Genomic DNA, 224287 nt, shown 5'->3' with positions numbered 1-224287 from the left:
GGTGCCATTCTGAACAGCTCCGGCGATCGCTGGACCTGCGGACGCAGGTTCCTGCAGACCCGGAACGGATGCGAGCCCATCACCGTGCCCCGCAACGCCTACCTTGTGGGCTCCTCCTACGGCACCCCATGGCGCTGCGATCGCGGCTACCTCCAGAACGGAGACCGGTGCGAACCCATCGTCATTCCGGCCAACGGCTTTCTCAGCGCTCAGGGCACGGAATGGGAGTGCGCGCGCGGTTTCCGCCCGAGCGACACGGCATGTAAAGCCATCCAGGTGCCCCGGAACGGGTATCTGTCCGGCGTCAGCTATGGCTCGGGATGGCTCTGCGACAGGGGCTTCAGGGCCACGGATACTGCCTGCGAGGCCATCGTCGTACCGGCCAACGGCTATCTCGACGACTCGGCCTATGGCAAGGGCTGGAAATGTGAGCACGGTTTCAGTATCAAGGGTGACGGTTGTGTCCGGATCGCCCTGCCCGACAATGCGCATCTCGACTATTCCGGCAACGACTGGAACTGTGATCAACCTTATCGCCGCCGTAACGGTGCCTGTCAGCGCTGACACCGCAGCATCCGGGCTACGCATCTCGGTTTTGAAATCTACCACAAAGTATGCAACTGTACCTCGACGTAACAACGTGGTGAGCCAACTCACCCACAGGCAGCCGTCGATGGGGGCCTGCGCGACAGGGGGTATTTCCGATGCGTTCGGGCATGCGGGACGAAATTGCACGACTTAAGCGGGAACGTATTCTGGAAGAGGCAAGACAGCTCTTCTTCGAACAGGGTTACCAGGGCACCACACTGGATCAGGTCGCCCGTCGCCTTGAAGTGACAAAGCCCTTCATCTATTCGCACTTCGAGAACAAGGCGGCTCTGCTTGGTGACATTGCGGAGCGCGGCACGCGGCTTTCGCTGAAGGCCATTGCCGATGCCCACGACCGCAAGGGCGATCCGGCCGAACGGCTGGGCCAGGCCATTCGCGAGTTCTGTCACGTGGTCATGGCCCATCAGGCCAACATCGCGGTCTACTTCCGGGAGGACAAGTACATCCCGGCTGCGGCAAGCAGGCGGATCGACGAGATGCGGGCCGAGTTCGACAAGAAGCTGGCAGCCCTGCTGCAGGAAGGTCTGGAACAGGGCATCTTCAAGGTCGACGACGTCCGCCTGGCCACCCTCGCGGTCGGGGGAATGATCTCGTGGATGTTTACCTGGTACCGCACGGGCGGGCGGCTCAGCGATGAACACATCGCGGACCAGATGATCGAACTCGTCATGCGGACAGTGGGTTACAACTCACCGAAGGACGCAGGACAGCTGACAGACGCGGCAGTCTAGACTGCCGGACGTCACACCCCGGGGAGGAAACGACATGACGGTGCCAGCCTATGACTGGATTGCCCATCACGCCGGCTATCAGCCCGATGCCCGCGCCATCATCGACCTGCATTCGTCGCGGCAGTTCAGCTATCGCGAGATGGATCAGCGGGTTGATCGCTGTGCGCTGTTCCTGGCCAATGAATGCGGTGTCGGACGCGGCGACCGGGTGGCGATGCTGGCGCACAATTCCTCCGACCACTATGAGGTCGAGTTTGCCTGTCGGCGTATCGGCGCAATCTTCCTGCCGCTGAACTGGCGGCTCGCCGTGCCGGAGCTGGAATTCATCGTAGGCGACGCCGACCCGCGTGCGCTGATCGTCGGCGAGGAATTCATGGACGCCGGTCAGGCAATTGCCCGGACCTGTGGCACACCTCACCTGATCGGCTGCGCTGACGGCGCGGACAGTGCCTACGAACAGGGACTGGCCCGGTCCAACGGAAAATGCCCCATCGCCGACCTGACCCACGATGACACCTGGGCGCTGGTCTATACCTCCGGCACCACGGGCCGGCCGAAGGGCGCGCGCGTGACCCACGGACAGGCGTTCTACAATGCGGTGAATTCCGCCATGAAGTGCGAACTGACCCGGCATTCCGTCAATCTTGCCTTCCTGCCGATCTTCCACATCGGCGGCCTGCAGCTCTTCGCCAACGGCATCTTCCACATCGGCGGCGCCAACATCGTCATGCGGACCTTCGACCCGCTGCAGTTCCTGAACCTGCTGTCCGACGCAGATCTGGCGATCAGCCATGGTTTCGGTGTCCCGACGAACTTCCTGTTTGCCAGCCAGTTGCCGGAGTTCAGGACCGCGGACCTCTCCCGCCTCGTCACCATTGGCGTCGGTGGTGCCGCCTGCCCCCGCTCCCTGCTGGAGACCTATGCCGAACGCGGGATCATGCTGCAGAACGGCTGGGGCATGACCGAGACCTGCACCCTTGGCACGCTGCTGTCGAAGGACCGCGCGCTCGACAAGATCGGCTCCGCCGGACAGGCGGCCATGCATACATCCATCCGCATCGTCGACCCCGACGGGCAGGATGTCGCGACCGGGGAAACGGGCGAACTCTGGATCAAGGGGCCGACCATCACGCCCGGATACTGGAACCGGCCCGACGCCAACCGCGACTCCTTCACCGACGGCTGGTTCCATACCGGCGACGCGGCATGCATGGATGACGAGGGGTTCGTCACCATCGTCGACCGCTACAAGGACATGTTCATCTCGGGCGGGGAGAACGTCTACCCGGCGGAGGTGGAGAACGTGCTCTACCAGCTCGACGGCATTGCCGAGACCGCCGTCATCGGTGTCCCCGACGAACGCTGGGGGGAAGTCGGACGGGCCTTCGTGGTCAAGAAGTCCGGCTCCAACCTCACCGAGGAAGCGATCACGACGCATTGCCAGGACAACCTGGCCCGCTTCAAGGTGCCGAAGTCCGTACGATTCATGGACGAACTGCCCCACAATGCGACCGGCAAGGTGACAAAGCACGAACTGCCGCGCGACTGATTTCCGGAAAGCCGAGGTCCGACAATGATCACGCCCATGCTGGCCGACTTCCTGAAAGCGCTGCGGGAAGCCGACCTGAAGATCTCGCCTGCCGAAACGCTGGAGGCACACAAGGCCATCGACCTTGTGGGTTTTGGCGACCGGGAACTGCTCAAGGACACGCTGGCCATCACCCTGGCCAAGTCGGAGCTTGAGAAGGAATCCTTCGACGACTGCTTTGAACGGTTCTTCGCCATCCAGGATTTCGATGAGGAGACAGGACCCGCGAACGACGACAACCCCGACGCTGCCGATCGGGAGGAGGCCAGCCCGTCCGACGACTCCCCCGGAGGCGACGGCATGCAGGGTGGCGAAGGCGGGGAAGGCGGCCAGGGCGAAGGCGGCGGCGGTGGCGCGGGCGGTGCCCCGACCACGGCGGAGCCATCCGGTGACCTGACGAGCCTGTCCGAACTCTCACGCATGCTGCTGGAGAACGACCGGGCCGGGCTGGAGACCCGACTGGCGGAAGCGGCAGAGGAATCCGGTGTCCGCGAGATCGTGCTGTTCACGCAGATCGGCCTGTTCACCCGCCGCATCGCCGAGGGGATGGGGCTGGAGGAACTGGACGACGATCTGGCCGACCTGCGCGATGCCGGACTGGCCGGCGATCAGGCTGCGGAGGGTCTGGGTCAGCGCCTGAACCAGGCGCGGGGCCGGATGATGGAGCGGCTGCGCGACTATGTGGAAAAGCAGCTTGCCCTGCAGGCCGCCGGCCAGAGCCGCCGCATCCGGGAGGAAATGCTGCAGAAGATGCGGCTGACCAATGTGGAACGGCGCGACTTCGTGCAGATGCAGGAACTGGTGCGCAAGATGGCGAAGAAGCTGGTGGTGCAGCATTCCCGCCGACGCAAGAAGTCCAACCGGGGCCAGCTGGATGTGCGCCGGACCCTGCGCCACAACCAGGCCTATGACGGCCTGATCATGGAACCCAAGTGGCGGCGGACGAAGATCGACCGGCCGGATGTGCATGTGCTGTGCGACGTTTCCGGTTCGGTCGCCAATGTCTCCCGCTTCCTGCTGATGTTCCTCTATTCGCTGCAGGAGGTACTGCCGAAGGTCCGTGCCTATGCCTTCGCGGGGGAGCTGCGGGAAGTCACCCGCCTGTTCGAGACACGCGGCATCGAGGAGGCCGTGACGACGGTACTGGAGGATTTCGCCTACATGTCCACGGACTACGGGCGCTCCCTGCTCGATTTCCGCGACATCGCGCTGGCCGACGTGGACTATCGCAGCACGGTCATCATCCTGGGCGACGCGCGCACCAACTACGGCGAGCCGCGTGCCGAAATCGTCCGCACGATCTATGAACGCTCGAAGCGCCTGATCTGGCTGAACCCGGAGGGACGGCTGCAATGGGGTACCGGCGATTCCGAGATGCCGCGCTACGCCGCCAGTTGCCACCAGGTGGAGGTCTGCAATTCACTCCGCCACCTGGAACGCATCGTCGACCGGGTGCTGCGCGCGGCGATGTAGCGGCGGCGCCCTGCCCTCAGTCCCCGCCGGCAAGCGCCTGTGAAATATCAGCCTTCAGGTCTTCCGGATTCTCCAGCCCGACCGACAGGCGCAACATGCCTTCGCTGATGCCGATCCGGGCGCGGTCCTCCGCGGAAATGGCGCGGTGCGTCGTGGTGGTCGGGTGGGTCACCAGGCTCTTGGAATCGCCAAGGTTGTTGGAGATGTCGATGATCCGCAGACGGTCCATGAAGCGGAACGCGCCCTGCTTGCCGCCAGCGATCTCCAGCGTGATCAGGGTGCCGCCAGCAGTCATCTGACGTTCGCGCAGTTCCCGCTGCGGGAAATCATCCGCACCGGGCCAGATCACCCGTGAAACACCGGGCTGAGCCGACAGGTGCGCCGCCACCTTCGCTGCATTTCCGCACATGCGCTCCACGCGGAGCGTCAGCGTCTCCAGCCCCTTCAGCAGCACCCAGGCATTGAACGGACTGAGGGCCGGGCCGGTATGGCGCAGGAACGGCATCAGGGAATTGTCGACGAAATCCCTGCTGCCGAGCACGGCGCCACCCAGCACGCGTCCCTGCCCGTCGATGTGCTTGGTCGCCGAATAGACGACGATATCGACACCATGGTCCATCGGGCGCTGCAGCACAGGGGTGGCAAACACGTTGTCCACCACCACCCGCGCGCCGGCCGCATGGGCCAGATCGGACACGGCACGCAGGTCGATCAGGTCGAGCGTGGGATTGGCCGGTGTCTCCAGAAAGACCACCGCCGCGCCGGGTTTCAGCGCGTCGGCCCATGCGTCGAGGTCCGTCCCCTCCACCAGCACACTCTCGATTCCGAAGCGCGGCAGGATCTGGGTCAGGATGTGGTGACAGCTGCCGAACAGGGCGCGGGAAGCCACCACTCGGTCACCTGTCTTCAGCTGCGACATCAGAGCGGCGAAGACCGCGGACATGCCGGAGCCGGTGGCGAAGCAGGCCTCCGCCCCCTCCATCAGCCGCATCCGTTCCTCGAACATCGCGACGGTGGGATTGCCGTAGCGGGAATAGACGAAGCCGTCCTGTTCCCCCTTGAAGCGCGCCTCCGCATCCGCCGCCGTCTCGTAGACGAAGCCGGAGTTCAGGAACAGCGCCTCACTCGTCTCGCCGTTGGCCGAGCGGTCCAGACCGCCCCGCACCAGCCGGGTCTCCAGCTCCCACTGCGCCGCCGCATCGGCGACGTCTCGTGTCACTGCTGCCTCCAGGGCAGTCCCGCATGCTTCCAGCCGCCGACATTGCCGCGATGGCCATCACTGTCCGCATTCCCCTCGAAGCCTTCCAGAATGTTGTAGCAGGCCTGGAAACCAGCGGCCGTCAGCGCCTTCGCGGCAGCCTTCGAGCGCACACCCGAGCGACAGAGCAGGTAGACCGGCTGGTCCTTCGACACACCCTTCGCCTCGACGGCGGCAACGAAGCCTTCGTTGACCTTCATCTCCGGATAGGCCTGCCATTCGACGAACAGCGCTTCCTTCGACACCGGCGCCAGATCCGGCACGCCGACAAACTGCCACTCCGGCACGGTGCGCACATCCACCAGAACCGCTCCCGGCTCAGTCTTCAACGCGGCGTAGGTGTCCGCCGGGCTGCGATCGCCCGCATATCCTTCAGTCATATCCTTGATGCCCCTCAGATACCGTCACCTGCGACACCTTCATGGATGCCGCATTCTGTCTTGTCCTGTCCCCGCCAGCGCCCGGATCTGGGATCCTCGCCCGGCCTGACCCTGTCGGTGCATGGCATACAGCCAACGGAAAGAAAACCGTCAGCTTCCAGCGGATGACGCGGCAAATTGTGATGCCTGAACCAGTCATTGATCCGCTCGGGTGTGAAGCGGGCCAGCGGATTGAACTTCACACGCCCGCCGACAGCCTCCACCGCAGGCAGGTAGCGCCGGGTTTCCGCCTGATAGGCCTTGCGGCCCGTGATCCAGGCGTCGAAGCCGTTCAGGGCGCGCTCCAGCGGCTCCACCTTCCGGATGTGACAGCACAGGTTCGTGTCGCGGTCGAACAGCATCTGGTCCGCATCAAGCTGCTTCACACGACGCGGATCGGGCGCGACCGTGCGCACGTCCATCAGCCCCAGACGCGATGCGAGCTGGTCGCGATAGCGCAGGGTCTCACCGAACAGCCTGCGCGTATCGACGAAGGTGACCGTGATCGACGGATCGACCTCCGCCACCATATGCAGCAGAACCGCTGCTTCGGTCCCGAAGGAGGACACCAGCGTCAGCCTGTCACCGAACGCGTCCCGCGCCGCGGCGATCAGGTCCATCCCCTGCATTTCGCCACAGGTCCGATTCAGCTCGAACGCGCGGTTCGAGGAACGGATCAGCCGTTCGATATCGGGAAAGGGCTGGCGGGTCTGAAGCGACATGTCGGCGGCTCCTCAGGAGGCGATGGCCGAAGCCGCCACCAGATGGCGGCGGCGATAGGCCGGGACGCGATCATCGGCGGCGGGTTGATAGACGGTGGAGAACCGCCGTGCATTGCGCAGCCAGCTCTCGACATTGGTGTCGTCCGGCACTTCCACGGCATCGACGCCGCAGCGCAGCAGATACAGGTACTGGTCGGCGATCACCGGCCCACGGGCGCGGATTTCCCCATCGAAGCCGAAGCGTTCGCGGATCAGGCGCGCCTGGGAGAAGGCCCGCCCATCCACCATCGACGGAAAGGTCAGGACGATGGCCGCGATGCGGTCATCGTCATCCGCCAGCAGGTCCGGATCGGCGTCGTTCGGCAGGATGACACCCACCGCACTCTTGCCGCGCAGGGTATCGCGCTCCGCCAGCCAGAGGTCCAGCGGGACAAGCACGCCGCCGGGTTTCAGGGCATCGGTCAGGGTGTCGACGGTGGTCCAGCGGTCCTGGATCAGTCGCCCGTTCTTAAGCAGTGCCATAGAGAGCCTCCTTGAAAGGGGTCTGGCCGAGGCGGTTCAGGGTTGCGATGAAGCTCTCGCCGTCCTGGCGCACCGACAGATAGGTTTCGATGATGGTTTCGATGGCATCGACGATCGCGTCGGAGGCGAAGCCGGGACCAATGATCCTGCCGATTGCCGCATTCTCGTCGGCCTGACCGCCCAGGGTGATCTGGTAGAATTCCTCACCCTTCTTGTCGACGCCGAGGATGCCGATATTGCCGACGTGGTGATGCCCGCAGGCATTGATGCAGCCGGAGATGTTCAGGCTGATCGAGCCAATGTCATGCAGCCGCTCCAGATCGGCGAACCGCTCCGAAATCTGCTGCGCCACGGGGATGGAGCGCGCAGTGGCGAGGCTGCAGTAGTCCATGCCCGGGCAGGCGATGATGTCGCCCAGCGTGCCGATGTTCGGGGCATCCAGTTCCACCGACCCCAGCGCCAGCCAGAGGTCGTAGAGGTCGTCCTGGCGGACATGCGGCAGCACCAGGTTCTGCTCATGCGCCACCCGCACCTCGCCGAACGACCAGCGGTCGGCATATTCGGCAACGGCATCCATCTGCTCCGCCGTCGCGTCGCCCGGAATGCCGCCTGCGGGCTTCAGGGAGATGTTGGCGATGGCATATCCCGCCACCTTGTGGCGGCGGACATTGCTGGCCACCCAGCGGGCGAAGCCGCGATCCTCGAACTTGCGCGCCTCGAAGGCGGTGGAGACTGCATCCAGCACCTCGAAGGCAGGCGGTGTGAAGGCTTTGCGGATACGGCTGATCTCCTGCGCCGGCAGTGCCAGAGCGCCATCGCGGATATCCGCCCATTCCGCCTCGACCGCATCGCGATAGGCGTCGGCACCGATCTCGTGCACCAGGATCTTGATGCGTGCCTTGTACTTGTTGTCGCGCCGACCGAAGCGGTTGTAGACCCGCAGCATGGCCTCCAGATAGCTCAGCAGGTCGGCGGCCAGCAGGAATTCGCGGATCTTCTTCGCGATCATCGGCGTGCGCCCCAGACCGCCACCGGCCCAGATCTCGAAGCCGACTTCCCCGTCCGCGCCCTGCACCAGCACGATGCCGATGTCGTGTACCTTGATCGCGGCGCGGTCACTGACGGCACCGGTCACCGCGATCTTGAACTTGCGCGGCAGGAAGGTGAATTCCGGGTGGAACGTGGACCACTGGCGGATGATCTCGCACCAGATGCGCGGATCTTCCAGCTCGTCCGCTGCTGCCCCCGCGAACTGGTCGGCTGTGGTGTTGCGGATGCAGTTGCCGGAGGTCTGGATGGCATGCATCTCGACCTCGGCCAGCTCGGCCAGGATGTCCGGCGTCTCTTCCAGCTTCGGCCAGTTGAACTGGATGTTCTGGCGGGTGGTGAAATGGCCGTAGCCGCGATCATAGACCCGCGCGATCCGCGCCAGCTTCCGCATCTGGGTGCTGGACAGTACACCGTAGGGCACCGCGACACGCAGCATGTAGGCGTGCAGTTGCAGATACAGGCCGTTCATCAGGCGCAGGGGCCGGAACTGCTCCTCCGTCAGTTCGCCGGAAATGCGGCGACTGACCTGGTCCCGGAATTCCTCGACCCGTTCATTCACCAGGCCGCGATCAAGCTCGTCATAGACATACATGTCTGTTTCTCCCGCTCGCTGCGCTCAGGCAGCCTGATATCCAAGGTCGGTACGAACCGATGGTCCACGCGTCCGCAGGGTTTCGCGATATTTCACCGGGTGGAGGCTGCCATCCGCCTGCCGTTCCACCGTGATCTCGTAGGGACCGACCACGAGACCCGCGTCCGCTTCCGCCCGCGCCAGCAGCGCCGCCGTCTCGTCCCTGCTCTCCGATACGACCGCATCCCCGATCCGCGCCGACCAGCCGTCTGTCGTCAGAAAGATCACCAGACCGTCGCCGAGCCGGTTCGCCGTGATGATTTCGAGTGCCATTGCGTGAATCTCCAGTGTCTCAGAGTGCCAGCGCCAGGCGGTCCTGAACCGCCGCGGCGTCAATTGTCTCGCCGGTCACCTCGCCGATGATCAGCAGTGCCGGGGTCACCACCGCCTCCCGCTCCACCAGATCGGGCAGCTGGTCCAGCCGACCGCGCAGCACGCGCTGGGTCGGCAGGGTCCCGTTCTCGATCACCGCCACGGGGGTTCCCGGATCGCGGCCATGCGCGATCAGTTCGCGGGCGGAGGTGCGGGCCGTATCGATGCCCATGTAGATGGCGAGTGTATGGTTCGCCTGTCCCAGCGCCCGCCAGTCCAGATCCGGTCTGCCGTCCTTGCCCTGACCGGACAGGAAGGTCACCGCGCTGGCCTTGCCGCGATGGGTCAGCGGGAAGCCTGCGGAGGCGGCACAACCGGCTGCCGCGGTGATGCCGGGCACCACCTCGACCTCGATGCCGTGCGCGCGCAGATGCGCGACCTCTTCCCCACCGCGCCCGAAGACGAAGGGGTCGCCCCCCTTCAGGCGCACGACCAGATGCCCGGCCGCCGCTTCCGCGACCAGAATGTCGTTGATCTGTTGCTGGGTGCGATGGTGGTGACCACGAGACTTGCCGACATAGACCAGCCGGGCGTCACGGCGCGCGAGGTCCAGAACCCCCTCCCCCACCAGCTTGTCATGCACGATCACGTCTGCCTGCTTGAGCAGCCGGTGCGCCTTCAGTGTCAGCAGTTCGGGGTCGCCCGGTCCTGCGCCAACGAGGGCCACCCGACCGACCGGATCCGTGACTTCGCCCTGATTGACCAGTGCGAGCATGTCCTGCCGGGCGGAACCTGCATTGCCATCCAGCACCTTGCGGGCGACCGGACCGGACAGGAAACCCTCCCAGAATTTGCGGCGCGCCTTCGGTGTATGGCGGATGGCTGCCACCGCGCTGCGAAAACTGTCCATGAAGCCTGCCAGCGCACCGAGCTGTGCCGGCAAGGCCGCCTCCACCGCACCGCGCACCTGGCGGGCAAGCACAGGTGCCGCGCCGCCACTCGATATGGCAACGGTCACCGGGTCACGGTCGACGATCGCAGGCATGGTGAAATCGGACAGGGCCGGACGGTCAACGACATTCACCGTCACGTGCGCCGCACGGGCGGCGGCGGCGACACGGGCATCCTCGGCCTCGTCCTCCGTGGCGACGATCGCCACCGCGATGCCGGTCAGGTGAGACGCATCGAATTCGGTCTCGATCAGGGTGACCTGGTTGCCATCGACAAGGTCGCGCACGCAGTCATCTGCGTCACGCGACACAACGCGAACGTTCGAATGCGCCGCAATCAGCAGCCGCAGCTTTGCCGCCGCCGCGTCGCCGCCGCCAACCAGCAGGGCCTTGCGATCCCTGAGTTTCAGGAAGATCGGAAACGCCTGCATGGTCAGGCCCCTCCCCGTACAGGATGGAGCCGGCACCACTGCATGGCATCGAACGTGACTGAATTTCCTGGGATCATTGTCCCGAACTCCGTGCCTCGAAAGGGCCCACGGAGTTCGCTCCGTGGCGCTTTAGCATTTGGTAACGCGGGTGCAAGCTGCCCGATCAAATTCCGCGGGCCCGTCGGATCGGTGGGCCAGTCCGTGGCGGTCAGCGCATTCCCATCAGGTGATGCTGTAAGACCGGAATATTTACGTGCCGTTGTTCGCATGAGAATGATTTCATCCTCATGACACGTAAGTCAATATAAATATCTTCCTTTCACGGTATATATTTTATATTACATTTTTTGACTGTCTAATCCAGCGTTTGAGCTCATGCATCTCCGTTGCACCGGCAAAGCTGAAGCCCAGCAGGACCTTGTCGATCACGCCGTCAGTGAGCAGCGGAAAGCCGACGATCCGGATACTGCCGAACGAGACATTGTTGCCGAAGTAGGGAAGCTCGATCGAGCCCGGCTTCAGGTCCGTGGCAATTGCCGTCAGGAAATCCCAGAACGGCGATCCCTTGCCCGTGCCCGGCCCTTCGGTCACATCCTGACCGGTTGGGTCATAGGACAATTGCTGCACGACCTTGGTTCCGACGAGACGGAAACGGAAGCCGTCTCCGTCCATCGCGACATCAATCAATGCGATATGCGCCAGCAGCCGTCTGATCTCGGCAGGATCGATATCCTGCCGCGACGGAAGCCGCCCGTCCTGGCACTTGCTTCGCCAGTAGGCCTCCAAGAGACTGAGAATATCGTCCGACATTGATCTCCCCCTTTACGCAAACGCAACTTGCAAGGGCAAGGGCAAGGGAAATGCCAGAATTGGATGATTGTTAATCTCCTGTTAGGGGTGTGACGCCGGTCACATGCCAACAGGCGATCCCTGTCAGGTGGTGTGCTGATTCAGACGCTGAACCCACCGTGAGACGCGGGCGCGGTTCACCCCGAAATCCCGATATCCGAAGCGCGCGCGGGAATATACGGCCAGTGTGGAACGGTCGGAATCGACTGGCAGGATCTGGCAATCGATAATGTCCGGAAATCGGAATACCTTTGACCTTGCAACAAGTTTCACGGCCAGGGTCTCTTCCGAAACTTCCTTGATGCTGACCCGCTCCTCACCTTCCGCAATGTCCAGCAGACGACGCATCAGATCAGCAGCGGGCACGTCAAAGACCGGACTTTCCGCATGCGGGATCGCCGCCTGACACAGACCCTCGGGTGCCATCAGGAACTGGTTCGGCTTGCGACCGAGCTTCAGCGTCGGGAAGTCCATTTCAGCGTCTCCTGAGTCTCATTCCGATACGTCGTTCACAAATTCTGTCTCAATCAGGACGCGCACGGTCTCTGCGGTCAATACACGTTCTGCCCGACTGTAGGGAACCGGCTTTCCAATGCCCCAGACCGGGCCTGGCCAAGCGGCGTCGCCGATCTGACGGGCAATCACATGGACGTGCATCTGGGGCACCATGTTGCCCAGAGTGGCGATGTTGGTCTTGTCGCACGGACCAACCCCGGTCAGCGCCCGCGCCACCCCTGCAGCTTCCTCGACCAGCAGCGCGCGATCCGGGGCATCCAGATCGAACAGTTCCCGTGCCCCGGCCCGCCGCGGGATCAGAAGCACCCATGGCCAGCGGCTGTCGTCCACCAGCCGCACCGCACAGAGCGGCAGGTCCATGACCTCGACACTGTCGGCAAGCAGACGCGGATCGACCTCGAACCCAGCCATCCGCCGGGCCTACTCGGCCGCTTCGGCGACAGGCGCTTCGGGCACCCAGCGCAGAACCGGCTTCCGGGCTGCCAGCGTCTCGTCCAGGCGCCGACGCGGGGTCATGACAGGTGCCGCCTTGAAGTAAGCCGTTTCCTCACCGGCCCTTGCCTGTTCGACCAGACCACGCATGACGCCGATGAAACTGTCCAGGGTCTCCCGCGTTTCGGTTTCCGTCGGTTCGATCAGCATCGCGCCATGGACGATCAGCGGGAAATAGACCGTCATCGGGTGATAGCCCTCGTCGATCAGCGCCTTTGCCAGATCCATGGTCTCGACACCGGTACCGTCCAGACCGCGATCCGACACCAGTACCTCGTGCATGCAGGGCCCGGGGTAAGCCGGCGGCAGCAGGTCCTTCAGCTTCTCCATGACATAATTGGCATTCAGCACGGCATCCTCGGCAACCTGCTTCAGGCCATCCCGGCCATGGCTCTGCATGTAGGCCAGCGCCCGTACGAACATGCCGAACTGGCCATGGAAGCCCTTCATGCGTCCGACGCGGGGACCGTCTTCCTGCTCGACCAGTTCGTAGCGGCCGTCGCGCTGTACCACCTTCGGCAGCGGCGCATAGGGTGCCAGCGCCTCGGAGAACACCACCGGCCCCGAACCCGGACCACCACCGCCATGCGGCGTGGAGAAGGTCTTGTGCAGGTTGATGTGCATCGCATCGATGCCCAGGTCGCCGGGCCGCACCTTGCCGACGATGGCGTTGAAGTTGGCCCCGTCACAATAGAAGTAGCCGCCGACACCGTGGATCAGCTCGGCGATCCGGATGATGTCACGTTCGAACAGGCCGCAGGTATTGGGATTGGTCAGCATCAGCCCAGCCACATCCGGACCCAGCTTGGCCTCGAACGCCGCCATGTCGACACGCCCGTCTGCGGTGGCCGGGATGCTGTCGACCTCATAGCCGCAGATCGCCGCCGTGGCCGGATTGGTGCCATGGGCGGATTCGGGCACCAGCACCCGCTTCCGCGGCTCGCCGCGCGCCTCATGCGCCGCGCGGATCGCCATCATGCCGCACATCTCCCCCTGCGCACCGGCGCCCGGGGTCATGGCGACGGTTGCCATGCCGGTCAGTTCGGTGAGCCAGTGCGCCAGCTCCGACATCAGGCGCAGCACGCCCTGGGTGGTCGACGTCGGCTGCATCGGATGCACGTCACCGATACCCGGCAGGCGGGCCAGCCGCTCGTTCAGACGCGGATTGTGCTTCATGGTGCAGGATCCGAGCGGATAGAGACCGTAGTCGATGGCGTAGTTCATGCGGCTGAGGCGCACGAAGTGGCGCACCACCTGCGGCTCCGCCAGGCCTGGCAGGCCGATGCCACCCTGTCGCCGCAGGCTGCCCAGCCGGTCCGGTGCATCCGGCGCGGCGGGCAGGTCCACCCCGGTCCGTCCCGGCGCATCCTGTTCGAAACTCAGTGGCTCATCACGGTCCAGACCGCGCGCGCCGGAGATGGTCGTGCGTTCGATGTTCATGCCGAAATCTCCTGCAATGCGCCGACAAGCCTGTCGATATCGGCCTCCGACACCGTTTCCGTGGCCGCCAGAATCAGGACATTCTCCAGACTTGGCTCCCCCGGAAACAGACGCGACGCCGGGACACCGCCCAGGATGCCGAGCGCCGCCAGTGCCTCCACGACCGGCGCGGCGGGCCGCCCGATGTCGAGCGCGAATTCGTTGAAGAAATGCTCTGTCAGCAGTTTCACGTCCGGCAGGGCGGTCAGCCGCTCCGCCAGCAGGGATGCCGTGCGGTGATTGACCTCCGCCAGCCCGGTCATCCCGGCTTCGCCCAGCAGGGTGACATGGATGCAGAACGCCAGCGCACAGAGCCCCGCATTGGTGCAGATGTTGCTGGTCGCCTTCTCGCGCCGGATATGCTGTTCCCGCGCGTTCAGCGTCAGCACATAGCCGCGCTTGCCGTCGGCATCGAGCGTTTCACCGGCCAGACGGCCAGGCATCTGGCGCACATACTTCTGGCGGCAGGCAAACAGGCCCACATGCGGCCCGCCGAACGACAGCGGCACGCCGAGGCTCTGCCCCTCTGCGGTCACGATGTCAGCCCCCATGGCACCCGGCGGCGTCACCAGGCCGAGCGAGACGACCTCCGTCACCGCCACAACCAGCAGGGCACCCTGCGCGTGACAGGCCTCGGCCAGATCGGTGAGGTCCTTGAACTCTCCGAACACGTCCGGGTTCTGGACAACGACACAGGCCGTGTCCTTGTCGATGGCATCCGCCAGGCCGCCCTGCCCCCCGATGACCGGATCGCGGACCTCCAGGTCGTAGGGCGTGAAACGCAACAGGGTCTCGGTCGTCTCCCGGTAGTGCGGATGCAGCCGGCCGGAGATGATCGACTTCTTGCGCTTGGTGATCCGGTGCGCCATCAGCACCGCTTCCGATGTTGCCGTCGCGCCGTCGTACATGGAGGCATTGGCCACATCCATGCCGGTCAGCAGCGCCACCTGGGTCTGGAACTCGAACAGGTACTGCAGGGTCCCCTGGCTGATCTCCGGCTGATAGGGGGTGTAGGAGGTCAGGAACTCCGACCGCTGGATCAGATGGTCCACGGTCGCCGGTACATGGTGGTGATAGGCCCCGGCGCCGATGAAGCACGGCGCACTGGCCGGACTCAGGTTCTCCCGCGCGAAGCCCTGGAAATGCCGCTCCACCGCCATCTCGCCCTGATGATCGGGCAGGCTGTCGATGGGGGCATTCAGAACCGCGGCAGGTACGTCGCGGAACAGTTCGTCAATACTGCCGACACCGATGGCCGACAGCATCGCGGCCCGGTCGTCGGGCGTCTGCGGGAGATAGCGCATCAGTCCAGCGCCTCCACGAAAGCGGCATAGGCTTCGGCGTCCATCAGTCCGTCGAGGTCGGACATGTTCGACAGCTTCATGCGATAGAACCAGCCATCACTCTCGGCGCTCTCGTTCACCAAGGCCGGATTGTCGTCCAGCGCATCGTTCCGTGCCGTGACCTCACCCGACGCGGGGGCGTAGACCTCACTGGCGGCCTTGACCGACTCGATGACGGCAGCCTCCGCCCCCTTCTCCACCTGCTGGCCGACGTCCGGCAGATCGACATAGACGACATCGCCAAGCTGGTCCTGCGCGTAGTCACTGATCCCGATCGTGGCCTCCCCCCCGGAGACTTCGATCCATTCGTGATCCTTGGTGTACTTGCGATCTGACATTGATGCCCTCCTGCGCGGCATGTGACGGGGTAAGGTTCCTGTCGGGTTTCAGCGTTTGTAATTGTGGGGTGAGAACGGCAGCGTCGCGACCTGCAGCGGCAGGGACTTGCCGCGCTGCTCCGCGAACAGTGCCGTCCCGGGTTCGGCCAGCCGGGTCTCGACATAGCCCATGGCGACGGGTCCGCCGACACTGGGACCGAAGCCACCGGACGTGATGGCACCGACGTTCGCGCCATCGGCGTCGAGAATGGCAGCGCCCTCGCGAATGGGGGCACGACCTTCGGGTTTCAGCCCGACCCGGCGACGCGACGGGCCTTCGGCCAGCTCGCGCAGGATGCGCGCACCGCCCGGAAAGTCACCGGCCTCGCGACGCCGCTTCTGCATCGCCCATTGCAGGTTGGCCTCCACCGGGGACGTGGTCGTGTCGATGTCGTGGCCATAGAGGCACAGCCCGGCCTCCAGCCTGAGCGAGTCGCGGGCGCCGAGGCCGATGGGCTTCACCCGCGCATCCGCCAGCAGTGCCTCCGCCAGCGCCACCGCCCTGCCCTCGGGAACGGAGATCTCGCAACCATCCTCCCCGGTGTAACCGGAACGGGAAATCCAGAGGTCGGCCACGTCCCAGTCGAAACTGCCTGATGTCATGAAGGTCAGTTCGGCAACACCCGGCACCAGCGCGTCCAGCACGGCGACGGCGTCAGGCCCCTGCAGGGCCAGCAAGGCCCGCTCCGGCATCGGCACCACGGCAACGCCCGTCGGCATCGAGGCAGTGAGATGGGCGATATCGGCGTCCTTGCAGGCCGCATTGACGACCAGCAGCAGGTCATCTTCGCGTCGCGTGATCATCAGATCGTCGAGGATGCCACCGTCATCGTTCAGAAACAGGCTGTAGCGCTGCTTGCCCGGCTTCAGTTCCCTGACATTGCTGGGGATCAGACGTTCCAGCGCCACATCGGCACCTTCGCCCACCAGCCGCACCTGGCCCATGTGGGAGACATCGAACAGCCCGGCGGCGGTGCGCGTGTGGGTATGCTCCGCCATGATGCCATCGAACTGTACCGGCATGTCATACCGGGCAAACGGCACCATGCGCCCGCCAAGCGCGCGATGCAGGTCGTTGAGCGGGGTCTTCAGGATCGTCTGGTCGGTATCGCTGTCGGCACTCATCGCTGGCTCCCTCGGACTCAGGTTCGCGCCACGCCAGGACCCGGCAGGGTCATGGTCGGCACGCCCCCTCTGTCGTGGGACCTGAGAGACTGGACCGGCACGGCTGCCGCCGGTCGTACCCCTTCGGTGAGAACAGATCCGCAGACCTGCTCCGCTTTCCAGAGTGCCGTCACCCAACGGTCCGTTTGCCTGAGAGTTTCCGGGGCGGTTGCTCCTTCGGCGTCCGTCCCGCATCCGTCACCGGATACCGGACTGATCTCTCCCGCTGGGTTCAATCGGACGCCGTCAATGTACGGGCCAGAAGGAATCGACACAACAGCAAAGCCCGCCCCGGACCCGATCCCGCACAGATTGCCCTTGCGTAAACCCGGCGGCGGCGGGACGATTGAAAAAAGAAATAAGCAAAGAAACCTGCACGGGAGACGGAAGATGGCAGACGCACGGCCCCGGGGCCCTCGCAACGTGGCATTGATCGGACCCTACCTCAGCGGCAAGACGTCCCTGCTGGAAAGCCTGCTGCATGTCACCGGTGCCATCGACCGCAAGGGCACGGTCAGGGACGGCAACACCGTTGGCGACAGCGCACCGGAGGCCCGCGCGCGGCAGATGGGGGTCGAGTGCAATGCGGCGACGACCCGGTATCTGGATGAGGAAATCACCTTCATCGACTGTCCCGGCTCCATCGAATTCGTGCAGGAGGCCGCGCATGCCCTGATCGGTGTCGATGCCGCCGTTGTCGTCTGCGAGGCGGACCCGGCCAGGGCCACGACCCTGCTGCCCTGGCTGAAACTGCTGGATGACCTGGGTATTCCGCGCTTCATCTTCGTGAACAAGGTGGACCGGGCAACCGGCGAGGTTCAGCCCGTCATCGAGGCCCTGCAGGCCATCTCCGACAAGCCGCTGATCCTGCGTCACCTGCCGCTGACCCGCGACGAGACGGTCGTCGGCTATGTCGATCTGGCCCAGAACCGGACCTATCTCTACCGCGAGGGCGCACCCTCCGAACAGGTGGATGCGAGCGCCGACCAGATCGAACTGCAGGGTGAAGCCCGTTTTGCCATGCTGGAACAGCTCGCGGATTTCGATGATCACCTGATGGAGGAACTGCTGGAGGATATCGAGCCGGAGAAGGCCGAGGTCTTTCGGGATCTGACCGAGAACCTGCAGGAAGGCCGCATCGTTTCCGTGCTGCTGGGTGCGGCGGAACACGACAATGGCGTGCGCCGCCTGCTGAAGGCGATCCGCCATGAGGTGCCCGACCATCGGGCCGCCGCCCTGCGCGCCGGCGCGGATCCGGATGCACCGGAAGCCGTCGCGCAGGTCCTGAAGACCTGGCAGACCCAGCATGGAGGAAAATTGTCGCTGGCCCGGATCTGGTCCGGCACGGTGAAGGAAGGCGACACACTGAGTGGTGAGCGGGTGGGCAGCCTGTCACGAACCGTCGGCATGACCACGACCCGCGCCGACAGTGTTTCCGCAGGCCAGATCGCCGTCTTCGGTCGGATGGAGGCCGTGGCGACAGGGGATGTGCTGGCATCCGGCAGCGCACCGGAACTGCGCAAGGCCCCCGCCTTTCCGGCGGTGTTCGCGACCGCGATCGCGGTCGCCAACCGCAATGACGAGGTGAAGCTGTCGGGCGCACTCGCCCGATTGCAGGAGGAGGATCCGGGCCTGACGGTCGATCATGATCCGGACACGCATCAGATGCTGCTCTGGGGACAGGGCGACATGCATCTGAAGGTGGCGGTGGACCGTCTGCAGGGCCGCTATGGCATCGCCGTGGAGACCGCGCCGCCCGCCGTGCCCTATCGGGAGACGATCCGGAAACCGGTGACGCAGCAGGCAAGGCATCGCAAGCAGTCCGGCGGCCACGGCCAGTTCGGCGATGTGACGCTGGACATTCGCCCCCTGCCCCGCGGATCGGGCTTTCACTTCGATGACAGCATCAGCGGCGGCGTGGTGCCGAAGCAGTACATCCCGGCGGTCGAGTCCGGCGTGACCGAGTTCCTGAAACGCGGCCCGCTGGGCTTCCCCGTGGTCGATATCGCCGTGACCCTGACCGACGGCAAGCATCATCAGGTCGACAGCTCCGAGATGGCCTTCAAGACCGCAGGGCGCGCGGCCATGGCGGAGGGCCTGCCCGCCTGTGATCCGGTATTGCTGGAACCGGTCATGCAGGTGGAGATCATGGTGCCGAGCCATCATACGGCGGCCATCAACAACATGGTCAGCGCCCGGCGGGGCCAGTTGCTGGGTTATGACGCGCGTCCCGGCTGGCCCGGCTGGGATCAGGTCTCCGCCCACATGCCGCAGGCGGAAATGTCGGACCTGATCGTCGAAATACGCTCCTTGACCCAGGGTGTCGGCACCTTCACGTTTCATTTCGACCGCCTGCAGGAACTCTCCGGCAGGGCGGCGGAACAGGCAATCGGAGCTGGGTGATGACGACACGGGCGGTGCGAGCGGCGGAAATCCTGATGCAGGCGCGTACCGGTCGCACACGAATTCCGGTGCTGCCCCCCGATGCCATGCCGGACGATATCGCGGAGGCCTACGCGGTCCAGCCCGCCGTCCGCAAGGCGATCTCCGCCAATGGCGGCGGTCGTCAGATCGGCTGGAAGATCGGGTGCACCAACGAGACCGCGCAGCGCCAGATCGGGGTTCACGAACCCTTCTTCGGCGGCATCTTCGAGAACACGTCGAAGCCGTCTCCGGCGACGTTCAGCACCGACGACTTCTTCATGACGGTGATCGAGGCGGAGGTCGGTTTCCTGATGGGTGAGGACCTGCCGGCGGCGGCGGCACCCTATGATCCGGGTTCGGTGGGGGACGCGGTGGCGGCGGCCTTCCCGGCGATCGAGATCGTTGACAGCCGCTTCCAGGACTGGACCACCATCGGCCCGCTGCAGATCATTGCCGACAATGGCAGTCATGGAGCCTGGGTGCACGGCGCGCCGGTCAGCAACTGGCAGGACATCGACCTGGCCGAACTGGCCGTGAACCTCTACGCCGACGGCGAGCTGGTGCGGGAGGGTCAGGGCATCAATGTCATGGATCATCCGTTGAATGCACTGACCTGGCTGGCCAACGTCCGCGCCGTCTATGCGCGTGACGGGCTGAAGGCGGGCGACCGGGTCTCCACCGGCACGACCATCGTCGTCTATGACGCGCACAAGGGGCAGCACCTGAAGGCGGACTTCGGCCCCCTCGGCAGTATCGAGTTGACGCTCGAATAACGTTCGCTTGATTTGCGGATCACGCCGCGAGTTGCCTTATTGGTTGCATATCCAATTCCGCAGGAGATCAGGCATGCTCATTCGCAACAGACGTGGCTGGGAGCTTCCCGAAAGCGCCGCAACGCCGGAGAGCGTGTTCCTCAATCGCCGCGCCCTGCTGAAGGGCATGGGCCTTGGTGCCATAGGTCTGTCGGCGCTGGGCCTGTCCGGCCAGGCACAGGCGGAGGACGAACTGATCCCCACCGCGGACATGTATCCGGCGGCACCGAACCTGCGGTACCGGGTGGAGCGCGACATCACCGACGAAGACGTCAACCTGACCTACAACAACTTCTACGAATTCGGCTCGCACAAGCGGATCTACCGCGACGCGCAGGATCTGAAGGTGCGTCCGTGGACCGTCACCATCGACGGCATGGTGAAGGAGGCCAAGACCTGGGACGTTGACGCGCTGATCCGCCGTCTGGGGGTGGAGGAGCGGGTCTACCGTCACCGTTGTGTCGAGGCCTGGTCGATGGTCGCGCCCTGGAGCGGCTTTCCGCTGCAGAAGCTGGTCGACCTGGCCGAGCCGACCGGCAATGCCCGCTATGTCCGCTTCGAGACCTTCCTGGACAAGGAAATCGCCAGTGGCCAGCGCCAGCGCTGGTATCCGTGGCCCTATGTCGAGGCAGTGACCCTGGCGGAGGCCCGCAACGAACTGCCGTTCCTGGTGACAGGGGCCTACGGCAAGCCGCTGCCGAAGCAGATGGGCGCGCCGCTGCGTCTGGCCCTGCCCTGGAAATACGGCTTCAAGTCCATCAAGTCGATTGTCCGCATCACCTTCACCGATGAACAGCCGACAAGTTTCTGGGAAGAGATCAATGCGCGGGAATACGGCTTCTGGGCCAATGTGAACCCGAAGGTCAAACACCCCCGCTGGAGCCAGGCCACCGAAGAGGTGATCGGAACCGGTGGCAAGCGTGTGCCGACCCAGTTGTTCAACGGCTATGGCGAGTTCGTCGCCGACCTCTACAAGGGCATGGAAGACCAGCGCGCCCTCTACATGTAGGCGTCTTCTGCCGCCGTCGGCATCAGCCCGCGTTGTCGGGAAAGATGATGCTGACGGTGGTTCCCTTGCCAAAGGCGCTCGCCAGTTCGAGGCGCCCGCCGTGCAGTTCGGCCAGCTGCTTGGTCAGGGGCAACCCGAGTCCGGTGCCGGGTGTCACATCGACGTCCCCGGCGCGGCCAAAGGGTTCCAGCACCTTGGCAAGTTCATCTTCCCGGATGCCGCAACCGCTGTCCTGAACCGAGATGAAGGTCTCGCCTGAACCGGTCCTGCCGAATTCCAGAGAGATCGTGTCGCCCCTGTCGGTGAACTTGATGGCATTCGACATGAGGTTCATGACCATCTGCCGCAAGGCCCGCCGGTCCGCACGGAGACTACCGGGATCACCCGGCACCAGACGGAAATCGCGTTCGTCGAGCCGGTCACGGAACAGCTCCACCAGTCCCTGCATCTCGGCTTCCAGTTCGATCGGCTCGGGCTTGATATCCATCTTGTTGGCTTCTACCCGCGAGATGTCGAGGACATCGTTCACCAGACTGAGCAGATGTTCGCCACTCGCCGCGATGTCACTGACATAGCCCAGGTAGCGCTCATTCTGCATCGGACCGAGAAGCTCACCCTTCATGACGGTCGAGAAACCGATGATCGCATTCAGCGGCGTGCGCAATTCGTGGCTCATGTTGGCGACGAACGCGGACTTGGCGCGGCTCGCTTCCTCCGCGTGCCGCAGTGCTTCGATGGTCTGTTCGCGCGCTTCCTCCATCTCCGTGATGTCGCGGCCAACGCCGCGATAGCCATTGAAGGTGCCATCCGGCCCGAAGACCGGCGCGGACGAGATCTCCACGAAGCGTCGGGCGCCGCGGGATCCGACTGGCGTGTGGATCCGCTCGACCGGTTTCCGTTCGTCCCAGAGCTCCCGCATCCGCGTCCAGGCAAGGGCAGCCTGCTGATCAAGATGCGGATCGTCTGCCCTGACGATTTCGAACCAGTTGTGTCCCACAATGGTCTCGCGACTGACCCCGAACAATTCCTCATAGCGTTCGGAAACATAGGTGACGCACATGTCCGCATCGATCTCGAAGTACCAGTCGGACGCCAGCTCGGCAAAGGCGCGAAAGCGTTCCTCGCTCTCCTCGTGGCGGGCCAGCGCTTCCCTTTGTTCCGTAATGTCGATCAGCACGCTGTCATGGTAGATCACACCGAAGCGGTCCTCGGTGGTCCAGCCTTCCTCGCGAATCCACATATGGTGCCCGCTCTTCGGATCCGTTGCGCCGAATTCAAAGGTGTAGGGTTCAAGCGTCTTCCTGTGCCTGACCATCGTGTCGATGTAGGGCTGGCGGAATTCAGGGTCGAAGGTATGAAACCAGTCCTCGGCCCTGATGCGCTGGAAATTGCCTTCCACGCCACTGCTCAGTCGGCGTGCGCGCCGCCCCCAGACCTGGACCCGGTCACTGCCCTGGCGCCGTCTGCAGAACAGGATGCCATCGACGTTGGACATGTAGGTCTTGAGCTGTTCCTCACGCCGCTTGACGTCAGAGACATCCCCCATGACATGCAACCGTCCGCCGTTCGGCAGGATGCAGGTGACGGATATTGACCAGAGACCGGACGCGGTCATGTCCACAAGCGGTTTCTGTGGCTTGTCATAGCCATTGAGCAGGTTCTGCCGCACCGTGTCCTCGTTACCCTGTGCGCCCGGGATCATGTCATGCGACAGAATCGTCTCGATCTGCTCCTCGATGGTTCCATTGGGTATGGGAAAGACATCCGAGTCCGGAAAGAATGAATGCATGCCCGGCGACCAGCACTTGGCGCGTCTGTCAGGGCCGAAATAGATGATGCCGAGGTTCTCCGCCAAAGCACCGGAAAGCATCTGCGCGATCGCCTTCTCGACGTCGTCGGCTCCCACTTCCTCCACGCATTGCCAGAGCACGGCACCGCCCGGAAGCCGTGACCCGCTGACCGTCCAGCCCGAAACGGCAGCAAGGGCGCGCGGACCGAGATCATCCAGATCTCCCAGCACCCCGATGGCGGTGGCAGCAGCGGGCACGAGACCGTCAAAGGCCTTGCTGGTGGCCACCACTTCCGGTTTTCCGTCGGATGATGCCTGAGTCACGGCAACAGGCACACCGAGGCGAACAAAGGCCTCGATGAGAGTCTGATCCTTCATGCACGGCCCCGAAGGGTCCGGTTGGATAGCGTGCGCATCGCTCATGTATCACCCAAATACCGGCGGACAGCTAACACTTCATGAATGATGGTTGCCGCCCCTTCGCGCATTTCAGGTCATTGGATCTGCGCGGGGGCCTGCGGCACACCGGCCCAGAACTCGGGGTCATGACCGTAGAAGATGCGTGCGCCACGCCTCTGTAGTTCCTTCAGTTTCTGCAGGCTCTGACGCATCTCCTCCGCATCGTGGAGGATCATGGGCAGACGCATTTCCTCCAGTGTGCGGCGCAGATAGCAGGCGTCACCGGTCAGAACCACATCGCCATCGGGCAACCGGACCTTCAGCGACTGATGCCCGGGCGTATGGCCATAGGTCGGGATGCAGACCACGGAACCGTCACCGAAGATGTCATGCTCCCCATCGGGCAGCACCAGGTCATGCCCGTGATCAAAGTCCTGCTTCATGAACCCGATCCTGGCTGCCATGTCGGGATCATTCGCCGCGTCCCATTCCCGGCGCTGAACCACCATCCGGCAGTCAGGCAGGGCGTCATTGCCACCTGCGTGATCGAAATGCAGGTGGGAATTCACCAGATAGTCGATGTCTTCGACACCAATCCCCATCGCGTTCAGCCGCGCGGCGATGTCCGTGTCCTTCTCGAAGGTGATTCCATAGTAGGTCGCGATCTTCCCCAACCGGGCGAACGGGTCGGTCTGGACCTGAAGATTCAGACCACTGTCGAACAGCACCCGTCCCTTGGGATGCTCGATCAGATAGCAGGGAACAGGTACACGAATTCGCCCTTCCGCCCCTGCCAGCATCGCCTTCAGGCTCATCTCGAGCCAGCCGCAGGTCATCGCATACAGACGGATCGTCATGTCACCCTCCCCGGTGGTCATGCGCCAGCAACCGCGTCAGATAGCTGCCGTAGTCGTTGCCTTTCATGGCTTCAGCCAGCCTACGCAGGGCTTCGTCTCCTATCCAGCCCCTTCGCCAGGCGATTTCTTCCGGTGCCGAGATCTTCAGTCCCTGGCGCTTCTCCACCGCATGAATGAACTCGGTGGCCTCCAGAAGGCTGACAGGGGTGCCGGTATCCAGCCAGGCAAAGCCACGTCCCAGGGTCTCGACACGCAGCTTGCCGCGCTGGAGGTAGTGCCGGTTCACGTCCGTGATCTCCAGTTCGCCACGCCCCGAGGGCACAATGGACCGGGCCACGTCGGCAGCATGGCTGTCGTAGAAATAGAGTCCCGTGACCGCGAAGGAGGACGGCGGATCCTTCGGCTTCTCGACAATGTCGATGGCGCGCCGGTCCGCATCGAAGCTGACCACGCCATATCGTTCCGGATCCACGACCTGATAGGCAAAGACCACCGCCCCGTCCTCGAACAGGGCTGCTTCGCGCAACATGCCGGAGAAGCCCCGGCCATAGAAGATGTTGTCGCCCAGAACCAGGGCGCAGCGATCCCCCGCCACGAAATCCTCGGCGATGATCAGGGCCTCTGCGATCCCCCTTGGCGCCGACTGTTCCGCGTAGGTGATGCTCAGTCCCCAGTCCCGGCCATCACCCAGCAACTGCTCGAACCGCGGCAGATCCTCCGGTGTCGAGATCAGCAGGATCTCCCGGATATCGGCCAGCATCAGCGTCGCCAGCGGATAATAGATCATCGGCTTGTCATAGACCGGCAGCAACTGCTTCGACACGACCCTGGTCATCGGGTGCAGTCTTGTTCCGGCACCTCCGGCCAGCACGATTCCCTTCATGACACATCTCCCCCGGTTTCCACTGGTGCTTCCCCCAGCTCGCGCAAGAGTCGAGCCAGATGGATCGTCCAGTCAGGCTGTTCGATACCGAAGGCGGCGCGAATGCGACCGCAGTCGAGTACCGAATTGGCCGGACGCGGGGCCGGGCGCGGAAAGGCATCCGTGGTACAGGGCTCGATCTCGAGCTCTGGGTAGTGGGACAGGATCGCGCGCGCGAAGCCGTGCCAGCTCACCGTCGGCGCGCCCGCGAAATGATATGTCCCCCAGGGCACGATATCGGAACGCCGGGCGTGCTCACTGATGTCCAGGCAAGCGTCGGCGATGGCATCGGCCGGTGTGGGGCCGCCGATCTGGTCATCGACAACTCTCAGCGGTGTCTGACCGGAGGCGGCCAGTCGCAGCATGGTCTTGACGAAATTGCTACCCATCGCACCGAATACCCAGGATGTCCGCAGGATGACGTGCTTGCCCCAGGCGTCGAAGACCGCCTTCTCCCCCGCAAGCTTGCTGCGTCCATAGACGGTTGCCGGGACGACGGGATCATCCTCCCGGTAGGCTCCGGTCTTGCTGCCGTCAAAGACATAGTCTGTGGACAGATGGATCAGGGGCACGGAAGCCAGTGCACAGGAAAGGGCGACATTGCCGGCCCCTTCGCCGTTGATGGCCATGGCACGCTCCGGCTCCGCCTCCGCCTGGTCGACCGCCGTATGGGCCGCGCAATTGATGACGATCGAGGGACGGATGTCCGCGACCGTCCTGCGCACCGCATCCGCAACCGTGATATCAAGCTCGTCGTGCTTCAGGCCAATGACGCTCTGGCCGCGGGCCATGGCTCGCCAGCGCAGGGCCGCGCCGACCTGACCACCGGCACCGAGGATCAGGATGCTCACGACTGTCCGCCCAGCCTGCCCCGGTCGTGTACCCGCGCCAGCCAGTCGCGCCGGTCCATGTACCAGCGGATCGTGTCCTCCAGGCCGGCGTCAAACGTCATCCTTGGTTTCCAGCCGATCTCCTGCTCCATCCGCGACGGGTCGATGGCATAGCGCTGGTCGTGGCCCGGCCTGTCCTTGACCCGCGTCACCAGGCCGATATGCGGCACATGCGGGGAGTCCGGGACCAGCGCATCGAGCCGCGCGCAGAGATGGCGCACCACATCCAGGTTCTGCTGCTCCCCCCGCGCGCCGACCAGATAGGTCTCCCCCGTGCGCCCGCGCGCCAGGACCGCCAGCAGGGCGGCCACATGATCATCCACGTGAATCCAGTCCCGCACATTGTCGCCCTTGCCGTAGACCGGCAGGGGGCGACCATCCAGCGCATTCAGGATCATCAGGGGGATCAGCTTCTCCGGGAACTGGAACGGCCCGTAGTTGTTGCCGCAATTGGTCACCAGCACCGGCAGGCCATAGGTGACACCGAACGCCCGGACCAGATGGTCGGACCCGGCCTTCGATGCGGCATAGGGGGAGTTCGGGCTGTAGGCATCGCCTTCCCGGAACCAGGCACCGTCGGCCAGGCTGCCATAGACCTCGTCCGTCGATACATGCAGGAAGCGGAAGCTCTCCCGCCGGTCATCGGGCAGGTCGCGCCAGTAGCCCAGGGCCGCCTCCAGCATCACGCCGGTCCCGGTCACGTTGGTGCGGATGAAGGCGGAGGGACCGTCGATCGACCGGTCCACATGACTTTCGGCAGCAAGATGCATCACTGCATCGGGCCGGAACTCCGCGAAGGCCGCTACCATCGCAGGCATGTCGCAGATATCCGCCTGCAGAAAGCGGTAGTTCGCCGCCGCAGCCACATCCTCGACGTTCTCGGGCCGTCCGGCGTAGGTCAGGCAGTCGACATTGAGCACGTCGACACCATCCGGCACCAGCCGCCGGACAAGCGCCGAACCGATGAAACCACACCCGCCGGTAACCAGGATACGCATGGCTCAGACCCCTCCGAATTCAGCGAGTGTCGGCAGCACCAGATCCTTCTCCGAAACCCGTGCGGACTGCCTGTCCACGGGCCAGTCGATCCCCAGTGCCGGGTCATCGAAGGCAATGCCCCGCTCCGCGGAGGGGTCGTAGGGTGCGGTCACCTTGTAGATCACCTCGGCCCCGTCGGTCAGGGTGCAGTAACCATGCGCGAAGCCTTTCGGCACCCAAAGCTGGTTCCAGGCGGCTTCCGACAGCTCCACCGCGACATGGCGACCGAACGTCGGTGACCCCCGGCGCACATCGACCGCCACATCCAGGATCGACCCGCGCAGACAACGGATCAGCTTGCCCTGTGCAGTCGGTGGCAATTGCAGGTGAAGACCGCGCAAGGTACCGCGCGCGCCATTGCGGACATGGTTGTCCTGCACGAAGCTCCAGTCGTGGCCCTGTGCCGAAAGCGTCCCGGCGTTCCAGGTCTCGGAGAAGAAACCGCGGTCATCGCCGTGCCGGACAGGCCAAAGCTGCAATACATCAGGAATTGCCGTTGGCTCGATCCGCATGGGTCCGACCGGAGCAGTCAGTCCATGACCCGGTCGGCCGTCGCAACGGGCTCCCGGCCAGGCTTGCGGAAACGGGCAAGGTAGGCGGGCACGATGGCCTCGACGGTTTCCAGATCGGTGATGCCGAGGTCCGCGAAACCTGGCTGGCCCTCATCGACCACATTGTCTTCCTGCAGCAGGCGCACATGATCCAGGGTCAGCGGCGGTGCCGGCAGGAACTGGAGCACGGCGCCCATGATCTTCGCGACCTCGAACGGGATCGGCAGCAACAGCGCCTTGCGCCCGGTCTGACGCAGCACGAACTCAAGGATCTCGCGGAATGTCATGACCCGAGGTCCGCCAAGCTCGAAGGTCCTGCCCTGCGCATCCTCACGCACCAGCGCTGCCATGATCGCGTCGGCGACGTCACCGACAAAGACCGGCTGGAACTTCGTGTGTCCACCGCCGACCAGCGGCAGGGCCGGGGCGATGCGGGACATGGCACCGAAACGGTTCATCAGGTCGTCTTCCGGCCCGAACACCACGGAGGGACGCAGGATCGTTGCTGTCGGAACGCTCTCCCGCACGGCTGCCTCGCCTGCCGCCTTGGTCCGGGCATAGAGCGCACCAGACGCGGCATCGGCACCGATTGCGGAGAGCTGGATGAAACGGGTGATGCCCGCCGCCGCGACCGCCTGCGCCACATTGCGTGCGCCGACGGCATGTGTGGCCGAGAAGGACTGATCCGACTGGTGCAGCACGCCGACCAGATTCACGACGGCGTCCGCACCTTCGATTGCCCTGGCCACGGAAGCAGGCTTGCGGATATTGGCGTACAGCGGTGTGACCTGTCCGACATCTCCCATCGGCTTCAGGAAAATCGCGGCTTCCGGGTCGCGGACGGCGACCGTGACGATTGCGCCGGCACGCGCCAGGCGGCGCACCAGATGACGACCGATGAAACCGGACCCACCGAAGACCGTAACGTGCATGCCCTGCATCCGAAAAGACCTCCCGATCCGTCGGGGATCACCTGCCCCGACCCTGTCGCACTGCTCTATCGTGCCGCCGCGCAGATGGCAACGATGCGATACGTCGCGACGTCACGGTTGGTGGGCCAACCTGCCCTGTGATATGCGAAACGCAGACGCCTGAATGGAGCCCGCATCTATGACCATCCACTTTCACCGCGATGACCTGCCGGACGCCGTCGATCTTGGTCCGGCCGTGGCCATCGATACCGAGACCATGGGCCTGAACCCGCACCGGGACCGGCTCTGCCTGGTGCAGCTCTCGGCCGGCGATGGTGACGCGCATCTGGTCCAGATCCGCCCCGGCGGCGCGCCCGCCCCCAATCTCGTGCGGATGCTGGAGGATACTTCGGTCCTGAAGCTGTTCCACTTCGCGCGTTTCGACATTGCAGCCCTGCGCCACGGCCTGGGGGCGAAGACCAGCCCGGTCTATTGCACCAAGATCGCCAGCCGCCTCTGCCGGACCTACACGGACCGCCACAGCCTGCGCGACCTGTGCAGGGAGTTGCTGGATGTGGACATCTCCAAGCAGCAGCAGTCATCCGACTGGGGTGCGGACGAATTGACGGACGCCCAGATGGCCTATGCGGCGTCCGACGTGCTGTATCTGCACCGTCTGCGGGCAGAGCTGGATGTCCGCATTGCGCGGGAGGGGCGGACCCACATGGCCCAGGCCTGCTTCGACTTCCTGCCGATGCGCGCTGAACTGGATCTGGTCGGCTGGCCGGAGACGGACATCTTCGCCCACTCCTGATCGGCAACGGCCGGATTCGGGATTCTGCCTTGTGCCGTAAAGGCTTTCTGCACAAATGCGTGCTCTGATGTTGCGTGGTCGCGGCACTTCACTCATATTGGCATGAATCTTGTCGCGAATGACCCGTTGATCCACGGGCACCATACTGAAACCAGACAGGCGAGGCCCTGACGACCCATGGCTGACGAAGCCCGAGCAGTGGCAGGCGATACCGGGACCGGCGATGACATCGCGACGGGACGACAGGTGATCGAGATGGAGGCGAAGGCGCTGATGGCCCTTGCCGCCGGTCTCGACGACAGTTTCGTCGCTGCGGTTGACTGCCTGCTGAAGGTCCAGGGCCGGGTCATCCTGACGGGGATGGGCAAGAGCGGTCATGTCGCGCGCAAGATCGCGGCAACCATGGCCTCCACCGGGACGCCTGCCTATTTCGTGCATCCGGGCGAGGCCAGTCACGGCGACCTGGGGATGATCACGGAGAAGGATGCCCTGATCGGGCTGAGCAACTCCGGCGAGACCAACGAGCTCGGGGATATCGTCGAGTTCGCGCGCCGCAACATGGTGCCCGTGATCGCCATGGTCGGCCGCATGCCATCCACGCTTGGGTCCGCCGCCGACGTCTGCCTGCTGACCCCCGACGCGGCTGAGGCCTGCCCGCATGTGCTGGCACCGACAACATCCACGACCATGATGCTGGCACTTGGCGACGCACTGGCCGTGGCCCTGCTGGAACGGCGGAACTTCACGGCACGGGACTTCGGACGGCTGCACCCGGGCGGCAAGCTCGGCCGCCGCCTCGTGACCGTTGCCGACATCATGCACAAGGGCGCGGAACTGCCGGTTGCCCCCAGCGGCACCCTGATGTCCGATGCCCTGATCGAGATGACGGCGAAGAGCCTCGGCTGCATCGCGATCACCGATGCGGACGGACGCCTGGCCGGGATCATCACCGACGGGGACCTGCGACGTGGCATGAAGCGCCCGGACCTGCTGAACCGCTCGGTGGATGACGCCATGACCCGCCACCCGCGGACAATCCGCGCCGCGGCGCTGGCGTCCGAAGGAGTCGGCATCATGCACGAGAACAAGGTGACGAGCCTGTTCGTGCTGGATGACGACCAGCGCCCTGTCGGGCTGCTGCACATTCACGACTGTCTCCGTGCAGGTGTCGCATGAACGTCAGCGACACCCCGGAGACCGCGAAGGATATTGGCCGGCGCTGGAACGCGCGGCCCCGTTCGGACCGCATCTCGACCGGGCAGGCACGCCGCAATCCGCTGGTCAATCGGATGAAGTTCGCGCTGCTCGGCGTTTCAGCCCTGCTGGTCGTTGCCCTGCTGGCCTGGCCGCAGTTCACGGAACGCAGCGGCGACCTGCCCATCGACTTCGCCGATGTCGATGTAGGCGCACCGACCTCGACCATGTCGAATGCCCGGTTCATCAGCGGCGGAGCCCATGCCTTCAACATCACTGCCGATGAGGTGGTTCAGGATGCCGAGTCACCGGAACTGGTGCATCTGACCAATATCTCCGGCGACACCACCACCGATGACGGCGCCTGGTTCTCCCTTTCGGCCCTGAACGGGAACTACGACCGGGAGGCACAGCGACTGGTACTGAATGGCGATGTGGCGCTGTTCACGGACAGCGGCAACGAACTGCACAGCACCAATGCGACGTTCGAACTGGCACAGGGTCGCATCACGGGCGGTGACCCCGTGACCGGCCACGGCCCCTACGGGCGCATCACTGCGGACCGCTTCGAGGTCGCAGGCAACGGCCAGACCATCCGCTTCAGGGGTGGTGTCAAGCTGGTGGTCGAAACCGGTTCCGGGGGCCTCTGATGGATTGGACAACGAAAATGCGGCTTCCGGGCATCATCGCGACCGTGCTGCTGACCCTCGCCATGCTCTCGCCCGTCAGTGCGCAGCAGGGGCTGGGCGGCGATCCGAACGCCCCGATCGAGATCCAGGCGGACAATCTGGAGGTCTATCGGGACAAGCAACTGGCTGTCTTCATCGGCAATGTCGATGCGCAGCAGGGCCGCATGAACCTGAAGACCGACGAGCTTCACGTCAGCTACCGCGAAGGTGGCGCAGACAGTGAAGGTGCCGCGGTCGGCGGGCGTATCTCCCGTCTGGAGGCCCGGGGCAATGTCCGCGTCTCGACGGAGAAGGAAAGCGCCACCGGCGATCAGGGCGTCTATGACATCGACAGCGCCACCATCGTGCTGGAGGGCGGTGTGCGCCTGTTCCAGAACCGCAACGTGCTTGCCGGACAGCGGCTGGTCATGAATCTGGAAACGGGGGTCACGCGTCTGGATGGGGCACCGGGAACGGGACGGGTGAAGGGCATTTTCCAGCCCCAGCGCTCGGATGCCACTGAATGACGGACGTGACCGACATGACCGAAACGGCGGAAGGCGCGACACCGCGCCTGGTGCACGAGAATACCGGCCTCTCGGCGCGGAAGCTCGGCAAGCGCTACAAGAAGCGCCCCGTGCTGCGCGATGTCTCGCTGTCGGTGCAGCGTGGGGAGGCGGTGGGCCTGCTTGGCCCCAACGGTGCGGGCAAGACGACCTGTTTCTACATCATCACCGGGCTGATCAAGGCGGACTTCGGCCAGATCATGCTGGATGGCCACGATATCACCAGCCTGCCGATGTACCGGCGCGCCCGACTGGGTGTCGGCTATCTGCCGCAGGAAGCCTCCATCTTCCGGGGCATGACCGTCGAGCGGAACATCCGCGCCGTGCTGGAAGTTACCGAGAGCGAGCGGGAGATGCGGGAGCAGATGCTGGAGGATCTGCTGGCCGAATTCTCCCTGACCCACCTGCGGCGCGCCTCCGCCATGGCGCTTTCCGGTGGCGAGCGGCGACGCGTCGAGATCGCGCGCGCGCTGGCGAGCCGCCCGTCCTTCATGCTGCTGGACGAGCCACTGGCAGGCATCGACCCCATCGCGGTCGGAGAGATTCGCGATCTGGTCTTTCATCTGAAGGATCGCGGACTGGGCGTGCTGATCACCGACCACAATGTCCGCGAGACCCTGGACCTGATCGACCGCGCCTACATCCTGCATGACGGTCGGGTGCTGATGGAGGGTTCGCCCGACGATATCGTGAACCATGATGACGTGCGCCGGGTGTATCTCGGCGACCGTTTCCGGATGTAGGGCGCGCAGCATGGCCATCGGACCCCGTCTGGAGCTTCGGCAAAGCCAGAATCTGGTCATGACTCCGCAGTTGCAGCAGGCCATCAAGCTGCTGCAACTGAACAACATCGAACTGACCTCCTTCGTCGAGCAGGAGCTGGAGCGCAATCCGCTGCTGGAGGAACGGGAGAGGGATGACCGGCCCGATCAGCCGGAACCTGAAGCCCGCGCCGAAACCAGCGACGACGGATTTGGTGACGAGCCGGTCGCGGAAATCTCGATCACGGCCGAGAACGGCGGTGGCGCGGAGGCCGAACAGGCATTCGATGCGGATCGCGAGAGTATCAGTGGCGAGGACAGTGCCGCCGACCGCATGGGCGAAACCTCCGGTACGGGCGGTGATTCCGGGGATACCGGCGGCAGTCTGGGCCAGATGGGCGGCGGCGGCTCGTCGCGCTTCGAGGATATGGACCTGAGCCTGGAGAATACCCTGGGCGAGGAAGTCAGCATGCGGGAATCGCTGATGACCCAGCTTGGCCTCGCCGTGAATGACGATATTCAGCGGATGGTGGGCTCGGCGATCATCGATTCCATCGACCCGGACGGCTATTTCCGGGAAGACATCGACGAGATGGCGGAACGCCTGGGCTGCGAGAGCACGCTGGTGGAAGACATGCTTCAGGTCGTGCAGGGCTTCGAGCCCACCGGTATCGGCGCGCGCAACCTGTCGGAGTGCCTGGCACTGCAGTTGATCGAGCAGGATCGCTATGACCCCGCGATGGCGAAACTGGTCGCCCGGCTGGAACTGCTCGGGCGTCAGGACTATCCGGCGCTGATGCGGGAATGCGAGGTCGATGAGGAGGATCTGGCCGAAATGGTCAGCGAGATCCGCCGACTGGATCCGCGTCCGGGCAGCAGTTTCGACCATGATGATTCGCAGACAGCCGTGCCCGATGTGCTGCTGCGCCAGAAGCCGGATGGCGGCTGGTCGATCGAGCTGAACAGCGAGACCCTGCCCCGCGTGCTGGTCAACAACCGCTATTGCGCCGAAGTCAGCCGCACCACCAAGAAGGCCGAGGACAAGACCTATCTGAGCGAGTGCCTCAACACGGCCAACTGGCTGGTGAAGTCGCTGGACCAGCGGGCCAACACGATCATGAAGGTGGCAACGGAACTGGTTCGCCAGCAGGACGGGTTCTTCGCCCTGGGGGTGCAGTACCTGCGTCCGCTGAACCTGAAGACCATCGCCGACGCCATCGGCATGCACGAAAGCACCGTCAGCCGCGTCACCGCCAACAAGTACATCGGCACCCCGCGCGGCATCTTCGAGATGAAGTACTTCTTCACTGCCGCGATCCCGTCGAACCGGGGGGGAGATTCGCATTCCGCCGAATCCGTGCGCATGCGGATCCGGGACCTGATCGGGGAGGAAGACCCCAGGAAGATCCTCTCCGATGACCGCATCGTCGAAATCCTCAAGGAAGAAGGAATCGACATTGCCCGCCGGACGGTCGCAAAATACCGCGAAGCCCTGCGTATTCCGTCGTCAGTGCAAAGGCGACGGCAGAAACGGCTGCAAATGTCGATGGCCCGTTGAGCGGCTTCGGCTCCGGTCGCGGGTTGTCCCGACGGGACCGGATTTCAGCGGGTTGACTCGGTTTGGGGGCCTACCTATGGTCCGCGCCGCTTTGCAGCACCGCCGGGTTTCGGGGCGTCGGTAGGGCGGTACAGAAGAGGCATCATGAAAATCACCATTGAAGGCAAGCAGATCGATCTGGGTGACGCGCTGAGGCAGCGCGCGGAAGAACGGATCGTGGATGCGGTAGGCAAGTATTTCGGCGATGGCATCGACGGTTCCATCACCTTTTCCCGCAACGGCCAGATGATACAGGCTGATTGTGCCGTCCATATCGGGCACGACATCTTTCTGAAGAGCCAGGGCAGCGACAGCGACGCGCACGGCGCCTTCGATCTGGCCGCGGAGCGGATCGAGAAGCAGTTGCGCCGCTACAAGCGTCGCCTGAAGGACCATCACGCCCGACAGAAGCAGGATGGTCTTGCCAATCTGATGGCGCAGGACTACACCCTCGCCAGCGACGACAACGAGACCGAGACCGATGATCTGGAGACTGGAGGTGCCGACGCGCATCCCGTCATCATCGCCGAGACGACGGCCACCGTGCCCTCCTGTACGGTCAGTGATGCGGTGATGCGGCTGGACCTTGCGAACCAGTCGGCACTGATGTTCAGGAACCTGGGCAACGACCGACTGAATGTCGTCTATCGCCGTAGCGATGGACATATCGGCTGGATTGATCCGGCCAAGGCCTGATCCGCACCCCCTGGAAGGGGCGGTCTGCAATCCGGACCAAGAAACGAAACAGGTGCAGTAGTGGAAATTCATGACCTCCTGAACCCGGCATCCGTTGTCTTCGGCCTGAAGGCCGGAAGCAAGAAGCAGGTGTTGCAGGAACTGGCCCGGATCGCCGCGGCACAGGTGGGACTGCACGAACGTGTGGTCTTCGATGTGCTGCTGGAACGGGAACGGCTGGGCAGCACCGGTGTTGGTGAGGGCGTGGCCATTCCACATGGCCGGATCGCCGATCTGAACGGCCTGAGCGGGGTGTTTGCCCTGCTGAAGCAGCCGGTCGATTTCGACTCGCTGGACGGCCGCCCCGTCGATCTCGTGTTCCTGCTGCTGGCACCACAGTCCGCAGGCGCCGATCACCTGAAGGCCCTGTCGCGGATCTCACGCCTGCTGCGTGACCGGGACACGCGTGACAAGCTTCGCGGCGCGCGCAGTGATGACGCCCTCTTCGCGCTTCTGACCACAGGTTCGGCGTCGGAGGCGGCCTGACCGGTTCCGTGACCGGCCCAACTGACAGGGGAACCTGCTGATGCTGCGCTGGGGTCTCGTCGCGATTATCGCCGTCCTGCTGACTGCCACGGTCCTGATGTTCATCGACCGTTTCAGCCACGATGATCCAGCAGCCGTTCCCCTGGCGGCCACACCGCAGGCGGCACCCGACAATACCTCCGCCAGCCCGCCGCCCGATACTTCCGCCCCCGCCGCCGCCATGCCGCTGCGCACAGGGCCGGAGCCTGCGGCACCTGCGCGACCGGTCGGGACCGTTACGCCCGCCCGGACCACCTCGCCCGCGCCCGCGCCTGTGCAGACGGCACCTCCGTCACCCGCCGAGACACCCCGCCAGACCGTGGCCCAGTTCGCGGAACGCCCCGCGCCGCCGAAACCGGTGGTTCGGGAACAGCAACCGAAGCTGGAGCCGGCGCGGCAGTCCGCACAGCCGGACTCCTTCAGTCTGGGCAGTCCCGTGGACTGTACGCTCGGCAAGGACTGTTTCATCCAGCAGTATATGGACGTTGATCCCGGCCCCGGGGCACAGGACTTCACGTGCGGCCATCTGAGCTACCAGAACCACAGTGGCACCGATTTCCGTGTCCCCAACCTGAAGGCCATGCGCGACGGCATTCCGGTCGTTGCGGCACGGGACGGCGTGGTGCGCGCGTTGCGCGATGGCATGGCGGACGTGAACGTGACGACCCTGCCGGCAGGCGCTGTCGATGGCCGTGAGTGCGGCAATGCCGTTGTGCTGACGCACGAGAATGGCTGGGAAACCCAATACTGCCACCTGCAGAAGGGATCCGTCTCCGTCGGCAAGGGCCAGATCGTGCGCGCGGGTGACCGGCTTGGGCTGATCGGCATGTCGGGCAAGGCACAGTTTCCCCACGTGCACCTCAGCGTGCGCAAGGACGGCCAGAAGATCGATCCCTTCCGCGGCGTTGATCCGCAGGTGGCCTGCGGTGGTGATTACCGTCCGCTCTGGGACACGGCAGGCGGGCAGCAGATCACCTATCAGGCTGGCGGCATTCTCGATCTCGGGATGATCGACCGGCAACTGACAAAGGAGGAGGCGGAGAGCGGCGACAGTTCCGCCACAACGCTCGACCGCAACGGGCAGGCGCTGGTGGCCTGGTACATTGTCTTCGGCATTCAAGAGGGTGATGTCATGAGCATCGGCATTACCGCACCCGACGGCAATCGCGTCTTCGCCCAGACCCTCAATCCGCATCCGAAGGATCAGGCGCAGTACTTCGCCTTTGGCGGTCGTCGCACACCGCCTGGCGGATTTCAGCCCGGCATCTATCGCGCCGAGGTGCGGATGGTCCGCGATGGCAGACTGCATGACCGGCGCGAGATTTCCGTCACCCTGCGCTGAGAACCGGTTCAGGCAGGTGAGGCTGCCCGCGGCGGCACCAGGATGATCAGCCCGCCGATCAGGACCAGCACCGCCAGACAGCCAAAGGCCAGGGCGTAACCGCTGAACGCCAGCAGCAGGCTGAATGCGGCCGGCCCCACGACCAGCCCGAAATAGGTGAAGAAGACCGTCGCCGCGGTGGCGGACGCGATCTGCGCCTCCGGCACCTGTCGCGCGACCTCCGCCAGATAGACGCCGTTCCATCCGGCGGCCCCGGCGCCGCAGAAGACGGCCAGTACCAGCACCAGCCAATAGGGTGTCCCCGCATCGACCGTCGCCAGCACCGTGACCGACACCGCCGTGACGATGCCGAAGCTGGCCAGTATGAGGCGCGACTGTCCCAGCCGGTCATTGAGCCATCCCGCGATCATGCGCACGGTGAAACTGCTGATCTGCATGGCGGAGAAGGCCGCACCTGCCGCGACCAGCGACATGGCCGCCCGCTCGGTCAGGAAGATCACCAGAAAGGTTCCCAGGATCATCTGACCGGCACCATAGGTGAAGGACATCAGGGCGATGCGGACCAGCATCGGGTGACCGCGGACCACGGCAATCGGGACCAGATCGGCCAGACGCATCGGGGCGCGGGCGGGGGCACCGGCGATGACATCCAGGTCCAGACGCGAACGCCAGGGCTGCGCCACGACAGCGGTCAGGAACCCGATCCCGATGATGACCGACAGGGCGGCCTGCCAGCCGTGTTCCGCCTCGACCAGCGGGATCAGGACACCGACTAGCGCACCACCTGCCGGTACACCGGACTGCTTGATGGAGAAGATCAGGCTGCGCCGGGCCGGATGCGTGTGCCGTGACAGCAGATACGAACCGCCGGGCGCATTCGGGCCGTATCCGATACCGATGAAGACAGCGGCCAGCAGCGCCAGCGCGGGCACCCCCGCAAACAGCACCGCAAGCGCCAGACTGGACAGCAGCACACCGGCCTGGATCAGCCGCACCGGGCCATGGCGGGTCAGCAGGAAGGCCGCGACGGAGGTGCCGAACATGGCACCGGCAAAGGTCAGGGCACCGAAGATGCCCAGCCCGGATTCGTCCAGGCCCAGTCCGGGTGGCAGTGCGGGTGCAACGACTGCGGTTGCGCTGAACATGGCCGCCGCAACGATCTGCAGCCCCAGGGTCGCGCCAAGCGCGGTCGCCGGGCGTCGCTGGTAGGTCGGGCGGGCCGGATCACTCACGCAGCATCACGCTGCCGCACAATCTCTTCCTCGAAATCCGGCAGCCGGTCCTTGCCGAAGTACATCTCGGAACCGGCGAAGAAGGTCGGACTGCCGAAATTTCCGCGATCGGCCGATGCGCTGGTGTTCTCCATCAGCTTGTCCTTGATCGACTGTTCCTGGGTGGCGGCAGCAATTGCAGCGCCATCGAGACCGGCCTTGTCCAGGGCGGCGACCATCACCGACGGGTCATCCATCTTCTGCCCGTCCTCCCACATCGCACGGAATACCGCGTCGATGTAGGCCGGCCCGAAACCATCGCGTTGCGCCACCAGTGCGCCCCGCATGATGGCCACCGTGTTTACCGGAAAATGCGGGTTCATCGTGAAGCGGTCGAGGGCATGGCGGCGGATGAAACGCTGCATCTCAAGCTGCCCGTACTCGCTCTTGTTCCGCACGCCCTTGTTCCATTCCATCGGCGACTTGTTGCCGGTGAGCTTGAACAGGCCACCCAGCAGTACCGGCACATGGACAATCGGCACCCCCGTGCGTTCCGTTATCCCGGGAAGCACGCAGTGCGCCAGATAGGCGTTGGGACTGCCGAAATCGAAATGAAACTCTGCCGCAGGCATGGCTACCTCCCCCACCGGTCGCTCGTGAACTTGACGTTCACGTTCATCCTGCCGCGCAGCTTCACCCCTCGCGCCAGCGTGCGTCAATGATGCTTCGCCGCATGGCAGGGGCAAACCTGTCGCAAAGACACATTCCGATGCCGCGTTCGTCTGGAAATTGCCGCATTCGCCCTCTATGTTGCGCACATGCTCAGGAACAGCCTCATATCCGCGGCGCTGCTTGCCGCACTGGTCGCATTCTCCGGCGTACTGCCCGGCGATGCCCACGCCCAGGCCGCACCGCAGAAGATCGGTGACTATCGCGACTGGTCCGCCTGGATCTATCGCGATGGCGAACAGCAGATCTGTTTCGTCACCTCCTCGCCGAAGACAACCCTGCCGAAGGGTGTGAACCGTGGCGCGATCCGTTTCAACGTGGCCCACCGTCCGACGGACGGGGTGGAGAACGAGATCAGCATGATCGTCGGCTATCCCTTCGCCCCGAACCGGGAGGCCGTGGCCAGGATCGGCAGCACGGAGATCGGCATGCAGACCGACGGCGAACGCGCCTGGTCGCTGGACCCGCGCGATGACAGCCAGATGGTCTCCGCCATGAAGGCCGGGCTGGACATGGTGATCACCGGCTTTTCCAAGCGTGGCACCAAGACCACCGACACCTATTCCCTGCTCGGCTTCACCGCCGCCATGAACGCCATAGACAAGGCTTGCCCGTGACCGATCTCGCCATCCAGCCGGAAGTGCGCGCGACCGACCGTCCCTTTGCGGCGGGGTTCGACGGTCGGGTCAACCTGATCGGCCTCAACCGCCAGGAGATGGCTGACGCCCTGCTGGATGCGGGGGAGCGCCCGGACAAGGTCAGGATGCGGGCGGGACAGCTTTTCCACTGGATCTACGAGCGTGGTGCGCGCGACTTCGACGCCATGACCTCAATCTCCAAGGCCTGGCGCGCCGATCTGGCAGACCGCTTCGTTGTCGGACGCCCCGACATCAGCGTGGCCCAGCAGTCCAGCGACGGCACCCGCAAGTGGCTGATGCGGTTTCCCGACGGGCATGAGGCTGAGGCCGTGCATATTCCGGAGGCTGATCGCGGCGCGCTCTGTGTCTCCAGCCAGGTCGGCTGCACGCTGACCTGCAGTTTTTGCCACACCGGCACCCAGAAGCTGGTGCGCAACCTGACACCGGGGGAGATCGTCGTGCAGGTGATGATCGCCCGTGATGCGCTGGCCGAATGGCCCAGCCCCCGCGACGGCAACCGCCAGCTCTCCAACATCGTCATGATGGGGATGGGGGAGCCACTGCTGAACTACGAAAATGTCTCAAAGGCGCTGAAGATCGTCATGGACGAGCGCGGGATTGCCATTTCCAAGCGGCGGATCACGCTCTCGACCTCCGGTGTCGTGCCGATCATGAAACGCTGCGGCGAAGACCTGCAGGTCAACCTCGCCGTTTCCCTGCACGCCGTGAACGACGAACTGCGCGACGTGCTGGTGCCGATCAACCGCAAGCATCCGCTGAAGGAACTGATCCAGGCCTGCCGCGACTACCCGGCGGCCAACAATGCCCGGCGCATCACTTTCGAATATGTGATGCTGGACGGCATCAACGACAGCCCGGCGGAGGCGCGGGAGCTGGTCCGGCTGATCAGCGGCATTCCCGCCAAGGTGAACCTGATCCCGTTCAACCCGTGGCCCGGCGTTGCCTATTCCTGCTCCAGCCCGAAGGCGATCCGCAAGTTCGCCGAGATCGTCAACGATGCGGGCTATTCCAGCCCGGTGCGGATGCCGCGCGGGCGGGACATCATGGCCGCCTGCGGTCAGCTCAAGACGGAGAGCGAGCGCGGACGCCGGGAGAAGACCGGAACCGCCGCAGCACAATGACGGTGCGCACGGACATCTCCGACCCGGATGTTCGCGCCGCCTTCGAAGCCTTCCCCGACGCGTTTCACCAGCCGCTGCGCGACCTGCGCCAGCTCATCCTGGAAACGGCGAAGGAGGATCCGCGCGTCGGCATCCTTCGGGAAACCCTGAAATGGGGGCAGCCGTCGTGGCTGCCCGCGCGTCCGCGCGTCGGCACGACCATCCGCCTTGGCACCGACCGCCCGGGGGAGCATCTGGCGCTGTTCTTTCATTGCCAGACCAGCGTCATCCGCGACTTCCGCAATGGTCCCGGCAGGGACCTGCGCTTCGACGGCAATCGCGCCATCCTGCTGGACCCGGACAGTCCCCTGCCCCGCGATCTGCTGCGCCTGCCCATCCGCCACGCGCTGACCTATCACCTGAAACCGGTGAAGACGCCGAAGGTCGATCAGTCGGAGCACCAGACCGCAAGTTCATAGCCATCCGGGTCGGTGAACTGGAACCGTCGCCCGCCGGGAAAGGCGAATTCCGGTTTCACGATGGTTCCGCCGGCATCCGTCACCTGCTTCGCGACAGACTTCAGGTCGTCGCTGTAGAGCACGATCAGCGGCCCGCCGACTGCCACTGTCTCACCGACGGCAAACCCGCCCTTCATGCTGCCGTCAGTGAACTCGCAATAGCTGTCGCCATAGTCCGTGAAGCGCCACCCGAAGGCGGCGGCGTAGAATGCCTTCGTCCGGGCCATGTCCGACACGTTGAACTCGACGTAATTGATGGCGACCGGGGCGCTTGCCGGCATGATCTCTCTCCTGCTCTCGACGAAATGGAACATAAAAGGAACATTTGTCGATGACAATGGCTGAAACCCCGCTCGCTTGACCGCAGGACGCACCAGTGCACGAATGCGGCAAGCGGCGCGAAGAAACCGCCTGTCAGCAAGGTCGGAGGGATGGGGATCACCATGGGCTATGTCACGCATCTGGAATGCAGCGCGACCGGGGAGAAATTCGACCCCAACACGGTTCACAACCTGTCCCCCGCGGGCAAGCCATTGCTGGTCCGCTATGACCTGGAGCGCATGCGGGCGGAGCTGGACCGTGACGCCCAGACGCTCGGGCCGGACGGGCTGTGGAGCTACGCCGCGCTGCTGCCGGTCGATGACCCGGCCCATCGGGTCAGCCTGGGCGAGATCGCGACCCCGCTGCTGCCCCTGCCACGTACCGGCGCCCGTCTCAATGCCGCGCGGCTCTGGACCAAGGACGAGGGGCGGCTGCCCACCGGATCGTTCAAGGCACGCGGCATGGCGCTGGCCGTCTCCATGGCGAAGCGCTTCGGCCTGACCAGGCTGGCGATCCCGACCAATGGCAACGCCGGTGCGGCCATGGCTGCCTATGGCCGGGCGGCGGGGATGGAAGTCTTCGTCTTCTGCCCGGAGGAAACCCCGGACGTGAACGTGCGGGAAATCGCACTGCAGGGGGCAAAGGTCTGGCGGGTGAACGGCCAGATCGACCAGTGCGGCGCGATTGTCCGTGACGGCAAGGAGCGGATGGGCTGGTTCGATGTCTCGACCCTGAAGGAGCCCTACCGGATCGAAGGCAAGAAGACGATGGGACTGGAACTGGCGGAACAGCTCGGCTGGAACGTGCCGGACGCCATCCTCTACCCGACGGGGGGTGGCACGGGCCTGATCGGCATGTGGAAAGCCTTCGATGAATTGGAGGCGCTGGGCTGGATCGGCCCGAAACGCCCGAAGATGATCGCCGTGCAGGCCACCGGCTGCGCGCCCATCGTGCGCGCCTGGCAGGAGGGAACGGAGCACGCGACCCGCTGGGAGAACGCGGCGACAGTGGCCAGCGGCATTCGCGTACCGCAGGCGGTGGGCGATTTCCTGATCCTGCGCGCGGTCCGCGACAGCGGCGGCTTCGCCATCGCCGTGGACGACGATGCGATCATGGCGGCGCAGGCGGATGCCGCGCGCGATGACGGTGTCCTGCTGGGGCCGGAAGGGGCGGCCACGCTGGCCGCTTGGCGGGCGGCGGTCGGGAACGGGCAGCTGGATCCGAAGGCCCACACGGTGCTGTTCAACTGCGGCACACCGCTGAAATACCCCATGCCACCCGTCAGCCGTTCCCTGAACCTGGATGCCATCGACTGGGACGCTATAGCCAGCGCCTGAAACATACCCCATATGAGATTGCATGGCGGCGGGCTAACATGTTCTGCTGATGGGGAACACACGGGGAGAAGCTGTTTCATGGATCTGGCGCTGAAGGGGAAGACCGTTCTGATAACGGGCGGTTCGCGGGGGATAGGCTTTGCCTGTGCGGAAGTATTCGCGCAGGAGGGCGCGCATGTGCACCTGGTATCTGTCGATCCGGGCCGCCTGAAACATGCCGCCGACATCCTCACCCAGACCTATCACTGCAAGGTTGACACGACAGCCGTGGACCTGTCGGACCCTGCCTCCGTGGCCAAGGTCGCGGCGGATTGCCCGGAACCCGACATCCTGATCAACAATGCCGGGGCCATTCCCGGCGGTGACCTGCAGGCGGTGACCGAAGACCGCTGGCGCGAGGCCTGGGACCTGAAGGTCTTCGGCTTCATCAACATGACCCGCGACTACTACGCCCGCTTCAAGGCCCGCGGCTTTGGCACGATCGTCAACGTCATCGGCATGGCGGGGGAGAAGATGGACGCGGTCTATATCGCCGGGTCGACCGGCAATGCCTCCCTGATGGCCTTCACGAAGGCCATGGGCGGGGCCAGCTCGGCGGACAATATCCGCGTCGTTGGCGTCAATCCCGGTGCCATCCTGACCGACCGCATCATCGCCCGCTTCCGCGACACGGCGGAGGCGAAGCTGGGCGACCCGGAACGCTGGGAAGAACTGATGAAGAACCTGCCGCTGGGCCGCGCGGGCACGCCACGGGAAGTCGCCGATACGGTGGCCTTCCTGGCATCCGACCGCGCGAGCTACATCAGCGGCACCATCGTGACCGTCGACTGCGGTCACGCAAACCGAAACACCCTTTTTTGAGCCGGAGACCCTGACATGAAGTTTGGCGTTGGCGCACGTGCCCTCAGAACCGAAGACCAGGACCTGCTGCGGGGCCTGGGCAAGTACACCGATGATGCACAGGTGGAGGGCGCCCTGCGCGGCTTCGTCTTCCGCTCCACCGTGGCCCACGGCATCATCACCAAACTGGATGTCTCCGCCGCGCGCCAGGCCCCCGGCGTGGTCGAGATCCTGACCCGCGACGAGCTGGCGGCCGACAAGGTCGGCAACCTGCTCTGCCTCACCGGCATCAAGAACGAGGACGGGTCCGATCATCCGCGCCCGCCGCGCACGATTCTGGCCACCGACAAGGTCCGCCATGTGGGCGAGCCGGTCGCCTTCATCGTCGCCGAGACACTGGCTCAGGCGCGGGATGCCGCCGACCTGATCGAGCTGGATATCGATGACCTGCCGGTGGCAACCGACACCTACGAGGCGGCGCAGCCCGGCGCGAATCCGGTCTGGGACGACATTCCCGACAATGTCGTGTTCCGTTATGGCAAGGGCGACAAGGACGCCGTCGATGCCGCCTTCGAAAAGGCGGACCGGGTGACGCAGATCCGGCTGATCAACAACCGCCTCGTCTCCAATCCCATGGAGCCCCGCGCGGCCGCCGTGTCCTATGACGAGGCGACGGAGCGTTTCACGGTCTTCATCCCCAGCCAGGGTCCGGCGATGCACTTGCAGATGCTGTCGGGCATGCTGTCGATCCCGATGGAGAAGCTGCGGATGCTGACCGGCAATGTCGGCGGCGGCTTCGGCACGCGGGCGTTCCTCTATCCGGAATCCTGCTTGACGCTCTGGGCGGCGAAGCGGCTGAAGCGTCCTGTGCGCTGGACCGGCGAGCGCTCCGAGATCTTCCTGTCCGACAGCCATGGCCGTGACAATGTCACCATCGCGGAACTGGCCATGGACGAGGACGGCCATTTCCAGGCGATCCGGGCCACGACCTATGCCGCCATGGGCGCCTATCTGGCGAACTTCGGCCCCTTCATCCCGACCGATGCCTGTGCGGGCATGTACACCGGCCTCTACAAGATCCCGCTCTGCCGGCTGACGGTGCTCGGCGTCATGACCAACACGGTGCCGACGGACGCCTATCGCGGTGCGGGGCGACCGGAAGCGGCCTACATGATCGAGCGGCTGGTGGACCGGGTGGCGACGGAGATGGGGCTGACCCCTGACGAGATCCGCCGCCGCAACTTCCCCACCCCGGAGGAGATGCCGCACACGATGGGGCTGGGCGACGTCATCGACTCGGGCGAGTTCACGGCCTGCATGGAAGACGCCATGAAGGCCGCCGACTGGGACGGCTTCGACGCAAGGCGCAAGCAGTCGGAGGCCGCGGGCAAGCTGCGGGGCATCGGCCTCGCCACCTATGTCGAACGCTGCGGCGGCGGCAATGGCATCCCGGCGAAGCTGGCCTTCGACGCCGACGCAGGCAAGGTGCGTATCCTGTCCGGCGCCATGGACAGCGGCCAGGGCCACACCGTTTCCTACAAGCAGATCCTGTCGGAGAAGTTCGGCATCGATGCCGACGACATCCTGGTGGTGCAGGGCGATACCGACCTGACCCCGCCGGGCTTCACCGGTGGCTCCAAGTCGATCCCCGTGGGTGGCGCATCCATCCTGGGTGCCGCCGACAAGACGCTGGAAAAGGGCCGCAAGATCGCGGCACAGATCCTGGAAACGGCTGAGGTGGACATCGAGTATGCCAATGGCCGCTTCACCGTGGCCGGCACCGACCGTGGCATCGACCTGTTCGAGCTGGCGAAGCAGGCACAGGACCCCGCCAACCTGCCGGAAGGCGAGGAGCCGGGCATCGACAGCGAGCATGATCACACCAACACGGCCCCGACCTTCCCCAACGGCTGCCATATCTGCGAGCTGGAGGTCGATGCGGCAACCGGGACCGTGGAGATCCAGAACTACACGGTGGTGGACGACTTCGGCGTGACGCTGAACCCGATGCTGCTGGAGGGCCAGGTGCATGGCGGTATCGTGCAGGGACTGGGTCAGGCCTGGACGGAGCATACCGTGTTCGATCCGGACTCCGGCCAGCTTCTGTCGGGCAGCCTGATGGACTATCAGATGCCCCGCGCGGCGGAGATGCCGAATGTCAACTTCATCACCCGCAATGTGCGCTGCACGACCAACCCGCTGGGCGTGAAGGGTGCAGGTGAGGCCGGAGCCATCGGTGCCCCGCCCGCCTTCGTCAATGCCGTGCTGAACGCCGTGCGGTCGGCCCGGCCGGAGGTGGAACATCTGGACATGCCGCTGACCCCGCTGCGCGTCTGGCACGCCCTGAACGACTGACGACAGCCAGGCGATGACCGAGGAACGGGCCAAGATCGCGGTCGTTGTCCGCGATGATCTGGAGGTATGGCAGAAGCTGAATGTGGTGGCCTTCCTCGCCTCCGGCATCGCCGCGGCGCATCCGGAGACCATCGGTCAGCCCTATGCCGATGCCGACGGACGTGCCTATACCGCGATCTTCGGTCTGCCGGTGCTGATCTACGGAGCGGCGGGCGAGAAGCTGGGGCGCGCGCTCAATCGCGCCAATGAGCGGGGCCTGACAGTCGGTGTCTATGACCGGGGCATGTTCGCCACCGGCAATGACACCGACAATCGCGCTGTCGTCTCAGCCAGGCCGACCGGGGACCTGGATCTGGTCGGCATCGCCGTCCACGGCGGCGCCAAGGAAGTCGACAAGGCGCTGAAGGGACTGAAGTTTCACCCCTGAGGCCAGTCGCGACGACTCAGAACTCCACCCCGATCTGTGCCTTCACCCCGTCGCGGAACGGATGTTTCAGCAGGGTCATCTCGGTGGCCAGATCCGCGATCGCCAGCAGTTCCTCCTTCGCGTTGCGGCCCGTGATGACCACATGGGTCATCTCCGGCTTCTCGGTGGTCAGGAACTCCACGATCTCCGCCACGGGAATGTAGTCGTAACGCAGGGCGATGTTCAGTTCGTCCAGCAGCACCATGTGCACCTCAGGATCGCGGATCAGTTCCTTGGCCCGCTCCCAGGCCCTGCGGGCGTTGGCGATGTCGCGCTCCCGGTCCTGGGTCTCCCAGGTGAAACCTTCGCCCATGGTGTCGAAGGTGCAGATGTCGCCGAACCGTTCCTCGATCAGGCGGCGTTCACCGGTTTCCATGCCGCCCTTGATGAACTGCACCACAGCGCAGCGCATGCCATGCGCGATGCAGCGGAAGATCATGCCGAAGGCCGCCGTGGACTTGCCCTTGCCCTTGCCGGTATGGACGACAATCAGCCCCTTCTCCCCCGTCTTGGCCGCCATGATCTTGTCGCGCGCGGCCTTCTTGCGCGCCATCTTCTCGCTGTGGCGTGCGTTGACTTCCTGTTCCTCGGTCATGCTGTCGTCTCCTCTGCCTCGGCCCCGCCATTCCCGCGAATGGCATCCAGTCGTGAGCGTACATCGTTGGCGCGCGGGTGCCACATGCCCCGGTCCACGGCCTCCTGCATCCGGTCGGCGATCTCCCGCAGCGCCGGACGGTTGTTGTCCTCCAGGAACGTCCTGACCTCGTCATCCGCCAGATAGGCGCGCCAGAGCAGGTCGAAGTGGTGATCGCGCACGGCATTGGTCGTGGCGGCGAAGGCGAACAGATAGTCCACCGTCGCAGCGATCTCGAAAGCGCCCTTGTAGCCATGGCGCATGACCCCTTCGAGCCACTTCGGATTGACGGCGCGGGAGCGGACGACGCGTCCGATCTCCTCCTCCAGCGTGCGGATCACCGGGCGTTCGGGGCGGGAGTGGTCGTTGTGATAGACCGTCGGCGCGGCCCCCCTCAGATGCTCGACCGTCGCGCTCAGACCGCCCTCGAACTGGTAATAGTCGTCCGAGTCCAGCAGGTCGTGTTCGCGGTTGTCCTGGTTCTGCACCACCGCCTCCACCTGCGACAGGCGCGTGCGCATCTGGTCCGCCGCGCCCTGCCCGGCGATACCGGCACCATAGGCATGGCTGCCCCAGGCAATGAAGGCGTCGGCCAGATCACCGCGCCCTTCCCAGAGCCGTTCGTCGATCATGGCCTGAAGGCCCGCACCATAGGCGCCGGGCCGCGCGCCGAATATCCGGAACCCGGCGCGGCGTTCCGCCTCCACCGTATCGATTCCGTCAGCCAGCAGGGCATCCCGGTCGCGCCCAAAGGCGGAGGCGAGCGGGTTCATGTCCTCCGGTTCCTGCTCCCGCATCACCGCCCGCACCGCTGAATCAAACAGCTCGATCTGGGTCGGAAAGGCGTCCCGGAAGAAGCCGGAGATACGCAGCGTCACATCCACCCTTGGCCGGTCGAGCACCGTGAGCGGCAGGATCTCGAACCCCGTGACCCGCCGCGAGGCCGGCTCCCACGTCGGGCGGCACCCCAGCAGCGCCAGCGCCTGCGCGATGTCGTCACCGCCCGTCCGCATGTTGGAGGTGCCCCAAGCGGTCAGCGCCATGACGCGCGGCCAGTCGCCATTGTCCTGCAGGTGTCGCTCGATCAGCCGGTTGGCCGACTTCCAGCCCAGCGTCCAGGCGGTCTGTGTCGGCATGGCGCGGCTGTCGATGGAGAAGAAATTGCGCCCGGTGGGCAGCGTGTCCGGCCGCCCCCGTGTGGGCGCGCCGGAAGGTCCGGGCGGAACGAAACGCCCCGACAGCCCGGTCAGCAGGCCGGAGAGCTCCGCCGGGCCACAATGGTCGAGATCCGGTGCCAGGCGTTCATGGATCGCCGCCAGGACTTCCGCGCTTGCCGGACCCGGCGGGGAAGTGGCTTCCGGCTGTTCAAGCAGGTTGATGGCCAGCAGTTCCAGACGCTCAAGCGTGTCGCCGACCGTGCGCCAGTTCTGTTCATCCACCGCCGCAAGCACCGCAGGCCGCGCGCCGTCCCACACCTCGCCCATGGTGCAGTCCAGCGGGTCGAAGCCCAGCCCGAGGTCATCTGCCATCGCCCGCAACAGCGACCCGTTGCCGGACCCGCTGCCGCCCCTTGGCACCCGTGCCAGCGCCAGCAGCAGATCCCGCCGCTGCCGCGCCACGGGGGAGACCCCGAAGATGTGCAGACCGTCGCGGATCTGCGCTTCCTTCAGCTCGCAGAGATAGTTGTCCAGCTTGGCGAAGGCCGCGTCCTCGTCATCATCGTCGGTGATCGACGCATCCGCGCCCAGATTCTCCGCCGCCACCAGCGACAGGATCTCCCGCCGCAGCAGGTCCAGCCGCCGCCGGTCCAGCCCGGCAGCGTCGTAGTACTCATCGACCAGTGCCTCCAGGTCCCGCAGCGCGCCATAGGTTTCAGCCCGGGTCATCGGCGGTGTCAGATGGTCGATGATGACGGCCTGCGCCCGGCGCTTGGCCTGCGTCCCCTCCCCCGGATCATTGACGATGAAGGGGTAGAGATGCGGCAGTGGCCCCAGCGCCACCTCCGGGAAGCAGGCATCGGACAGGGCCAGCGCCTTGCCCGGCAGCCACTCCAGATTGCCGTGCTTGCCCAGATGGACGACGGCCTGTGCGCCGAATGTTTCACGCAGCCAGAGATAGAACGCCAGATAGCCGTGCGGCGGCGGCAGGTCAGGGCTGTGATAGGTCTCCTTGGGGTCGATCTGGTAGCCACGGGCGGGCTGGATACCGACAACCACCTGGCCGAAGCTCAGGACAGACAGCACGAAGCCGCCCCGCGCCGGATCATGAAACGGATCGCTTTCCGGCGTGCCCCAGCGTTCGGTCACGGTCGTCCGGACCGCATCCGGCAGGGCCGCGAACCAGGTCGCATAGGCTTCTGTCGGCAGCACGACACCGCCGCTCCGGCTGGCCCGGTCGGTCAGCCAGTTGGTGGGTCCGGCCAGAATCCGTTCCATCAGCGCGGCACCGTCGCCGGGTGCGCCTTCGACCGAATAGCCCTCTTCTTCCAGCGCCCGCAGCACACTGATCGCGCTGGCCGGGGTGTCAAGACCGACGCCATTGGCCAGTCGCCCGTCCCGGTTGGGATAGTTCGCCAGCACCAGCGCCAGCTTGCGCTCGGGCGCGGAGGTGCGGCGCAACCTGATCCAGTTCGCGGCGAGCCGGGCGACGAAGGCAACCCGGTCCGGCACCGGTTCGGGACGCACGATGGCGCACTGCACCGCCGGATCGAACGACGCCTCCGCCTTGAAGGCGATGGCGCGGGTCAGGATACGGCCATCCACCTCCGGCAGGGCCACATGCATCGCCACATCGCGGGCACCCAGTCCCTGCATGGACTCCTGCCAGACCGCTGCCGTGCTGGCCCCTGAAACAAGTTGGAGCACCGGGCAGTCCGCCTGATCCAGTACCGTGCCGGGCATGGCAGCGGAGCCGTCAGCCTCCCCCGGCTTGCCGACCGCGAAGGCCGTCAGGTTCAGCACCACATCCGGCACTGCCTCCGCCATGACCGCGCTCAGGATGGCGTTGGAGCCTGCGTCCTTCAGGCTTGAAACGAAGACCGGAACGGCGGCCACGCCCTCCGCATCCAGTGCCGCAATCAGCGCATCGACCGGTGCCATGGCACCGCCCTGCACATTGGCGCGGTAGAAGGTGATCAGCGCGCGGGGGCGTGCATCCTCCGCCGGGGCGATGTCCGACAGCGACGGCGCATCCCGGCCCGGCCAGTAGAGTCCGGCGCGCAGCAGGGGCCGCGCCGGTTCCGGCAGTTCGCCGCCATCGAGGATCGCGCGGCAGGCGCGCAGGAAATTGCGGCTGTTGCCCGGCCCGCCCTCTGCCAGCCAGCCCCAGAGGGCGTCGCGCACCTCCGGCTCGATCGTGGAGACTGCGGCCAGATCGGCGTCCGGCTTCTCGTCCCCCGGAAGCGCCACGAGGGGGATGCCGTTCCGGCGACAGGTGCGGGCGATTTCCTCGATGGCGTAGGACCAGTAGCCGACGCCGCCGAGGAACCGGCCCACGACCAGCCTCGCCCCCGCGACGGTCTTCTCCGCATAGAGATCGACCGACATGGGATGTTTCAGGAATCCCAGCGCCGCCAGCCGCAGTCCGGGCGCTTCATCGCCCAGTTCGGCACGTGCCGTGGCCAGCGCCGCGATCTCGGTGTCCGCCGCAGTGAGAACCAGCACGTCCGCCGGTTCCTGCGCCAGATCGACGGCTTCCTCGCCGTCCTCGATCGCTCCCGGCTGGGCCTGAAGCAGATGCATGGCTCAGATGGCCGACTGCTGCAGTGCCCCGGTGATCCGCGCCTGATCCAGACCCTTCTCGCCGATCACGACCAGACGGGTGCAACGTGTTTCATCGGCGCGCCACGGGCGGTCGAAATAATGATCGATGCGCGGCCCCACGGCCTGGATCACCATGCGCATCGGCTTGCCCGAAACGGCAACGAAGCCCTTCAGGCGCAGCACGTTCTCTGCCGCCAGCATGGCCGAGACGCTGGCGGAGAAGGCCGCCGGGTCGGTGATCTGCGGCAGGTCCACATGGAAGCTGTCGAAATCATCGTGGTCATGATCAATCTCGCCCGCACGCTCGTGATGCGTCGGGCGGTTGGCGATGTCATCCTCCGCCCCGATCCCGAGACCGATGAGGGCCGAGGCAGGCAGCGCCCCCTGTATCGCCGAGACCACAGGCACACCGGCGCGGACGTCGGGACGAATGAATTCGCGCACGATGTCCAGCCCGCCATCGCCCAGCAGATCGGTCTTGTTGACGATGATCAGGTCGGCACAGCCAAGCTGATCCTCGAACAGTTCCGACATGGGGGTCTCGTGATCCAGGTTCTCGTCGGCCTGGCGCTGGGCGTCCAGCGCCGCCTCATCGTGGGCGAACCGTCCGGCGGCGACGGCGGCACCGTCAACCACGGTCACCACCCCGTCCACCGTCACGCGGGTACGGATGTCGGGCCAGTTGAAGGCTTTCACCAGCGGCTGCGGCAGGGCGAGGCCAGACGTCTCGATGACGATATGGTCGGGCGGATTGTCCCGGTCCAGCAGGGCCGTCATGGTCGGCACGAAGTCGTCGGCGACGGTGCAGCAGATACAGCCATTGGCCAGTTCCACCACATCATCCTCCGAGCAGGTTTCCTCCCCGCAGCCCTTCAGCACTTCGCCATCGACGCCAAGATCACCGAACTCGTTGATGATCAGGGCGATGCGCCGCCCCCCGGCGTTCTGCAGCAGGTGCCGGATCAGCGTGGTCTTGCCCGCGCCGAGGAAGCCCGTCACCACGGTCGCGGGAATCCGGGATGTCCCCAGCTTGTTTACCGTCTGTGTCATCAGTTGCCTTCCCCTTGTGCCGCATGATCCATGCGTTGCCAGATGTTGCCCGCAATCGCGCCCAGTACACACCAGAAGGCCGCGGCCATGGCCAGTGAGGCGGTGGCGAACTGCGCCGCCAGTTCCGGCGGCACGCCACTGCCGCCGCCATGATGCGGATGCGGCGCGCCGATCGCGTGCGGAATGATCAGGGCGATGATGCCGACGCCCATCAGCACCTGCCGGTCCGACAGGAAGATGAGCCAGAGTCCCAGTCCGGTCAGCACGACCGTCAGCAACCACCAGATCTGACGGGCCTGCACCTCCGCCGCCAGCATGCCCGGCAGTTCCGGCGGCAGACCGAGGCCCGGAGCCAGCGCGGTGGTGACAAAGCCTGCCGCGCCCCAGAGCACCCCCCGGCGCGCCGTCATGCGCCGCCCGCTGAAAGCGATCAGCGCGACCAGCACGAAGGCATAGCCCAGGCCGATCAGGACGGTCATCAGGGAGGTATAGAAGATGCGTTCAATGCTGTCCTCTGGCATCCAGCCGTCACCATGGTCATGTCCGCCATGGCCGCCCTCCGCAGGCGCGGCGGCACCATGGCCATTAGCTCCGTGGCCATCGGTTCCGTGGTCATGGGATCCATGGTCGTGGCTGCCGTGATCGTGCCCGTCACCATGTGCTGCAGGCGCGCCGCCGCCCTCAAAGGCCTCGGCGGCGACCACCAAAGGGACTGTGACCGCCTGCTGCAGCACAGCGGCGACAAGTCCGGCGAGCACCCCTGCAATCAGGGCGCACGCGAATATGCGCTTGAACATTCCGTATCAGCGATGATCGGTCAGTGACACGGCATCGCGAAGCTGTGGCGGCCATCATGCGCCGCATTGTGCAGGGTGTCCGACTGGGCCATGCCCGCCGCGAACACCAGGAACGTGCCGAGCAGCAGCGCCGTCACCACGGCAGGCAGCGCAGCCATGCGCACACCGGTCGAGCCAGCTTCTGCGGAATGATCCATCGTCTGGTTGAATTCGTTCATCGTCTTGTTCTCCCTGTCGCCCCGCCGGCGACCATAGCGGGTTTCAAACTTGCGGGCGGCAGGTTTCCTGGCTCACGTCTTGGGCGGCTGTCCGGCCTTCCCGGCCAATCGGGGCCAGTGGCATGTTCGAACATCCTCGACGCATACAGTTGCGGGGGCAGCCACGGACTTGGTCCCTGATGGGTACGCCGAACCGTGTTCCCTTTTCTCATCCGCCCTTCCCTTGTAGGTCAGACGGAACCGTCACGCAGGATCGACCTTACAGTTGCCCCCTTGCAGGCGCAACAATGCGATCAGGGTTTCACCGGGCACACGCCGTATTGCGACTCCCCGGTGGCCATGGTCAAGATGCGCCCCGAATGATGATCCGGAGCGGCATTGATGAAACCCGATACCCTCGACCACCTGCGCGGGCTGATCGCCGACCTGCCACCGTCAGATGACGCGTCAGCGCGGGACGCCGCCGCACGACAGGACAATCTGGTGAAACCCGCGGGATCACTCGGCCGGCTGGAGGAAATCGCGGTCCACATGGCCCGCTGGCAGGGGACGGCGCGCCCCGCCATGGACCGCGCCCGCACCATCATCTTTGCCGGCAGCCATGGCATGACGAAGCATGGTGTGTCCGCGTTCCCCGACGAGGTGAATGCCCAGATGCTGGCCGGGTTCGGCGCGGGATTCGCAGCGATCTGCCAGTTGACCCAGGCTTTCGGGGCGGAACTCTCAGTGGTGGATTGCGGCATCGCGACACCGACAGCCGACTTCACCACGCAGCCCGCGATGGATGAGAGCGCCTTCCTGGCAGCGGTCGCCATGGGCATGGACGCGGTGCGCGGGACGGAGGATCTGCTGGTCTTCGGCGAGATGGGTATCGGCAACACGACCGCTGCCGCCGCCGTCGCGCTGGCCCTGTTCGGTGGGGAGGCACGAGACTGGGTCGGACCCGGTACCGGCGTCGACGATGCGGGCATCGCGCGCAAGGCCGACGTGATCGCGCGCGCCCGGGCCATCCATGGGGCTGACCTGGACGATCCCCTGCTGGCGCTGTCCCATGTCGGCGGGCGGGAGCTGGCGGCGATCTTCGGTGCCTGTCTGGCGGCGCGGCGGCACCGGATACCGGTCCTGCTGGACGGCTTCATCGTCACCTCCGCCGTTGCCCCGCTGCACCGTATCGCAGGCGCGGACGGGCTGGCCCATACGCTGGCGGCCCACCAGTCGGGCGAACCGGGTCATCAGCGGCTGCTGGCAAGGCTGGGCCTGGACCCCCTGCTCGCGCTGGGCATGCGGCTGGGTGAAGGATCCGGCGCGGCGACGGCGCTCGGGCTCGTCCGCGCGGCACTTGCCTGCCACAATGGCATGGCCACCTTTGCCGAGGCCGCCGTGGCCGGCAGCAAGCAGGATACCTGATGCCGTGAGCGGCTATCGCACCATCCTTGGCCCCGACGCCGCCCTGCCGTGGACAACGCTGGTGCTGGGTGGCGCACGGTCGGGGAAGAGCCGACTGGGCGAGCGGCTGGCGCGTGATCACGCCGGAGAGACAACACCGGTCTATCTGGCGACGGCTGAGGCCTTCGACAGCGAGATGCGGTTGCGCATCGAACAGCACAAGGCTGACCGGGGGCCTGACTGGGTCACGGTGGAAGCCCCACGCGATCTGCCGGACCAACTGGAAGCCTGTGGCGATCGGCCCGTGCTGGTGGACTGCCTGACTCTGTGGCTGAGCAATCTGATGCTGGCGGACATCGCGCCGGATGCGGAGATCGCCAGCCTGATCGACGTGCTGGCCGAACGCACGGCCCCGACAGTGCTGGTCTCCAACGAGGTCGGGCTTGGTCTGGTGCCGGAAACCCCGCTGGGGCGGCAGTTCCGCGACTGGCAGGGGCTGGCCAACCAGCGGGTGGCACTCAGCGCCGATTGCGTGCTGTTCGTCGCTGCCGGACTTCCGCTGGTCATGAAGCGGCCCGACTGATGCGCGAGGTGCTCGCCAGGCTCAACCTCGACCTGGCCATTGCGCTGGGCTGGCTGACCCGCCTGCCGACGCGCTTTCCCGATGCCGCCGCCGACCGCAAGCTGGCACAGGCGCTATGGGCCTTTCCCGTCGTCGGTGCGGTGCTGGCCGCGGCACTGGCCACGACCTTCGCGGCCATGGTCGGACTGGGAGCGAACGGCCTGCTGGCCGCGGCGGTGGCCGTGACCCTGTCCGTGCTGCTGACCGGTGCGCTGCACGAGGACGGGCTGGCCGACATGCTGGACGGGCTGGGCGCGCGGGGCGGCCGGGAGGCCCGCCTCGCCGCCATGCGCGACAGCCGCATCGGCACCTATGGCACGCTGGGACTGATCCTCTTCCTGCTGATCCGTGTCGCGGCACTTTCCTCTCTCGACGTGCTGGACGCGCTGGCGGCACTGCTGGCCGCGCTCGCGCTGGGCCGTGCCGGCATGGCGGTGGTCATGGCGCGCCTGCCGCTCGCCCGAGCCGATGGCGCTGCGGCTGGGGCCGGCAAGGCCGCTGACAGCGACATGCGCAAGTCATGCGCCATGGGGCTGCTGATCGCCCTGTTCGCCAGTGTCATTGGCGGCGTCCCGATCATCCAGTTGCTGCTGGCTGTCGCGCTGGCCATTGCCGTGGTGCTGGCCATGACGGAGGTCGCGCGGCGCACCTTCGGCGGTTACACCGGGGACGTGCTGGGTGCGACCTGCATGGCAGTCGAGACCACGGTCCTGCTGGCATGGAGCATGGGCGCGGGCTAGGCTTGAACCATGTGACAACCTGGGGAGGACAGCATGACAGGACGGCTTGAGGGGCGCGCGGCAATCGTGACCGGCGCGGGCAGCGGCATCGGACAGGCAACGGCAGACCTTTTCGCCCGCGAAGGCGCGATGGTGCTGGCCGTCGATCTGCCCGGCAAGGGCCTGGCGGAGGCCCATGACCACGCCTATGTCACGCCGTTCGAGGCGGACGTGGCGGCCGATGGGGCCGCGGAACGGATCATCGGCAAGGCCATCGAGTGCTTCGGCAAGCTGGACATTCTCTACAACAATGCGGGTGTCAGCCGGAACGCGCTGGCGGAGGTCATGACCGACGAGCAGTGGGACATCACCCTCGCCGTGAACCTGACCGGCCCCTACAAGCTGTGCCGCGCCGCGATCCCGTACCTGAAGGAGAGCCCCGCACCGCGCATCATCTCCACCGCATCCGTCATGGCCCGCATGACCGACTACGGTCTGAGCGCCTATTGCGCATCGAAGGCCGGTGTTGCCGGCATGACCCGCACCCTGGCGCTGGAGCTCGGCAAGTTCGGCATCACCTGCAACTACATTGAACCCGGCGCCATCCATACCGGCATGACCGGTGCCAGCTTTGCCGACGAGAACATCGCCACCATCTGGGCCAAGAAGGCGGCGCTGCGGCGGTTGGGGCAACCCATCGACATTGCCCGTGGTGCCCTGTTCCTCGCCTCCGACGATGCGGGCTTCGTGTCGGGCCATGGCCTGACCGTCGACGGCGGGCTGACCCTGCGCACATGAAACCGCGACGGAAGGGGGAGAAGACAGCACCGCCTGCTGAATTCTTCCTCGCTTCCCCCGTGCGGGGGAAGGAGTACGCGGTCGTGCCGGACCGATCCGCATTCATGTGCGGTTCCCCTCCCCTTTTCGTTCCGCTGCCATAGATGTTCTCCACCTGACGCCGTGGAGAAACACCGATGGACCGTCCCTCAAGCGATATTGCCTTCACCCCTGCCGTCAAGGCCGCGCAGGCGCGGCTTGGCTCCCGCGATACATACCGGCGCATGGAGGAGAAGGGTGGTTTCCGCACCGGCCTGACCGAGGACCTGCTGGCCTTCATCGCCGAGCGGGATTCCTTCTATCTCGGCACCGTCAGTTCGGAGGGCCAGCCCTACATCCAGCATCGCGGCGGCCCGAAGGGATTCCTGCGCATGGTCGACGAGACCACGCTTGGCATCGCCGACTTCGGCGGCAACCGCCAGTATGTGACCCTCGGCAATCTGGCTGAAAATCCGAAGGCCTTCATCTTCCTGATGGACTATGCCAACCGCCGCCGCATCAAGATCTGGGGCGAGGCCCGGGTGGTCGAGGACGACCCGGACCTGATGGCCGACCTGACGATGCCGGATTACCCGGCAGGCAAGGTGGAGCGTGTCATCCTGTTTCAGGTCACGGCCTGGGACATCAATTGCCCGCAGCACATCACGCCCCGCCATGACGTCGATGCGTTCGCGGCGGCAAACAGCCAGATACTGCAGCAACTGGCGGATCTGGAGGTCGAGAACGCCGAACTGAAACGCCGCCTGGCCGAAATCGAAGCCTGATCTGCAAGGCTGTTTGCTGTGAGCCTGTATCGGAACACCCGATGCGACATAGCGCCTGCCCGCAAGTTCAGGCTGGAGCAGGTGTGGAGTTTCGGGCAGGAACAGACCCTGCGATCAACCAGACCTGACCAACCCACCAAAGGTGTGATCAGCCATGAGCGTCGTTATCCATCACAACCCTGACTGCGGTACCTCTCGCAACGTTCTGGCCTTCATCAGGCAGGCAGGGGAAGAACCCACCGTTATCCACTACCTTGAAACCGGATGGACCCGGCCGCAGTTGCTGGGACTGTTCGCCGCTGCGGGACTGACACCGCGCAGCGCGCTGCGGATCAGCAAGTCACCGGCTGAAGAGCTCGGCCTGACGGATCCGTCAGTAACCGAGGAGGCCATTCTGGACGCCATGCTGGTTCATCCGGTCCTGGTCAATCGTCCCATTGTCTGCACCCCGAAGGGGGTTGCCCTGTGCCGCCCATCGGAAGCAGTGACGGCGTTGCTCGATCTGCCGCCGGGAACCGTGCTCAGAAAGGAATATGGCGGGGAGATCACGGTCAATGGCTGACGATCTTCCCAACATCGCGCCCGATTCCCTGCATCGGATCGACACCGCGCAACTGACTGCGCCCGGCGACCCGACACATCCGCCCCGTGTCCTGCTGCTCTATGGTTCGCTGCGGGAACGGTCCTATTCGCGGCTGATGGTGGAAGAGGCGGCGCGGGTGCTGAAGGCACTGGGCGCGGAGCCGCGCATCTTTGACCCTACCGGCCTGCCGCTGGTCGACAGTGTCCCGGACTCCCATCCGAAGGTCCAGGAACTGCGCACGCTTTCGCTCTGGTCGGAGGCGCATGTCTGGTGCTCCCCCGAACGGCACGGCGCCATGACCGGCATCCTGAAGACCCAGATCGACTGGCTGCCACTGGCGCCCATCGGCGGGGTTCGCCCCACGCAGGGGCGCACCCTGGCGGTCATGCAGGTCTGCGGCGGCTCGCAGAGTTTCAACGCCGTGAACCAGATGCGCATTCTGGGGCGCTGGATGCGCATGATCACAATCCCGAACCAGTCCTCGGTCCCGAAGGCCTTCCTGGAGTTCGAGGACGACGGCCGCATGAAACCGTCACCATTCTACAACCGCATGGTGGACGTGATGGAGGAACTGCTGAAGTTCACCTGGCTGACGCGGGGGCGCGCCGCCTATCTGATCGACCGCTACTCGGAACGGGTCGAAAGCGTCGAGGAACTGTCGAAGCGGGTGAACCGGAAGGACGGGTAGCCGTGCGGCGACCGACCGGGCAGTTCAGCCCTTCGCGATCCTGTCAGCGGCTGCGATCAGGAACCCGGTCAGGTCGTCGGTGACATGGTGAATGTGCTCACCGCTCGATTGCTCATGGCTCCATTCGCTGATGCCGGGAATCCAGACCGTGGTCATGCCGACGGCATGGGCGGGCACCAGGTTGCGGGCCATATCCTCGAACATCGCCGCACTGGCCGGCTTGACGTTGTGGGTCTCGATGAAGCGGTGATACGGCTCGACGCTCTGCTTCGGAATGAAGTCCGAATGCACGATGTCGAAGATGGCCTCGAAACAGTCACCGATACCGATCTTGCCCATCACGTTCTCGGCGTGGCTGACGGAGCCATTGGTGAAGACCAGCTTCCGGCCCGGCAGTCGTTTCAGCACGTCGGCAAGCTGGGGATTCGCGTCTACCGGTGACAGGTCGATGTCATGCACGTAGTCCAGAAAGTCTTCCGGTCGCACGCCGTGGTGATCGATCAGCCCCTTCAGCGTGGTGCCGTGGGACAGGAAATAGCCCTTCTGCAGGCGATGCGCTTCCTCCTCGTCCACCTGCAGGAAATCGCAGATGAAGAACCGCATGCGGTCACTGACCTGATCGAAGAGATTGCTGCGCGCCGGATAGAGCGTGTTGTCCAGATCGAAGACCCATGTATCCACATGGCGCAGGTCGGGGGCGGTCTGATCACCGCGTTGCTCGGAATCTGTCATGCCCCCCTTATCACCGCCTCTCACCCGGCCCGCAAGCCCCTTCGCGCCCGCGCCGTTAACGCCGCGTTAGGCGCCTTGGCCGATATTGGAACGGTTATCCGAGACCGGGGAGCGATCGAGATGGCCGACGACAAGCGCAACGCCGACATTATTGCCTACCAGGAACAGATTGCCGCGCTGAAGAGCACCAATCAGGGCACACGCCTGGCGCTGGCAAAGGACGCCGATGCACGACCGGAAGTGCTGTACTATCTGGCGGAGGACAAGGACAAGGATGTCCGCAGCGCGGTCGCCGGCAACCCCGCCACCCCCGGTCAGGCGGATCTGAAACTGTCGGAAGACGTGGACCCCTATGTCCGCACCGAACTGGCACGCAAGATCGGCAGGCTGCTGCCCGGGATCGGCGACGCGAAGCAGGCACGGCTGCGCGACCTGACGGAAAGGGCGCTGGATCACCTTTCGGCCGATCGTCTTGTGGACGTCCGTGCGGCCCTGGCCGATGCCATCCGCGATTCCGAGATCGTGCCCAAGGCCATCGTCATGAAGCTGGCGCAGGACGTCGAGGAGATCGTGGCCGCGCCGATCCTGGAATATTCACCGCTGCTGAACGATGCCGATCTGGTGGAAATCATCGCCGCCGGTGTCACCATCGGTGCCCTGCCCTCCATCGCCCGCCGTCGCGGTATCGGTCCCGATGTGGCCGATGCCGTCATTGCCACGACCGACCTGCCTGCCGTCGCGGCACTGCTGCACAACAGGTCGGCAAAGGTCCGCTCCGACACGCTGGACGAACTGGCGGAGGATGCGCGCGACACCGACATGCTGCACGAACCGCTGGTGATGCGACCGGAGCTGTCGCAGCGCGCCATCCGGCGGATCTCCACCTTCGTTGCCCGGTCCCTGCTGGATCGGCTGGCGGAGCGCGGTGATCTCGACAACCGTACCCGCCAGGCACTGGCGGAGGCTGTCGGCGAGAAGCTGTCGGAAGACAAGGACGCCGACCAGAAACTGGATTCCGACTTTGCCGAGCACCTGCATGGGCGCGGCAAGCTGAATGACAAGGTCATCCAGAAGGCGATGGAAAAGAACCGCCGAAGCTTCGTCATCCGCGCCCTGGCCCTGAAGACAGGTCGCAAGGAAGAGGCGGTCGAGCGCATCATGGGCATGCGCAACGGCAAGGCGACAACGGCGCTGGTGCATCAGGCCGGACTTTCGATGCGCACCGCCTTGCTGGTACAGCAACGCATCGCCCGCGTACCGCCGCACGAACTGCTCGCGGCCCGCAATGGCGTCGACTATCCGATGACCACGGAAGAACTGGAAATGCAGATCGCCCACATCGGGTAATGATCTGAATCAAGGCGCCTCCTCCGACCGGTTCCTATGACCTGTCCGGAGGAGGGCCTGATCCATGAACCTCAAGACAAAGCGCAAGGAACTGCAGGGCGTGAACGGCGCCGTCGGGCTGGCCGTCGGACTGGGCGGCTTCATCGGCCAGCTCTATTCGCCGTGGCTGGCCGCGTTTCTCATGCTGGCGATCTGGATCGTCGGCGCCACCCTGATCAACCTGCTGACCGATCCGCCGGGCGAGCGCTGAGGCATCCCGCTATCCGGCGGCACCCGACCCGGTCATGACCGTCAGTATCTCGAACAGCATCTGACCGCCGACCTGCGCCGTATTGGTGGTCGCATCATATTGCGGGGCCACCTCCACCACGTCGCCACCGACGATGTCCAGCCCGTCGAGGCCGCGGAAGATCTGCTGCACCTCCCGCGGGGTCAGGCCGCCGACCTCCGGCGTGCCGGTGCCGGGGGCGAAGCCCGGGTCGATGCCGTCGATGTCGAAGGTGACATAGACCGGGCCGTCACCGACGACCTGCCGTGCCGCCTCGATCACCGCCGGAATGCCCTGCTCCATCACCTTCTCGATGTGGAAGACGGTCATGCCGGCATCCTGCGAGAACTCCCAGATATATTCGGACGCGCCGCGAATGCCGATCTGGATGCAGCGTTCCGGGTCCAGCACGCCGTCAAGCACCGCCATGCGGAACGGGCCGCCATGATGGAACTTGCTGTGGTCGAACTCCCCGCCCGTGTCGCAATGGGCGTCGATGTGGATCATGCCCAGCGGGCGGTCGCGCCCCAGCGCCTTCATGATCGGGTAGGTGATGGAATGGTCCCCGCCCACCGACAGGGGCCGCACACCGGCATCACGGACGGTGCCGTAATAGGCCTCGATATCCTCCATCGCCATGTCGAGGCTGAAGCGGCTGCGGAACGGCACGTCGCCGACGTCCCCGACCTTTGCCTCCAGGAACGGCGCGCGGGCCAGGATATGGTGCCAGGGGCCGATCCGCTCGATCGTGCGCAGCGCGCGCGGCCCGAAGCGGGCACCGGGGCGGTTGGTGACACCCAGATCCATGGGCACCCCGATCAGCGCGATGTCCAGCCCCTCCAGCCCCTCGACCGCAGGGGCACCGAGGAAGGTCGGAATACCGGCGAAGGGCGCATGGCGTCGCCCGCCATCCTCGAACTGTGAATCCGTGATGGCACGATAGCGTTCGTCGTAGGTGGTGCCGGGTTCGGTATCGCCGTACCGGGCGCGCAGCCGCTTCAGGTTTTCCTGATCCATCTCACCCGGTCTCCAATCTGCTGCTCTTGTCACGTGGCCTGTTCCATCCTCTCCCCACCCGGCCACCCACGGGAGTATCCTTATCGGGTGGCCGGGTGGGGAGAGGGATGGAACAGGCCGAAGACGACTCCGCTACCTGCCGCTGAATGCCGGGGCGCGGCGTTCAATGAAATGCGCCACACCCTCCTTGAAATCCTCCGAGTCGAAGCTGCCCGGCATCTCCGAATTCGCCGTCAGGGTGGCGTGTTCCAGCGACTGCAGCATGGCCTTGTAGACCTGCGACTTCATCACCCGGATGGAGCGTGGCGAGACCATGGTGGCCAGTTCATCGGCATAGGCATGGCACTGGTCGGCGAAGTCCTTCATCTCGATCACCCGGTTGACCAGCCCCATCGAATGCGCCTCGGCCGCCCCGAACTTCCGCCCCGACAGCAGCAGGTCCAGCGCATTGGCATGGCCCACCAGCATCGGCAGCATCCAGGAAATGCCATGCTCCGCGATCAGGCCACGGCGGGAAAAGGCGGTGGTGAAGACGGCCGCGTCGGAGGCGAAACGCATGTCGCAATAGAGCGCCATGACCATGCCCAGCCCGGCACAGGGGCCGTTGATCGCGCCCAGCACCGGCTTCGGCACCGTCGGGAAATAGCTGTAGCGCATGGTATAGTCCGTCGGCAGGTCCAGCCCGCCCGGAATGGCATTGTTCACCGCGCTGAGCGACTGGATGCGGGACTTCGCCGAGGCGGCCTCGTCCTGGATGTCGCCCAGCAGGTTCATGTCCGCCCCGGCGCAGAATCCGCGACCGGCGCCGGTCAGCACGATGGCGCGCACGGCATCATCGTTCGACGCCTCCATCATGGCCTCGCGCACCTCCCCCTCCATCTTCCGGGTCCAGGCATTGAGCTGGTCCGGGCGGTTGAGCGTGATGGTGGCAACCGCACCGTTGCGGTCATAGAGCACTTCCGAAAGGTTCATGGTCCCCTCCCCAGGATGACATCGCCGACAGGTGCCGACGCATTGACTGGCCACAGGATAGCGCCATGGTAGGAAATGGTCATCAGGGAGGATGCTGCGATGCCCGGTTCGATTCGCCCTTTCACGGTTCATGTCTCCGATGAGGACATCGCCGATGTGCAGGCGCGGTTGCGCGCCACGCGCTGGCCGCGTGAGGAGCCGCAGGGCGCGCCCTGGGCCTATGGCGCCGACATGGCCCATGTGCGCGACCTCTGCCGTCACTGGGCGGAGGATTTCGACTGGCGCGCGGTGGAGCAGCAGATCAACCGCTTCCACAATTTCCACGCCACCATCGACGGGCAGGACATCCATTTCATCTGGGAGACCGGATCGGGCAGCAACCGCCTCCCCCTGGTCCTGACCCATGGCTGGCCCGGCTCCGTCGTCGAGTTCCTGGAAGTGATCGAACCGCTGGCCCACCCGGAGCGCTTCGGCGGCCAGGCGGAGGACGGCTTCGACGTGATCGTCCCCAGCCTGCCGGGCTATGGTTTCAGCGCCGCGCCGCCGAAGCCGGTGGACTGCCGCGAGACCGCTCGGCTGTGGCGGCACCTGATGGTCGACGTGCTGGGCGTGGACCGCTTCATGGCACAGGGCGGCGACTGGGGCAGCCTGGTCACCTCATGGCTCGGGCTGGCGCATTCGGATGTCTGCTGCGGCATTCACCAGAACATGTGGATCCCCCGCCCCGCCACCATCGACCCCGCGCCGGATGCGGAGGAAAAGGCCTGGCTGAAACAGCGCCAGGGCGACCTGCGCTTCGAGACCGCCTATCAGGCCATCCAGTCCACCAAGCCGCAGACCCTCAGCTATGGCCTGACCGACTCGCCCGCCGGACTGGCCGCCTGGATCACGGAGAAATTCCAGACCTGGGGCGACACCCATGGCGACCTGCACAGCCGTTTCAGCGCCGACCGGCTGCTCGCCAACATCGCGCTCTACTGGCACACGGGCACCATCAACAGCTCCACCTGGATGTATACCTCCATCGTGGAGAGCGACAATTTCCTGGTGCCGGACGGCCAGCGGATCACGGTGCCGGTGGGCGTGGCGAAGTTCCCCGGCGACAGCTTCTCCATGCCGCCGCGCCAGTGGGTGGAACGCATGGCCAACGTGGTGCACTGGACCGAGATGCCGGCCGGCGGCCACTTCGCCGCCATGGAGGAACCCGAAGCCTTCATCGACGACATCCGCGCCTTCGCCCGGATGATCCGGTAGCCATGCGATTTCGCCCGGACCAGAGAAATCCGGAGTGACCCCGGTCCGGCCGACCCGGAGAATCCATGTCGCGCGAGATGAATTCGCTTTCCCCGCGCGATGTGGTGCCATTCCGTGCCCTTTCGGCTGCAAGTGCGCGCGATTCCCGCGCATCATCGGAGTTCATGCAGTGCAGGCGGGTCTGCATACCGGTTGAGGGGGGACGACTTTGGGGTCTGCGACTGGGTCAGGGCAGAAGCTGTTCTATGGCTGGATCATTGTCGGTGCCAGCTTCGTGGGCACCTTCTTCGCCTTCGGCATTGCCTATTCCTTCGGTCCGTTCTTCCCTGCCATCGAGGCGGCTTTCGATGCCAGCCGCTCCGACGTCGCCCTGGTTTCCGCCATCGCCGGGGGGTTGCTGTTCAGCCTGGGCGCGGTGAGCGGCCCTCTGGCCGACCGCCTCGGCCCCGCAGTGGTCGCGGCAACCGGCATGGCCCTTGTTGCGGCAGGACTGATCGCCGCGGCGCAGGCGGCCACCCTCTGGCAGATCTACATCGCCTACGGGCTCGGCGTCGGCGTCGGCGCGGGCTGCATCTACGTTCCGGTGATCAGCGCATTGCAGCGCTGGTTCGTGCGCCGTCGCGGCCTTGCCTCCGGCCTGGCCGTCATGGGCGTGGGGGCGGGCACGCTTGTGACCCCGCCGGTCGCCAACTGGCTGGTCCAGGAGCATGGCTGGCGGGATGCCATGACCTGGCTGGGAATAGGCGTGGGTGTCATCGGCCTCCTCGCCATGCTGCTGTTGCGCCACTCACCGGAGAGGTACGGGCTGAACCCGGACGGAGGCGCACCACCCTCATCGGAGGCCCCGCCAGGTCCGGCCTCGACCCTGCGCGAAGCCATCGGGACCCCCGAGTTCTGGCTGCTCAGCGGTGCGGGCCTCACCATCTCGTTCTCGCTCTTCATGCCCCTGGTCCACTTGGTGCCCTACGTCCTCGACCAGAGCATGACCGAGGCCACGGGTGCCTGGCTGCTCAGCCTGATCGGTGTCTCCAGCATCGGGGGACGTTTCCTCGTCGGCATTCTCGCTGACCGGTTCGGACGGCTGCGCACCCTGACGGGCGTCTATCTGGGGCTCGCCGTGATGATGGCCTTCTGGCATTTCGCCGTGGAGGTCTGGGCGCTCGGCTTCTTCGCCGTGATCTTCGGCACACTCTACGGCGGCTTCGCACCGCTCATGCCTGCCATTCTGGCGGACATCTTCGGGGTTCGGCATCTGGGCGGCATTCTGGGCGTCAACTATTCCGCCTCCGGGCTTGGCGTGCTCGGCGGACCGACACTGGCGGGGCTGATCTTCGACATGACGGGGGGCTATGGTCCGGCGATTGTCTTCGCCGTCCTGAGCCTGCTCCTCGGCGCCGCCTTCCTGCTCGCGGTCGGCGCGCGGTCTCGGGCAGCAGAAGTTGCCTCCCGTCAACCGGAGTGAATGACTGCCGGTTTGCGATGCCCGAGCCTCGTCCGCGTCGCTCCAGGCGCGAAGCAAGAGATGCCAGATAACAGATGATCCATGATCGCCGATTGGCGCTCCTGCTCCGGCGTGCTGAAATGGCGACGGGGAGGACAGAGACACATGACCTACGAACAGATCGAATACCGGACCGAAGGCAATGTCGGGATCCTGACACTGAACCGGCCGGAGAAACTGAACGCCTGGACCTACCGGATGCGGGAGGAGATGCATGACGCCATCACCTCCGCGAACAATGATCCCGCAATCGGCGCGGTCATCGTGACCGGCGCGGGCCGGGGGTTCTGCTCCGGTGCCGACATGAAGGACACGTTCCGGGCCCGGATGGAGCAGGCGGAATCCGGCACCAAGCCGTCGGCACCGATCCAGTGGGTGAAGTTCGTGCGCGATTCCAAGCCCCTGATCGCCGCGGTCAACGGCGTCGCCGTAGGCGTCGGCCTGAGCCAGATCCTGTCCTTCGATGTCATCCTGATCGCCCGTTCCGCCAGGGTCGCCGTGCCCTTCGTGAAGGTCGGCGTCGTGCCGGAGCTGGCCAGTTCGCACTTCCTGGTACAGCGCATGGGCTTCGGCGCGGCCAGTGAGTTCGCGCTGACCGGCCGCTTCATGAACGGCGAGGAGGCCGCCGCCAGCGGTCTCGCCAACAGGGTCGTGGAGGATGCGGACCTGATGGCAGAGGCCATGGAACTGGCCAACGCCATCGCCGCCAACCCCGACCGGCACCTGGCCTGGACAAAGGAACTGCTGACGCAGAACGGCTCCGAGACCGACCTGGAACTGGTGCAGGCGCGGGAGCAGGCGCGACTGAAGGAAGCCTATGAAAGCGCCGAGCACAAGGAAGCCGTCGATGCCTTCCTGAACAAGCGCAAGCCGAAGTTCAGGTAACGACCGGATGCCCCGATCCGGATCGGGTCGCTGCCCGCTCCTCAAGCGGGCGGTGTCGCCTCCGGCCCGGCGATCTGCATGGCCCGGCGATAGGCGGGTCGGGCGCTGATGCGCTGGAAATAGGCGTTCGTGTTCGGCAGGTCGTCGAGGGTCCGCCCCCCCGAGGCAAGGATGTTGCCGAAATTGTAGACGACCATCATGTCCGCGCAGGTGAAGTCGTCGCCTGCCAGATGCTCGTGCTTCGCCAGTGTCTGCTCCAGATAGTCGTAATAGCCCGACCAGCGCCGCCGCAGCAGTTCCTTCACCACCGGCGTCGCCTCGCCCGTCGGGTTCGCACCCATGGCAAGCTGGGCAAAGAACAGGCCCAGCGCATTGTTGTTGAACTGCATCCAGTAGAGATAGTCGAAATAGTTCGGCTGGTCGGGGTTCACGGTGAACCGGCCCCCGGCATGCGTACGGCAGACATATTCCAGCACCACCGCCGATTCCGTCAGCACGCGACCGTCATCCTCGATCACCGGCGCGGTCGCCGCCGGATGCAGCGCGAAGTAGTCGTCAGGCATCAGCCGGTTGGCCTTCCGGTGGTACCATTTCAGGTCATAGGGCAGCCCGAGTTCCTCCATCAGCCAGACCACGCGGTCGGACTGCGAAACGCCGAGATGATGGATGGTGATCAACTGACTCTCCCCTGATTTCCTTTGCATCTGCCTCTGATGATAGACCGTTCCGAGGTTGGATTGCAGCGCTCTGACGGCGACAGGTGATTGCGCAAGGGCCGCGCCTGGCTGATAAGCTGTCGGCATCTGCAATGCCTGCCCCCGCCTTCCGGAGTCTCCATGGAAATCACCACCGCCCTTCTGCCGCTGGCCGCCATCCTGGTCGGCACCGGATGTGTCGCCGGGGTGCTGGCGGGGCTGCTGGATGTCGGCGGCGGCATCGTGGTGGTGCCGGTGCTCTACACCATGCTGGGGCAGTTGGAGATCGATCCCTCCGTCAAGATGCATGTGGCGGTGGGGACGTCGCTGGCCAGCATCGTACTGACCTACATCGGTTCGGCGCGGGCGCATCACCGGCGCGGGGCGGTTGATGTGGACCTGCTGAAACGCTGGGGGCCGTTCATCCTTGCCGGGTCGGTCGCGGGGGTGCTGATCGCCAGCTTCATCAGCGGCGCGACCCTGACCCTGGTCTTCGCCGTGGTGGCGCTGGTCGTAGCCGCCTACATGGCCTTCACCCCGGCGGATTTCCGCCTGCGGGAGAGGCTGCCGGGAGGACCGGCAGGGGCCGCAACCGGCTTCGCCATCGGCGGTACCTCGGCGATGATGGGGATCGGCGGCGGCACCCTCTGCGTGCCCTATTTCAACCTGTTCGGCTATCCGGCGCACCGCGCGGTGGGCACGGCGGCGGCGATCGGCCTGATCATCGCGTTGCCCGGCGCCATTGGCTTCATCATCTCCGGCTGGGGCGTCCCTGCCTTGCCGCAAGCCAGCGCCGGGCACGTCAACCTGCTGGGCCTGCTGCTGATCGCCCCCTTCGCCAGCCTGACCGCGCCGCTGGGCGCCCGCATCGCCCACAGCCTGAAACCCCGCACACTGAAGCTTGCCTTCGCCCTGTTCCTGCTGCTCACTGCCATCCGGATGCTGGCGTAGATCGTTCCATCAGACGATGGAATCGCACCGGCCCGCGCCATCGGAGACGAGCAAGGATCCCGGCAGGATGAGAGATATCGCCAACCGCAACCTGCGGAAGTCGCTGACGATCCGCCACATGCGCGTCATCGCGGCCCTGGCGGAGCTGAAGATCGTCTCCCGGGTTGCCGACGAACTGATGGTCACCCAGCCGGCGATTTCGAAGCAGATCGCAGAGCTGGAACGCATCGTCGGTGCCCCTATCGTGACCCGCGACCGCAAGCGGCTTCACCTCACGGCAATCGGGCTGAGACTGGCGGAACATGCCCGCATGGTGCTCAGCCAGATCGACCGGGCGGCGTTCGATGTCGAGGCCATGTCGAGCGGTGTCAGTGGCGCGGTCTCTGTCGGCGTGGTCGCATCCGTGGGCCCGATCATCCTGCCTGACGCCCTTGCACTGCTGAAGCGCAGCGCCCCCGAAACATCGGTTTCGCTCATCGAGGGGCATTTCGTTTCCCTGTACCCGCAGCTTGAATCCGGCGTCATGGACCTGCTCATCGCCCGGGTCTGGCAACCGCAGGAACTGCCCGGAATCGAACAGAGCGTGCTGTTCAGCGAACCGGTTGTCGTAGTTGCGGGAAGTGATCATCCGCTCGCCGAGCAGGACGCACTCGACTGGAAGCAGGCCATCGGCTGGCCGTGGATCCTGCCCCAGGCCAACTCGGTCGCGCGAAGGGCCTTCGATGCCCTGTTTGCCGAAAACGGGCTCGTCACACCAACGAACACGATCGCTTCCGTGTCGCTGGCCCTGAATCTGGAGATCATGCGCAAGATGCCCGCGATTGGCCTGTTTCCGGAGAGTATCGCGCGGGTGCACAGTGCGCGCCGCGATATCGTGGTGCTGCCGCTCGACACCCACGGCCTCCTGTCCGAAGCGCGCTGTTTCTGGCGGCGGGATCAGACGTCCACCAACAGCACGCTCGCGTTGCTCCTCAAATGCCTCGAACAGACCCTGCCTGCCGCCTGATTTTATTCCCATTGGTTATGTTTGCATGGGAAGAATTCAGTATTCTGTCTGGATTTGCGGCGATATTTATACCCTTGACTAATTGTTGCAAGGGGAATGGCAACGCGGTGCTGCCGCGGTGCGATCATGGTCACGATGGCGAACACCAGGCTGACGGAATACACAGCGGTTCAGATGCTTGCCGGTTTCGCGGCAGGCAGCCTGACGCCCAATGCGGTGCTTGAGGCCTGTCTCAGCCGGATCTCCGAAGCCAATCCCAGGATCAATGCCCTGACCGCCTTCGACACGGAACGCGCCGTGGCCGAGGCCGATGCATCCACCCGCCGCTGGCAGGCGGGTACCCCTCGCGGGATCCTCGACGGGCTGCCGATCGGGGTGAAGGACCTGCAGGACACGGAGGGGCTGCTGACCACCTATGGCAGCCTTCGGATGCGCGATCACGTGCCCACGGCGGACCTGCTGATGGTCGCGAGACTGCGAAAGGCGGGCGCCATCGTTCTCGCCAAGACCAACGTTCCGGAGATGGGTGCCGGTGGCAATTCCCGCAATCCGGTCTGGGGGGCGACAGGGAATCCGTTCAACCCGAACCTCATTGCCGGTGGCTCCTCCGGCGGTTCCGCGGCGGCCCTGGCGGCGGACATGCTGCCGCTCTGCACCGGCTCCGACACGGGCGGATCGCTGCGGCTTCCGGCGGCACTGTGTGGCATCGTCGGGTATCGCCCCTCGGCGGACGTGATCGCCCATCCGGCCCGCCCCCTCGGCTGGTCCGGCATATCGGTCCTGGGTCCGATGGCCCGTGATGTGGACGATCTGGTTCTCATGCTGCGTGCCTGCCACGGCCATGATGCCGACGACCCGTTGTCATCACCTGCCGATCCGGCACGCTTCGACATCAGCCTCGGGCTGCAGACCGGCGTGATCGACGGCTACCTGAACTCCCCGTTCGTGCCGGTCATGTTCGGGCAGACGGATTTCGTGAAGAACTTCTCCGACGCCGGCGTGATCATTCCGATCCGCGCGATCATTGCCTCCAAGCAGTGGTACGACGGTCTGTCCGATGCGGAGCGGGCCACTGTGAACGACGCCGTCGCGAAGGCCAACGCCGCGACGCAGGCCTGGCTGGACAAGGCCTCGGTTGTCGCCCTGACCACGCTGGAGGATGCCGGTGTGACGGTCCAGCGGCTTTCCGAAGAAGAGAAGGAAGCCTTCCGCGAGCTCTCGCAGCCGGTCTACCGGTCCGGCCTGCTGCCCGAGGCTGATGTCGAAACCTGGTTGGCCGTGGCCAACAAGACCCGCTGAGACGGAGCCGGTCGGACCCGCGGCATGACTGCCGCGGGTCCGACCACTCACTCCACAGACTGGAAAGCCGACCCATGCGAAGCCTGATCCTGTCGCTCAGTTCCGGCCTGCATGCCGTGGCACGACGTGTCGCCGTGTTCATGGTCTGCGGCATGTTCGTCACGGTGATGATCCAGGTGATCGCGCGCTACGGCTTCTCCTCGCCGCCGACCTGGACCGAGGATGTGGCCCGCTACATGATGGTCTGGACCGGACTGCTGGGCGCGACCCTGTCCTTCAAGACCCGGGCCGACGCGGTTCTGATGCAGAGCGTGTTTCCGCCCAGACCACATCTTCTCGGCTTGCTGGCCGAGGCCGTGCAGAGCGCGGCCGTGATCGCCTTCATCGCACCCGTCGTCTGGTTCTGCTTCATCGGCCTGCGCGGCGGCTTTGCCAAGGGATACCTGGCCCGCCAGGCCGGTCTGACCGCCGATACGCTGGGGATCCCGATGGTCTGGATCGCGGTGATCGTCCCGATCGCCATGATCGTCATCCTCATCCATCTGGTCGCGCGGTGGCTCGACCCGGACGACTCTCCGTCTGCTGACGCGCAGGACGTGTCCCAACTCGACTAGACCTTGCCGCTGCCGCCTACCCCGGATGCTCGGCAATGGCCTGCAGGAAGGCGGCAGCGAACTTCTCCACCTTGCTGGCGCCGACGCCATGGGTCTCGGCGAAAGATTCCACATCGCGCGGGCGGCGGGCGGCGAGTTCGATCAGGGTGGCATCGTGGAAGATGACATAGGGCGGCACACCACGTTCCCGGGCCAGTTCCAGCCGCACCTGCTTCAGGCTCTGCAACAGGTCCTGCCCGGCCTCGTCCAGCGCGGTCTCGGCGGGCTTGCGGGTCTTGCGGCTGCTCTTCCCGCGCCCCGATGAGGCCGTCAGGATGTCGGTGCGCAGGCGCAGCGTCTCCTGCCCCATCAGCAGGCCGTGCCCCAGCCGCGTCACCGTCAGGCCGCCGAAACGGTCGGCGTCGATCTCCAGGAACCCGGCGGCGACGAGCTGGCGGATGATGGCGCGCCACTCACCGACCTTGCGGTCCTTGCCGATGCCGAAGGTCGGCAGCCGGTCATGCCCGAAGGAGGTGATCTTCGGCGTCGATTTCCCCATCAGGCTGTCGGCGATGTGCACCGCGCCGAACCGCTCCCCCGTGCGCACCACGGTGGACAGCACCTTCTGCCCCAGTTCGGTGCCGTCGATCAGGGTCGGCGGGTCCAGGCAGATGTCGCAGTTGCCGCAAGGCTCCGCCTTCTCCGCGAAGTAGGCGAGCAGCAGCACCCGGCGGCATTCCACCGCCTCGCAGAGGCCGACCAGAGCATCCAGCCGCTGGCGCTCCACCCGTTTCACCATGTCGTCGGCGTCGCTCTGTTCGATGAACTGGCGGCGCATGCGGATGTCGTTCAGGCCGAAGAAAAGCTGTGCCTCCGCCGGGGCGCCGTCCCGACCGGCGCGGCCGATCTCCTGATAATAGGCCTCGATGGTGGCGGGCAGATCGGCGTGGACGACGAAGCGGACGTCGGGCTTGTCGATGCCCATGCCGAAGGCGATGGTGGCGACGACGATGATCCCCGGCTCCGTCATGAAGCGGTCGAGCCAGCGCGCGCGGGTGTCCGGGTCCAGTCCGGCGTGATAGGCCAGCGCATTGTGCCCCGCCGCACACAGGGCCGCCGCCATGTCCTCCGTTCCCTGCCGCGAAAGGCAGTAGACGATGCCGGACTGGCCCTGCCGCTCCGCCACGAAGGCCTCCACCTGCTGTTCGACCTTCGACTTCACGGTGATGCCGAGGCGGATGTTGGGGCGGTCGAATCCGGCGACATGCACCGACGCTGTGCCGCCGAACAGACGCTCGATGATGTCCGTCCGGGTCTCCGCGTCCGCCGTTGCGGTGAAGGCCCCGATGGGAATGTCGGGGAAACGGCTGTGAAGCTGCTCCAGATCCCGGTATTCGGGCCGGAAGCTGTGGCCCCACTGGGAAATGCAGTGCGATTCATCGACCACGAACAGGCCGACGGGCAGATCGGCAAGCGCACGCAGCATGCGCTCCGTCATCAGCCGCTCCGGCGACATGTAGAGCAGGCTGGCCCGTCCGTCCCGGACCTTCAGCCAAGCATCGACGTTCTCCTCCCGGCTGCGGCTGGAGTTGATCGTGACCGCCGCGACACCGGCAAGCTGCAGCGCCGCGACCTGGTTCTCCATCAGCGCCACCAGCGGGGAGACCACAACGGTCAGACCGGGCCGCGCCAGCGCCGGCACCTGGAAGCAGAGCGACTTGCCCGCGCCCGTGGGCATGACCGCCAGCGTGTGCCGTCCCGCGATCAGGTCATCCACCACCGCCTCCTGCCCGGGACGGAAACTGTCGAAGCCGAAGACATCCTTCAGGATGCGGTGCTTCTCGGGCAGGTCTGCGGTGGCGGCGATGCTCATGGCCCTGTCTTGCACGATTCGCGCGACCGCTGCACCTCATGCCGTCCAACAGGCCTGTGCGGACCGGTTGGCTGGTGTAGATTGGCCGCGAACGAGCGGGAGGAGCCGGATCATGCAATCACCCCTGAGCCATGCCGAACAGGACCTGCGCGCCCGCGCACGCGACCTGGCGCAGAGCACCATCGCGCCGCGCGCCGCCGAGGTGGACCGCAGCGAGCAGTACCCCTGGGACAATGTGGCGGCGCTCAAGGACGCCGGTTTCATGGGCATGACCGTGCCGAAGGAACTCGGCGGGCCGGGTCTGAGCTACCTCGACGCCGCGCTGGTGATCGAGGAGATGGCGCGCGTCTGCGGCGTCACCGGGCGCATCGCGGTGGAAGCCAACATGGGCGCGATCTCCGCCATCCTGCAGTATGGCACCGAGGGTCAGCGGAAGATGGCCGCCGACTTCGTGCTGAACGGGGACAAGCCCGCCATCTGCATCACCGAACCTGAGGCCGGCAGCGCGGCGACGGAGATGACGACCACCGCCGTGAAACATGGCGACCGCTATGTGCTGAACGGCAAGAAGCACTGGATCACCGGCGGCGGCGTCTCCCGCCTGCATCTTGTCTTCGCGCGGGTGCTGGACACGCAGGGCTACCGGCTGGGCATCGGCGGCTTCATCGCCATCCGCGATCAGGACGCGGGCCTGAGGATCGGGGAGCGGGAGCCGACCATGGGCCTGCGCGGCATCCCGGAGGCGGAAGTCTTCTTCGAGGATCTGGAACTGGCGGAGGACCGGGTACTGCTGCCGCCCTCCGGTTTCGGGCGTGGCTTTGCCGACCTGATGAATGCCTACAACAGCCAGCGTGTGGGGGCGGGCACCGTGGCGCTGGGGCTGGCCGCCGGGGCCATGGACCTGGCCCGCGACTATGCCATCGACCGCCACCAGTTCGGGCGTCCCATCGCGGAGTTCCAGGGTCTGCAATGGATGCTGGCCGACATGGCGACGCAGGTGGACGCCGCCCGGCTGATGATCCACACCGCCGCGCGGTCACGCGGGCCGGACAACAGCCCCTTCCCCGATCCCTATTCAGCGGCGCAGGCCAAGGTCTTCGCCTCCGAGATGGCGATCAGGGTGACCAACGACGCGCTGCAGGTCTTCGGCGCCAGGGGCTATTCGCGCAACACCCCGGTGGAGCGCATCCTGCGCGACGCCCGCATGTTCACCATCGGCGGCGGCACCGCGCAGATCCTGCGCACCGTCATCGCGTCCCGCCTGCTGGGCATGAAGTTCCCGCAGACAAGGGACGGCTATGTCGGCCGCAACAGCCCGCCGCCTGCCAACGCGGCGGAATGAGGCCCGCCGGGGAAGCCGCTACCCCGCACTCCCCCGCCGCTTCGCGCGCTGGCGGAAGATGGTGAAGATGACAAAGGTCAGGCAGCAGCCGGTCATCACCCACGAGTAGCCGTTGGGATCGTCCAGATCCATGGCGACGCCCGTCATGGAGGGGCCGAGCAGGGAACCGACGCCGTAGAGCACGCCGAATGCCGCGTTCGCTGTCACCAGGTCCGCGCCGGAGAACCGCTCCCCCTGCAGGGCCATGGCGATGGTGTAGAGCGAGGCTCCGGCCCCGCCCCAGATGAACAGGATGCTGTAGCAGAGCCAGAGGTTCTGCACCGTGAAGGGGACGGCCAGTGCACCCACCACGCCGACCGCCCCCAGGATCGTCATCAGCCGGATCTTGTCGTATCGGTCGGCCAGCCAGCCCACCGGCCAGGCAAAGAACATCCCCCCGACCACGACCGCGCTCAGCATGATCAGCGCATCCTGGTCGGCGAGACCGGACCGGCGACCGAAGACGGAGATCATGGAACTGGTCGAGTTCTCGATCATCGCATAGAGCAGGATCGCGCCGACCAGCGTCGGAGCCACCTTCACGTAGGTCAGCACGTTGAAGCTGGGGGTACCGTCGAAGCGCGGTGCGACCACGGGCACGAAGATCATGGGGATCGCCGCCACGAACATGATGGCCGCACCGATGACAAAGGGCGCCCAGCCCTGCACGCCGACGAAACCCAGCAGCACCGGACCGAGCGCAAAGCCGGCGGACAGGGAGATGTTGTAGATCGCCATGACCTGCGCGCGCTGCTCACTGCGTGCGACCTGGTTGATCCAGCTCTCCGACGCGACGAACAGCCCGGCCACCGCAACACCGCTGAGCAGCCGCAGCACCAGCCAGACCGCGTACCAGTCCAGAACCTTGAACAGGATCATGGTGATGCCATTGGCCAGCACGCAGATCACGATGAAACGCCTGGCGCCGAAGCGGGCGATCCATCGTGGCACGAAGGCGGAAGAGAGCAGGATGGCCAGCGGACCCATCGCGCTGTTGATGCCGATGGCGGTACCGCTGAAACCCTTGCCCTCCAGCAGCAGCGCCAGCAGCGGGAAGGTCAGGCCGATGGCCAGAGCCGCAACCGCAATGCACAGGATAGAGATACCCAGTCCGGCCCGCCGCTGACCGTCCGTCAGTTCAGGCCCCGCAGTCATCGGGAACGGGTCATGGCATGGGTCTCAGTCAGCTTCGAAGCGGTGGTAGCGGATGATCGGCGCATTGTTCTGATAGCTGAACAACGGGATCGCCTCAATCGCCGTGCCACGGACACGCCGGATCACTTCTTCCAGAACGAACTCGGTGACATCGGCAATCGGCATCTTCACCGCTTCACCCAGCGGTCGCCAGTCCAGATCCAGCAGTTCGCCGGACCCGGTCAGAGGGGCGTCACCGCCACCATCGGCACGATCGGCGTGAGTGATGAAGAAACGCGCGTGGAACCGGATCGGGCTCGGCGGCGGTGTGATGGCACGGGCGAGATAGTCGATGCCCGACAGGCGCGGCACGAACCTGTCCCCCTGCATCTCGCCAAAGCGCAGCCCGGTCTCTTCCCAGGTCTCACGCACTGCGGCGACGGCCAGGCCATGGGCGGTCTCGCCACCGAACTGCGCGGCAAGGCGGCGCAAGGGGCGCTCGTCGAGCCGGTCCAGCGTCGGCGCGGTCATGTCGACACGGTCCAGACGCCCGCCGGGAAACACGTACATGTGCGGCATGAAACGGTGACGGCCGGCGCGGCGGCCCAGCAGCACCTCCGTGTCATCACCCTCCCCGCGCAGGATGACGAGGCTGGCGGCATCGCGCGGACGCACCGGGCGCGGCGTTCCCTTGACCGGATCGGACGTGCTCATTCGAAGGTATCCATGTGCTTGCCGCGAACATACTTGTAGAGGGGCAGCTTGTGGTCAGAGGTGGCGGGCGGCGGCGATTCGACGAATTCCTCGACAAACTTCAGCATCACGCCGGTGATACGCGGAATTTCCAGCGTCAGGGCCTTGTCGATGGTCACCCAGTGGATGTCCAGCAGTTCGCCGTCGCTCTCGATCACCTCGTTCGCCAGCCGGTCCGCATCGGCCATGAAGAATCGCGCGTTGAAGCGGCGCGGGCGATAGGGCGGTGTCACGGCACGGGCAACGAAGTCCAGCGCCTCAAAATCCGGTGCAAAGCCGGTGTCGAAGAACCCCGCCCAGTTGCGCGGCACGCTGCGCCCCGGCTCCGGGTCCGGCTTGCCGAGGATCAGCCCCGTCTCCTCGAACGTTTCCCGAATGGCGGCGGCGGCCAGTGCACGGGCACGCGCGGGTGAGGCGGCCTTCGTCAGGTGCCCGCCGACATGCTGTTTCAGTTCGCTTGCGCCGCGGACTCGCCAGTCGGTCGGGTCCACCCGGCCGCCGGGAAAGACCCAGCGGTTCGGCATGAAGGCATGCTTGCCATGCCGTTCGCCCATCACGACCTCGACCCCGTGCGCCGACTTGCGCCAGAGCACCAGCGTTGCCGCGTCGCGCGGCTTCAGCGCCTTCTGGCCCTCCGGCCGCAGGTGGGTGTCATTCGGGTCGTGTGGTTTGTCAGCCATGGTGCCGTCCGGTCATCTGTGCAGGTTGCGCGCAAGATGGCCCGTGACAGACACACCTGTCCAGTCCGGGACCGCGCATGGCAGTCCCCATCGACGGATTGGTCAGGAGGTTACGGGTTCGTCCTCTTGCTCCAGCCCGAAGCCGTGCATGCGGTTGGCCCACTGCAGGCCGATGACCGCGCCCTTCAGCCGGGGCAGGAAGTAGAGCGACAGCAGCACCACCAGCGGCAGCCAGATCGCCATGTGCAGCCAGAGCACGGGATGCCAGGTCTGCTCCACGATCAGCACCAGCGGCACGATGATATGGCCGACGATCATGATGGAGAGATAGGGCGGCAGGTCGTCGGAGCGGTGATGATGCAGCTCGATCCCGCAGGACGGGCATTCATCATTGACCTTCGTATAGCCGTTGAACACACGGCCTTCCCCGCAGGACGGGCAGCGCCGCTGCCAGCCCTTGCGCATCGCGGTCCAGACGGAGCGCGGTTCCAGATCCTGGTACTCTGCGTGTTTCATGATTGCACAGATAGCACCTGTTGTTTGCCGGACCATGTGTCCGGCGGTCGCAGATGCCCGACTGCGACGATCAGACCCCGATGACCACCCGTTCGAACGTCCAGTAGAGGCCCACGACGGCAATGCAGAGCGAGCCGGGGATGATCACCCTCCGGCGATAGGTCGTCTCCGACATCTGCCACAGGGCCAGCAACAGCCAGGCCGCCAGAATGACACTCAACTGACCAAACTCGACACCGACATTGAAACCGATCAGCGCCGTCAGGAACTGGTCGTACGGCAGGCCCAGTTCGGTCAGTACCCCCGCGAAGCCAAGCCCGTGCAGCAGGCCGAACGCAAAGACCACGACGGGGCGCCAGGGACTGAGACCCCGCATGAAGAGATTCTCGATCGCAACATAGGCAATGGAGAGCGCGATCAGCGGCTCGACGATGGAGGGGGGCAGTTCCACCACGCCGTACAGGGACAGGGCCAGCGTGATCGAATGCGCCACCGTGAAACAGGTCACCTGGATCAGCAGCGGTCGCATGTTGGTGCTGAGCAGGAACAGGCCAAGCACGAAGAGGATGTGGTCCACCCCGCGCGGCACGATGTGGATGTAGCCGAGTTCGACATAGTCGACCAGGGTCTCGAACGTGCCACGCTCCGGCACCAGACCCTGCATCGGGAACGGGTCCGACCTTTCACCGGCCTGCAGCCAGGCGGAAGTGAAGGCCGCATCGCCCGCGCGGCGGAGCTTGACCGCGACAGCGCCATAGCTGGCCGGGTAGTCCCAGATGAACACGTCCGCACCCGGAGGAATGGTACCGGAAAGCACGACCTTCGAATTTCTGGAGACCCGTACGTCGCCGAGCGGCGCAACCGCAATCCCGGTGACGGACAGCGGGGCGGTCTGACCGTCGAACGTCAGATCGAAGCCGTCCGTGAAGGCATCCTGCTCCGAGGCGAAGCGCGCTTCCAGTTCGGCAGGGGTCAGTGCCCGAAGCCGGTCATAGAGTTCGGCATTGGCGCTGTCGTCGGTATCGGCCAGCCCGGCCTCGACCTTCGCCATCGACGCTTCGAGATTGATGTCGAGCGAAACCGTGAAGCGACCATCAGCGGCGAACTCCACCTCCGCCACCATCGGCCGAATCTCATGCGCCCTGGCCCCGCCATCACCGACAAGTGTCAGCGCGAACAACATGACGACCGACAGGCCGAACGCTATAAGGGCTCGCATCATCATGCTCCAGCAGACAGGTTCAGAAGTGAAGATGGCATATCGGATTTCAGGCCTGATCGCCATGCTGATGGCGATCACGTCAGCGTCGGCCCACGAATACTGGGTCGAGCCGCAGAACAGTCGCGCGGAGGCAGGCGATACGGTTCCCGTGACCATGGCCGTCGGCCAGGACTTTGTCGGCAGCACGCAGATCTACATCCCCGACAATACGGTGCGCTTCGATGTCATCGGGCCGGAGGGAACGGTTTCCGCCGACGCCGGTTTCGCCGCTGATCCGGCCGGCAAGGTCGTGGTCGGGGCACCGGGGCTCTACACGGTGGTGTTTCAGAACAGGGGCAACCTGATCGAACTCGATCCGCAGACCTTCGAGACCTATGCGCGGCGTGACGGCCTTGAACATGCGCTTGCCGCGCGCGCCGCGGCCGGGCGTGAGGAAACGCAGGCGCGGGAGCGCTATACCCGGTTCCCGAAGACCTGGGTCCTGTCAGGCGATGTCTCGGCGGGAGAAGCCGCGACCGCCCCCGTCGGCATGACGTTCGAACTGGTGCCACAGCGCAATCCCTTTGCGCTTTCTGCCGGCGAGAGCCTGCAGGTGCAGGCGCTGTACCGGGGATTGCCGCTGCGGGGCGTGCTGGTGCAGGCGTTCCACAAGCAGACGGAACGTCGGGTGGCCACAATGCGCACGGATGGCAATGGCATGGCCACGCTGGAACTGCCCGTCCCGGGTCGCTGGATGATCGCCGCAGTTCATCTGATCCCGGCGGACACCGATCCGGACCTCGACTGGGAAAGCTTCTGGGCCTCCTTCGTCTTCGACATGCCGTGATGTGACACCGATTTCGTGGTCCGAAACGAGACTGCCCCCTCGGTCGCGCGGACTCAACGGTCGTCGAAAACCATCATTACGTGATTGCCGTCACGTTCGCGGGTGTAGCGCATCTCCCGCGCCAGGTTGATCGCCAGGCGCACACCAACCCCACCGACGGCTCCGGCAATCGGGTCTCCGGTCACCCGCTCCGCATCCCGAACCGGATCAAAGTAGATGCCATTGTCCCGGAAATCCATCCGGATACTGCCATCCCTCTGCCGCTCCAGACCGATGCGCACGCTCGCATTGCTGCCGGCATTGCCATGGTGGATGCTGTTGGCGTAAAGCTCCTCAAACGCAACGGCCATGCGGGTTGCAGCCGCCGCACTCAGTCCGAGTTCGGCCCCCTGACGCTGCACCCAGCGTGCTGCCGTCGACACTTCACCCAGGTCGCAGGGAAATGTCCCGAAGCGGGACTTGGGACTGGCACTCACTTGGCTTACTCTCCACGGACGTCTGATCAGAACGGCGTCTACGTCATCGAAGCTTACGGATGGAACTGTCATGCGCAAAGTGACCTCAATCGCAGTACTGCTTGTTGCAGCCATTTTCGTGATTGCAGTTTTCGTGCCCGGCTCCGGTGCGCGCGCGGCGGAGACTGTTGCGGTGGTGGAGCGTGTGGCCGGCCAGGTCAGCATCGATCGCAATGGGGAACGCAGCACGGCGACGGAGGGCCAGGCGATCGAGGCGCAGGACACTGTCATCACCGCATCCGAAGGTGCGGTCGGGCTTCGCTTTACAGATGGGGCGGAGATCGCGCTGGGACCGGAGACCACATTCCGTATTCAGGAATACCGCTACGACAGCGCCCGGGACGAAGGTGCCTTCAAGGGACGCCTGAGCCGTGGCACGCTGTCCGCCCGTTCGGGAAGGATCGCCAAGCGCGGCAGGGATCGCATGCTGGTCGAGACCCCTTCCACCATCCTGGGTGTCCGGGGCACCCGTTTCATGGTCAAGGTCGATGACTGACACCTGACGGACGAAGGTCTGTCAGGTCGGGGGACCAAAGCGGATGTGATCCGTCCAGCCCCGTTCCAGCGCCGTCATGCGGTTCACCATCTCGGTGAAGGCATTGCCGCTGCTGTCGAAGTCCGTCGCGAAACGCTCCTCCGACGCATCAAGACGCTCGCACAGATCGAGGCCCGAACTGGTCAGCCGCACGATGGTTGCGCGCCGGTCGTGGCTGGAGCGGTACTGCTCGATATAGCCCGCCTCCACCAGCTTCTTGAGATTGTAGCTGGCGTTGGAGCCCTGGTAATAGCCACGCTCCATCAGCGTCTTCACGTTGACTTCGGCCGTGCCGATGTTGGACAGCAGCAACGCCTGAACAGCCGACAGGTCGTCGATACCCATCCGTTCCAGTTCGGCCCGGATCACGTCAAGATAAAGTCGGTGCAATCTCTCGATCAGCCGCGTTGCGGACCGGTAGTTCTCGGTCTGTTGTGACAACGACGATGTGCTGCGCGCGGAATCTGCCATGGCGTCCTACCTAGTATTTCCTGCTGTTCCTCGGTGAGTGTCGCCAAACTTCGTTAACGTTCCTTTTCATGTTGCCATGGCATGACGATATCCAGCGCGCTGGCTGCGGACGGGAAACGGGAGCGACATGGCCAAGGGAAGACAGGGCAGTGGTGAGGGCCAGCTGTCGGTGCTGGTGATCGATGATGACATCGACGGTGCGCAGACGGTCGTCAGCTACCTGCGCCACGGTGGATTGACCGCGCGCGCCGAGTCCAATGGTTTCGCCGGGGTCAACACCGCGAAGCGCCTGCGCCCGCATGTCGTGCTGCTGGATGTCCAGATGCCGGGACTGGATGGCATGGAGACGGCCCGACTGATCAAGCGCGCGGTGCCCGCAACGCGGATCATCCTGATTTCTGGTCATGCGGCGTCCCTTGTCGAAGCCAATCGCGACGCCACGGTCGCCTTTGCCGTGCTCGAAAAGCCTCTGCCCCTGCCTGCGATCCTGGATTTCGTGCGCCGGGCGCTGGGCTGAAACATGGCATCCGTTGCATGTGGCAACGCGCTGCCGACATGGATTTCCCAACGGGAACACATTGTTAACTTCGATGTTGATAAATGAGGGCGTATGTCCTTCGAGGAGCGTCAAGATGGCTGATACCGCAGCAGCAGAGCCAAAGTCAGGCATAGCCAATCTGTTTGACCTCGCACAGCGCAAGAGCCGTGAGGGCCGGGCGCAGTTGTATGAGGACATCTGGAATCTCTTCGAGACCGAAGGCGAGACGCTGACGGGCAGCGAGCGCAAGCTGATGACCGACATCCTGCGCCGTCTGAGCCATGACGTGGAGATGAGCGTCCGCAAGCGGCTGGCTATCCGGCTGAACGAGATGGCGGATGCGCCGATGGAACTGGCGGCCATGCTGGCCAACGACCAGATCGAGGTCGCCTATCCGATCCTGATGGACAACAGGGCGCTGCGCGATGCGGACCTGATCGAGGTGGTGCGCCATCGCACCCTGCAGCATCAGCTTGCGACAGCCATGCGCAGCAATATCTCGGAGGCCGTGGCCGGCGCGCTGGTCGAGACCGGCAACGAGGATGTGGTCGAGGCCCTGCTGGAAAACGATACCGCGCAGATCTCCGATGCCCTGCTGGAGCATCTGGTGGCGGAATCACAGCGCGTGGATCGCTACCAGAAGCCGCTGCTGCGTCGTCCGGACCTGCCCAAGGCGCTTGCCAAGCGCATGTTCGCCTGGGTCTCGGCCGCGCTGCGCCAGTACATCGTCGATAACTATACCTTCGATGTGTCGGAGCTGGATGACACGATGCTGAACGCGATGCGGGACGCCGTCCAGGAGACAACCGGAGAGGTGGAGGTGACCGACCCTTCGCAGAGGCTGGTGGAGAAACTTCATGCCGCCGGCCAGCTCAACGCCGCCTTCTCGGTGAAGGCGCTGCGCCAGGGGGAAGTCAGCCTGTTCGAATATTCCCTCGCCCGGATCGCGGGAATGCGCCCCGAACTGATGCGGCGCATGATCTATGAACCCGGCGGCGAGGCCCTTGCCATCGTCTGTCGTGCGCTTGATTTCGACCGTCAGATCTTTCTCACGATCTATGAACTGACCCGGGTTGCGCGCGGCATGCTGGCGCGCCAGATCGCGAACGACCGGCTGCGGCTGCAACAGTTCTATGAAGGCATGACACCCAATGACGCCATTGCCGTCGTGCGGCGCTGGCGGCAGGATCCCGAGTATCTCGCGGCCCTCAATCAGCTTGGTGCCAAGGGCTGATCACGGCAGTTCTTCCTTTACTCGACCGTTCACGCGCGCAATATCTCAGGTCCAACCTGGAACCGGGACAAGATTGCCGTGATTGATCCATTCGGGCGCGCCGTGACCTATCTGCGAGTCTCCGTGACGGACCGCTGTGACTTCCGCTGTGTCTACTGCATGTCGGAGCACATGACATTCCTGCCGAAATCGGACCTGCTTTCGCTGGAGGAACTGGACCGTGTCTGCTCCGCCTTTGTCGCCAAGGGCGTGCGGAAGCTGCGCGTGACCGGCGGGGAACCGCTGGTCCGGAAGAACGTGATGGAACTGTTTCGCGGTCTGGGTCGCCACCTGAAGACCGGTGATCTGGAAGAGCTGACACTGACCACGAACGGCAGTCAGCTGCCCCGCTTCGCCGACGATCTGCGCAATGCCGGGGTCCGTCGCATCAACGTCTCCATCGATACACTTGATCCGGAGAACTTCCAGCGCATCACCCGCTGGGGCAGCCTGGAGAAGGTGCAGGACGGACTGCGAGCCGCCAAGGAAGCCGGCCTGCACGTCAAGGTGAACGCCGTGGCGCTGAAGGGCGTCAACGAGGACGAGATCAGCGACATGGTTGGCTGGTGTGGCTCCCAGGGCTTTGATCTGTGCCTGATCGAGACGATGCCGCTGGGGGACATCGACGGCGACCGGACCGACCAGTATCTGCCGCTGTCTCTGGTCAGGGCGCGGCTGCAGAACGACTGGACCCTGCGCGACACCGACTATTCGACCGGCGGTCCGGCCCGCTATACCATCGTCGAGGAAACCGGACAGCGTCTCGGTTTCATCACGCCGATGACCCATAATTTCTGCGAGAGCTGCAACCGGGTCCGACTGACCTGCACCGGCACGCTCTACATGTGCCTGGGGCAGGATGATGCCGCCGACCTGCGCACCGCGCTCAGGACGGACCCCAGCGGGGCGCTGCTGGACGCGACGATCGATGAGGCCATCGGGCGGAAGCCGAAGGGGCATGACTTCATCATCGACCGCCGCGAGAAGCAGCCTGCCGTGTCACGGCACATGAGCGTCACGGGCGGCTGAGATCACCAGGCCAGCGTGGCGGTTTCCGTCCTTGAACACGCCACGGACCGGGGGCATACAAATTGCTTGTTCAGGGTTCTGGTTAGCGACATGGATCGCGTAACCACCTGATTTGATGCAATTCGGAACGAAAGTGCCCCGAACCGTCCCATGATTGCACGGCGCGCCATACCGGTCTTCCTGAGCTTCGGCGAGAACATCAGCCGCGGCACCGCCGTGGCCATGGTCAGTCATGTCGCCCTGCTGGCCGGTCTGGCGATCGCGTCGCCACAGCTCTTCGACAGCCAGCCGGACGACATCGGTGGCTTTCCGATTTCCATTCAGGTCTTTCCGGACGTCTACCAGGAACCGGTGACCGTCGAGCTGGTGGACGAGAAGGACCTGCTGCCGGATCCGGCCCCTGTCACGGAAGCCGAACCGGAACCGGAGCCCGTCGTGGCGGAGCCGGAGCCTGAACCCGAGCCCAAGCCGACGGAAGTGCTGGTGCCGGAGCCGAAAACGGTCGAGGCCCCGAAGGATACCCCGGAGATCGCCCTGCCCGATGTGCGCCAGGCCGCGATCGAGGCCGCACGGCGCAACGAACGGCCGGCCTCCGCCGGACCCGCCCCTGTTGCCCCGAACGCCGGTGACGTGTCCCTGGTCTACGAGAAGGGGCCTGCGCTGACACCGAAGGAGGAAGCCGGCATCGTCAAGGTGCCCGACAACCTGCGGCGGAGCGGCACCCGGCCGGTCAGGGACATTCCGTCTGACCCGGCGGAGATAGAGCGCGAGATCCGCCGGACGGAAGCCCTGCAGGCGCAGGCCGAGCTTGCCGCCAAGACCGCCCCGACGGACGCGGAGGCCCAGGCCGCCGCCGCGCGTGCGGCGGAACTGAAGCAGCGCCTGCAGGAACTGGAGCTGGCACGTCTGACACCGGATGCCGCCATTGCCGCCGCCACGCTGGAGGCGGAAGGTGCGGCAGCCGCCGCCGACAAGGCATTGAAGATCGCGCAGGAAACCACCGCCGCGGTCCTGCGCGCCCGCGCCGAGACACGCGTGACATCCCAGCCCGTGCGCAAGGCACTGGCCGACGCATCGGATGCGGCACAGGCCGTGGCTGCAGCGGCGGAGCGGGCTCAGGCAGCGGCTGACAGGGCGCAGCGCGCCGCAGCTGCAGGTGCCACCGACAAGGCGCGGGAGAGCCGGTCCGACGCCGAGACGGCCCTGTCGGATGCGGAGAAATCCCGCAAGGTCGCTGTGGCCGCGCTCGACCGCGTGATCGAGGCCGCACGGACTTCCGTTGCCAGCGCCGAGCCGACAACGGAACCGCCGGAAGCTGCGCAAGAGGTCCCGGAGCGGAAGAAACCGCCGCAGCCGGAAGCGCCACTGTCCGATGCGGAGCAGGCGCGCCTGAAGTCAGCGGTCGAACGCTATCGCAGGGCTGCGGAAGAAGGCTATGCCCACGCCGAGTACAACCTCGCGAAGGCCATCGATGAGGGCAAGGGAACGGAGAAGGATCCGAAGAAGTCCGCCGACATTCTGGAGCGGCTGGCGAAGCGCGGCTATCCGCCTGCGCAGGTTCGCCTGGCGGAGAAGCATCTGACCGGCGACGGCGTGGAAAAGGACCGCAAGCGTGCATTCGTGCTGCTGAAGATGGCCGCGGATGAAGGCAACCGCACGGCGAAGCGTGCGGTGAAGGAACTGAACAGGGAAATGTCGGCGGAGGAACGCCAGCAGGCCGAGATCGAGGCTGGCCGCTGGCGGCGCTTCATCGAGAAGGAGAAGACCGAGCGGTCCATCGCGCCGGCGCAGCAGCGCCAGCTTGATGGCGACCTGAGGCAGGCCGTGACCGCCGGGAACGTGCAGCAGATCGAGGTGCTGCTGCGCTCCGGGGCTGATCCCAACGCCATCGACGCCGCGGGGCGCGACGCGATCATCGCCGCATCATGGCGCGGGCGCGAAATGGTGGTGGAGTTCCTGATCGAGCGGGGTGTCGATATCGATACCAGGGACTTCGAGGGGCGGACGCCGCTGGCCTGGGCCGCGATCAACGGTTACGCGTCGATTACCGAGGATCTGCTGAGCCAGAGCGCCGATCCGAATGCATCCGACGAAGAGGGTGTGACGCCCCTGATGCGTGCGGCCTGGAACGGCCATGAGGATGTGGTACTGGCCCTGCTGAAGCAGGGGGCAAGCCCCGACATCCGCGACGCCGAAGGCAAGACCGCGCGCGACCGCGCGCTGGAGGAACGCTGGGATCGCGTGGCGCGCATCCTGGAACGTGAAACAGTCTCGCCGAACTGAGTCGCCCTGCCCGCAGAAAGAAAATGGCACCGCAGGTCTGCCCCGCGGTGCCACAATCCTCGCGTCCTGAAGTGTCGCCCCCCGAACAGGGGCCCGAACCGGTATCAGTCGGCTGCGTCCTTGACCATGTGGATGGAGCGCTGCGGGAACGGGATCTCGATACCCAGCTCGTCCATCTTTTCCTTCATGGCCTGGGTGAAGTCGAACTTCAGCCCCCAGTAGTCACCGGCATTGCACCAGAGACGGATGGTGATATCGACCGAGCTGTCACCCAGGTTGGAGACGACGATCTGGGGCGCCGGATCCGGCAGCACGCGGGCATCCGCCTCCGCCATGGCATGCAGCGCCTTCATGGCCTCCACGTGGCTGGAGCCATAGCCGATGCCGAGCACGAAGTCGCAGCGGCGCGTGGCATGATGGCTGTAGTTCTTGATCGCGGTATTCCAGAGCGACCCGTTCGGCACGATGATGTGGACGTTGTCCGCCGTGTGCATCTCGGTCACGAAAAGCGACACGGAATCGACCGTACCGGCAACGCCACCGCCTTCGATGAAGTGCCCCTGACGGAAGGGGCGGAAGGCCAGGATCATCACACCGGCGGCAAGATTGCCCAGTGTCCCCTGGAACGCCAGACCGATGGCCAGGCCCGCTGCACCCATGACGGCGACGAAACTCGTGGTCTCGACCCCGAACTGGTCCAGTGCGGCGATGACCGTGAATGCAATGACGCCGTAGCGGGCGACAGCAGCCACGAAGTTGGTGATCAGCGGATCGGTCTTCTTCGACCGGCCCAGCAAGCTGCGTACCGCGCGGGCGACCCAACCGGCGGCGGTGAAGCCGACGATCAGGATGACGATGACGCCTACGATGGCAATCGCATATTCCGCCGCGTAGGTGACCAGAAAGTCCACCGTTTCCGAGGCCTTCTCAGAGTCCATTTCCTGTATCCCTCTTCTTATTGTCAGACTGGGTCAGTCGGTTCCGAACAGTCCCTTGAGTTTCTTCGCGGCACCTTCGACCGGGTTGCTGGACTCCGTCGAAGCCCCATCCGTGGAAGTGCCTCCGTCGCTCGCAGCCTTGTCACCACCGCCTGTCACACTGTCGAGCAGTCCCTTGACGGCACCGCCACCGCCTTCGATGACGCCCTTGACGGCATCCCCGGGGGCTTCGATCACGCCACGGACAACGCCTTCCAGATCAGGCTGGATCGACGGATCGTCCAGGCTGCCCTTGATCAGGATCGGCACACCGAGACCGCCGGCGCTCTTGGCGCCCTGCCCTGCAAGGCTGGCCACCAGCTTCGGCAGTACGCGATAGTCGATCTGGCGCGGCGGCAGGGATACGGTGCCCTTGCCGGTCACGCGCAGCAGCGGTGCATTCATCATCAGGTCGGGATTGTTGATGACACCGTTGTTCGCGGTCCAGGTCGCCGAGATCTCGGCGAAGTCGGTCTTTTCCGCCTCGTCATAGTCGAGGTCGAGATTGGCTGTTGAGATGCCACGCACCGCAGCCGCCAGATTGTAGCCGATGATGGCACCATCGCGGACCGTCAGCGCACCGGTCCCGTTCAGGGCGGAAACGATCTGCCGCTCCGATGCCCCCGCCGTGGTCATGTCGACCGCAAGCTCGACCGTACCCAGAAAATCACCGAAGTCGGCGAACTGCTGCAGCATCGGCTGGGCCTGGATGCCGTTGCCATCCAGCTTGATGGCGAACTTCGGCGCGGCACCACGGCGGTCGATGCTGACCGCACCGGTCGCCTCGCCGTCATAGAGACCCAGTTTCGTGATCGTCAGGTTGGTCCGCTTGCCCTCGGACACGAGCTTGATGTCGGTTGCAGCCGTATCGACGATGCCGGTCTTGATGGAGTCAGCCGCGATGTGCATGTCCACATCCGCCGCATCCAGCCCCGAAAGGTCGATGGGATCATCGGACCAGTCCTTGGAAGCACCGGCAGGTGCAGCGGCACCGTCGGACGTGCCGACACCCTCCTTCGCATCGGCGGGCATGTAGGGCCGCAGATCCAGGTCGCCGCCGCTCAGATCAGCGAACAGGGACGGGCGGGCACCGGCCAGCCCGGCACGGATGGCACCGGTCAGGCGATTCCCGTCAAACCCGATGGCGGCATCGCTCAATGCCACAGCGGTCGGGCTGCCGGTCACGTTCGCGTCCAGCGAGATGGACGAAGGCAGCTTGACCTCCGGCCCCATGGCGGCACCAACCCAGGCAAGCAACTCGCCCAGCTTGTCAGCCGTGACCGTCAGGCGACCCGCGCCCTTCGGTGCCGTACCGGCGGTGGCTGTGCCGTTGAAATCAACCTTGAACAGGTCACCACCTTCCGCCGTCAGACGCAGGGCCGTTTCCTGACCTGCGGCAATCGCCTGCGGCCGGTCGACATGCGCGACCACCGAAACCTGGCGTCCCTGCCATTCGGCGCTGGCGTCCATGTCGAAGGGGCCCGCGAAGTCAGGCAGCGACAGCTTGGCATTCACGCCCTTCAGTTCCTGACGCTGACCTGTCTGGGCATCCATGTAGATGAAGGTCGCGTTCTCCAGGCGAACGTCATCCAGCCGCAGGGCCAGATCACCGCCACCGCCACCGGACCCTTCGCCGGAACCGCCGGAAGCGGCAGGCGCCGCGGCACCCGCAGGCGGATCGAACTCGAAGTTGAACCGGCCGTTGGCATCCTTCTCGATCGCGATCACCGGCTCAACCAGCACGAAGCGCTTGATCACCACGTCGCCGGAGATTGCCGCCATCAGATCGACCTGGATGTCCGCGGACTTGATACGGACCAGATCCGCGGCCTCTCCGCCCGCCGCGTTGCTCAGGGCGACTTCGGGCAGGGTCAGGGCCACATCGGGAAAGATCGAGAAACTGGGATCACCATTGACCGTGAGCTTGCGCCCCGTGGCTCCCTCGACCTCTTCCTTGACGTAATCGACAAGCGTGGAGGTCGGAACGACAAACGGCACGATGATGACAATGGCCACCAGCAGCACCAGAATGACTCCGATTGCAATCAGGACGCGTTTCATCGGTTTCCCCTAGTTTGGAACTCGTTTCACTTTTTCGACTGCCATTTCGCACCTGTCAAACCTTCGCGAAGCCTGTCACAGGCTTCACACAGGGCGCTGGCGCGCATTTCCGTAATTCTGTGACGACAATAGCAGAATGTGTGCCGACAATCGCCGGGTCTGTGCCGACGCGCCTCTCCCCAGCCGAGCAGAATGTGTGCCGACAATCGCCGGGTCTGTGCCGACGCGCCTCTCCCCTGCCGCTTCTGCGCTTCCCGTCGATAGGCCGCTGGCCTATGTTCGGCGCAGGCCGAGACAACCCTGGGGAGGACGAAATGTCGAAAGGCACTGTACTGGCAAACGGCGCGGACCTGAGCGGGAAGTACGCGGATGTGGTCCCGCGCCCGGCCAGCAGCATCCTGCTCATCCGCGATTCCGACGCCGGGCTGGAAGTCTTCATGGTCAAGCGCCATCACAAGATCGACTTCGCCTCCGGCGCGATGGTCTTTCCCGGCGGCAAGGTCGATCCCGAAGACAGTGATGCGGAAGCCCGTGCCGCGACCATCGGCGCCGAACCCTTCGACGACACACAGCTCGGCTTCCGGGTCTCGGCGATCCGGGAGGCGTTCGAGGAAACCGGCGTCCTGATCGCCACCAACAAGGATGGCAGCGAACTCACGGCCGAGCAGACCAACGACCTCAAGGAACGCTATGCAGCGCGCCTGGAGAAGAACGAGGTCACCATGGGTGCCATGGCGGCGGCGGAGGGTCTGTCGATCCGGGTGGACCGGCTGGAAGCCTTCGCCCACTGGATCACACCACCGGTGATGCCGAAGCGGTTCGACACCCCCTTCTTCATCGCCGTGGCCCCGGAGGCACAGATCGACGGCGCCCTGCATGATGGCACGGAGGCGGTGGAGAGCGTCTGGACAACACCGGCAGCCGTTATGGAACAGGCCGACCGTGGGGAGGTGACGATGGTCTTCGCCACCCGGCTGAACCTGCAGCTGCTTGGAGAATCATCGAACGTCGCCGAGGCCATGTCCGCCGCCGCGAAACGCACGCCTGTCATTGTCACGCCACATGTCTATGTGAAGGACGGTCGTCGCATGATCGACATTCCCGCCGACGCCGGTTTCGGCAAGGCAACCTGGGATGTGGGCGACGGCTGAGGGATGTTGGCGAAGGCTGAAACAGCGGGCGCCGCCCTGCGGCAGCCCGCTTCCCGAAACACATAAAAAAGAGCCGCGCCCTTTCGGAGACGGCTCTTTCTCTAGCTTGTTCTGCGTACGGGAGCGGTGCTCTTGATCGGCTCCGTCTCCCTGCGCCCCTCCCAAGACTCGGGCAAAGCTGAAGGAACGTTACCCGCATTGAATGCGTGACGCAACGTCAAGATACTTGTCACTGCACAAATATCTATCGGTCTGCCTCAACTTCAGGCAGCGAGCTTGTCGAGTTCCTTCAGCAGGGCGTCGGACATGGTTGCCGTCGAGACCTGAGCCATGCCCTCAGCCATGATGTCGGGGGTGCGCAGACCGCGCGACAGCACATTGTTCACAGCCGTCTCGATCAGGTCCGCATCCTCCGGCAGATCGAAGGTGTAGCGCAGCGACATGGCGTAGGACAGCAGGGTAGCCAGCGGGTTGGCCTTGCCCTGTCCGGCAATGTCCGGCGCGGAACCGTGCACCGGCTCGTACAGCGACTTGCGGCGACCGGTCTCGTCCACATCGCCCAGCGATGCGGAAGGCAGCATGCCGAGCGAGCCTGTCAGCATCGCCGCCGTGTCGGACAGCATGTCACCGAACAGATTGTCGGTCACGATGACATCGAACTGCTTCGGCGCACGGACAAGCTGCATGGAGCAATTGTCGGCGTACATGTGACTGAGCTCGACATCGGAGAAGGATTCCGCATGCAGCTTGGTCACTTCCTCGCGCCAGAGCACGCCGGACTCCATGACGTTGGCCTTCTCGACGGAGCAGACCTTGTTGCCCCGCTTGCGCGCCAGGTCGAAGGCGACGGCGGCAACCCGGCGGATCTCGGAGGTCGTGTAGACCTGCGTGTTGATCCCGCGCCGTTCACCGTTCGGCAGATCCTCGATCCCGCGCGGTTCGCCGAAGTACACACCACCCGTCAGTTCACGGATGATCATGATGTCCAGCCCTTCGATGATGTCACGCTTCAGGGTGGAGGCATCGACCAGCGGCGCGAAACAGAGTGCTGGGCGCAGGTTGGCATAGAGGCCCAGATCCTTGCGCAGGCGCAGCAGGCCGCGTTCCGGCTTCTGTGCGAACGGCAGGTCATCCCACTTCGGACCGCCGACGGCGCCGAGCAGCACGGCGTCGGAATTCATGGCGGTATCCACCACCTTGTCGGTCACCGGAATACCGTGCTTGTCGATGGATGCCCCGCCGACCAGATCCTCGGTCACGTCGAAGCTGACGGCGCGGCGATGATCCATCCAGTCGATCACCTTGCGCACGACACTCATCACTTCCGGCCCGATTCCGTCGCCGGGCAGCATCAGCAGTTTGCGATTGGATGCCATGGTCTCAATTCCTCCAGAATGGGCCGTGCGTCAGGACGCGGCGCGGTAAAGCCAGGGCGCGCTGCTCTTCTGTTGAGCCTCGAAGCCGTCGATGGCGTCGCCGCGCTGCATCGTCAGGCCGATGTCGTCCAGGCCATTGAGCAAGCAGTGCTTGCGGAACGGGTCGATCTCGAAGCGGAAGGTCTTGCCGTTGGACGCGAAGACGGTCTGGCTTTCCAGATCAACCTCGATCTCCAGGCCCTCTGCCGCGTCGGTCATCAGATACTCGATCGCATCCTTCGGCAGCGGCACGGCCAGAATGCCGTTCTTCGAACAGTTGTTGTAGAAGATGTCGGCAAAGCTTTCCGCAATGACGCAGCGGATGCCGAAATCCAGCAAAGCCCAGGGCGCATGTTCCCGGCTGGAGCCGCAGCCGAAATTGTCACCGGCGACCAGGATCTCTGCCTTCCGGTAAGGCTCCCGATTCAGAACGAATTCCGGAATCTCCGTCACACCGTCGGTGTAGCGCATCTCGTCGAACAGGTGCTTGCCAAGCCCCGAACGCTTGATCGTCTTCAGGAACTGCTTCGGAATGATCATGTCGGTGTCGATGTTGGCAATCCTCATCGGCGCCGCAGTTGCCTTCAGGCGGTCGAATTTCTGCATGGTTCGGGCTCCCTCTCCGTTCGCGCGTTGTCATAGCGCCAGCCAGTGCATAGTTAAAGTCCCAAGCAACACGGGAGAAGCCTGCCATGCCACAAACTGATGCCGAATTCCCCGGTGGCAGCGATACCGCATCCGCCAGATACCAGGCCAATGCCCGCTCAACGCTGCTTGCCTACCTGCTCTGGTTCTTCCTCGGCTGGCTCGGCGTGCATCGCTTCTATCTCGGCCGTGTGTTCTCCGGAATCATCATGCTGCTGCTCTGGGGCGCGGGAACCGGCCTTGCCGTGGTCTTCATCGGCTACCTGCTGCTGATACCCTGGGCCATCTGGTGGTGCCTCGACGCCTTGCTGATCCCCGGCATGGTCCGCGCGGAGAACAACGCCGTCGTCGACCGGATCGAACGCGGGAGGTGACTGTCTGCTGACCGTTCCGCCCCTCTCCCCCTCCCGGCCACCCACGCAAGTATCCTGAAATGGGTGGCCGGGAGGGGGAGAGGGGAGGCCCGGTCAGCGCAATGGACCACCGCTACTGTCGCGCCATCTCCGCGTTGGCGATCATTTCACCGTCCAGATCGCCCTGCTTGTACAGCCTGACGCTGACGCGGTGCAGTTCGCCGGTGAAGCAGTAGGGCGCGCCATAGCGACCCACGGGACTGCCACGGTCCCGGCCGATATCGAGACCGGACCAGGAGATGAACGGGCCGAAGGTGTGCGGCGAATGCAGTGACCCGGCCGCCTGCCCGTCGATCAGCAGCCGGTAGGTGATGCCGTCGCCGTCCGTGTCGTTGCGGGCCGTCAGACCGAGTTCCGTCGTGCCAGCGGGGATCGCCGCGGGCGACCGCAACACGGTCAGTTCCCCGCCGATGTTGGTGACATGAACCAGATGCCCCGCCCCGTCGATGTACAGCGCGTATCCGGAAGTGGCATCGCCATGGGCCAGCAGGATTCCTTCCGGCTTCCTGTCGCCGATCCGAACGTGCGCGGTGATGTCATAGTCGCGGCTGCGGATATCCGGTGCCACCTCGGTCGGGATATGCCCCATGCCCCAGTGGAAATCGAAACGGGTCCGCGCCCCCTGATGCCGCTCCGCATTCTCCGCGAAACGGGCGGCGAACCGGTCATCCAGCGGCAGCACGTTCCTGGCCGCCGCCTCCTGCCACCAGTGGTCGATCATCGCCTGCAGCCGCTCGGGATGTTCGGCAGCCAGATCGGCACTCTCCGAGAAGTCCGCGTCCAGGTGATAGAGTTCCCAGACGTCGTCATCGAACGGCGTTCCGGGCGGATGGAACGCCACCGCCTTCCAGCCATCGAGCCAGAGACCGCGATGGCCGAACATCTCGAAATACTGCGGCCGGTCGCGTGACGGCGCGTCGGCGTCCTTCAGGCTTGCCGCGAAGCTGACACCTTCCAGCGGCATCTGCGGCACGCCATTCACCTCGGCGGGCGGTTCGACACCGACAATCTCCAGCAGGGTCGGGACCAGGTCGCTGACATGGGCGAACTGATGGCGCAGCCCGCCTTCGCGCCCCAGACCGTTGGGCCAGGAAATCACCAGCGGATCGCGGATGCCGCCGCCATGGGTGTTCTGCTTGTAGCGTTTCAGCGGCGTGTTCGCCGCCATCGCCCAGCCGAAGGGGAAATTGGAATGGGTGTCCGGCCCGCCGATGTCATCGATGCGCGCCAGCTTCTCCGCCACCGACTCCTTGCGCCCGTTGTAGGGGCCCATGGCATTGACGAAACCGAACGGCCCGCCCTCCTGACTCGCCCCATTGTCGGACATGACGATGATGATGGTGTCGTCGCGGACCCCGGCGTCCTCCAGGAACCCGACCAGGCGGGCAAGGTGCTGGTCGGCATGGTCCAGCATGGCGGCATAGGCGGACTGCAGCCGGGTGAAGACCTTCTGCTCGTCCGCACTGTGCTTGTCCCAGGGGCGGACATTGTCGTTGATCGGCGGCAGCACGGTATCCTGCGGCACCAGCCCCAGTTCCTTCTGCCGCGCCAGCCTGCGCTCCCGCTCCACGTCCCAGCCGCCGCTGAACATCTCGTCATAGGACCGGATCAGGTCGAACGGGGCCTGATGCGGCGCGTGGCAGGCACCGAACGACAGCAGGGTCATCCAGGGCACGGTAGGCTGCTCGGCGATGTGGCCGGACAGGAAACGGATCGCCTGATCCACCAGATCGGACGTCAGGTGATAGCCGTCGGCGAAGGTGCCCGGCGGGTCGATGTGGGAATTGTCCTGCACCAGTTCCGGCGAAAACTGATCGGTCTCCGCGTCCATGAAACCGTAGAACCGGTCAAAGCCGCGCCCCAGCGGCCAGCCGTCGAACGGGCCGGTCGCCCCGGTCTCCGTCAGCGGCGTGACATGCCACTTGCCCAGCATGTAGTTGCGATAGCCCTGGCCCCGCAGCATCTCCGCGATGGTGCCGGCCTGCTTCGATATCTTGCCGGTATATCCCGGATAGCCGCTGTCGAAGTTCGCCAGACTGCCGACCCCGACCGAGTGATGGTTGCGCCCGGTCAGCAGTGCGGCACGGGTGGTCGAGCACATGGCCGTCGTGTGGAACCCGGAATAGCGCAGTCCCTCCCCCGCCAGCGCGTCGATGGTCGGGGTCCGGATGGTGGAGCCGTAGCAGCCGAAGTCCGAGAAGCCGACGTCGTCGAACAGCACCATCAGGATGTTCGGGGCGCCCTTCGGCGGTTTCACCTTCTCCGGCCACCAGGGTTTCGAATCCGCTATTGTCCGACCGATCTTTCCCGCGAACTCTTCGCTGTTTCCCGTCATCCTGCATTCCTCCCCGTCATGCGTGCAGCAGAACCTAGCGCATTGCCGACCGAAAGAGACAGCCCCGATGCGTCCGACCGGAACTGGGCTATAAGGCGGACTCTGAACACACTCGGGGAAGCAAGACATGAAACCAACAACCCTGTCAGGCGTTCGCGTCGTCGAGATGAGCCACATGATCATGGGGCCGTCCTGCGGCATGTTCCTGGCCATGTTCGGTGCCGACGTGATCAAGATCGAGCCGCCGGAGGGGGACCGGACACGGGCCCTGACCGGCATGGGCACCGGCTTCTTCCCCGTCTTCAACCGTGGCAAGCGCTCCGTCGCGCTGGATCTGGACGGCGAGGCGGGGATGGCCGCACTGCATGCCCTGCTGGCCGAAGCGGACGTCTTCATCGAGAATTTCCGCGACGGCTCGCTGGAGAAGCGGGGACTGGATTCGGCGACCCTGCGCCAGCGCTATCCGCGACTGATCACGGCGCCGCACAAGGGCTTCCTGAACGGCCCCTACCGTGACCGCACCGCGCTGGATGAAGTCGTGCAGATGATGACCGGCCTGGCCTACATGACCGGCCCGACGGGGCGGCCACTGCGGGTCGGGTCCTCGGCCAACGACATCATGGCGGGCATGTTCGGGGCCATGGGCATCATGGCGGCACTGATGGACCGGGACACCTCCGGCGAGGGCCGCGAAGTGCGCGTCGGCCTGTTCGAGAACTGCCTGCTGATGGTGGCGCAGCACATGGTGCAGTACGACCTGGTGGGGACGGAGGCACCGCCGATGCCGGAGCGGGATTTCTCCTGGCCGGTCTATGACATCTTCGAAACCGCCGATGGCAAGCAGCTCTTCATCGGCGCGGTCACCCTCGGCCACTGGGATTCGCTCTGTGGTCTGCTGGGGCTCGACGATCTGGTGGGACGCGACGACCTGAAATCGAAGATGCAGCAGATCGACGCCCGGACATGGACCATCCCGATCATCGCGGAGGCGGTCAGGACACGCACCCTGGCCGACCTGGAAGCGGCCTTCCTGCCGCTGGGCATCCCCTACGCCCCGATTGCCCGTCCGGCGCAGATGTATGACGACCGGCATGTGAACCGGCCCGGCGGGCTGCTGACCTCCACCTACAACGACAAGGCCTTCCGCGCGCCCGGACTGCCGCTGGATTTCGACGGTCAGCCCACGGACTTCGCGGCGGACGTGCCGGAGATCGGCGAACATACCGACGACATATTGCGTGCACTTGGCCTGGACAGTTCGACAATCGCCGCCGCCTCTGGCAAATAGGGCGAAATCAACAAACGACAGGAGGGAACCCCCCATGAAGAAGATTCTGATGACCGCCGTTGCCGCCGCCGCGCTGGCCGGCATTGGCCAGTCCGGCACGGCGCAGGCCGCCGAGGCCATGCGCTGCAGCCACCAGCTGCCGCCGCAGCACCACATCGCCCAGGTCATCGACCGCTGGGCCGCCGAGGTCGAGGCCCAGTCGAATGGCGACATCGACGTGCAGGTCTTCGGTGCCAACAGCCTTTCGGGCGCGAAGGAAAACATCCCCTCCGTCGCCAAGGGCAGCATCGAATGCGCCTTCTCCGTGAACTTCCAGTGGGGCAAGACCCTGCCGCTGATGAATGTCACGCTGAAGCCCTATGCCGTGACCAGCAAGGACGTCCTGGCCAACTGGCCGGGATCGGAGGCCGCGAAGTATCTCGAGGCGGCCCTGCTGGAGAAGGGCGTGCGCAACGTTGCCTGGCTGTTCACCACCCGGATGAGCGCCTATACCTCGAAGGGCAAGGCGCTGCTGACCCCGGCTGATTTTCAGGGCGTCAAGATTCGCGGCCTGAACCCGATTGTCGATGCCGGCCTGCGCGCCATGGGTGCCGCGCCGTCGGCCATGTCCGGCTCCAAGGTCTATCAGGCGCTGTCCACCGGTGTCATCGATGCGGGTCTGACCGACATCGCCGCCACCTGGTCACGCAAGTACTACGAAGTCCAGGATCAGGTCGTGGCCTCGCCGCTGTTCAGCGTCTTCTTCCATGGCTACGTCAACCCGGCCTGGTATGACGGCCTGAGCGATGCCAACAAGGCTGCGCTGGACGCCGCCGGTGCAAAGGCTGCCGTCTGGGCGGTCGAGGAGACCGAGAAGGCTGCCGGTTCCGCGCCGTACAACCTCGCCACCAAGAATGTGACCGTCCACATCCACACGGCAGAGCAGGCCGCGGTGATGAAGGCGGCGATGGGTCCGGCATTCGATGCCGCCTTCGCCGAGGAAACCGGTGACGAAGGCAAGAAGCTGCTGGAACTGGTCAACCAGATCGGCAAGTAAGCGGCAACCACCGCTTCGGATCGCACGGCAGGCAGCACCATGAACCCTGTTGAACGACATGGTGCAGGGGGTGACGGCACGACGCCCGCACCCGGCCTGCCGGAGCGTCTGGTGACACCCGTGGCGCGGCTGGGCCTCGGTCTGGCCGCGCTGGGGGTGCTCGTCGTTCTGGCCATCACCGGCTACAGCGTCTTCAAGCGCTATGTGCTCGGCACGCCGGTGACCTGGACCGACGAACTCTCCGGCTATCTCGTGGTCGCCATAGTCATGCTGGGCGCGGCGGAGACGCTGCGGCGCGGCGACCACATCAGCGTCGACCTGCTGTCAGGCCGCCTCAAGGGCAATGGCCGTCGCTTGGCCTCGGTCTGGGGCATGATTGCGGCCATACTGGTCATGCTGGCGATCCTGGTCAGTGGCATCACCGCTGTCCGGTTTTCCTATGACTTCGGTGTCTATTCCGACGGCTATCTGGCCGTGCCGATGTGGATTCCGCAGCTTGCCCTGATCGTCGGATCGGTTCTGGTCATTGCCGTGGCGGTGGCGCGCCTGCTCTCCATTCTGAGCGGCGGGCGGGGCGACCGATGACACTTGTCCTGATCCTCGGCCTGCTGCTGGTACTGCTGCTGACCGGCGCACCGATCTTTGCCGCGCTCGGGCTGGCATCCCTGATCATCACCCTGCTGACCGAAGGCCATGTGCACTCGATTGCCGACACGGTCTTCGCCAAGCTGAACAACAATCTGCTGACCGCGATCCCGATGTTCGCCTTCATGGCCTTCATCATGATCCGGTCCAGGGTGGTCGATCACCTCTATGAGGCCGCCAATGCCATGGTCCGGCACCTGCCAGGTGGCCTGGGCATCGCGACGGTACTGTCCTGCACGGTCTTCGCCGCCATTTCCGGTTCTTCCGTCGCCACCGCACTGACCATCGGCACCGCCGCCATCCCGCAGATGCGCCGGTTCGGCTATCCCGCCCATACCGCCTATGGCGTCATCGCCGCGGGTGGCACGCTGGGAATCCTGATCCCGCCCTCCGGCCCGATGATCCTCTATGCCATCGTGACAGAGGTCTCCATCGGCGCGCTGTTCCTGGCGGGGCTGATTCCGGGCCTGCTGATGGCACTCGTCTTTGCGCTCTACTGCATGTGGGCGGCCATCCGGCGACGGGATATCGAGAATCCCGGCTGGATCGGGTTCCGTGAATGCGCCCGTGCGGTCGGTCGCGCCTTCTGGGCCCTGATGATGCCCCCCGTGGTGCTGGGCGGCATCTATCTCGGAATCTTCACGGCATCTGAGGCGGCAGCCATCGGCTGCTTCTATGCCCTGTTCGTCGGTGTCGTGGTCTATCGCAACTTCGGCTGGCGCGACCTGTGGGAAACCTCGCAGGAAACCGTCCGCACGACCGCCATGCTGTTCATGATCCTGGCCGCCGCGGCGATCTTCGGACACGCCGTGACCATCATCCGCCTGCCGGCCGAACTGGTCGAGACCGTCGTCACCTACCAACTGACACCGCTGATGTTCGTGCTGGCGGTCATGGCCGTGATCTTCATCCTGGGCATGTTCCTGGAGACGATCTCGATCATCCTGATCACCACACCGATCATCTACCCCGTGCTGCTGCAACTGGGCATCGACCCGGTCTGGTACGGCGTGCTGCTGATGATCAATCTGGAACTGGCGCTGATCACACCGCCGGTGGGCATGAACCTGTTCGTCATCAAGGGTATTGCCGACGCGCCGCTGGCGGAGGTCATCCGTGGCATCTTCCCCTATGTCTTCCTGCTGCTGTTCGGCCTCGCCGCCGTCCTCGCGTTCCCCGACCTCGCCACATGGCTGCCGACGGCTGCCGGGTTCGGTTGAGGGCTTCAGATCTCGACCAGATGGTTCGGCAGTTCGTCGCGGTCATCAGGCTGGCGCGGGAAATGCCCGTCCAGTTCCGCACCGGCAGCGGAGATGGCATCGACAAAGGCATCCACGGTCCGGCCCTGTTTCATGTGGCTGGTGAAACCATCGACGATGCTGTCCCAGGTACCGGGATCAACAACCGCGTTGATGCCCGCGTCGGCAATGATCTCCACGTGATGTTCGGCCATTGCGGCAAAGATCAGGATGCCGGTGCGGTCGGCCGTTTGGTGCAGCCCCTGTCCCAGGAACTGGGTCCGGGCCAGCCGCGCCGCGCGACGCTGCTTCACCCTGCGCGGTACCAGCGCCATGCGCAGCGGCATGTGATGCAGCACCAGAAAGGCCAGCAGGGCGATGCCCGACTGCACGCCGATCAGCTGCGCGGCTGACAGACCGACCCCGCCCAGCACCAGCAACCCGCCGCCGAGCAGGCCCGCCAGTGACGACCACAGGGCAGCAATGATCAGGTAGGGTTCGCAGGCGCGGGCGACGACACAAACGATCTCGCCACTGGTCCGTGCCTCGACAGCGCGGATCGCGTCCGCGATGCGCTGGCGATCCGGTTCCGAAAAATGTCCAGCCATCACCAGCTCCCCGACGATCCGCCGCCGCCGAAGCCGCCGCCACCGCCGCCAAATCCACCACCGCTGCCGCCACCGAAGCCGCCTGATCCACCGGCAAGGCCGCCGCCATAGAGCATCCTCCGCCCACGCCTTCGGCCTGACCGGGGACCACCACCCTCCCCCTGTACCGCCATCAGGAAGAACACCAGGAACAGCAAGATGGGAAACAGGGCCACCATCCTCTCCGGATTGCCGTCATCCGCTTCATTCGGCAGGGGGGCATAGGTCCCCGCGATTGTCTGCAGGATGGCATTGGTGCCACGTACAATACCGCCCGCCAGATCGCCGTTGCGAAAGGCGGGAAGGATCTCGTTCTCGATGATCAGTCGCGACGTCGCGTCGGTGAGGCTGCCCTCCAGCCCGTAGCCGACCTCGATCCGCACCTTGCGTTCGGTCGGCGCCACGATCAGCAGGGCGCCATTGTTCCGGCCTTCCTGGCCGATCCCCCAGGCCCGGCCCAGACGATAGCCATAGTCGGCGATCTCGTACCCCTCCAGCGATTGCAGCGTAACGACGACGACCTGATTGCTGGTGGCCTTCTCATGGGCTGCCAGAGCGGTGGTCAGCTGCTGCTTGGTTGCCGCATCCAGCACCCCGGCCTGATCCAAGACGCGCCCGGTCAGGGGCGGAAAGGTCTGGGCAGCGGCCATTCCGGCCCAGAGCACCAGCGCCAGCAGGACCGGCAGGGTCCGCGTCGCCCTCCGTTGCAGGCAGGACTGCATCAGAACTTCACGGCAGGCGCCTGATCCGCCCCCGGGGCGGCCTGGAAATTCTGTTTCGGTTCCAGATCACCGTAAAGGATGGTCGCCCAGATGATGCCGGGGAAGGTCCGCAGTTCGGTGTTGAAGACCCGCACCGCGTCGATGTAGTCCCGCCGCGCCACGGCAATCCGGTTCTCCGTCCCCTCCAGTTGCGACTGCAGGGCGATGAAGTTCTGCGAGCTCTTCAGATCGGGGTAGCGCTCGACTGTCACCAGCAGCCGCGACAGGGCGCTGGAAAGCTGGCCCTGCGCCTGTTCGAATATCTTCAGCGCGTTCGGATCGCTCAACATGTCCGGCGTCACCTGGACCTGAACCTGCGTTGCCCTGGCCCGGGCCTCGATAACAGCGGTCAGCACGTCCTTTTCCTGCGCGGCGAAGCCCTTTACGGTTTCCACCAGATTCGGGATCAGGTCGGCACGGCGCTGGTACTGGTTCTGCACCTGCGCCCAGGCGGCATTGACGCCCTCGTCCAGTCGCGGGATCTCGTTCACACCGCAACCGGTCAGGCTGAGCGCCAGCAGCAGCATCGCCAGCAGGCGCGCCGGGGCATGAAACAGGCGTGGCAGGGCAGCGCTCATGACGGAAACCTCTGGTTGATCATCTTCGCGTACCCTTGCATATGACGCCCGGTCGGCCCAACCGCAAGCCCGCTCAGCCCTCGAACCAGTCGAACTGCGGCCCGGCGATCTCGCGCAGGCGGGCATAGTCATCGGCGAACATGTCCCGAAGCATCGCGCGCACGTCCGCCGGAATGCGGTCGTCGTAGCCGCCGACATTCTGCGGCGCATAGTCGATGCCGTGGGCCGGTTCCAGTTCCAGGAAGCCGAAGACACGCTCGGTTTCCGTCTCGGGGTCCGCGAAGAAGGCTTCCGACTTGATCAGGCAGACATTCTCCGCCCCCAGCACCGACTGCAGACGCTCGACCTGCGGCGCGTAACGGCTGCGGTCGACGTAGGAGAAATGCTGATGCGCCCATGACTGGTAGTTCGGATCCTGGCGGATCTTCTCGGCCTCCCCTGCCAGCCGTTCCGGCTCCCGCGCGATGGCATCGGCCAGCGAGAGATCGTCCTGATCCTTCTTCTTCTCGTGCCAGTAGTGGGAGAAGGTGCGGTCGATGGGGTCGCGCAGCATGGCGATGACGCGCACGCCGGGCAGGTCCGCCGCCATCCGCTCGATCGCCAGCGGGTGATACATGTAATAGGGGCTGGCCTCGAACGTCAGCACCGCCGCGCCGAGTTGCTTCTCCAGTTCCAGCTTCTCCGCCGTACGGGCGAAATGGCCGCGATACCAGTTCTCCCCGCGCGGATAGCCATAATCGAAGTAATGCACTTCCTTCGACGACGGCGGCAGGACCAGCGGATGCTGCTGCAGATAATGGTGCAGGGAGGTTGTCCCGGCCTTCTGCGCGCCGACGATGATGAAATCCGGCAGCACCCGATCATGCGCCGAGACCGCGACCTTGGCCCGGTGTCCGGCGTTGCGTATCAGGTCCTTGGTTCGCTGCCACATGCGCCTGCTGTCCGTCCCGTTGAAATGCTCCGCCGGAAGATGCACCAGTCCGCCGCCCGCCGCAAACCCAAGACGGTTTGCAGATGGCGGCAAGAGGTTCAGACTGCGCCGGTCAAACGGTAGGGGAGGACCGCATCATGAGCTACAAGCACCCGGCAGAACCTGAATTCGGCGGCACGATTGGGCGCACCTTCAACGAGTCGGAAGCCTGGTGGCCGGAACCGAAACTGCCGCGCGGCAAGCCCAATGTGCTGCTGATCGTGCTGGATGATACCGGCTTCTCGCACTTCGGCAGCTATGGCTCCACCATCGAGACGCCGAACGTGGACCGGCTGGCGGCAAACGGGCTGCGCTATTCCAGTTTCCATACCACGTCGCTCTGTTCGCCGACGCGGGCCTGCGTCATGACCGGACGCAACCATCACACTGTCCGGATGCGCGCGATCTCGAACATGGACAGCGGCTTTCCCAACATGCGCGGCGCCATGCCCCGGTCCGCGGCAACGGTGGCCGAAGTGCTGCGCGACGACGGCTATGCCACATTCGCCACCGGCAAGTGGCATCTGGCCCCGATGGTGGAATGTTCCGCCGCCGGGCCGTTCCACAACTGGCCGCTACAGCGTGGCTTCAACCGCTATTACGGCTTCATGCAGGGGGAGACGGACCAGTTCAGCCCGGAGATCACCTGCGACAATCACCTGATGTCGCCACCGGGCACACCGCAGGACGGCTATCATTTCTCCGAGGACATGGTGGATCAGGCCATGGGCATGATCCGCGACACCACCTCGCTGGTGCCGGAGCGACCGTTCTTCATGTACATGGCCTTTGGCGCCACCCACTCCCCGCATCAGGCGCCGCAACCGTATCTGGACAAGTACCGGGGCCGTTTCGACGCCGGCTGGGATGCGGCGCGGGAGGAATGGTACGCCCGCCAGAAGGCATCCGGCATCATTCCCGCCAACACCAAGCTCGCGCCGCGCAACCGGGGCGTGGAGGCCTGGGATGACCTGTCCCCCAACCAGCAGGCCTTCGCCAACCGGTTGCAGGAAGCCTTCGCCGGGATGCTGGACCATACCGACCACCAGATCGGCCGCATGGTGGATTTCCTGGCCGAGATCGGACGACTGGATGACACCATGATCGTCGTGATGTCCGACAATGGTGCCAGTCAGGAGGGCCAGTCGACGGGCGTCTTCGACGAGATGCGCCACTTCAACCAGCTGCACGAGGACGTTGACGAGGCGGTGAAGCACCTGGACCTGATCGGCGGCCCGCGCAGCCACTCCAACATCCCCTGGGGCTGGGCCCAGGCGGGCAATGCGCCGCTGAAATGGTACAAGCAGAACACCCATGGCGGCGGCACCCGTGATCCGCTGATCATCCACTGGCCCAACGCGCTGAAGGGTCAGGAGGGCCAAATCCGCCGCCCGTTTGCCTATGCCACCGACATTGCCGCCACCATCCTGGACGTGGCCGGTGTCGGCATGCCGGACGAGGTTGCGGGCGTGCCGCAGATTCCCATGACCGGCGTCAGCCTGAAGGACACGCTGACCGACCCCGACGCGAAGCCGGACAGGGACGTGCAGTACATGGAGATGCTGGGCCATCGCGGCATCTGGATGGATGGCTGGAAGGCCGTCACCTGGCACCGCCGGGGCAAGAGCTTCGATGATGACCGGTGGGAACTCTACAATCTGGATGAGGACTTCTCCGAGTGCGACGACCTGGCGGAGCGCGAACCTGCCAAGCTGAAGGAACTGACCGACCGCTGGTGGGTGGAGGCGGAGCGTCATGGCGTGCTGCCGCTGGACGACCGCGGCGCGGGGATGCTGTTCCGCGCCTCCCGCCTGCCAGGCACGCCAACGGCGCGGCGGCGTTATGTCTATTACCCGCCCGTCAGCCACATCGTGGCGGACGCCTGCCCCAGCCCGGCCCGCAGTTTCACCATCACCGCGACCATCGAACATCCGGCAGGCGATGGTGACGGCGCCATCCTCGCCCGCGGCACCATCAACAGCGGTCTGGCGCTCTATGTCAGCGGCGGCAGGGTGGTCTTCGACTACAACTGCTTCCGCGAACACAGCCGGATCGCGACGGAAACGCCGCTCAGCCCCGGCGCACACGAGGTCGTGGTGCAGGTGGACCGCAATGCCGACCAGTCGGCCACCGCCACCCTGTCCGTGGACGGCACGGTGGCCGGGACTGCCCACATTCCGATGCTGCTGCGCATCATCTCCTCCACCGGCATGGATTTCGGACGCTCCAACGCACCCGTGACCGACGACTATCTGGCACCCTTCATCTATCCGGGCCGGATCAGCCGCGTGGTCATCCAGTTGCCGGAGGTCGCGACGGCAAAGGACCGGGAAGCGGAGGTGGAGGCGGAAGCGCGTGCGGCCATGACCCGGCAGTAGACGGCCCCGAGTTCAGGGCTGCATCGGAGGCACCGGTCAGGCTATAACCGCCCGCATGATTGATTTTGATCCTGATCTCGATTTCGCGGGCGAAGACCTGCCGCCAACGCTGCGCGCGGTAGGCATGTTCGCCCAGACCCTGACCCAGGTGCGCTGGTTTCACCGTGTGGGCGAACTGTTGAGCGCGGAGGAAGCGGACGCGGCCCATGCCTATCTCTCCGCGCTGGGGTTCCCCGATGCGGGCCCTGCGGAAATCGGCGACTGGATGGAAGCCGAGGAAGCCGCCGGCAACAGCGACTGGAACAGCACGGGCTGGGAGGCGGAGGAGCAATTGCGCGCCGCCCTTTCGGTGCAGGCGGTCGACATCATCGGTGACGAGCAGGCGGTACTGGTCGCCCTGACGCATGTGACCAGCACGGCGTCGGAAGCTGTCCATGCGGCAGCCGCGCAGGCAGCTTCCCGTTTCGGCATAGATGACGAGGGGCTGATTCGTGCCGCCGCCGGTTCGGCGACCCAGGGTGCCTACCTCGCGGCACTGGTGCTGGCGGCGGGAGAGGACGAGGAACATGCCTTCGCGCACAAGTTCCGGCTCTTCGAATCCGGGCGCTGGCCCCTTGGCGTGACAGGTGCCACCCTGAACATCTTCTGATCCGATTCTTGCCGATTCCGGCGCTCTGCCCCTGCCCGCCCGCCAACGAACACAGGCTGCCCCATGTCGACCACCCGTATCGCCACCTGGAACATCAACTCCGTGCGCCTGCGCCTGCCGATCGTGCGGCGCTTCGTGCAGACCTACCGGCCGGACGTGATCTGCCTGCAGGAGATCAAGTGCGAGGATGGCAAGTTCCCCTACCAGGACTTCCGGGAGATGGGCTATCCGCACATGGAGGTCTTCGGCCAGAAGAGCTATCACGGCGTCGCCACCGTCTCCCGCGTGCCGCTGACGGGTACCGAGCGGCTGAAATGGGCCGGCAAGGATGACACCCGCCATCTGCTGACCCGCCTGCCCGGCGACGTGGAGGTGCACAACTTCTATGTGCCCGCAGGCGGTGACGAACCGGACCCGGCGGTGAACGAGAAGTTCGACCACAAGCTGCGGTTCCTGGACGAGGTGACGGCCTGGTTCGCGGAACGCCGGACGGACAGTGCCAGGGCCATCGTGGTGGGCGATCTGAACATCGCCCCGCACGAGAATGACGTCTGGTCGCACAAGAAACTGCTGAAGGTCGTCAGCCATACCCCCATCGAGGTGGCCCGCATGGCGGACTGGATCGCATCCCACGGGTTCCATGACGTGGTGCGCGCGTTCGTGCCGGATACCGAACAGCTCTACAGCTGGTGGAGCTACCGCGCCAAGGACTGGGATGCCGCCGACAAGGGCCGTCGCCTGGACCATATCTGGGTCACACCCGCACTGGTCGGTGCGCCGAAAGGCATGGAAGTGGTACGCGAAGCCCGCGGCTGGGGCGAGAAGCCGTCCGATCATGTGCCGATCTGGATGGACATCGACCTGGGCTGAACCTGCCCGGGCCTGCCCTTGCGACGAATGGTCATTTCCGCCCGGCCCGCGTAGCGCCGAAGATCGGCGGCATCCTCTTCCAGCATGCCGATCTGCGCGATGAAGCCCAAGCTGCTCACGACGTTGCCGTCCTACACACGCCACCTGTTCATGGCGGATGTGGCCGCCGGGCTGACCGTGGCGATGGTTGCGCTGCCCCTGTCGATCGCCATTGCCATCGCCTCGGGCGCCGATCCTGCCGCCGGTCTGGTGACGGCAGTGGTGGCGGGTTTTCTCATCTCTCTGCTCGGCGGCAGCCGGGTGCAGATCGGCGGTCCGACGGGTGCGTTCATCGTCGTCGTCTACGGGGTCATTGCCAACCACGGTTATGACGGCCTCGTCCTGGCGACGCTGATGGCCGGGCTGATCCTGCTCATCGCAAGTCTGCTGCGGGCCGGAACCCTGATCGCGCATGTGCCGGAGGCGGTGATCAACGGTTTCACCATCGGGATCGCGATCATCATCGCCACCAGCCAGATGAAGGACCTGCTCGGCCTGCAACTGGCCAGCGTCCCCGCTGACTTCGTGCCGAAGGTGGCGGCGCTGCTGTCCGTCCGCGACAGCTTCAGTCCGGCGGCGCTGGGCATCGGCCTCGCCACGGCAGCCCTGATCATCGTCCTGCGCAAGATCGCGCCCCGGTTTCCCGGCCTGATCGTCGCCGTCGCGGCCACGTCCGCAGCGGTGGCGCTGCTGGACCTGCCGGTGGAAACCATCACGTCACGCTTCGGCCCCCTGCCCGATGGTCTCCCGATGCCCGAGCTGCCGGTGATCACGCTGGCGAAGGTGACGGAACTGCTGCCCTCCGCCTTCGTCATTGCCTTCCTTGCCGGTATCGAATCCCTGCTCTCCGCCATCGTTGCCGACCGGCTGATCGACGGGCACTACCGTCCCAACGCCGAACTGATCGCCCAGGGTACGGCAAACATCGGCTCCGCCCTGTTCGGCGGCCTGCCCGCGACCGGCGCCATCGCCCGCACGGCAACCAACGTCCGCGCCGGTGGCAGGACTCCCGTGTCGGGCATGGTCCATGCCCTCGCGGTGCTGGCGATGATGATGGTCGCCGCACCGCTGGCCGGGCACCTGGCGCTGCCGGCCCTGGCCGCGCTGCTGATCATCACCGCCTGGAACATGAGCGAGCCTGACAAGTGGGGCAGCTATCTCAGGGAACCGGTCGCGGACCGGGTCCTGATCCTGCTGACGCTGGTGCTGACGGTTCTGGCCGACCTGACGGTTGCCATCGGCGTTGGCGTGGCCCTCGGGCTGGCGCTTCGGCTGCACCGGCGGAACGCCGGACCGCCCGACTGGACCCCGCGGGACCGATAGCCGGATCGCAGCGGGCTGACCGGTCGATCACATCCAACTACCTGATCTATAACGTTTTTCATGATCTGAACCAGAGTTGCAGATGCCCAAACTCCGGTTCGGAAGCTGCGACCTGCACCTTCCGGATGATTGTGCATCGACGTGTCCGGGACCTTGTTTGCGGGGCGGCCATCGAGCGAACGGACCGCACGTCAGATGCAACAGGAGATCACGAAGATGAACATGCGCATTCCCGCCCGATTGGTACTCGTCGCCATGCTGGCACTTCCCGCTACCGGCGCCTTCGCCAGCGAACGCCGCGACGCAACCACGGCTGCGCAGGAGCAGGCCATCCGCGACACCCTCACCGCCCAGGGCTACGAGGTCCGCAAGATCAAGCGCGAGGACGGACTGTTCGAGGCCTATGCGATCAAGGATGGCAAGCGTCTGGAGATCTATCTCGATTCCGCGATGAACATCGTCCGCACCAAGCGCGACGACTGAACCAGCGGCAAGGGGCGATGGCACGATCCGTCGCCCCTATCCCGAGACCGGAGTTTGAAGTCATGAAACGCATTCGTGTGTGGGACCTGTTTGTCCGGGTCTTTCACTGGTCACTTGTCATCCTCTTCGGCGCGAATGCGCTGATCATCGATGAGGACAGTGCCGTTCACGAGTGGATCGGCTATGCCGTCGTCGCCCTGATCGTCGCGCGCATCATCTGGGGGCTCGTCGGCACCCGCTACGCACGGTTCAGCAGCTTCCCGCCCAGCCGCTCAGCCGCGATGGAGCAGATGACCGATATCGCAGCGGGGCGCACCCGCGCGCATGTCGGACATACGCCGCTGGGCGCCTGGATGATCTACAACCTGCTGGTCACGATGCTGCTGATCGGCCTGTCGGGCTACCTGATGACCACCGACATGTTCTGGGGCATGGAATGGACCGAGGAACTGCACGAAATCCTGGTCTCATGGGCAGAACTGTCTGTCGTTGCCCACATTGCAGCGGTGATCTTCGAAAGCCGTCGCCTGCATGTGAACCTTCCACGCGCCATGGTGACCGGATACAAGGAGAACATGCCCGAATGAGGACATGATCCGTGACACATCCTGCAAGCCTGTCCAACAAAACACCCCTTGGCCTGATGGCGCTGATCCTTATCCAGGTGATCTGCGCCATCTTCTTTGCGACTGACGTGATCTCGGACTTCGCGGAAAGCGGCATGGCATTGTCAGGCCGGTACCACCTGATCATCGAGTCCGGTGCGACGGTCTCGCTCTGCGCCGCGATCCTGCTGGAAACGCGCTACTTCCTCTATCTGCTGCGCCGGAAGGCGCATCTGGAGAAGAGCGCATCCGTCGCCACGATGGCCGTGTTCGACATCATCGAGAGCCATTTCGATGCCTGGCAGCTCACCCCCTCGGAACGCGACATTGCCATGTTCCTGGTCAAGGGGCTCGGCATTGCGGAAATCGCGAAGATGCGCGGCAGTGCCGAAGGCACGGTCAAGTCGCACCTGAACGCGATCTACCGCAAATCGGGGACAGCCAATCGCGGCGAACTGTTGAGCAGCATCATCGACACGCTGATCGAGGAACGCCCGGCCAGCCCCTGAAACCTGCGGACAGGCAACCTGCCGCCGCATCCCGGTGGTTCACTGCGTGGCGACGTTCTCCGCCAGCCAACGCTTCATCCGCGCCATTGCCTCTTCGATATTGTCGATGGAGCTGGCGCAACTGAACCGCAGATAGCCCTCCCCGAACCGGCCGAAGCTGGTGCCTGCAATGGCGGCGACGCCGGTTTCCTGCAACAGGCGGTCCTGCATCGTGGCGCTGTCGAGGCCTGTACCGGTGATGTTCGGGAAGGCATAGAACGCGCCCCTGGGCATCACGCAGGACACGCCGGGCATGTCGTTCAGCAGCGCGACCATGCGGGTGCGGCGGACATCGAAGGCCGCGACCATTTCCTGCACCGCATCCTGCGGTCCCTCCAGCGCGGCGATACCGGCAAACTGGGTCGCGGCATTGACGCAGGAGTGGGTATTGACCGCCAGCTTGCCCGCCAGCGGTGCCAGACTGGCCGGCCACAATCCCCAGCCAAGCCGCCAGCCGGTCATGGCGTAGGTCTTCGACCAGCCATCCAGCACGATCAGCCGGTCTCGGATAGACGGGTAGTCGAGCAGGGTGACGTGATCCAGTCCGTCGTAGGTCATGCAGGAATAGATCTCGTCGGACATGATTGCGACATCCGGGAACCGCGCCAGTCCCTCCACCAGCCGGTCGATCTCGGCACGCGGCACCACGCCTCCCGTCGGATTGGCCGGGGAGTTCAGGATGATCAGCCGGGTGCGATCAGTGATCTGCGCCAGGACTTCCTCCGCCGAGAAACTGAATCCATTGGCTTCATGCAGGCGGATAGGCACCGCCCTGGCACCGGAGAACTCGATCATGGAGCGATAGATCGGGAAACCCGGATCCGGATACATGATCTCCGCGCCGGCCTCACCGAACATCAGCATGGCGAAGGCCATGGTGACCTTGCCGCCCGGCACGCAGACGATGTGGTCGGGATCGACCTCCGCGCCGTGACGGCGGTGAATGTCGGCAGCCACGGCAGCCCGCAGTTCGGGGATGCCATTGGCAGGCGTGTAGCCGTGATGACCATCGGCCAGCGCCTTGCGCCCGGCCTCCACGATGTGGCCCGGCGTCGGAAAGTCCGGCTGCCCGATGCCCAGATTGATCACCGACTTGCCCTGCGCCGCCAGCGCATTCGCCCGCGCCAGCACCTCGAACGCCGTCTCCGTCCCGAGCTGCGCCATCCGGCCACTGAGTTGCATCACGCCCCCTCCCTGCTTCATTCGTTTCGCGTTCTCATAGAGCGATTGGCAGGTGTCCGAAAGTGCTGCATCGGAAGACACCGCGTTTCAAGCTTCTCCCGCCCCACGGTTTGTGGTCAGCTTGATACATAACAACAAGATTGGGAGCGAAAATCGACATGCAGGATCTGGCAGGGAAAGTGGCATTCGTCACCGGCGCGGCGAGCGGTATTGGTCTGGCGATTGCGCGGTCGATGCATCAGTCGGGCATGAAGGTGATGCTGGCGGACATAGATGCCGACGGCCTGGCCCGCGCGGCGGCGGAGCTTGGGACCGGCACCGCGACCGTGATCTGCGACGTGCGCGATGCGAAATCCGTGCAGGCGGCGGCGGACTCGACCATCGAGACTTTCGGCAAGGTGCATGCGGTGGTGAACAATGCCGGTGTCGGGCTGGGCGGTGCCCCCGGTTCGATCCCGCTGGAGGACTGGCGCTGGATCGTCGACATCAACCTGATGGGCGTCGTGCACGGGGTCGAGATCTTCACACCGCTGATCAGGTCGCATGGTGAAGGCGGACACTTCATCAACACGGCCTCCATGGCCGGTCACTGGACCAATGCCAACATGGGTCCCTATTGCGCCACCAAGTTTGCCGTCGTCGGCTATTCGGAATGCCTGAACGAGGCGCTGGCCCCGGAGGGAATCGGTGTCTCGGTGCTGTGCCCCGGCTTCGTGCAGACCAGCATCGCCACCAGCGGCACCGCGCGCCCGTCCGGCATCATCCCCACACGCCCTGCCCCGACAGCCGACAGTGACACACCGCCGATCCCGGATGCCGGGTCACTGGTGGCCAACGGGATGCCGCCGGAGATCCTGGGTGACTGGGTCGTGGAATGCATGCAGCGCGACGCGCGCTATATCTTCACCCATCCCGACATGGCCCCGCTGATCGACATGCGCCATGCCGCGATCAAGGAAGAGTTCGCGCGCAGCGCGGCCAATGCGACATTGAAGGCCAATCAGACAGCCCACGGCTGAGGGGGAGAGGCAAGGCCATGGCCGACCTGATCGAACTGAGTTCACGCATCATCGACCAGGGCGACGAACAGGCGCCCGGCCTGCTGAACCGCGTCACCCGTGAACTGTCGGAAGTGGCCGACGGTGTCGCGGTGGTCGAAGCCTTCAGCCATGTGGTCAGCTTCCGCACCGACGACGGGCTGGTGCTGTTCGATACCAGCCTGCAGGCCCATGCACCTGCGATCATCAAGGCCCTGCGCGGCTGGTCGAAGGCCCCGGTCCATTCCATCGCCTTCACGCATGGACACATCGATCACATCGGCGGCACACAGGCCTTTCTGGATGAAGCCACGGACGCCGGAAATCCCCGCCCGCGCATCATCGGGCATGAGAATGTGGCCCCCCGCATCGACCGCTACATCAGGACCAACGGCTACAACGGCCACATCAATGCCCGCCAGTTCGGTCCCAACCGGCCCGGTGGCCAGCCAAGGGTGGAGCGTGACGGTCCACCGCCGTTCGGTCCGAAATCCTGGGTCAAGCCCGACACCACCTTCGTCGATCGCATGAACATCCGTGTCGGCGACGAGCATGTGGAACTGTTCCACGACAAGGGGGAGACCGACGATCACCTCTGGGCATGGTGGCCGGAACGAAAGGCGATCTGTGCCGGGGACTTCATCATCTGGATGTTCCCCAACGCCGGAAATCCTCAGAAGGTCCAGCGCTACCCGCTGGAATGGGCAAGGGCGCTGCGCCAGATGCGGGCGATGAAGCCGGAACTGATCCTGCCCGCCCACGGGCTGCCCTTCGCCGGGCAGAAGCGCATTGCCACCGTCCTCGACGACATGGCCTGCGCCCTGGAGGGGCTGGTGGAGGACACGCTGTCGATGATGAATGACGGCGCGCGCCTGAACGACATCATCCACAGTGTCCGGGTGCCCGACGACCTGCTGGCGAAACCCTACCTGCGCCCGTTCTATGACGAGCCGGAGTTCGTCGTGCGCAATATCTGGCGGCTGTATGGCGGCTGGCACGATGGCAACCCGGCCAACCTGAAACCGGCCCCCGACGCGGCGCTGGCGTCGGAGCTGGCGCGACTGGCGGGTGGCGCACCGGCACTGGCCTACCGGGCACGCGAACTGGCGGAGGCAGGGGAGCATCGGCTTGCCTGTCACCTGGCAGAATTCGCGGCACAGGCCGCGCCTGAAACCGCTTCCGTTCATGCCGCGCGGGCCTTCGTCTACCAGAAGCGAAGGGAGACCGAACTGTCGCTGATGGCGAAGGGCATCTATGGCGCCGCCGCGCGCGATTCGGAGGCCAAGGGCCAGTTGAATACGAAGGCTCAGCCGGACAGCTGAATGGCCGAGCCCTGGGGAGGGGAAACGCATGACAGTCAGGATCGAGAAGGACGGCCACGTCTGGACCGTCATTCATCACCGCCCGGAAGCCCGGAACGCCATGGACCCGGAGAGCTCCATTGCGCTGAACGATGCCTTTCTGGCATTCGAGCGTGATGATGAGGCGCGGGTGGCCGTGTTCTTCGGCGAAGGGGGTGCCTTCTGCTCCGGCTGGGACCTGAAGCACGCGGCGGCGCTGGAGGCGCGCGAGCCCGGCCAGCAGGCGCTGGACGAGCTGCACTTCACCGCCGACGGTCCCGCGCCGGGACCCGGCGACGACATTCCGCGCGGCCCCATGGGGCCAAGCCGCCTGGAACTGGACAAGCCGGTGATCGGTGCCATCGCCGGGCCGGCCGTGGCCGGTGGCATGGAACTGGCCATGTGGTGCGACTTCCGGGTCATGGAGGAAAGTGCCTATATGGGTGTCTACTGCCGTCGCTGGGGTGTGCCGCTGATCGACGGCGGCACGGTGCGCCTGCCCCGGCTGGTCGGTCAGGGACGGGCCATGGAGATCATCCTGACCGGGCGGAAGGTGCCTGCGGAGGAATGCATGCGTATCGGCCTGTGCGAACATGTGGTGGCGGACGGAACCAGCCGGCAGAAGGCGGAGGAACTGGCGCACCAGATTGCCCGGTTCCCGCAGAACTGCATGCGCGCCGACCGGCGCTCCACCATCCGCCAGCACGGTCTTTCGGTGCGGGAAGGCCTTGCGCAGGAATGGCAGAACAGCCGCGCCCAACTGGCGCGCGAAGGGATTGCCGGGGCCGCCCGGTTCCGGGACGGCAAGGGACGCGGCGGCGATTTCGCCGACATCTGAATATCGGCGGGGAGGCCGAAACATGAGCTTGTTCAACAAGGTACTGATCGCCAATCGCGGAGAGATCGCCTGTCGGGTCGCGACGACACTGCGGGAGATGGGGATCGTTTCCGTCGGCATCCATCACGCAGCCGACAGTCTTTCCGCCCATGTGGGCGCGGTGGACGAGGCTGTGCTGATCCAGGGCGAGACCCCTGTCGCGGCCCATCTGGACGTGGCGCAGATCCTGAAGGTTGCGCGCGAGTCCGGTGCCGATGCCATCCATCCCGGCTATGGCTTCCTGTCAGAGAACGCGGGCTTCGCCGAAGCGGTAAGAGGTGCCGGACTGACCTTCATCGGCCCGGACCCGGACTGCATCCGGCTGATGGGCGACAAGATCGAATCGCGGAAGTTCGCGGAGACACATGGTGTGCCCGTCGCCCCCTCCGTCCTGCCGACCGGCGACATCGACAGTTTCATCGCGGAGGCCGCGCGTATCGGCTTCCCCCTGCTGGTCAAGGCATCCGCGGGTGGCGGTGGCAAGGGCATGAGCATTGTCCGTGACCCCGCGGATCTGGCCGATCAGGCCCGACGGGCGGCGAGCGAGGCAGAACGCTATTTCGCGGATGGCCGGGTCTATGCCGAGCGCTATGTCGACCGCCCGCGCCACATCGAGGTTCAGGTGCTGGGCGATGGCACAGGCAAGGTCGTGCATTTGCATGAGCGCGAATGCTCCATCCAGCGCCGGTTCCAGAAGATCGTCGAGGAAGCACCCTCCGCCGGACTGCCCGACGCCCTGCGCGCGGAGATCTGCGCGGCGGCGGTACGGCTGGCCAGCGCCGCGAACTATCTCAATGCGGGCACCGTGGAGTTCATCCTGGCCCCCGACGGCGCATTCTATTTCCTTGAGATGAACACCCGTCTGCAGGTCGAGCATCCGGTGACCGAGATGGTGACCGGCATCGACCTGGTCCGGAAACAGGTGGAGATCGCGGCAGGTCAGGGCCTCAGCCTCGAACAGGACGAGGTGGCGCTGAACGGCCATGCCATCGAATGCCGCATCTGTGCCGAGGACCCGACGAACGGTTTCCTGCCGGAGACCGGGCGGGTGTTGCTGCTCGATCCGCCGACGGACGATCACATGCGGTTCGAGAACGGGCTGACCCAGGGCCAGTCCGTCACCAGTGACTTCGACCCGATGCTGGCCAAGCTGGTGGTGCATGGACCAGACCGTCCCGGCGCGGCGGACCTGATGCGCAAGGCCCTGCGGGACACCACCCTGCTGGGTGTCGGCACCAACATCGACTATCTGGCCGACATCGTGGCCCATCCGGCGTTCCGCTCAGGCGACCTGCACACGGGTTTCGTCGAGGAGCATGCGGAAAGCCTGACCCGGTCGGAACCGGATGGAAAGACCGTCGACACCGTGCTGGTCGCGGCGCTGAACGGCCACGACAGCTTCCGCCGCCAGAACGACAATTACCCCGAGCCCTATGCCAGCATGGGGCACTGGCGGAACTGATCCGGCGATACCGGCGGCTCAGGCTATGGCGCCACCGGTCCGCATCGCCGCGATGTCATCTTCCGAATAGCCCCATTCGCCCAGGATCTGGTCGGAATGTTCGCCGATCGACGGCGCATGGGTCATCGCGTCCGCGCCCTCGATGCGCGGCAGGCCGGGGATGTGCGGCATCGGCACGGTGCCGGTCGAGGTGTGCTCGACATAGGCAATCGCCTCCACCGCCCTGGTGTGCGGATGGTCCATCAGTTCGCGATAGGTCTGCACCGGGGCATTCATGACCCCCGCCGCCGTCAGCGCCTCGGCCCAGTCCTGCGTCGAGCGGGTGCTGAAGACATCGCGGATCATCGGCATCAGCTCGGCCTCGTTCCGCAGCCGCAGCTCACCGGAGCAGAAACGCGGATCATCCTTCCATTCCGGCTTGCCCATGACATCGCAGAGCGTCTGGTAATGCGCCTCCCGCATCGCGGTGATGTTGATGAAGCCGTCGGTGGTCGGCATGGTGCCCACGGGGACGTAGAGCGGCTGGCTCTGGCCCTTTTCCAGATAGAACTCCATCACCTTTGCCGCCTGGAACGCTGCAGCGCTCTGCATCAGATTGTTGTCGATGTAGCAGCCGGTGCCATAGCGGAACTTCCGCATCAGTGCGGTCGAAAGCGCATGAAATGCATAGAGGCCGGTGGTGACATCGATGGGGATCATGTTCAGCCGCTGCGGAATGCCATCCTTGTCGCGGTTGACCGTCATCAGGCCCGAGTAGGCCTGGATGACCGCATCGGTCACCGGACGGTTGGAGTTCGGGCCGGACTGGCCGAAGCCCGTGACCGAAAGATAGATGACGTTCGGATTGACCGCCTTCACCTGGTCGTAGGACAGACCGAACTTCGCCATGACGCCGGGACGGAAGGCTTCCACGATCACGTCGGCCTTTTCCGCGATGCGCCGGGCAACCGCCAGCGCGTCAGGGTTCTTCATGTCCATGGCGAGCGACCGCTTGCCCCGGTTGAAAGCGATGGAATGGGCGCACTGGTCGCCGTAGATCGCGCCCAGGGCACGTCCCCAGTCGCCTGCCAGAGGCTCGACCTTCATCACGTTGGCACCATGCTGGGCCAGCAGCATGGTCGAATGCGGCCCGGCCACACCCTGTGAAAAGTCCAGCACGTTGATTCCATCAAAGGCGCGCGGTTCGTCAGTCATTCGGGTCCCCCCAGCTCTCGATCATCTCCGCTGGCGAACCCGACATATGCCGGACACCGGGCGGCCTTCCTCCCCGGAAAGCAGAACACTTCTAGCAAAGTTGCCCCCGCCGTCTACCGGCAAGATCGGCAATGCAGTCATTCGGCCCGTTGCGGCGCCGGTACGGCCAGCATCTCCAGCAGCAGGTCGGCCAGTGCCTCGACCGACGGGGAGAGCCTGCTGCCGTTGGCGTGGAACAGGTAGGTCTTCAGGTCAGGCAGCACCGGAAAGCCTCTGTCGAGCACACGCAGCTTTCCCGAGACGGCATCGACGGGCAGGACGGTCACGGCCAGTCCGGCCTCCACAACGCAATCCAGTCCGGCCCGGCTGGTGCTCTCATAGGCGAAGCGAAAGGGCATGCCATGGTCGTCCAGCGCCTGGACCGCCGCCTTCCGGTAAATGCAGTCCGGTGCGAAGATGGCGAGCGGCAGCGGATCCACCTCCGGCGCGTCGGAATGCCGTGCCGCAGCCCAGACGAGGGGCCTGTGCATGATCTGCTGCCCGCCCGACCGGCCACAGCGCTGGGTCACGAAAGCCAGATCCGCATCGCCGGCTTCCAGACGCTCCAGCGCCTCCCAACTGCGGTTGCAACTGAGTTCGACCTGAACCAGCGGAAAGCGCCTGTCGAACTCGGTCAGCACCGGGGGCAGAAAGCACATGGACATGTCGGTGGCGGCAAGCCGGACACGTCCCCGCTCGACCTGCTGCCCCAGTTCCATCATCGCGTCCGCCGTCAGGCGCATGACACGGTGCGCGTACCGCAGCACGATCTCGCCCTCCCGCGTCAGACGGACTTCCCGGCTCGTGCGGTTGAGGACGCGGACCTGCAACGCCTCCTCCAGCCGCTTGATCTGCATGCTGACTGCGGATTGCACGCAGTTGAGGCGTTCGGCGGCGCGGGTGAAGTTCCGGGTCTCGGCGACGGTCACGAAGGCCCGCAGCAGACCCGCATCAATCGGTTGGGAAGGCTCCAGCATCAATTTTCCTGATGATCAGATCAATTCTATTCGTTTCACGAATTCCACTACCGCACCTACCTTGCGCCGACAACCTGTCCCTGACGTCGCGAGCACCTGACCATGAACAGAAAACTCTGGATTGCCCTGATCTGCGCCGGCTGCGTCCTTGGCCTGTCCGTCGGCTTCCGTCAGGCGCTTGGCCTGTTCCTGACACCGGTCTCCGAATATCTGGGCTCGGGGCGGGAGGCCTTCGCGCTCGGCATGGGACTGATGAACCTGTTCTGGGGTCTGGGCGCGCCCTTTGCCGGGGCGCTCGCCGACCGTTTCGGGGCCGCATGGGTCATCGCGCTGGGCGGGCTGGCCTATGGCGCCGGCCTGGCTGTCATGACCCTGCCTGGAACGGGCGATCAGCTGCTGGTCGGTGGCGTGCTCATCGGGCTGGGCCTGAGCGGTTCCGGCTTCACCGTCATCCTCGGCACCATCGGCCGCATCACGCCGGAGAAACATCGCAGCACCGCCCTGGGACTCGCCTCGGTCGGCGGGTCCATCGGCCAGTTCATGTCCCTGCCCTATACCCATTTCATCATCGACGGATTTGGCTGGTCGAACGCGCTGCTGATCCTGGGAGCCTCCGCCTGCCTGATCGTGCCGCTGGCCTATGGCCTGGCCAGCAAGCCTGTCGTCACCGACACCGGCCCGGAGCAGAAGATCGGTGAAGCCCTGCGCGCCGCCTTCGCGATCCCGAGTTTCTGGCTGCTGAACGCCGGGTTCTTCGTCTGCGGCTTTCATCTGGCCTTCGTCGGCGTCCACCTGCCGGGATTCCTGAGTGATCGCGGCTTCGATCCGTGGCTGGCCACGGTCTCCCTGACCATCGTCGGGCTGACCAACATCGCGGGCAGCTACGCCTGTGGTGTGCTGGGCGGCAAGTATTCCAAGAAGAACCTGCTCAGCCTGCTCTACCTCGCCCGCGCCGCGATCTTCCTGCTGTTCATCCTGACGCCGGTGACGGAGCTGACCGTCATGATCTTCTCTGCCGCCATCGGACTGCTCTGGCTTGGCACCGTACCGCTGACCAGCGGGCTGGTGGGACACATCTTCGGAACCCGCTACATGTCGATGCTGTTCGGCATTGTCTTCATGGGCCACCAGTTCGGTGGCTTCCTGGGGGCCTGGATCGGGGGTTATGCCTACGACACCTTCGGGTCCTACGACGCCATGTGGTGGCTCAGCATCGCCCTCGGCGTCGCCTCCGCCGCGATCCACTGGCCGATCGCGGAGAAACCGGTCGCCGTCTCCCCCGCCTGAACCGGCGATATCCGGCGTTGCCTGGCAGCGCCGTTGTTGCTATTGAGAGTCAATTGCATTATTAAGAACTCCTGTCATCTGCCGGACGCCTGTCCGCAGCATTTTCCGAAACGTCAGGAATATCTGGCCCATGATCTCCATCCGCACCGCGCTGGTCGGCCTGTTCCTTTTCGCGGCTTCCGCCGCCTCCGGGGCGGAGACGCGTGAACCGGGCATCGGTCTGGAACTGAACAGGCTGGAAGCCGTGGAGGGCGCCTGCCGCGCCTATGTCGTGCTGCAGAACGATACCGACGCGGCCTTCTCCGCCCTGCGCTATGACCTGGTCATCTTCGATGCCGACGGCATCGTCACCCGGCGACTGGCGCTGGAGACCGCGCCGCTGGTCGCGGGCAAGACGAGTCTGAAGGTCTTCGATCTGGCGGAGATCGCCTGTGACGGCATCGGGCGGATTCTGGTGAACGGCATCCTCGAATGCACGGACCAGAACGGCGAGCGTGACGATTGCCTGTCCCTGGTACGAACGACCTCCCGCAGTGACGTTTCCCTGATCAAGTAAGGGCCGAACCGATGCAGACCGAAGTGACCCTCCCGCCCTCCGCTGCTGCACCGGACGGACCATTGGCCGATCTGCTGGCCATGCTCCAGTCCGGCGGCCCCGTGGTGGCACTGCTGATCGCCATTTCGGTCGCGGCAACAGCCATCGTGCTCGCCAAGGCCTGGCAACTGCGCGGCATCCGTTCCGCCGATGCAGCCATGACCGGCGATGCCCTGTCGCTCTGGCAGGCGGGCCGGACGGGAGAGGCCGTGACAAGGTTGCAGGGTTCGACCGGGCCGCTCGCCGCGACAATCGCCGCCGCCATGCGCGGCATCCGGCAGGGTATGGACCCGGAGGTTGTGCGGGCAGAAACCATGCGCTGCGCCGCCGACGCGCTCGAAGCCTGCCGCACCGGCCTGCGCGCCCTGGAGGTCATCGCCTCCCTCGCTCCCCTGCTCGGCCTTTTCGGCACCGTGCTGGGCATGATCGAGGCGTTTCGCCAACTGGAAGCCGCGGGCAACCAGGTCAACCCGGCCATCCTGTCGGGCGGCATCTGGGAGGCGCTGCTGACCACGGCGGTGGGCCTCGCCGTCGCCATCCCGGCGGTCGTGGCCCTGAACTGGCTGGAGCGCCGGATCGAGCGGCTGGCCCACACGGCGGACAGCGCCATCACCCGCCTGTTCACCCAGAACCTTCCACCGGCACAGCATGCGGAGGCTTCCCATGTCGGCGATCTTCACCCCGCCGCCGTCGCTCAGGGCGGCGACTGACGGACGCCGTCGGGCACTGATCAGCCTGACACCGCTGATCGATGTCGTCTTCATCCTGCTGGTCTTCTTCATGCTCGCCTCCTCCTTTCTCGACTGGCGTGCCATCGACCTCGATCCGCCCGCCAGGGCAGGCGCAGCAAAGGCGCTGACCGGTGCCATGCTGGTGGATGTCCGCGCCGACGGGCTGTGGTTGTCTGGCGAAATCCTGTCCCTGAACCTGATTGTTGAACGGTTGAGACAGGTCGCTGAAGATCACCCCGACCGCCCCCTCATCGTGCGTCCTGCGGACGGCGTTTCCCTGCAGCGCACGATCACTGTGCTGGATCGCCTGGCCGGGAGCGGGATGCGGAACATCTCCCTGGCCCGCCCGGAGCAGAACCGTTGAGCCTCGCCCGCATCCACAGGACGCGTCCACGCAACGACGACGATCGTGTCCTGCCCCTGATCAACGTCGTCTTCCTGCTGCTGATCTTCTTCATGGTGGCGGGGCACCTCTCCGCGACCGATCCCTTCACCGTCACCCCGCCGCATTCCGTCACCGAAGCGGCGCCCGACAGGAACACGCACCTGATCCTGATCGACCGGCAGGGCCAACTGGCGCTTGATGGGCTGCCGCTGTCGGAGGCTGCATTGATCGAGGCTTTCGGGCGCAGTCCGATGACCACAGTCCGGGTCAAGGCCGACGGTGCCGTGGATGCGATCAGGGTTATCGCCCTGATGGAGCGCCTGCGTGGCGCCGACCTGACGGATATGCAATTGCTGACCGTCCCGGCAGGCGAATGAACCACATCCCTCCCCCCGGCTGGTTCCCGGCCCTGATCGTGGCGCTGCTGCTTCACGCGACCATCGCCGTCGCCATGCTGTTGCAGGCACCGACCAGCGGCACGCCCCTGCCCGGCGTGTCCGGCATGCAGGTCGGCCTTGCCGCTTCGGGAGGTGCCTTGGGCGAGGTGGCGGAGGTCGAAGGCGTGCCAGCGGAAGCCGGCCCCCTCTCACCGGAGACGGCAGAAACAGTGACCGCGGAACCGGTCGCCGAGGCCATGCCTGCACCTGAGCCAGCCGTCGCGGCACCGGAGGCCGCCGCCGTTCCCGCCCCGGCCGAAGCCACTTCACCTGCCCCGCAGCCGGTTGTAGCCACAGGCCCGACCGGGACGGCGGCAAGGGTTGTCACTGAAGGGATCGAAACCGCCGACGCAACGCCGGAGCCGGTGACCGAGGCCGTTGCCGCCGTCTCGCCGCCACCACTCCCGGTGCCGCGCCCGAGGCCGGAGGTGGTTCAGACCGCCGAACCGAGGGAAGCGACTGCCGTGAACGTGACGACACCGGCGTCCCGGACCGGGCCTGCCGTCGAGGCGGTCAGGACGGGCGGCCCTGGTGAAGCAGTGCAACAGGCTGCGCTGGTGACCGGTGGTGGCGGCCGCTCCGGTGACCGGTCCGGAGCCGGCAAGTCCAGCCAGGGCGGCACCCGCTCCGGCGGCGGCAGTCCGGGTGAGCGGCAGGACTATCTCACCCGTCTGCTGAACTGGCTGGAACGCCACAAGGAATACCCCCGCCGGGCGCAAAGGCGACGGCAGGAAGGCACGGCGATGCTGTTCTTCCGCATGGATCGCGACGGGCGGGTGACGGAGTTCCGCATCGAAAAGGGCTCCGGCCACGCCCTGCTCGACGCCGAAGTCGAGGCCATGATCCAGCGCGCCCAGCCCCTGCCCGCCATGCCGGACTTCATGCCGCAGAGCCAGCTCGAACTGGTGGTGCCCGTGAAGTTCGCACTGCGCTGACGCCGCCTGCATGGCGGCCCGGGATCAGGCTGGGAAGTGGGAAATTGGTGGAGCCGAGGGGAATCGAACCCCTGACCTTCGCATTGCGAACGCGACGCTCTCCCATCTGAGCTACGGCCCCACAACAGCACCGGACACTTGGCCCGGAGCCGCGCTTTCTTAGGTGCCTGTGGCCTGCCAAGTCAAGCGGGAAAGCGGGTTTCGCACCGCACCCCCTTGCCCCGCTTACACATCGGTTGCAGAATCACAATCAAGATCATAATTTCAATGACTCTTTTCTTCAGGCACCCATGATGGTCAACCAGCGACTCGATCTCCTGACCGATTATCCGTTTCAGCGGCTGCGTGATCTGCTGGGTGATGCACCGGCAGGCGGGCCGGAGGGGGCGGAACCGATCAGCATGGCGCTGGGGGAACCGCAGCTTGGCGCGCCGCCGCTGCTCATGCAGGCGCTGACCGCCGCCGCCGGGGATTTCGGCAAGTATCCGGCGGTCAACGGCACCCCCGGCCTGCGCCGGGCCATTGCCGAATGGCTGGACCGCCGCTACGGGCTTGGCGCCGGACAGGGCATCGACCCGGAAACGGAGGTCATTCCGCTGAATGGCACGCGGGAGGGCCTTTTTGCGCTGGCGCAGATCGCGGTGCCCGCCGTGCGCGCGGCCACCCGTCCGCTGGTCCTGACACCGAACCCGTTCTACCAGTGCTATCTGGGTGCGGCGACCATGGCGGGGGCGGAGATCCGGCTGATGCCCGCGATCCGGGAGAACGGTTTTCTGCCGGATCTGGACACACTCGACGCGGAAACCCTGTCGCGCACGGCGCTGATGTACCTCTGTTCCCCCGGCAATCCGCAGGGGGCGATTGCCGACAGGGCCTATCTGAGGCGCGTGGTCGATCTGGCCAGGGCGCATGATTTCGTTCTGGCTCTGGATGAGTGCTACGCGGAGATCTATGACGAGGCCCCGCCGGTGGGCGGGCTGGAAGTCGCCGCCGCCACCCCGGACCGGTTCCGCAATGTCGTGGTCTTCCACTCCCTGTCGAAGCGGTCCAGCGCACCCGGCCTCAGGTCCGGTTTCATGGCAGGCGACCCGGAGATGGTGAAGCGCTTCGCCAAGCTGCGCAGTTTCGGCGGCGCACCGCTGCCCGGCCCCATCGCCGCCGCCTCCGAGGCACTGTGGCGCGACGAGGCCCATGTCGAACAGACGCGCCAGCACTATCGCGCCCTGTTCGATCTGGCCGACAGCCTTCTGGGCAACCGCCCCGGCTACTACCGGCCGGCAGGCGGCTTCTTCGTCTGGCTGGATGTCGGCGACGGTGCGGCCTTCGCCCACCGGGCCTGGACGGAGGCCGGCGTGCGCGTCCTGCCCGGCGGCTATCTGGCGCGCGAGGAACCCGACGGCAGCAACCCGGGGGAGCGCTACGTGCGGCTGGCCCTGGTACAGGATCACGCAACGACCGGTGAGGCGCTGAAGCGCCTTGCCGCACTGATGGACAGTTGAGGACAGCATCATGGCAGGAACCGCCCGTGCACGAATGGGTTTCGCACCGCCGGAACTGAAGCGTTTCCTGCGTCGCCGCCTGCAGGAGATCGCCGGTCTGCTGGTGATTGCCCTGTCCGCCCTCGCCCTGGCTGCGGTCGCGACCCACAACCCCGCGGACCCGAGCTGGAACGTTGCCACCGGCACCCCGGCCACCAATCTGCTGGGCCTGCCGGGCGCGGTGATCGCCGATCTGGCCCTGCAGATCATGGGTCCGGTCTCCCTGCTGCTGTTCGCCATACCGCTCTGTCATGGTGTGCGGGAGGTCGTGCACCAGCGCGCCAGCCGGTTGCGCTTGCGCGGGCTTGCCTGGATCACGGGCGGGATTCTGGCGGCGACCGGCTTCGCCCTCGGGGCACCGGACATGGCACTGGAGCCGCTGGTCACGGGCGGCCTCGTGGGCACCTGGATTTCAGGGCTGGTGCTCATGGTTCCCGAACTGCCGCCCCTGGGCTACACCGCGCTTGCGGCGGGCTTCACCTTCCTGGGACTGGGCCTGCTGGTCGCCGCATCGGCCATTCCGCTGCACTGGTTCGGCGCGCCGTTTGCCTGGATGATTGCCAGGGCCTTCAACCGAAACAGCAGCAAGACTGTCGCGCAGCGCAAGGCGCGGTCATGGTCCCTTCCCAGCCTGCCTCGCCTCCGGCTGCCCCGGATCAGCCTGCCAACACTGAAGCGGGCACCGCGGGAGGACGCCGAGGAGCGGGCCGAACCGACGATCAGGCCGTCAGCCGACAGCCCGAAACGGACATCGGCCCCGGCGGGGAAACCGGCCCGGAAGGCCAAGGCGAAGCCCGCGCCGAAGGACCGCAAGGTGGAGCCCGAGCTCGATCTGGAGCCCGAGCCGGATCTGGAGGATGCAGGCGATCTGCTGCCGCCGCTCTCGCTGCTCTACGAACCCACCGCCGCCGACTACCCGGAGCGGGCCAGCGACGAGGAACTGCAGGCCAATGCACGGATGCTGGAAAGCGTGCTCGACGACTTCGGCGTCAAGGGCGAGATCACCGATGTCCGCGCCGGTCCCGTTGTCACCCTCTACGAACTGAAGCCCGCACCGGGCACCAAGTCATCGCGGGTGATCGGCCTGGCCGACGACATCGCGCGCTCCATGAGTGCCATCTCCGCCCGTGTCGCGGTGGTGCCGGGCCGCGATGCGCTCGGCATCGAACTGCCCAACAGCACCCGGGAAGTGGTCTATTTCCGCGAGATGCTGACCGGCGAGAAGTTCCATACCGGCCCCGGCACCCTGACCATGGCCCTGGGCAAGGACATCGGCGGGTCGCCGGTCTACGCCGATCTGGCGCGGATGCCGCATCTGCTGATCGCGGGCACCACCGGATCGGGCAAGTCGGTGGCCGTGAACACCATGATCCTGTCCCTGCTCTACCGCCTGCGCCCGGAACAGTGCCGCATGATCATGATCGATCCGAAGATGCTGGAACTCTCGGTCTATGAGGGCATTCCGCATCTGCTGACGCCCGTGGTCACCGATCCGAAGAAGGCGGTCGTCGCCCTGAAATGGGCGGTGAAGGAGATGGAGCAGCGCTATCGCCGCATGTCGGAGCTGAACGTGCGCAACATCGCAGCCTTCAACGAGCGGCTGGCGGCAGCCACGTCGGCAGGCGAGAACCTGACCAAGCGGGTGCAGACCGGCTTCGATCCGGAGAGCAGCGAGGCGGTGTTCGAGGATGTGGAGCTGGACTCCTCCCCCATGCCGCAGATCGTCATCGTCGTGGACGAGATGGCCGACCTGATGCTGGTGGCCGGCAAGGACATCGAGGGCGCGATCCAGCGTCTCGCCCAGATGGCCCGCGCCGCCGGCATCCATCTGATCATGGCGACGCAGCGGCCCTCCGTCGATGTCATCACCGGCACGATCAAGGCCAACTTCCCGACCCGCATCAGCTTCTCCGTCACCTCCAAGATCGACAGCCGCACGATCCTGGGCGAACAGGGGGCGGAGCAGCTTCTGGGTCAGGGTGACATGCTCTATCAGCCGAATGGCACCAGGCTGCTGCGCGTGCATGGCCCCTTCGTCTCCGACAGCGACGTGGAGCGCATCGCCAAGTGGATTTCCAAGACGGGCCGTCCGGAATATCTGGAGGAAGTGACCCGCGACGATGAGGAGGAGGAAGGCTTCACGGCCAGCGGCGGCTCCATCGACGAACCCATGTTCGACGAGGCGGTCGAGATCGTCGCCCGCGCCGGCAAGGCCTCCACCAGCTTCATCCAGCGCCAGCTCAAGATCGGCTACAACCGCGCCGCCGGCATCATCGACGAGATGGAAGCCCAGGGCATGGTCTCCGAACCCGATCACAAGGGCAAACGCGAGGTCCTGCTGCGGAACCCGGACGAGGAGTAGAGTCGGCTGAGCGCTTGCAATTGGGAACAAATATGTTACCATAATGAAGTTCGAAATTGCCCTCTACGAACTTGTCGATGGTAGCAGCCCCTTCGCGCAATGGTTCGATGAACTCGACAGTCAAGCTGCGCTGAAGATCCGCACAGCCATCGCACGGATGGAAGCGGGCAACATGGGCGACATCAAACCCGTGGGCGGTGGAGTACTGGAGCGTCGCCTGACGTTCGGGCCAGGATACAGGATTTATTTCGGTCAGGATGGCGCAAGGATCGTGATTTTGCTGACCGGCGGAACGAAACGGCGCCAGCAAGCCGATATTTCGCGCGCGCGGGCATTCTGGTCGGACTATCTGGCGAGACGGGACAGAGGATAAGCAGCCATGCCTCTCACGAGAGATTTCCGCACTACCGTCATGGCACGCGCATCGCGCGACCCCGAGTTTCGTGTTGGCTTGCTGCGCGAGGCTGTGGATACATTCCTTGCTGGTGACGTTGATGCCGGAAAGATCATCCTGCGGGACTATGTCAATGCAACTGTCGGCTTCGAGGCGCTGGGGCAAGGGGTTCAGCGCAATCCGAAGAGCCTGATGCGGATGCTTGGTCCCGACGGAAACCCCCGTGCCGAGAACCTGTTCGCGATCCTGTCATATCTGGAATCCGTGGAGGGCATCAGCCTTCATGTCTCCGCGAAGCGTACTGGGTAGATCGTACCTTCCGATCACGGAACCACACATGCCCGTTGCAGCTTGAACAGGCAGAAGGGCCCCGTTTCCATTCCTGGAAAGGAGGCCCTTCAATCAAGGTCAGCGGGAACCAATCAGCCCTTGCGGGGCATCTCGTCCCGGTCGTCATCGTGGTGGCCATGATGGCCCCGGCGGGTCAGGCGTTCCAGGGTGGCCTTCTGGTCTTCATCCAGCACGGCATAGAGCGGGTCGAAGGAGGTGCGGATCTGCTTCAGCGCGCCCAGGGCCTTTTCCATCACGCCTTCCATCTCGGCCAGCCGTTCGGGCGCCGAGCCGCCGCGCAGGACCTCCATGCTGTCACAGGCCGTCAGCAGTTCCTTGCCGCCGTCGCGAACCGACGCCGCGAAGGTGTCCCAGGCCGCCTGCTGGTCATCGCGGATGCCGAGGCGGATGTCGGCGAAGATGATCACATCCTCCAGACGCTCCTGACCATTGCTGCACACATACTTCATGCCGCCGTGGTGTCCGCCCATGCGCGCGTGGTGGCCGTAGCCGTCACCGGACTGGGCATGCAGGGCCGCGGCACCGGCGGTGACACCCACCGCAGCAACGGCGCTCACCAGCATGATCTTGAGACGCTTGTTCATTTCCTCATCTCCTTGTCCGAGGTCGTTGATCTGTCTGCCGGATGATCCCGGCGCCCCCCAGACATGGGCCATTGATGCGCGCCCTTCGACCCGCCGGGTGCAACGTTCGGTAACGGTCGGTAACACCTGACCGGATGGTTACAAGCAGTTACGAAAAGCTGCCGCACCGCAGGCTCCGGGTCTTATATTGAGAGGCATGCAACGGACACCGCATCTGCTGATCATCGATGACGACCGGGAAATCCGCGACCTGCTGGCGCGGTTTCTGGTCCGCCACGAACTGCGCGTCGACACCGCCCGCGACGGGCGGGAGATGGACGCGAAGCTTGCCACGGGCCGTTTCGACCTGCTGGTCCTGGACCTGATGATGCCGGGGGAGGACGGACTTGCCATCTGCCGTCGCCTGCGCGGCAGTGGCGTCAAGACCCCGATCATCATGCTGACCGCGCTGGGGGAGGAAGCGGACAGGATCGTGGGACTGGAGGTGGGCGCGGACGACTATCTGCCCAAACCCTTCAACCCGCGCGAGCTGCTGGCCCGCATCCGCGCCGTGCTGCGCCGCACGGGCGATACGGCGGAGCAGGACGGCGGCAGCGGCGAACGCCCGCGTGTGCTGACGTTCGAGGGCTGGCAGATCGATCTCGCCGCGCGGGAACTGCGTGATCCGGAGGGGACGCTGGTGACCCTGACGTCCGGGGAGTTCGACATGCTGGAGGCCTTCGCCGAGCGTCCGCAGCAGATCCTAAGCCGTGACCAGTTGGCTGACCTGACCACTGGCCGGTCGCTGGGCCCGTTCGACCGGTCCATCGATGTTGCCCTCAGCCGCCTGCGGCGCAAGCTGGGTGAGGACCCGAAGAACCCGCGCATGTTCAAGACGGTCCGGCATGGAGGCTATTACTTCTCATGCGACGTCACCGCTTCCTGAACCGCCTGCATGTCGGCGGCGTGGCGGGGCGGCTTGCGCTGGTCCTGATGCTGCTGCTGGCCATCGCGCTGGCCATCACCATCGGCTGGTACGCGAAGGACCGGGCGGACACGGCGCGTCGTCTGCTGGATCATACCGCGCGCCGGACGGAGCAGATCGTCATCCTGCTCGACCGTACGGCACCGGCAGAGCGGCAGGCGCTGGCGCGGGTCATTTCGGGTCCGACGCTGGGCGTGCGCATACGCCCCGGGCCACCACCCGGTGCGGACCATGACCACGAGTTTCACGGCGACATGCAACGTGGCATCCGCCGCTTCGTCGATCGCAACCTGCCTGCCCTGCGCGGTCGCCCGCTGGTGATCGTGCCGCCCCGGGACGAGGACCACGATCAGGATCACGCAGGGGATCGCGACGGCAGGCCCGGTCTCGACCGGGATGGACCTGACCGCGCCCGTGCGCTGGACGGGCCGCCGGAACCCGACCTGCTGCCCAGCCGCCGCAAGCTGATCTTTGCCACCACCCTGAACGACGGCGTCTGGGTTCATTTCCTTGTCTCGACAGACCGCCTGGCCTACCGCTGGGCCGTCAGGGGGACCTTCTGGATCGCCTTCACCTGCCTGCTGATCATCGTCTTTGCGATCTGGGCCGCGCGCCGGGCAACGCGTCCGTTGCGGGAACTGGCCCAGGCGGCGGACCGGCTGGGTCTGGACGTGGATGCCCCGCCCCTGCCGGAAAGCGGATCGCGGGAACTGCGCAAGACCGCCGTGGCCTTCAACCGGATGCAGACCCGGATCAAGCGGCTGATCGACGACCGGACGCTGATGCTCGCCGCCCTCAGCCATGACCTGAAGACCATCCTCACCCGGCTGCGCCTGCGGGCCGAGTTCATCGATGACCCCGACCAGCAGCAGCGCGCGGTGAGCGACATCGACGACATGCAGCAGATGGTCGATCAGGCCCTCGGCTTCATTCGCGGTGACCAGGCGACGGAGGCCATCCGGCGCATTGATCTGGCCGGACTGCTGCGCGACCTGTCGGAGGATGCGGCGGCGCAGGGCGGACAGGTCGCTTTCGAGGGGCCGGACCGCCTGCCCGTGGACGGTCGCCCCGTGGCCCTGAAACGCGCAGTCGGCAACCTGATCGAGAACGCGCTGCGCTATGGCGGCGGCGAGGTTGCGCTCAACCTGTCCAAGCAGGACGGACGGGCCATCCTGACCGTCGCGGACAATGGACCGGGACTGCCCGAGAGTGAGCTGGACAAGGTCTTCCAGCCCTTCTACCGGCTGGAAACCTCGCGGAACCGGGAAACCGGCGGCTCGGGACTGGGGCTCGCGCTTGCCCGCGACGTGTTCCGCAGGCTGGGCGGCGAGCTGACGCTTGCCAACAGGCCGGAGGGCGGGCTGGCGGCGACCGCGTGGCTGCCCATCGACAGCGCCTGAGCCCCGGGCAGGACACATGGCAGCTCCACTGGTGACCCGGCGTCGCGCGTGAACCAGAATGGCCCAGCGATTCAGTTACAGGGGAGGATCAACGATGGCTGGATGGACCGAAACGTTCCGGGGAACGATCTATCCGTGGCACTGCGATCACATGGGCCACATGAATGTCATGTACTACATCCACTTCTTCGATCAGGCAGCGGGTCACCTGCTGTCTGCCTGCGGCTACAAGTGGGCGGAGATGGGGGAGCAGCGGCTGGGCTTCGTCGATGTGAAGCACGTCATCGAATACAAGGCCGAACAGGTCGTCGGCAGCCTGCTGGCGATCGAGAGCGGTATCGTGAAGCGGGGCCGCACGTCGCTGGTGGGCATGCACCGGATGACCAATACGGAGACCGGCGCCCTTGCCGCGACCCTGGAGGTCACGACCATCCATTTCGATCTGGAGGCCCGCAAGTCCCTGCCCCTGCGCGAGGACACCTGGCCGCTGATCGACGCACTGCTCGTGGAGCCCTGACAGGCCGGTCAGGGGATCGGCGCGAAGGCTTCCACCTCATCCTCGATCCCCTTCAGCGGATGGTGGCCGACGGAACGGAATTCGCCGTCGGCAGCCTCCGCGAAGGCTGACGTGACCAGGATCGGCTCCGCCATTTCGGCGGAGAGCTTTTCCAGTCGCGCGGCGCGGTTCACGGCCGGACCGATCACCGTGAAATCAAGCCGTCCCGTGGCGCCGATATTGCCGTAGAAGACATCTCCGACATGCAGTCCGAAGCTGCTGACCAGATCCGGCTTGTCTTCCGACCTGCGCCGCTCGTTCACTGTCTCCAGTGCCGAGATGGCAGCATGGGCGGCACCCAGCGCCCGGTTGCAGGCCCCTCTGGTACCGTCCGCCTCGTCCACCGGAAAGATGGCCAGCGCGGCATCACCGATGAACTTCAGGACTTCGCCGCCCGCCGCATCGATGGCATCCCCGACCGCACCGAAATAGTCATTCAGGACATGGATGATGTAGTCGCGCGGCAGGCGCTCCGACATCGCCGTGAACCCTCTCAGGTCACAGAAGAACACCGCCGCCGGAATGCGCCGGGCAAAGCCCCGGCGGATCGCGCCCTCCAGCACCCGTTCGCCGGTGCCATGGCCCAGGTAGACGTCCAGCAGGTTGCTCGCCAGCCTGCGGCTGCTGTGGATCTCGCTCAACAGCCCGAAGATCGGCAGGAATTCCCGGATATCATCGACGTCCGTATCGGTGAAACCACCCTTGCGGCGCATGGCGAAGGATATGGGATTGCGCTTGCCGTCCGTCAGCGGCACCGGCAAGGCCAGATAATCCGTGAACCCTTGCTCCATCAGACGTTCCAGGAAGGCATATTCCAGGTCGGGGTCATCCCCCTCCAGGCGGCATCGGACCTGATCCCCGCCATCCAGGATGACCCGGACCGGACTGACGAGATAGTCGGCTGTCTGATGCGTTTCGTGTCCGAGCTCACTGATCTCGACCTCGTCGTCATCCGCATTCCAGACATAGCCAAGCGCAACGATCTCCGGATGCAGCGTCCGCTGTCCCAGCGTCATGCGCGCGACTGGTAACCCCACCACCTGCATCTGCCTGACCAGGCCACGCAGCAGGGCCACCGTGTCCTCCGCCATGCGCCCCTGATCAAGCAACCAGGCAGATATCTGCTTTCCCTTGGACATCATTCTCCGATCAGATGCAGGACGACCCGCCGCCGATGCGGATGGGTCCGGTGCTCCCACACATAAAGCCCCTGCCATGTGCCGAAAAGGGGCTTGCCGTCCGCCACCGGGATATTGAGGCTGGTTGCGGTCAGGGCGCTGCGGATGTGGGCCGGCATGTCGTCCGCGCCTTCCGACACATGCCGGTAGAGGGAGGTGTCGTCGGGTACCAGCCTGTCGAGGAACCTGTTCAGGTCATGCAGGACATCCCTGTCCGCATTTTCCTGAATGGTCAGCGACGCCGAAGTATGACGGATGAAGACCGTCAGCATCCCGTCCGTGATGCCCGTCGCCCGACACCAGTCGGCAACAGTCCGGGTGATTTCCTGCAGCCCCCGTCCCTGGGTCTCGAAGGTCAGTTCGGTCCGGGCCTGCCGCATCATTCCGCCCCCCGCCACCAGCTTGTCAGCAGCGGACCATAGACCGGAACCACCGGGGGCCGGCGCAGGTCGGCACTGACAGCCATGCGCGTGGTCGGTTGCCAGTAGAGTGGCACCACCAGATGGCTCGCCCGCAGCACGCGATCCAGCGCCCGGGCAGCGGTCCGCAGTTCGGCACGGCTTCTGGCGGCGGTCAGCGCGCCGACCATGGCGTCGACGGCGGGCAGGCTGACGCCGGCATAGTTTCGGCTGCCGGGCTGTTCCGCGGCGGCCTGACCCCAGTAGTACCATTGCTCCGACCCCGGACTGAGCGACTGGTACCAGTGGTTGACGATCATGTCGTAGTCGAAGCCCTGGCGGCGGCGTTCGTATTGCGACGGGTCGACGGTCCGTGCGGTGGCCTCGATCCCCAGCCGTTTCAGTCCCCGCGCGAAGTTCAGCGCCACCTTCTCATCGGTCGGATCATGCAACAGGATCTCGAACGCGAAGGCGGCCCCCTCGGCATTGCGCAGCACCTGATCCGTGCCGACCGTCCATCCGGCTTCCGCCAGCAGCGTCTGGGCCCGGCGCAGATTGCGGCGCAGACCACTCCGCCCTTCGGTTTCCGGTGGCGCCACAGCCGGACCGAAGACCGCCTCCGGCACCTGCCCGGCAAAGGGTTTCAGCAGCGCCAGTTCCGCCTCCGACGGCACCCCGTCGGCAGCCAGGTCGCTGTTCTGGAAGTAACTGACGTTGCGCGCGTAGGAGCCGTGAAACAGGTTCCGGTTGATCCAGTCGAAATCGAAGGCCAGACCCAGCGCCTGACGCACCCTGATGTCGGCGAACAGTGCCCGTCGGCTGTTGAACACCAGCCCGCGCATGCCGACGGGCCGTTCCAGCGGCAGTTCCAGCTTCTTCAGCTTGCCATCGCGCACGGCCGTAAAGTCATACCCCTCCGCCCACAGGGCCGGATCCAGCTCGAAGCGGACATCATAAAGCCCGCCCTTCAGTGCCTCGAACCGGGCCGTCTGATCGCGAAAGAACTCATAGGTGATGCGGTCGAAATTGTTGTCGCCGCGATTGACCGCCAGATCACGCCCCCAGTAGTCCTCCCGCCGGGCGTAGGTGATCGTGCGCCCCTGCTCCAGTTCCGCCACGCGGTAGGGACCGCTGCCCGGAATGGCGTCCAAGGTCGTCCGGTCGAAGCCATTCGCCTCGAACCAGTGTTGCGGCAGGATCGGCATGAAGGCCATCAGCAGGGGCAGTTCACGGTTCTCCCCGCTGCCCAGATGAAAGGTGACCCTGCGGCCATCCACCGCCGTCCGCGCCACCTGCCTGTAATAGAGTCGGTGATTGGGCCGCCCCTTGTCGCGCAGGGTCTGCCACGACCAGAGCAGCACCTCCGCCGTGATCGGTTCCCCATCGGCGAAGCGGGCATCCGGGTGCAGCGTGAAGGCAATGCTGCGCCGCGACGGGTCCATGTCGATGGACTCCGCCACCAGACCGTAGAGCGAGAAGGGCTCGTCCTGCGAACGCTTGGTCAGTGCCTCGAACACCAGGCGCCAGCCCTCCGCAGCCTGCCCCTTGAAGATGAAGGGGTTCAGGCTGTCGAAGGTTCCCTGCGTCGCTGCCAGCCGCAGCGTGCCGCCCCTGGGTGCGGCCGGATTGACGTAGCCGAAATGGCTGAAGCCCTTCGGATACTTCGGCTGGTCGTGCATGGAGATCGCGTGTGCGGGCTCGGCCAGCGACGGGGCGGTCCCGGCAAGGGTGGCGAGCAGAAGTGTCAGGAATCCCAGTCGGCGAAGGTTCTGCCATCGTCGCCGAGCGCCGCACTGATGCGCACCTTCAGCTGCTCCAGGTCGGCGCGTGACATGCTGCGGGAGATGACGACATCCTCGTTCACCATCACCGCAAGGCGAAACCCCGCCTCCGTCTCCGTGATCAGAACCGGCAGATCGAACATGTTTCTGGCCCTTTCCTCTGGTGGCAAGCAGACAGGAGGATAGCATCCTCACCGTTAATGGTTGGTCATCCCGGCCGGTCAGCCGGGAATGGCAAGGACGGTCGATCATCGGGGCAAGGGCACGAATCATGACCGCATCGTAGGCTGCCGCGACATTCAGGAGAACCACGTGATAAGAACGCGCAGCAATCAATCGAACGGAGACACTACACATGCAGCATCTGGTGCCGGACGGGTTCGTGCAGGTTACGGGTCAGGGTCCCTTCAGCGGTCACATCGGCCCGACCTGGGTTCGCGATGAGGCGGGGGGAGACTCCACGTACGGCGTCCTGATCGCGGAGAAGCACCTGAACAAGCGCGGCGTCGTGCATGGCGGAATGCTGATGAGTTTCATGGACCATCTGCTCGGCCGCACGATCCATCACGCCATCGGCGGTGCCACCACCGCGACCATCCAGTTGGACAACCAGTTCCTCTCCGGCGTACGCGAAGGCGTCTGGATGCAGGGCAAGGGCGACATCGTGCGACAGACCCGCAGCCTGGTCTTCGTGACCGGCAGGTTGTGGGTTGATGAAACACCGGTGCTGCAATCTTCGGGCGTCTGGAAGATACTTGGTGCCTGAATGGTGACCGGCCATCTGAAATCCACATTTGATGTTGCATTCACGGGGTGGGACAAGCATCAGACGCCAGTGACCGAAGAGACAGCGACATGCGGGCAGTCCCTGGCCGCATGACAGCCCGTGGGGGGCAATCGGATGAAACGTGATGCGGCGGCGCAGTCACGACAGCTTCTGAGTGACTTCAGAGCCATCATGCAGTCGGCAGAGCCACCCGAGGCGCGCCTGGCCGAGGTGGTGCGTCTGGTCGCGCGCAACATGGGGGCGGAAGTCTGCTCCGTCTACATCCGCCGGGCCGACGGTGCGCTGGAACTGTTCGAGACCGAAGGCCTGCGACGGGAAGCAATCCGCATCACCCGCATGGAGGCCGGTGTCGGCTTGGTCGGACATGTCGCCGAGACCAGCCTGCCCGTGCGGTTGCGCGACGCCCGTTCCAGTCCGGCATTCGAACCGCGACCGGAGACCGGCGAAGACGCCTACACGTCGTTCATGGGCGTGCCGATCCTCTATGCCGACCGGGTACTTGGTGTGCTGGTGGTGCAGAACATCAGCGCCCGCGACTATCACGATGAGGAACAGGAAGCGCTGGAGATGCTGGCGCTGGTGTTCGGCCAGATGATCGCCTCCGGCGCGCTGGTGCCGCCGGAGACAGCCGCTGAGTCCGTGGCCGGCAACAGCCGCCCGACACGCATGGCCGGACACAGTCTCGCCGACGGTTTCGCAAAGGGCCACGCCGTACTGCATACGCCGCACATCACGGTTCGGCAGACCGTTGCCGATGACCCGGAGGAGGAACTGATCCGGCTGGACAATGCCATCCGCGATGTTCACGACCAGATCGACGAGATGCTGTCCCAGCCGGCCATCGCCGCCGGCGAGTCGCGTACGGTCATGGAGGCCTTTCGCCTGTTCGCCCACGATCCCGGCTGGCAGCGCAGGATGCGGGAGGCCGTCGATACGGGCCTGACCGCAGAGGCCGCCGTCAAGCGGACCCACGACCAGACGCGGGCGCGGTTCCGCAGGATTCCCGATCCCTATATCCGCGCCCGGCTGGCGGACATGGACGATCTGGCCAACCGGCTGTTCAATCGCCTGAACGCCGATGTGAATGCGCTGGAAAACGATCTGCCCGACGACGTGGTCCTGGTTGCACGCGACATGGGACCGGCGGAACTGCTGGACTTCGACGAGACCAAGCTGCGGGCCGTGATCCTGGAACAGGGCAGCGTCGGATCCCACATGTCGATTGTCGCCCGGGCCCTGGACATTCCCGTCATTGGCGGCTGCACCGGGGCAACGGACCGGATCAATTCGGGCGACCTCGTCATCGTCGATGGCGATCACGATCAGGTCTTCGTCCGCCCCGATCAGGATGTCATCGATGCCTTCGGCGAGACCGAGGCGATGCAGCAGGAAGTGCAGGCCCGCCGCCGTGCGCTGCGCGATGTGGAGGCGGTCACGCGGGACGGCATGAAGGTCGAACTCCACTGCAACGCCGGACTGTTGCTGGACCTGCGGCATCTGGACGAGACCGGTGCCGACGGAATCGGGCTGTACCGCACCGAACTGCACTACATGGTGCGCTCCCGCCTGCCGCGGATGCAGGAGCAGGCGACCTACTACAAGCATGTACTGGACGCCGCCGGTGACCGCCCGGTGATCTTCCGCACCCTGGATGTGGGCAGCGACAAGCTGCTTCCCTACCTGAAGCGCGACCCCGAGCCCAATCCGGCCATGGGCTGGCGCGCCGTGCGTATCTCACTGGATCAGGAAGCGCTGTTCCGGATGCAGCTCCGTGCCCTGCTCGCCGCCGCGGAGGGTCGGGAACTGCGTGTCATGTTCCCGATGATTGCGGACATTGCCGAATTCGAGGCCGCCCGGGCCGTGCTGATGCGGGAGGTCGAATGGGCCAGGGCACGGGGACGCGCCGGGCCGGCCACCCTGAAGGTCGGCGTCATGCTGGAGGTTCCGGCACTGGTCTGGCGTCTGCCCGCCCTGCTGCCGCGCGTCGATTTCGTTTCCATAGGGTCCAACGACCTGATGCAGTTCATGTATGCGGCCGATCGCGGCAATCCGCGCGTCGCCTCACGGTACGACACGCTCAGCCCGGGCTTCATCTCTTCACTGCGCCGCATTTCGGAGCAGTGCCAGCAGCATCACGTCGAATTCTCGATCTGTGGCGAGATGGCCAGCCAGCCCCTGGAAGCCATGGTTCTGGTCGCGCTGGGGTTCCGCAAGCTGTCGATGCGTCCGAACGCGATTGGCGCTGTCAAGGAGATGATCCTCTCCCTGGACACCAATGCGCTGCGGCAGGAGATGTCACGCATGGGCGAACGCAACGAAGGCAGTCTGCGCCCGATGTTCGAGGCCTTTGCCGCCCGGCACGGCGTGAAAACCTGAAACCCCCCTGAAAAACTGCCCTTTTCCCGCCAGATTTCCCTTCTACTGTCCCCCAAAGTTCGCTAAGAAACCGCGATGGTGCACTGCGAAAGATCGATTCGCAGACTGGCAGGAGCCAGCCGCCGATCTCACGCATTTGCATCTGGAATGTTGCAGCAGGGACACCCTGCCCCTGAGGAGCCGAATTGCGCCATGCCTGACAGCGGTCGCCAGATTGCCGACGATCGATCATTGCGCGAAGGTCGACTGAACCTCTATGAGGTCGAGGCGGCCGAAAGCGGTGGTGACGGCGTCTATCGGGGGGTCGGCGCCGAACTGAAGGCGGAGCGCGACCGGTTCGGCCTGCTGCTGTCCGAGGTTTCGGACCGCCTGCGCATTCGCGTTGCCTATCTGGAAGCCATCGAGGAAGGGCGTTTCGGCGATCTGCCGGGGCGCATCTATGCCATCGGTTTCCTGCGCAGCTATGCCGAATTCCTGGGCGCTGACGGCGATGTCTGCGTCCAGATGTTCAAGGACGAGGCCGGGACCGGTGGTCACAGCCGCCGTCTGGAGTTCCCCGTACCGCAGAACGAGAACCGACGCCCCGGCAAGGCAACCCTGCTGGTCGCTGTCCTGCTGGGGGCCGCTGTCTATGGCGGCTGGTTCGTGTTGCAGGGGAAAGATCAGCAGACGGTCGATATCGTGCCGGAGGTGCCGGAGAGCATTGCCCGACAGGTCCAGACGGTCACCGCCACGCCGACGACCGCCGCTCCGGAGCAGGCCGCCACCACGGTCCAGGCAGTCGCGGGGCAGTCTCGGGACACCAACGACGGGAATTCGGTGTCCGAAGAGAACTCCGGCAGTCTGATGGCCGCGAATGCCGCCGATGCCAGGACGGAGTCGGCGCCGGTCGGGACTGCCGACGCGGCGGCACCCGCCAGAGACATCACTGTGGCGGAACCGCCGGTGACGGAAACAGAACCGGCAACAGTTCCCCGTTCCGAGGCATCGGCGCCGCTGACTGACGTCGACACGGCGCCCCTGAATCGTTCCATTGCGTCTGAACCTGTCGGCCAGGCACAGGAAGACGGCACGCAGGCTGTGGCTGAGACCGCACCGGCTGTCGAGAACACGGCGACCAGTGAGCCGGTCGTGCCGCAGATTGCCGCGCTCGGCCCGCCGCCCCTGCCGCCGACAGCACCGCGCGCGGAATCTGTCCCGCGCGTCTTCGGCGTTGCCAATACGGATGCGCGCATCATCATCCGTGCCACCGACCGTGCGCAGATCTTCGTGAAGCAGGCCGGGGGTCGCACGGTTCTGCCGCATCGCGTGTTGCAGGCGGGTGATGAGTATCGCGCACCGGACCTGGACGGGCTGCTGATCCGCAGCGACAACGTCAATGGCCTGGAGCTCATCGTCGATGGCAGGAACCTGGGCCCCGTCGGGCGGCTGTCGGATGCGCAGAACAACCTGGCGCTGGATCCGGACTGGCTGCTGAAGAACGCCGGAACGCGTTAGCGACAATCTGCGTCGCTTCCCCCTCCCCTGTTGCGACCCCATGTCGTAACAATGCAGCCGCAGGCTGACCTGCCGCACGAACCAGACAAACCGAGAGTGAGGATCGCCCCATGAGCGTCCGCCCCTATCGCGACATCTACCGCCGCAAGTCCCGCCAGATCAGGGTTGGCGATGTTCTGGTGGGTGGCGACGCCCCGATTGCCGTACAGACCATGACCAACACGGTGACTTCGGACGCGGAAGCCACCATCGCCCAGGTCCGCGCGGCGGAGGAGGCAGGGGCGGACATCGTCCGTGTCTCCTGCCCCGACGAGGAATCGACGAAGGCGCTGCGCCAGATCGTGCGCGCCGCCTCGGTGCCCATCGTCGCCGACATCCATTTCCACTACAAGCGCGCCATCGAGGCGGCGGAGGCGGGCGCGGCATGCCTGCGGATCAATCCCGGCAACATCGGATCCGCCGAACGGGTCCGGGAGGTCGTGAAGGCCGCACGGGATCACGGTTGCTCCATGCGTATCGGCGTCAATGCCGGCAGTCTGGAGCGGCACCTGCTGGAGAAGTACGGCGAACCCTGCCCGGAAGCGATGGTCGAGAGCGCGCTGGATCACGCCCGCATCCTGGAAGACAACGACTTCCGCGAGTTCAAGATCTCCGTCAAGGCGTCCGACGTCTTCCTGTCGGTTGCCGCCTACCAGGGTCTGGCAGAGGCCTGTGACTACCCCCTGCACCTGGGCATCACGGAGGCGGGCGGCATGATCGGCGGCTCCGTGAAGTCATCCATTGGCCTGGGCGCCCTGCTGTGGGCCGGGATCGGAGACACGATCCGGGTATCGCTTTCCGCCGATCCGGTGGAAGAGGTGAAGGTCGGCTACGAGATCCTGAAGTCGCTCGGGCTTCGCCGCAGGGGTGTCACCATCATTTCCTGTCCCTCCTGCGCCCGGCAGGCCTTTCCCGTCATCAAGACCGTGGAAGTGCTGGAGGAGAGACTGGCCCACATCACGACACCGATGACGCTGTCGATCATCGGCTGTGTCGTGAACGGACCGGGCGAGGCGCGGGAAACCGACATCGGCCTGACCGGCGGCGCCAAGGGCCGCAATCACAAGGTCTATGTCGGAGGCATTGCGGACCACAATGTCGACGACGAGAAGCTGGTCGAGCATATCGTCGGCATGGTGGAGGCGAAGGTCGCCGCCATCCAGGCCGCCGAAGCAGCCGAGGCGGCAACACCGGACGCCGCCTGAGCCGGTCCGACCTCCACTTCATCCGAACACCTGAAACAAGAAGAAACCCATGGCCAAAGCCCAGCCCGTTCGCGGCACCCACGACCTGTTGCCTGATGACTTCGCCGCGCACGGGGAAGTCATCTCCGTCGCGCGCCAGACCGCAGCGACCTACGGCTATCGGGAGATGGCGACGCCGATCTTCGAGTTCACCGATGTCTTCGCCCGCTCGATGGGTGAAACGTCGGACGTGGTCTCGAAGGAAATGTATTCCTTCGATGATCGCGGCGGCGAGTCGATCACGCTGCGCCCCGAATACACGGCGGCGATCTGCCGGGCCTTCATCTCCAACGGGCTGCAGCAGAATGTGCCGTTCCGCGCCTTCGGTGCCGGACCGATGTTCCGCTACGAGCGTCCGCAGAAGGGCCGTCAGCGCCAGTTCCACCAGATCGACATCGAGATCATCGGTGCCCCTGAACCGGCGGCGGACGTGGAGGTGATCTCGGTCGGCGCGGAAATCCTCAACCGGCTGAATGTGCTGCACAAGACGGTGCTGCACCTGAATACCCTGGGCGATCCTGAAAGCCGCGACAGCTACCGCGAGGCGCTGGTGGCCTATTTCAACGACCACCGATCCAGCCTGTCGGAAGACAGTCTCGGTCGTCTGACGCGCAATCCGCTCCGCATTCTCGATTCGAAGGATGAGGGCGACCGCAGGATCGTGGAGAACGCGCCGCTGTTCGGCGACTATCTGAACCAGCATAGCCAGGACTTCTTCGGCACCGTCCTGTTCGGGCTGGACACGCTGGGCATCGCCTACGAACTGAACCCCCGGCTGGTGCGCGGTCTGGACTACTACACCCACACCGCATTCGAGTTCGTGACCGACGCGCTGGGTGCACAGGGGGCAGTAATCGCGGGCGGGCGCTATGACGGGCTGATCGGCCAGCTTGGCGGCCCCGCGACCCCCGGCATCGGCTGGGCGGGCGGTATCGAGCGGCTGGCGATGCTCTCCGGGGCGACCGGCGCAGCCCCCCGCCCCATTGCGCTGATCCCGATCGGTGAGGACGCGGAGACCGAAGCCCTGAAGATCGGACAGGCGCTGCGCCGTGACGGCTTCATCGTCGATCAGGCCTTTCGCGGCAATCTCGGCAAGCGCATGAAGCGTGCCGACAAGCTGAATGCGGCGGCGGCCCTGATCTTTGGCGACGACGAGCTGGCGAAGGGCGTGGTTCAGGTGCGCAACCTGACGACCGGCGATCAGAGCGAGGTTGCGCTGGACGGTCTGACCCGGGCACTGGCTGAACATGAGGGAAGCCGCGTCTGATGATCCCGCGCGACCGGCTGAAACGCATTCAGGTACGTCATGAGGAACTGGAAGCCCTGATGGCGGAGGGCGGCGGGGATCGTGACGATTTCACCGACCTGGCCCGGGAATATGCTGAACTGAGCCCCGTCGTGGAGGGTATCAACCGCCTTTCGGCCATGGATGCGGAGGCGGCCGACCTGCAGGCCCTGATCGACGATCCGGACGGGGATGCGGAGATGCGCGATCTGGCGCGGGACGAGCTGGACACGCTGTCGAAGGAACGCCCGGCGCTGGAGCGGTCGCTGATGCTGCAGCTGCTGCCCGGTGACGCGGCCGACGCCCGCAGCGCCATCCTGGAGGTCCGCGCCGGTACGGGCGGGGAGGAAGCAGCCCTGTTCGCGGGCGAACTGTTCCGCATGTACCAGCGTTACGCCGAACTCTCCGGCTGGCGGTTTCAGGCCATGGAGATCAGCGAGACCGATCTGGGCGGCCTGAAGGAAGGCATCGCCGAGATCAATGGCCAGAATGTCTTCGCCAACCTGAAGTTCGAATCCGGCACCCATCGTGTCCAGCGGGTGCCGCAGACCGAATCCGGCGGGCGCATCCATACCTCCGCTGCCACTGTCGCGGTCCTGCCGGAGGCGCAGGAGGTCGATGTGGTGATCGACGACCAGGATCTGCGCATCGATGTCTACCGTGCCTCCGGGCCGGGCGGCCAGTCCGTCAACACCACCGACTCGGCGGTCCGGATCACGCATATCCCCACAGGTATCGTGGTGACGCAGCAGGACGAGAAGTCCCAGCACAAGAACCGCGCCAAGGCGATGAAGGTGCTGCGTGCCCGCCTCTATGATGCGGAGCGGCAGCGCGTCGATGGCGAGCGTGCGGCGGACCGTCGGCAGCAGGTCGGCAGCGGCGACCGGTCGGAGCGGATACGCACCTACAACTTCCCGCAGGGGCGCATGACCGATCATCGCATCAACCTGACACTCTACAAGCTGGCGGAGATCGTCAGCGGTGACGCGTTGGGTGAGGTGATCGAGGCGCTGGTGGCAGAGGATCAGGCCCGGCGGTTGGAAAGCCTTGCCGAGGCCAGCTGAACAGGAAACCGTCGGTGCGCTGCTGGACCGGGCCACGCGGCAGCTCCGGCAGGCCGATCTGCCGTCGCCCAGACTGGACGCGCGGGTACTGCTGGGCAACGCCATGCAGTGCGACCCGGCCAGCCTCTTGCCAGGATCCACCAGGCCCGTCGCCCCGGCTCAGGTCGCGCGCTTCGATGCCCTGATCGACGGTCGTCTGGAACGCAGGCCCGTGTCTCACCTGACAGGTCGCAGGGAATTCTACGGGCGGGCGTTCATGGTCACGCCGGACGTGCTGGACCCGCGCCCCGATTCCGAATGTGTTGTCGAACTGGCCTTGCGGCATCTGGCGTCCGATGAGCCCACACGCATTCTCGATCTGGGCACGGGGACGGGCTGTCTGCTGCTGACCCTGCTGGCGGAGCGTCCGCAGGCGCAGGGTCTCGGGATCGATATTTCGGCGGCGGCACTGGAAGTGGCCAGGGGCAATGCCGCCGCGCTGGGGCTGCAGGATCGCGCCGCGTTTCAGCAAGGCGAATGGCTGTCCGGCGTCACAGGACACTTTGACCTCATCATCAGCAATCCGCCCTACATCCCGTCCGACGACATCCACGGCCTGGCCCCGGAAGTCCGGGACCACGAACCGCGTCTGGCGCTGGATGGCGGTCGGGATGGTCTTGATCCCTATCGCATCCTGCTGCCGCGACTTGCCGGTCACCTGAAAGCCGAAGGCACTGCGATTCTGGAGCATGGGCAGGGGCAGGAGGCGGCCATGGCACGGCTGGCAGAACACTCCGGCCTTGAAATCACCGCAACAGCCACCGATCTGGGTGGAATAAATCGTGGAGTCGCGCTGCAAACCGCCGTCTGTGCAAAAAAAGCACTTGGAAATGGCGGTGGTACGACGTAGCTTTCGTTCACGGCCTTTCGGGCGTGATATGTCTTTCGGCATACCCCCCGGACCGACAGCTCACACAAAAGCGCGTTTGCGCGAGCAGGCATCTCTCGTCAGAAGACGATGGATGATATCCCGAAGCGACAATTTGGCGGATCAATGAGAGCACCCAACAAGAACCGTGCGCGCGGTCGTTCAAACCGGCGCGCACCGAATCCCAACCGCAGCTTTGAAAGCAACGGTCCCGAGGGCAAGATCCGCGGTAACGCCAGCCAGGTCTACGAGAAGTACAGCCAGCTTGCGCGGGACGCGCAGGCAACGGGCGACCCGATTGCTGCGGAAGGTTTCTGGCAGCACGCCGAACACTATTACCGCATCATGTCCAGCCAGCAGCCGAACAACCGTCCGCAGCAGAACGGCGGCGGCGACTATGATCAGAACGGCCAGCCGGGCATGGACGAAGATCGCGACTTTGCCGAGCAGGATCAGCCCGATGATCCGCGCCGTGGACAACGGCGCAACCAGGGCCGCAACAACAACGGTGATGACAACCGGGGCCAGCAGAATCAGGGGAATGACGACGACGATCAGGACCGGTCGGAGTTCCAGGACCGTGGCGAGCGGCAGGACCGTGGGGAGCGGCAGGAACGCGCGCCCCGGCAACCGCGTCGGCCCCGCCGGAGCGAGAACCGGGACCGTGACGGGCAGGCAGACGGCCAGCCGCAGGCCGCTGCCTCCGACACCCCCGAAGACAGCGCACCGGCACCAATCCCCGTCACCGCACCCGCCGCACCTGTAGCCCAGGTCGAGGAGTCGGACACCGCTGGCCTCGAACGAGTCGTGAAGCGCGTGCGCCGGCCGCGCAAGCCGCGCGAGGAAAGCCCCGCCGCTGCGGCGCCGGCCGATCCGGCATCCGAGGATGCGGCTGACTGATCAGGCAAGCGTCGTGAGCAGTGATGCCGCGATACCCCACATGATCAGTCCGACGATCACATCAAAGACCCGCCAGGCTGACGGGCGCGCGAACACGGGCGAAAGCCAGCGCGCGCCAAAGCCCAGGCTGTAGAAGAAGACGGCCGATGCCAGCGCGCCGCCCCCCCAGAAGGCGAAGCGGCTGGCGAGGTCGTAGCGTGCGGACAGGCCACCCAGCATCACCACCGTATCCAGATAGACGTGCGGGTTCAGGAACGTGAAGGCCAGCACCGTCAGGATGGCCCCCCGGTAACTCAGGCCGCGGTCTGCGGCGGCTTCCAGGGCGGAGGGCGACAGCGCGCGGCGCAGCGCCAGCAACCCGTATGCGAACAGGAAGACCGCGCCGCCAATGGTGACGATCGTGATCAGTCCGGGCGCTTCCCGGATCAGGCTGCCCAGCCCCAGGACGCCCGCGCCGATCAGCAACGCGTCGGCTGCCGCGCAAATCGTCGTGATCGTCAGGACATACTCCCGTTTCAGTCCCTGACGCAGCACGAAGGCGTTCTGGGCACCGATGGCGAGAATCAGTCCGAAGCTCAACAGAAACCCTTCAATCGCCGCGCTCATCAAAGCCCCTTCTAACCGAACCGGATTGCCCGTATAGCACCTTGATGAAGCTTCGGTTGCCACGATTGACCATAGGCATGCGCGCGGGCCTGACCATCGGCATTGGTGGGCTGGTGCTGCTGGCCGTGGTGACCGTGCTGTTCCTCGGCTTTGGCAGTGCGCGACGCAACACGCAGGATCTGCTGCTCGGCAATGCGCGCATTGCGCTGCAACTCATCCAGAACGGAATCCATGCGGAGCTGCATCCTGTCGAGAGACAGGTCGGCTTCGTCGGCACGTTCCTGGAGGCGGAGAACCCCCGCCAGCCGCTCAATATCGACGGCCCTCTGGCCAAGATGATGACCGGAGCGCTGGCCGCCACACCCGTGACCCGCGCCATGTCATTCGTCGATCTGGAAGCACAGATGCTGGATGTGCGGCGCCAGGATGGCAACGGTGTGGTCAGCCGCGGCGATCTGCTGAGCGTTCCCGACATCATCGACAGGATCGCGGCGGCGGCGGACCAGCCGCCACAATGGGGCGAGATCCTGTGGAACCACGAGATCGGCACGCCGCTGCTGACCTATCAGCGCGCGGTGAAGATCGATGGCACGTTCGTCGGCATGATCGGCGCCCGAGTGCCGACCAACCTGCTGGCCCGGACCGTGGCCGATGCCGCTGCCCAGGTCTATGCCACCGCCTTCATCATTCACGGCGACGATCGTGTTCTGGCACATCCGGCCATGTTCGATGGTCGCATCGCAGCCGATGCACGCCCCGATCACCTGTCGGCGGCTGATTTCAAGGATCCGATCCTGAGTGCCTATCTGGAGGGGCGGACCCAGTTGCTGACCGTGCAGGCGGAGGATTTCGAGTCCCGCATCGTCAACCTGCCCGGCGACAATCACGTCCTGCTGATCGCGCGGATGGATCGCTATGGCACCGTACCGTGGAAGCTGGCGCTTGCCTTTCCGCTGGAGGATGTGACGACGGAACTGCTGCGCCTGCTGAAGGCCGGGCTGGCCGGGTTCGCGGTACTGATCCTCAGTCTGCTGATCGCCCTGTTCGCCGCCCGGCGTCTGGCCAGCCCGCTTGTCAGGCTGGCGCAGTTCGCAGATCGGGCACGCAGGCTGGATCTGGAGGGGCTGGAACCCCTGCCCCGCAGTACCTTCCGGGAACTGGACAAGGCTGCTGCCTCCATGAACGGCATGATCACGGGACTGCGCTGGTTCGAGACCTATGTTCCGAAGCGCCTGGTGCAGAACCTGATGGCGCAGGGACAACCCGAAGCCGCCATGAGCCAGGAACGCATGGTGACGGTGATGTTCACCGACATCAGCGGATTCACGGGCCGTTCGGAGAAGTGGAGCGCCCAGCAGACGGCCGACTTCCTGAACGCGCATTTCGATCTGCTGGCCGCGGAGATCGAGGCAACCGGCGGTACCATCGACAAGTTCATCGGCGATGCGGTCATGGCGTTCTGGGGCGCGCCGGAGCCGCAGGACGATCACGCGGCGCGGGCCGTACTGGCGGCAAGGGCCATCCGCGAGGCCGTGGCGATGGACAACAGTCACCGCGATGATCCGGTGAACGTCCGCATCGGCCTCCATACCGGGCCCGTGGTTGTCGGCAATATCGGTGCGACGGACCGCATGAACTACACGATCGTCGGTGACACGGTGAATATCGCCAACCGGCTGGAGACACAGGCAGCGAAACTGTCCGCCAATGCCGGTGCAACAGTCATTCTGGCCAGCGGAGCGACGGTGACTGCCGCGCGCGCCGTTGATGATGCAACCTGTATCGGCGATGTCCTGCTGAAAGGCCGCGCGGGGTCGGTGGAGGGCTGGCTGCTCTGATCTGCGGCGGCGTCAGCGTCCGGGACGCAATCTCGATCTTCCCGGTACGGGAGTCCAGGCCATTCCTGCCCTACATGATCGCGGAACCTCCGGCGGAATCAGTAGTCGATGGGCGTGATGTGCCAGCCATCCTTGTGGAACTGCCAGTAGGATTCCTTCAGGCGCATGGACACCGGTCCCGGCCGGTCATTGCCCTTGATGCGCCCGTCGATGCGTGACGCAGGCATCACGCCACCGGCTGTCGTCGAGGTGAAGACCTCGTCCGCTTCGCGCAACTCATCGGCCGTCAGGGGCCTGACCTCACAGGGAATGCCGAGCTTCGCGCAGAGATCGAGCACGGATTGCCGTGTCACCCCTTCCAGCGCGCCCCGGTCAGGCGAGACCACCGTGCCGTCGATGACCGCAAAGACGTTGAAGCCCGGTCCCTCCGTCACGTAGCCGTCCTGGTCCAGCAGCACTGCCGTATCGGCACCTGCATCCTCCGCCTCGAACAGGGCGCGGATCATGTCCCCCCAGTGATAGTTCTTCACTGTCGGGTCAACGGAAGCAGCAGGAATGCGTGGTGTCTTCGCGATGATCAGATGGGCGCCGCGTTCCTGCACTTCCTCGCTGATCACATCCACCCAGGGAATGGCATAGGCAATGAAACGGTTGGTCACCAGGCTGGGCAGGCGCGGCAGACCGGGAGCAGGCACCCCCCGCGTCGTCACCATGGCGACGTAGGAATCGCGCAACCCCGACCGGCGCACGCATTCGGTCAGGATCTCCGCCATTTCCGCCCGGTCGTGCGGCACCTTCATGCGCAGTGCGGCCATGGAGGCGAAGAAGCGGTCCAGGTGATCGTCCAGCCTGAAGAACCCGCCGTCGCGCACATGCACGACGTCATAGGTCACATCCGACTTGTTGAAGCCCCAGTCGAGCACGGAGACCTTTGCCTCCGAGATCGGGACATAGGCGCCCTCGACAAAGGCGCAACCGCCCGCGAAGGGGTTGGTGTCACCGACGGCGCTCTGGCGTACGGGTGTCTGGTCGTTCATGATCGGTCCTCCATGGCCACCATGATCGCGCCAATCGACCGGGCCGTATAGCCCGACACCGCATCAATCGCTGGACAGGCGCGCAGTTTTCTTCCGGGGAGGAGCAACATGACCGATAGACAGGCCCGCTGGCTGATCAGCACGGCAGAACTCGCCGACAGCATGGATGACCCCGACCTGCGCATCTTCGACTGCTCGACGCGGCTGGCGCCTGATCCTGAATCCACCTATCGCGTCGAGCCCTGCATCGCGGAATGGCAGGCCGCGCACATTCCGGGTGCCGCGTTCATCGACATCCAGGCCGACCTCTCCCGGCCCGATCCGAACCTGCGTTTCACCCTGCCCACGGCAGAGGGTTTTGCCGACGGTGCCGGTCGTATCGGCATCGGCGATGACACCCGTGTCGTGCTCTACAGCCGGTTCCATCCCATGTGGGCGACCCGTGTCTGGTGGATGCTGCGGACCTTCGGCTTCGACAATGCGGCGGTTCTGGATGGCGGCATCGACAAGTGGGAGGCGGAAGGACGCCCGACGGAAAGCGGCAGCGTCCGGCATCCGCCCGCGACCTTCACGCCCCGTCCCCGTCCGGAGCTGATCGCCGACCAGGCAAGGGTCAGCGCGGCGCTGGCGGAGGCGGGCACCACGGTACTCAACGCCCTGGGGCGGGACCAGCATTCCGGCACCGGAGGCACGCACTACGGACGTCCTGGCAGGATCGCGGGCAGCGTCAACCTGCCCGCGCGGGAGATGCTGGACCCGGTGACGAAGGCGTTCCTGCCCCTGCCGCAGTTGCAGAAGATGCTGGACGATGTGGGCGCGGATGGCTCCGGCCCCGTCGTCACCTATTGCGGTGGCGGCATCGCCGCAACGACACCGGCCTTCGTCATGGCCCTGCTGGGCCGCGATGACGTGGCGCTGTACGACAACTCCCTGACCGAATGGTGCGTGAACCCCGAGCTGCCCATGGAGACCGATAGCTGATGATTTCTCGCAAGATCCGCCTGTTCACCCTGCTTCTTGCTGGTTGCCTGCTCAGCGGCGGCGTACAGGCTGCGGAGGAGCCCTCCATGATCCAGGAGATCGATCAGAGCGTGGTGAAGGAGGTTTCGGATCTGGTGGTGGCAAACATCCAGGTAGGCGATTGCGGCGGCACCCCCTGCGAACCGGCCAATGCCATCGAGAAGATCGACGGCATGCTGCCGCGGGACATGACGGAACAGGTCATTTCCAGCGGTGCCGGTTCTGCCTTCGCGGAGTTCTGTGACCTGGACTGGGGCAACCAGTCATACCTGCCCCTGATGGAACGGGAGCGGAACAGCGGGTGCTGGTCGGAACGTCAGATCTCGGCAATTTCGGTGACCCATGGCATTGCCATGGGGCTCTATCGCAACACCCTGAAGACCGAAATCGGGCAATGCACCGCCGCCGTCAGATCCGCTGTGGAACAGTACCTGCTGTCCCTGCGCAATTTCACCAAACGTGGTGACTGTCCGCGCTGGTAGGACGACAGGTGGCCGGGCACACTGCTGCCGGAACAGGAGGTTGCCTGACCGAATGAACTGCCCATCTGCCTGCCGGACCGTGATTCAGCTTCCAGCTATCCATGGGCAACCGGCTTCGCCGCCAGCGACTTCCAGAGTCGCGGTGACAGGCTGATGGTGACGATCCCGATGGAGAGAAAACACCAGATTGCCGGCATCTCGTTTGGATTGTCGGTGAGCAAGCTCGCCAGGACCGGCCCGAAGAGCGCGTGAAAGAGCACAAACCGCCACGCGCCATACAGAAGTGGAGCCAGGAACGCCGCCACTACATAGGTCGGAAACGCACCCGGCAGACTGATATCGAATCCCGACATGTTCACGATGCCATTGAACGGCGCCGCCCATGCGATATGCCATTCGCCGAGCATCGTGCACATCGTTTCTCCGCACAGGGACATTCCCACCCGGCATGAGCCTGCCCACGCAAAGGGATAGAGTTGCAGCAACATGAAGGAAGCGGAGAACGCACAGGCCCCGTAGGCCAGAATCCGCGCCAGGGGACGAATCCGCGACCGGCTCAGTTCCATTGCGAATGCGTTGATGAAGAATGGCTGGAAAATGATGTGCAGCAGCGAGAAGAAGGTAATGACCTGATTGGCCGGGGCGGAACAATTGCCCGCCACGAGGTAACCGGCTGCCTGCAGCCCTTCCATGGCCGTGAAATAGGCGATGGTCAGCGGTATGGCACTGGCGCGCTTCTGCCTGATCGTGATGACCGTCGCGGCGGCGCCGGCACCTGTCATGGCCAGCGAGACTGATAATCCCCAACACATTGCCGATACTAGCATTTCGCTCGGCAGCAGGGGGATATATCTCTGGTCGGGGCCGAATCAACTCAGGTCGTGTTCGCCACTTGCAAGCGGGAGCACTGGATTGCTCCACTGCCTGACCGCATTCCGGACGGCTCCAGTCGCTTGCCGGAGTGGTTCAGATGTTGATCGTGCGCTTGTGGACCGCCAGTGCCGCTTCCTTGACCGCCTCGTTCAGGGTCGGATGGGCGTGACACATCTCCGCGATCTCATGTGCAGTGCCGCCAAGTTCCATCGCCGCCAGTGCCTCGTGAATCATGGTTCCGGCATCGGGGCCGATGATGTGAACCCCCAGCACGCGATCGGTTTCCTTGTCGGCGATCATCTTCACCAGACCGTCTTTCTCCCCCACCGTGCGGGCACGGGAATTGGCCGAGAAGGGGAACTTGCCGACGGCGTACTTCACGCCCGCTTCCTTGAGTTGCTCCTCGGTCCGACCGATGGAGGCAACTTCGGGCCAGGTGTAGACGACGCCGGGCACGGTTTCGTAGTTCACATGCCCCGGCTCTCCAGCGAGGTAGTCCGCGACAACCACGCCCTCATGCTCCGCCTTGTGCGCAAGCATCGGGCCGGGAATGACATCGCCGATGGCAAAGATGCCGGGCGCGGAGGTCTGGAAGTGCTCATCAACGGTGATGAAGCCACGATCCGTCTCGACACCGACATTCTCGAGGCCCAGTCCCTCCGTGTAGGGGCGGCGGCCGACGGAGACCAGCACCACCTCGGCATCCAGCGTCTGGGCATCGCCGCCCTTGGCCGGTTCCACTGTCAGGTTGACCTTGGTCTTCAGCGCCTTGGCCTCGGTCACCTTGGTGCCCATCATGAACTTGATGCCCTGCTTTTCCAGGATCACCTTCATGCGCTTGGAAATCTCGCCGTCCATGCCGGGGGTGATACGGTCCAGGAACTCGACCACGGTCACCTCGGCACCAAGACGCCGCCAGACCGAACCCAGCTCCAGACCGATATAACCGCCGCCAATGACGATCATCGACTTCGGCACCTTCGACAGTTCCAGCGCGCCGGTGGAGGAAATGATGCGCTTCTCGTCGATCTCCACATTCGGGATCGTGGCCACTTCCGAGCCGGTGGCGATCAGGATCGTGTCCGTGGACAGGGTCTGCTTCTTCTTGCGGCCACCGGGACTGACCTCGACCGTTTCATTGTCGATGATCCGGCCGGTACCGATGATGTAGTCGACCTTGTTCTTCTTGAAGAGCCCCTCGATCCCGTCGGTCAGGTCGGTGACGACCTTGTCCTTGCGGCCCAGCATGGTCTTCAGATCCAGCTTCACGCCGCTGGTCTGAATGCCGTGGACATCATAGTGATCGCGCGCTTCCTCGAAGAGATGGGAGCTTTGCAGCATTGCCTTGGAGGGGATGCAGCCGACGTTCAGGCAGGTGCCCCCAAGCCGCCCGCGCATCTCGACACAGGCAACGGACAGCCCGTTCTGGGCGGCGCGGATGGCCGCGACGTAACCACCGGGACCGCCACCGATGATGACCAGATCGTAACGCTTCTCTTCAGACATGCTCTTCGCCTATCAGGATCGGTGTGCGTGCTGTTTCTCTCTCGGCCGGACCTCAGAGGTCCAGGATCATGCGCCGGGGATCTTCCAGGCATTCCTTGACCCGGACCAGGAAGGTCACCGCCTCCCGCCCGTCGATGATGCGGTGATCATAGGACAGCGCCAGGTACATCATCGGGCGCAGCTTGATCTCCCCGTTCACTTCCATGGGACGCTGCTGGATCTTGTGCATCCCCAGGATGCCCGACTGCGGCGGGTTCAGGATCGGCGTCGACATAAGGGAGCCATAGACACCGCCGTTGGAGATGGTGAAGGTGCCGCCCTGCAGGTCGTTCAGGCCCAGCTTGCCGTCGCGGGCCTTCAGGCCCAGACCGGCGATGGTGGACTCCAGCCCGGCGATGGAGAGCTGGTCCGCATCGCGCACCACCGGCACCACCAGACCGTTCGGCGTGCCGACCGCGACACCGATGTGATAGTAGTTCTTGTAGATCACGTCATCGCCGTCGATCTCCGCATTCACGGCGGGCAGATCCTTCAGACCGGCGATGCAGGCCTTCACGAAGAAGGACATGAAGCCCAGACGCGCGCCGTGCTTCTTCTCGAAGGCGTCCTTGTGTTCCGACCGCAGCGCCATGACTTCCGTCATGTCCACCTCGTTGAAGGTGGTCAGCATGGCGGCGTTGTTCTGCGCTTCCTTCAGGCGACCGGCGATGGTGCGGCGCAGACGCGTCATCCGCACCCGTTCCTCCCGATCTTCCTCCGGGCGCGGTCCGGACGACCCGGGAGCGGAAACCGCCATGGCGGGGGCGGCGGTCTGCCGTTCCGCCTGCTTCGCCCGACCCTCCGCAATGGCGCGGGCGACGTCGGCGCGGGTCACGCGACCATCCTTGCCGGTGCCTTCGATGCCGGCCAGGCTGACGCCCTTGGCTTCGGCCAGTTCCTTCGCCGAATCCATGGCCACGACCTTGCGGTCGGGTGCGGGTGCGGCCTTCGGCTTCTCAGCCGGTGCCGCCTTGGCCGGAGCCGGTGCGGCTTCGGCCTTCGCCGGAGCCGGATCAGCCTTCGGTGTGGCAGCCGCCTTGCCTTCCGCACCTTCATCGATGGTGCCCAGTACGGCACCGACGCCAACCGTCGCGCCCTCTTCAGCCAGGATCTCGGCCAGGGCACCAGCGGTGGTCGCATTGACCTCCAGCGTTACCTTGTCGGTCTCCAGTTCGCACAGCGGATCATCCACGGCAACCGCGTCGCCGGGCTGCTTGAACCACTGGCCGACAGTCGCTTCGGAGATCGACTCGCCCATGGTCGGGACTTTGATTTCAACGGTCATCAGGCGCTCCCTCGCGCAGGTGCAATCAGTAATTCTCGCGGTTCATGGCGTCGGCCGGGGTTCCCGTCAACGCCTTGCGGCACAGTATGTCCTGCTCCTTCACATGGGTCTTGTTCAGGCCCGTCGCAGGTGAGGCCGACGGCGGACGGCCAATGTAGCTCGGACGCGACACGTTCTTCATGTCCGCCAGCCGGAAGCATTCCTCCAGCCAGTTCTGGACAAAGAACCATGCCCCCATGTTCTTCGGCTCTTCCTGGCACCAGATGACCTTCTCCACATCCCGGAAGCCCTTCAGCTCCTCGACCAGTGGTTCGGTCGGATAGGGATAGAGCTGTTCGACCCGCATCACCTGCACGTCCTTGACACCCAGTTCCTCCCGCTTCTCCACCAGGTCGTAGTAGACCTTGCCGGAGCAGAGGATGAGTTTCCTGGTGTCCTTGCGCGAACAGGGCGGATTGTCCTCGTAGAGGACCCGGTGGAACGACGATCCGGTCGCCATGTCGTCGATGGTCGAGACACAGGCCTTGTGGCGCAGCAGCGACTTCGGCGTCATCAGGATCAGCGGCTTGCGGAAGTCGCGATGGATCTGGCGGCGCAGGATGTGGAAGTAGTTCGCGGGCGTGGTGACATTCGCCACCTGCAGGTTGTCCTCCGCACAGAGCTGCAGATAACGCTCCAGACGCGCGGAACTGTGCTCCGGCCCCTGCCCCTCAAGCCCGTGCGGCAACAGCATGACCAGCCCGCTCATCCGCAGCCATTTCAGCTCGGCCGTGGACAGGAACTGGTCGACGATGACCTGCGCACCATTCGCGAAGTCACCGAACTGCGCCTCCCACAGCACCAGCGCATTCGGCTCGGCCAGGCTGAAGCCGTACTCGAATCCCAGAACCGCCATTTCCGACAGCATGGAATCGACGACCTCGTACGGGGCCTGATCCTCGGCGATGTTGTTCAGCGGCAGATACCGGTCTTCCGTCTGCTGATCCACCAGCACGGAATGCCGCTGGCTGAAGGTGCCGCGCCCGGAATCCTGCCCGGAGAGGCGTACCGGCACCTTTTCCATCAGCAGGGTGGCGAAGGCCAGCGCCTCCGCCGTGGCCCAGTCGAAGCCCTCCCCGGTCTCGAACATCTTCGCCTTGGCCTGCATCAGGCGCTTCACGGTCCGATGGGCGTTGAAACCCTCCGGAATCCGGGTCAGGCCCTTGCCAATCTCGGTCAGCACCTCCTTCGGTACCGCCGTGGCACCGCGACGATCCCCCAACGGGGCGATGCGCAATCCCTGCCAGCGGCCTTCCAGCCAGTCGGCCTTGTTGGGCTTGTAGGACGTCGCGGCCTCGAATTCCTCTTCCAGGAACTTGCGGAAGTCGGTCACCATCGCGTCGCCGTCGCCGGCCTTGAGCGTGCCTTCCTCTTCCAGCTTCTTTGCATAGATCTGGCGCGTGGTCGGATGGGACGAGATCTTGCGGTACATGATTGGCTGCGTGAACGACGGCTCGTCACCCTCGTTGTGGCCGTGCCGGCGATAGCAGAACATGTCCAGCACCACATCGACCCCGAATTCCTGACGGAATTCCGTGATCACCTTGGCGGCGTGCACCACGGCCTCCGGATCATCGCCGTTCACGTGAAAGATCGGCGCAGCCACCATCTTGCCCACATCGGACGGGTAAGGCGACGAACGCGAATATTTCGGCGCGGTCGTGAAGCCGATCTGATTGTTGACGATGATGTGCAGCGTGCCGCCGACGCGATAGCCCTTCAGACCCGACAGGCCGAGGCATTCGGCAACCACACCCTGGCCGGCGAAGGCCGCATCGCCATGCATCAGGACCGGCATGACCTGACGCCAGCTGTCGAAGCCTATCTGGCGGATCTTTGCCCGCGCTTTGCCGATGACGACCGGATCGACCGCCTCCAGATGCGACGGGTTGGCGGTCAGGGACAGATGCACCTTGTTGCCGTCGAACTCCCGGTCGGAAGAGGTGCCGAGGTGATACTTCACATCACCCGACCCCTGCACGTCCGACGGGTTGGCCGCATTGCCCTGGAATTCGGAGATCACGGCGCGGAACGGCTTGCCCATGACACTGGTCAGCACGTTCAGGCGACCGCGATGCGGCATGCCGAGAATGATTTCCTTCACCCCGAGCTGGCCGCCGCGCTTGATGATCGCTTCCATCGCCGGGATCAGCGCCTCGCCACCATCCAGCCCGAAGCGCTTGGTACCGGTATACTTGACGTTCAGGAAGCTCTCGAAGCCCTCTGCTTCCGTCACCTTGTTGAGGATCGCCTTGCGACCCATCATCGTGAAGGTGACGTCCTTGTCCGGTCCCTCGATCCGCTGCTGGATCCAGGACTTCTGCTCCGGACTCTGGATGTGCATGTATTCGACCGCGATGGTGCCGCAATAGACCTTGCGGACCACGTCGATGATTTCCCGCATCGTCGCGGTTTCCATGCCCAGCACATTGTCCAGGAAGATCGGGCGGTCCATGTCCGCCTCGGCGAAGCCATAGGTCTTCGGGTCAAGTTCCGGATGGACGGTCGGCGGATCGAGCTGCAGCGGGTCGAGGTTGGCGATCAGGTGACCGCGCACCCGATAGGCACGAATGAGCATCAGGGCCCGGAGACTGTCGAGCGTCGCCGCCCGCGCCTCCGAATGCCCCAACTGCTCCGATCGCTGCGCCGCCTTGACCGCGGGACCGATCAGCTCATAGGGGTCATCGACCCCCATCTCCTCGGTCGTGCGGCCCCAGCTCGGGCCCTGAGCCTCTCGCTCAACGGTCGCGATGTCGTCGCCGACCTCGCTGAAGAACTGCGCCCAGCTTTCATCGACCGAAGTCGGGTCCTCCAGATATTTCTGGTAGAGCCCTTCGATGAAGGCCGTGTTGGCACCGTTGAGAAAGCCTGCTCCGAGTTCTTGAACGCCCATCTGTTGTTGGCGCGGGGCTTTCCCCCGCGTCCCTTTCCTGACATTTGCCTCCGGGTGCGGGTGGTCTGGCGATATTCTGCCCGACCCCTATCCTTTCAGCAGCTCCACCAGCGTGGTGCCCAGCGCGGCGGGCGAATCCGCCACCGCGATTCCGGCTGACCGCATGGCCTCCATCTTGTCCTCGGCACCGCCCTTGCCACCGGCGATGATGGCACCGGCATGGCCCATGCGCCGACCCGGAGGGGCCGTGACACCGGCGATGAAGCCCACAACGGGTTTCTTTACCTTAGACGCCTTAAGGAATTCTGCAGCCTCTTCTTCCGCGCTGCCACCGATCTCGCCGATCATGATGATCGACTCGGTCTCGTCATCCTTCAGGAACAGGTCCAGGCAGTCGATGAAGTTGGTGCCGTTGACCGGATCACCACCGATACCGATGCAGGTCGTCTGCCCAAGGCCCGTCGCCGTGGTCTGGGCCACCGCCTCGTACGTCAGCGTGCCGGAGCGGGAAACGATGCCGACCGAGCCACGCTTGTGGATATGGCCGGGCATGATGCCGATCTTGCACTCGTCCGGCGTGATGATGCCGGGGCAGTTCGGGCCGATCAGGCGGCTGCCGGAGGTCTTCAGCGCCTGCTTCACCTTCACCATGTCGAGCACCGGAATGCCCTCGGTGATGCAGACGATCAGCGGCAGTTCGGCCGCAATCGCCTCCATGATCGCGTCGGCCGCGAACGGCGGCGGAACATAGATCACCGATGCATTGGCACCCGTGCGGTCGACTGCGTCGGCCACGGTGTCGAACACCGGCAGGCCCAGATGCTCGGAGCCGCCCTTGCCGGGGCTGGTGCCGCCGACCATCTTGGTCCCGTAGGCAATCGCCTGTTCGGAATGGAATGTCCCCTGCTTGCCGGTAAAGCCCTGGCAGATGACCTTGGTGTCAGAATTGACGAGAGTGGACATCAGGCAGCCTCCTTCACCGCAGTGACGATCTTCTCGGCCGCATCGGCCAGGTTGTCGGCAGCAATGATGGTCAGCCCCGACTCGGCCATGATCTTCTTGCCCAGGTCCACGTTGGTGCCCTCCAGCCGCACGACCAGCGGCTTGTCGAGCGCAACCTCGCGGGCCGCGGCAACAACACCTTCGGCAATGACATCACAGCGCATGATGCCACCGAAGATATTGACCAGGATGCCCTGCACGTTGGGATCGGACAGGATGATCTTGAAGGCTTCCGTGACCTTTTCCCGCGTCGCGCCACCGCCGACATCCAGGAAGTTGGCAGGCTCGGAGCCATAGAGCTTGATGATGTCCATGGTCGCCATGGCCAGGCCCGCACCATTCACCATGCAGCCGATGGAACCGTCCAGCTTGACGTAGTTGAGGTCGTATTCGGAGGCCTTGACCTCCATCGGATCCTCTTCCTCCACGTCGCGCAGTTCAGCCACGTCCTTGTGGCGGTAAAGCGCGTTGTCGTCGAAGTTCATCTTGGCGTCGAGGGCGATGACCTCCCCCGCGCCGGTCACGACCAGCGGATTGATCTCCACCAGGCTGGCATCCAGCTCGATGAACGCGTTGTAGAGCGCGGTGATGAACCTGGACGCCGACTTCACCTGATCGCCCTCGAGGCCCAGGAAATAGGCGATGCGGCGGCAGTGATGTCCCTGGATACCCGTCGCCGGATCGACCGGGCAACGCAGGATCTTCTCCGGGTTGGTCTCGGCGATCTCCTCAATCTCCATGCCGCCCTCGGCGGAGGCGATGAAGGTCACGGCGCTCGTCGCGCGGTCCAGCAGCACGGAGAGGTAGAGCTCACGCGCGATGTCGCAGCCATCCTCGATATAGAGGCGCTTGACCTCCTTGCCCGCTTCACCGGTCTGCTTGGTCACCAGCACGTGGCCCAGCATTTCCTCGGCATTGGTGCGGACATCGTCAACGGACGTGGAGACGCGCACGCCCCCCTTGCCGTCCGGCTTGCCCTGGAACCGACCGGCACCGCGACCGCCAGCATGGATCTGGGACTTCACGACCCATACGGGACCGCCCAGCTCATTGGCGGCCTTGACCGCCTCCTCGACCGTGAACGCGGGCGCGCCCTTCGGTGTGGCAACGCCGTACTTACGCAGCAGCGCCTTTGCCTGATATTCGTGAATGTTCATGATGTTCCGGATAATCGTTGGAAACCAGGGACGGGCCGACACAAGGCCTTCCCCCACATGATCCTGGACGGCCCCGACCGGACGCGGTCAACCTAACCGCCGCCCCCGCAGGGCGCAACCGCCCAGCACCAACCTTGCGGCGGTGCCGGGCAATACACACAGGACCGGCGATCAGGCCAGGGCGGGATTGATGCCCTTGCAGGCGTCGATCAGGCCGCGCACGGCATCGACGGACTTGTCGAAGCCGGCCTTTTCGTCGGCATTCAGTTCGATCTCCATGATCCGCTCCACGCCGCCGGCGCCGATCAGCACCGGAACGCCGACATACATGTCGTCCACGCCGAACTCGCCGGACAGGTAGGCGGCGCAGGGCAGGACACGCTTCTCGTCACCCAGATAGGCCTCAGCCATCTGGATCGCGGCGGTGGCCGGGGCATAGAAGGCGGAGCCGGTCTTCAGCAGGCCGACGATCTCCGCGCCGCCATCGCGGGTGCGCTGGACGATCTGGTCAAGCTTCTCCTGCGTGATCCAGCCCATCTTCACCAGGTCCGGCATCGGCACACCGGCGACCGTGGTGTAGCGGGTGGACGGCACCATGGTGTCGCCATGGCCGCCAAGCACGAAGGCCGTCACGTCCTCGACCGAGACGCTCATCGCCTCCGACAGGAAGAAGCGGAACCGCGCCGAATCGAGCACGCCCGCCATGCCGACGACCTTGTTTGTCGGCAGGCCGCAGATCTTCTGCAGCACCCAGACCATCGCATCCAGCGGGTTGGTGATGCAGATGACGAAGGCGTCGGGGGCGTGGGTCTTGATGCCCTCACCCACCGCCTGCATGACCTTGATGTTGATGCCCAGCAGGTCGTCGCGGCTCATGCCCGGCTTCCGCGCCACACCGGCGGTCACGATGATGACGTCGGCGCCGGCGATGTCGGCATAGTCCTGGGTGCCGGAGAGGCCGACGTTGAAGCCGTCGACCGGTGCCGATTCGGCGAGGTCCAGCGTCTTGCCCTGCGGCAGACCCTCGACAATGTCGAAGACCACAACATCACCAAGCTGCTTCAGCGCAGCCAGATGCGCCAGCGTCCCACCGATGTTGCCACCACCAATCAGTGCGATTTTCCTGCGTGCCATATTGCCGATTCCTTTCAGGCTGAGCGAAGACGCCGCTCCGGACACCGGAGCAGCGGAAATAACAAGCGGACCGGCAGCCCCGATTTCGCAGATGCGAAAGTCTCACCAACCGATCTCCCGTGCCTCCATACCAGACGACGCCGGGTATGGAAAAGCCATCTGAGAGGGTCCCGGCCATCCCTTCGCACTTGCGAAGCCGACAGGGCACAGGGATATTCGACATGATTCGTTTGATTCGCGATTCGCTGAGGCGCCGCGACACGAAGGGAAATGCCGATATGGCTGCACGACAGCACCGCCCCGAACGCCGCACCGGCCAACGACGGACGCGCACGCTCACTGCCGGTCTGTTGCTGCTGTCCCTGCCCATGATGGGCGGCTGCGCCGCCCCCTTCGCCGCGGGTGTCGGCATCAGCGAATTCATCTCCATCGCGTCGCTGACCGGGACCGTGGCCTTCAACAAGGGGGCAACCGACCTGGCACTGGACATCGTGACCGGCGATGACTGCCGCGTGATGGAGGGCATGGTCCGCGAAGACCGCAATATCTGTGAATCCGTCGGTTCCGAGGCCACCGAGAAGGATTTCAAGGGCGTTGTCGGCGAGGTGCAGGACGGCGACCTGGTGGTGGTTGGCCATCGGCGCATCGAGCTGCATGATGGCACCGAGGCGACCATCGCGGTCTACGGCACCCGCCCCGACGCCGAGATTGCCCGCGAACTATAGGCTTATCGCCATCGGGCACTGCGTATATCCTCCGGCCAACAACAAGCTGGAAGGGAACGCGCCTTGAATCTGCATGCACTGCTGCTGGAAGCACAAGAACTCGGCGAACCCGTGCGCGTTGGCCTGATCGGGGCCGGCAAGTTCGGCTCGATGTTTCTGGCGCAGGCGCGCCGCACCCCCGGCATCCATGTCGTCGGCATAGCCGACCTGTCGGAGGGCCGGGCGCGGCAGTCCTGCCGTGACACGGGCTGGCCCGACGAACAGCTTGCCGCACGCACGCCGGGCGATGCGATCTCCAGCGGGATGACCTGGTGCGGGCAGGATGCCATGGCGCTGATCACGCAGGACGGCATGAACGTCATCATCGATGCCACGGGGCACCCGGCGGCAGGTATCCGCCATGCCCGCGCAGCCTTCGCGCACGGCCTGCATGTCATCATGGTGAATGTGGAGGCTGACGTGCTGGCCGGGCCCCTGCTGGCGGAGGAGGCAAACCGTGCCGGGGTGGTCTATTCCATGGCCTATGGCGACCAGCCCGCGCTGATCGCCGAACAGGTGGACTGGGCACGCGCCATCGGACTGGACGTGGTCTGTGCGGGCAAGGGCACGAAATACCGTCCCATCTACCACCGCTCCACCCCCGACACCGTCTGGTCCCATTATGGGCTGTCACCGGAGCGGGCCGCGGCATCGGGCATGAACCCGCAGATGTTCAATTCCTTTCTGGATGGGACCAAGTCCGCGATCGAGATGGCTGCCGTCTCGAACGCCTGCCGCCTGACGCCGGAGCGCAAGGGCCTGGCCTTTCCGCCCGCATCGGTGGACGAACTGTCGACCCTGCTCCGGCCCCGCGCGGTCGGCGGGCTGCTGGACACGGACGGCACGGTGGAAGTCGTTTCCTGCGAGACGCACGAGGGCCAGCCGGTGCCCAACGACCTGCGCTGGGGGGTCTATGTCACCTTCCGCGCGCCGGATGAATATGTCCGCAACTGCTTCTCCGACTACGGCCTGGTGACGGATCCGTCCGGCGACTATGCGGCGCTCTGGCGGCCCTATCACCTCATCGGCCTGGAACTGGGGGTCTCGGTCGCATCCGCCGCCCTGCGGGGGGAGGCCACCGGATCCGCGAACGGCTTCCGCGGCGACGTCGTCGCCACCGCGAAACGCGCGCTGAAGGCCGGTGAGACACTGGATGGCGAGGGTGGCTTCACGGTCTACGGCAAGCTGCGCCGTGCCGATGATTCACTGATGGACGGCTGCCTGCCCCTGGGTCTTGCCCATGGCGTCAGGCTGCGCCACGACATGGCTGAGGATGCGGTCCTGACCTATGACGACGTGGAGATCGACGAGAGTGACCCGACCGTCGCCTATCGCCGCGAGATGGAGAACGTGTTCCGCACCCGCAACAGCGCGGACTGACACCGCAAGCGGCCTCAGCCTTCCCCTTCGCCCCAGGCACTGAAGAAGTCGCGCCAGTCGGGACGGCGGGGCGCCTTGAAGTCGCGCTTCGGCTGGCCGAGGTAGACGAAGCCCAGCAGTTTCTCCTGCGCGCCGATCTTCAGGGCCGCCTGCACATGGGCGTCGTATGTCGGTGCACCGGTCAGCCAGATGCCGCCATAGCCCATGGCCTGGGCCGCCAGGATCATGTTGTAGCCCGCCATGCCCGCAGTCAGGATCTGCTCCATCTCCGGGGCCTTGGGATGATCCGGCGTGATGCAGGCAATGACCGCCACCAGCGTCTGCGACCGCAACGGCTTCTGGCGGTCCTTCTCGACCACGCCGGGTTCCGCATCAGGCATGCGCTGCTTCACGGCCTCGGCAAAGACATCGCCAAGCGCCTCCCGCGCCGCGCCCTGGATGGTGACGAAACGATAGGGCCGCAGCAGTCCGTGATCCGGTGCGGTGACGGTTGTCGCGAAGATCTGCGCCAGCACCGCATCATCCAGCGGTGTTCCCTCATGCAGGCGCGGCGGTACGGAGGCCCGGTTGGTGATCAGATCAAGCGCGTCCATGGTTCAACTCCTGCAGTGGATACCTGACACGTAGATCAGGATGCGGAAATGACAAACCGGCCAGCACCCGTCTCCGTGCGCAGGGTCAGTCCGGATGCCCGGGCCAGCAAGCCCGCGTGAAACGCCTCGATGATCCGCGCATCCTCCACCGTGGCAGCAGCCCGTTCGCCGGACAGCGCTGTCAGCACTTCATCGGGCAGCTCGGCGCGCTCGTGTTCGGCGACGACACGCAGTTCGTCATCGGACAGCACCACGGAAAGCACACCGCCCCGCACCATGCCGAAAGCCGCCGTCATGATCATGTTCAGCAGCAGGCGCACACGGTTCTTCGCCGGGTCCGGACCGTCACTTTCCGGCCAGTCGATCTTCAGCCGGTGATCGGCGTAGAAGTCGAGCGTGGTCGCCCGCGCCTCCGATACCGCAAGCGGCACCGCGTCACCACCGGAGGCCCCGAACACGAGGCGCAGGAACTTCAGTCGGATGGCGGCATTGCCAGCGGACATCTTCAGCAGGTCCAGCGCGTCGACCGCCATGGCCGGATCATCCTCCAGCTCGATCAGTTCGATGCCGTTGGAGAGCGCACCAATCGGGCCGACGAGGTCATGGCAGAGACGTGAGCAAAGCAGCGAGGAGAAATTGAGATCAGTCATGTCGGCAATCAGGCCTTCATCCGATAGGCGTCCGTCGCGCGGATCAGTTCATCGACGATGCCAGGCTCCGACCCCGCGTGACCCGCGTCCGGAACCACCCGGAAGTCCGCCTCCGGCCAGGCCTTGTGCAGGGCCCAGGCGGTCATCATCGGGGTGACGACATCATAGCGGCCCTGCGCGATGGTACAGGGCAGGTGCCGGATCCGGTCCACATTGTCGATCAGCCAGCCGTCATGGTCGAAGAAGCCCTCGTTGACGAAGTAGTGGCACTCGATACGGGCAAAGGCGAGGGCGAAGTCCGCGTCCGCAAAGTCACTGACCCGGCCCGGATCGGCATGGAGACTGAGTGTCCCGCCTTCCCACATGCTCCACGCCCGCGCCGCGGCCAGTTGCACGTCCCGGTCATCGGAAGTCAGACGCCGGTAATAGGCGGCGATCATGTCCCCGCGTTCATCTTCCGGGATGGTCGCCACATAGTCTTCCCAGGCATCGGGATAGATCGCGCCGGCACCATCCTGATAGAACCAGCGCAATTCCGACTTTCGCAGGGTGAAGATGCCCCGCAGGACAAGTTCGCTGACCCGGTCGGGATGGCTTTCCGCATAGGCCAGCCCCAGCGCACTGCCCCATGAACCACCGAAGATCTGCCAGCGGTCGATGTTCAGATGCTCCCGCAGCCGCTCCATGTCCGCGACCAGGTCCCAGGTCGTATTCTCCTGCAGATCCGCGTGCGGGCAGCTCATGCCGCAGCCACGCTGGTCAAACAGGATGATGCGATAGGCTTCCGGGTCGAAGAAGCGGCGGTCATCGGGCTTCTTGCCGCCACCCGGGCCGCCATGAACGACCACCACGGGCTTGCCCTGCGGATTTCCGCATTGCTCGTAGTGGATCGTGTGGCGGTCGGAAACCGCAAGGAACCCGAGATCGTAGGGATCGATCCGGGGGTAGAGAGTGCGGCGGCTCAGGGTATCGGGCATATCATCCTCTGGATAACTGCATTCATGGCGCGCTCCCGATGCGTCCCGGCCCGGGAACACGCCGGGGGTACCATCGCCACCCCGGCATTTCCACACTTTTCAGGTGGCCCGCTCCGGGGCCGCAGCATCGGCAACGCAATGGTTGAGAAATCGTTGACGGTTTGTGATGCCTGTCATTCCAGGAACGCGAACAGGCAGGCATGCTTCAGACTGATTACTGGCCTGGCAATTGCGTTGACGCGTTCAAAGAGGCATCAACGCCCCCACTGAGGAAACTTGCCTAGGCATGTCGACCCTGCGCATACGACGTTTTCTGATCGCAGTCACATTCTGTGTCACTTTTTGTGGCGCGGCAATGTCAGCGCTCGGGCCCTTCGCTGTTGAACCCGTTGCCCCCGCCGCGGAGCAGGACCAGTCCCTTGCACTGGTGGAGGCCAGGTCCCACTGCATCCAGTCTCTGGCCAGCGCTGTCGAGGCGCAGACAGAATTGACGGCGTCGGAGGCCCGCGAGGTCGCGGGAGAACGGTGCGAGCTGATGTTCATGAGTGATCCGATCAGCAAACTGACGGACAATTCCGAAAAGACCTGATCCGGCCACCGGAAGCCCCGGTCGGCAGAAGCCCCCGACGCTGGTCTGCGCCGGGGGAACTTCACATCAGACTGCGGCGTGATGCAGCCGGTTCTGAACCAGGTGGGCATTCTTCCGCGGAGCCGTCAGCTTGGCAGCGGCAAGCACCCCGAGGTCCACCAGCGGTTCCAGCAGGATGACCGTCATGTAGGCGGCACCGAAGGTACCGACGGCTGCCAGGCTCTCCGCACCGAAGCCGTTGCCATAGAACGCCCAGAAGGCGACCCAGGCGACGATCCCGCCCTGATAGGCGGTCGAGAGTGCCAGCGCCTGCCAGTACCTGACCTCGACATAGGGTGTATGGGGCGGAATGATCTTCCTTGCCAGCAGGCTCAGACCCCAGAGCGGCACCAGCAGTGTGGTGACGTTCATGCCGTATTGCGGCAGATCGAACGGCGCAAGCAACAGGCCCTGCAACAGCAGTCCGAGCGAAAGACCGATTGCCGCCGGTCCCGCACCAAAGATCAGGAACAGCGTGGAGCCAAGGATCAGGTGAACCTCCGACACGCCCACCGGATAGTGCGGCAGCAACTCGAAGAAGCAGAAGACCAGCGCCGTGGTCGCCAGACTGCGCGTTGCCAGCGCGGTGACTCCGCCATCGTGGCGAATGGTATCCAGAGCCATCTTGCCGAGCAGCCCAACGGAAGCTGCGGCTGTGCCATAGCTGAGGATTATCCTGGCGCCATCAACGACGCCTGGTTCGATATGCATGTAGCCTCCTTCGCGCACCCACCGTGCGACTTTCAATTGACGTGCGCTGAACGCACGGACGGTGATGGCAGGTCTCCTGGCTCGCGGGTCTTGGCTTCACCCCCCTTCCCAGCCCCCTTCGGGGCCAGTGGATCATCGGGTGTCGCTTGCCGCTCACAGTTGCGGGGGCAGCCATGGATTCGGTCCCTCTGGGGTCGTCCTCACCATGTTCCCATTCAATCCGCCGCACGTCTGCTTGGCGGAACCATCACCTCGGAGGATGCAGGATCAGCCTGCACCGGACAATCCCCGAAACGGTATTGCAGGGTCGTCCGGGCCGGGTATCAGATTTCCATCAGTTCACCACTGACCGGCCTTGCCTCCGGCATGCCGAAGGCGCGCGCGCCATGGGTCAGTTCGCAGAACAGGTAATCGGCGTGGGACCAGCGTACCAGCACCTCGAAGACCGGTCCGCCCTCTGCCGCATCATCCCCGGTCTGCACCAGCCAGCCCAGCGCATGGCCGAAGGTCGTGCCCGCAACCTGATCCACAGTGAAGCCGCGCGGATGCAGGTCCAGCGTCGAAAGGGTCATCAGGGTCTCCCGCGCCTTCGGGCCGGAGAGAACAAGGGTCGTATGGTAGTCGGTGACATTCACGATCTGCACATGCCGGCCATCAAGTTCAGCCGTCAGTGCCGTCATCAGTTCCGGTTCACCGTCCACCGGCCCCAGCAGCAGGAACTCGTCCGGCGACTGCCAGAGCAGCCGGTGCGCATCGTTCGCGGTACTGCGGGTCGCCTCCGGCATCGCCAGTCCGGTGACCTTCTCGATCGCGGGTGCCAGCACCTCCGGCAATCCGCGCAGCACGATCTTGGCGTCGAACGCCCGCTCGCTCAGGTGCAGCAGGTCATCAGGCGCGGACATCGCCGAACGGTGCGCCAGCGGAGAACGGCGAACGGGGGCAGTCACGGTGGCGTTCATGCGGCCTCTCCCACGGCGTCACCCAGAAAGTCGTAATGCACGATCTTCGCGGGTACCGGCTTGTCACCCAGGCGGGCAATCCAGACCGTCTCCCCCATTCGCTGGCCGCCGCGCTTGACCATCGCCATGGCGATGGAACGGCCGAGGTTGGGACTGAAATAGGCCGACGTCACGTGTCCCAGCATCGGAACCGGCGGTGCCGGCTCCTCCGGCGTGCCGATGATCTGCGCCCCTTCCATCGGAACATGGTCGCCATCGACGGTCAGCAGTCCGACCAGTTGCTTGCGGTCATCGCGCACGGTGTCGCTGCGCGACAGGGACCGCTTGCCGATGAAGTCGCCCTTCTTCTTCGCGACGGCCCAGTCCATGCGCAGATCGCCGGGCGTCACGGTTCCGTCCGTTTCCTGTCCGACGATGATGAAACCCTTCTCCGCCCGCAGCAGATGCATCGCTTCGGTGCCATAAGGCGTCAGGCCGTGTGGCTTGCCTGCCGCGATCAGTTCCTCCCAAAGCCAGCGCCCATAGGTGGCCGGGATGTTGATCTCGTAGGATGTCTCGCCCGTGAAGGACACGCGGAACACCCGCACCGGAATGCCACCGACGGTGCCGTCCTGCCAGGTCATGAAGGGAAATTCCTCCGGATCCAGGTCGATCCCTTCGACCACGGATGCAACGATCTCCTCCGCCTTCGGACCGCAGACCGCAGCAACGGCCCATTGCTCCGTCACCGTGGTCAGCCAGACGTCCAGGTCCGGCCATTCGGTCTGCAGATAATCTTCCAGCTTCTGCAGCACGCTCGCCGCGCCGCCGGTGGTGGTGGTCATGTGGAAATGGTCATCGGCGATGCAGGCCGTGACACCGTCGTCACTGACCATCCCGTCTTCCCCGAGCATCAGGCCATAGCGGCACCGGCCCGGCGCCAGCTTGGACCAGGCATTGGTATAGACCCGGTTCAGGAACGTGCGCGCATCCTTGCCGCGAATGTCGATCTTGCCCAGCGTCGTCGCGTCCAGGATTCCGGCGGTGGTACGCGCCGCCTTCGCCTCCCGCTGGACCGCGTCGTGAAAGCTCTCGCCCGGTTTCGGATAGGCCCGGGCGCGAAGCCAGTCACCGACGGGTTCGAAGATGGCCTTCTGCTCCAGATGCCAGGCATGCATCGGCGTGCCCCGGCGCGGCATGAAATGCGCGCCCACGTGCTGGCCGCCCAGCGCACCGATGGTCACGGGACGGTAGGGCTGGCGGAACGTCGTCGTGCCCACTTCCGGTACGGTGATGCCACGTGCCTCCGCCATGATGCCGAAGGCATTGACGTTGGAGATCTTGCCCTGGTCGGTACCCATGCCCTGGGTGGTGTAGCGCTTGGTGTGCTCGACCGAGTCATAGCCTTCCTCTGTCGCCAGCTGCAGGTCCGACGCCTTCACGTCATCCTGCAGATCGACGAAGGCCTTGGTCTTCTCCCGCGGCAGCCCGGAGGGCACCTGCCACACCGGAACCAGGTTCAGGGTCTCGACAGCATCGGTCCTGACCTCGGGCTGCCTGATCGCACGCACCGTGAAATCGGCTGCCCGCGCCGCCTCCAGCCCGGCCTTCGAGCCCTCCGCGAGCACTTCCTGCAGTTCCAGGGTGCCGTTGCAGGCACCGGCGGAGCGTTCCTGCTGCCACGAAAGCCCGGGACGGAAACTGGCCAGTTCCTCATCCCACTTCAGCTTGCCGCGAGACTGGGCGAACAGCGCAACATTCGGGTTCCAGCCACCCGAGACCGCGATCAGGTCACACTCGATACGGCTGCGGGAGCCACGCACATTGCCGTTGTCATCCAGACTGGAAACGAAGGCACTGTCGATGCGGTGTCGGCCATGGGTGCCGACAATGGCGGTACGCGGGTAGACGGCAATACCCGCCTTCAGCGCCCGCAGCGCCATGGCCTCGTTCAGTTCCCGGCGCAGATCCACGATCCCGGCGACCTCGCCCCCGGCAGCGCGGATGTCGAACGCCGTCTGCCAGGCACTGTCGTTGTTGGTGAAGATCAGGACCCGCTTGCCTGCCAGCACCCCGTAACGGTTCAGGAATGTCCGCACGGCCCCGGCCAGCATGATTCCGGGCCGGTCGTTCTCGTTGAACACCAGTGGACGCTCAATGGCGCCCGTGGCCAGCACGACCTGCTTCGCCCGGACCCGCCAGACCCGCTGGCGTGGCTGCCGACGGTCGCGCCGATGCTCCGGCAGATGATCCTTCACCCGCTCGATCAGCCCGACGAAGTTCATCGCGTAATAGCCGAAAGCGGTGGTCTGGGTCAGCACCGTGACCTCAGGATGCTCGGCCAGTTTCGCGGTCTGGTCCGCAATCCAGTCTGCCGGTGCCTTGCCGCCGATGGTGGTGCCATCCGGGTCGGTGGCATTCAGGCTGCCACCCAGACGGTCGGTCTCCTCCACCAGGATCACGCGCGCCCCGGACCGGGCCGCGTTCGCGGCAGCCGCAAGGCCGGCAGGCCCCGCACCGATCACCAGCACATCGCAGTGGCGGTTGACGGACTCGTAACTGTCCGGATCCGGCTTCGTCGGTGACTTGCCCAGGCCGGCGGCGCGGCGGATGAACGGCTCGAACGTCATCCAGTTCAGCCAGCGGAACCGGTCCGACCCCATGAAGGTCTTGTAGTAGAACCCGGCAGGGAAGAAGCGCATGAAGACATCGTTCAGCACACCGACGTCATGCTTCAGGCTGGGCCAGCAGTTCTGCGACCGGGCCTCCAGCCCTGCATGGATCTCCCGCGTCGTCACCATGACGTTGGGATCGGTGGAGGCCGGGTCGGAACCGATCTGCACCATGGCTGCCGGGTCGTCGCCGCCTGCGCCGACGATGCCACGCGGCCTGTGATACTTGAAACTGCGGCCGACCATGATCTCGCCGTTGGCCAGCAGGGCCGAGGCGATCGTATCGCCCTCGTAGCCCGGAATCTCGCGCCCGTCGAAGGTGAAGCTGACCGAACGGTCCCGATTGATCAGCCCCCGTCCGGGAATCCTGTATGGCTGGCTCACGATGCGGCCTCCTCATCGCGGGTCATGATCTTCACCGCATCATTGCCGGAACCGATGGAGGCTTCGCCTGCCGGTGTGGCGGGCAGGTCGGCGGTCACCTTCGGCGGCTTCTCGCCGATGCGGTAGACGGCATGAATCTCGTCCGTCGCCGTGTTGCGCAGCATGTTGAAGAACTTGCGGCAGCCCGTGGCATGCCACCAGCGCTCCGCGAACAGGCCCTTGGTATTGGTGCGCATGAACACGAACTCCGCCCATTCCGCGTCCGTCATGTTCTCGGAGTCCGTCGGACGGGCGATATGGGCCTCACCGGCATAGGTGAACTCCGACTGGTCGCGGGCACCGCAATTGGGGCAATCGATGACGAACATCAGTGCTGCTCCTGCCTTGGCATCAGTGCGCCACCGCGGCGGCACCATGCTCCGCCACCAGTGCGCCTGTCGTGAAACGGTCGATCGCGAAGGGGGCCGCGATGCGGTTGGGCTCGTCCTTCGCGATCAGGTCGGCGAAGACATGGCCCGATCCCGGTGTCGCCTTCCAGCCGCCGGTACCCCAGCCGCCGTTGACGTAGAAGCCCTTCACCGGGGTCTTGGAGATGATGGGGCTGGCGTCCGGGCAGACATCGACGATGCCGCCCCACTGGCGCATCATCCTCAGGCGCGAGAAGATGGGAAACAGCTCCATCAGCGACGCCATCTGATGCTCGATGATGTCCAGGTTGCCGCGCTGGGTATAGGAAAGCTGCGCATCGATACCGGCACCGATGACCAGTTCCCCCTTGTCCGACTGGCTGCAATAGACATGCACCGCATTGGACATGACGACACAGTTCAGGATCGGTTTGATCGGTTCCGAAACCAGCGCCTGCAGCGGGTGGCTCTCCACCGGCAGACGGATATCCAGCATGCTCGCCATCACCGAGGTATGCCCGGCCGTGACGGAGGCCACCTTCGGCGTGCGGATCGTGCCGCGGGTGGTCTCGATACCCGTGACCTCCCCGGCTTCCGTCAGGATCCCCGTGACCTCGGTCTGCTGCAGGATATCGACGCCCAGCGCATCGGCGGCGCGGGCATAGCCCCATACAACGCCGTCGTGGCGGTTCACGCCACCGGACCGCTGCAGCGTACCGCCCAGCACCGGATAGCGGATATCGCCGGAGATGTTGATCGAGGGGCAGAAGTTCTTGACTTCCTTCGCGTCGAGCCATTCGGAATCGACACCGTTGAGACGGTTCGCCTCCACGCGCCGCTTCAACTGCCGCATCTCGCCCTCGTCATGGGCAAGGTTCAGCACGCCGCGATGGCTCATCATGATGTTGAAGTTCAGTTCCTGCCCCAGTCCATTCCAGAGGTTCAGGGCGTGGTTGTAGATCGCGGCACTCTCGTCGAAGAGGTAGTTGGAACGGATGATCGTGGTGTTACGACCGGAGTTGCCGCCACCGATCCAGCCCTTCTCGACCACCGCGATGTTGGTCATGCCGTGCAGCTTGGCCAGGTAATAGGCCGTTGCCAGCCCATGACCGCCGCCGCCGATGATCACGGCATCATAGCTCGGCTTCGGTTCCGGCTTGCGCCAGACGCGATCCCAGCCCCGGTGACCCCCCAGGCCCTGCCGGATCAGTTCAAGTGCCGAGTATCGTTTCATGTCCCGAGCATCCCCCTTCAACCGGGTTGCGCCGACCCGTCCCGATCCGCGCGCGACAGGGAAGAGGCCGGAGTGCCATCGCAGTTGTGATGACAGCGGCGCCGAAACGGGGATCAGCCCGCCGCGACACAGCGTGTATCAAGCGCGACACGGCACAAGAGTCAAACACATGATGATGACTGGCTTTGCGACAGATTTCGCGTCGCAAACAGATCATTTCATGCACTCCATGGATTGACGATCCTGCAAGTTTGTGCCGCTGTAATCTTTGTGACTTCTGGCGTGCATTGAACGCGTCCTGATCCGGCAGGGGGGCTGCCGGGTTCCTGATCGGAGAATGACCATGGCTGACCAGGGTTTCGAGGTGCAGAGGACGCATCGCGTCCTGTTCTTCCTTGTGCCGCAATTCTCCATGATCGCCTTTTCCTCTGCGGTCGAACCCCTGCGTCTGGCCAATCGCACCCTCGGGCGTCAGGCCTATGAATGGATCATTGCCTCCACCGACGGGCAGCCGGTCACTGCATCCAACGGTCTGAGCGTCGGCGTCGACATGTCCCTTGATCAGGTTCGCCAGCGCTCCCTGGACGACATCAAGCCGGAGCTGATCCTGATCAGTTCCGGCCTGCAGGTGGAATCCTTCCGCAACCCGCAGTTCGACGGCTGGATCCGGGCCATGCATCGCCACGGCACCGGGATCGGCGGCCTGTGCACGGGCGCATGGCTGCTGGCCCATGCCGGGCTTCTGGACGGGCGGCGTTGCTCCATCCACTGGGAAACCCTGCCGGCCTTCGCCGAGAAATACCCGACGGCGGAAGTGCATGCCGACCTGTGCGAGATCGACCACGGCATCTATACCTGTGCCGGCGGAACCGCGGCGCTGGACATGATGCTGCACGTGATCGAGGGACATTTCGGTCAGCAGGTGGTCACGCAGGTCTGCGAACTGTGCATGATCGATCGCATCCGTAATCCGCGGGACCGGCAGCGCCTGCCGTTGCAGGCACGCCTTGGCCTGCATCACGCCAAGCTGCTGCTGATCATCGAACTGATGGAAGCCAATGTTGCCGAGCCGCTGTCACTCGCCGAACTGTCGGACTACGTCGGCCTGTCACGCCGCCAGGTCGAGCGGCTGTTCCGCCGCCACCTGGGTCGCTCCCCCGCGCGGTACTATCTGGAGATCCGGATCGATCGTGCGCGGCATCTGCTGCTGCAGTCCAACATGCCCATCGTCGATGTCGCCATTGCCTGCGGCTTCGTCTCGGCCTCGCACTTCTCCAAGTGCTATCGCGAGATGTACGGGCGCAGCCCGCAGATGGAACGCCTGCAGGCCGCAGCCTTCGTCTGAATTTCCGCAGGCACCTGCGCCCCCCGGGCACGGCGGCGGTGACATGATACCTCGCGCAGACCTATGATCGCTTCATGACAGAACTCAAGGAAGCCGCCCCGCCACCGGGCGGGGAACGCAGACGGTTCGCACGCACCTGGGTCGGTCTGCCGGTGACGATCATGCTCGCTGACGGCAGCCCGGTGGAACATACGGCGATCAACGTCTCCGCCGGTGGCTTGCTGGCCAGTCCTGTCGTGGCATCCACGGAAGGCGGAACCTGCACGGTTCTGGTAACGGGATTCGACACACCACTGGAAGCGCGCATCGTCAGTCACAGGACCAGTGGCACCGGCCTGGCCTTTGACGACACCGTTACAGGCGAGGCCCTGGCGCTGTGGATGGTGGAGCGGGCGATACGCGGCGGCTGACAGCCGTCAGGATGACGCCAGGATCTTTCTGGCGCTGTCCGCATCCGCTGCGATCTGTGCCTTCAGGGCGTCCAGGCCGTCGAACTTCTGTTCCGGCCTGATGAAATCCAGGAACCGCACCCGGGCATGACGACCATAGAGGTCACCGGCATAGTCGAGCACATGCACCTCCAGCAGGACATCGGACTTGTCGAAGGTCGGACGCCGCCCGAGGTTGGCGACACCGCCATGCCAGACGGTCTGTCCGTCTTCCTCCCAACCGATGCGTACGGCATAGACACCGAACTGCGGCTCGATATAGCCGCCCAGGGCCACATTGGCGGTGGGGAATCCGATTGTCCGGCCCCGCTGATCGCCCTTGATGATGCGGCCATGCACTTCCCAGTCATGCCCCAGCAGCGCCGAAGCCCGGCGCGGCGCACCCTGCCAGAGGGCATCGCGGATGCGGGTCGAGGAGAAGACTTCCTCTCCCTCGCGCACCGGCTCCACGACGGTCACGCCGAAGCCGCGCTCCTGCCCCATGGCCTGCAACAGCGCGACATTGCCTGCCCGCTTGTGGCCGAAGGCGAAGTCATAGCCGACAACGACATGGGCCACGCCGAGCCGCCGCACCAGAACCTCGTCGATGAAGTCACCGGCACTCATCTCCGCCATCGCCCGACCGAAGGGAGCCACGGCCATGACCTCGACACCCGCGTCGCACAGGCTCATGGCCTTGGCGCGGAAATTGGTCAGCCGGAAGGCCGGTGCCCTGGCGGCGAAATATTCGCGGGGATGCGGCTCGAACGTCAGGACGCCCGCCGGACACCCCAGGGTCGCGGCAATCTGCTGCGCCCGGGAAATGAGCACCCGGTGGCCACGGTGAACACCATCGAAGTTGCCGATCGCCACAGCGGCACCCCGGCACCCGGCCGGTGCAACGCCGCTCAGTCGGGCGATACGCAAGTCGCCGCTCACTTGCCCCGACGCGCCGGCATGATCCAGGCGTCGCCGACGATGACCTTGCGGTCGCCTGCCATGCAGACACACTTGAAGTGCACCCGGCCCTTCTCGGCCAGCACCTCGTCGACCTCCGCCGTCGCGGTAACCACGTCGCCGATGCGCACAGGGGCCGTGAACTTCAGGTTCTGCGACATGTAGATGCCGCCCGGACCGGGAAAGATCGTCCCGAAGATGGTGGACAGGAAGCTCGCCGAAAGCATGCCATGGGCGATGCGGCCCTTGAACATGGTGGTCTTCGCGAAGTCCTCGTCCAGGTGAAGCGGATTGTCGTCGCCCGAGGCATCGGCGAAGGCCTGGATCAGGTCCTCCGTCACCTCGGCGGTATAGCTGCCGACCATCCCGATCTCGATATCCTCCAGATACCAGGTCTTGCCCTTCTCGGTGATGGTCCCCGTTGCCGTGCTCATCCTTGCCGCTCCTCCAGACATCTCTGCTGCCGCCATGGCCCTGACGGTTATAGAGCACAATCACTTCCGCCCCGCCAAGGCCCGAAGGTCGCATGTTGCACCTGCACGGGTTTGGCTACACTGCCCCCCATGACAGACATTCATGCACGTGTACTGATCGTCGGCGGTGGCCTGGTGGGCCTGAGCCTTGCCGCTGCGCTGGGCCGCGTCGGAATCACGACGGTTGTCGTGGACCGTGAATCGCCCGTGGAGCTTGTCGCACCGCCCTTCGATGGCCGGGCCTCCGCAATCGCCGCCGCAAGCTGGCGGATGCTGGATCGCCTGGGCATCGCCGGACGGATCGAGGATGTGCAGCCGATCAACGAGATCCGGGTTTCCGACGGCAATGCGCCGCTGTTCCTGCACTATGACCACCGGGACGTGGGCGACGAGCCGCTGGGCCAGATGGTGGAGAACCGGTTCACCCGGCTGGCCCTGTTCCAGACCGTCGCGACACTGGAAAGCGTCACGCTGAAGGCGCCGGTCACTGTCGGACGGATGAAGCGCTCCCCCGCCGGTGTCGAGGCGGTGCTGAGCGACGGTGACATTGTCCGTGCCGAGCTCTGTGTCGGGGCCGACGGGCGCATGTCGCGCCTGCGCCAGGATGCCGGGATCGAGACCCTGCAATGGCGCTACCCGCAGGATGGAATCGTCTGCACCATCGCCCACGCAGAGAGCCACCACGGCATCGCGCACGAACGGTTCCTGCCCGCAGGCCCCTTTGCCATCCTGCCGCTGACCGCCAACCGCTCATCGCTGGTCTGGACCGAACGCAGCGACCTGGCACCGGCGTTCATGGACCTGCCGGAGGCGGAGTTCACCGCGGAGATCCAGCGCCGGGTCGGCAACTTCCTGGGTCCGGTACAGGTCGTCGGTGACCGCTTCCGCTATCCCCTGAGCCTTGTCCTGGCCCACGCCTTCCGCTCCGACCGGCTGGCCCTGGTCGGGGATGCGGCGCATGGCATTCACCCGATCGCCGGACAGGGGTTCAACCTGGGTCTGCGCGATGTCGCGGCGCTGGCGGAATGCCTGACGGACGCGGCGCAGCTTGGCCTGGACCTGGGCGATGCCGGTGTGCTGACACAATATGAACGCTGGCGCAGGACGGACTCAGTCGCCCTGACGGCGGTCACGGATATCCTGAACCGCCTGTTCTCCAACGATCTGCCGCCCGTCAGACTGGCGCGAGACCTGGGACTGGCCGCAGTGCACCGTTCCGGCCCGCTGCGCCGGTTCTTCATGCGCCATGCCATGGGGGACGTCGGCGACCGCCCTGCCCTGCTGAGAGCCTGAAACGATGTTCGAGTATATCGACGGCTACTGTGAGCGGATCGCCCCCGGACTGCTGGGGGAACCGCTGAACGCCATCACCAACCTGGCCTTCATGTTCGCCGCACTCTGGCTCTGGCGGATCGCCCGGCGCCATCACCGTGACCGGTCGTGGATGCTGCGCACACTGGTGTTCCTGCTGTTCGCCACAGGTGTCTGCAGCCTGATCTTCCACAGCTTCGCGAACGTCATCGGCGTCATTCTGGATACGCTGGCCTTGACGCTCTGCCTGCTGGCCGCGTTCCTGTTCAGTGCCCGTGTCTGGCTGCATCAGGGCTGGTGGACCGCCGCGCTCTGGCCGGTCGGCATGATCGTGGCTGCTCTCGTACTGGGCGGTATCGTGCCGGTCGACGGGGCGGCCTACCTCGGCCCGTTCGTCACCGGGGCGCTGTTGGCCGGAATCCTGATCCTGCGCGGACATCCGGCGGGAAAGGATGTGGCGATTGGCGTCGCCTGCTTCGTCCCGTCGTTCTTCTTCCGGTCGATCGACGCCCCGGTCTGCGAGGCCTTTCCCGACGGCACACATTTCCTGTGGCACATACTGAACGCCTGCGTGCTTGGTTTCGCGATCCTGCCCTTCGCCCGGCTCGACCCGAGACGGCTGCCGCCACGCTGATTGCCGCTGCTGGCAGGACGGACTAGAACTGTGCGAGCAACAGATCGCGGGAGGAAAGAGATGCAACTCATCAATCCACCGGAGTGGAAGCGCCCGAAGGGATACTCCAACGGAGTCGTCGCGCGCGGGTCCATGGTATTCGTCGCCGGCCAGATCGGCTGGACGGGCGATGAGGTCTTCGAGACCGATGACTTCGCCGGGCAGGCCCGCCAGGCCTTCGCCAATACCCTGCGCGTCCTGCAGGAAGCCGGGGCCGGGCCGGAGCATATTGTCCGCATGACCTGGTTCATCACCAGCAAGCGGGAATATCTGGATGCCGCCCGGGACGTCGGCCAGGCCTTCCGCGACTGCTTCGGCAAGAACTTTCCCGCCATGGCGGTGATGGAAGTGACCGCACTGATGGAAGACCGGGCCAAGATCGAGATCGAGACCACCGCCGTGATCCCTGACTGATCACCGCGACGAGCAGGAGCCTTTTGGCATGAACGCACCGACCAAGACGAAAGCCGCATTCAACTGGGAAGATCCCTTCGATCTGGACAGCCAGTTGTCGGAAGAGGAGCGCATGGTCCGCGACACCGCGCGCGACTATGCGCAGGAAAAGCTGATGCCCCGCGTGATCGAGGCGTTCCGGGAGGAAAAGACCGACCGCAACATCTTCCGCGAGATGGGGGAACTGGGTCTGCTGGGTCCGACCATCGACGGCTACGGCTGTGCCGGTGTGAACTACACGACCTACGGCCTGATCGCGCGGGAGGTGGAACGCATCGACAGCGGCTACCGCTCCATGATGAGTGTCCAGTCGTCGCTGGTCATGCACCCGATCTATGCCTATGGCGACGAGGCGCAGCGGGAGAAGTATCTGCCCAAGCTGGCCTCCGGCGAATGGGTCGGCTGCTTCGGCCTGACCGAACCCGATCACGGTTCCGATCCGGGCGGCATGAAGACCCGCGCGAAGTCGGTGGACGGCGGCTATCGCCTCAGCGGCGCCAAGATGTGGATCTCCAACGCCCCCATCGCCGATGTCTTCGTGGTCTGGGCCAAGACCGATGACGAGAAGATCCGCGGCTTCGTGCTGGAGAAGGGCATGGAAGGTCTCTCGGCCCCGAAGATCGAGGGCAAGCTGTCGCTGCGCGCCTCCATCACCGGCGAGATCGTCATGGACAACGTGTTTGTCCCGGCGGAGAACCTGCTGCCCAACATCAGCGGTCTGGGCGGCCCCTTCGGCTGTCTCAACAATGCCCGCTTCGGCATCGCCTGGGGCGCGCTGGGTGCGGCGGAGTTCTGCTGGCACGCGGCCCGGACCTACACCATGGACCGCAAGCAGTTCGGCCGTCCGCTGGCCCAGAACCAGCTGATCCAGAAGAAACTGGCCGACATGCAGACGGAGATCGCCATCGGCCTGCAGGGCTGCCTGGCGGTGGGCCGGATGAAGGACGCCGGTGCCTGCCCGCCGGAATCCATCTCCATCATCAAGCGCAATTCCTGCGGCAAGGCCCTCGACATCGCCCGCACCGCCCGCGACATGCACGGCGGCAACGGCATTCACGAGGAATATCACGTGATGCGCCACCTGATGAACCTGGAGACCGTGAACACCTACGAGGGCACCCACGACGTCCACGCCCTGATCCTGGGCCGCGCCCAGACCGGCCTGCAGGCGTTCTTCTGAGGAAGTGACGTCGGGCCATGACTGATTTGCTGGCTCTTCCCCCCTTGCGGGGGAAGGGACTGCGCAGCGGTCGATGGGGGGTGAAGCCGAAGGCTGCTGCACTGCGGTCTGATCGCTGTTCGGCTGCGCCGTTCACCCCCATCCCGGCCTTCCCCATCAAGGGGGAAGGAGGATCTCGGTTCAGCCGGAACAGAACAACAGGACATGACACCATGACCAGCACACCGCAACGCACGCCCCGACAGGTGATGGAAGCCTACCTGATGGAGGTCGTGACCAACGGCCGCCTCGACCTGATCGAGGAACTGGCCCAGCCGGACATGGTCGATGAGGCCAATCAGGCCTTCAACGGCCCCCCGGGAAGGGCCGGCCTCGTCGCCCACGCCAAGGGCTTTGGCCGCAACATCAGCGATCTCTCGGTCACCGTGGACCAGATCGTCGCGGGCGAGGACGACGTGATGGCGAAATGGACCTTCACCGGCAAACTCAACGGCCCCTGGCTCGGCCAGACCCCCACCGGGAAGATATTCTCCTGCACCGCCTTCAGCTTCTTCCGCCTGAGAGACGGCTTGATCGACCACTACCGCGTCTGGCTGCACGCCAACCTGGACACGCCGGTGGTCTTCGATTCCGCAAACCCGCAGGCGCTCCTCGCCAAAGGCTGACAGGCGCCCCCTGTCCAGCGTTCCTGCGGGTTACCCGCCTGATCGGTCTCCGGCACCGATGCGTTGGGGGAGCGATGCAGAAGACACTTCTGCTCCTCCGCCTCTCACGCCGCTCGCGGACCTGATCCGCGAGCCCAGTCTCGGACGCCGGTGCGGCACCATGGGTACCCGGGTCAAGCCCGGGCACGACGTCGGTGGGGTGGGAGCGATGAAGAAGACACTTCTGCTCATTCACATAGGCACGGCGCTCACGGACGCGGCGCTGACTCGCTGAACAGTCCGGGCCTCAGTCCTTCAGCAACTGGCGGCTGATCACCACGCGCATGATCTCGTTGGTGCCTTCCAGGATCTGATGAACGCGGCAGTCGCGCATGTAGCGTTCGATCGGATGGTCGCGCAGGTAGCCGTAGCCGCCGTGCAGCTGCAGCGCGTCGTTGCAGACGTTGAAGCCGGTGTCGGTGGCGAAGCGCTTGGCCATGGCGCAGGCGACGGTCTTGTCCGCAGCACCGGCATCCAGCTTCGCCGCCGCGCCGTGGATCATCATCCGCGCCGCCTCCAGTTCCGTCGCCATGTCGGCCAGCTTGAACTGGGTATTCTGGAACCCGGCGATGGCCTGGCCGAACTGCTTGCGGTCCTTGACGTAGGCAATGGTGCGCTCCAGCGAGGCGCGGGCGGCGCCGATGGAGCAGGCGCCGATATTGATGCGTCCACCGTCCAGACCGGCCATGGCGATGCTGAAGCCCTGTCCTTCGTCGCCGATGCGGTTCGACACCGGCACCCGGCAATCGTCGAACATGACCATCGCGGTGGGCTGGGAGTTCCAGCCCATCTTGCGTTCCTGCGCGCCGAAGCTGAGGCCGGGCGTATCCTTCTCCACCGCGATGCAGGTGACGCCCTTCGGCCCGTCGTCCCCGGTCCGCACCATGGTGACATAGACGTCGGAGCGCCCGCCGCCGGAGATGAAGGCCTTGGCGCCGTTCAGCACGTAATGGTCCCCGTCGCGCACCGCCTTCGTCTTCAGGCTGGCGGCGTCGGAACCTGCACCCGGTTCCGTCAGGCAGTAGCTGGCGAACCATTCCATCGAGCAGAGCTTCGGCAGGAACTTCGCCCGCACCGCATCATCACCGAAGCGGTCGATCATCCAGCTCGCCATGTTGTGGATGGAGATATAGGCGGCCGTGGAGGTACAGCCCGCCGCCAGTTCCTCGAAGATCACGGCGGCATCGACGCGGGTGAGACCCGATCCGCCATGCGCGGGATCGACATAGATGCCGGCAAAGCCGAGCGCGGCGGCCTGGCGCAGCGTGTCCTCGGGGAAGATCTTCTCCTCGTCCCACTGCGCGGCATGGGCTTCCATCTCCGCCTGCGCGAAGCTGCGCGCGGCGTCCTGAAACGCAATCTGGTCCTCGGTCAACCCGGTCATCTGTTCCTCCCCCGTCGATGCGCCTTGCCCGAAGGCCACCGCACCGGAGATACTGGACACTGCAGACCGGGTCAACGCAACGGGGTGGGAACGAACCAATGGCAGACAGCGCACGCTTCACCAACATGGCTGATGGCACCGCCGAGGACTGGAAGATCATCGGCAGTCACTACAAGCCGTTCAGCGCCGGTCTGCCGGATCGCCTGCTGGCGCATCTGGAACTGCTGGGCGGCGACTATGGCGGGTTCCAGGTGGACCGGCTGGAGCACAGCCTGCAGACGGCAACCCGTGCCCACAGGGCAGGCGAGGACGAGGAATATGTCGTCGCCGCGCTGCTGCACGACATCGGCGACCTGCTGTGTTCGTACAATCACGCCGACATGGCGGCGACGGTGCTGCGCCCGTTCGTGTCCGACTCGATCCACTGGATGGTGGCGAAGCACGGCATCTTCCAGGGCTATTACTTCTTCCACCATCTGGGCCTGGACAGGGACATGCGCGAACAGTTCCGGGGCCACGCGGACTTCGAGAAGACAGCGATCTTCTGCGAACGCTACGACGCGCCCGCCTTCGATCCGGCCTATGAGTCAATGAGGCTGGATGACTTCCGGCCGATGGTGCACCGGGTCTTCGAAAAGCCGAAGAGTTCGATCTACATGGCGGATGCAGCACAGGAAGTGAACCTGGGCGCCTAGCCCTGGATCACCCCACGCGCAGCCGCATGTTCTCCCGCGCGACCGTGTTGCCGATCCATTCGTAGCGGGCATCTTCCTCCAGCCGTTCCATGTAGATGTCCTCATGGTCCGGGTCGTGGTGGAAGATGACGTGCTGGCGGACGTTCGCGGCCTGACAGAGGCGCATGCCTTCCTGCCAGGTGGAGTGGCCCCAACCGACCTTCGACGCGAATTCCTTGTCGTTGTAGGTGCAGTCGTAGACGACGATGTCCGCGCCCTCGATCAGGGCCAGGATGCGCTCGTCCGGCTTGCCCGGCACATGCTCCGTATCCGTCACGTAGCAGAAGGCATGGCCGTTGTGGTCCACGCGATAGCCTGTGGCACCGTCAGGGTGGTTCAGCGGTGTCGTGGTCACACGGACGTCGGGTCCGAGGTTCAGGACATCACCGGCGGTGAAATCCTCGAAACTCAACTGCGCCTGCATGATGTCGATCGGGACCGGGAACGTCGGCTGGTTCATCTGGGACGCCAGCACCTCGCGGATGCCACCGGTTTCCGGTGCCAGGTGCCCCGCCATGATGGTGAAGTGGTTGTCCTTCTTGAAGGCCGGCGAGAAGAAGGGGAAACCATTGATGTGATCCCAGTGGGTATGGGACAGCAGCAGATGGGCGTTGTGCACGTTCTTCTTCGTCAGCCAGTGCCCGAGATTCCGGATACCTGTCCCCGCGTCGAAGATCAGACGCTGGCCGGCGCATGAAACCTCGATGCAGCTTGTATTGCCGCCGAAAGACACATACCGCGGTCCGGGCGTGGCAATGCTGCCGCGTACGCCCCAGAATTTGACCTTGAAACTCACCTTGTGGTCCTCGCCTGTCTGGTTCCAGTTCGTGCACCGAGTTGCGTTCTGCACCGGCACCTGTGACACGGCTCACAGGACCTGATCGCAACTGTGGTCATTTCGTGACAAATAGACCGTGATCCTGCTCACACATCAGTGAGGAAGCAAGAATCGCACCATTCAGGGCTGATTGTCCGCGACCACAATTCACCCCTCGGCTGCGGGCAACTGCATCTCCACCAGCTTGACCCAATAGGCCGCCCCGACCGGCAGGGCCTCGTCATTGAAGTCGTAGTTGGGGTTGTGAACCTCGCAGCCGCCGCCTTCGCCTTCGCCATTGCCGACGAACATGTAGCACCCGGGACGCTCGCGCAACATCCAGCCGAAGTCCTCCGCACCCATGACAGGAACCAGCTTGTCATTGACGTTCTCCGCGCCGACGACCTCATGCGCTGCGGCGACGGCAAAGCCCGTTTCCTCCGGCGTGTTCACCGTGGGGGCATAGCGACGGTCGTAGGTGAACTCCGCCTGCATGCCGAAGGCCTGCGCGATGCCGTCAGCGACTTCACGCATCCGCATCTCGATCATGTCCTGGACACCTTCGTTGAAGGTGCGCGTCGTGCCCCGGACCACTGCGGTCTCGGGAATGACATTGCCGGTGAAGCCCGAATTGATCTCGCAGGCACTGATCACCGCGGCCTTCATCGGATCCGTATCCCGGCTGACGATGGTCTGCCAGGCGGTGATGACGTGCGCCGCGGCGACGATCGGATCCTTGGCCAGGTGCGGAAATGCGCCATGGCCGCCGCGACCGGTCAGCTTCAGCTCGAAGAAGTCGGCGGACGCCATCATCGGGCCGGTGCAGACCGCGAAGCTGCCGACCGGCAGCCCGGGCCAGTTGTGCATGCCATAGACCGCTTCGACCGGAAACTTCTCGAACAGGCCTTCCTGCACCATCACCCGACCGCCGGCCAGGTTCTCCTCCGCAGGCTGGAAGATGAACTGCACCGTGCCGTCGAAGTTCGGGTTCTCCGCCAGGTAGCGCGCGGCACCGAGCAGCATGGTCGTATGACCGTCATGGCCGCAGGCATGCATCTTCCCGTCATGAACGCTCTTGTGGTCAAAGCTGTTCAGCTCGGTCAGGTCCAGCGCATCCATGTCGGCACGCAGGCCGATGGCCCGGTTGCCGGTTCCGGCCTTCAGCGTGCCCACGACACCGGTGGTGGCCAGACCGCGGTGCACATCCAGTCCCCAGGATTCGAGCAGACCGGCGACCTTGTCGGCTGTCCTGTGCTCCTCGAACGCCGTCTCGGGATGCTTGTGTATGTCACGTCGCCAGTCGGTCATGTCCGCCTGAAGCCGCTTGCGCACGTCGTCGATCAGTCCCATCGCCCGTTCCCCTGTCTTCCTGACCCTGTTCCCGCAGTCTAGCGCCGTCTCCGATCAGGTCGAGTGCCTGCACCGGATTCTTCGCCTGCAGACGCAACTCTGTTCGTTTCGGCCATCTATCCTTTCCTGGTTGCAACAGACAGAGGAATTTCCACCCATGAAACATTCAGGTGACGACCGTTACCAGTCGGAGACGCTGCAGCGCTTTTCCCGCGCCGCAGCGCGGCGTCAGGGCTGGGACCAGTTGCTCGACGACGCCTATGCATTTGCCCTGCCGAACCATGCGGCACGACGCGGCGGCATGGTCGGCCAGAGAAAGGACCGGGAGGTCTTCGACAATACGGCAGTCCAGGCCCTGCACTGGCGAAAGGCGCGCCTGCACGGTCAGCTGTTCCCGCCCTTCAAGTCCTGGATGGATTTCGAAGCCCCGGATTCGCTGATGCATGACGAGGAAGCCCGCCGCGCCTTCGACCTCTATGCGGCCGAGGTGCGCGAGAAGTTCCATGGCGCCATAGAGGCGTCCAACTTCCACATCGAGATCGATCCGGCCCTGGGCGACGCCCTGATCTCCACCGGTGCCCTGATGGTCCATGCGGGTTCGCTGAACCGTCCGCTCCGGTTCGAGGCCGTACCGGCCCAGGAACTGACACCGGAGGAAGGCCGGGACGGCATGCTGGCAACGATCTTTCGCCAGTTGTCCCTGCCCGCACGCCGTATCCGCACCCGCTGGCCCGACGCCATCCTGCCGGCAGAGCTGGCCATGATCGCGGAGAAGCAGCCGGATACGGAGATCGAGGTGATCGAGGCCATTCTGGCTGACGATCCCGGCGAACCGGCCGTCTATGAGGTCTGGTGCGTGGCACAGCCCGGCGCTGCAGGGGAGAACCTGTTGCTGAAGCGTCCCTTCGCGGCGTCCCCCGTGATCGCGTTCCGCACCGACAAGGCACCCGGCGAGTGGATGGGGCGCGGTCCGGTGCTGAACGCGCTGGCGGACATCAAGACAGCCAACAAGGTGGTCGAACTGATCCTGAAGAATGCCTCCATCGCCGTCACCGGGATCTGGCAGGCGGAAGACGACGGGGTGCTGAACCCGGCCAATATCCAGCTTGTGCCGGGTGCGATCATCCCGAAGGCGGTGGGGTCACAGGGGCTGACCCCGCTGGATGCGCCGGGGCGGTTCGATGTCAGCCAGATCGTGCTGGAGAACCTGCAGCGCAGCATCCGGGAGGCGATCATGGGTCCGGGCCTGCCCCCAAGCAATGCCAGTGGCCGGACGGCCTTCGAGATCGACGTCCGCCAGCAGGAGTTCGAGGCGGTGGAACTGCCCATGTCCCTGCGCCTGCTGACGGAACTCGACTTTCCGCTGGCCAATCGCGTGCTCTCCATCCTCAGCAGTCCGGCCATGGTGGGATCGCCCTACTATGTGCCGCCGTTCGAAGTGGATGGAGAACGGATCAGGCCGAAACCCACGTCGCCGCTGGTCCGGCTGCAGGAGATCGCGGATGCCACCGCCGCGCAGGCCGCCTACATGCAGGCGGCCACGGCGTTCCCGGACCTGCTGGATCAGGTCATCGACCGTACCGGTTACCTGCGGGACTTCCTGAGGCGCAACGGTTTCCTGTCGGAGTTCCTGACGCAGCCCGACCAGCCGGACCTGACGGCCGTCGCTGACGCGCTCTCCGGTCTTCAGGCCACGATGTCCGCATCAGAGGCGGACGAGAGCCGGAATGCCAGGCCGCCGTTGGAAGCGGAGGCAATGCGCATGTCATGATCCTGTGGCAGGGTCGGGATGCGCCATGCACCCAACCCTGCCCGACCGGAGGCTGATCATGTTCCGAAGCGCTGCAATCGCACTTGCCCTCTGTGCCGCCCTCGCCGCACCGGCGGTCGCAGAGGACCCGCCGGGCTTCAGCTTCGCCGCCATGGGTGACACGCCCTACCTGATGCCGCAGGACGACGAACTGTTCGCGCAGCTGATCGACCGCATCAACGGGATGAAGCCCGCCTTCTCCATCCATGTGGGCGACATCAAGTCGGGATCGTCGCCCTGCGATGACGCGACCTTCCTGAACGTCCGTCGCCACTTCGACAATTTCCAGGCACCGCTGTTCTACACACCCGGTGACAACGAGTGGACCGATTGCCATCGCAGGAAGGCTGGAGCCTACGAACCGCATGAGCGGCTGGCGCGACTCCGCCAGTTGTTCTTTGCGGAACCGAAGAGTTTCGGACGCATGCCGCGTGACTATCTGCGCCAGACCGACGCGGGGCACGATCCGGCCATGGTGGAGAACGGTTTCTGGACGGAAGGCGTCATTCCGTTCGCCACCGTGCATGTCGTCGGCTCGGCCAACGGGCGCAAGGGCGAGGTCGGACCGAAGAAGCTGTTCAGGGAACGGAACGAGGCGAACGTCGCCTGGATCGACCGGGCCTTTGAACAGGCGATCAGCGGCAAGGCTCCGGCCCTGGTCATCGCGATCCACGCGAATCCGGGTCTCGGACAGGGCGTCCGGGGCGACGAAGGCTTCGACGACACGCTCGACGCGCTGGTCAGGGGCGCGCGCCGCTTTGGCGGCCCGGTGCTGCTGATCCACGGCGACACCCACACCTACCGCACCGACCGCCCGATCCGTGACCGCGACGACAAGCCGGTCAACAACATCTGGCGACTGGAAGTGCCCGGTGCGCCGGATGTCGGGGCGGTCATGGTGACGATTGATCCGTCAGCCACACCGCCCTTCGCCTGGCAGCCGGTACTGGTGACCTACAGCCCGCCCGAACGCTGAGCGTCCGGGCGTGGCGGCAGGCCCCATCAGTTCAGATCGGACTCCGGATTTGCCCGGATCTTGTGGATGGTGAGGTCAGCACCGTTGAACTCTTCCTCCTCACCCAGCCGGATGCCCATCACGGCCTTCAGCACGCCATAGACGATGAACCCGGCAACAAGGGCATAGGCAGCACCGATCAGGCTGCCGACAAGCTGCGACATGAAGGTGACGCCGCCCAGGCCGCCCATCGCCTCGGTCCCGAAGATGCCGCAGGCAATGCCGCCCCAGAGGCCACAGAGACCATGCAGCGGCCAGACACCCAGCACATCATCGATCTTCCAGCGATTGTGGCAGAGCTGGAACATGAGCACGAACAGGGCACCCGCCACGCCGCCGACAACGAATGACCCGACCGGGTGCATCACGTTGGACCCGGCACAGACCGCGACCAGCCCCGCGAGGGCACCGTTGTGCACGAAGCCCGGGTCATTGCGACCCGCGATCAGGGCCGTGAGGATACCGCCGGCCATGGCGAGCAGGGAGTTCATCGCGACGAGGCCGTTGACCCCCTCCACGGACTGCGCGCTCATCACGTTGAAGCCGAACCAGCCAATGCACAGCAGCCACGATCCCAGCGCCAGGAAGGGAATGGACGACGGCGGGATACCGGCGGGCGAGCCATCCTTGCGGTAGCGGCCCTTGCGTACGCCAAGCAGGACGACCGCAGCCAGCGCGATCCAGCCGCCAACCGCATGCACGACGATCGAACCGGCGAAGTCATTGAACGGTGCGCCGAAGCTCTCCGAGATCCAGTCCTGGTAGCCGAAGGTGCTGCCCCAGACCATGCCTTCGTACAGCGGATAGACCACACCGACGATCACGGCGGTGGCCATGGCCTGTGGCCAGAACTTCGCGCGTTCGGCGATACCGCCGGAGATGATCGCGGGGATCGCGGCGGCGAAGGTGAGCAGGAAGAAGAACTTGACCAGATCGAAGCCGGACTTGGAGAAGACGGCATTCTCGACATCGCCGGTCAGGGCCGAGGCGCTCATCAGGAAATCGACGCCATAGGCCACCGAATAGCCGATGAAGAAGTAGGCCACGGTCGAGATCGCGAAATCGACCAGGATCTTGACCAGCGCATTGACCTGGTTCTTGTGCCGGACTGTTCCGACTTCCAGAAACGCGAATCCCGAATGCATCGCGAACACCAGGATCGCGCCCATGAGCACGAAAAAGACATCCAACCCCGACTGGACAGACTCCATGACGGTTCCCTCCCAAAAAAAAATGATGCCTCTTCGGGCATCTGACAGCTTGAGCCTGGATGATCAAACTGCATGCCAATTAGGCAAATCATAGGAAGACAATAATTTCAAATACTTATCAGGGCCAACATTACGATGCTGGTCAAGTGCCTAATTTATTGGCAATTTCTTGCAGATCGAATAGGCATTTGCGCAAAAAATAAGCCCGACAGCCGAGGCTGCCGGGCTTTCAGTTCAGCGCACCCTCCGAGGGAGAGGGGGAGGGGGCGCTCTTGCTCTGGTCAGAGCCGGTCGTGGTTCAATCAACCAAACTGCGAACCGCGACCAAACTCGGGATAGGCCTCCATTCCAAGCTCGGCACGGTCCAGACCCAGTTCCTCATCCTCTTCAGATGCCCGGACACCAACGGTGACCTTCAGGATCATCCAGACGATGGCACTGGTGATGGAGACGAACAGGCCGATGGCGATGATGCCGACGATCTGACCGCCGAAGCTGGCGTCAGAGTTGGTGATCGGAACCGCCAGGGTGCCCCAGATGCCGCAGACCAGATGGGCAGGGATCGCACCCACGACATCGTCGATCTTCAGCTTGTCGAGCAGCGGCACGGCGACCACGACCAGGACACCACCAACGGCACCGATCAGCACGGCAGCACCGATGCTCGGCGCCAGCGGCTCGGCGGTGATGGACACCAGGCCACCGATGGCACCGTTCAGGGCCATGGTCAGATCGACCTTCTTGAACAGCAGCTGGCTTGCGATCATCGCCGCGACCACGCCAGCGGCGGCAGCCACATTGGTGTTCACGAAGATGTTCGAGATGGCGATGGCATCAGCCGCGGAACCCAGAGCGAGCTGAGAACCACCATTGAAGCCGAACCAGCCCAGCCACAGGATGAACACACCCAGCGTCGCCAGCGGCATCGAGGAACCCGGCATCGGATTGACCTTGCCGTCCGCCGTGTACTTGCCCTTGCGCGCACCGATGATCAGTGCACCCATCAGGGCGGCCCAGCCACCGGTCGAATGCACCAGCGTGGAGCCGGCGAAATCGGAGAAGCCATACTGGGCATCCAGCCAGCCAGCGCCCCACTCCCAGGAACCCTGGATCGGGTAGATGACTGCGGTCAGGACAGCGACGAAGATCAGGAACGGCCAGAGCTTCACGCGCTCCGCCACCGTGCCGGAAACGATCGACGCGGCAGTCGCGACGAACACCATCTGGAAGAACCAGTCGGATGACGCGGAATAGCCACCGCTGAAGTCAGCAGCCTCGGCCAGTGCAGCACTGTCATCGGCGGCCCAGAACAGCGAGAAGCTGCCGATGAAGCCACCTTCGTCGATGCCGTACATCAGGTCGTAGCCGATCAGCCAGAACATCAGGCCGGCGATGGAGTAGAGCGCAATGTTCTTCACGCAGATGGTGGCAACGTTCTTGGAACGCACCATGCCGCTTTCCAGCATCGCGAAACCCGCCGCCATGAACATGACGAGGAAGCCGCACATCAGGAAGGACAGCGTGTTGAAGATATAGGCGGACTCGTCGCTTACCTCAGCGAGAGCGGGCGATGCCAGCAGGCCAAGCGGCACCGCCGCCCCAAGTCCGGCCAGCAGGGCTCGTTTTCCGGAATTCATGTGTGTGGTCCCCTCTTGCTCAAAGCGCATCCGCATCGGTTTCACCCGTGCGGATCCGCATTGCGTTCGCGACATCGATGACGAAGATCTTGCCGTCGCCGATCTGGCCGGTTCCTGCGGCCTGCCTGATCGCCTCGACGGCGCGCTCGGCCATGTCGGAATTGATGACTACTTCGATCTTCACCTTCGGCAGGAAACTCACGGCGTATTCCGCGCCACGATAGATTTCCGTATGCCCCTTCTGACGACCGTACCCCTTGACCTCAGTCGCGGTGAGCCCGTCGATACCGAGCGACGTCAATGCCTCCCGGACCTCGTCGAGCTTGAATGGCTTGATGACAGCCATGACGAGTTTCATGCGCCAACCTCTTCTGGACAGTTACTGGATGCCAACGGGCACCCCTCAGGACCTGTGGTTTTCAAGCCCTGTGCCGGAATCGAGATGACTCACGAAATCGTGCGTTTTCAGCATGTTAATGAATTGGGACGGTGAAACCGCTCAATTGTCAGGCAGAAAATTGCCTAAAATTCAGTCATACAAAAACCGACTGTCGAAATATGCCGCTTTTTTGACCAACGCAGAATCTACTGCACGGAGACCTTCGCCAGTTGCCGGTTGGCGCAGTCCCGATCCGCCCGGGAAACGACTCCGGAGACCTCGATCGCCTTCACGGCATCGCCTGCCCCGACCATCGCCAGCGCGACACACTGGCCGCGCCGGAACTGCAGCAGACTGCCCTGCTCCTCACTCAGCTCCAGATCCGGCTGCCCCAGCCATGCGACCAGATCCCGGCGGCTTGCACCAATGAAGGTCACGGCCTGACGCCGCGGCGCGGCGGTGACCGCCGACTGGGGGGCTACGTTAAGGCTGCCCGACGCACCGGAGACCGCCGCCGGCGAATCCACCGGCCCGGGCGCCTCACCCGACAGCGCTCCCAGTTCCGCACAGCCCGCGAGCGAACCCGCCATCAGGGCAGCGGCGAGAAACCTCAGCACGGGCAGGTCACCCCGCTGCCTGCCGGGACTGCACAAGCTGCGGTTCGATGGAGCGGATCTGTCCATCCAGCCTGCCACCGGGCTCGATCTCGATCTCGGCATAGGAGATCTCGCCGCTGACACGCCCGCCGGCCCGGATATGCAGCCGTCCGCGCACAGTCAGCGCACCCTCGAAACGTCCACTGATCTCGGCCGACTGAACCTCGGCACTGCCCTTCAGGATGCCGCTCTGCGACACCTCGAAGGCCTTGCAATCCGTCAGTGCCGCCTCGGCGAAGCCATGAACGAGGACATGTTCACAATTGCCGATCTCGCCCTTCATGCGAATCTCGCGACCGACGACAAGTTTCTTGGGTTCGGCATTCACCTTGTCATGCTCCTGACTGACGGCCGTGAATGAACTCGGGGCCGGACGGGTACTGACCGCGCGATGATCGGCGCGAAAGCCGCCCCGATTGTCCTCACGCTTCGGCAACCCGGTATCGGCCTTTTCGTCACCGGATCTCTCCGGCGTCTCGTTGCGGTTCCTGAACACAGCATTCCCTGTTCTTCAGTCCCTGCATCAGCGGACAGGCGTGCTGTCCCGAGCAGTGACGATTCGCCCCCGACGACCCAATTCCTTGTAAACATGCACCATCATCGCCGCAGCCGCTACCGGTACGAGCAGGTTGAGAAACGGAATTGTGAGCGCGAACGCGATCAGGGCGCCCGCAAGCATGCACACGGTGCCGTTGCGTCTGCGTGTGGTGAAGACCGCGCCCTCGTCCAGGTGCCGGTACCCCACCAGCTCGAAATATTCCCGCCCCAGGAAGTAACCGTTCACGCCGTAGTAGAGGATCAGGTTCAGCGGCGGCAGAAACAGGCCGACCAGATAGAGCGGCATCAGCAGGATATTGATGAAGACCACCAGCAGCGTGAACTGCAGTGTCCGCCGCATCGACGGCCAGAAGGCAGGTTCCGTCCCCGGTGCGTCCATCGGATAGTGGCGCTTCTCCACCGCCAGCGCGGCCTCATCAAGGAAGATGGAGGACAGCCCGGTGAAGACCGCCGGAAAGATCGCCCACATCAGCCCGATCACGCCCAGCATGACGCTGGCCTCCAGGAATCCCCGCAGCCAGCTCACGACGAAGTCCGGAAGCCAGGAAACATCGAAATTGAGGAAGTAGTCGACAACCAGCCAGGCCAGGCCGCCCGCGATCGCATAGGCGACGAGCGCCAGCAGCAGCGTCCGCCAGAAGATGCGGCGCAATGCCGGGTCGGCCAGGATCTGGGTCAGCCCCTTCAGGCCGCCGGAAATGATGGTTCCAAGCATCAGTGCCTCACAATCGGATCAATCGGCAGACGGTCACGCAGGCCGGCGGCATCTTCGAAGTGGCGCGCCATGCCGAGCAGGTTTGCCTCATCCCTGGGACCCGCCACAAGCTGAAGTCCAAGCGGCAGTCCGTCGTCGGTGAAGCCGCAGGGAACCGAGATCGCGGGACAGGTCGTCAGGCTGATGGCGAATGTCATCAGCAGCCAGGAGACATAACTGTCGAACGTCTGCCCATCCAGTTCCTCCAGATACCGCACCTCCACGGGGAAAGGCGGTGTGTTCACGGTCGGCAGGACGATCAGGTCCACAGTGTCGAACTGCCGCACGAACCGCTGGTAGAGGTCACCCCGCGCCCGTTCTGCCTGACCGATGTCGTCCGCTGTCAGTGCCATGCCCTTCTCGATGTTCCAGACCACTTCCGGCTTCAGCTTCTCGCGGTGCCGGGCAAGCGTCTCGGCGTGGTCACCTGCAAACTGCGCCGCCCGCACTGTCTGGAACATGGGCTCTGCGTCGGCGAATTCCATGTCCAGCGGCACGATCTCCGTGCCCATGTCCGCGAAGACCTTCAGTGCGGCCTGGATTCCTGAGCGAACTGCCGGGTGGACGGGGGATGCCCCGAGATCCATGGAGAACGCGATACGGCGCGGGGGCCGGACACTGCCAAGGGCGGACTGGAAACTGCGCGACGGGCGCGGAAGCGAAATCGGGTCACGGTCATGGATACCTCCCAGGGCATCGAGGAACAGCGCAACATCCCCGACAGTGCGTGCAATCGGCCCGTCGACCCAGTTCGGGTTGAAGGGCAGCGGCACCGGTCCGCGCGGCACCCGCCCCGGACTGGGGCGCAGACCGACACAGCCACAGAAGCTTGCCGGAATGCGCAGCGACCCGCCCAGATCGCCACCATGGGCCAGCCAGGCTTCCCCCGTCGTGACCGCCACCGCCGATCCGCCCGATGAGCCACCGGGCGTCAGTGCCGTGTTCCAGGGATTGCGCGTGATGCCGAAGACATCGTTGAAGGTCTGGGCACCCGCCCCGAACTCGGGCGTGTTCGACTTGGCGATGATCGACGCGGCCCGATCCTCCAGCCGGGTGACCAGCATGTCACTGGCCTGCGGCACATGGTCGGTGAAGACAGAAGACCCGAAGGTCGTGCGCACCCCTGCCACCGCCGTCAGGTCCTTGATGACGACGGGCAGCCCGAACAGGTGGCCGGGATCGTCGCCAACGGGACGCGGCAGGTTCAGCGCGCGCTCCCGCGCACGGTCAAGACAGAGTGTCGGCAGCGCATTGACGGATGGCTCCACGGCCGCGATGCGCGCCGCCGCAGCGTCGATCAGTTCCAGGGGCGTGACATCGCCGTTCCGCAGGCGACGCACCGCCTCCACAGCAGTCCAGCGATGGTAATCGGTCATGATTCGATCAGTTTGCGTCAGCCCCCGAACCGTGTAAACCGGCCCTGGAACTGGCTGAACAATGACGAGCGGAGAACATCGGGATGACCGAACCGACCCTGGATGTGGTGGCACTGGGCAACGCCATCGTGGATGTCCTGAGCAACGCGGACGACGCCTTTCTGGCCGAACGCAACCTGGCCAAGGGTGGCATGCAGCTGATCGATCAGGATCAGGCGACCAACCTCTACAACGCGATGGGGCCGGGGGTGGAGCATTCAGGTGGGTCCGCCGCCAACACGGCAGTTGGCGTCGCCGCGCTGGGCGGTCGTTCCGCCTTCATCGGCCGGGTGCAGGACGATCAGTTGGGCGAGGTCTTCGCGCATGACATTCGCGCAGCAGGCGTCACCTATTCGGCCCCGGCGGCGAAGCCCGGTCTCGGCACGGCCCGCTGCCTGATCCTGGTGACGCCCGATGCGCAGCGCACCATGAACACGTTCCTGGGCGCGAGTGCAGAGATCGGCCCCGACGACGTGGATGCCGACCTGGTGGCGAGCGGACGAATCACCTATCTGGAGGGCTACCTCTGGGACCAGCCGCTGGCCAAGCAGGCCATGCGCCGCGCCGCCGACGTTGCCCGGGACGCGGGACGTCAGGTGGCCATGAGCCTGTCGGACGCCTTCTGCGTCGACCGGCACCGCGACGAGTTCCGCGACCTGGTGGAAGGCCCGCTGGACATCGTCTTCGCCAATGAGGCGGAGATCATGTCGCTCTATCAGACAGACAGCTTCGAAACCGCGCTCGACGCCGTCCGTGGCAAGGTCCAGCTTGCCGTCCTGACCCGCAGCGAGAAGGGCTGCGTCATCGTTGCGCCGGACGGGGTGCATGAAGTGCCCGCCAGCCCGCCGACCGCACTGGTGGACACGACCGGCGCCGGTGACCTGTTCGCGGCCGGTTTCCTGCGGGGCATCACGTCCGGTCGTGGCCTGGTCGATGCCGGACGGATCGGTGCCGTGGCGGCAGCCGAGATCATCAGCCACTATGGTGCCCGGCCGGAGGCTGACCTGAAGCAGCTCGTGACCGGAATCTGACAGACGATCTGACCGGACGGTAGAAACGGGCATGCAGACAATCAGCAGGATCAGACTGATCTCCGGGCTGGTCCTGTTTGCCTTCGTCACCACGCATCTGCTGAATCACGCACTGGGCATCATCTCCCTGCCCGCAATGGAGATGGGGCGGGAGGTCTTCCTGTTCCTCTGGCGCTCGCCGGTCGGCACGGTCCTCGTCATTGGCGCAACGGCAGCCCACATGCTGCTTGCCGTTGTCGCGGTCTATCGGCGCCGCATCTGGGAAGGCATCTCCGTCGCCGAGATCGTGCAGATCGTCACCGGTTTCGCGCTGCCTCCCCTGCTGGTGCTGCATCTGCTGGCCAACCGTGGCCTGCATGAGGTCTACGGGCTGGACGACACCTACGCCTGGGTCCTGATGGCACTCTGGCACCTCGATCCGGTCCAGGGCGTGCAGCAGGCCGTTGTCGCGATCCTGGCATGGACCCATGGCTGCACCGGCATTCATCTCTGGTTGCGGCTGAAGAAGTGGTACCAGCCCTGTATCCCCAGCCTCTATACCGCCGCACTGCTGACCGTGATCCTGTCACTGGTCGGCTTCGTCAATGGCGGGCAGGAGGTCGTGACCCTCTGGGGCGATCCCGTCTGGCGCAGCGCCTATCTGCTGAATACCCAACTGCCTGCGGGGGCAGCGGCCTGGGTCTACGAGACCCGCGACATTGCCTGGAACGGCATGATTGGCGCGGTCGCGCTGATCGGTGTCGTGCGGGGTGTGCACCTGCTGGTGGAACGCCAGCGCAAGCGCATCACCATTGCCTATCCGGAGGGTGAGAAGGCGACCGTGCTGCCCGGCGTCACGGTGCTGGAGACCAGTCGGCGTGCCGGTGTCTCCCATGCCAGCATCTGTGGCGGGCGCGGGCGCTGCTCCACCTGCCGGGTCAAGGTGCTGGAGGGCCTGGAGAACTGCCCCGAGCCGGAGGAGATCGAAGCCCGGGTGCTGCGGCGCCTGTCCGCCGCCCCCGGTGTCCGACTGGCCTGCCAGCTGCGCCCGACCGGCGACGTCCGGGTCTATCCCCTGCTGCCCGCCCCGGCACCGTCGCATGCGCCCTACACCAGTGGCGGTGGCGCGGCGCGCGGGGCGGAGGAGTGCATTGCCATCCTGTTTGCCGACATCCGCGGCTTCACCGAGTTCTCCCGCCAGAAGCTGCCCTATGACGTCGTCTTCCTGATCAACCAGTACTTCCGCTACATGGGGGAAGCCGTGGAGAAGAACGGCGGCATCCTCGACAAGTTCATCGGCGACGGTGTCATGGCCCTGTTCGGTGTGGGCACGACGCCGGAGCAGGGTGCCAGGCAGGCGCTGTCCGCCGCGCGCGCCATGTCCGTGGCACTGGACGAGATGAACGAGACCCTGCGCGCCGAACTGGGCCAGCCCCTGCGGATAGGTATCGGCATCGAGATCGGGGATGTTGTTGTCGGGGAGATGGGATACCGCAACGTCATGTCCGTCACCGCGATCGGTGCGCCCGTGAATGTGGCAAGCCGACTGGAAGACGCGAACAAGGAACATGGCAGCCAGCTCATATTCTCTGCGGCGGTGGCGGAAGCGGCCGGGCTGGACATGAGCCTCTCCCCTTCCCGTCCGGTCAGCATCCGGGGCGATACGCGCACGGTGCAGGCCCATGTGCTGAATGACGCCCGCGCCCTGCCACCGATCCCCGACCAGAACCGCAGCGATGGAAAGAAGAAATGACATCAGATGCCACGCCGGATCGCGCCAGACTGCGCGACCTCGCGACCTACCCCCATCGCGTTACCAGCACGGTCCGCTTCAGCGATACCGACAGGCTGGGGCATGTGAACAATACCGTGCTGCCGCAGTTCATAGAGGTCGGACGGGTGTCCCTGATCGAGACGCTGGAGCCGGGATCGGACGCCATCCAGTACTGGGTCGTTGCCCGGCTGGAGGTCGATTACCTGCACGAGCTGCACTTTCCGTCCACCGTCGTGACCGGCACCAGGACGGTTGCCGTGGGCAATACGTCATGGATCGTTGTCTCGGGACTGTTTGTGGGCGAGACATGCGTCGCCACCGCGCGTACAGTGCTGGTCCACGCGAAGGACGGAAAGAGCATGCCGCCGCCTGCGGAATTCCGCGCTGCATTGCATCGCGATCTCGCCGCAGCGGTTGACACGACGGGGGGCGGGGGCTATTAAGCGCCGCTCGCGTCCCGGGGAAGTTCCACGGGCGGCCCTGACGCGTCCAGATTATCGTTTGCCGGACCAGTATCCTTCCATGGACAGGCTGATCCGGTGTCACGCTTGAGAAGACCGGATACAAAGTCATGCACGCAGTCATCAAGACCGGCGGAAAACAGTATCGCGTTGCCGAGGGCGATGTGCTGGAGCTCGAGAAGCTCGAAGGCGCACCGGGCGACGCCATTTCCTTCGATGAAGTCCTTGCCGTTGGCGATGGCGCAGACATGAAGATCGGTGCGCCGGTCGTCGATGGCGCGTCCGTCAAGGCGGAAGTCGTGGATCAGACCCGCGGCGACAAGATCATCATCTTCAAGAAGAAGCGTCGGCACAACTATCGCCGCCGCAACGGCCACCGCCAGTATCTGACGGTTGTCCGTGTGACGGGCATCGAAGCGGGCTGAGGCCCCCGGGCTGTCAGCAGCCCGGCATGAAACAGCGCAGCAGCGGAGACTTCCGGTATGGCACATAAAAAGGCAGGCGGCTCATCCCGCAACGGTCGCGACTCAGCCGGTCGTCGGCTTGGTGTGAAGAAGTACGGCGGGGAGCATGTGATCCCCGGCAACATCCTGCTGCGTCAGCGCGGCACGAAGTGGTATCCCGGCGAGAATGTCGGCATGGGCAAGGACCACACCCTGTTTGCCAAGGCGGAGGGCGAAGTGCTCTTCATCGCCGGCGGACGGCGGAACACGATCAACGTCGTGGTCCCGACGGCGGAAGCTGCAGAGTAAGGCCCGCCCCAGAATGGACAGGCGGGTGACACAAGCGCCCGCCAGACCGTTCCCAGTCAGGCGGAGCGGCAAATGAAATTCCAGGATCAGGCTCGGGTCTTCATCAAGTCCGGCAACGGCGGCCCCGGCTGCCTGTCGTTCCGGCGCGAGAAGTTCATCGAGTATGGCGGCCCGAACGGCGGCGACGGCGGTCGCGGTGGCGATGTCATCGTGGTCGCGGTCGAAGGCCTCAACACGCTCATCGACTTCCGCTACCAGCAGCATTTCAAGGCCCAGAACGGACGCCCCGGCGAAGGCAGCAACCGCACCGGCGCGGATGGCGCGGATTCCATCCTGAAGGTTCCGGTCGGCACCCAGGTGTTCGACGAGGAGGGCGAGGTCCTGCTCGCCGACCTGACCGAGGTCGATCAGCGCATCGTGCTGCTGCATGGCGGCGACGGCGGCTTCGGTAATGCCCATTACAAGTCATCAACCAACCGCGCACCGCGCCGCGCCGACGCCGGTCGTCCCGGTGCCGAGTCGGCGGTTGTCCTGCGCCTGAAGCTGATTGCCGACGCCGGGCTGGTCGGCCTGCCCAATGCCGGCAAGTCGACCTTCCTCGCCGCCGTCAGCAAGGCCACGCCGAAGATCGCGGACTATCCCTTCACCACCCTGCATCCCAATCTGGGCGTGGTGGTCTCCGACGACACCAGCTTCGTCATCGCCGATATTCCCGGCCTGATCGAGGGCGCGCACGAAGGCGTCGGCCTGGGCACGCGTTTCCTGGGTCACGTGGAACGCTGCCGGGTGCTGCTGCACCTGGTCGATGGCACGCAGGAAGATGTGGCGGAAGCCTATCATACTGTCCGTGCCGAGCTTGAGGCCTATGGCGGCGGTCTGATCGAGAAGACCGAGATCGTTGCCCTGAACAAGTGCGATTCCCTGAACGAGGAACTGATCGCGGAGCGGCGCGCCGCACTGGCCGAAGCTGCCGGTCGCGACCCCCTGCTGCTCTCCGGCGTTGCCGGGCTGGGAATCGAGGACGCATTGCGTGGCCTGCGCCGGGCAATCGACCGTGACAAGACGGCGGAGGCTCCGCAACCGTCGGAGGTTCAGCCGTGGCAACCCTGACCGAAGACAACCGCCTGCTCGGCGCCCGCCGCCTGGTGATCAAGATCGGCTCCTCCCTGCTCGTCAATCCGGCGACCGGCCGGGTGCGCGATGACTGGTTGCGCGCGCTTGCCGCCGACATCGCGGCGGCACGGCAACGCGGCCAGGACGTGGCCATCGTCTCCTCCGGCTCCATCGCGCTGGGACGCCACCAGGTCGGGCTGCGCCGTGCCCGCCCGAAGCTGGAGGAAAGCCAGGCCGCAGCCGCCATTGGCCAGATCCAGCTGGCCCGCGCCTGGCAGGAGGTTCTGGAGGCGCATGGCCTCACCTGTGGCCAGATTCTCGTCACCTTCGGCGCGACGGAGAACCGGCGCCAGTATCTCAACGCCCGCTCGACGCTGGAGACCCTGTTCCACATGGGCGCAGTGCCCGTGATCAACGAGAATGACACGGTGGCGACGCGGGAAATCCGCTACGGCGACAACGACCGGCTGGCCGCGCGCGTGGCCCAGATGATCTCGGCGGACTGCCTTGTGCTGTTCTCCGATGTCGCCGGACTGTTCACCGCCGACCCGACCGTTGATGCGGAAGCCGTCCTGATCCCGGAAGTGCGGCAACTGGATGCCGGAATCATGGCGCTGGCCGGGGAGAGTCGCAGCGGCCTGGGTGTCGGCGGCATGTCCACCAAGCTCCTGGCCGCCGAGATTGCCATGGCCGCCGGATGCAACATGGCGATCTGCGATGGCCGCATCCAGCATCCGCTGCAGCATCTGGCCGAGGGCGGAGCCTGCACCTGGTTCACCGCCGCCGCGACACCGCGCACAGCACGCAAGCAGTGGATCGCCAGCGCCCTGAAACCCGCCGGATCGCTGGTGGTTGACGATGGCGCCGCCCGTGCGCTGAAGTCCGGGCGCAGCCTGCTGCCCGCAGGCGTCCGCGGCGTGGAAGGCGAGTTCGACCGCGGTGATGCGGTCTGGGTCCGCAACCCGGCGGGCGTGACCCTGGCGCGTGGGCTGTCCGCCTATTCCGCCGAGAACGCGCGCCGCATCGCTGGGCACAACAGCCGTGATATCGAGAAACTGCTCGGTTACCGTGGTCGTGATGAGATGATCCATCGCGACGATCTTGTGCTGGAGACGCAGCACGCGCCCGTGAAGGAGGACGCAGCACCATGAGTGTCGTTGAAGCCGAATTTGGGGACGCACGGGACCTGCCGGCGCTGATCGAGCAGATGGGCCTGGCCGCGCGCGCCGCCGCGCAGTCTCTGGCAACAGCCACCGCCGAGCAGAAGAACAGCGCCCTGCGCGCCGCCGCAGCGGCGATCCGCGCCGACGCCACCGCCATTCTGGATGCCAATGCGCAGGATGTGGCGACGGCGGAGGCCGCCGGGCTGGCCGCGCCCCTGATCGATCGTGCCCGGTTGGACAACGACAGGCTGGAAGCCGTGGCGAAGGGGCTGGAGGACATCGCGGCGCTGGACGATCCTGTCGGCAGCACCATCGCCGAATGGACCCGCCCCAACGGCCTGCGTATCCAGCGGGTCCGCACCCCCCTGGGCGTTGTCGGCGTGATCTACGAAAGCCGTCCCAATGTCACCTGTGACGCAGGCGGTCTCTGCCTGAAGGCGGGCAATGCCGTGATCCTGCGTGGCGGGCGGGAAGCCATCAGCACCAACCGCGCCCTGCATGCCGCCATGGTTCAGGGCCTGAAATCCGCGGGCCTGCCGGAAGCCGCGATCCAGCTCATCCCCACCACCGACCGGGAAGCCGTCGGCCTGATGCTGCGCAGCGCCGGACTGATCGACGTCATTGTCCCGCGTGGTGGCAAGTCGCTGATCGCGCGGGTACAGGACGAGGCACGGATGCCCGTCTTCGCCCATCTGGAAGGCCGCTGCACCGTCTATGTCCATGCCGCCGCCGACCCTGCCATGGCGCGGGAGATCGCGGTCAACGCCAAGATGCGCCGCACTTCCATCTGTGGCGCGGCGGAGACCCTGCTGGTGGACCGTTCGGCGGCGCAGAGTCTGATGAAGCCCATCCTGGAAGACCTGTTCGCCGCCGGATGTGCGGTCAAGGGAGATACGGAAACGCAGGCGCTGGACCCCCGTGTCCAGGGAGCGGCGGATGCCGACTGGGATACCGAGTGGCTCGGCCCCACCATTTCCGCGCGTATCGTTGACGGGCTGGACCAGGCCATCGCGCACATCCGTGATCATGGTTCCGAGCACACCGACAGCATCATCACCGAAGATGATGCGGCGGCGGCCAGGTTCATGGCGGAGGTCAATTCGGCCATCGTCATGCACAATGCCTCCACCCAGTTCGCCGATGGCGGCGAGTTCGGCATGGGTGCGGAGATCGGGATCGCCACCGGCAAGATGCACGCCCGCGGTCCCGTCGGCGTGGAGCAGCTCTGCAGCTTCAAGTACCTCGTCCATGGCTCCGGGCAGGCACGTCCGTGATGGCATGAGACACGTTCGGGGCCTGCGGATCGGTCTGCTGGGGGGATCCTTCAATCCCGCCCATGAGGGCCATCGCCATATCAGCCTGACGGCCCTGAAACGGCTGGGACTGGACGAGGTCTGGTGGCTGGTCTCGCCACAGAACCCCCTGAAGAGCGAGCAGGGCATGGCACCACTGGCATCGCGCATGTACGGGGCCATCGCCGTGTCCGCCCATCCGCGCATCCGGGTGACGGACATCGAACGGCACCTGGGGACCCGTTACACACGCGACACGGTCCGGGTCCTGCAGAAGCGGTTTGCCGACCACCACTTCGTCTGGCTGATGGGGGCCGACAATCTGGCGCAATTGCCACGCTGGGCCCGCTGGCCGGAACTGGTAGAGAGTGTACCCGTTGCCGTGTTCGACCGTGCGCCCTATTCTCACAACGCCCTGTCGGGACAGGCGGCGACCCGATACCGCCGTGCCTTGCTGCCGCAGGACCGGGCGCGCGACCTCTGGCGGAAGACACCGCCGGCGCTGACCTTCATCCGGATGCGCCGGAGCGCACTTTCCGCCACAGCCATTCGCGACGGAACGATGACAGACAACGGGCTGGCGCAAGGCCCGCGAATCAGGAGAATGGATATCGTCACTGGCACAAAGGGACCGGACAGGAACTTGCTGGATCTGATTGAAACGTCACTCGATGACGACCAGGCCGAGCAGATCGTACGCATCGATCTGCAGGGCAAGACAGAGATCGCCGACTACATGCTTGTTGCATCAGGTCGGTCCTCACGGCATGTCGCCGCAATCGCCGACCACATTGTCGAGAAGCTGAAGGCATCCGGCCACGGACGCCCGAAGGTGGAGGGCATGCCCACCTGCGACTGGGTGCTGGTCGATGCGGGCGACATCATCGTTCACGTCTTCCGCCCCGAAGTGCGGGAATTCTACAATCTGGAGAAGATGTGGGCGGTGGATCTGGGTACCGCCGGAGAGCAGGCAGCGTCCTGACCTCGCGGTGCTGAAGGTCACGCTGCTCAGCGTCGGGCGCTTCGGACGCGGGCCGGAGCGGGATCTGTTCGACACCTATGCAAAGCGCCTTTCCTGGCCGCTGGACCTGCAGGAGATCGAGGATCGCAAGGGCGGTTCCGACGCGGAACGCAATGCCCGCGAGAACCAGATGCTGCGGGACCGCTCGGCGGGTGCCCAGGCCATCATCGCCCTGGACGAAGGTGGCGAACTGCTCGACAGCCGGGGCTTTGCCGCGCGCCTGCAGAGCCTGGCCGACGACGGCCGCCGGGACATCGCGGTCCTGATCGGCGGCGCCGACGGGCTGGAAAAGGCGACGCGCGCGACCGCCAGCCTGTCCCTCAGCCTCGGACGGCTGACCTGGCCGCACCTGATGGTCCGCGCCATGCTGGCGGAGCAGCTCTATCGCGCCCAGACGATCCTGTCCGGTCACCCCTATCACCGGGACTGATCTTCCCCGGACAATGCCCCGACGATCGCCTGGACCTGACCCGACCGCTGCAGGGTCATGGAGGTCTCCAGCATGAGCTTTCGCCCTGACGCTACCCTTGCGCCGAATGGCGCAACCAGTTCGCCAGCCGCCAGCGCATCCTCGACGAGACAGTCGTGGCCCATCAGAATACCGGCGCCAGCCTTCGCCTCCGAAAGTGCCAGACTGTAGAGCGAATAGCTCAATCCCCTGCGCCCGGTCGGCAAGGTGACTCCGCAGGCCCGCGCCCAGTCCTGCCAGTCCGTGGCCCAGGTCTGATCGTGCAGCAGGGTCATCTGCCGCACGTCTTCCGGTCCATGCAGGTCCGCAGCCATGGCTGGTGCGCAAACCGGGAACATGTGCCCATCGGACAGCGGGATGCCTGTCGGACAATCGTCTTCAGGACGCATGAACAGTGAAAGGTCAAATGGCTCCCGCGTCATGCCCGGCGGAGCTTCAAGCGCGAAGACTGCGACTTCCGCCGGCGCAATCGCAGCGCGCAATCCGGCCAGCCGTGGCGAAAGCCAGAGCAATGCAACGCTGGGCATTGCCGCAACATTGATGCTGCGCATCCCGCGCGCCGCCCGCAGCCTGCCAACCGCTTCACCGAGCTGATCGAAGGCCGCAGTGAAGCCCGGAGCCAGTTCCGCGCCCGCCGCTGTCAGACGGACGCCCTGGGAACGGCGTTCGAACAGGGCGACACCTGCCCACGCCTCCAGTGCCTTGATGTGCTGCGACACCGCCCCCGGTGTGACGCACAGTTCCTCCGCCGCCTGCGCGATCCCGCCAAGGCGTGACGCCGCCTCGAACGCACGCAGGGCGTTCAGCGGGGGTCCTTTCGGGCGGGGAGGTGCAACTGCCATGGCATGACCCTTAGAATTTCTACGGCGATTTTTACGAAAGCTGCTTTGCCCGATCAATCCCCTGATGGCAGCATTCGGTCATCCAGACGGGAGAGCATGATGACCATCGCAAAGCGGGAATGGGTGCCGGAGACCAGCGAGAGCCTTGTCCAGGCGATTGCCAGAGAAACATCGGATTCCGCTTCCGCGACCATACTGGATCGCATCGAAGCGCTGGCGGACAGGAACCGGGACATCCACGAGAGGGAATGTTTCAACCTCAATCCGGCCACCAACGTCATGAACCCGAAGGCGGAGGCGCTGCTGGCATCCGGCATCGGCTCCCGCCCGTCACTCGGCTATCCCGGCGACAAGTACGAGATGGGGCTGGAAGCGATCGAGGAGATCGAGGTCATCTGCGCGACACTCTGCGCGGAGGTCTTCGACGCGGCGCATGCCGAGATCCGGGTGCCGTCAGGCGCCATCGCCAATCTGTTCGGCTTCATGGCGACCTGCCAGCCGGGCGACACCATCATCGCCCCGCCGCCGTCCATTGGCGGTCACGTCACCCATCATCTGGCTGGCTGCGCGGGACTCTACGGTCTGCGCACTGTTCCTGCGCCGGTTGATGCGGACGGCTACACGGTCGATGTGGCCGCGCTGGCTGATCTCGCCGACCGGGAGCGGCCAAGGCTGATCACCGTCGGCAGCAGCCTGAACCTGTTCGAGCATCCGGTGCGGGCGATCCGGGAGATCGCCGACGGGATCGGGGCAAGGGTGATGTTCGATGCGGCACACCAGTGCGGCATCATCGCGGGCAAGGCATGGAAGAACCCCCTGAAGGAAGGGGCGCATTTCATGACCATGAGCACCTACAAGAGCCTGGGTGGTCCCGCCGGCGGCCTGATCGTTTCCGATGATGCCTGGATCGCGGAGCGGCTGGACGCCATTGCCTTCCCCGGCATGACCGCCAACTTCGATGCCGCCAAGTCGGCCGCACTCGCCGTTACCATGCTGGACTGGCGGGACTTCGGCGAGGCCTATGCCAGGCGCATGATCGAAACCTCCGTCGGGCTGGCGCGCGCGCTGGCGACGCGCGGACTGAAGGTCTTCGCCGCCGATCAGGGCCACACGCAGTCGCACCAGTTCGCGGTGGAGGCGGCCCCGCTCGGTGGTGGTCAGGCGGCATCGCGGAAGCTGCGCCAGGCCGGGTTCCTAGCCTGCGGCATCGGTCTGCCCCTGCCGGACGTGGCGGGCGACATGAACGGCTTGCGCATCGGTACGCCGGAACTGGTACGCTGGGGCACAGGACCGGAGCATGTCGAACCGCTTGCGGACCTGATCGTCGAAGCCTTGCGGAGCAACGCGCCGGAGACCGTGCTGCCACGCGTCTCCGCCTTCCGGCAGACCTTCGACCGGTTGCATTTCATGCATTGAGTGCTGACCTGAAGTCTGGCAGGCCCGGCGGACCAACCGGCTGGAGTACCCTGCGCGGATCAGGTAGAAGCAGCACCATGAGCAAAGACACGAAGACTGAAACGACCGGACCCGTTGTCCTGTGCATCCTGGACGGCTGGGGCCATCGCGAAGATCCGACGGACAACGCCATTGCGCTGGCCAAAGCACCCAACTGGCGTGAACTCAGCCGCACGTGCCCCCAGAGCCTGATCGAGACATCCGGCCTCGCCGTCGGTCTGCCTGACGGACAGATGGGCAATTCCGAAGTGGGCCACATGAACATCGGTGCAGGCCGGGTGGTGATGCAGGACCTGCCGCGCATCGATGCCGCGATCCAGGATGGCAGCCTGCAGAAGGATGCCCGGCTGAAGCAGATGGCCGCCACCTGCCCCACCGTTCACATTCTGGGGCTGCTCTCACCGGGCGGCGTCCACGCGCATCAGGGCCATGTCGTGGCGCTGGCGCAGGCCCTTGTCGATGGCGGGGCAGAGGTACTGGTCCACGCCATTCTGGATGGGCGTGACACCCCGCCGAAGAGCGCCGCGGAATATCTGGATGCGGTTGATCGCGCACTGCCGCACGGCGCGCGGATCGCGACCCTGATCGGACGCTACTGGGCCATGGACCGCGACAAGCGCTGGGACCGGGTCGAGATTGCCTGCAATGCGCTGGTCAATGGCGTCGCCACCGCGTTCCCGGACTGGAAGACCGCTCTGGAAGACGCCTACAGCGCCGATGAAACCGACGAGTTCGTCAAGCCGCGCCGCATTTCCGGCTTCGACGGCATGGCGGACGGCGACGGGCTGGTGATGGCGAACTTCAGGGCCGACCGCGCACGCGAGATCCTGACGGCCTTGCTGGACCCGCATTTCGATGGCTACCGGCGCGACCGAACGATGCGGTTCGGTGGAGCCATCGGCATGACGGAATATTCCGAGGCGCTCAATCCGTTTCTGCAGGCCCTGTTCCCGTCGGAGGATATGCCGGACACGCTGGGCGAGGTCGTTGCCCGGTCCGGCCGCAGGCAGCTCCGGATCTCCGAAACCGAGAAATACGCCCACGTCACGTTCTTCCTCAATGGCGGACAGGAGCAGCAGTACGAGGGCGAGGACAGGATCCTGATCCCCTCCCCCGACGTCGCGACCTATGACCTGCAGCCGGAAATGTCCGCCGGGGAAGTCACGGACCGGCTGGTGGAGCGGATCGCTGACGGCCAGACGGACCTGATCGTGGTGAACTTCGCCAATCCGGACATGGTCGGACACACCGGCGATCTCGCGGCGGCGATCCGGGCCGTGGAGACCATCGATACCTGCCTCGGTCGGCTCGCCGACGCCATCAGGAAAGCGGATGGCACGCTGCTGATCACGGCGGATCACGGCAATCTGGAGATGATGAGCGACCCGGAAACGGGGCAGCCGCATACCGCGCACACCACCAACCCGGTACCCCTGACCATGGTCAACGGGCCGGACGGCATGGCGCTGGAGCCGGGCCGCCTGGCGGACCTTGCACCGACCGTGCTGAATCTGATGGGTCTGCCGCAGCCGGCAGCCATGACCGGCAAGTGCCTGCTGACCCCTGCCGGCGCCCTGGAAACGGAACACCGTGTGGCAAGTTGAGCCGGTCCTGTCGTTCCTGAAGGCATCGCGCACCCGACTGCTCCTGCCCCTGGCGCTGGTCATGCCCCTGTCGCTGCCCGCGCTGGCCCAGGAGAAGACGCTGGATCCGGATGCGCAGCTGAAAGTGCTGGAACAGACCCGCGAAGAGACGGAAGCACGGCTGCAGGGTCTGCAACGCGACGCGAAGCGGTTCGCGGAGGAGAACAGGGAACTCTCGGAGAAGCTGGCAGCAGCGGCCGAAGCGGTTCGGCAGGCGGAGCGGGAGAGCAGCGGCGCGGAAACGACTGTCGCGGACCTCGATTCGCAGATTCAGGCACGGACCGTCGCCCTGACCCAGCGCCGCAGGGAACTGGCGGCAACCCTCTCGGCCCTGCTCGGCCTGGCCCGGATGCCGACGCTGGCCGTGGTCGCCCAGCCGGGGCAGGTCGCCGAGAACGCGATGACCGCCTCCGCGCTCGCAGGGATCACGCCGGTGCTGCAGGGCCGGGTGGCCGGGTTGCAGCAGGCGCTTCTGGCGCTTGAGCAACTCAAGGAACGCCAGGTCACCGCGCGCCAGCACGCCACCCGGACAATCGCGCGTCTCCAGTCGGAGCGCGATGAACTGGAGCTGCTGCTGCGCCAGCGCAGGGACCAGCTCGGTGCGCTCAGCATCGCCCGCGAGATCGAGAGCACGCGCCTGGCACGGCTGGCCGCCCGGGCACGCGACCTCAACAGCCTGATGGACCGGCTGGCTCCCGTCACCACCCTGGCGGCGATACCCGCGAAACCCGCGAGGCGCGTAGGGATCGAGGCCCTGAAGGGGCGTCTGCCCTTCCCGGCGGAGGGGACTGTCGTGCATCACTTCGGCGATCACCGCCCCGGTGCGCCCGGAGAAGTGCAAGGCCTCACAATTTCGACACGTTCCAGTGCTTTGGTCACCGCACCGCATGATGGTACGGTAAGCTTTGCAGGGCCGTTCCGATCCTATGGACGGTTGTTGATCATGGATCTGGGCGACGGCTATCATCTGCTGATCGCCGGGCTGGCGCAGAGCGACGTGACTGTGGGTCAATGGTTGCTCGCCGGTGAGCCGATCGGCAGCATGACGCGGACTACGGACGGAAAGCGACCCGAACTTTATCTGGAACTGCGTCGCAACGGATCGCCTGTCGATCCTTTGCCATGGATGGCGCCGAGCAAGGGAAAGAGCAGCGGCTGATGATGAAGCGGATTATTCGCGTGGCACTGGTGTCCGCGCTGTTGGCGGGGCCTGTGGGCCTCATGACCACGACGGCACAGGCACAGCAGACGAAAGCCTATGACTACGACCTGCTGACCCTGCTGGGCGATGCGATTGCCAAGATTCGCGACAGCTACGTCGAACCCGTGGATGACGCCAAGCTGATCGAGGCTGCGGTCAACGGGATGCTCAAGTCCCTCGACCCGCACTCCGCCTTCCTGCCGCCGGAGCAGGTCAAGCAGATGCAGGTCAGCATCAAGGGCGAGTTCGGCGGCCTGGGTATCGAAGTCACGATGGAGGACGGCTACGTCAAGGTCGTCACCCCCATCGACGATACGCCTGCGGCCCGCGCAGGCGTGCAGCCCAACGACCTGATCACCCATATCGACGGGGAAGCGGTGCTGGGCCTCAGCCTGACCGAGGCGGTGAAGAAGATGCGCGGCGCGGTGGGCACGGACATCCTGCTGATGGTCAACCGCAGCGGTGTGGCCGAGCCTTTCGAGATCACCATCACCCGGGCGGTCATCAAGGTGCAGTCCGTGCGTGCGCGCGCTGAAGGCAATGTCGCCTACATCCGCATATCCAGCTTCTCCGAGCAGACCGAATCCGGCCTGCGCAGTTCGATGCGGAAGCTGAAGGAAGAGCTCGGCGACAATATCGAGGGCGTGATTCTCGACCTGCGGAACAATCCCGGCGGTCTGCTGGATCAGGCCATTGCCGTTTCGGATGCGTTCCTGGATCGGGGCGAGATCGTCTCCACCCGGGCACGCGACGTTTCGGCCATCGAACGCTACAACGCCAAGCCGGGCGATCTGGCCAGCGGCCTGCCGGTCATCGTGCTGATCAACGGCGGTTCGGCCAGTGCGTCGGAGATCGTGGCCGGCGCCCTGCAGGACCACAAGCGTGCGATCCTGATGGGCACCAAGAGCTTCGGCAAGGGCTCCGTCCAGTCGATCATGCAGCTTGGCGGCGGCAATCAGCTCAAGCTGACGACGGCGCGCTACTACACGCCGTCCGGCAACTCGATCCAGGCCAAGGGCATCGTCCCGGACATTGACGTGCCGCAGGCACGGCTGGAACTGCTCGAAACCAGCCAGAGGTCGGAAGCGGACCTGCGCAACCGTCTCGACAATGATACCGACGCGAACAGCAGTGAGGGTGACACCGTGGCCGAGCCCGAGCAGCGGACGGACTATCAGCTGCAGCGTGCACTCGACGCCATCCACACCATCACCATCGCGCGCGCCAGTCTGAAATAGACCGGCGGGGCGACTTTCCAGATGGCTGACCGAGCAGCAGGAACGGGCCGAATGCCTCTGGCACAGATCGGGCTGTTCGCTGCGACCGCGATCTTCCTGGGTGTTGTCGGCGGTACGGCCGGTTGGCTGGCCCTGACGGACCCGGGCGGAAATGCCATGCCCGCAGCAACCGACCAGGCCGCCGCCGAGCATGGCGAGACCGGTCATTCGGACAACGGTCATGCGGAAGCCGGCCATGGAAGTGCCGATCATGGTGATTCCGGCCAGGCCGAATCCGGGCACGGTTCCGGCCAGGGGGATCACGCCGGTACCGCCGCCCGTGGGGAGAGTTCGGCACACGGTTCGGACAGCGGCCACGCCAGCGGAGATGCGCATGCATCGGCGCATGAGGAATCCGCGCATGATCAGGCCCACGGCAAGACCGAATCGGACCAGCATGAGTCCCCGGCCACGGACAGCCATGCCGCACGAACCGACGGACACGCGCCGGCGACAGCCGACCATGACGCCGCATCGCATCGGGACTCCGACCACGGCACAGACACAGCGCATGGCTCCGCGCCGACGGACCACCACCAGTCGCCCGCCGCCGCCGAGACACCGCGGGTGGCCATGGCGCCTGCCGCCGTCCCGAACGTCGGTTCCGCGCCGGAGGCACCGCCCGTGGTGGTGTCCCCCAATCGCGTGCCACTGGCACCTGCACCGGACCCCGCGATCACCAGCGAAGGGCGCTATGGCCCGCTGCCGATCCGCTCCGCCGAGGGCAAGCTGCCCTGGAAGGTCTATGCCCGCCCCTTCGACGCGGCGACGGGTATTCCGCGCATCGCCATCGTCGTGACCAACATGGGACTGGCCGAACAGCCGACGCTGGCCGCGATCCAGGACCTGCCGGGGGAGGTCACGCTTGCCTTCAGTCCCTATTCGAACCGACTGGCGGAATGGGTCCCGGCCGCCCGCGCCGCCGGACACGAGGTGCTGCTGCAACTGCCCATGGAGCCCCGCAGCACGGAGTTCAACGACCCCGGCAACAAGGCGCTGCTGACCGCCAACTCCCCCGAGGTCAACCTCGACCGCATGGAATGGGTGTTGAGCCGGGCTGAAGGCTATGTCGGCCTGACCAACCTGATGGGATCACGTTTCACGGTCTCGCCAAGGGACATGCAGCCCGTTCTGGTGGCCATGGACCAGCGCGGCCTGCTCTACATCGATTCACGGGAAAGCCCGGCCTCGATCGCCGGAAAGCTGGCTGTCGAGATGGGTCTGCCTGCGGCCACCAACGATCGTTTCATTGACGCCGAGGCTGCACGGGGCCCCATCGACACCCGCCTTGCCCAGCTGGAACAGCTTGCCCTGAGCAGGGGCAGCGCGGTGGGCTTTGCCGCCGATTATCCCGTCGCCATCGAGCGGCTGCGGTTCTGGATCGCCGGTCTGAAGGACAGGGGCTTTGTCCTCGCACCCGTCTCCGCCGTCGTGCGCACCGCGAACCCTGAATAGGCCGACAGCATGAACAAGTCCGATCTGCCCTATCGCCCGTGTGTCGGCATCATGCTGGTGAACGCCGACAATCAGGTGTTCGTCGCCCGCCGCATCGACCAGCAGGTCGAGGCCTGGCAGATGCCGCAGGGCGGCATCGATGCCGGTGAAGATCCGGAGACGGCGGTCTTCCGGGAGATGAAGGAAGAGATCGGCACCGACAACGCCGAGATCCTCGCGGTCAGCGAAGGCTGGATCAACTACGACCTGCCCGATGATCTGGTCGGGAAGGTCTGGAAGGGCCGGTATCGCGGCCAGACGCAGAAATGGTTCCTGCTGCGGTTCAACGGTGATGACAGCGAGATCGATATCGCGACGGAACATCCGGAATTCGATGCCTGGCGCTGGGCATCCTTCGCCGATCTGGCCGATCTGGTGATCCCGTTCAAGCGCGAGAGCTATCAGCAGGTGATGGCGGCATTCGCTCACCTGTTTCAGGACAGATGAACTAACGGCAGAAAGACTTCCTGGGGGGATGACATGACAGACAGGGTTGCAATCATCACGGGCGCGGGTTCCGGGGTCGGGCGGGCAGTTGCCCTGACCCTGCTGGGTGCCGGATACAGGGTCGCACTGGCCGGTCGCCGGGCCGAGGCACTGCAGGAGACGGCGGAGCTGTCGAAGGCCGCCGCCGATGATGTTCTGACAGTGCAGTGCGATGTCGGCGACCCTGAAGCGGTGAAGGCCCTCTTCGACAGCACCAGCGCGCGCTTCGGGCGGCTGGATGTGCTGTTCAACAATGCCGGGTCCGGCACACCGCCGATGCCGCTGGAGGATATTCCGGTGGAGAGCTGGCAGGCGGTGGTCAATGCCAACCTCTCGGGCGCGTTCTACTGCACCCAGCAGGCCTTCCGGATGATGAAGGCGCAGTCACCGCAGGGCGGGCGCATCATCAACAATGGCTCCATCTCCGCCCATACGCCGCGTCCGTTCTCGGCCCCCTATACCTCGACCAAGCACGCGATGACGGGCCTGACGAAATCCACATCGCTGGATGGCCGGGCCTATGGCATCGCCTGCAGCCAGATCGACATCGGCAATGCCGAAACCCCGATGACCGCCCGCATGCCGCTGGGCGTCCCGCAGGCGGACGGCTCCATGGCGCCGGAACCGGTGATGGACGTGCAGCACGTCGCGGACGCAGTGCTGCACATGGCCAACCTGCCACTGGATGCGAACGTGCTGTTCATGACCGTCATGGCCACCAACATGCCCTTCGTCGGACGGGGATAGGAACGGGGCGCGCTTACAGCGGGGGCCGGTAACCCGGCGTGCGGCGCTGCAGGTAGACATCAAGGAAGGCACGCATCAGTTCCGGGTCGTCGGCCAGCGCCTGCTGGACCAACGGCAGGGCCGCACGGTGCAGCACGGTCTCTGCCAGGATGCGGGGATTGTAGCGGGCAAGCCCCCTGATCTGGGCGAGGACCCGGTCCTGCTGCCTTTCATCGAGTACGGGCCACAGGATGAGTCCCAGGATGACCCTGGGCTTCATCAGGCCGATTACCTGCGGGCCCGTCTCCAGTGACATGGCGAAGGCGAAGGCCGAGCGTGCACCGACACCATCCTGCATCAGTTCCGACTGCGCCAGACGCAGCCAGACGTAAGGCTGGGCCGGATTGTTGCCGAGCGACATGCGCCCGGCGCCAATGGCCCGGTTGACCGCATCCATCCATTCATCGGAACCGACAGGCAGCATGCGCGCGGCAACCATCTCGATCAACGCCAGATCGCGATACGCCCGATAGTCGCGCGGGATGGATCTGGCCGCGGTCGCGAAGGCCTTGCGTGCACGCTCGATGGCTGGCTCGCCGATCTTCTCCCCGCGTCTCAGCTTCTCGATGGCGGGTTCACCAGCTGTGGCGTTCACGGCACCGATCAGACGCGGGCCGCTCATCACCACAAGCAGCACACCGGCCGCCGCAATCAGCAGGCCGCCGGTGGAAGCTCCAAAGGGTATGCCGCCTGAGCGCCTGCGGCGCTTACGTGCCATAGTACTTTCCGTAACCCCGGTAGTAATAATAGGAGTCACTGTAGTTGTACTTCTGATGGCGGCGAATATCGACCCGCGTCATGGCAACGCCGGCGAGATCGCCATTGGCTTCCTGCACCTGACGAATACCGGCCAGCACGGCCTCCCGCCGGGTCGAGCCCCAGCGGACGAGGAAGACCGACTTGTCGACATGACGGAGCAGGACAAGAGCGTCGGAGACCGGCAGCACCGGAGGAGTATCGAGGATGACCAGGTCATAGCGACGGCTCAGTTCCTCGATCAGCTGACGCATGGCATTGGAACCGAGGGCGTCCGGCGGGTTCGGAACCTTGGCACCGGCGGTGATGTAGTGCAGGCCAGATTTCAGATCGATCTCGACCGCGTCGTCGATCTCCGCCGCGCCGGTCAGGATCTCGGCCACACCCTTGCCGTTCGGCACACCAAGCGACTCATTCACTGACGGCTTGCGCAGGTCGCAGTCGATCAGGATGGTGCGCTGCCCCGCCTTCGCCGACGCCCGGGCAACGGACACCGCGGTGGCGGTCTTGCCCTCCGCCGGTACGGAAGAGGTGAACATGACGGAGCGCGGACGCTGGTCGATGCTGGACAGCATCAGCGACGTTCGGATCGTTCGTATCGCTTCCGAATAGAGCGAATTCGGCTCGTCGATCACGAAATCCTCCGGCGTCGAGCGGCGGCTGTCGAGCATCGACAGGCGCGGCACCAGACCCAGGGCCGGGACATAGGCGAGCTGCTGCAACTGCTGCAGGGAGCGGAAGCCGGTATCCATGTATTCGATCAGGAAGACCACCAGCACACCCAGGATGGCCGATCCGACCAGAGCGGCGGCGATCGTCAGGTTGCGGCGCGGGAAGCTCGGCTCCAGCGGGGTGCCGGCGCTGTTGATCACGCGGGCACTCGCCTGCTGGGGGCTGCGCTCCTGCAGGTCGACTTCCTTGAAGCGGCTGAGGATGGTGTCATAGAGCTGCTTGGCTGCATTGCGCTCCGATTCCAGCGACCGCAGGGTCACTTCGGAGTCCGTCTGTTCGGCGACCTGGAAGGCCAGCGCCTCGATCTCCGTGTTCAGGTTCTCCACCTTCACCCGCGAAAGCTCCAGCTTGTTGTCCAGAGCGATGACGATCTTGGTGATCTCGGAGCGGATGGCGACCTGCAGGTCAGCCAGTTCGGCGCGCTTGAGCTGCAGCCGGGGATGCTGGTCACGAAGCTGGGTGCGCAGTTCCGCGATCTCGCGCAGCACCTCCGCCTCCTGCTCCCGCAGACGAACGATCAGGGTCGAGTCCAGCACTGCGGTCACGCTTTCGATGCCGTCGGAACCTTCGTTCAGCAGCCGCTTGACCTGGGCAACACGTGCTTCCGCCTCGGCCTGAAGTTCCCGTGCACCGACACGCTGGCGGTTCAGTTCCGCGAGCTGTTCCTGCAACAGCGTGGTCTGATTGCGATAATCGACAACGCCATGGTCGCGGCGGAACTTCTCCAGTGCCTGTTCGGAGTCCAGATAGTCCGCCTTCAGGCGCTCGGCCTCATTGCCGAGAAAACTGGATGCATTCGACGTCGCTTCGCTCTTCTCGGTCCGGGTCGAGTCGACATAGACCTGCGCGAAGGCATTGGCGATCTCGCGGGCAAATCCCGGCTTGTCGGACACGAAACTGATGGAGATGGTGCGTGCGCGCTCCGACGGATCAACGCCCAGGTTGCCGAGCAGACCCTTCAGCACCGCCTGCTTCTCGAACGTCGCGCGCTCCTCCGGCGTCATGCTCTCCAGAACCGAGAGTTGCGGGCTCTCCTGAGAACCGCCGCGCAGGGTGTTCAGCGCACCGCGCACGCCTTCGACCACCGGGTCGGGCAGAACACTCTTCACGGCAGCCTTGACGCCGTCGAACAGGGAAGCCTTGTCCTGGTCACCCCACCAGAGCGCCGAGGGATCCTCGAACAGCCCCATGCGCTTGGCGACTTCCTCCGCCGCGAAGGTGGAGGAGATGATCGCCGCCTGGGTCTCGTTGAAATAGAAGTCCTGCTGCCCCTGCTGCAAAACGTCCTGAATGTTGACGACGCGCTGGTCCTGGATGCCGATCTCGACCTCGGCGGTGGCGACATACAGCGGGGTGCGGGTCTTGACCCAGTAATATGCGAGGGCCGTCACGAACAGCACGATGGCGAGGATGATCAGCTTCCGCCGCCAGACCACACCAAACACATGGCGAAAGCTGATCAGCGACTGATCGCCCTGCGACTGCGCCATGAAGGGCGGCAGTTCCGAGGAATCATCCATGTGCTGTGCCTGCTGCAGAAAACTCACGCTTGCCATATTGCCTGTCCGTCTCGGTTCCACGAGTCCGGCCTGAAAACGAATCACAAACTACGATCATAGACCTGAATTCACAATTCCTTCAGAACCTTACCGGATCATTCTGATATCTGAGCGCAAGACTACGTTACCGAGAAGTTTGCAATTTGCAGCTCGTTACCAATCTCACACAACATGTAGCTACGCGGGAACGCCGCCACACCAGATACCGTGCCTGATCCGATGCCTTTGCGAAGTATTAAGCAACCGTTATGCCAGACTCGGCAAAACGGGCTGAAACACCGGCAAAAAGCGGCAAGACAGTGTGACAGGGCGCACTGAGCCGTCCCGATTCCGGACAGTTCGCAGGTTGAACGGGCCGAAAGCCGGACACCTGGCCGAAAGACCGGCTGCGGATCAGTTGATGGCGCTGAGCGGCCTGTCGCGCAATCTGTCTCGATATGAGGTCATGAAAGCCTCGAACTGGTCGACCTGGGCAATCTCGGCGGCCAGATTGCGAAACTCGGCGCTGTCACGACGGTCTTCGGCAGTGACCACCTGGAACGACGGCCATTCCGGCTGTCCCTGCATCCGTTCTCCGAACGACCGGCGCAACTCGGCCAGCGCGGTACGGTCCCCCGCCAGGGAACTGGCGATGGCAAAGCGCAGGATGTCCCGTCGGGAGTCCTTGTCGAGCGGCTGATCCCCCTCCCTGAGCGACGCAAGCTTGGGCGCCAGGGAAACGGCGGCACGCGCCCACTTGCGGCCCCGCCAGAGGATCTCGGTGCGGACATTGTCGACGTCATCGCCCGACAGGCCGGCCAGCAGGACGAGGGCCCTGTCATAGTTCCCTATCTCGGTAAGCGCCCGGGCTTCCAGCAGCAGGCGTTCGCGCCGCATGCTCTCGCTTATCGACAGGTTCCGCGTGGTCCGCAGCGCCTCGATCGCGTCCTTGGGGCGCCCGTCGAGCAGGTTCAGCACGGCAAGCCGGGTCCCGACCCGAGCCTTCTCGTCCCCGCCCAGACGGTGCATGATCTGATGTTCCAGCAGTTTCGACGCCTCGCCCAGCAGCTCCACGGCGGCCAGCCGGTCCGCCAGTCGGCGGATCATCCGGTCACCGCGTTCGCCATCCGGCGTCAGCTCGCGGAATTCGTAGTAGAGCGCCATGGCGGTGACAGGGGACATTTCCGCCCCCTCCCCGCGCTCGAACAGTCCGGCGAAGACTTCCTTCATCTCACCGGCCAGGGCCTGCGCTTCAGGCATGTCCGGAAACTGTTCGACCGTCTGGCGCATGGCCATCAGGCCCTTGCGGAACTGCCCGTCCTGCACATACAGGTCCGCCAGCCGCTGCATCAGCTCGAACTCGAACACGTCACCGCGCCAGGAGAACCGCAGGCGTTCCAGCCGGTCGATCGCCTCCGCCATGTCGATGCGTTCTTCGTCCAGCAGCAGATTGGTCTCGGCATAGATGGCCCGCGCGCGAACCGGTCGGTAGGGGCTCTGGGCCAGTTCGGTATAGAGCGCACCGGCATCTTCCATGTCACCGGTCATCGCGTGAATGCGGGCAGCGAGTAGTTTTGCCTCCTCCCGTCGCGACTCCGTGCCGGAATGGAGCAGCAGCGCGGAGACCTGTTCCCCGGCGAGTTTCGGGTCGTTCAGGGCGAGCGCGGTCTCGGCGAAGGCGAGGCGCAGTTCCGGCTGCATCTCCTCCGGCATCTTGGACATGACCGGCATGCCGCCCCGGAATTCCCGCCGCGCTTCCGAGAACTCGCGCCGCTTGGCGGCCAGAAGGCCACGAAACAGGGCAACGTCCTGCGCATTCTGCAATTTCGGATGGCGCAGGTCACCTGCAGCTTCGCCGTACTTGCCGGCAAACAGCCGGGCTACACCGCGCAGGGCACGATAGGAAGGGTCCGTGTCGGCGTACTTGTCCTCATCCTCGATCCGGTCCATCACGCCCAGCGCTTCCTGTGCCAGACGGTGTCCGACAAGGAAACGGGCCAGAGCCAGCCGCTCCCCGTTCCGTGCCGCCGGAGTTGCGACCGCGATCCGGTACATCAGTTCCTGGCGCTTCTCGTCGATGTCGTAGTCGCCCTGCCAGGCCGTCAGATCGAAGACACTCTTCGGGCCCGTGTTGCCCTTCTCGCCCGTGATGCCCGGGGGCTGCCCGGCCGCGGATCGCGCCACCTTCTCGCTCTCCTCGGCGAGAAACAGGGTCTCGCGGCCACCGATCGAGAGTCCACGCTCGGTGGTATCAATGTTCAGGGCCTCGGCATGGAACCGGATCGCGATGCCCTGCTGGGTTGGTGGCAGGTCGAACAGGACGTAACGTCTCGCCGGATGGACACCCAGACCAGCCTCCAGCACCGGGACCAGGGCCAGCCTGTCGCCAACGATCGGGTCATCGATCAGGATCGGCGTTCCCGCATCGGCAATGGGCGCAAAGATGCGCGGTCCGGAGGGCGCGTCGGCCTGTGCCTCCAGGCGGATCGCCGTCTCCGCGCGGCCCCGGCCACCACCAATGTCCACGACCCAGTCGTTGCCATCGACGGTGACCGACAGCGCCGCCCCTGCGGCAACGTCGATGCGAACCACTGATCCGCTGGCAGACGGTTCCGTCACCACACGCTCGACCGGCCCCTGGGCAACGGCACCCTGCGGGCCAGGCTCGATCTTCCTGTCCTTGTCGAATGCCAGCCAGACATGCTCGCCGCGATGCACCGCCACGGCGGCCACCCGCTCCGGCCACTGGAAACGCAGGATCGTGCGTCCGGGACGCAGGTCATAGTTCACCTGCACGGCATCGGGATCGACAGCGACGGCCTCCGGCGCAGCGACCGGTTCACGGAACGTCGGTCGCGGGCTGACCTTCGGTGCCGCTGCCGACTCTGTTCTGGTCCTGGCCGGTGCCGGTGCCGTGGTGGGCTGGGGTCTGGCGGTCGGGCGCTTCGGCGTGGCCTTGTCTGCCACAGTGGCGCCCCCCGCCTTCTCGGAAACATCGAGCACCACCTTGCCGCCTGCCTTGAAGTGCTTGCCGAGGCTGCCGCCCTTCAGGACCAGCCGCACCGTGCGACCATCGTCCAGCGCCGCGACCGAGCGGATGGCCCGGGCACCAATGGTGCGGAAGGCGGAGAGGTCGAAGTCCGCCGCGCGGGCAAATGTGACATCGATGGCATCCCCGCTGGCCGAGATCTCGTAGGCCGCGGCCTCGGGCCAGTCGAACACCACACGGCTGAAACCCGGATGATCACCGAAACGGACGCGCACATTGTCTGCGGCCTGGGCCAGACCTGCCAGCGCGGTCAGCCCGATCATGATCACGAACGGAAGGAAACGCAGCACTCTGTTGGTCATGTCTTCGGCTCCTGCGGCTGTCGCACCGCAATCTCAAGTCGGAAGGTATCCAGCCCGGCATCGATGCGGGTCTCGATCGGAACGGCCCCGTCCGGTCCGGCCCCCAATGCACGGGCAGCCGCCTGCGCACGGGCCAGTCCGACGTCATAGACCCCGAAACCCGAGGCGCGGGCTTCGGCCTCGGCCGGGAACATCGCCCTGACGGAAACATCCAGTCCGGAGCCGGCAAGATAGTCGCCCAGCATCGGCAGGAAGTCCGCGGCCTGTTCATCGGTCACCGTCGGACGCAGCAGCACGCCCTGATCGTTGGAACGGACATTCAGGGGCCAGTTGCCCGCCTGGGCCTCCGCCCGGATGACCGTTGCGAGATAATGGACATTGTCCGGCAGGTCCTGAAGGTCCCGCAGCACACCGGTGGCGGGCACCGGCGGTTCCGCCTGAACCAGGCTCCATGCCCCCCTTGCCTTGCTGAGATCGTCCAGCAGGTCCTCCACGCGCGGCGTGTCGAATTCGGACATGGACAGCATCAGCACGAAGAAACCGGTCAGGACCGCGGCCAGGTCCGCGAAGGCGATCAGCCAGGAAGATCGGCTCATGTGGCCCCCTCCCCGTTCCGGGTCAGCACAAGTCTCAGATCGGCTGCGGCACCCTGATCCTCGATCCGAATGGCAAACGCAGAGGCGTCGACCCCCGCGCGAACCAGATCACGGCCCAGGGCCGCAGCCCGGCGGATCGCGAGATCGGACGATTCCCCGGGGGGAACCACCAGGGTGAGCGAGAGACCGTCTGTCCGCCCGAAACCGGCCAGCACCTCCGCCATGCGTCGCATCACGGACAGACGCTGGGTACGGAGCACTGCAGTGTCATCCTGGAAGACGCGGCGCAGCGGCAGGCTGACCACCAGGCCGCCATCGGAGGCGGCGACAATGCTCAGGTCGGGCGCCAGCTCCCGCGGGAACACATCGCTCAGGCGTTGCTCCAGCTCGTCCGCGACCAGCACCATCGGTCGCTGAACCACAGCCGGGCGTGGCTGAACGGGCAGGCCGAGACCGGCCAGCACCGCCTCCGTCCTGGCGGTCGAGATCTCGGCCCTGGCGTTCAGGACGATGAAGAAGGCGAACAGGATCAGGTAGAGCGACAGGAAGAGGATGTTGTTGCCCATCACGCGCCGTTCCACCGGGTCCGTGATGGAGACGATACCCACTTGCGGGTCCGGCACCCATTGCGGCACTGGCTCGGGCACTTCCGGATCATCGTCCGGGGCTTCCGCGTTCTGTCGTGTCCTGCTGTCGCTCGCGCGCACCATGGCTATGCCCGGCCTTCCAGAAAAGGGTAGAGCCACATCATCGGCGGTCATGGTTAAGAAGCGGTGAAGCGCGTTCAGTTCTGCTTGATCACGCTCTCGATGGCCTTCCGGTCCGCGAGTTCGATCGTCAGTTCCTGCGCCCGGCGCGGGGTCATGTTGGCCATGATCGCGGCGATCTTGTTTTCCTTCATGCCGCCCGCGACCTCCAGCAGCACTTCCATGTCGATCTCCTCGAAGATGCGGGCGGCATCCTTCGGCTTCATGCTTTCGTAGACCTTCACCAGCCTGCGCATCTGCTCCGTCTCGGCGGCGTCATGGCGCTCGACAAATGTCTCTATCCGGGTCTCCAGCGCCTGCAGGGTCTCGATCTTCTCGTCGATCCGCTGCTCGGTCGCCTCCAGCAGGTTCTCGCGCACATCCAGGCCGCGCGCCCGTTGCTCGATCTCGTCACGCCGACGCGCGAGATTCTCCAGCAAGGCAATCTCGGCGGGGGAGAAGGTGGAGGGGTCACGATTGGCCAGGCTGTCCGGCGGGTACGGCGAAGCCTTCTCGGACTCTTCACCCGCCACCTCGTCACCGGTCGTTGCCGCCGCCAGCCTGGTTTCCATCTCCGGGGCGGGATCATCGGCGGCGACAGCCTGCGGCAGTCCGATCACGGGCGACACCACGCCCTCGCTGTCCACCAGATAGGTGACCTTAAGGCCGAGCACCAGAGTGGCTGCAACCAGGGTGACAGGCAGAATTCGAACGCCGGGAAGTCGCATGGGATTACCTAACCTGTCTCAGTGCCTTGAGGAGTTTCGATTCCGCATCGCCACGGCCATCGCGCTCGGCGCGGGCCGGCGCAGCGGCGGCGGATACTTCCGCAGGACGCACCGGTGCAGCGGTCGCGGAACTCTTGCGGCTGTCCACGCCCTTTTCGATCCGGTCGGCCACACGTTCGCCCGACGTGGTCACAAGCTGCAGTTCGTCCAGCATGTCGCGTGCCTTGGCCACCCTGGCTTCCAGTTCCAGGCCCACGGCACCGGCAGTATTCTTCAGTTCATCGATGCTGGACCGCGCGCGCTCGGTCGACTGGTCGAAGGACTGCACCAGGGCAGCCATGTCGCCCTGCGCGTTGCGCAACTGGCCAATACGGCGGTTCAGCCTGAAGCAATAGATCACGGTGGCGGTCAGCAGCACGACCAGCAGCACATCCAGCAGCAGGTTCATGTCCATGGTCATGATCCGTCTCCCTGTTTGCGGTAGGCCCGATCAATCTTCACCGAGATGTTCTGTCCCCGACGGCCCATGTTGCCCGCGGCCATCGGAATGCCACCGCAGTTGAGGCGGATCGCGCTGTCCGGCGAGGCATTGAGCATCATCGTGTCGCCCACCTTCATGCGCATGACCTTCGACAGCGGCAGGGTCTGCTCATCCAGTACCGCCACCAGGTCGACATCGGTCTTCCAGAGTTCGGTGGCCAGATGGTTCTCCCAGATCGAGTCACGACCGAACTTCTCGCCCATGAACATCTGCAGCAGCAGTTCGCGAATGGGCTCCAGCGTGGCATAGGGCAGCAGCACATCCAGCCGCCCGCCACGGTCTTCCATGTCGATCCGCAGCTTGATGACGATGGCCGCATTGGCAGGACGGGCGATCGTGGCGAAACGGGGGTTGGTCTCGACCCGGTCGAAGTTGAAGGCGACCGGCGACAGCGGCTCGAACGCGGCGGACATGTCAGCCAGCACCACCGCCACCATTCGCTCCACCAGGTTGCGTTCGATGGTGGTATAGGGCCGCCCCTCGATCCGCATGGCGGCAGTGCCGCGGCGACCGCCCAGCAGCACATCGACGATGGAGTAGATCAGGGAGGAGTCGACGGTGATCAGGCCGTAGTTGTCCCATTCAACCGCGCGAAACACCGACAGGATCGCGGGCAGCGGGATGGAATTCAGATAGTCGCCGAACCTGACGGAGGTGATGTTGTCCAGCGCCACCTCGACATTGTCGGACGTGAAGTTGCGCAGGCTGGTGGTCATCATGCGGACCAGCCTGTCGAACACGACCTCCAGCATCGGCAGGCGTTCGTAGTTGACCAGCGCGGAGTTGATGATCGCCTTGATGCCGGACTTCTCGCCGTCATCGTCGCCATCGGCATCAAAGCCGAGCAGGCTGTCGATCTCGTCCTGGTTCAGGATCCGGTTGTTTGCCCCGAAGGAACTTTCCGGATCATCGCCCAGCATCAACTCGCTGTCACTTGCCTGGGGTTCAACCGCATCGGCCATGTCTTCTTCAGCCATTCAAAAACGCTTTCTGCATTTTGTGGTTACGAACTTCCGCGCCCCGATCCATCACTGGATCAGCATTTCCTTGAACAGGACGTCGCGCACCCGTGCCGGGCGCACCGACTGGTTGACGCGGATCATCAGCTCTTCCTTCAGACGATAGACCCCGGCGGAGCCCTGCAGGTCTTCCCGGCGCAGTTCGCGCAGGTAGACCTGGAAATGATCGACGATGCGCGGCATCACCTTCTCGATACGCTGCACGATGCTGCGGTCGCCGAACTCCAGCGCCACGCGGATCTTCAGATAGCGCGGCTGGCGCCCGTCGGTATTCAGGTTCACCAGCATGTCGGGCAGCTCATAGAAGATCAGGTCACTGCCGGCGTAGGTCACCTTGCCGTAGCCTTCCGACCCGCCGCCGCCGTGTCCGCCACCGCCGTGGCCACCGCTGTCATCGGCCTCAGCCTTACCATGACCGCCGCCATGCCCGTCGTCTTCCTCGGCACCATGGCTGGAGCTGGCGGCCTGCGCCTCGCCATTGGAGCCACCGCCCAGCATCATGAAGGCCGCGCCGCCGCCGCCCAGCAGCACCAGAACGGGCAGCGCCACGAACAGCACAAGCACCTTGCCGCTCAGTCTGCGCTTCTTCGGCTGATCGTCGGCAGCCCCTTCTGCGCCTTCGGCGACAGCAGCTTCTTCCATCTCTTCAGCCATGATGCGGACCTCGCGCGGGTTCAGTTAACTGGCGTGAAGGTAGGCTGTCTCGGTTAACAAAGTGTTGGGATCGCCGTTAACACATCACGAACCGGCAGGACTTGCCCACCAACCCTCCCCTTCTTGCCGCCCTCCAGTCGAGCCAATAATGGAACTCAACAATTTCAATAACTTAATTCTGGCACACCGGATGCATTGCCCCTGACCAGCAACGTCTCAGGAGCTTTCGGCAAACGCCATGGGTATCGAAAACGCAATTCTGGTCGGCCTTTCCCGTCAGGTGGCTCTCAGCCGCCAGATGGACATCGTCGCCAACAACATCGCCAACATGAACACCGTCGGCTTCCGGGCCGAGCAGGTCATGTTCCGCGAGTTCCTGGTGGACACCAAGGAAGGCGACAGCATCTCCTACGTGCAGGATTACGGCGTCGCCATGGACGTGTCCGACGGACCGCTGCAGTCCACCTCCAACCCGCTGGATGTGGCCGTGTCCGGCAAGGGATACCTGGTCGTGCAGACCCAGGACGGCGAGAAATATACCCGCAACGGTCACCTGCGCCTGGATGACCAGGGGCGGCTGGTGACCATGGACGGCGCCCCCCTGCTGGACATCGAGGGCAAGGAGATCGAGTTCGCCGACCCGACCGTCGCCGTCGATATCGCCCGCGACGGCACGATCACCGCCGCCGACGGCGAGACCTTCCGCCTGCAGCTTGTCGGCTTCGACAACGAGCAGGACCTAGAGAAGGCCGAAGGCGGCCTCTACGAGACCGATCAGGCCCCGTTCGAGATCGAGGACCCGCAGATCCTGCAGGGCATGCTGGAGTCCAGCAACGTCAATTCCATCACCGAAATGACCCGGATGATCGCCGTGCAGCGGGCCTACGAGGCCATGCAGCAGATGGTGAAGTCCGACCACGACATTCAGCGGGACGCCATCGGCCGTCTTGGCCAGGTCACCTGAGCAGTCCCCGAGGAGTATTGAGCCATGCGTAGTCTTTCCATCGCTTCCACCGGCATGCTGGCGCAGCAGCTGAATGTCGAAGTCATCTCGAACAACATCGCCAACATGAACACCACGGGGTTCAAGCGTCAGCGGGCCGCGTTCCAGGATCTGCTGTACCAGAACGTCCGCCGCGTCGGCTCCAGCTCCTCCGACGCCGGGACCATCGTTCCCTCCGGCGTGCAGATCGGTGTCGGCGTCAAGGCGGGCTCCGTCTATCGCATCACCGAACAGGGTGACATCGCCATCACCGACAACCCGCTGGATCTGGCCATCAACGGTCGCGGCTTCTTCCGCGTGACCCTGCCGACGGGGGAAGACGCCTACACCCGCTCCGGCAACTTCTCGGTCGGCGCCGATGGCCAGCTGGTGACCCAGGACGGCTTCGTGGTGGCACCCGGCATCACCGTGCCGAACAACGCACAGGACCTGTCGATCAACGCGAACGGCGAGGTGCTGGCAAAGATTGCCGGGCAGACCGCGTTCCAGAACCTGGGCCAGTTCGAACTGGTGACCTTCTTCAACGACGCCGGCCTGGAGGCGGTGGGTGACAACCTGTTCCTGGAAAGCCCGGCATCCGGCGCCGCGACGACCGGCATTCCCGGTCAGGCCGGTTTCGGGTCGATCCAGCAGGGGTTCCTGGAAACCTCCAACGTGAACCCGGTGCAGGAGATCACGGATCTGATCACCGCGCAGCGTGCCTATGAAATGAACTCCAAGGTCATCACCGCATCCGACGAGATGATGGCCGCAATCAACACCCTGAGGTGATCGCCATGAACCGCGTGCTTGCAAGACTGATCGCCGCCGGAGCCTTCGTGGCCGGCATGGCGCTGTCCACCGCCGCCCTCGCCGCGGAGCCGATGATGGCGACCCTGAAGCAGGGCATCATCATCGACCGCCCGGTGATCACGCTGACCGATCTGCTGGATGGCGCGGAGCAGGCTGGCGACCTGGTGGTTGCCCATGCCCCGGCACCCGGCGAGCGTCTGGCCCTGAACCCCATCGCAATCGCCCGCATCGCCGCCAGCCGCGGCGTGCACTGGATGCCCCCCGCCGGGATGCACCGCATCACCGTGACCCGCGCCAGCCACATCGTGCCGATGGCCGACATCATGGCCGAGGTCGAACTGGCCCTGAGCACCCAGACCAACGGCGAGGATCTGCAGATCGAGCTGGCCGGACACCGGTCCACCCTGCATGTCGCCACCGACAAGCTGCCGACCGTCGAGGTCATCAGCCTGGACTATGCACCGCGCACCGGCCGTTTCACTGCCATTGTCTCCTCCCCCGCCGGAGACCCGTTGGCAAAGCGCGAACGCCTGCATGGCCGCGCCTGGGTCATGACCGAAGTGCCGGTGCTGACCCACCCGGTGCGTCCGGGCGACGAGATCTCTCACGACGACATCAGCTGGCAGCGGGTGCGCCAGGACCATGTCCGCCGCCAGACCGTGGTCAATGTCAACGAACTGGTGGGCATGAGCCCAAAGCGCCACATCGCCGCCAACCGCCTGATCCGCGTCTCCGACCTGCAGACCCCGGTGATGGTCTCGAAGGGCGCGGCGGTCACCATGGTCTACCGCCATGGCGGGCTGCTGCTGACCGCATCGGGCCGCGCGATGGAGAATGGCGGCCGCAACGACGTCATCCGCGTCATGAACGACCGCAGCCGACTGACCATCGAGGCCCGCGTGGCCGCCCCGGGCCAGGTCAACGTGATCCCGGCCAGCACCCGCCTGTCGCAGCTTACCCGCTGAACCCGAACCTGAAGCTCCCCACCCGGCAGAAACTGCCGCGGAAACCTCCGCTCCCTGAAGGACAAAATGTCATGAGAAGCTCCCTGATCCGCAGTCTGGCCATCCTCGCCGCCGCAGCCGCCCTCACGGCCTGCTCCGCCGTCGACCGCATCGAGAACATCGGCAAGGCACCGGACCTCACCGAGATCAAGGACCCGCGGTCGGAGAGCAGCTATCGCACCGTCAGCCTGCCGATGCCGCGCCCGGAGCCGACGATCCGCCAGGCCAACTCGCTCTGGCGTCCCGGTGCCCGCGCCTTCTTCAAGGACCAGCGCGCCTCCCAGATCGGCGACATCCTGACGGTGCAGGTGCAGATCAACGATCAGGCGCAGCTCAACAACTCGACCTCCCGCGCCCGCGCCGCCTCGGAGGATACCGATGCCACCTCGCTGCTCGGTTTCCAGAGCAACTTCGCCAACTTCCTGCCGGACGCGGTTGACCCGACCAGCCTCGTCAGCGTCGGCAATACCAGCAACCACACCGGCACCGGCACCGTCGACCGTGACGAGACCGTGAACCTGGAGGTCGCGGCCCTGATCGTGGACCGCCTGCCCAACGGCAACCTGGTCATCGCCGGTCGCCAGGAAGTCCGGGTGAACTTCGAGGTGCGCGAACTGCTGATCTCCGGCGTCGTCCGCCCGCAGGACATCACCGCCACCAACACGGTCAGCCACAGCCAGATCGCCGAAGCGCGCATCGCCTACGGCGGCCGCGGCCAGCTCACCGACGTGCAGCAGCCCCGCTACGGCCAGCAGCTGCTCGACGTGATCCTGCCTTTCTGACCGGGATCGCAGACCACAAGGACACACAGAAACACACCAATCCCTCCGTCCAGACCATCCCCCAAAGGATCTGAAGACAGGGAACTAGGGCCGGTACCCCACAAGGTACCGGCCCCTTTTTCTTGGTGTTCGGAAGGATCAGCCGCCGACCCGGATCGCGATCTTGCCGATGTGGGACTTGCCCAGGAAGGCTTCCTGCGCGGCGTGCAGTTCGCGCAAGGGATAGGTCGCGGCGACCAGGGGGCTGACCTCCCCGGCTTCGATGTAGCGGACCAGGTCGGTGAAGACACTGTCAGGTTGATGGGTACAGCCGAAAAGGGTCAGGTCGCGCAGGTAGAGGGTGCGCAGGTCCAGTTCGACGATGGGTCCGGCGATGGCGCCCGCGGTGACATACCGCCCGCCGCTGCGCAGGGTCTCCAGCAGTTCCGGCCAGCGTGGACCGCCGACCAGGTCGATCACCACATCGAATGCGCCTTCGGGCAGGTCGGCATCCCGGTCCAGGGTCTCGTCGGCCCCCAGCCCCCGCAGGTCATCGGCCTTGGCCGCACTGGTCAGCGCCGTGACATGCGCCCCACGCCGTTTGGCGAGCTGTACCGCCGCCGATCCGACACCGCCCGACGCGCCGGTGATCAGCACCCGTTCCGCCCCGAGGCTCACCCGCTGGATCATCCCCTCCGCAGTGGAGAAGGCGCAGGGGAAGGAAGCCAGGTCGGTGTCGGAGAGAGGCGAATTGATCAGGATCGCGTCACTTGAGCGGACCTTGGTGTATTCCGCGAAGGCTCCGTCATAGTCCGTGCCGAGCGTCGTGACCGCCACCTGTGCATCCGGCGACGGGGGTGACTGCAGCGCCCGCACCAATACCCGCTGACCGATACGTCCCGCGTCCACCCCGGGTCCCGCAGCAACGATCCGCCCGCAGCAGTCGGCGCCCTGGATGTGCGGAAAGACCAGTGCCTCGCCCGACCAGCCGCCATCTGCATCCACGTCTGCCCCGAAGCCATCGGCGGTGCCCGCCGCCGTGTCCCCCCGGACGCTCTTCGAGTACCAGCCAACGCGCAGGTTGATGTCGGTATTGTTGACGGAGGATGCGCCCACCTGCACCAGCACTTCCCCCTCGCCCGGTGCCGGCACGGGCAGGTCATCGCGCCATTCCAGCCGCTCCGGCCCGCCATGGCCGGTCAGCACCATGCCGCTCATCACCGTCGGGACGGTCACGCCTGATCGCCAGTCGCATCTGGCCCGGCCGCTTTCCCGTCCGGCCCCTCTATCGCTGTCGCGCCCGCCGCCTCCACCATCGCCTGCGGCAATTCC

General features: G+C 65.0%; 220 protein-coding genes, 1 tRNA gene, 1 pseudogene and 3 riboswitches (2 of these 225 cut by a window edge). Of the genes and pseudogenes, 122 read left to right on the top strand and 100 right to left on the bottom strand.

The window, feature by feature from the left end:
• The 4 genes from QGV54_RS04520 to QGV54_RS04505 all read left to right on the top strand — a co-directional run.
• Positions 1-564, top strand: partial view of a hypothetical protein gene (locus QGV54_RS04520; RefSeq protein WP_281018038.1) — the 3' portion only. 300 nt of this gene lie to the left of the window's left edge; the window shows 564 of its 864 coding nt (coding positions 301-864); its start codon lies off the left edge, out of view; it ends in the stop codon at positions 562-564.
• A gap of 152 nt (positions 565-716) precedes the next feature.
• Entirely contained in the window at positions 717-1340 is a 624-nt protein-coding gene (locus QGV54_RS04515; protein WP_281018039.1) for a TetR/AcrR family transcriptional regulator, read from the top strand.
• Positions 1341-1374: 34 nt separating this feature from the next.
• Positions 1375-2889 carry a long-chain fatty acid--CoA ligase gene (locus QGV54_RS04510; RefSeq protein ID WP_281018040.1) on the top strand — a complete coding sequence of 505 codons (1515 nt, stop codon included), beginning with the start codon at positions 1375-1377 and terminating at the stop codon, positions 2887-2889.
• Positions 2890-2913: 24 nt separating this feature from the next.
• Positions 2914-4401 (top strand): VWA domain-containing protein, encoded by a 1488-nt coding sequence (locus QGV54_RS04505; protein WP_281018041.1) that lies wholly within the window; start codon positions 2914-2916, stop codon positions 4399-4401.
• A 16-nt stretch (positions 4402-4417) separates the two neighbouring features.
• Here the strand turns inward: QGV54_RS04505 and metZ are convergent, their stop codons facing one another.
• From metZ to gcvT, 14 genes are all read right to left on the bottom strand, one after another.
• Positions 4418-5620, bottom strand: coding sequence for an O-succinylhomoserine sulfhydrylase (gene metZ, locus QGV54_RS04500; protein ID WP_281018043.1), 1203 nt, complete (start codon positions 5618-5620; stop codon positions 4418-4420).
• A complete protein-coding gene (locus tag QGV54_RS04495) occupies positions 5617-6039 on the bottom strand; it encodes a rhodanese-like domain-containing protein (RefSeq protein WP_281018044.1) in 423 nt (140 codons plus the stop codon). Before QGV54_RS04495 ends, metZ begins: the two co-directional genes overlap by 4 nt.
• 14 nt (positions 6040-6053) lie before the next feature.
• Positions 6054-6800 (bottom strand): phosphoadenylyl-sulfate reductase, encoded by a 747-nt coding sequence (locus QGV54_RS04490; protein WP_281018045.1) that lies wholly within the window; start codon positions 6798-6800, stop codon positions 6054-6056.
• Positions 6801-6812: 12 nt separating this feature from the next.
• Entirely contained in the window at positions 6813-7322 is a 510-nt protein-coding gene (locus QGV54_RS04485) for a DUF934 domain-containing protein (protein ID WP_281018046.1), read from the bottom strand.
• A complete protein-coding gene (locus QGV54_RS04480; protein WP_281018047.1) occupies positions 7309-8964 on the bottom strand; it encodes a nitrite/sulfite reductase in 1656 nt (551 codons plus the stop codon). The genes QGV54_RS04485 and QGV54_RS04480 overlap by 14 nt, the downstream gene beginning before the upstream one ends.
• A 24-nt stretch (positions 8965-8988) precedes the next feature.
• Positions 8989-9276, bottom strand: a complete 288-nt coding sequence (locus QGV54_RS04475; RefSeq protein WP_281018048.1) for a DUF2849 domain-containing protein — start codon at positions 9274-9276, stop codon at positions 8989-8991.
• A gap of 19 nt (positions 9277-9295) precedes the next feature.
• Positions 9296-10696, bottom strand: coding sequence for a siroheme synthase CysG (cysG, locus tag QGV54_RS04470; RefSeq protein ID WP_281020069.1), 1401 nt, complete (start codon positions 10694-10696; stop codon positions 9296-9298).
• Positions 10697-11029: 333 nt separating this feature from the next.
• Positions 11030-11506 (bottom strand): PAS domain-containing protein, encoded by a 477-nt coding sequence (locus QGV54_RS04465; protein ID WP_281018050.1) that lies wholly within the window; start codon positions 11504-11506, stop codon positions 11030-11032.
• A gap of 123 nt (positions 11507-11629) precedes the next feature.
• Positions 11630-12019 (bottom strand): DUF1499 domain-containing protein, encoded by a 390-nt coding sequence (locus QGV54_RS04460; protein WP_281018051.1) that lies wholly within the window; start codon positions 12017-12019, stop codon positions 11630-11632.
• An 18-nt stretch (positions 12020-12037) separates the two neighbouring features.
• Positions 12038-12472: an HIT family protein gene (locus QGV54_RS04455; protein WP_281018052.1), complete on the bottom strand. Its 435-nt coding sequence runs from the start codon at positions 12470-12472 to the stop codon at positions 12038-12040.
• Positions 12473-12481: 9 nt separating this feature from the next.
• Positions 12482-13993, bottom strand: coding sequence for an aminomethyl-transferring glycine dehydrogenase subunit GcvPB (gene gcvPB / locus QGV54_RS04450; RefSeq protein ID WP_281018053.1), 1512 nt, complete (start codon positions 13991-13993; stop codon positions 12482-12484).
• The gene (gene gcvPA / locus QGV54_RS04445) at positions 13990-15336 is read right to left on the bottom strand and encodes an aminomethyl-transferring glycine dehydrogenase subunit GcvPA (RefSeq protein ID WP_281018054.1); all 1347 of its coding nucleotides are present in this window, start codon (positions 15334-15336) and stop codon (positions 13990-13992) included. The genes gcvPB and gcvPA overlap by 4 nt, the downstream gene beginning before the upstream one ends.
• Entirely contained in the window at positions 15336-15713 is a 378-nt protein-coding gene (gene gcvH / locus QGV54_RS04440; RefSeq protein ID WP_281018055.1) for a glycine cleavage system protein GcvH, read from the bottom strand. The genes gcvPA and gcvH overlap by 1 nt, the downstream gene beginning before the upstream one ends.
• 48 nt (positions 15714-15761) lie before the next feature.
• Positions 15762-16877 carry a glycine cleavage system aminomethyltransferase GcvT gene (gcvT, locus tag QGV54_RS04435; protein ID WP_281018056.1) on the bottom strand — a complete coding sequence of 372 codons (1116 nt, stop codon included), beginning with the start codon at positions 16875-16877 and terminating at the stop codon, positions 15762-15764.
• A 167-nt stretch (positions 16878-17044) separates the two neighbouring features.
• Positions 17045-17152: riboswitch (glycine riboswitch) on the bottom strand.
• A 154-nt stretch (positions 17153-17306) separates the two neighbouring features.
• Between gcvT and QGV54_RS04430 the strand changes: the two genes are divergently transcribed.
• The 3 genes from QGV54_RS04430 (at position 17307) to msrP (ending at position 21161) form a co-directional block, all read left to right on the top strand.
• Complete coding sequence (locus QGV54_RS04430; RefSeq protein WP_281018057.1) at positions 17307-19319, top strand: elongation factor G; 2013 nt, start codon at positions 17307-17309, stop codon at positions 19317-19319.
• A complete protein-coding gene (locus QGV54_RS04425; RefSeq protein ID WP_281018058.1) occupies positions 19319-20113 on the top strand; it encodes a fumarylacetoacetate hydrolase family protein in 795 nt (264 codons plus the stop codon). The genes QGV54_RS04430 and QGV54_RS04425 overlap by 1 nt, the downstream gene beginning before the upstream one ends.
• 73 nt (positions 20114-20186) lie before the next feature.
• Positions 20187-21161, top strand: a complete 975-nt coding sequence (gene msrP, locus QGV54_RS04420; RefSeq protein ID WP_281018059.1) for a protein-methionine-sulfoxide reductase catalytic subunit MsrP — start codon at positions 20187-20189, stop codon at positions 21159-21161.
• Between the two features lie 22 nt (positions 21162-21183).
• On the opposite strand, the gene QGV54_RS04415 is transcribed toward msrP, so the two are convergent.
• From QGV54_RS04415 to QGV54_RS04385, 7 genes are all read right to left on the bottom strand, one after another.
• On the bottom strand, positions 21184-23328 hold the full coding sequence (locus tag QGV54_RS04415) for a PAS domain-containing sensor histidine kinase (protein ID WP_281018060.1): 2145 nt from the start codon (positions 23326-23328) through the stop codon (positions 21184-21186).
• A gap of 116 nt (positions 23329-23444) precedes the next feature.
• A complete protein-coding gene (locus QGV54_RS04410) occupies positions 23445-24206 on the bottom strand; it encodes an N-acyl homoserine lactonase family protein (protein WP_281018061.1) in 762 nt (253 codons plus the stop codon).
• A 1-nt stretch (position 24207) separates the two neighbouring features.
• Complete coding sequence (gene rfbA, locus QGV54_RS04405; protein ID WP_281018062.1) at positions 24208-25089, bottom strand: glucose-1-phosphate thymidylyltransferase RfbA; 882 nt, start codon at positions 25087-25089, stop codon at positions 24208-24210.
• A complete protein-coding gene (gene rfbD / locus QGV54_RS04400; protein WP_281018063.1) occupies positions 25086-25979 on the bottom strand; it encodes a dTDP-4-dehydrorhamnose reductase in 894 nt (297 codons plus the stop codon). Before rfbD ends, rfbA begins: the two co-directional genes overlap by 4 nt.
• Entirely contained in the window at positions 25976-27016 is a 1041-nt protein-coding gene (gene rfbB, locus QGV54_RS04395) for a dTDP-glucose 4,6-dehydratase (RefSeq protein WP_281018064.1), read from the bottom strand. The genes rfbD and rfbB overlap by 4 nt, the downstream gene beginning before the upstream one ends.
• A 3-nt stretch (positions 27017-27019) precedes the next feature.
• Positions 27020-27568 (bottom strand): dTDP-4-dehydrorhamnose 3,5-epimerase, encoded by a 549-nt coding sequence (gene rfbC / locus QGV54_RS04390; protein ID WP_281018065.1) that lies wholly within the window; start codon positions 27566-27568, stop codon positions 27020-27022.
• A 17-nt stretch (positions 27569-27585) separates the two neighbouring features.
• Positions 27586-28548 (bottom strand): complex I NDUFA9 subunit family protein, encoded by a 963-nt coding sequence (locus QGV54_RS04385; protein WP_281018066.1) that lies wholly within the window; start codon positions 28546-28548, stop codon positions 27586-27588.
• Positions 28549-28717: 169 nt separating this feature from the next.
• Here QGV54_RS04385 and QGV54_RS04380 point away from each other — a divergent pair, with 169 nt between their 5' ends.
• The 9 genes from QGV54_RS04380 to QGV54_RS04340 all read left to right on the top strand — a co-directional run bounded on the left by QGV54_RS04380 (position 28718) and on the right by QGV54_RS04340 (position 36720).
• Positions 28718-29332 (top strand): ribonuclease H-like domain-containing protein, encoded by a 615-nt coding sequence (locus QGV54_RS04380; RefSeq protein ID WP_281018067.1) that lies wholly within the window; start codon positions 28718-28720, stop codon positions 29330-29332.
• A gap of 177 nt (positions 29333-29509) precedes the next feature.
• Positions 29510-30508 (top strand): KpsF/GutQ family sugar-phosphate isomerase, encoded by a 999-nt coding sequence (locus QGV54_RS04375; RefSeq protein WP_281018068.1) that lies wholly within the window; start codon positions 29510-29512, stop codon positions 30506-30508.
• A complete protein-coding gene (lptC, locus tag QGV54_RS04370) occupies positions 30505-31176 on the top strand; it encodes an LPS export ABC transporter periplasmic protein LptC (RefSeq protein ID WP_281018069.1) in 672 nt (223 codons plus the stop codon). Before QGV54_RS04375 ends, lptC begins: the two co-directional genes overlap by 4 nt.
• A gap of 17 nt (positions 31177-31193) precedes the next feature.
• Positions 31194-31721, top strand: a complete 528-nt coding sequence (locus QGV54_RS04365; protein WP_281018070.1) for an LptA/OstA family protein — start codon at positions 31194-31196, stop codon at positions 31719-31721.
• Positions 31718-32503 (top strand): LPS export ABC transporter ATP-binding protein, encoded by a 786-nt coding sequence (lptB, locus tag QGV54_RS04360; protein ID WP_281018071.1) that lies wholly within the window; start codon positions 31718-31720, stop codon positions 32501-32503. The genes QGV54_RS04365 and lptB overlap by 4 nt, the downstream gene beginning before the upstream one ends.
• A gap of 10 nt (positions 32504-32513) precedes the next feature.
• Positions 32514-34079 (top strand): RNA polymerase factor sigma-54, encoded by a 1566-nt coding sequence (gene rpoN / locus QGV54_RS04355; protein ID WP_281018072.1) that lies wholly within the window; start codon positions 32514-32516, stop codon positions 34077-34079.
• Positions 34080-34223: 144 nt separating this feature from the next.
• Positions 34224-34814 (top strand): ribosome-associated translation inhibitor RaiA, encoded by a 591-nt coding sequence (gene raiA, locus QGV54_RS04350; protein ID WP_281018073.1) that lies wholly within the window; start codon positions 34224-34226, stop codon positions 34812-34814.
• A 60-nt stretch (positions 34815-34874) separates the two neighbouring features.
• Positions 34875-35339, top strand: coding sequence for a PTS IIA-like nitrogen regulatory protein PtsN (gene ptsN / locus QGV54_RS04345; protein WP_281018074.1), 465 nt, complete (start codon positions 34875-34877; stop codon positions 35337-35339).
• A 40-nt stretch (positions 35340-35379) separates the two neighbouring features.
• Positions 35380-36720: a peptidoglycan DD-metalloendopeptidase family protein gene (locus QGV54_RS04340; protein ID WP_281018075.1), complete on the top strand. Its 1341-nt coding sequence runs from the start codon at positions 35380-35382 to the stop codon at positions 36718-36720.
• 8 nt (positions 36721-36728) lie between these two features.
• Here QGV54_RS04340 and QGV54_RS04335 read toward each other — a convergent pair whose 3' ends face one another.
• On the bottom strand, positions 36729-37952 hold the full coding sequence (locus QGV54_RS04335) for an MFS transporter (protein ID WP_281018076.1): 1224 nt from the start codon (positions 37950-37952) through the stop codon (positions 36729-36731).
• Positions 37949-38563 (bottom strand): 2-hydroxychromene-2-carboxylate isomerase, encoded by a 615-nt coding sequence (locus QGV54_RS04330; protein WP_281018077.1) that lies wholly within the window; start codon positions 38561-38563, stop codon positions 37949-37951. Before QGV54_RS04330 ends, QGV54_RS04335 begins: the two co-directional genes overlap by 4 nt.
• 186 nt (positions 38564-38749) lie before the next feature.
• Between QGV54_RS04330 and QGV54_RS04325 the strand changes: the two genes are divergently transcribed.
• From QGV54_RS04325 to QGV54_RS04315, 3 genes are read left to right on the top strand one after another with little or no spacing between them, the layout of a single operon-like run.
• Positions 38750-39277 carry an invasion associated locus B family protein gene (locus tag QGV54_RS04325; protein ID WP_281018078.1) on the top strand — a complete coding sequence of 176 codons (528 nt, stop codon included), beginning with the start codon at positions 38750-38752 and terminating at the stop codon, positions 39275-39277.
• An 11-nt stretch (positions 39278-39288) separates the two neighbouring features.
• Positions 39289-40440 (top strand): 23S rRNA (adenine(2503)-C(2))-methyltransferase RlmN, encoded by a 1152-nt coding sequence (rlmN, locus tag QGV54_RS04320; RefSeq protein ID WP_348637650.1) that lies wholly within the window; start codon positions 39289-39291, stop codon positions 40438-40440.
• Positions 40437-40898 carry a DUF1801 domain-containing protein gene (locus tag QGV54_RS04315; protein ID WP_281018080.1) on the top strand — a complete coding sequence of 154 codons (462 nt, stop codon included), beginning with the start codon at positions 40437-40439 and terminating at the stop codon, positions 40896-40898. The genes rlmN and QGV54_RS04315 overlap by 4 nt, the downstream gene beginning before the upstream one ends.
• Here QGV54_RS04315 and QGV54_RS04310 read toward each other — a convergent pair.
• Complete coding sequence (locus tag QGV54_RS04310) at positions 40868-41218, bottom strand: VOC family protein (RefSeq protein WP_281018081.1); 351 nt, start codon at positions 41216-41218, stop codon at positions 40868-40870. The genes QGV54_RS04315 and QGV54_RS04310 overlap by 31 nt on opposite strands.
• 162 nt (positions 41219-41380) lie before the next feature.
• On the opposite strand from QGV54_RS04310, the gene QGV54_RS04305 reads away from it, so the two are divergent.
• The 4 genes from QGV54_RS04305 (at position 41381) to QGV54_RS04290 (ending at position 46217) form a co-directional block, all read left to right on the top strand.
• A complete protein-coding gene (locus QGV54_RS04305; RefSeq protein ID WP_281018082.1) occupies positions 41381-42595 on the top strand; it encodes a threonine synthase in 1215 nt (404 codons plus the stop codon).
• Positions 42596-42673: 78 nt separating this feature from the next.
• The gene (locus QGV54_RS04300; RefSeq protein WP_281018083.1) at positions 42674-43456 is read left to right on the top strand and encodes a short-chain dehydrogenase/reductase; all 783 of its coding nucleotides are present in this window, start codon (positions 42674-42676) and stop codon (positions 43454-43456) included.
• A gap of 15 nt (positions 43457-43471) precedes the next feature.
• Complete coding sequence (locus QGV54_RS04295; RefSeq protein WP_281018084.1) at positions 43472-45790, top strand: xanthine dehydrogenase family protein molybdopterin-binding subunit; 2319 nt, start codon at positions 43472-43474, stop codon at positions 45788-45790.
• Between the two features lie 13 nt (positions 45791-45803).
• Positions 45804-46217, top strand: a complete 414-nt coding sequence (locus tag QGV54_RS04290) for a DUF2000 domain-containing protein (protein ID WP_281020068.1) — start codon at positions 45804-45806, stop codon at positions 46215-46217.
• Between the two features lie 16 nt (positions 46218-46233).
• On the opposite strand, the gene cobO is transcribed toward QGV54_RS04290, so the two are convergent.
• The 5 genes from cobO to QGV54_RS04265 are packed head-to-tail and all read right to left on the bottom strand — an operon-like array spanning position 46234 to position 52716.
• Positions 46234-46851, bottom strand: a complete 618-nt coding sequence (cobO, locus tag QGV54_RS04285) for a cob(I)yrinic acid a,c-diamide adenosyltransferase (protein WP_281018086.1) — start codon at positions 46849-46851, stop codon at positions 46234-46236.
• A complete protein-coding gene (gene cobN, locus QGV54_RS04280) occupies positions 46848-50630 on the bottom strand; it encodes a cobaltochelatase subunit CobN (RefSeq protein WP_281018087.1) in 3783 nt (1260 codons plus the stop codon). The genes cobO and cobN overlap by 4 nt, the downstream gene beginning before the upstream one ends.
• Before the next feature lie 3 nt (positions 50631-50633).
• Positions 50634-51701 carry a cobalamin biosynthesis protein CobW gene (gene cobW, locus QGV54_RS04275; protein ID WP_281018088.1) on the bottom strand — a complete coding sequence of 356 codons (1068 nt, stop codon included), beginning with the start codon at positions 51699-51701 and terminating at the stop codon, positions 50634-50636.
• Positions 51701-52498, bottom strand: coding sequence for a CbtA family protein (locus QGV54_RS04270; RefSeq protein WP_281018089.1), 798 nt, complete (start codon positions 52496-52498; stop codon positions 51701-51703). Before QGV54_RS04270 ends, cobW begins: the two co-directional genes overlap by 1 nt.
• Positions 52499-52518: 20 nt before the next feature.
• The gene (locus QGV54_RS04265; protein WP_281018090.1) at positions 52519-52716 is read right to left on the bottom strand and encodes a CbtB domain-containing protein; all 198 of its coding nucleotides are present in this window, start codon (positions 52714-52716) and stop codon (positions 52519-52521) included.
• Between the two features lie 39 nt (positions 52717-52755).
• Positions 52756-52976, bottom strand: a riboswitch (cobalamin riboswitch).
• A 121-nt stretch (positions 52977-53097) separates the two neighbouring features.
• On the opposite strand from QGV54_RS04265, the gene cobT reads away from it, so the two are divergent.
• The 7 genes from cobT to arsH all read left to right on the top strand — a co-directional run bounded on the left by cobT (position 53098) and on the right by arsH (position 58315).
• A complete protein-coding gene (cobT, locus tag QGV54_RS04260; protein WP_281018091.1) occupies positions 53098-54123 on the top strand; it encodes a nicotinate-nucleotide--dimethylbenzimidazole phosphoribosyltransferase in 1026 nt (341 codons plus the stop codon).
• 4 nt (positions 54124-54127) lie between these two features.
• A complete protein-coding gene (gene cobU, locus QGV54_RS04255; protein WP_281018092.1) occupies positions 54128-54685 on the top strand; it encodes a bifunctional adenosylcobinamide kinase/adenosylcobinamide-phosphate guanylyltransferase in 558 nt (185 codons plus the stop codon).
• Positions 54685-55464: an adenosylcobinamide-GDP ribazoletransferase gene (gene cobS / locus QGV54_RS04250; protein ID WP_281018093.1), complete on the top strand. Its 780-nt coding sequence runs from the start codon at positions 54685-54687 to the stop codon at positions 55462-55464. Before cobU ends, cobS begins: the two co-directional genes overlap by 1 nt.
• 33 nt (positions 55465-55497) lie before the next feature.
• Positions 55498-56241, top strand: a complete 744-nt coding sequence (locus QGV54_RS04245) for an SDR family NAD(P)-dependent oxidoreductase (RefSeq protein ID WP_281018094.1) — start codon at positions 55498-55500, stop codon at positions 56239-56241.
• Positions 56242-56417: 176 nt separating this feature from the next.
• The gene (locus tag QGV54_RS04240; protein ID WP_281018095.1) at positions 56418-57044 is read left to right on the top strand and encodes a pyridoxamine 5'-phosphate oxidase family protein; all 627 of its coding nucleotides are present in this window, start codon (positions 56418-56420) and stop codon (positions 57042-57044) included.
• 154 nt (positions 57045-57198) lie between these two features.
• On the top strand, positions 57199-57606 hold the full coding sequence (gene arsC / locus QGV54_RS04235; RefSeq protein ID WP_281020067.1) for an arsenate reductase (glutaredoxin): 408 nt from the start codon (positions 57199-57201) through the stop codon (positions 57604-57606).
• On the top strand, positions 57599-58315 hold the full coding sequence (gene arsH, locus QGV54_RS04230) for an arsenical resistance protein ArsH (RefSeq protein WP_281018097.1): 717 nt from the start codon (positions 57599-57601) through the stop codon (positions 58313-58315). The genes arsC and arsH overlap by 8 nt, the downstream gene beginning before the upstream one ends.
• 24 nt (positions 58316-58339) lie before the next feature.
• Here the strand turns inward: arsH and QGV54_RS04225 are convergent, their stop codons facing one another.
• On the bottom strand, positions 58340-59047 hold the full coding sequence (locus QGV54_RS04225; protein WP_281018098.1) for a pyrimidine 5'-nucleotidase: 708 nt from the start codon (positions 59045-59047) through the stop codon (positions 58340-58342).
• A gap of 120 nt (positions 59048-59167) precedes the next feature.
• Here QGV54_RS04225 and QGV54_RS04220 point away from each other — a divergent pair, with 120 nt between their 5' ends.
• Both QGV54_RS04220 and QGV54_RS04215 read left to right on the top strand, forming a co-directional pair.
• The gene (locus QGV54_RS04220; protein WP_281018099.1) at positions 59168-60394 is read left to right on the top strand and encodes a DUF2336 domain-containing protein; all 1227 of its coding nucleotides are present in this window, start codon (positions 59168-59170) and stop codon (positions 60392-60394) included.
• A 64-nt stretch (positions 60395-60458) separates the two neighbouring features.
• Positions 60459-60644 carry a hypothetical protein gene (locus QGV54_RS04215; protein WP_281018100.1) on the top strand — a complete coding sequence of 62 codons (186 nt, stop codon included), beginning with the start codon at positions 60459-60461 and terminating at the stop codon, positions 60642-60644.
• 9 nt (positions 60645-60653) lie between these two features.
• Here QGV54_RS04215 and speB read toward each other — a convergent pair whose 3' ends face one another.
• Complete coding sequence (gene speB / locus QGV54_RS04210) at positions 60654-61679, bottom strand: agmatinase (protein ID WP_281018101.1); 1026 nt, start codon at positions 61677-61679, stop codon at positions 60654-60656.
• Positions 61680-61811: 132 nt separating this feature from the next.
• The gene (locus tag QGV54_RS04205; protein WP_281018102.1) at positions 61812-62651 is read right to left on the bottom strand and encodes an enoyl-CoA hydratase; all 840 of its coding nucleotides are present in this window, start codon (positions 62649-62651) and stop codon (positions 61812-61814) included.
• 99 nt (positions 62652-62750) lie between these two features.
• On the opposite strand from QGV54_RS04205, the gene QGV54_RS04200 reads away from it, so the two are divergent.
• From QGV54_RS04200 to QGV54_RS04190, 3 genes are all read left to right on the top strand, one after another.
• Entirely contained in the window at positions 62751-63905 is a 1155-nt protein-coding gene (locus QGV54_RS04200) for an epoxide hydrolase family protein (RefSeq protein ID WP_281018103.1), read from the top strand.
• 208 nt (positions 63906-64113) lie between these two features.
• The gene (locus QGV54_RS04195; RefSeq protein WP_281018104.1) at positions 64114-65367 is read left to right on the top strand and encodes an MFS transporter; all 1254 of its coding nucleotides are present in this window, start codon (positions 64114-64116) and stop codon (positions 65365-65367) included.
• Positions 65368-65511: 144 nt separating this feature from the next.
• On the top strand, positions 65512-66291 hold the full coding sequence (locus QGV54_RS04190; protein WP_281018105.1) for an enoyl-CoA hydratase/isomerase family protein: 780 nt from the start codon (positions 65512-65514) through the stop codon (positions 66289-66291).
• A 41-nt stretch (positions 66292-66332) separates the two neighbouring features.
• Here QGV54_RS04190 and QGV54_RS04185 read toward each other — a convergent pair whose 3' ends face one another.
• Positions 66333-66968, bottom strand: coding sequence for a glutathione S-transferase (locus tag QGV54_RS04185; protein WP_281018106.1), 636 nt, complete (start codon positions 66966-66968; stop codon positions 66333-66335).
• Between the two features lie 159 nt (positions 66969-67127).
• Between QGV54_RS04185 and QGV54_RS04180 the strand changes: the two genes are divergently transcribed.
• From QGV54_RS04180 to QGV54_RS04165, 5 genes and pseudogenes are all read left to right on the top strand, one after another.
• Entirely contained in the window at positions 67128-67937 is an 810-nt protein-coding gene (locus QGV54_RS04180) for a sulfite exporter TauE/SafE family protein (RefSeq protein WP_281018107.1), read from the top strand.
• A 67-nt stretch (positions 67938-68004) separates the two neighbouring features.
• Entirely contained in the window at positions 68005-68943 is a 939-nt protein-coding gene (locus QGV54_RS04175) for a LysR substrate-binding domain-containing protein (RefSeq protein ID WP_281018108.1), read from the top strand.
• A gap of 135 nt (positions 68944-69078) precedes the next feature.
• A pseudogene (locus QGV54_RS19820) lies at positions 69079-69831 on the top strand (amidase); the annotation flags it as partial.
• Between the two features lie 27 nt (positions 69832-69858).
• Positions 69859-70242 (top strand): hypothetical protein, encoded by a 384-nt coding sequence (locus QGV54_RS19815; protein WP_348638781.1) that lies wholly within the window; start codon positions 69859-69861, stop codon positions 70240-70242.
• 74 nt (positions 70243-70316) lie between these two features.
• Entirely contained in the window at positions 70317-70856 is a 540-nt protein-coding gene (locus QGV54_RS04165) for a TRAP transporter small permease subunit (protein ID WP_281018110.1), read from the top strand.
• Positions 70857-70872: 16 nt separating this feature from the next.
• Here QGV54_RS04165 and recQ read toward each other — a convergent pair whose 3' ends face one another.
• The gene (gene recQ, locus QGV54_RS04160; protein WP_281018111.1) at positions 70873-72708 is read right to left on the bottom strand and encodes a DNA helicase RecQ; all 1836 of its coding nucleotides are present in this window, start codon (positions 72706-72708) and stop codon (positions 70873-70875) included.
• Positions 72709-72820: 112 nt separating this feature from the next.
• Here recQ and acdA point away from each other — a divergent pair, with 112 nt between their 5' ends.
• Positions 72821-74050, top strand: a complete 1230-nt coding sequence (gene acdA / locus QGV54_RS04155) for a 3-sulfinopropanoyl-CoA desulfinase (RefSeq protein WP_281018113.1) — start codon at positions 72821-72823, stop codon at positions 74048-74050.
• A gap of 18 nt (positions 74051-74068) precedes the next feature.
• Here the strand turns inward: acdA and QGV54_RS04150 are convergent, their stop codons facing one another.
• The 5 genes from QGV54_RS04150 to QGV54_RS04130 form a co-directional block, all read right to left on the bottom strand.
• Positions 74069-75244, bottom strand: coding sequence for an MFS transporter (locus tag QGV54_RS04150; protein WP_281018114.1), 1176 nt, complete (start codon positions 75242-75244; stop codon positions 74069-74071).
• A 24-nt stretch (positions 75245-75268) separates the two neighbouring features.
• On the bottom strand, positions 75269-75937 hold the full coding sequence (locus QGV54_RS04145) for an NUDIX hydrolase (RefSeq protein WP_281018115.1): 669 nt from the start codon (positions 75935-75937) through the stop codon (positions 75269-75271).
• Positions 75934-76656 carry an NUDIX domain-containing protein gene (locus QGV54_RS04140; protein ID WP_281018116.1) on the bottom strand — a complete coding sequence of 241 codons (723 nt, stop codon included), beginning with the start codon at positions 76654-76656 and terminating at the stop codon, positions 75934-75936. The genes QGV54_RS04145 and QGV54_RS04140 overlap by 4 nt, the downstream gene beginning before the upstream one ends.
• 102 nt (positions 76657-76758) lie before the next feature.
• Positions 76759-77172 carry a DUF983 domain-containing protein gene (locus QGV54_RS04135; RefSeq protein WP_281018117.1) on the bottom strand — a complete coding sequence of 138 codons (414 nt, stop codon included), beginning with the start codon at positions 77170-77172 and terminating at the stop codon, positions 76759-76761.
• A gap of 70 nt (positions 77173-77242) precedes the next feature.
• Complete coding sequence (locus tag QGV54_RS04130; protein ID WP_281018118.1) at positions 77243-78391, bottom strand: HupE/UreJ family protein; 1149 nt, start codon at positions 78389-78391, stop codon at positions 77243-77245.
• Positions 78392-78425: 34 nt separating this feature from the next.
• Between QGV54_RS04130 and QGV54_RS04125 the strand changes: the two genes are divergently transcribed.
• The gene (locus tag QGV54_RS04125; protein WP_281018119.1) at positions 78426-79220 is read left to right on the top strand and encodes a DUF4198 domain-containing protein; all 795 of its coding nucleotides are present in this window, start codon (positions 78426-78428) and stop codon (positions 79218-79220) included.
• A 53-nt stretch (positions 79221-79273) separates the two neighbouring features.
• Here the strand turns inward: QGV54_RS04125 and QGV54_RS04120 are convergent, their stop codons facing one another.
• Complete coding sequence (locus QGV54_RS04120; RefSeq protein WP_281018120.1) at positions 79274-79696, bottom strand: ATP-binding protein; 423 nt, start codon at positions 79694-79696, stop codon at positions 79274-79276.
• Positions 79697-79814: 118 nt separating this feature from the next.
• Here QGV54_RS04120 and QGV54_RS04115 point away from each other — a divergent pair, with 118 nt between their 5' ends.
• Complete coding sequence (locus QGV54_RS04115; protein WP_281018121.1) at positions 79815-80231, top strand: FecR domain-containing protein; 417 nt, start codon at positions 79815-79817, stop codon at positions 80229-80231.
• Between the two features lie 21 nt (positions 80232-80252).
• Here QGV54_RS04115 and QGV54_RS04110 read toward each other — a convergent pair whose 3' ends face one another.
• Positions 80253-80711 (bottom strand): MarR family winged helix-turn-helix transcriptional regulator, encoded by a 459-nt coding sequence (locus QGV54_RS04110; RefSeq protein WP_281018122.1) that lies wholly within the window; start codon positions 80709-80711, stop codon positions 80253-80255.
• A 157-nt stretch (positions 80712-80868) separates the two neighbouring features.
• On the opposite strand from QGV54_RS04110, the gene QGV54_RS04105 reads away from it, so the two are divergent.
• The 4 genes from QGV54_RS04105 (at position 80869) to QGV54_RS04090 (ending at position 85864) form a co-directional block, all read left to right on the top strand.
• Entirely contained in the window at positions 80869-81258 is a 390-nt protein-coding gene (locus QGV54_RS04105; protein WP_281018123.1) for a response regulator, read from the top strand.
• Between the two features lie 115 nt (positions 81259-81373).
• Positions 81374-82513: a DUF2336 domain-containing protein gene (locus QGV54_RS04100; protein ID WP_281018124.1), complete on the top strand. Its 1140-nt coding sequence runs from the start codon at positions 81374-81376 to the stop codon at positions 82511-82513.
• Between the two features lie 78 nt (positions 82514-82591).
• Positions 82592-83581 carry a GTP 3',8-cyclase MoaA gene (gene moaA / locus QGV54_RS04095; RefSeq protein WP_281018125.1) on the top strand — a complete coding sequence of 330 codons (990 nt, stop codon included), beginning with the start codon at positions 82592-82594 and terminating at the stop codon, positions 83579-83581.
• Positions 83582-83731: 150 nt separating this feature from the next.
• Positions 83732-85864: an ankyrin repeat domain-containing protein gene (locus QGV54_RS04090; protein ID WP_281018126.1), complete on the top strand. Its 2133-nt coding sequence runs from the start codon at positions 83732-83734 to the stop codon at positions 85862-85864.
• Between the two features lie 104 nt (positions 85865-85968).
• Here QGV54_RS04090 and QGV54_RS04085 read toward each other — a convergent pair whose 3' ends face one another.
• The gene (locus tag QGV54_RS04085; RefSeq protein ID WP_281018127.1) at positions 85969-86802 is read right to left on the bottom strand and encodes a mechanosensitive ion channel domain-containing protein; all 834 of its coding nucleotides are present in this window, start codon (positions 86800-86802) and stop codon (positions 85969-85971) included.
• A 33-nt stretch (positions 86803-86835) separates the two neighbouring features.
• Positions 86836-88902, bottom strand: a complete 2067-nt coding sequence (locus tag QGV54_RS04080; protein WP_281018128.1) for an AsmA family protein — start codon at positions 88900-88902, stop codon at positions 86836-86838.
• A gap of 314 nt (positions 88903-89216) precedes the next feature.
• On the opposite strand from QGV54_RS04080, the gene QGV54_RS04075 reads away from it, so the two are divergent.
• Positions 89217-90053, top strand: coding sequence for an NUDIX domain-containing protein (locus tag QGV54_RS04075; RefSeq protein ID WP_281018129.1), 837 nt, complete (start codon positions 89217-89219; stop codon positions 90051-90053).
• A gap of 263 nt (positions 90054-90316) precedes the next feature.
• Here the strand turns inward: QGV54_RS04075 and leuB are convergent, their stop codons facing one another.
• Together leuB and leuD are read right to left on the bottom strand one after the other, a co-directional pair.
• Complete coding sequence (leuB, locus tag QGV54_RS04070) at positions 90317-91429, bottom strand: 3-isopropylmalate dehydrogenase (protein ID WP_281018130.1); 1113 nt, start codon at positions 91427-91429, stop codon at positions 90317-90319.
• 30 nt (positions 91430-91459) lie between these two features.
• Positions 91460-92074 carry a 3-isopropylmalate dehydratase small subunit gene (gene leuD / locus QGV54_RS04065; protein WP_281018131.1) on the bottom strand — a complete coding sequence of 205 codons (615 nt, stop codon included), beginning with the start codon at positions 92072-92074 and terminating at the stop codon, positions 91460-91462.
• An 86-nt stretch (positions 92075-92160) separates the two neighbouring features.
• Between leuD and QGV54_RS04060 the strand changes: the two genes are divergently transcribed.
• Positions 92161-92487, top strand: coding sequence for a TM2 domain-containing protein (locus tag QGV54_RS04060; protein WP_281018132.1), 327 nt, complete (start codon positions 92161-92163; stop codon positions 92485-92487).
• 112 nt (positions 92488-92599) lie between these two features.
• Here QGV54_RS04060 and QGV54_RS04055 read toward each other — a convergent pair whose 3' ends face one another.
• Entirely contained in the window at positions 92600-94861 is a 2262-nt protein-coding gene (locus QGV54_RS04055; RefSeq protein WP_281018133.1) for an arylsulfatase, read from the bottom strand.
• A gap of 127 nt (positions 94862-94988) precedes the next feature.
• Between QGV54_RS04055 and QGV54_RS04050 the strand changes: the two genes are divergently transcribed.
• Genes QGV54_RS04050 through QGV54_RS04035 form a run of 4 tightly spaced genes read left to right on the top strand, consistent with a single transcriptional unit; the run spans position 94989 to position 99050 of the window.
• Complete coding sequence (locus QGV54_RS04050) at positions 94989-96149, top strand: CoA transferase (RefSeq protein ID WP_281018134.1); 1161 nt, start codon at positions 94989-94991, stop codon at positions 96147-96149.
• A gap of 34 nt (positions 96150-96183) precedes the next feature.
• The gene (dctP, locus tag QGV54_RS04045; RefSeq protein ID WP_281018135.1) at positions 96184-97185 is read left to right on the top strand and encodes a TRAP transporter substrate-binding protein DctP; all 1002 of its coding nucleotides are present in this window, start codon (positions 96184-96186) and stop codon (positions 97183-97185) included.
• A 39-nt stretch (positions 97186-97224) separates the two neighbouring features.
• Entirely contained in the window at positions 97225-97770 is a 546-nt protein-coding gene (locus tag QGV54_RS04040) for a TRAP transporter small permease (protein WP_281018137.1), read from the top strand.
• Positions 97767-99050 carry a TRAP transporter large permease gene (locus QGV54_RS04035; RefSeq protein ID WP_281018138.1) on the top strand — a complete coding sequence of 428 codons (1284 nt, stop codon included), beginning with the start codon at positions 97767-97769 and terminating at the stop codon, positions 99048-99050. Before QGV54_RS04040 ends, QGV54_RS04035 begins: the two co-directional genes overlap by 4 nt.
• Positions 99051-99055: 5 nt before the next feature.
• Here QGV54_RS04035 and QGV54_RS04030 read toward each other — a convergent pair whose 3' ends face one another.
• The 4 genes from QGV54_RS04030 to QGV54_RS04015 all read right to left on the bottom strand — a co-directional run bounded on the left by QGV54_RS04030 (position 99056) and on the right by QGV54_RS04015 (position 101985).
• A complete protein-coding gene (locus tag QGV54_RS04030; protein ID WP_281018139.1) occupies positions 99056-99676 on the bottom strand; it encodes a TPM domain-containing protein in 621 nt (206 codons plus the stop codon).
• Positions 99676-100437, bottom strand: coding sequence for a TPM domain-containing protein (locus QGV54_RS04025; protein ID WP_281018140.1), 762 nt, complete (start codon positions 100435-100437; stop codon positions 99676-99678). Before QGV54_RS04025 ends, QGV54_RS04030 begins: the two co-directional genes overlap by 1 nt.
• Positions 100437-101054, bottom strand: a complete 618-nt coding sequence (locus tag QGV54_RS04020; RefSeq protein WP_281018141.1) for a LemA family protein — start codon at positions 101052-101054, stop codon at positions 100437-100439. The genes QGV54_RS04025 and QGV54_RS04020 overlap by 1 nt, the downstream gene beginning before the upstream one ends.
• Positions 101055-101127: 73 nt before the next feature.
• Entirely contained in the window at positions 101128-101985 is an 858-nt protein-coding gene (locus tag QGV54_RS04015) for a sulfotransferase (RefSeq protein WP_281018142.1), read from the bottom strand.
• Positions 101986-102122: 137 nt separating this feature from the next.
• On the opposite strand from QGV54_RS04015, the gene QGV54_RS04010 reads away from it, so the two are divergent.
• From QGV54_RS04010 to QGV54_RS03980, 7 genes are all read left to right on the top strand, one after another.
• The gene (locus tag QGV54_RS04010) at positions 102123-104402 is read left to right on the top strand and encodes an arylsulfatase (protein WP_281018143.1); all 2280 of its coding nucleotides are present in this window, start codon (positions 102123-102125) and stop codon (positions 104400-104402) included.
• A 55-nt stretch (positions 104403-104457) separates the two neighbouring features.
• Positions 104458-105051: a hypothetical protein gene (locus tag QGV54_RS04005; protein ID WP_281018144.1), complete on the top strand. Its 594-nt coding sequence runs from the start codon at positions 104458-104460 to the stop codon at positions 105049-105051.
• A gap of 63 nt (positions 105052-105114) precedes the next feature.
• On the top strand, positions 105115-105921 hold the full coding sequence (gene xth / locus QGV54_RS04000; RefSeq protein WP_281018145.1) for an exodeoxyribonuclease III: 807 nt from the start codon (positions 105115-105117) through the stop codon (positions 105919-105921).
• A 99-nt stretch (positions 105922-106020) separates the two neighbouring features.
• Positions 106021-107283 carry a SulP family inorganic anion transporter gene (locus QGV54_RS03995; protein WP_348637652.1) on the top strand — a complete coding sequence of 421 codons (1263 nt, stop codon included), beginning with the start codon at positions 106021-106023 and terminating at the stop codon, positions 107281-107283.
• A gap of 216 nt (positions 107284-107499) precedes the next feature.
• Entirely contained in the window at positions 107500-107766 is a 267-nt protein-coding gene (locus QGV54_RS03990; RefSeq protein ID WP_281018147.1) for a PepSY domain-containing protein, read from the top strand.
• Positions 107767-107828: 62 nt separating this feature from the next.
• The gene (locus QGV54_RS03985; RefSeq protein WP_281018148.1) at positions 107829-108353 is read left to right on the top strand and encodes a cytochrome b/b6 domain-containing protein; all 525 of its coding nucleotides are present in this window, start codon (positions 107829-107831) and stop codon (positions 108351-108353) included.
• 56 nt (positions 108354-108409) lie between these two features.
• Positions 108410-108880 (top strand): helix-turn-helix transcriptional regulator, encoded by a 471-nt coding sequence (locus QGV54_RS03980; protein ID WP_281018149.1) that lies wholly within the window; start codon positions 108410-108412, stop codon positions 108878-108880.
• A gap of 39 nt (positions 108881-108919) precedes the next feature.
• On the opposite strand, the gene QGV54_RS03975 is transcribed toward QGV54_RS03980, so the two are convergent.
• On the bottom strand, positions 108920-110101 hold the full coding sequence (locus QGV54_RS03975) for a pyridoxal phosphate-dependent aminotransferase (protein ID WP_281018150.1): 1182 nt from the start codon (positions 110099-110101) through the stop codon (positions 108920-108922).
• Between the two features lie 158 nt (positions 110102-110259).
• Between QGV54_RS03975 and QGV54_RS03970 the strand changes: the two genes are divergently transcribed.
• From QGV54_RS03970 to QGV54_RS03955, 4 genes are read left to right on the top strand one after another with little or no spacing between them, the layout of a single operon-like run.
• Positions 110260-111120, top strand: coding sequence for an SDR family NAD(P)-dependent oxidoreductase (locus QGV54_RS03970; RefSeq protein WP_281018151.1), 861 nt, complete (start codon positions 110260-110262; stop codon positions 111118-111120).
• Between the two features lie 17 nt (positions 111121-111137).
• Positions 111138-112460 (top strand): alkyl sulfatase dimerization domain-containing protein, encoded by a 1323-nt coding sequence (locus tag QGV54_RS03965; RefSeq protein WP_281018152.1) that lies wholly within the window; start codon positions 111138-111140, stop codon positions 112458-112460.
• Positions 112461-112488: 28 nt separating this feature from the next.
• Positions 112489-113316, top strand: a complete 828-nt coding sequence (locus QGV54_RS03960; protein WP_281018153.1) for a crotonase/enoyl-CoA hydratase family protein — start codon at positions 112489-112491, stop codon at positions 113314-113316.
• 22 nt (positions 113317-113338) lie between these two features.
• Complete coding sequence (locus QGV54_RS03955; RefSeq protein WP_281018154.1) at positions 113339-114817, top strand: biotin carboxylase N-terminal domain-containing protein; 1479 nt, start codon at positions 113339-113341, stop codon at positions 114815-114817.
• A gap of 18 nt (positions 114818-114835) precedes the next feature.
• Here QGV54_RS03955 and QGV54_RS03950 read toward each other — a convergent pair whose 3' ends face one another.
• Together QGV54_RS03950 and QGV54_RS03945 are read right to left on the bottom strand one after the other, a co-directional pair.
• Complete coding sequence (locus QGV54_RS03950) at positions 114836-116011, bottom strand: CoA transferase (RefSeq protein WP_281018155.1); 1176 nt, start codon at positions 116009-116011, stop codon at positions 114836-114838.
• 137 nt (positions 116012-116148) lie between these two features.
• Positions 116149-117027 (bottom strand): LysR family transcriptional regulator, encoded by an 879-nt coding sequence (locus tag QGV54_RS03945; RefSeq protein ID WP_281018156.1) that lies wholly within the window; start codon positions 117025-117027, stop codon positions 116149-116151.
• Between the two features lie 102 nt (positions 117028-117129).
• On the opposite strand from QGV54_RS03945, the gene QGV54_RS03940 reads away from it, so the two are divergent.
• The 6 genes from QGV54_RS03940 (at position 117130) to QGV54_RS03915 (ending at position 121397) form a co-directional block, all read left to right on the top strand.
• The gene (locus QGV54_RS03940; RefSeq protein ID WP_281018157.1) at positions 117130-118314 is read left to right on the top strand and encodes an MFS transporter; all 1185 of its coding nucleotides are present in this window, start codon (positions 117130-117132) and stop codon (positions 118312-118314) included.
• A gap of 130 nt (positions 118315-118444) precedes the next feature.
• On the top strand, positions 118445-118870 hold the full coding sequence (locus tag QGV54_RS03935) for a hypothetical protein (RefSeq protein WP_281018158.1): 426 nt from the start codon (positions 118445-118447) through the stop codon (positions 118868-118870).
• 62 nt (positions 118871-118932) lie between these two features.
• Complete coding sequence (locus QGV54_RS03930) at positions 118933-119619, top strand: MotA/TolQ/ExbB proton channel family protein (RefSeq protein ID WP_281018159.1); 687 nt, start codon at positions 118933-118935, stop codon at positions 119617-119619.
• Positions 119573-120004 carry a biopolymer transporter ExbD gene (locus QGV54_RS03925; protein ID WP_281018160.1) on the top strand — a complete coding sequence of 144 codons (432 nt, stop codon included), beginning with the start codon at positions 119573-119575 and terminating at the stop codon, positions 120002-120004. The genes QGV54_RS03930 and QGV54_RS03925 overlap by 47 nt, the downstream gene beginning before the upstream one ends.
• Positions 120001-120402: a biopolymer transporter ExbD gene (locus QGV54_RS03920; protein ID WP_281018161.1), complete on the top strand. Its 402-nt coding sequence runs from the start codon at positions 120001-120003 to the stop codon at positions 120400-120402. The genes QGV54_RS03925 and QGV54_RS03920 overlap by 4 nt, the downstream gene beginning before the upstream one ends.
• The gene (locus tag QGV54_RS03915; protein ID WP_281018162.1) at positions 120399-121397 is read left to right on the top strand and encodes a TonB family protein; all 999 of its coding nucleotides are present in this window, start codon (positions 120399-120401) and stop codon (positions 121395-121397) included. Before QGV54_RS03920 ends, QGV54_RS03915 begins: the two co-directional genes overlap by 4 nt.
• Positions 121398-121442: 45 nt before the next feature.
• Here QGV54_RS03915 and QGV54_RS03910 read toward each other — a convergent pair.
• Positions 121443-121518, bottom strand: a tRNA-Ala gene (locus QGV54_RS03910).
• 169 nt (positions 121519-121687) lie between these two features.
• Here QGV54_RS03910 and QGV54_RS03905 point away from each other — a divergent pair.
• From QGV54_RS03905 to QGV54_RS03890, 4 genes are read left to right on the top strand one after another with little or no spacing between them, the layout of a single operon-like run.
• Complete coding sequence (locus QGV54_RS03905) at positions 121688-122896, top strand: aminotransferase class I/II-fold pyridoxal phosphate-dependent enzyme (RefSeq protein WP_281018163.1); 1209 nt, start codon at positions 121688-121690, stop codon at positions 122894-122896.
• Positions 122897-122906: 10 nt separating this feature from the next.
• On the top strand, positions 122907-125297 hold the full coding sequence (locus tag QGV54_RS03900) for a DNA translocase FtsK 4TM domain-containing protein (RefSeq protein WP_281018164.1): 2391 nt from the start codon (positions 122907-122909) through the stop codon (positions 125295-125297).
• Between the two features lie 43 nt (positions 125298-125340).
• The gene (locus QGV54_RS03895; protein ID WP_281018165.1) at positions 125341-125670 is read left to right on the top strand and encodes a type II toxin-antitoxin system RelE/ParE family toxin; all 330 of its coding nucleotides are present in this window, start codon (positions 125341-125343) and stop codon (positions 125668-125670) included.
• A gap of 6 nt (positions 125671-125676) precedes the next feature.
• Entirely contained in the window at positions 125677-126000 is a 324-nt protein-coding gene (locus tag QGV54_RS03890) for a transcriptional regulator (protein ID WP_281018166.1), read from the top strand.
• Positions 126001-126113: 113 nt separating this feature from the next.
• Here the strand turns inward: QGV54_RS03890 and QGV54_RS03885 are convergent, their stop codons facing one another.
• Positions 126114-126626, bottom strand: a complete 513-nt coding sequence (locus QGV54_RS03885; protein ID WP_281018167.1) for a Spy/CpxP family protein refolding chaperone — start codon at positions 126624-126626, stop codon at positions 126114-126116.
• Between the two features lie 196 nt (positions 126627-126822).
• Between QGV54_RS03885 and QGV54_RS03880 the strand changes: the two genes are divergently transcribed.
• From QGV54_RS03880 to QGV54_RS03870, 3 genes are all read left to right on the top strand, one after another.
• The gene (locus QGV54_RS03880) at positions 126823-127551 is read left to right on the top strand and encodes a response regulator (protein ID WP_281018168.1); all 729 of its coding nucleotides are present in this window, start codon (positions 126823-126825) and stop codon (positions 127549-127551) included.
• Positions 127530-128990 carry an ATP-binding protein gene (locus QGV54_RS03875; RefSeq protein ID WP_281018169.1) on the top strand — a complete coding sequence of 487 codons (1461 nt, stop codon included), beginning with the start codon at positions 127530-127532 and terminating at the stop codon, positions 128988-128990. The genes QGV54_RS03880 and QGV54_RS03875 overlap by 22 nt, the downstream gene beginning before the upstream one ends.
• Positions 128991-129084: 94 nt before the next feature.
• Positions 129085-129507, top strand: a complete 423-nt coding sequence (locus tag QGV54_RS03870; protein WP_281018170.1) for an acyl-CoA thioesterase — start codon at positions 129085-129087, stop codon at positions 129505-129507.
• An 8-nt stretch (positions 129508-129515) separates the two neighbouring features.
• On the opposite strand, the gene QGV54_RS03865 is transcribed toward QGV54_RS03870, so the two are convergent.
• From QGV54_RS03865 to QGV54_RS03850, 4 genes are all read right to left on the bottom strand, one after another.
• Entirely contained in the window at positions 129516-130688 is a 1173-nt protein-coding gene (locus QGV54_RS03865) for an adenylate/guanylate cyclase domain-containing protein (protein ID WP_281020066.1), read from the bottom strand.
• Entirely contained in the window at positions 130685-131104 is a 420-nt protein-coding gene (locus QGV54_RS03860) for a secondary thiamine-phosphate synthase enzyme YjbQ (protein ID WP_281018172.1), read from the bottom strand. The genes QGV54_RS03865 and QGV54_RS03860 overlap by 4 nt, the downstream gene beginning before the upstream one ends.
• Entirely contained in the window at positions 131104-132801 is a 1698-nt protein-coding gene (locus QGV54_RS03855; protein ID WP_281018173.1) for an extracellular solute-binding protein, read from the bottom strand. Before QGV54_RS03855 ends, QGV54_RS03860 begins: the two co-directional genes overlap by 1 nt.
• 65 nt (positions 132802-132866) lie before the next feature.
• Positions 132867-133046, bottom strand: a complete 180-nt coding sequence (locus tag QGV54_RS03850) for a hypothetical protein (RefSeq protein WP_281018174.1) — start codon at positions 133044-133046, stop codon at positions 132867-132869.
• Positions 133047-133258: 212 nt separating this feature from the next.
• Here QGV54_RS03850 and QGV54_RS03845 point away from each other — a divergent pair, with 212 nt between their 5' ends.
• The 8 genes from QGV54_RS03845 to QGV54_RS03810 all read left to right on the top strand — a co-directional run bounded on the left by QGV54_RS03845 (position 133259) and on the right by QGV54_RS03810 (position 143002).
• Complete coding sequence (locus QGV54_RS03845; protein WP_281018175.1) at positions 133259-133669, top strand: PaaI family thioesterase; 411 nt, start codon at positions 133259-133261, stop codon at positions 133667-133669.
• A 135-nt stretch (positions 133670-133804) separates the two neighbouring features.
• A complete protein-coding gene (gene ptsP, locus QGV54_RS03840) occupies positions 133805-136066 on the top strand; it encodes a phosphoenolpyruvate--protein phosphotransferase (RefSeq protein ID WP_281018176.1) in 2262 nt (753 codons plus the stop codon).
• Between the two features lie 192 nt (positions 136067-136258).
• Positions 136259-137563, top strand: coding sequence for a helix-turn-helix domain-containing protein (locus tag QGV54_RS03835; RefSeq protein ID WP_281020065.1), 1305 nt, complete (start codon positions 136259-136261; stop codon positions 137561-137563).
• A gap of 110 nt (positions 137564-137673) precedes the next feature.
• Positions 137674-138807 carry a flavodoxin-dependent (E)-4-hydroxy-3-methylbut-2-enyl-diphosphate synthase gene (gene ispG, locus QGV54_RS03830; RefSeq protein ID WP_281018178.1) on the top strand — a complete coding sequence of 378 codons (1134 nt, stop codon included), beginning with the start codon at positions 137674-137676 and terminating at the stop codon, positions 138805-138807.
• Positions 138808-138856: 49 nt separating this feature from the next.
• Positions 138857-140113: a histidine--tRNA ligase gene (gene hisS / locus QGV54_RS03825; protein WP_281018179.1), complete on the top strand. Its 1257-nt coding sequence runs from the start codon at positions 138857-138859 to the stop codon at positions 140111-140113.
• Positions 140113-141195: a peptide chain release factor 1 gene (prfA, locus tag QGV54_RS03820; protein ID WP_281018180.1), complete on the top strand. Its 1083-nt coding sequence runs from the start codon at positions 140113-140115 to the stop codon at positions 141193-141195. Before hisS ends, prfA begins: the two co-directional genes overlap by 1 nt.
• Complete coding sequence (prmC, locus tag QGV54_RS03815) at positions 141179-142084, top strand: peptide chain release factor N(5)-glutamine methyltransferase (RefSeq protein ID WP_281020064.1); 906 nt, start codon at positions 141179-141181, stop codon at positions 142082-142084. The genes prfA and prmC overlap by 17 nt, the downstream gene beginning before the upstream one ends.
• Positions 142085-142192: 108 nt before the next feature.
• Positions 142193-143002 (top strand): DUF4167 domain-containing protein, encoded by an 810-nt coding sequence (locus QGV54_RS03810; RefSeq protein WP_281020063.1) that lies wholly within the window; start codon positions 142193-142195, stop codon positions 143000-143002.
• On the opposite strand, the gene QGV54_RS03805 is transcribed toward QGV54_RS03810, so the two are convergent.
• Positions 143003-143608, bottom strand: coding sequence for a LysE/ArgO family amino acid transporter (locus QGV54_RS03805; RefSeq protein ID WP_281018183.1), 606 nt, complete (start codon positions 143606-143608; stop codon positions 143003-143005).
• A gap of 65 nt (positions 143609-143673) precedes the next feature.
• Between QGV54_RS03805 and QGV54_RS03800 the strand changes: the two genes are divergently transcribed.
• On the top strand, positions 143674-145446 hold the full coding sequence (locus tag QGV54_RS03800; RefSeq protein ID WP_281018184.1) for an adenylate/guanylate cyclase domain-containing protein: 1773 nt from the start codon (positions 143674-143676) through the stop codon (positions 145444-145446).
• A 98-nt stretch (positions 145447-145544) separates the two neighbouring features.
• Here QGV54_RS03800 and QGV54_RS03795 read toward each other — a convergent pair whose 3' ends face one another.
• Positions 145545-146483, bottom strand: a complete 939-nt coding sequence (locus QGV54_RS03795; RefSeq protein WP_281018185.1) for an aminotransferase class IV — start codon at positions 146481-146483, stop codon at positions 145545-145547.
• A 108-nt stretch (positions 146484-146591) separates the two neighbouring features.
• On the opposite strand from QGV54_RS03795, the gene QGV54_RS03790 reads away from it, so the two are divergent.
• Together QGV54_RS03790 and QGV54_RS03785 are read left to right on the top strand one after the other, a co-directional pair.
• Positions 146592-147464, top strand: coding sequence for a sulfurtransferase (locus QGV54_RS03790; RefSeq protein ID WP_281018186.1), 873 nt, complete (start codon positions 146592-146594; stop codon positions 147462-147464).
• Positions 147464-147985 (top strand): hypothetical protein, encoded by a 522-nt coding sequence (locus QGV54_RS03785; RefSeq protein WP_281018187.1) that lies wholly within the window; start codon positions 147464-147466, stop codon positions 147983-147985. The genes QGV54_RS03790 and QGV54_RS03785 overlap by 1 nt, the downstream gene beginning before the upstream one ends.
• Before the next feature lie 95 nt (positions 147986-148080).
• On the opposite strand, the gene QGV54_RS03780 is transcribed toward QGV54_RS03785, so the two are convergent.
• From QGV54_RS03780 to mdh, 7 genes are all read right to left on the bottom strand, one after another.
• Positions 148081-148767, bottom strand: coding sequence for a DUF5765 domain-containing protein (locus QGV54_RS03780; protein WP_281018188.1), 687 nt, complete (start codon positions 148765-148767; stop codon positions 148081-148083).
• Between the two features lie 184 nt (positions 148768-148951).
• The gene (gene lpdA / locus QGV54_RS03775; RefSeq protein ID WP_281018189.1) at positions 148952-150364 is read right to left on the bottom strand and encodes a dihydrolipoyl dehydrogenase; all 1413 of its coding nucleotides are present in this window, start codon (positions 150362-150364) and stop codon (positions 148952-148954) included.
• A 52-nt stretch (positions 150365-150416) separates the two neighbouring features.
• A complete protein-coding gene (gene odhB, locus QGV54_RS03770) occupies positions 150417-151688 on the bottom strand; it encodes a 2-oxoglutarate dehydrogenase complex dihydrolipoyllysine-residue succinyltransferase (RefSeq protein WP_281018190.1) in 1272 nt (423 codons plus the stop codon).
• A 25-nt stretch (positions 151689-151713) separates the two neighbouring features.
• Positions 151714-154620 (bottom strand): 2-oxoglutarate dehydrogenase E1 component, encoded by a 2907-nt coding sequence (locus tag QGV54_RS03765; protein WP_281018191.1) that lies wholly within the window; start codon positions 154618-154620, stop codon positions 151714-151716.
• An 87-nt stretch (positions 154621-154707) separates the two neighbouring features.
• Positions 154708-155583: a succinate--CoA ligase subunit alpha gene (sucD, locus tag QGV54_RS03760; protein WP_281018192.1), complete on the bottom strand. Its 876-nt coding sequence runs from the start codon at positions 155581-155583 to the stop codon at positions 154708-154710.
• On the bottom strand, positions 155583-156779 hold the full coding sequence (gene sucC, locus QGV54_RS03755) for an ADP-forming succinate--CoA ligase subunit beta (protein WP_281018193.1): 1197 nt from the start codon (positions 156777-156779) through the stop codon (positions 155583-155585). Before sucC ends, sucD begins: the two co-directional genes overlap by 1 nt.
• Before the next feature lie 171 nt (positions 156780-156950).
• Entirely contained in the window at positions 156951-157913 is a 963-nt protein-coding gene (mdh, locus tag QGV54_RS03750; RefSeq protein ID WP_281018194.1) for a malate dehydrogenase, read from the bottom strand.
• A gap of 278 nt (positions 157914-158191) precedes the next feature.
• Between mdh and QGV54_RS03745 the strand changes: the two genes are divergently transcribed.
• Together QGV54_RS03745 and QGV54_RS03740 are read left to right on the top strand one after the other, a co-directional pair.
• Positions 158192-158638, top strand: coding sequence for a hypothetical protein (locus QGV54_RS03745; RefSeq protein WP_281018195.1), 447 nt, complete (start codon positions 158192-158194; stop codon positions 158636-158638).
• Positions 158639-158701: 63 nt separating this feature from the next.
• Positions 158702-160057, top strand: coding sequence for an SAF domain-containing protein (locus QGV54_RS03740; RefSeq protein ID WP_281018196.1), 1356 nt, complete (start codon positions 158702-158704; stop codon positions 160055-160057).
• 14 nt (positions 160058-160071) lie between these two features.
• Here QGV54_RS03740 and QGV54_RS03735 read toward each other — a convergent pair whose 3' ends face one another.
• From QGV54_RS03735 to pip, 3 genes are read right to left on the bottom strand one after another with little or no spacing between them, the layout of a single operon-like run.
• Complete coding sequence (locus tag QGV54_RS03735; protein WP_281018197.1) at positions 160072-160650, bottom strand: nitroreductase; 579 nt, start codon at positions 160648-160650, stop codon at positions 160072-160074.
• Between the two features lie 35 nt (positions 160651-160685).
• Positions 160686-161300 carry a histidine phosphotransferase family protein gene (locus QGV54_RS03730; RefSeq protein WP_281018198.1) on the bottom strand — a complete coding sequence of 205 codons (615 nt, stop codon included), beginning with the start codon at positions 161298-161300 and terminating at the stop codon, positions 160686-160688.
• 8 nt (positions 161301-161308) lie between these two features.
• Positions 161309-162277: a prolyl aminopeptidase gene (pip, locus tag QGV54_RS03725; RefSeq protein ID WP_281018199.1), complete on the bottom strand. Its 969-nt coding sequence runs from the start codon at positions 162275-162277 to the stop codon at positions 161309-161311.
• 286 nt (positions 162278-162563) lie between these two features.
• Here pip and QGV54_RS03720 point away from each other — a divergent pair, with 286 nt between their 5' ends.
• Positions 162564-162866 (top strand): hypothetical protein, encoded by a 303-nt coding sequence (locus tag QGV54_RS03720; RefSeq protein ID WP_281018200.1) that lies wholly within the window; start codon positions 162564-162566, stop codon positions 162864-162866.
• A 66-nt stretch (positions 162867-162932) separates the two neighbouring features.
• Here QGV54_RS03720 and QGV54_RS03715 read toward each other — a convergent pair whose 3' ends face one another.
• From QGV54_RS03715 to QGV54_RS03695, 5 genes are all read right to left on the bottom strand, one after another.
• Complete coding sequence (locus tag QGV54_RS03715; protein WP_281018201.1) at positions 162933-163616, bottom strand: energy-coupling factor ABC transporter permease; 684 nt, start codon at positions 163614-163616, stop codon at positions 162933-162935.
• A 48-nt stretch (positions 163617-163664) separates the two neighbouring features.
• Positions 163665-163880, bottom strand: a riboswitch (cobalamin riboswitch).
• A gap of 59 nt (positions 163881-163939) precedes the next feature.
• A complete protein-coding gene (locus tag QGV54_RS03710; protein ID WP_281018202.1) occupies positions 163940-164575 on the bottom strand; it encodes a sarcosine oxidase subunit gamma family protein in 636 nt (211 codons plus the stop codon).
• Positions 164572-167610 (bottom strand): sarcosine oxidase subunit alpha family protein, encoded by a 3039-nt coding sequence (locus tag QGV54_RS03705; RefSeq protein WP_281018203.1) that lies wholly within the window; start codon positions 167608-167610, stop codon positions 164572-164574. The genes QGV54_RS03710 and QGV54_RS03705 overlap by 4 nt, the downstream gene beginning before the upstream one ends.
• Complete coding sequence (locus QGV54_RS03700) at positions 167607-167978, bottom strand: sarcosine oxidase subunit delta (RefSeq protein ID WP_281018204.1); 372 nt, start codon at positions 167976-167978, stop codon at positions 167607-167609. Before QGV54_RS03700 ends, QGV54_RS03705 begins: the two co-directional genes overlap by 4 nt.
• Before the next feature lie 22 nt (positions 167979-168000).
• Positions 168001-169251, bottom strand: a complete 1251-nt coding sequence (locus QGV54_RS03695) for a sarcosine oxidase subunit beta family protein (RefSeq protein ID WP_281018205.1) — start codon at positions 169249-169251, stop codon at positions 168001-168003.
• Between the two features lie 343 nt (positions 169252-169594).
• On the opposite strand from QGV54_RS03695, the gene QGV54_RS03690 reads away from it, so the two are divergent.
• On the top strand, positions 169595-170596 hold the full coding sequence (locus QGV54_RS03690) for a GlxA family transcriptional regulator (protein ID WP_281018206.1): 1002 nt from the start codon (positions 169595-169597) through the stop codon (positions 170594-170596).
• 74 nt (positions 170597-170670) lie between these two features.
• Entirely contained in the window at positions 170671-171006 is a 336-nt protein-coding gene (locus tag QGV54_RS03685) for a PilZ domain-containing protein (RefSeq protein WP_281018207.1), read from the top strand.
• A gap of 6 nt (positions 171007-171012) precedes the next feature.
• Here the strand turns inward: QGV54_RS03685 and QGV54_RS03680 are convergent, their stop codons facing one another.
• Positions 171013-171951 (bottom strand): bifunctional riboflavin kinase/FAD synthetase, encoded by a 939-nt coding sequence (locus tag QGV54_RS03680; protein ID WP_281018208.1) that lies wholly within the window; start codon positions 171949-171951, stop codon positions 171013-171015.
• A gap of 8 nt (positions 171952-171959) precedes the next feature.
• Complete coding sequence (locus QGV54_RS03675; RefSeq protein ID WP_281018209.1) at positions 171960-172415, bottom strand: MaoC family dehydratase; 456 nt, start codon at positions 172413-172415, stop codon at positions 171960-171962.
• A gap of 129 nt (positions 172416-172544) precedes the next feature.
• Here QGV54_RS03675 and QGV54_RS03670 point away from each other — a divergent pair, with 129 nt between their 5' ends.
• The 5 genes from QGV54_RS03670 to QGV54_RS03650 all read left to right on the top strand — a co-directional run bounded on the left by QGV54_RS03670 (position 172545) and on the right by QGV54_RS03650 (position 176736).
• Positions 172545-173747: a UbiH/UbiF/VisC/COQ6 family ubiquinone biosynthesis hydroxylase gene (locus QGV54_RS03670; protein WP_281018210.1), complete on the top strand. Its 1203-nt coding sequence runs from the start codon at positions 172545-172547 to the stop codon at positions 173745-173747.
• 4 nt (positions 173748-173751) lie between these two features.
• Positions 173752-174399 (top strand): hypothetical protein, encoded by a 648-nt coding sequence (locus QGV54_RS03665; protein ID WP_281018211.1) that lies wholly within the window; start codon positions 173752-173754, stop codon positions 174397-174399.
• A 60-nt stretch (positions 174400-174459) separates the two neighbouring features.
• On the top strand, positions 174460-174852 hold the full coding sequence (locus QGV54_RS03660) for a RidA family protein (RefSeq protein ID WP_281018212.1): 393 nt from the start codon (positions 174460-174462) through the stop codon (positions 174850-174852).
• Between the two features lie 28 nt (positions 174853-174880).
• On the top strand, positions 174881-176071 hold the full coding sequence (locus QGV54_RS03655) for an acyl-CoA dehydrogenase (RefSeq protein ID WP_281018213.1): 1191 nt from the start codon (positions 174881-174883) through the stop codon (positions 176069-176071).
• Positions 176072-176283: 212 nt separating this feature from the next.
• A complete protein-coding gene (locus tag QGV54_RS03650; RefSeq protein WP_281018214.1) occupies positions 176284-176736 on the top strand; it encodes an ester cyclase in 453 nt (150 codons plus the stop codon).
• A gap of 286 nt (positions 176737-177022) precedes the next feature.
• Here QGV54_RS03650 and QGV54_RS03645 read toward each other — a convergent pair whose 3' ends face one another.
• Positions 177023-178159: an acyl-CoA dehydrogenase family protein gene (locus QGV54_RS03645; RefSeq protein WP_281018215.1), complete on the bottom strand. Its 1137-nt coding sequence runs from the start codon at positions 178157-178159 to the stop codon at positions 177023-177025.
• A gap of 98 nt (positions 178160-178257) precedes the next feature.
• On the opposite strand from QGV54_RS03645, the gene QGV54_RS03640 reads away from it, so the two are divergent.
• Positions 178258-178854: an HD domain-containing protein gene (locus tag QGV54_RS03640; protein ID WP_281018216.1), complete on the top strand. Its 597-nt coding sequence runs from the start codon at positions 178258-178260 to the stop codon at positions 178852-178854.
• 7 nt (positions 178855-178861) lie between these two features.
• Here QGV54_RS03640 and QGV54_RS03635 read toward each other — a convergent pair whose 3' ends face one another.
• Both QGV54_RS03635 and QGV54_RS03630 read right to left on the bottom strand, forming a co-directional pair.
• Positions 178862-179689, bottom strand: coding sequence for an MBL fold metallo-hydrolase (locus QGV54_RS03635; RefSeq protein WP_281018217.1), 828 nt, complete (start codon positions 179687-179689; stop codon positions 178862-178864).
• Between the two features lie 189 nt (positions 179690-179878).
• Positions 179879-181060 carry a M20 aminoacylase family protein gene (locus QGV54_RS03630; RefSeq protein WP_281018218.1) on the bottom strand — a complete coding sequence of 394 codons (1182 nt, stop codon included), beginning with the start codon at positions 181058-181060 and terminating at the stop codon, positions 179879-179881.
• A 157-nt stretch (positions 181061-181217) separates the two neighbouring features.
• Between QGV54_RS03630 and QGV54_RS03625 the strand changes: the two genes are divergently transcribed.
• Together QGV54_RS03625 and QGV54_RS03620 are read left to right on the top strand one after the other, a co-directional pair.
• Positions 181218-182831 carry a portal protein gene (locus tag QGV54_RS03625; protein WP_281018219.1) on the top strand — a complete coding sequence of 538 codons (1614 nt, stop codon included), beginning with the start codon at positions 181218-181220 and terminating at the stop codon, positions 182829-182831.
• A 58-nt stretch (positions 182832-182889) separates the two neighbouring features.
• Positions 182890-183846, top strand: a complete 957-nt coding sequence (locus QGV54_RS03620; protein WP_281018220.1) for a hypothetical protein — start codon at positions 182890-182892, stop codon at positions 183844-183846.
• A gap of 26 nt (positions 183847-183872) precedes the next feature.
• Here the strand turns inward: QGV54_RS03620 and QGV54_RS03615 are convergent, their stop codons facing one another.
• The 7 genes from QGV54_RS03615 to QGV54_RS03585 form a co-directional block, all read right to left on the bottom strand.
• Positions 183873-185096, bottom strand: a complete 1224-nt coding sequence (locus QGV54_RS03615; RefSeq protein ID WP_281018221.1) for an ammonium transporter — start codon at positions 185094-185096, stop codon at positions 183873-183875.
• Between the two features lie 302 nt (positions 185097-185398).
• Complete coding sequence (gene amt / locus QGV54_RS03610; RefSeq protein WP_281018222.1) at positions 185399-186733, bottom strand: ammonium transporter; 1335 nt, start codon at positions 186731-186733, stop codon at positions 185399-185401.
• A 19-nt stretch (positions 186734-186752) separates the two neighbouring features.
• On the bottom strand, positions 186753-187091 hold the full coding sequence (locus QGV54_RS03605; RefSeq protein WP_281018223.1) for a P-II family nitrogen regulator: 339 nt from the start codon (positions 187089-187091) through the stop codon (positions 186753-186755).
• 227 nt (positions 187092-187318) lie between these two features.
• Positions 187319-187729 carry a hypothetical protein gene (locus QGV54_RS03600; protein WP_281018224.1) on the bottom strand — a complete coding sequence of 137 codons (411 nt, stop codon included), beginning with the start codon at positions 187727-187729 and terminating at the stop codon, positions 187319-187321.
• Positions 187730-187736: 7 nt separating this feature from the next.
• Complete coding sequence (locus QGV54_RS03595) at positions 187737-188264, bottom strand: polymer-forming cytoskeletal protein (RefSeq protein ID WP_281018225.1); 528 nt, start codon at positions 188262-188264, stop codon at positions 187737-187739.
• A 27-nt stretch (positions 188265-188291) separates the two neighbouring features.
• A complete protein-coding gene (locus QGV54_RS03590; protein WP_281018226.1) occupies positions 188292-189041 on the bottom strand; it encodes an EI24 domain-containing protein in 750 nt (249 codons plus the stop codon).
• Complete coding sequence (locus tag QGV54_RS03585; RefSeq protein ID WP_281018227.1) at positions 189041-190456, bottom strand: amidase family protein; 1416 nt, start codon at positions 190454-190456, stop codon at positions 189041-189043. Before QGV54_RS03585 ends, QGV54_RS03590 begins: the two co-directional genes overlap by 1 nt.
• A gap of 83 nt (positions 190457-190539) precedes the next feature.
• Here QGV54_RS03585 and QGV54_RS03580 point away from each other — a divergent pair, with 83 nt between their 5' ends.
• From QGV54_RS03580 to QGV54_RS03535, 10 genes are all read left to right on the top strand, one after another.
• On the top strand, positions 190540-191526 hold the full coding sequence (locus QGV54_RS03580) for an adenosine kinase (RefSeq protein WP_281018228.1): 987 nt from the start codon (positions 190540-190542) through the stop codon (positions 191524-191526).
• A gap of 31 nt (positions 191527-191557) precedes the next feature.
• Positions 191558-193258 carry an adenylate/guanylate cyclase domain-containing protein gene (locus QGV54_RS03575; protein ID WP_281018229.1) on the top strand — a complete coding sequence of 567 codons (1701 nt, stop codon included), beginning with the start codon at positions 191558-191560 and terminating at the stop codon, positions 193256-193258.
• Positions 193255-193722 (top strand): thioesterase family protein, encoded by a 468-nt coding sequence (locus QGV54_RS03570; RefSeq protein WP_281018230.1) that lies wholly within the window; start codon positions 193255-193257, stop codon positions 193720-193722. Before QGV54_RS03575 ends, QGV54_RS03570 begins: the two co-directional genes overlap by 4 nt.
• A 128-nt stretch (positions 193723-193850) precedes the next feature.
• Positions 193851-194165 (top strand): 50S ribosomal protein L21, encoded by a 315-nt coding sequence (gene rplU, locus QGV54_RS03565; protein WP_281018231.1) that lies wholly within the window; start codon positions 193851-193853, stop codon positions 194163-194165.
• A gap of 57 nt (positions 194166-194222) precedes the next feature.
• Positions 194223-194492, top strand: coding sequence for a 50S ribosomal protein L27 (gene rpmA, locus QGV54_RS03560; protein WP_281018232.1), 270 nt, complete (start codon positions 194223-194225; stop codon positions 194490-194492).
• Between the two features lie 72 nt (positions 194493-194564).
• Complete coding sequence (gene obgE / locus QGV54_RS03555; protein ID WP_281018233.1) at positions 194565-195602, top strand: GTPase ObgE; 1038 nt, start codon at positions 194565-194567, stop codon at positions 195600-195602.
• Positions 195590-196756 (top strand): glutamate 5-kinase, encoded by a 1167-nt coding sequence (gene proB / locus QGV54_RS03550; protein ID WP_281018234.1) that lies wholly within the window; start codon positions 195590-195592, stop codon positions 196754-196756. Before obgE ends, proB begins: the two co-directional genes overlap by 13 nt.
• Positions 196753-198042, top strand: coding sequence for a glutamate-5-semialdehyde dehydrogenase (locus QGV54_RS03545; protein WP_281018235.1), 1290 nt, complete (start codon positions 196753-196755; stop codon positions 198040-198042). Before proB ends, QGV54_RS03545 begins: the two co-directional genes overlap by 4 nt.
• Before the next feature lie 4 nt (positions 198043-198046).
• Complete coding sequence (locus QGV54_RS03540) at positions 198047-199042, top strand: nicotinate-nucleotide adenylyltransferase (RefSeq protein ID WP_281018236.1); 996 nt, start codon at positions 198047-198049, stop codon at positions 199040-199042.
• Positions 199043-199049: 7 nt separating this feature from the next.
• Positions 199050-199511 (top strand): 23S rRNA (pseudouridine(1915)-N(3))-methyltransferase RlmH, encoded by a 462-nt coding sequence (locus tag QGV54_RS03535; protein ID WP_281018237.1) that lies wholly within the window; start codon positions 199050-199052, stop codon positions 199509-199511.
• On the opposite strand, the gene QGV54_RS03530 is transcribed toward QGV54_RS03535, so the two are convergent.
• Positions 199499-200392, bottom strand: coding sequence for a LysR family transcriptional regulator (locus tag QGV54_RS03530; RefSeq protein ID WP_281018238.1), 894 nt, complete (start codon positions 200390-200392; stop codon positions 199499-199501). The two genes, QGV54_RS03535 and QGV54_RS03530, sit on opposite strands and share 13 nt — an antisense overlap.
• A gap of 99 nt (positions 200393-200491) precedes the next feature.
• Here QGV54_RS03530 and QGV54_RS03525 point away from each other — a divergent pair, with 99 nt between their 5' ends.
• From QGV54_RS03525 to QGV54_RS03495, 7 genes are all read left to right on the top strand, one after another.
• Positions 200492-201808 carry an aminotransferase class I/II-fold pyridoxal phosphate-dependent enzyme gene (locus tag QGV54_RS03525; RefSeq protein ID WP_281018239.1) on the top strand — a complete coding sequence of 439 codons (1317 nt, stop codon included), beginning with the start codon at positions 200492-200494 and terminating at the stop codon, positions 201806-201808.
• A gap of 77 nt (positions 201809-201885) precedes the next feature.
• Positions 201886-203451, top strand: a complete 1566-nt coding sequence (gene gpmI / locus QGV54_RS03520) for a 2,3-bisphosphoglycerate-independent phosphoglycerate mutase (protein WP_281018240.1) — start codon at positions 201886-201888, stop codon at positions 203449-203451.
• Complete coding sequence (locus QGV54_RS03515; RefSeq protein ID WP_281018241.1) at positions 203438-204649, top strand: peptidoglycan DD-metalloendopeptidase family protein; 1212 nt, start codon at positions 203438-203440, stop codon at positions 204647-204649. Before gpmI ends, QGV54_RS03515 begins: the two co-directional genes overlap by 14 nt.
• Before the next feature lie 2 nt (positions 204650-204651).
• Positions 204652-205929: a S41 family peptidase gene (locus QGV54_RS03510; RefSeq protein WP_348637653.1), complete on the top strand. Its 1278-nt coding sequence runs from the start codon at positions 204652-204654 to the stop codon at positions 205927-205929.
• Between the two features lie 51 nt (positions 205930-205980).
• On the top strand, positions 205981-207423 hold the full coding sequence (locus tag QGV54_RS03505) for a divergent polysaccharide deacetylase family protein (protein WP_281018243.1): 1443 nt from the start codon (positions 205981-205983) through the stop codon (positions 207421-207423).
• A gap of 9 nt (positions 207424-207432) precedes the next feature.
• Positions 207433-207909, top strand: a complete 477-nt coding sequence (locus QGV54_RS03500) for an RNA pyrophosphohydrolase (RefSeq protein WP_281018244.1) — start codon at positions 207433-207435, stop codon at positions 207907-207909.
• Between the two features lie 33 nt (positions 207910-207942).
• Positions 207943-208695: an SDR family oxidoreductase gene (locus QGV54_RS03495; RefSeq protein ID WP_281018245.1), complete on the top strand. Its 753-nt coding sequence runs from the start codon at positions 207943-207945 to the stop codon at positions 208693-208695.
• A 13-nt stretch (positions 208696-208708) separates the two neighbouring features.
• Here the strand turns inward: QGV54_RS03495 and QGV54_RS03490 are convergent, their stop codons facing one another.
• The 9 genes from QGV54_RS03490 to QGV54_RS03450 form a co-directional block, all read right to left on the bottom strand.
• On the bottom strand, positions 208709-209452 hold the full coding sequence (locus tag QGV54_RS03490; protein ID WP_281018246.1) for a hypothetical protein: 744 nt from the start codon (positions 209450-209452) through the stop codon (positions 208709-208711).
• On the bottom strand, positions 209442-211742 hold the full coding sequence (locus tag QGV54_RS03485; RefSeq protein ID WP_281018247.1) for a polysaccharide biosynthesis tyrosine autokinase: 2301 nt from the start codon (positions 211740-211742) through the stop codon (positions 209442-209444). The genes QGV54_RS03490 and QGV54_RS03485 overlap by 11 nt, the downstream gene beginning before the upstream one ends.
• Before the next feature lie 432 nt (positions 211743-212174).
• Positions 212175-215111: a hypothetical protein gene (locus QGV54_RS03480; RefSeq protein WP_281018248.1), complete on the bottom strand. Its 2937-nt coding sequence runs from the start codon at positions 215109-215111 to the stop codon at positions 212175-212177.
• Positions 215108-215707, bottom strand: coding sequence for a flagellar motor protein MotB (locus QGV54_RS03475; RefSeq protein ID WP_281018249.1), 600 nt, complete (start codon positions 215705-215707; stop codon positions 215108-215110). The genes QGV54_RS03480 and QGV54_RS03475 overlap by 4 nt, the downstream gene beginning before the upstream one ends.
• Positions 215704-216417: a hypothetical protein gene (locus QGV54_RS03470; protein ID WP_281018250.1), complete on the bottom strand. Its 714-nt coding sequence runs from the start codon at positions 216415-216417 to the stop codon at positions 215704-215706. Before QGV54_RS03470 ends, QGV54_RS03475 begins: the two co-directional genes overlap by 4 nt.
• A gap of 74 nt (positions 216418-216491) precedes the next feature.
• The gene (locus QGV54_RS03465) at positions 216492-217181 is read right to left on the bottom strand and encodes a hypothetical protein (RefSeq protein ID WP_281018251.1); all 690 of its coding nucleotides are present in this window, start codon (positions 217179-217181) and stop codon (positions 216492-216494) included.
• 4 nt (positions 217182-217185) lie between these two features.
• Positions 217186-217641, bottom strand: coding sequence for a DUF6468 domain-containing protein (locus QGV54_RS03460; protein ID WP_281018252.1), 456 nt, complete (start codon positions 217639-217641; stop codon positions 217186-217188).
• Positions 217638-218642, bottom strand: coding sequence for a flagellar motor switch protein FliM (fliM, locus tag QGV54_RS03455; protein ID WP_348637654.1), 1005 nt, complete (start codon positions 218640-218642; stop codon positions 217638-217640). Before fliM ends, QGV54_RS03460 begins: the two co-directional genes overlap by 4 nt.
• 108 nt (positions 218643-218750) lie before the next feature.
• Positions 218751-219395: a flagellar basal body-associated FliL family protein gene (locus QGV54_RS03450; protein WP_281020062.1), complete on the bottom strand. Its 645-nt coding sequence runs from the start codon at positions 219393-219395 to the stop codon at positions 218751-218753.
• A gap of 238 nt (positions 219396-219633) precedes the next feature.
• Between QGV54_RS03450 and flgF the strand changes: the two genes are divergently transcribed.
• From flgF to flgH, 4 genes are all read left to right on the top strand, one after another.
• On the top strand, positions 219634-220359 hold the full coding sequence (flgF, locus tag QGV54_RS03445; protein ID WP_281018255.1) for a flagellar basal-body rod protein FlgF: 726 nt from the start codon (positions 219634-219636) through the stop codon (positions 220357-220359).
• 24 nt (positions 220360-220383) lie between these two features.
• Positions 220384-221169, top strand: a complete 786-nt coding sequence (gene flgG, locus QGV54_RS03440; protein WP_281018256.1) for a flagellar basal-body rod protein FlgG — start codon at positions 220384-220386, stop codon at positions 221167-221169.
• 5 nt (positions 221170-221174) lie between these two features.
• Positions 221175-222155: a flagellar basal body P-ring formation chaperone FlgA gene (flgA, locus tag QGV54_RS03435; protein WP_281020061.1), complete on the top strand. Its 981-nt coding sequence runs from the start codon at positions 221175-221177 to the stop codon at positions 222153-222155.
• Between the two features lie 71 nt (positions 222156-222226).
• Entirely contained in the window at positions 222227-222976 is a 750-nt protein-coding gene (flgH, locus tag QGV54_RS03430; protein WP_281018258.1) for a flagellar basal body L-ring protein FlgH, read from the top strand.
• Between the two features lie 138 nt (positions 222977-223114).
• Here flgH and QGV54_RS03425 read toward each other — a convergent pair whose 3' ends face one another.
• Together QGV54_RS03425 and rmuC are read right to left on the bottom strand one after the other, a co-directional pair.
• On the bottom strand, positions 223115-224191 hold the full coding sequence (locus QGV54_RS03425) for an alcohol dehydrogenase family protein (protein ID WP_281018259.1): 1077 nt from the start codon (positions 224189-224191) through the stop codon (positions 223115-223117).
• Positions 224188-224287: the final stretch of a DNA recombination protein RmuC gene (rmuC, locus tag QGV54_RS03420; RefSeq protein ID WP_281018260.1), read on the bottom strand. 1361 nt of this gene lie beyond the right edge of the window; the window shows 100 of its 1461 coding nt (coding positions 1362-1461); its start codon lies off the right edge, out of view; it ends in the stop codon at positions 224188-224190. The genes QGV54_RS03425 and rmuC overlap by 4 nt, the downstream gene beginning before the upstream one ends.

Origin of the sequence: Minwuia sp. IMCC3060 (assembly GCF_029909435.1) — a bacterium.
Classification (GTDB): Bacteria; Pseudomonadota; Alphaproteobacteria; order Minwuiales; family Minwuiaceae; genus Minwuia.
This window is presented reverse-complemented; position numbering and strand designations above follow the sequence as displayed.

What these genes read in the sequence shown, in the direction of transcription:
- QGV54_RS04515 (WP_281018039.1), top strand. Translation starts at nt 717, where the DNA reads ATGCGGGACGAAATTGCACGACTTAAGCGGGAACGTATTCTGGAAGAG.
- QGV54_RS04510 (WP_281018040.1), top strand. Translation starts at nt 1,375, where the DNA reads ATGACGGTGCCAGCCTATGACTGGATTGCCCATCACGCCGGCTATCAG.
- QGV54_RS04505 (WP_281018041.1), top strand. Translation starts at nt 2,914, where the DNA reads ATGATCACGCCCATGCTGGCCGACTTCCTGAAAGCGCTGCGGGAAGCC.
- QGV54_RS04495 (WP_281018044.1), bottom strand. Translation starts at nt 6,039, where the DNA reads ATGACTGAAGGATATGCGGGCGATCGCAGCCCGGCGGACACCTACGCC.
- QGV54_RS04490 (WP_281018045.1), bottom strand. Translation starts at nt 6,800, where the DNA reads ATGTCGCTTCAGACCCGCCAGCCCTTTCCCGATATCGAACGGCTGATC.
- QGV54_RS04485 (WP_281018046.1), bottom strand. Translation starts at nt 7,322, where the DNA reads ATGGCACTGCTTAAGAACGGGCGACTGATCCAGGACCGCTGGACCACC.
- QGV54_RS04480 (WP_281018047.1), bottom strand. Translation starts at nt 8,964, where the DNA reads ATGTATGTCTATGACGAGCTTGATCGCGGCCTGGTGAATGAACGGGTC.
- QGV54_RS04475 (WP_281018048.1), bottom strand. Translation starts at nt 9,276, where the DNA reads ATGGCACTCGAAATCATCACGGCGAACCGGCTCGGCGACGGTCTGGTG.
- cysG (WP_281020069.1), bottom strand. Translation starts at nt 10,696, where the DNA reads ATGCAGGCGTTTCCGATCTTCCTGAAACTCAGGGATCGCAAGGCCCTG.
- QGV54_RS04465 (WP_281018050.1), bottom strand. Translation starts at nt 11,506, where the DNA reads ATGTCGGACGATATTCTCAGTCTCTTGGAGGCCTACTGGCGAAGCAAG.
- QGV54_RS04460 (WP_281018051.1), bottom strand. Translation starts at nt 12,019, where the DNA reads ATGGACTTCCCGACGCTGAAGCTCGGTCGCAAGCCGAACCAGTTCCTG.
- QGV54_RS04455 (WP_281018052.1), bottom strand. Translation starts at nt 12,472, where the DNA reads ATGGCTGGGTTCGAGGTCGATCCGCGTCTGCTTGCCGACAGTGTCGAG.
- gcvPB (WP_281018053.1), bottom strand. Translation starts at nt 13,993, where the DNA reads ATGAACATCGAACGCACGACCATCTCCGGCGCGCGCGGTCTGGACCGT.
- gcvPA (WP_281018054.1), bottom strand. Translation starts at nt 15,336, where the DNA reads ATGCGCTATCTCCCGCAGACGCCCGACGACCGGGCCGCGATGCTGTCG.
- gcvH (WP_281018055.1), bottom strand. Translation starts at nt 15,713, where the DNA reads ATGTCAGATCGCAAGTACACCAAGGATCACGAATGGATCGAAGTCTCC.
- gcvT (WP_281018056.1), bottom strand. Translation starts at nt 16,877, where the DNA reads ATGAGTGCCGACAGCGATACCGACCAGACGATCCTGAAGACCCCGCTC.
- QGV54_RS04430 (WP_281018057.1), top strand. Translation starts at nt 17,307, where the DNA reads ATGGCAGACGCACGGCCCCGGGGCCCTCGCAACGTGGCATTGATCGGA.
- QGV54_RS04425 (WP_281018058.1), top strand. Translation starts at nt 19,319, where the DNA reads ATGACGACACGGGCGGTGCGAGCGGCGGAAATCCTGATGCAGGCGCGT.
- msrP (WP_281018059.1), top strand. Translation starts at nt 20,187, where the DNA reads ATGCTCATTCGCAACAGACGTGGCTGGGAGCTTCCCGAAAGCGCCGCA.
- QGV54_RS04415 (WP_281018060.1), bottom strand. Translation starts at nt 23,328, where the DNA reads ATGAAGGATCAGACTCTCATCGAGGCCTTTGTTCGCCTCGGTGTGCCT.
- QGV54_RS04410 (WP_281018061.1), bottom strand. Translation starts at nt 24,206, where the DNA reads ATGACGATCCGTCTGTATGCGATGACCTGCGGCTGGCTCGAGATGAGC.
- rfbA (WP_281018062.1), bottom strand. Translation starts at nt 25,089, where the DNA reads ATGAAGGGAATCGTGCTGGCCGGAGGTGCCGGAACAAGACTGCACCCG.
- rfbB (WP_281018064.1), bottom strand. Translation starts at nt 27,016, where the DNA reads ATGCGTATCCTGGTTACCGGCGGGTGTGGTTTCATCGGTTCGGCGCTT.
- rfbC (WP_281018065.1), bottom strand. Translation starts at nt 27,568, where the DNA reads ATGCGGATCGAGCCAACGGCAATTCCTGATGTATTGCAGCTTTGGCCT.
- QGV54_RS04385 (WP_281018066.1), bottom strand. Translation starts at nt 28,548, where the DNA reads ATGCAGGGCATGCACGTTACGGTCTTCGGTGGGTCCGGTTTCATCGGT.
- QGV54_RS04380 (WP_281018067.1), top strand. Translation starts at nt 28,718, where the DNA reads ATGACCATCCACTTTCACCGCGATGACCTGCCGGACGCCGTCGATCTT.
- QGV54_RS04375 (WP_281018068.1), top strand. Translation starts at nt 29,510, where the DNA reads ATGGCTGACGAAGCCCGAGCAGTGGCAGGCGATACCGGGACCGGCGAT.
- lptC (WP_281018069.1), top strand. Translation starts at nt 30,505, where the DNA reads ATGAACGTCAGCGACACCCCGGAGACCGCGAAGGATATTGGCCGGCGC.
- QGV54_RS04365 (WP_281018070.1), top strand. Translation starts at nt 31,194, where the DNA reads ATGCGGCTTCCGGGCATCATCGCGACCGTGCTGCTGACCCTCGCCATG.
- lptB (WP_281018071.1), top strand. Translation starts at nt 31,718, where the DNA reads ATGACGGACGTGACCGACATGACCGAAACGGCGGAAGGCGCGACACCG.
- rpoN (WP_281018072.1), top strand. Translation starts at nt 32,514, where the DNA reads ATGGCCATCGGACCCCGTCTGGAGCTTCGGCAAAGCCAGAATCTGGTC.
- raiA (WP_281018073.1), top strand. Translation starts at nt 34,224, where the DNA reads ATGAAAATCACCATTGAAGGCAAGCAGATCGATCTGGGTGACGCGCTG.
- QGV54_RS04340 (WP_281018075.1), top strand. Translation starts at nt 35,380, where the DNA reads ATGCTGCGCTGGGGTCTCGTCGCGATTATCGCCGTCCTGCTGACTGCC.
- QGV54_RS04330 (WP_281018077.1), bottom strand. Translation starts at nt 38,563, where the DNA reads ATGCCTGCGGCAGAGTTTCATTTCGATTTCGGCAGTCCCAACGCCTAT.
- QGV54_RS04325 (WP_281018078.1), top strand. Translation starts at nt 38,750, where the DNA reads ATGCTCAGGAACAGCCTCATATCCGCGGCGCTGCTTGCCGCACTGGTC.
- QGV54_RS04315 (WP_281018080.1), top strand. Translation starts at nt 40,437, where the DNA reads ATGACGGTGCGCACGGACATCTCCGACCCGGATGTTCGCGCCGCCTTC.
- QGV54_RS04310 (WP_281018081.1), bottom strand. Translation starts at nt 41,218, where the DNA reads ATGCCGGCAAGCGCCCCGGTCGCCATCAATTACGTCGAGTTCAACGTG.
- QGV54_RS04305 (WP_281018082.1), top strand. Translation starts at nt 41,381, where the DNA reads ATGGGCTATGTCACGCATCTGGAATGCAGCGCGACCGGGGAGAAATTC.
- QGV54_RS04300 (WP_281018083.1), top strand. Translation starts at nt 42,674, where the DNA reads ATGGATCTGGCGCTGAAGGGGAAGACCGTTCTGATAACGGGCGGTTCG.
- QGV54_RS04295 (WP_281018084.1), top strand. Translation starts at nt 43,472, where the DNA reads ATGAAGTTTGGCGTTGGCGCACGTGCCCTCAGAACCGAAGACCAGGAC.
- QGV54_RS04290 (WP_281020068.1), top strand. Translation starts at nt 45,804, where the DNA reads ATGACCGAGGAACGGGCCAAGATCGCGGTCGTTGTCCGCGATGATCTG.
- cobO (WP_281018086.1), bottom strand. Translation starts at nt 46,851, where the DNA reads ATGACCGAGGAACAGGAAGTCAACGCACGCCACAGCGAGAAGATGGCG.
- cobN (WP_281018087.1), bottom strand. Translation starts at nt 50,630, where the DNA reads ATGCATCTGCTTCAGGCCCAGCCGGGAGCGATCGAGGACGGCGAGGAA.
- cobW (WP_281018088.1), bottom strand. Translation starts at nt 51,701, where the DNA reads ATGACACAGACGGTAAACAAGCTGGGGACATCCCGGATTCCCGCGACC.
- QGV54_RS04270 (WP_281018089.1), bottom strand. Translation starts at nt 52,498, where the DNA reads ATGTTCAAGCGCATATTCGCGTGCGCCCTGATTGCAGGGGTGCTCGCC.
- QGV54_RS04265 (WP_281018090.1), bottom strand. Translation starts at nt 52,716, where the DNA reads ATGAACGAATTCAACCAGACGATGGATCATTCCGCAGAAGCTGGCTCG.
- cobT (WP_281018091.1), top strand. Translation starts at nt 53,098, where the DNA reads ATGAAACCCGATACCCTCGACCACCTGCGCGGGCTGATCGCCGACCTG.
- cobS (WP_281018093.1), top strand. Translation starts at nt 54,685, where the DNA reads ATGCGCGAGGTGCTCGCCAGGCTCAACCTCGACCTGGCCATTGCGCTG.
- QGV54_RS04245 (WP_281018094.1), top strand. Translation starts at nt 55,498, where the DNA reads ATGACAGGACGGCTTGAGGGGCGCGCGGCAATCGTGACCGGCGCGGGC.
- QGV54_RS04240 (WP_281018095.1), top strand. Translation starts at nt 56,418, where the DNA reads ATGGACCGTCCCTCAAGCGATATTGCCTTCACCCCTGCCGTCAAGGCC.
- arsC (WP_281020067.1), top strand. Translation starts at nt 57,199, where the DNA reads ATGAGCGTCGTTATCCATCACAACCCTGACTGCGGTACCTCTCGCAAC.
- arsH (WP_281018097.1), top strand. Translation starts at nt 57,599, where the DNA reads ATGGCTGACGATCTTCCCAACATCGCGCCCGATTCCCTGCATCGGATC.
- QGV54_RS04225 (WP_281018098.1), bottom strand. Translation starts at nt 59,047, where the DNA reads ATGACAGATTCCGAGCAACGCGGTGATCAGACCGCCCCCGACCTGCGC.
- QGV54_RS04220 (WP_281018099.1), top strand. Translation starts at nt 59,168, where the DNA reads ATGGCCGACGACAAGCGCAACGCCGACATTATTGCCTACCAGGAACAG.
- QGV54_RS04215 (WP_281018100.1), top strand. Translation starts at nt 60,459, where the DNA reads ATGAACCTCAAGACAAAGCGCAAGGAACTGCAGGGCGTGAACGGCGCC.
- speB (WP_281018101.1), bottom strand. Translation starts at nt 61,679, where the DNA reads ATGGATCAGGAAAACCTGAAGCGGCTGCGCGCCCGGTACGGCGATACC.
- QGV54_RS04205 (WP_281018102.1), bottom strand. Translation starts at nt 62,651, where the DNA reads ATGAACCTTTCGGAAGTGCTCTATGACCGCAACGGTGCGGTTGCCACC.
- QGV54_RS04200 (WP_281018103.1), top strand. Translation starts at nt 62,751, where the DNA reads ATGCCCGGTTCGATTCGCCCTTTCACGGTTCATGTCTCCGATGAGGAC.
- QGV54_RS04190 (WP_281018105.1), top strand. Translation starts at nt 65,512, where the DNA reads ATGACCTACGAACAGATCGAATACCGGACCGAAGGCAATGTCGGGATC.
- QGV54_RS04180 (WP_281018107.1), top strand. Translation starts at nt 67,128, where the DNA reads ATGGAAATCACCACCGCCCTTCTGCCGCTGGCCGCCATCCTGGTCGGC.
- QGV54_RS04175 (WP_281018108.1), top strand. Translation starts at nt 68,005, where the DNA reads ATGAGAGATATCGCCAACCGCAACCTGCGGAAGTCGCTGACGATCCGC.
- QGV54_RS04165 (WP_281018110.1), top strand. Translation starts at nt 70,317, where the DNA reads ATGCGAAGCCTGATCCTGTCGCTCAGTTCCGGCCTGCATGCCGTGGCA.
- recQ (WP_281018111.1), bottom strand. Translation starts at nt 72,708, where the DNA reads ATGAGCATCGCCGCCACCGCAGACCTGCCCGAGAAGCACCGCATCCTG.
- acdA (WP_281018113.1), top strand. Translation starts at nt 72,821, where the DNA reads ATGCAATCACCCCTGAGCCATGCCGAACAGGACCTGCGCGCCCGCGCA.
- QGV54_RS04150 (WP_281018114.1), bottom strand. Translation starts at nt 75,244, where the DNA reads ATGACTGCGGGGCCTGAACTGACGGACGGTCAGCGGCGGGCCGGACTG.
- QGV54_RS04145 (WP_281018115.1), bottom strand. Translation starts at nt 75,937, where the DNA reads ATGAGCACGTCCGATCCGGTCAAGGGAACGCCGCGCCCGGTGCGTCCG.
- QGV54_RS04140 (WP_281018116.1), bottom strand. Translation starts at nt 76,656, where the DNA reads ATGGCTGACAAACCACACGACCCGAATGACACCCACCTGCGGCCGGAG.
- QGV54_RS04135 (WP_281018117.1), bottom strand. Translation starts at nt 77,172, where the DNA reads ATGAAACACGCAGAGTACCAGGATCTGGAACCGCGCTCCGTCTGGACC.
- QGV54_RS04130 (WP_281018118.1), bottom strand. Translation starts at nt 78,391, where the DNA reads ATGCGAGCCCTTATAGCGTTCGGCCTGTCGGTCGTCATGTTGTTCGCG.
- QGV54_RS04125 (WP_281018119.1), top strand. Translation starts at nt 78,426, where the DNA reads ATGGCATATCGGATTTCAGGCCTGATCGCCATGCTGATGGCGATCACG.
- QGV54_RS04105 (WP_281018123.1), top strand. Translation starts at nt 80,869, where the DNA reads ATGGCCAAGGGAAGACAGGGCAGTGGTGAGGGCCAGCTGTCGGTGCTG.
- QGV54_RS04100 (WP_281018124.1), top strand. Translation starts at nt 81,374, where the DNA reads ATGGCTGATACCGCAGCAGCAGAGCCAAAGTCAGGCATAGCCAATCTG.
- QGV54_RS04090 (WP_281018126.1), top strand. Translation starts at nt 83,732, where the DNA reads ATGATTGCACGGCGCGCCATACCGGTCTTCCTGAGCTTCGGCGAGAAC.
- QGV54_RS04085 (WP_281018127.1), bottom strand. Translation starts at nt 86,802, where the DNA reads ATGGACTCTGAGAAGGCCTCGGAAACGGTGGACTTTCTGGTCACCTAC.
- QGV54_RS04080 (WP_281018128.1), bottom strand. Translation starts at nt 88,902, where the DNA reads ATGAAACGCGTCCTGATTGCAATCGGAGTCATTCTGGTGCTGCTGGTG.
- QGV54_RS04075 (WP_281018129.1), top strand. Translation starts at nt 89,217, where the DNA reads ATGTCGAAAGGCACTGTACTGGCAAACGGCGCGGACCTGAGCGGGAAG.
- leuB (WP_281018130.1), bottom strand. Translation starts at nt 91,429, where the DNA reads ATGGCATCCAATCGCAAACTGCTGATGCTGCCCGGCGACGGAATCGGG.
- leuD (WP_281018131.1), bottom strand. Translation starts at nt 92,074, where the DNA reads ATGCAGAAATTCGACCGCCTGAAGGCAACTGCGGCGCCGATGAGGATT.
- QGV54_RS04060 (WP_281018132.1), top strand. Translation starts at nt 92,161, where the DNA reads ATGCCACAAACTGATGCCGAATTCCCCGGTGGCAGCGATACCGCATCC.
- QGV54_RS04055 (WP_281018133.1), bottom strand. Translation starts at nt 94,861, where the DNA reads ATGACGGGAAACAGCGAAGAGTTCGCGGGAAAGATCGGTCGGACAATA.
- QGV54_RS04050 (WP_281018134.1), top strand. Translation starts at nt 94,989, where the DNA reads ATGAAACCAACAACCCTGTCAGGCGTTCGCGTCGTCGAGATGAGCCAC.
- dctP (WP_281018135.1), top strand. Translation starts at nt 96,184, where the DNA reads ATGAAGAAGATTCTGATGACCGCCGTTGCCGCCGCCGCGCTGGCCGGC.
- QGV54_RS04040 (WP_281018137.1), top strand. Translation starts at nt 97,225, where the DNA reads ATGAACCCTGTTGAACGACATGGTGCAGGGGGTGACGGCACGACGCCC.
- QGV54_RS04035 (WP_281018138.1), top strand. Translation starts at nt 97,767, where the DNA reads ATGACACTTGTCCTGATCCTCGGCCTGCTGCTGGTACTGCTGCTGACC.
- QGV54_RS04030 (WP_281018139.1), bottom strand. Translation starts at nt 99,676, where the DNA reads ATGGCTGGACATTTTTCGGAACCGGATCGCCAGCGCATCGCGGACGCG.
- QGV54_RS04025 (WP_281018140.1), bottom strand. Translation starts at nt 100,437, where the DNA reads ATGCAGTCCTGCCTGCAACGGAGGGCGACGCGGACCCTGCCGGTCCTG.
- QGV54_RS04020 (WP_281018141.1), bottom strand. Translation starts at nt 101,054, where the DNA reads ATGAGCGCTGCCCTGCCACGCCTGTTTCATGCCCCGGCGCGCCTGCTG.
- QGV54_RS04015 (WP_281018142.1), bottom strand. Translation starts at nt 101,985, where the DNA reads ATGTGGCAGCGAACCAAGGACCTGATACGCAACGCCGGACACCGGGCC.
- QGV54_RS04010 (WP_281018143.1), top strand. Translation starts at nt 102,123, where the DNA reads ATGAGCTACAAGCACCCGGCAGAACCTGAATTCGGCGGCACGATTGGG.
- QGV54_RS04005 (WP_281018144.1), top strand. Translation starts at nt 104,458, where the DNA reads ATGATTGATTTTGATCCTGATCTCGATTTCGCGGGCGAAGACCTGCCG.
- xth (WP_281018145.1), top strand. Translation starts at nt 105,115, where the DNA reads ATGTCGACCACCCGTATCGCCACCTGGAACATCAACTCCGTGCGCCTG.
- QGV54_RS03995 (WP_348637652.1), top strand. Translation starts at nt 106,021, where the DNA reads ATGAAGCCCAAGCTGCTCACGACGTTGCCGTCCTACACACGCCACCTG.
- QGV54_RS03990 (WP_281018147.1), top strand. Translation starts at nt 107,500, where the DNA reads ATGAACATGCGCATTCCCGCCCGATTGGTACTCGTCGCCATGCTGGCA.
- QGV54_RS03985 (WP_281018148.1), top strand. Translation starts at nt 107,829, where the DNA reads ATGAAACGCATTCGTGTGTGGGACCTGTTTGTCCGGGTCTTTCACTGG.
- QGV54_RS03980 (WP_281018149.1), top strand. Translation starts at nt 108,410, where the DNA reads ATGGCGCTGATCCTTATCCAGGTGATCTGCGCCATCTTCTTTGCGACT.
- QGV54_RS03975 (WP_281018150.1), bottom strand. Translation starts at nt 110,101, where the DNA reads ATGCAACTCAGTGGCCGGATGGCGCAGCTCGGGACGGAGACGGCGTTC.
- QGV54_RS03970 (WP_281018151.1), top strand. Translation starts at nt 110,260, where the DNA reads ATGCAGGATCTGGCAGGGAAAGTGGCATTCGTCACCGGCGCGGCGAGC.
- QGV54_RS03965 (WP_281018152.1), top strand. Translation starts at nt 111,138, where the DNA reads ATGGCCGACCTGATCGAACTGAGTTCACGCATCATCGACCAGGGCGAC.
- QGV54_RS03960 (WP_281018153.1), top strand. Translation starts at nt 112,489, where the DNA reads ATGACAGTCAGGATCGAGAAGGACGGCCACGTCTGGACCGTCATTCAT.
- QGV54_RS03955 (WP_281018154.1), top strand. Translation starts at nt 113,339, where the DNA reads ATGAGCTTGTTCAACAAGGTACTGATCGCCAATCGCGGAGAGATCGCC.
- QGV54_RS03950 (WP_281018155.1), bottom strand. Translation starts at nt 116,011, where the DNA reads ATGACTGACGAACCGCGCGCCTTTGATGGAATCAACGTGCTGGACTTT.
- QGV54_RS03945 (WP_281018156.1), bottom strand. Translation starts at nt 117,027, where the DNA reads ATGCTGGAGCCTTCCCAACCGATTGATGCGGGTCTGCTGCGGGCCTTC.
- QGV54_RS03940 (WP_281018157.1), top strand. Translation starts at nt 117,130, where the DNA reads ATGAACAGAAAACTCTGGATTGCCCTGATCTGCGCCGGCTGCGTCCTT.
- QGV54_RS03935 (WP_281018158.1), top strand. Translation starts at nt 118,445, where the DNA reads ATGATCTCCATCCGCACCGCGCTGGTCGGCCTGTTCCTTTTCGCGGCT.
- QGV54_RS03925 (WP_281018160.1), top strand. Translation starts at nt 119,573, where the DNA reads ATGTCGGCGATCTTCACCCCGCCGCCGTCGCTCAGGGCGGCGACTGAC.
- QGV54_RS03915 (WP_281018162.1), top strand. Translation starts at nt 120,399, where the DNA reads ATGAACCACATCCCTCCCCCCGGCTGGTTCCCGGCCCTGATCGTGGCG.
- QGV54_RS03905 (WP_281018163.1), top strand. Translation starts at nt 121,688, where the DNA reads ATGATGGTCAACCAGCGACTCGATCTCCTGACCGATTATCCGTTTCAG.
- QGV54_RS03900 (WP_281018164.1), top strand. Translation starts at nt 122,907, where the DNA reads ATGGCAGGAACCGCCCGTGCACGAATGGGTTTCGCACCGCCGGAACTG.
- QGV54_RS03895 (WP_281018165.1), top strand. Translation starts at nt 125,341, where the DNA reads ATGAAGTTCGAAATTGCCCTCTACGAACTTGTCGATGGTAGCAGCCCC.
- QGV54_RS03890 (WP_281018166.1), top strand. Translation starts at nt 125,677, where the DNA reads ATGCCTCTCACGAGAGATTTCCGCACTACCGTCATGGCACGCGCATCG.
- QGV54_RS03885 (WP_281018167.1), bottom strand. Translation starts at nt 126,626, where the DNA reads ATGAACAAGCGTCTCAAGATCATGCTGGTGAGCGCCGTTGCTGCGGTG.
- QGV54_RS03880 (WP_281018168.1), top strand. Translation starts at nt 126,823, where the DNA reads ATGCAACGGACACCGCATCTGCTGATCATCGATGACGACCGGGAAATC.
- QGV54_RS03875 (WP_281018169.1), top strand. Translation starts at nt 127,530, where the DNA reads ATGCGACGTCACCGCTTCCTGAACCGCCTGCATGTCGGCGGCGTGGCG.
- QGV54_RS03870 (WP_281018170.1), top strand. Translation starts at nt 129,085, where the DNA reads ATGGCTGGATGGACCGAAACGTTCCGGGGAACGATCTATCCGTGGCAC.
- QGV54_RS03865 (WP_281020066.1), bottom strand. Translation starts at nt 130,688, where the DNA reads ATGATGTCCAAGGGAAAGCAGATATCTGCCTGGTTGCTTGATCAGGGG.
- QGV54_RS03860 (WP_281018172.1), bottom strand. Translation starts at nt 131,104, where the DNA reads ATGCGGCAGGCCCGGACCGAACTGACCTTCGAGACCCAGGGACGGGGG.
- QGV54_RS03855 (WP_281018173.1), bottom strand. Translation starts at nt 132,801, where the DNA reads ATGCACGACCAGCCGAAGTATCCGAAGGGCTTCAGCCATTTCGGCTAC.
- QGV54_RS03850 (WP_281018174.1), bottom strand. Translation starts at nt 133,046, where the DNA reads ATGTTCGATCTGCCGGTTCTGATCACGGAGACGGAGGCGGGGTTTCGC.
- QGV54_RS03845 (WP_281018175.1), top strand. Translation starts at nt 133,259, where the DNA reads ATGCAGCATCTGGTGCCGGACGGGTTCGTGCAGGTTACGGGTCAGGGT.
- ptsP (WP_281018176.1), top strand. Translation starts at nt 133,805, where the DNA reads ATGAAACGTGATGCGGCGGCGCAGTCACGACAGCTTCTGAGTGACTTC.
- QGV54_RS03835 (WP_281020065.1), top strand. Translation starts at nt 136,259, where the DNA reads ATGCCTGACAGCGGTCGCCAGATTGCCGACGATCGATCATTGCGCGAA.
- ispG (WP_281018178.1), top strand. Translation starts at nt 137,674, where the DNA reads ATGAGCGTCCGCCCCTATCGCGACATCTACCGCCGCAAGTCCCGCCAG.
- hisS (WP_281018179.1), top strand. Translation starts at nt 138,857, where the DNA reads ATGGCCAAAGCCCAGCCCGTTCGCGGCACCCACGACCTGTTGCCTGAT.
- prfA (WP_281018180.1), top strand. Translation starts at nt 140,113, where the DNA reads ATGATCCCGCGCGACCGGCTGAAACGCATTCAGGTACGTCATGAGGAA.
- QGV54_RS03810 (WP_281020063.1), top strand. Translation starts at nt 142,193, where the DNA reads ATGGATGATATCCCGAAGCGACAATTTGGCGGATCAATGAGAGCACCC.
- QGV54_RS03805 (WP_281018183.1), bottom strand. Translation starts at nt 143,608, where the DNA reads ATGAGCGCGGCGATTGAAGGGTTTCTGTTGAGCTTCGGACTGATTCTC.
- QGV54_RS03795 (WP_281018185.1), bottom strand. Translation starts at nt 146,483, where the DNA reads ATGAACGACCAGACACCCGTACGCCAGAGCGCCGTCGGTGACACCAAC.
- QGV54_RS03790 (WP_281018186.1), top strand. Translation starts at nt 146,592, where the DNA reads ATGACCGATAGACAGGCCCGCTGGCTGATCAGCACGGCAGAACTCGCC.
- QGV54_RS03785 (WP_281018187.1), top strand. Translation starts at nt 147,464, where the DNA reads ATGATTTCTCGCAAGATCCGCCTGTTCACCCTGCTTCTTGCTGGTTGC.
- QGV54_RS03780 (WP_281018188.1), bottom strand. Translation starts at nt 148,767, where the DNA reads ATGACAGGTGCCGGCGCCGCCGCGACGGTCATCACGATCAGGCAGAAG.
- lpdA (WP_281018189.1), bottom strand. Translation starts at nt 150,364, where the DNA reads ATGTCTGAAGAGAAGCGTTACGATCTGGTCATCATCGGTGGCGGTCCC.
- odhB (WP_281018190.1), bottom strand. Translation starts at nt 151,688, where the DNA reads ATGACCGTTGAAATCAAAGTCCCGACCATGGGCGAGTCGATCTCCGAA.
- QGV54_RS03765 (WP_281018191.1), bottom strand. Translation starts at nt 154,620, where the DNA reads ATGGGCGTTCAAGAACTCGGAGCAGGCTTTCTCAACGGTGCCAACACG.
- sucD (WP_281018192.1), bottom strand. Translation starts at nt 155,583, where the DNA reads ATGTCCACTCTCGTCAATTCTGACACCAAGGTCATCTGCCAGGGCTTT.
- sucC (WP_281018193.1), bottom strand. Translation starts at nt 156,779, where the DNA reads ATGAACATTCACGAATATCAGGCAAAGGCGCTGCTGCGTAAGTACGGC.
- mdh (WP_281018194.1), bottom strand. Translation starts at nt 157,913, where the DNA reads ATGGCACGCAGGAAAATCGCACTGATTGGTGGTGGCAACATCGGTGGG.
- QGV54_RS03745 (WP_281018195.1), top strand. Translation starts at nt 158,192, where the DNA reads ATGGCTGCACGACAGCACCGCCCCGAACGCCGCACCGGCCAACGACGG.
- QGV54_RS03735 (WP_281018197.1), bottom strand. Translation starts at nt 160,650, where the DNA reads ATGGACGCGCTTGATCTGATCACCAACCGGGCCTCCGTACCGCCGCGC.
- QGV54_RS03730 (WP_281018198.1), bottom strand. Translation starts at nt 161,300, where the DNA reads ATGACTGATCTCAATTTCTCCTCGCTGCTTTGCTCACGTCTCTGCCAT.
- pip (WP_281018199.1), bottom strand. Translation starts at nt 162,277, where the DNA reads ATGCCCGATACCCTGAGCCGCCGCACTCTCTACCCCCGGATCGATCCC.
- QGV54_RS03720 (WP_281018200.1), top strand. Translation starts at nt 162,564, where the DNA reads ATGTCGACCCTGCGCATACGACGTTTTCTGATCGCAGTCACATTCTGT.
- QGV54_RS03715 (WP_281018201.1), bottom strand. Translation starts at nt 163,616, where the DNA reads ATGCATATCGAACCAGGCGTCGTTGATGGCGCCAGGATAATCCTCAGC.
- QGV54_RS03710 (WP_281018202.1), bottom strand. Translation starts at nt 164,575, where the DNA reads ATGAACGCCACCGTGACTGCCCCCGTTCGCCGTTCTCCGCTGGCGCAC.
- QGV54_RS03700 (WP_281018204.1), bottom strand. Translation starts at nt 167,978, where the DNA reads ATGTTCGTCATCGATTGCCCCAATTGCGGTGCCCGCGACCAGTCGGAG.
- QGV54_RS03695 (WP_281018205.1), bottom strand. Translation starts at nt 169,251, where the DNA reads ATGAAACGATACTCGGCACTTGAACTGATCCGGCAGGGCCTGGGGGGT.
- QGV54_RS03690 (WP_281018206.1), top strand. Translation starts at nt 169,595, where the DNA reads ATGGCTGACCAGGGTTTCGAGGTGCAGAGGACGCATCGCGTCCTGTTC.
- QGV54_RS03685 (WP_281018207.1), top strand. Translation starts at nt 170,671, where the DNA reads ATGACAGAACTCAAGGAAGCCGCCCCGCCACCGGGCGGGGAACGCAGA.
- QGV54_RS03675 (WP_281018209.1), bottom strand. Translation starts at nt 172,415, where the DNA reads ATGAGCACGGCAACGGGGACCATCACCGAGAAGGGCAAGACCTGGTAT.
- QGV54_RS03670 (WP_281018210.1), top strand. Translation starts at nt 172,545, where the DNA reads ATGACAGACATTCATGCACGTGTACTGATCGTCGGCGGTGGCCTGGTG.
- QGV54_RS03665 (WP_281018211.1), top strand. Translation starts at nt 173,752, where the DNA reads ATGTTCGAGTATATCGACGGCTACTGTGAGCGGATCGCCCCCGGACTG.
- QGV54_RS03660 (WP_281018212.1), top strand. Translation starts at nt 174,460, where the DNA reads ATGCAACTCATCAATCCACCGGAGTGGAAGCGCCCGAAGGGATACTCC.
- QGV54_RS03655 (WP_281018213.1), top strand. Translation starts at nt 174,881, where the DNA reads ATGAACGCACCGACCAAGACGAAAGCCGCATTCAACTGGGAAGATCCC.
- QGV54_RS03650 (WP_281018214.1), top strand. Translation starts at nt 176,284, where the DNA reads ATGACCAGCACACCGCAACGCACGCCCCGACAGGTGATGGAAGCCTAC.
- QGV54_RS03645 (WP_281018215.1), bottom strand. Translation starts at nt 178,159, where the DNA reads ATGACCGGGTTGACCGAGGACCAGATTGCGTTTCAGGACGCCGCGCGC.
- QGV54_RS03640 (WP_281018216.1), top strand. Translation starts at nt 178,258, where the DNA reads ATGGCAGACAGCGCACGCTTCACCAACATGGCTGATGGCACCGCCGAG.
- QGV54_RS03630 (WP_281018218.1), bottom strand. Translation starts at nt 181,060, where the DNA reads ATGGGACTGATCGACGACGTGCGCAAGCGGCTTCAGGCGGACATGACC.
- QGV54_RS03625 (WP_281018219.1), top strand. Translation starts at nt 181,218, where the DNA reads ATGAAACATTCAGGTGACGACCGTTACCAGTCGGAGACGCTGCAGCGC.
- QGV54_RS03620 (WP_281018220.1), top strand. Translation starts at nt 182,890, where the DNA reads ATGTTCCGAAGCGCTGCAATCGCACTTGCCCTCTGTGCCGCCCTCGCC.
- QGV54_RS03615 (WP_281018221.1), bottom strand. Translation starts at nt 185,096, where the DNA reads ATGGAGTCTGTCCAGTCGGGGTTGGATGTCTTTTTCGTGCTCATGGGC.
- amt (WP_281018222.1), bottom strand. Translation starts at nt 186,733, where the DNA reads ATGAATTCCGGAAAACGAGCCCTGCTGGCCGGACTTGGGGCGGCGGTG.
- QGV54_RS03605 (WP_281018223.1), bottom strand. Translation starts at nt 187,091, where the DNA reads ATGAAACTCGTCATGGCTGTCATCAAGCCATTCAAGCTCGACGAGGTC.
- QGV54_RS03590 (WP_281018226.1), bottom strand. Translation starts at nt 189,041, where the DNA reads ATGCTTGGAACCATCATTTCCGGCGGCCTGAAGGGGCTGACCCAGATC.
- QGV54_RS03585 (WP_281018227.1), bottom strand. Translation starts at nt 190,456, where the DNA reads ATGACCGATTACCATCGCTGGACTGCTGTGGAGGCGGTGCGTCGCCTG.
- QGV54_RS03580 (WP_281018228.1), top strand. Translation starts at nt 190,540, where the DNA reads ATGACCGAACCGACCCTGGATGTGGTGGCACTGGGCAACGCCATCGTG.
- QGV54_RS03575 (WP_281018229.1), top strand. Translation starts at nt 191,558, where the DNA reads ATGCAGACAATCAGCAGGATCAGACTGATCTCCGGGCTGGTCCTGTTT.
- QGV54_RS03570 (WP_281018230.1), top strand. Translation starts at nt 193,255, where the DNA reads ATGACATCAGATGCCACGCCGGATCGCGCCAGACTGCGCGACCTCGCG.
- rplU (WP_281018231.1), top strand. Translation starts at nt 193,851, where the DNA reads ATGCACGCAGTCATCAAGACCGGCGGAAAACAGTATCGCGTTGCCGAG.
- rpmA (WP_281018232.1), top strand. Translation starts at nt 194,223, where the DNA reads ATGGCACATAAAAAGGCAGGCGGCTCATCCCGCAACGGTCGCGACTCA.
- obgE (WP_281018233.1), top strand. Translation starts at nt 194,565, where the DNA reads ATGAAATTCCAGGATCAGGCTCGGGTCTTCATCAAGTCCGGCAACGGC.
- QGV54_RS03545 (WP_281018235.1), top strand. Translation starts at nt 196,753, where the DNA reads ATGAGTGTCGTTGAAGCCGAATTTGGGGACGCACGGGACCTGCCGGCG.
- QGV54_RS03540 (WP_281018236.1), top strand. Translation starts at nt 198,047, where the DNA reads ATGAGACACGTTCGGGGCCTGCGGATCGGTCTGCTGGGGGGATCCTTC.
- QGV54_RS03530 (WP_281018238.1), bottom strand. Translation starts at nt 200,392, where the DNA reads ATGGCAGTTGCACCTCCCCGCCCGAAAGGACCCCCGCTGAACGCCCTG.
- QGV54_RS03525 (WP_281018239.1), top strand. Translation starts at nt 200,492, where the DNA reads ATGACCATCGCAAAGCGGGAATGGGTGCCGGAGACCAGCGAGAGCCTT.
- gpmI (WP_281018240.1), top strand. Translation starts at nt 201,886, where the DNA reads ATGAGCAAAGACACGAAGACTGAAACGACCGGACCCGTTGTCCTGTGC.
- QGV54_RS03510 (WP_348637653.1), top strand. Translation starts at nt 204,652, where the DNA reads ATGAAGCGGATTATTCGCGTGGCACTGGTGTCCGCGCTGTTGGCGGGG.
- QGV54_RS03505 (WP_281018243.1), top strand. Translation starts at nt 205,981, where the DNA reads ATGCCTCTGGCACAGATCGGGCTGTTCGCTGCGACCGCGATCTTCCTG.
- QGV54_RS03500 (WP_281018244.1), top strand. Translation starts at nt 207,433, where the DNA reads ATGAACAAGTCCGATCTGCCCTATCGCCCGTGTGTCGGCATCATGCTG.
- QGV54_RS03495 (WP_281018245.1), top strand. Translation starts at nt 207,943, where the DNA reads ATGACAGACAGGGTTGCAATCATCACGGGCGCGGGTTCCGGGGTCGGG.
- QGV54_RS03490 (WP_281018246.1), bottom strand. Translation starts at nt 209,452, where the DNA reads ATGGCACGTAAGCGCCGCAGGCGCTCAGGCGGCATACCCTTTGGAGCT.
- QGV54_RS03485 (WP_281018247.1), bottom strand. Translation starts at nt 211,742, where the DNA reads ATGGATGATTCCTCGGAACTGCCGCCCTTCATGGCGCAGTCGCAGGGC.
- QGV54_RS03480 (WP_281018248.1), bottom strand. Translation starts at nt 215,111, where the DNA reads ATGACCAACAGAGTGCTGCGTTTCCTTCCGTTCGTGATCATGATCGGG.
- QGV54_RS03475 (WP_281018249.1), bottom strand. Translation starts at nt 215,707, where the DNA reads ATGAGCCGATCTTCCTGGCTGATCGCCTTCGCGGACCTGGCCGCGGTC.
- QGV54_RS03470 (WP_281018250.1), bottom strand. Translation starts at nt 216,417, where the DNA reads ATGGTGCGCGCGAGCGACAGCAGGACACGACAGAACGCGGAAGCCCCG.
- QGV54_RS03465 (WP_281018251.1), bottom strand. Translation starts at nt 217,181, where the DNA reads ATGCGACTTCCCGGCGTTCGAATTCTGCCTGTCACCCTGGTTGCAGCC.
- QGV54_RS03460 (WP_281018252.1), bottom strand. Translation starts at nt 217,641, where the DNA reads ATGACCATGGACATGAACCTGCTGCTGGATGTGCTGCTGGTCGTGCTG.
- fliM (WP_348637654.1), bottom strand. Translation starts at nt 218,642, where the DNA reads ATGCTGGGCGATGATCCGGAAAGTTCCTTCGGGGCAAACAACCGGATC.
- QGV54_RS03450 (WP_281020062.1), bottom strand. Translation starts at nt 219,395, where the DNA reads ATGGCTGAAGAGATGGAAGAAGCTGCTGTCGCCGAAGGCGCAGAAGGG.
- flgF (WP_281018255.1), top strand. Translation starts at nt 219,634, where the DNA reads ATGGGTATCGAAAACGCAATTCTGGTCGGCCTTTCCCGTCAGGTGGCT.
- flgG (WP_281018256.1), top strand. Translation starts at nt 220,384, where the DNA reads ATGCGTAGTCTTTCCATCGCTTCCACCGGCATGCTGGCGCAGCAGCTG.
- flgA (WP_281020061.1), top strand. Translation starts at nt 221,175, where the DNA reads ATGAACCGCGTGCTTGCAAGACTGATCGCCGCCGGAGCCTTCGTGGCC.
- flgH (WP_281018258.1), top strand. Translation starts at nt 222,227, where the DNA reads ATGAGAAGCTCCCTGATCCGCAGTCTGGCCATCCTCGCCGCCGCAGCC.